Source organism: Porphyrobacter sp. TH134, assembly GCF_002855495.1.
Taxonomy (GTDB): domain Bacteria; phylum Pseudomonadota; class Alphaproteobacteria; order Sphingomonadales; family Sphingomonadaceae; genus Erythrobacter.
Genome location: NZ_PKRO01000001.1, coordinates 1 through 218,009 on the forward strand (window position 1 = coordinate 1; position 218,009 = coordinate 218,009).

Below are 218,009 nucleotides of genomic sequence, written 5' to 3' on the forward strand. Positions count from 1 at the left end.
CTCCCGGAAGACCATCCGCCGGGAAATCGATCAGGCCAAGGCGACACCTCGTAAAGCTGGATGTCGCCTTACGGCTCCTGTGAACTGTCCTTCAACATGTATTCCCAAACGATCCGGGTGCCCTGGTCAACCTTGCTGATCGCAACCGTCAAAACACCCGTCACCGGTTCGCTCTGCAACGGACCCAGCGCCCCTTGCATGCGCAAGGCCTGTTCCGGGTAAGCCTGCACCACCCGCATATGCTCCACACTCCCCTGAAGCGTCACGCGGCCGGGCTCGTCCACTTCAGGAATTGTCTCGCAAAAACATCCGCCAGCCTGCGGGGTCAGCGTAAGATTGGCCGCATCGCCCGACCATGTATGCTCAGCACGCCACCAGTCTGCCGGCGTAATCAGAGTGAGCCACACCTCTTTGGGATCAGCTGCCACCACAACTTCGTGCCGCGACACAAAGCTGTTGTCCGTCACACGGGTCAATTCGGCCGCAGCAGGGGCGTTGAAACTGACAAATGCAACCGCGATCGCGGCATTCATCTCTTTATGATGCAGCAACACGGCAGAGGCCCTTTCCTGTGATCAGCAAATGACGCTTTGGAGCCGGCTGGCTTCAGCCAAACGCTCTAACCGCTTCAGCTTGCCAGGATCGCATCAATTTGCCCGGCCACGGTATCGATGGCAGCCATGCCATCGACCCGGGTGACAATCCCGCGCGCTTCGTAGCCGGGCAGGATCGGCGCGGTCTTCGCGCGATATTCCTGCATGCGCATACGCACGGTTTCTTCGTTGTCGTCAGGTCGGCGCTTGAATTCGGTGCTGCCACAGCTGTCGCAGACGCCTTCTTTGGCCGGCGGATTCGCCGTGTCGTGATAAAGCGCGCCGCAATTGCCGCAGGAAAAGCGCCCCGTGATCCGCTCGACCAGCGCATCCTCGTTAACCTCCAACTCGATCACATGATCGAGCACGCGGCCGTTTTTGGCGAGGATTGCATCGAGCGCATCTGCTTGCGCCGCAGTGCGGGGGTAGCCGTCGAAGATAGCGCCCGTTTCGGCAGACATCGCCGCCAGTTCGGCATCAATCAGGTCGGAGACGATCTCGTCCGAGACCAACTCGCCGCGCTCCATGACTTCCTTGGCGCGCAGGCCAACCGGCGTGCCCGCCTTGACCGCCGCGCGCAGCATATCGCCTGTCGACAGCTGCCGCATCCCATGGCGGTCAACCAGTGCGGCGCTTTGCGTGCCCTTGCCTGCGCCTGGAGGACCAAGAAGAATGATGTTCACGAACCGTCCCCCATAATCGCCCCGGATCGACGTCCGGTGCGTTCTTTCACGTTAGTGGGTTCAACCAAGCCGGGGCATGCGTCAAGCCGACTTATGCCGGGTGTCAGCGCATCCGCCCCTTCAGCTTAGCCTTCTTGATGAGATCGCCATACTGCAAGGCCAGCAAATGCGACTGGATCTGGCTGATGGTATCGACTGTCACGTTCACCACGATCAGAAGCGAGGTGCCGCCCAGGAACAGCGGAATGCCGGTCTGCGCGATCATGTATTCGGGAACGACGCAAACCACAGTGAGGTAGATCGCGCCGATCACAGTGATGCGGGTCAACACATACTCGATGTAATCCGACGTGCGCTTACCGGGGCGAATACCGGGGATCGACCCGCCGTTCTTCTTGAGGTTGTCGGCTGTCTCTTCGGGATTGAACACCACTGCGGTGTAGAAGAAACAGAAGAACACGATCCCGATCGCATACAGCGCCATGTAGAGCGGCTGTCCATGCGCCAGATACTGGTTCATGGCCTGTAGCACGCTGTAAAAGCCGCTATTTGTATCGACAGAACTTCCGGCGAATTGCGTGATCGTCAGCGGGAGCAGCAGCAACGAGCTGGCGAAAATCGGCGGAATGACCCCGGCCGTGTTGATCTTCAGCGGCAGGTACGAACGCTCGGCCTGCATCATACCGCGCTGGGTTGCACGCTTGGGATACTGGATCGTCAGGCGGCGCTGGGCGCGCTCCATGAAGGAGATAAGCAGGATAAGCGCGACCACCATCAACAGGAACGCGATAATGATCCACGGCGCGATCGATCCGGTCCGTCCGCCTTCAAACAGGTTGGTGGCAAAACTCGGGAACTGCGCGACAATCCCGGCCATGATGATGAGCGAAATGCCGTTGCCGATCCCGCGGCTGGTGATTTGCTCACCGAGCCACAGCAGGAACATCGTGCCGCCGACAAGATTGATCACCGCCACAATGCGGAACAGGTAGCCAGGATCAACCACAGCCTGAAGACCGCTCTGCGCGGCGAAGCTTTCGAGCCCGACTGCCAAGAAATAGCCCTGAATGGCACACAGCAGCACCGCGCCGTACCGCGTATACTGATTGAGCTTCTGCCGCCCGCTGGCGCCTTCCTTCTTCAGCGCGGACAGCGCGGGGTGAAGCGCCGATGCCATCTGCACCACGATCGAAGCCGTGATGTAGGGCATCACACCGAGCGCGATGAGGCTCATGCGCTCAAGGCTGCCGCCCGAAAAAGCATTGAAAAGGTCGAGGATGCCGCCGCGCGTCTGGCTGTACAGCTCGCTCAGGATCAGCGGGTTGACGCCAGGCAGCGGCACGAAGCTGAGGAAACGAAAGACAATCAGCGCGCCGATCGTAAACCAGATGCGCTGCTTGAGCTCAGTCGCCTTGGCAAAATTGCCGAGGTTCAGGTTGCTCGCGATGTTATCGGCGCGTGATGCCATGTCGTTCTGTCGGTCCTAGCTCTTGATCGGGGGACATGCGCTGCACGCGCTTCTCCTCCAACCATCCTGCACGCGCCGGTTCTTCAGATTAACCCGTATCGCGGGACACCGGCAAAGCATGCGAAAGCACAAATAGGGAGCGCGGGGGCTCTTGTCGAACCCCCGCGCTCAGCATTTCGTCGATTACTTTGCAGCCGCGGCCTTGGCGGCCTTGTTCGCATCGCGCCGCGCGAGCTTTTTCTCATGCTCAGGCGTCGCTGCAGCAGCCACTTCGACGCTGCCGCCGGCCTTTTCGACCGCGGCAATCGCGCCCTTGGTCGCACCGGTCACGGCGAGGGCAACCTTGGCGGTGATCTCACCCTTGCCCAACAAGCGAACGCCATCCTTGCCATCACGCACCAGACCAGCGGCACGCAGCGCGTCTTCTGTGATGGTCGCCTTGGCATCGAGCTTGCCTGCGTCGATGAACTTCTGGATCATGCCGACATTCACTTCGGCGTAATCCTTGGCGAACGGGTTATTGAAGCCACGCTTCGGCAAGCGCATGTGCAGCGGCATCTGACCGCCTTCAAAGCCCTTGATCGCCACACCGGAACGGGCCTTCTGGCCCTTCTGACCACGGGCCGAGGTCTTGCCCTTGCCCGAGCCGATACCACGGCCGACGCGGATGCGGCCCTTGCGGGCACCGGCATTGTCGCGGATGTCATTCAGTTTCATAGTCGTGCACTCGCTTTCGCTTTTGTCGCGCTGAGAGGAAGGAAGGCCCCACTTTCGCGGGGCCTTCCGGAGTTCTTAGTCGATCACCTGGACCAGATGAGGAACCTTGGCAAGCGCGCCGCGCACCTCGGGGGTGTCCTGACGCTCTACAACCTTGTTCATCTTGTTCAGTCCCAGACCGATAAGGATCTGGCGCTGGCTGGCAGGACGACGGATCGGCGAACCGATCTGCTTGATCTTGATGGTAGCCATCTGGATTACTCCGCAATCGCGGCAGCATCGGCTTCCGCTTCAGCTGCGCTGGCCCCGCCGCGACCCAGGAGGTCGGCAACCTTCTTGCCGCGACGCTGGGCAACCGACTTCGGCGAAGTCTGCTCAGTCAGCGCGTCGAAGGTGGCGCGGATCATGTTGTAGGGGTTCGAGGTCCCGACCGACTTGGTCACCACGTCGGCAACGCCGAGGCTCTCGAACACGGCGCGCATCGGACCACCGGCGATGATGCCGGTCCCCGGAGGCGCGGTACGGACGGTCACCTTGCCAGCGCCGAAACGGCCATTGCCGTCATGGTGCAGCGTGCGGCCTTCCTTGAGCGGAACGCGGATCATCTTCTTGCGTGCCGAAGCCGTCGCCTTGGTGATGGCTTCCGGCACTTCGCGCGCCTTGCCATGACCAAAGCCGACCCGGCCCTGACCGTCGCCAACCACGACCAGCGCCGCGAAACCGAAGCGCTTACCGCCCTTTACGGTCTTGGACACGCGGTTGATGTGCACCAGCTTTTCGATGATGCCGTCATCTTCATCCTGCTTGCCGCCGCGATTATTATCGCGGCCGCCGCGCCCGCCGCGACCGCGATCACCGCCGTCACGATTGCCACCGCGCCCACGGCCACGACGGCCCTGTGCATCGCCAGCATCGCCGGGAGTTCCTGCGACAACCTCGGGGGTTTCGATGGTGTTCTCGTCAGCCATAATCAGAACTCCAGCCCGCCAGCACGGGCGGCATCGGCCAACGCCTTGACGCGGCCATGAAACAAGAACCCGCCGCGATCGAACACGACAGTCGTCACGCCGGCCTGCTTTGCGGCCTCCGCGATCGCCTTGCCGACCTGGGCAGCGGCATCGACATTCGCGCCGCTGGCCGTGGCACCAAGGGTCGAAGCAGCGGCAACCGTACGGCCGGCCGCGTCATCGATGATCTGGGCGTAGATGTGACGGCCAGTGCGATGCACCGACAGGCGCGGCTTGCCACCGGCACGCGCACGAAGCGCGGTGCGGACGCGGCGGCGACGCCGTGCGAACAGAGAAAGCTTTGCCATCTTACCTCTTCTTCCCTTCCTTGCGGAAGATAAACTCGCCGCGGTAAGCAATACCCTTGCCCTTGTAAGGCTCGGGCTTGCGCCAGCGGCGGATTTCGGCGGCAAACTGGCCAACGGCCTGCTTGTCGACGCCGGAAATCTCGATCGTTGTCTGGTCGGGAGTCTTCACTTCAAGACCCTCGGGCACAGGCAGGTCGACATCGTGGCTGTAGCCAAGCTGCAGCTTCAGAGTGCGGCCTTGGCCGTTGGCACGATAGCCGACGCCCTTGATGACCAGAACCTTGGTGAAGCCGTCGGTAACGCCTTCAACGAGGTTGGACACCAGCGTGCGCTGCATACCCCAGAAAGCACGAGCCTGACGGCTGTCATTCGCCGGCTTGACCGAAATCTCGCTGTCTTCGACCTTGTATTCAATGAGATCCGACAAACCGAGCGTGAGTGTGCCCTTGGGGCCCTTCACGGTCAGCGTGCCATTGTCGATGGTAGCCGTCACCCCGCCAGGGATCGCCACCGGCTTTTTACCGATGCGGCTCATCAGAACACCTCCGCCAGGACTTCGCCGCCGACATTGTGGCTGCGTGCTTCGGCATCCGAGAGCACGCCGCGCGGCGTCGAGACGATCGTGATGCCAAGGCCGTTGAGGATCGTCGGGAGTTCCTTGGAACCCGAGTAGACGCGGCGCCCAGGCTTCGACACGCGGGCCACATGCTTGATCGCAGGCTCGCCTTCGAAATACTTCAGTTCGATCCGCAGCGCCTTGTGTGCGCCCGAGTTGTCTTCGGAATAGCCACGGATGTAGCCTTCGCGCTGAAGCACTTCGAGCACGCTTGCGCGCAGGTTGCTAGCGGGCGTGAGGACAGAGTCCTTCTTCGCGCGCTGGCCGTTGCGGATGCGGGTGAGCATGTCACCCAATGGATCGGTCATAGCCATCTGTCAGTCCTCACCAGCTCGACTTGGTCAGGCCGGGAATCATCCCGCTGTTGCCGAGTTGACGCAGTTCGATACGGTTGATGCCGAACTTGCGATAATAGCCGCGCGGGCGGCCGGTGGTGGCGCAACGGTTGCGCACCCGGGTCGGGTTCGCGTTGCGCGGAAGCTCTGCCATCTTGAGACGCGCGACGAGACGCTCGGTCTCATCCAGCGATTCATCGGCAGCAATAGCCTTCAGCTTTTCGTACTTAGCAGCGTACTGCTTGACGAGCTTCTTGCGACGCTCATTCTTGTTAATGGAACTCAGTTTCGCCATGGACTTAAGCTCTCTTGCCTAGTGTCGTATTGCAGAAGCGGCTCACGCCGCTTCCTTCTGTTCGGTCTTGCCGGCCTCACCCGCAAAGGGGAAGCCGAACAGACGCAGCAATTCGCGCGCCTCATCATCGGTCTTTGCGGTGGTGGTGACGATAATATCCATCCCCCGCACCTTCTCGATCCGGTCGTAGCTGATTTCGGGGAACACGATCTGTTCCTTCAGCCCCATGGCGTAATTCCCGCGGCCATCGAACGACTTGGCGTTCAGCCCGCGAAAGTCACGAATGCGCGGCATGGCCACGGTCACCAGGCGATCGAGAAATTCGTACATGCGTTCGCGGCGAAGGGTGACCTTGCAACCAATCGGCATGCCTTCACGCAGCTTGAACTGCGCGATCGACTTCTTGGCGATGGTGATGACCGGCTTCTGGCCGGCGATCAGCGCCATTTCCTCGGCAGCGGTTTGAACCTTCTTCTTGTCCTGGCTCGCTTCGCCCACACCCATGTTGAGCGTGATCTTCACAATCTTCGGAACTTCCAGACGGTTCTTGTAACCGAACTTCTCGGTCATCGCAGCGACGATTTCGGCGTCATACTTCGCCTTCATCCGCGGTGCGTAAGCAGCATCAGCCATCGATGGTCTCCCCACTCTTTACGGCGACGCGAACCTTCTTGCCGTCCTTCGTTTCGAAACGAACGCGCGTGGCCTTGCCGGTCTTGGGATCAGCCAAGGCAACCTTGGAGATGTGCATCGGAGCGGCAAACCGGTCGATACCACCTTGCGGGTTGGTCTGGCTGGGCTTGCGGTGACGGGCAGCGATATTCACACCCTCGACCACAACCTTGCCGTCTTTCGGCATGACCTGAGCGACCGTACCGGTACGACCCTTGTCCTTGCCTGACAGGACGATGACATTGTCACCCTTCTTGATCTTGGCAGAAGCCATCACAGCACCTCCGGCGCGAGCGAAATGATCTTCATGAACCCGCGCGAGCGGAGTTCACGCACCACCGGGCCAAAGATACGGGTGCCAATCGGCTCCTCGTTCTTGTTGACCAGCACGGCAGCATTGCTGTCGAAACGGATAACCGTTCCATCGGGACGACGGACTTCCTTGCGGGTCCGCACGATCACCGCGCGGTGAACGTCGCCCTTCTTGACCTTCGCGCGCGGCTGCGCCTCCTTGATGGAGACGACGATCACGTCGCCAACGCCCGCGGTCCGACGCTTCGACCCGCCCAGCACCTTAATGCACTGGACGCGCTTGGCGCCGCTGTTGTCCGCGACGTCGAGATTGGATTGCATCTGGATCATTGATCCGGTTCCTTCTCACTGGCTTTCCGGGACGCCCAATCCGACTGGGGCCCGGTAGTTCCGATTACGCCTAATTCAGTTACCGGCTGCTGCGACGTCGAGGTCGGCTTCCACCGCCTGCGTGCCGCCAGCCACCACCCGGTCCTTTACGAGCCAGGTCTTGGTCTTCGACATCGGACGGGTCTCTTCGATCCGCACAACATCACCAACGGTGAATTCGTTGTTTTCATCGTGCGCGTGATACTTCTTCGAGCGCCGGATGATCTTCCCGTAGAGAGGGTGCTTCACCTTGCGTTCGACCAGCACGGTCACGGTCTTGTCTGTCTTGTCGGAGGTCACAGTCCCGACGAGGATGCGCTTGGGCATTGTGCTAACTCCTTACGCCTTAGCGGCGGCGGTTTTGGCCGCACGCTCGCTTTGCAGCGTCTTGATCTGCGCGATGTTCCGGCGCACCTGACGGATGCGCGAAGGAGCTTCGAGCTGGTTGGTCGCAGCCTGGAACCGCAGATTGTACTGTTCGCGCTTCAGCTCGGTGAGCTCGGCAGACAGCTGATCATCGGTCTTGGTGCGAAGGTCCGCAATATCGGCCATTATTCGCCTCCCAGATGGCTGGTGTCGCCCAGGCGGGCAACAACCTTGGTCTTGATCGGCAGCTTCATCGCTGCACGCTCGAACGCTTCGGCGGCCAGCGGTCCGGCAACGCCATCAAGCTCGAACAGGATACGGCCCGGCTTCACGCGCGCGGCCCAGTATTCGACCGAACCCTTGCCCTTACCCTGACGGACTTCGGCAGGCTTCTTGGACACAGGCACATCGGGGAACACGCGGATCCAAAGACGACCCTGACGCTTGATGTGACGGGTAATCGCGCGACGCGCCGCTTCAATCTGACGGGCGGTGATCCGATCCGGCTCAAGCGCCTTGAGGCCATAGGAGCCGAAGTTCAGCGCAGTGCCGCCCTTGGCTTCACCCTTGATCCGGCCCTTGAAAGCCTTGCGGAACTTGGTTTTTTTCGGTTGCAACATGGTCTGTTACCTTTAGCGGGCCGGCCGGACGCCGGAAGTCTGAGCTTCCATCATCAGGCGGTCCTGTGCGGTCGGGTCATGCGCGAGAATTTCGCCCTTGAAGATCCACACCTTGATACCGATGATCCCGTAGGCGGTGAGCGCCTCGCAATCGGCGTAATCGATGTTCGCACGCAGCGTGTGTGCCGGAACCCGGCCCTCACGATACGATTCAACACGGGCGATTTCTGCACCACCCAGACGGCCACCGCAGGTGATCTTGATCCCCTCGGCGCCAAGCCGGATAGCCGACTGCATCGCGCGCTTCATCGCCCGGCGGAACGCCACGCGGCGCACCAGCTGATCGGCAATACCCTGCGCAACGAGCTTGGCATCAATCTCCGGCTTGCGGATTTCAACGATGTTCAGCTTCACTTCGCTCGGCGTCATCGTTGCCAGCTTCGAACGCAGCTTTTCGATATCTGCGCCCTTCTTGCCGATGATGACACCGGGACGCGCAGCATAAATCGACACGCGGCACAGCTTGGCCGGACGCTCGATCACCACCTTGGAAACTGCCGCCTGCGGCAGGTTCTTCATGATGTACTTGCGGATCGCGACATCTTCCTTGAGCAGCTGCGCATAGTCACGCCCTTCGGCGTACCAGCGGCTGTCCCAGGTGCGGTTGATCTGCAGGCGCAGACCGATCGGATTGCTCTTCTGGCCCATCTTACGCCTCTTCTGCTTCGCGAACGACGATCCGCAGCCGTGAGAACGGCTTGAGGATCCGGGTCGACTTGCCACGGCCGCGGGTGTGGAACCGCTTCATCGTCACCGACTTGCCGACCGAAGCTTCCGCCACGATCAACGCATCAACGTCGAGGTTGTGGTTGTTTTCAGCGTTGGCGATTGCCGAGGCGAGAACCTTGCTCGCATCGCGCGCCATTGCCCGCTTCGAAAAGGCGAGGATGTTCAACGCCTCTTCTGCCTTCTTGCCGCGGATCAGGGCCGCAACGAGGTTGAGCTTCTGCGCCGAACCACGGATCGTGGTGCCGACGGCCAGCGCCTCGTTATCGCCCACGCGGCGGGGTGCCTTTGCCTTGCTCATCAGCGCTTGCCCTTCTTGTCAGCAGCGTGACCGGGGAACGTGCGCGTGGGCGCAAATTCACCAAGCTTGTGGCCGACCATTTCTTCCGAAACCGAAACGGGAATGAACTTGTGCCCGTTATAGACATTGAAGGTCAGCCCCACGAACTGCGGCAGGATGGTGGAGCGACGCGACCAGGTCTTGATCGGCTTGGTGTTGCTCGCTTCCTGCGCGGTCTCAGCCTTCTTCAGAAGGCTCAGCTCGACAAACGGACCTTTCCAGACGGAACGTGCCATCGTCTATTACCTCTTCTTCTTCGCGTGACGCGAACGGATAATCATCTTGTCCGTCTGCTTGTTATGGCGCGTGCGGGCACCCTTGGTCGGCTTGCCCCACGGGGTCACCGGATGGCGACCGCCCGAGGTCCGGCCTTCACCACCACCGTGCGGGTGGTCGACCGGGTTCTTCGCAACACCGCGGGTCAGCGGGCGAACGCCCATCCAACGCTTGCGGCCAGCCTTGGCGAAATTCTGGTTGCCGTTGTCGGGGTTCGACACGGCGCCCACAGTGCCCATGCAGTCGGCGCGCAGGTAACGCTGCTCGCCCGAGTTCAGGCGGACAATGACCATGGCGCGGTCACGACCAACGACCTGCACATAGGTGCCGGCCGAACGGGCGATCTGACCGCCCTTGCCCGGCTTCATCTCAACGTTGTGGCAAATGGTACCGACCGGCATCTGGCCCAGCAACATGGCGTTGCCCGGCTTGGTGTCGACCTTTTCGCCAGCGACGACCTGATCGCCGACAGCAAGACGCTGCGGAGCGATGATGTAGGTCTGTTCGCCGTCATCGTACTTCACCAGTGCGATGAAGGCAGTCCGGTTGGGATCATATTCCAGACGTTCGACGGTCGCCGGCATGTCCCACTTGCGACGCTTGAAGTCGATGAAGCGGTACTTCTGCTTGTGACCACCGGCGATCCCGCGCGAGGTGACATGGCCCTTGTTGTTGCGGCCACCCGTCTTGCGCTTGCCTTCGGTCAGCGCCTTGACGGGCTTACCCTTGTACAGCGCCGACTTGTCGACGAGGATCAGACCGCGGCGTGCGGGACTGGTCGGTTTATAGTTCTTGAGTGCCATTGTTCGTTTCCTGTCCCTTGGCCTCAGATACCGCTGGTGATGTCGATCATTTCACCCTCAGCGAGGGTGACAATGGCCTTCTTCACGTCGGAGCGCTGATAGGCCTTGCCCTTCCAGCGCTTGGTCTTGCCCTTCATGATCAGGGTGTTCACGGCGAGGACCTTCTTGTCGTAGATCGCCTCGATCGCTTCCTTGATCTGGGGCTTGGTCGCGGTGCCCGCAACCTTGAAGACCACGGCGTTGTTTTCCGACGCGAGGGTCGACTTTTCCGTGATGTGCGGCGCGATGATCACGTCATAATGACGCGCATCGACAGTCTGCTTCTTAGCCATTGAAGCGCGCCTCCAGCTTTTCGACAGCAGCCTTGGTCAGCACCAGCGTGTCGTGGTTGAGGATGTCATAGACGTTGGCGCCCATGGCCGGGAGCACATTGATGCCCGGCAGGTTGCCAGCGGCCTTCTTGAAGCCTGCGTCAACCTGTTCGCCGTCGATCACCAGCACCTTGCCAGCAAAACCGGCCTTGGCGAGGTGGCCCTTGAGGACCTTGGTCTTGGCTTCGGCAAGTTCCAGCGTGTCAACCACGACGAGACCGTCCTTGGCCTTGCTCGAAAGTGCCATCTTGAGGCCGAGCGCACGGATCTTCTTGTTGAGCGACTGCTCGAAGTCACGCTTGCGCGCGCCGTGGGCCTTGCCGCCGCCGATAAAGATCGGAGCTGCGCGGTCGCCGTGACGGGCAGTACCGCCGCCCTTCTGCTTGCCGAACTTCTTGCCGGTGCGGGCCACGTCCGAACGCTCACGTGTCGGGCGGGCAGTGCCGCGGCGGTTTTCGAGCTGCCAGGTCACGACCCGGTGCAGGATGTCAGCGCGCGGCTCGATGCCGAACACGTCGTCCGAAAGCTCGATGTCTGCGCCCTTGACCGCAGTACCGTCGATGTTCTGAACCTTGATCTTCATGGCTCAGCCTTCCTTGTTTTCTTGCGCGGCCGAAGCGTCGGTTTCGACGGCTTCGGTCACGACCACGTCTTCGGCGGCAGCCTCGACAACCGAGGAGGTCTCGTCAGCCTGCGGGGCCTTCTTGTCGAGCACTGCGCCAGGGAACGGCACGCCTTCGGGAAGCGGAAGCTTCACGGCGTCACGAACGAGCAGCCAGCCATTCTTCGCACCCGGGACAGAGCCCTTGACGAAGAGAAGACCGCGCTCAGCATCGGTGCGGACGATTTCGAGGTTCTGCTGGGTGCGCTGACGGTCGCCCATGTGGCCGGCCATCTTCTTGCCCTTGAACACGCGGCCCGGATCCTGACGGTTACCCGTCGAACCGTGGGCACGGTGCGAGATCGACACACCGTGGGTGGCGCGCATACCGCCGAAACCCCAACGCTTCATGGCGCCGGCAAAGCCCTTACCCTGCGTGTGGCCGGTGATGTCGACCATCTGACCCGCAATGAAATGCTCAGCGCTGATGGTCGAACCGACCGGCACAAGGCCGTCTTCGTTTTCGACGCGGAACTCAGCGACGCGCTTCTTCAGGCCGACATCGGCCTTGGCGAAATGTTCACGCTGCGGCTTGGCAACGTTCTTTTGCTTGGCTTCGCCCGCGCCGAGCTGGACGGCGAAGTAGCCATCACGATCGGCAGTACGGTGCGAAACCACCTGGCAATCTTCCAGCGCGAGAACGGTCACAGGCACGTGCCGTCCGTCCTCCTGGAAGAGGCGGGTCATCCCGACTTTCTTTGCGATAACGCCGGTGCGCATCGTCAGTTACTCCTCAACAGAGGCACCCGGCGGACCATCCGCAAGGTGCATGGCGGACCACAGCGCAAACGCCGCAGCCCAATTCAGCCCAAAATTTCTAGCAACGCCCCGTCCGGGCTGAGTGCTCCGCTTGGCCGGGTGGCCGCTGGAGCGAGACGGGGGACGCAGCCCGGATGATTTCATCCGGCGGTATCCACCCTATCGTCAGGCGAGGCACATAGGGCCTCAACGATAGAGGCCCCCACCGAGGCGGGGGCATTTCGGCTGGCTTAGGCCAGCTTGATCTCGACGTTCACGCCGGCAGCCAGATCGAGCTTCATCAGAGCATCGACGGTCTGGGCGTTGGGCTGGACGATATCGAGCAGCCGCTTGTAGGTGCGAACTTCGAACTGCTCGCGCGACTTCTTGTCGACGTGCGGACCGCGGTTCACGGTAAACTTCTCGATACGCGTCGGCAGGGGAATGGGGCCGCGAATAAGCGCGCCAGTGCGGCGGGCCGTATCAGCGATCTCACCAGTTGCCTGGTCGAGAACGCGGTGGTCAAACGCCTTGAGGCGAATACGGATATTCTGAGCTTCCATGTCCTACTACCGATGCGAAAGAGCCAAGGAGCAACCGGTTAACCGGCATTTCCCAAAAACAAAGGCCGGCCCCGCTCAATTCCGGTTTCCCGAGAGCGGGCGGCCTTCTTCAAAACTCGTAGCAGACGGGACGAATCTCGTCTGCGGATGCGCGCCTATACGGAGCGTGTTGGATTCTGGCAAGGGCCAAGTGGAAGGAAATTGCGCGCGGGGGAAATCGCTTCGCCCAGCCCGCTTCCCTTCCCCTGACCTTACGCAAAAAGGCCCGGCAGCTCCAAGGAGCGGCCGGGCCTCTTTCGCGTTCAGTCAGCCCCCAAGTGGGAGCAAAACCTTACTTGGTGATCTTGGCAACGACGCCCGAACCCACGGTGCGGCCGCCTTCGCGGATTGCGAAGCGCAGACCTTCGTCCATGGCGATCGGTGCGATCAGCTTCACGCCGATCGAAACGTTGTCGCCCGGCATCACCATTTCGGTGCCTTCGGGAAGAACGACTTCGCCGGTCACGTCGGTGGTGCGGAAGTAGAACTGCGGGCGGTAGTTGGCGAAGAACGGCGTGTGACGGCCACCTTCGTCCTTCGACAGCACGTAGACCTCGGCTTCGAACTCGGTGTGCGGCTTGACCGTACCGGGCTTGCAGAGGACCTGGCCACGCTCGACTTCTTCACGGGCGACGCCGCGGATCAGGGCGCCGACGTTGTCGCCAGCTTCACCGCGATCGAGCAGCTTGCGGAACATTTCCACGCCGGTGACGGTGGTCTTGCGGGTGTCCTTGATGCCGACGATTTCGACTTCTTCACCCACGTTGACGATGCCGGTTTCGATACGGCCGGTCACCACGGTGCCGCGACCCGAGATCGAGAACACGTCTTCGATCGGCATCAGGAAGGGCTTGTCGATCGGACGGTCGGGCTGCGGGATGTAGCTGTCGACAGCTTCGATCAGCGCAATCACCGATTCCTTGCCGATGTTGTCATCGCGGCCTTCGAGAGCGGCCAGCGCCGAACCCTTGATGATCGGAATGTTGTCACCGTCAAAGTCATACGACGAGAGCAGCTCGCGCACTTCCAGTTCGACGAGTTCGAGGATTTCCTCGTCGTCAACCTGGTCGACCTTGTTCATGTACACGACCAGCGCCGGCACGCCGACCTGACGGGCAAGCAGGATGTGCTCACGGGTCTGCGGCATCGGGCCGTCAGCAGCGTTCACCACCAGGATGGCGCCGTCCATCTGGGCGGCACCGGTGATCATGTTCTTCACGTAGTCAGCGTGACCCGGGCAGTCGACGTGCGCGTAGTGACGGGCAGCCGATTCATACTCGACGTGTGCGGTCGAGATGGTGATGCCGCGCTCACGCTCTTCCGGAGCCTTGTCGATGTTGGCGAAATCAACGGCAGCGCCGCCGTAGGTGTCAGCCATCACCTTGGTGATTGCAGCCGTCAGCGTGGTCTTGCCATGGTCAACGTGACCGATGGTGCCGATGTTGCAGTGCGGCTTATTCCGCTGGAACTTTTCCTTGGCCATTTCTCTGGTTTACCTTCTTGAATGAAACAATGTGTTCGCGGGAAAAACGGCGGCACCCGCTGAATCAGGCGCCGCCCCTAGACTGCTGGCGCAGCTTAGGCAAGTTTCTCCTTGACCTCGGCAGCGACGTTGGCCGGAACCTCGTCGTAGTGCGAGAACTGCATCGAGTAGTTCGCACGGCCCTGCGTGAACGAACGCAGCTCGTTGACGTAGCCAAACATGTTGGCGAGCGGAACAAACGCTTCCACCGCCTGGGCATTACCGCGCGTGTCGGTGCCCTGGATCTGACCGCGCCGCGAGTTGAGGTCGCCGATAACGTCACCCAGATAATCGTCCGGGGTGATGACTTCGACCTTCATGATCGGCTCGAGCAGCTTGATCCCGGCCTTCTGCGCGACTTCACGCATCGCACCGCGGGCAGCGATTTCGAACGCGATCGCGCTCGAGTCGACGTCGTGGTACGCGCCGTCGGTCAGCTTGATCGAGAAGTCGATGATCGGGAAGCCGACGAGGTGACCGCTGGCCGCCTGTTCGCGGAAGCCCTTTTCGATCGCCGGGATGTATTCGCGCGGGATGTTCCCGCCCTTGATCGCGTCTTCGAAAGTGACGCCCTGGCCGCGCTCACCCGGGGTGACCGTAACCTTGACGCGGCCGAACTGGCCCGAACCACCCGACTGCTTCTTGTGGGTGTAATCGACTTCGACTTCGCGGCCGAGGTATTCGCGGTAAGCCACCTGCGGCGCGCCGACGTTGGCTTCGACCTTGAACTCGCGCTTCATGCGATCGACGATGATGTCGAGGTGCAGTTCGCCCATGCCCTTGATGATGGTCTGGCCGCTTTCGTGATCGGTCGAAACGCGGAACGAAGGATCTTCAGCCGACAGGCGATTGAGCGCGATGCCCATCTTTTCCTGGTCCGCCTTGGTCTTGGGCTCCACCGACAGTTCGATCACCGGCTCGGGGAATTCCATCCGCTCGAGCACGATCGGCGCATTGGCAGCGCAGAGCGTGTCACCGGTGGTGGTTTCCTTCATCCCGGCCAGCGCGATGATGTCGCCCGCGAAGGCTTCATCCACGTCCTTACGCTCGTTCGCATGCATTTCGAGCATACGACCGACCTTTTCCTTCTTGTCCTTCACCGAGTTCAGGTAGGTGCCCTTGTTGAGGCTGCCCGAATAGATGCGGATGAAGGTGAGCGAGCCCACGAAGGGATCGTTCATGACCTTGAACGCGAGCGCGCTGAACGGTGCGTCGTCGGTTGCGGGGCGGCTGTCAGCTTCGTCGCTGTCCATCTTGACGCCCTGGACGTCAGGAATGTCGAGCGGCGACGGCAGGTAATCGACCACGGCATCCAGCAGGGGCTGAACGCCCTTGTTCTTGAACGCCGAACCGCAGCACACCGGCACGAACGACTGGCTGAGCGTGCCCTTGCGGATCAGCGCCTTCAGCGTTGCGACGTCAGGCTCATTGCCTTCGAGATAGGCTTCCATCGCCGCGTCGTCCTGCTCGACTGCGAGCTCGATCAGCTCGCTGCGGTAGATCGCAGCTTCATCAGCCAGATCGGCCGGGATCTCTTCATAGAAGAATTCGGCGCCCAGCGCTTCGTCCTTCCAGATGATCGCACGGTTGTGGACCAGATCGACCAGACCCTTCAGATCGGCTTCGAGACCGATGGGGATGTAAAGCACAGCCGGGCGTGCACCCAGACGGTCGATGATCGACTGCACGCAATACTTGAAGTTGGCGCCGGTGCGATCGAGCTTGTTGATGAAGCACATCCGGGGGACGCCGTACTTGTCGGCTTGGCGCCACACAGTTTCGGATTGCGGTTCAACACCGGCCACACCGTCGAAGCAGGCGACCGCGCCGTCGAGGACGCGCAGCGAGCGTTCGACTTCAATCGTGAAGTCCACGTGCCCGGGGGTGTCGATGATGTTGATGCGGTGTTCCGGACCATCGGCGACCGACCAGAAACAGGTCGTGGCGGCCGAGGTAATTGTGATCCCGCGCTCCTGCTCCTGCTCCATCCAATCCATCGTCGCGGCACCATCGTGCACTTCGCCGATCTTGTAGGACTTGCCGGTGTAGAACAGGATCCGCTCGGTCGTGGTGGTCTTGCCGGCGTCGATATGCGCCATGATGCCGATATTGCGGTAGCGGTCGATCGGATGGCTGCGTGCCATGATGAATTCCTTGGTGTTGGAGAAGCGGCCCGGCCCAACAAGAGGCCCGCAGCGCGCTCCATATAGTGATGATTGTGACAGCCGGAAGACCCCAAGTCACTTGGCGCCCCGGCTGCCCACAATCCTACCAGCGGTAATGCGAGAACGCGCGGTTCGCATCCGCCATGCGGTGCGTGTCTTCGCGCTTCTTCACCGCGTTGCCGCGGTTGTTGGCCGCATCCAGCAGCTCACCCGACAGACGCGCTGCCATGGTGGTTTCCGGACGACCGCGCGCCGCATTGATCAGCCAGCGGATCGCGAGGGCCTGAGCACGCTCGGGGCGAACTTCCACCGGCACCTGGTACGTCGCACCGCCAACACGGCGGCTGCGCACTTCGACCTGCGGCTTCACATTGTTCAGCGCATCATGGAACAGCTGGATCGGGTCCGCCTTGGCCTTGGCCTCGACAGTCTGGAGCGCGTTGTACACGATACCTTCAGCGACGGCCTTCTTACCATCATACATCAGGTTGTTCATGAACTTCGACAGGATCTGATCACCATACTGGGGATCGGGCAGGATGACCCGCTTTTCGGGACGACGACGACGTGACATCGGATATTCTCCTCAAGACCCTGCCTGCACCGTCACCCTGAACTTGTTTCAGGGTCCATTGATCGGCTTGGCTCAGGTCCTTTAATTTGTTTGCGAACTCACCACCCAGGGAAACCATGGATCCTGAACTACGCTCGCTTGAGGCGAGCTATTCAGGATGACCTGTCCCCCGGACAGGTCACTTCGGACGCTTGGCGCCGTACTTCGAGCGGCTCTTGCGGCGATCCTTCACACCCTGGGTGTCGAGCACGCCGCGCAGGACGTGGTAACGCACGCCGGGAAGGTCGCGTACACGCCCGCCGCGGATCAGCACAACCGAGTGCTCCTGCAGGTTGTGGCCTTCACCGGGGATGTAGCTGATGACTTCGCGGCTGTTGGTCAGACGCACCTTGGCGACCTTGCGCAGCGCCGAGTTCGGCTTCTTCGGGGTCGTCGTGTAAACGCGGGTGCAAACACCGCGCTTCTGCGGGTTCTGCTCCATCGCAGGGACCTTGGACTTGGCCTTCTGCGGAACGCGGCCCTTGCGGACCAGCTGGTTGATTGTCGGCATTAAGTTCTCACTTCACCTGATGAGGGTGGAACGGGTGCCAGACGATGTGGGGGAGAGATTAGCCCTGAACCGTCATCCCAGCGAAAGCTGGGACCCAGGGCCGCAGGCACCAAGGCCAGCGGCAAGAGAGCCGGACAAAACCGACATGACGTTCAAGCCGAAACGCTCCACCCGCCTATCCAGCCCTTCGGCCACCGGGTTACTTTGACGACTGCCTTTTCCGCGCGGGAGAGACGCGCCGCCAATGTTCAGCTCAAACCGGGGAGGCCCCGGAAGATGCGCGCCCTTAGGCGGGTTTGGATTGGGGGTCAAGGGTGGGTGTTGGAGCCGAGCGGCAGTCCTACGCCGCGCCCACGCCCAGCCCCGATACCCGCCCCGGCCTTGAGCCGGGGGCAGGCGGAAGGGGAGTATCAGCGCAACAAGGCCCCCTCCCGCTCGCGGGAGGGGTCAGGGGTGGGCGCGGAGCCACCACCGGCGCGAATCGCAATGAACCGGCGGGGCAGCCGCCGCAAGCGCGACCGCGCGCCGCGCCTTATGGCGCGGTAGCCAAGCAGCGCGGACGCGCTGCGCCCGGCGCTTGAGGGCGAAAACAAACAGACTCGGGGGCCACTACGCCTGCGTCCGTTATCCCGGCACAGGCCAAGGTTCTATGGCCCGAAGAATTTACGATGTCAGGGATGCGCAACAAGATCTACCACTGCATTGCCACATGCAGAGAAAAACTCAATTGCACTTTCCGCCTCCGGCTTACTTATTGGAAGCCGAGCGCCTGAAATAACGTCATAATCATATTCATGCACAATCGAATTTCGGCGACCCACCCACAGTATCTGCTGAGTTCTATGCTGGGCAGGGTCAACGCCAACTTTGGCAGCTATTTGATTCCACTTGTACTTCTCAGACCAAATAAGAGATAATCCATCACAGACCTTATCAGGATGCTGAAATGTCATGGCTTTGAGCTTATTTCTGGCAAAATCTTCAAATTGCTGATGAGCGGGGATCACGGAAGCCGCAACCAAGGCCTTGTGCTGACTCACGGTTAAAGCTTCAGCGTCAAACTTAGGGGTACTTGGGCGGACCCCAAGGTACGCGTCCCTCATGCCCTCTCGTATCAAGTCGTGTAAAAGCGCATCATAAGCACTTACGGCATAAACTATCTGTGCTCGCAGAATATCAGTATAATCTAGAATTCCCGAGACGCTTTTTTCAAGAAAATCGAAGACACTCCCAAGCGCCTTAATCTCAAGAATTCGTGAGTTGAAGTGGAGAGCTTGATTATGCACAAGCAATCACCTGCTCAATCTGCGCAACAATGTTGCGGAAATTTCCTTCGAAGCGATCACGGTTTTGAATGAGATTCGCGAGCACCGGTCCGGTTTCACCAATCTCAGCGTTCGTCACCTCAAATACTGGAACGTTAGCTGCATTAGACTTTGGCAAAAGACCTTGAAAATCAGGTATCTCAGCCAAGCAGTAATTTGCCTCAACAAGCTTCTCACCGTAGCAAGCCGCATCAAATACCATCCCGTTGTCCCGAAGTGTAGGATACAGGATATTTGAAACGGTTGCCTTAATCTCGTCGATGTTATTTCTGTAGGGCCGTGCAGCCACGCCATTCCGAACGTTGAACCGTTGAATCAGCGAACCCACCAACTTTGGCACACCCGCAGGAAGCGGATAAGCAGACTCCGCGAACAACTCGACTGCGCCATTTTTCCAAGACACCCAGCGAGGCAGCACGCTCGCCAGTGTCTGAATCGCCATAAGTGAAAAGGGATCTGGATTTGTAGGAATTACAAACCCATCGGAGATAAGGAACAGATTTTGATTAATTGCGCTGAGGCCAGGGTTTAGATCGATCAAGGTATAGTCGATATCGTACGCATCCTCGGTCAGCCTTAAAAGTTCAGCAAAGGCGCCCGGAAGATTTTGTAGCGTAGCCAATGCGTTATTCGCAGTTTGCGCAAAGGTAAGAGACGCATCGTACTCTGACAGGTTCATATGCCCGGCCAACAAATGAAGATTGGGCGCGCGCGCTGGTGTAGCACACATCACAGGCTCGATGGGGACGGGCTTGCCACCAAACGTTGAGGAAACCCCATCCTTTAAATTCTGATGCTTAGTCGCATCTTCAACGTAGTATTTTTCAAACTCGTCCCGGAGTATGAGAGCCGAAAGATTGCACTGTGGATCAGCATCAACCAGTAGGACGCGCTTCTCTCGAGCAAGCATCCAACCGATATTATAAGCTGACGTCGTTTTACTCACCCCACCCTTGTGGTTGAAGAATACTATGCGTCGGCTCATTTGACACTCCAAAAATTTTTCGATGGTAGTCCTAGGACCACTCGTCTTGTTTGCAAAGCTGATTTTTTTGGGTTTTTTGAGGGGCAGAGGCAGCATCTGGCAAACGGCCCAACCCTTCGAATAAGCGTTTTCCTACTCCCCCGCCTTCTGCAATCTCCTCCCGCCCCATGCCCCGCAAGCGCCCCGCCCCCGCCACCGACACCCCGGCCGCCCCCCCGCCTGATCGCCCTCGCCCGCTGCTCGTCAACACGCGGGCCACGCCGCGGCAGGCGACCTCGGCGGCGGCGTTCACCCAGCCTGTCTTTGACGACGACGACCCGCTGCTCGATTTCCTGCCCTACATCCACACCGCGCCGCGCCGGAATTCGATTCTACCCGATGTGCAGCGCGTTTTCATCCGGGAACTGGCGGCGACCGGCACGGTGACGGCGGCGGCGCGGCGGGTGGGGAAGAGCCTTGAGGCGCTCTACAAGCTGCGCGCGCGGCCCGGGGCAGCGGACTTTGCGCGGGCGTGGGACGAGGCGCTGGAATGGGGCGTCATGCGGCTCGAGGATTGCGCGCTCGAGCGGGCGCTGGCCGAAGGGGCGAACAACCCGCGCGCCAATTCGATGCTCTGTTTCGTGATCCGGCATCGCAGCCACCACATGGTCGATGCGCGGATGGTCAGGCCCGGCCACTGGCTCTACGAGCGCATCCGTTACGAACTGACGGGGGAATGGGGGGACGAGGAGGATTACGCCGACAGGTAGGCGACGAGCGCTTTCACCTTCTTGGAGCGCCATTGCGGCGGGGGGGCGAGCAGCCAGTAGGCGCGGGTGCCGGGCTCGGGCTCGGTCAGGGCGGTGAGGGTGCCCAGCGCGAGCGAGCGCTCGGCCAGCGCGAGGGGGAGGATCGTGCGGCCCATCCCCGCCAGCGCCGAGGCGAGCGCCTGTCCGGGCGATCCGGCGCGGATGCAGGGGTTGATGCCATCGGGCAGCGTCATGCCCGGCCAGTCGATCCACGCCTCGCGGTACTCCGGCGCGGCGACGGTGACGCGCATCGCGGGGGCGAGCTGCACCCCCTGAAGCTCGCCCGGCCCGTCGACCAGCCGGATCGCGAGATCGAGGTTCGCCTCGGTGAAGTCGGCGTGTTCATCGGGCGCGAGGATATATTGCACCCCCGGCGTGCCCGCCTGGAACCTGGCGAGGCGGGGGGCGAGCCACTCGGCGTAGAATTCGCGCGGGACGGCGATGGTGTAGCGGTCGGAGGCCTGGCCCGCCTGCATCGCAGCGACGCTTTCCTCGAACCGCATGAACCCTTCGCGCAAGGGGTCAAGCCCCGCCTCACCCTCGGGCGTGAGTTCGAGGCCCTTGGAGGTGCGGCGGAACAGGACGACGCCGAGGACGTCCTCCAGCGCGCGGATCTGCTGGCCGACGGCGGCGGGGGTGACCGCCAGCTCGTCCGCAGCCCGGGTGAAAGAGAGGTGCCGCGCGGCGGCATCGAAAACGCGCAAGGCGTTGAGGGGCAAGTGGGTGCGCTTCACGGGCGGTGGATTAGGCCCGCTTTGCGGCTACCGCAAGAGTCAGCCCATCCCCTCAGCGGGGCGTGCGGCCCTCAGCCGTTTCCGGCGCGGCGAGCGGGAAGAAGGGGATGCGCACTTCGGTCGGCGTGCCGTCGGCGCGTTCGAAGGTGTAGAACCCCTCCATCGAACCGAACGGCGTCGTCAACGGGCAGCCCGAGACGTAATCGTGGCTCTGCCCGGGCTGGAGCAGCGGCTGTTCGCCCACCACGCCTTCGCCATCGACATGGTTCACCATTCCGCGCCCATCGGTGATGCGCCAGTGACGGGTGCGCAAGGTCATTGCCTCATGCGAGGCGTTCTCGATGCGGATGTGATAGACCCAGAACCACTTGCCCGCTTCCGGATGCGATTGCTCCGGCAGGTAATTGACAGCGACCCGGACGGTCATCCCATCGGTGGTGGCGGCGTGCTGGAAAAACTCTTTCATGTCGCCTCACAAGTTAGCGATTCCTCGCTAGGTCACAAGAGGGGCAACGCGCTTAATCCCAGCTGTGTTCCGCGCCGCGTGCGATTCCCGTCCGATCATCGCCGCCCGCGCCTTCCCTTGCGAGGCAGCGCCGGGCCTAGTCGGCAGCCGCCACTGCGGGTGCCTTTGCCTGCGGAACCGATCCGGGCGGATTGTGCTGCACCAGAAACTGTTCAAGCGCATCATACCACTGTTTCTCGCTTTCGGGCTTGGAGAAGCTGTGGCCTTCATCCTTGATGACCAGCGTCTGCGGCGGAACGGGCGCGGTGCGCGTGGCCTTTTCGAAAGCCGTATACTGGCTGAAGGGTACCACCACATCCTTGGTGCCATGCGCCAGCAGCACCGGGCGCGACAGCTGGGCTGCCCGCGCAAGGGGCGAGACGGCTTTCATATCCTCAACCCCCTGCCCGCGCACCCGGTCGCGCCAGCGCTTGAACCCGCCGCGGCTGAAGGATTGCCGGTCATAGCGCAGTTGCCGGTCGAGATCGGTGACCCCCGCCCAGCTGGCGCCGCAGCGGTAGCGCTCGGGATTGCGCAGCACCGCCCACAGCGCCGCATATCCACCATAAGAACCGCCCACCACACACACCCGCGCAGGGTCCGCGATGCCTTCCTTCACCGCCCAGTCCATGGCATCGTCAAGATCGTCCTGCATCGCGCGGCCCATCTGCCCGGTGCCCAGTTCGAAGAAATCATCGCCATAGCCCCCCGAACCGCGAAAATTGGGTTGCAGCACCGCATAACCGCGGTTGGCGAGCAGCTGCACCTCGTCGTTATAGGTCAGCTTGTCGCGGATCCCGTAAGGCCCGCCATGCGGCATGATGATCAGCGGCAATCCTGTCGCCGGGCGCCCGCGCGGCAGGGTGATATAGCCGCGGATCGCGGTCCCATCGCGTGCGGTATAGCGCATCGGCCGAGGCTGGGCGAGCAGCCGGAAATCGAGCTGCGGGCGGTATTGCGCCACCTCTGCCAGCTTGCCTGCCGCCGGTTCAAACAGATAGAGCACGCCCGGATCGGCCTCGTTGCCGGCATAGACCAGCAGCCGCGAATCGTCCTTCGCGCGCGACACCACCCACACTTCGACATCGCCGAGTGCCTTGCGCAGCATCGCGTATTGCTTGCGGTTTTTCTCGTCGAACCAGTGCACCTCATCACGGTCGGCGGTGTAGAACGCGGCCAGCGGCGCGCCGTCACGCAGCAGCGCGCTGTCGATGTCCCATTCGGGATGTTCGTAAATCGTCTCGACCGCCTGGCGCGTGGCGAAGTTGAATTTGCGCAGGCCCACCCGCCCGCTTTCGCCTTCGGACAGGACATAGCCAATGTCCGAACCGTTCACGATCTGGAGCGCATCCCAATACCCCTCGCCCGTCTCGCCGCGTTTGAGACTGGCGACCAGCTTGAGCTGTGCGTTGGTATCGGCGCGGTAATAGATGTTGAGCCGCTGGCCGACCCAGCCGGTGCCCATGCGCACCACGCCCTGATCGTCGGTCACCCAGTTCCACACCCCATCGCGCGGGGTCTGCACGGTCGTCACCTTGCCGCCCGGTTCAAGCTCCTGCCGCATCACCGAGGGGTAATCGTAGATCGTCCGCTGGATCGCGACGAGAATATGGGACCCATCTTCAGCCACGTGGATGACATTGTCACCTTCGACCACGTTCATCTGTTTGAGCAGCGGGGTCATGGTGCCATAACTGACCTGCAACAAAAACAGGCGCGTAAACCGGACCTCGTCATCCATGAAGTTATCCATGGTCGAGATCGACAGCAGCAGCTTGTCGTTGGTAACCCAGCGATACCATTCAAACTGGTAAGCGGGATCGGCCTTGAACGCGCGTTCCGCTTGCCGGGTCTCGACATTGGTGACGATGAATTGGGCAATCCCGTCAATGCGGCGCAGGTAGGAAAAGCGCGACCCGTCAGGCGATAGCTGCGCGTCCCAGAAAGCCGATCGTCCGGCGAAATCGGTTGTCGGAATCGCCGGTGGCGGCGTTTCTGTCAGAGGCGCTTGTGAAGCGGCGGGCGGCGGCGGACTTTGCGCTGCGGCCCCGGCCATACCGATAAGCGTGCTGCCGATAAGCAGGCAGGCACAACCCGCCCACCCGGTGAATGCCCGAAGAAATCCCTTCACAAATGCGTCCCCTGCGACCCTGATTCGCCAAGACTATGATTTGCAAAGGCATTGGCAAGCAGAAACGGCGCGCAATTGCGCTGTGCATGGTTAACCTTGGGCGAGCAATTCCTCGATCTGGCCCAAACGTTCCTTGCCGAAGAACATCTCGCCCTCTCCCTTGGGCCCCACGAACATGGTGGGAATGCCAAAGGCCCCGCGCGCCACGACTGCATCGGTGTTGGCGGCAAGGCCCTGCTTGACGGCGTCTGTCTGCGCGCGGGCGAACAGATCGGCTGCATCGAATCCAGCGGCGGTGATGGCTTCGCCAATCGCCTCGGGCGAGGCTATATCCAGCCCGTCCTCCCAGATCGCGCGCAGCAGCGTTCCTGCAAACTGCACCCCGCGCCCGTCTTGATCCGCGGCGTAAAGCATCCGCTGCAAGGTGATGGAATTGAACGGAAACTGCGGATGGAGCCGGTATTTGCCCAGATCATGCCTGGCGATGAACCGCTGCATTTCCAGCATCGCGTATTCATTCTTGCCCTTCACCTCGGCGTCGCGGATCATCGGCGGGGCGTTGCCGGTCAGCTTGTGCATCCCGCCAAGAAACACCGGGATCACGTCCAATTCGGCCTCGTAACGGTCCACCAACTCGCGCAGCGGCCACCAGATGAGATAGGCATTGGGGCTGACGACATCAAAGACGAGTTCTACGCGGGTGGCCATGTCCAGACGATCCTATCGACAATAAGGCGCAAGCCTTTCCTTACGGGCTGTCTGGCAGGCACTTGCGCGCTTCGTCAACCGATGTCTCTTTGTTGATACAGGCCAGCGTTTGCTCGGCCTTGACCTGCGCCGTGACCGCTTCGGTTTGTAGCCGGGAAATGGCATCAGCCATCGTTCCGGCCCGGTAGTATGCGTTGAGATCGTCAACAAGCGCAGTGATAGGATAGTCACGGTAAGGCAACTTGAGGTTCAACCGGATCCGGCTCAGCACCTCCTTGCGGTTGGCCTCCATCGTCTGGATCAGCGCCGGGGCGGATTGTTCATAATAGAACTCTTCATTGGCGCTCGACTGGATCGTTCCGGTAAGGCCAGCAAGCGCGGCCAGAACGGTCTTCACGCCTTCCCCGCCGATCAGCGTTGCCCCGGCTTCAAGCCCGGAGCGCACGCCGCCGATGTAAAAATTGGACTTCGCCCGGTTGGCCAGAATGTTACCGGAATAGCTGTTGAAATTATAATTGATGGCCAGCAGCAGATCGGACGACATGGCGTTCCTGACCGCCCGGCAATTGACGAGCGCCGCGTCGGTATCGGGCGCTGTACCGGCGATGGCGCCGCAGTTTTCGGCTTGCGCAAGCCAGCTTCCGGGCCGCGGCTTGCCATCATCAGCCGCCGTGCATGTGCCGTCGCGCTTGTCCTTCGCGCAGACCACGTCCGAATATCGATCGGTCAGCGTCTGTATCGCATTGGGCCTGAAGGGCTGCACGGGTATCTGCGTGACACCTCCGCCGCAGGCAGAGGTCGCCAGAAGTGCTGCTGCCACGATCGCCCGTGCAAAATGCGCCATCATTTCCCCCTTGATGCCATGAACAGCCATCAACGCGGCAGCGCAGACCAAATCAAGAAGGGCCAAACTTAATTGGGAACGCGGCCTCCTACATCCCCGCCGCGGCGAGCGCCTGGTCGAGATCTTCGGTGAGATCGGCGATGTCTTCCAGCCCCACATTGATGCGCAACAGACCCTCGGTCACGCCCATCGCGGCGCGGGCTTCTTCGCTCATGTTGGCGTGGGTGCTGGAGGCGGGGTGGCACATCAGGCTGCGGGCATCGCCGATATTGTTGGAGATATCGACCAGCTTGAGCGCGTCGAGCACCGCAAAAGCGCGCGCGCGGGTGCCCACGTCCAGCGCAAAGATCGGGCCGGTTGCGTCCATCTGCTGCTGGGCGAGCGCATGGCGCGGGTGGCTGGGCAGGCCGGGATGGCGCAGATGCCCGCCCGCTGCCAGCACGCGCGGCTCGATGAATTCGCCCAGCGCCACGGCGTGCTCGGACTGCTTGAAGGCGCGCAGCGGCAAGGTTTCCAGTCCCTTCAGCACCACCCAGGCGTTGAAGGCGGAGAGCGTCGGGCCGGTATTGCGCTGGAAGGGCATCAGCACATCATCGATCCACTGCTTCGACGCACAGATCGCGCCCGCCAGCACGCGGCCCTGCCCGTCCATCAGCTTGGTGGCGGAATAGGCAACCACATCCGCGCCAAATTCCATCGGGCGCTGCAACACCGGCGAGGCGAAGGCGTTGTCGACCACGGTGGTGATCCCGTGCGCGCGGGCGAGGCCGCAGACATAGGCGAGGTCAACGATATCGAGCGTCGGGTTGGCCGGCGTCTCGAAGAAGAACACCTTGGTATTGGGCCGGATCGCAGGCTCCCACGCGGCGTTATCGGCGCTGTCGATGATCGTGACCTCGATGCCGAACTTGGGCAGCAGGGTGTCGCACAGCCAGCGACAGCTGCCGAAAGCAGCGCGCGCGGCTACGACGTGATCGCCTGCCGAAAGCTGGCACAGCAGCGCCGCGGTCATCGCCGCCATCCCGGTCGCCTGGGTGCGGCACGCCTCGGCGCCCTCCATCAGCGCGATGCGTTCTTCCAGCATCGCGACGGTGGGGTTCTGGAGGCGCGAATAGGTCATGCCTTGCGCGGTGCCCGCAAACCGGTCGGCAACGGTCTGCGCATCGTCATAGGTGTAGCCCGAGGTGAGGAACAGCGCTTCGCTGGTCTCCCCATGTTCAGAACGCCAGGTGCCGCCGCGCAATGCGCGGGTTGCGGGGCGCCAGTTTGCCGTGGCGGCGCGGTCCATGCCGGTAGTCTTCTTCATGGGGCGCGTCTCTAGGACGGCAACAGCCCGCCCGCAAGCAGGCCTTGCAGCGCGGTATCGCCGTGGCCGACCGCAGACAGCATCAGCGTGCCTTCGATCATCGTCATCAGGTAACGCGCCCCGCCAGCGGGATCGGGATCATCGGCGGGCATCTGCCCTTCCAGCCATGCCAGTTGCTGGGTCATCATCTGGGCCGCGGCCTCGCGGTAACCCGGCAGCCCCCGCGCCGCGCCCGCGACAATATCCCACCACAACACCAGAAACGCCTGCATTTCCGGCTGGCTGCCCACAGCGAGAATCCGCGCCGCGCATTCCTGCCGGGTCCGCGCCCGCTCACCACCGAGCGCTGTGTCGAGCGCGGCCGAATAGATCGTAGCGATATGACCGAGCAATTCGCTGATCAGCGTTTCCTTGTTGCCGAAATGGTAAATGAGCATCCGGTCGCTCGTCCCCGCCGCCTTCGCCAAAGGACGCAAGCTCGCCCCGCCCAGCCCGTGTTCGAGCACATGGGCGGCGAGCTTTGGCAACAGCGTTTCGCGTGACAATTGCACTGACGGCATTTTCCCTCTTGTAGCGGACGCTACATATTCTTATTGCTCCATGTAGCAATCGCTACATTAAGATGGAGAGTCCCGCATGACCACCTTCCAACTTATCTGGCTCGCCGCTCTGATCGGCGGCGGCGCCGCCCTTCTTACCACCCTCATCGCAAAGCGCGAGGTCGGCAGCGCCGCGCTCGCCGCGATCCTGTGCGCAGGCTTCAGCGCCTTCACGGCTGTCCAGATCGGGCGTGAGGGGGTGACCGGGTTCTTCACCAACCATTCGCAGAACCTCACTGGCTTGCAGGTATGGTGGGATCTCATCATGTGCGCGGTGATCGCCCTGTTCGTCATCGCCCCGCGCGCCCAGGCGCAGCGAATGAACGTCACGCTGTGGGGTCTGTTCGTCGGCACCACGGCCAGCATCGGCTTGCTGGCGATGTGCGCGCGCTTGTTCTGGCTGGAGCAGCAATCCGCGGCGCGCCGCGTGTAATCCTCCCTTGCTCTGGCGCGCGGCCCTGCCTAATCGCGCGCCATGGCCCCGGCGCAAGCGTCCCCCTCTCACCCTGCCCATGCGCCGCTGCATCCGCGTGATCCGCTGGCGTGGTGCGCGGCGCTGACCGGGCTGTTCGCCCTCCTCGCGGGCTGGCGGCTGGCGATCCCGTCCATCGCGTATTTCGACGAGGTTCACTACCTTCCCGCCGCGCGCGAGATCCTGTCGCTGTTCACCGAAGGCCAAGGCGGCTATCGCAACCGCGAACATCCCTTGCTGGGCAAGGAGATGATCGCCATCGGCATCGGCCTGTTTGGCGACAATCCGCTGGGGTGGCGGATCATGCCGTGGCTGTGCGGGGTGCTGGCCTATTTCGCGGCGGTGCGCGCGCTGTGGCATGCCAGCCATGACCGCTTTGCCACCCTTGTCTTCGGCGTGCTGCTGGCGACCGGGTTTCACCTGTTCATCCACGCACGCATCGCGATGCTCGATATCACGATGGTTGCGGCGCTGTGTGTGGCCGCGTGGCAGTTTGCCGCCGCCTGCGCCCAGCCCGAACAGGGCCGCTGGCGGCTGGCGCTGACGGGCGCGGCGATCGGCGCCGCACTGGGGGCCAAATGGAACGCGATCCCGCTGGCCGTGCTGCCGGGGATCATCTTCTTCATCGCCCGCGCGCTGGCAGGACGCCGCCGCCTGTTCCTGTCGCGGCGCGGCGCGCCGGTGCCGGGGGTCACGCTGGTCGAGGCCTTCGTGTGGCTGGGGATCGTGCCGCTGGCGGTTTATGCCGCGACCTTCCTGCCCGGTTACTGGTTGGCCGAATATCTCCACCCCTCACCGCTCGCCGAAAAGGGGCTGATCGGGTTTCACCGCGATATCTTCGCCCTGCAAAGCCAGTTGATGACCCCGCACCGCTACATGAGCACCTGGCCGCAATGGGCGCTGAACACGCGCGGGATCTGGTATCTGTACGAACCCATCGACGGCGCGCAGCGCGGGGTGCTGCTGGTGGGCAATCCGCTCACGATGTGGCTGGGGCTGCCGGCGCTGGTGTGGTGCCTGATGGCGGGCGCGTGGCAACGCAACTGGGCAAGGTTGGCGGCGGCGCTGGGCTACGGTGTAAGCCTCGGCCTGTGGGTGATCGCGCCCAAGCCGATCCAGTTCTATTACCACTATTTCGTGCCGAGCTTTTTCCTGCTCGCGGCCCTCGCGCTGACATGCAGCGATCTGCGCCGCGTGCCCTATGGCCAATGGCTGGCTTGGGGCATCCCGGCCGCATCAGTGGCCATGTTCGCGTGGTTTTTCCCGATCATCGCTGCCCTGCCGCTGGCAGGGGCGGACAGCTATGCCGCATGGATGTGGCTGGATGCGTGGCGGTGACCCTCCCCTTTCGTCATTGCGAGCCGAAGGCGAAGCAATCCATGACCTAACCGCCGATCTCGAAGAACAAGTCGCGCCATTCGGGATTGCCGCCCTTGCGGTTCGCCATCATGTAGACGGCAGGCTGGAAACGCCGGCTTTGGTCCATGGATTGCGTCGTCGCTGCGCTCCTCGCAATGACGAAGGGTCAGAACCTACCCCACACGAACCGGCTCGACAAAGCGTAGTTCCAGACCGATCCGACCACGATCCCGGCCAGCGCGGCGAGCACCCAGTGGATGCCGCTGCCTTCCATGAAGGTCGCAATCGCCACATTGGCGAAGGCCCCGATGGCACAGGTGGCGATAAAGCCCAGCCAGCCGCGCAGCAGCGCCATGACACCCACCAACCGTTTGTCACGATAGGTCAGCCAGTTGTTGAGCCAGAAGTTGAAACTCATCGCCACCAGCACCGCTGCGGTCTGCGCAATCGCAAACCGTTCGCCCAGTGCGAACAACAGCACGCTCAGCACCGCAAAATGCACCACCACGCCCAGCGCACCCACGGTGCCGAACAGCGCAAAGCGGGTCGGGATCACCTTGCCCAGCGTCTTGTCAAACAGCCCGGCGAGGAAATCGAACAGAATGGCACGGTCCAGCTTGCTTTCTCCTTCGCGGCGGGCCGCGAAATTGAGGGGGAATTCCTTGACTTTCATGGGGCTGTCGGCGGTTGCCAGCAGGTCGAGCAGGATCTTGAAGCCGATGCCCGACAGCCGCGGCACCAACGCGCGGGCAGCGGCGGCAGGCAGCATGAAATAGCCGCTCATCGGATCGCTGAGGTCAACGCCGGTGATCTTGCGGGCAAGCGCATTGGCATAGGTCGACAGCTTCTCACGCTCGGGCGCGGCCCAATCGGCGGTGCTGGCCCCTTCGGCAAAGCGGCTGGCGACGCAGATTTCCGCCTCACCCGATTTGAGCGCGGCAAGCATTCCGGGGAGCAGCGCCGGATCGTGCTGGTGGTCAGCGTCCATCACCGCCACATAAGGCGCAGCGGTCGCGCAGAAGCCTTCGATGGCAGCACTGGCAAGGCCCCGCCGCCCGATGCGCTGGATCACCCGCACGCGGGGATCCGTCAGCGCCAGCGCGCGCGCTTCGTCTGCTGTGCCGTCGCGGCTGTCATCGTCGACGATGATGACCTCCCACACGGCTGCAGCACCGATGGCGCGGTCGATCCGCTCAACCAGCGGGCGAAGATTGCCGCGCTCGTTAAGAGTCGGCAGGATGATCGCAAGGTCGAGCGTCATGGGCGAAGGCTCTGCCCAGCTTTCAGCGGGCGCGAAATCGATGTCTGCGTTGGGCACGAAGAAGGCGTTTTCCATGGCCTTCTAGTGGACCATAATTCTTTATAAACCATAACTCGGCCGCGCAGCCTGCGTCAAAGCCGCTCGCGCACCGCGGCACCGATCGCCGCTGTGCCGTGGCTGCCGCCGAGATCGCCGCCGAGAATGCCGTCCGCCAGCGCTGCGGCCACGGCCGTCTCGATCCGCGCCGCCTCAGTCTCAAGACCGAACGAATGGCGCAGCATCATCGCTGCCGACAGGATCGTGGCCATCGGATTGGCCTTGCCCTGCCCGGCGATGTCCGGCGCGCTGCCGTGGATGGGTTCGTAGAGGCCGAAAGTGCCATGATCGGTCTCGCGCTCGCCCAGCGAGGCGCTTGGTAGCAGGCCGATGGAACCGACAGCGGCGCTGGCCAGATCGCTCAGAATATCGCCGAACAGATTGCCGGTCAGAACCACGCCGAAGCGTTCCGGGTGGCTCACCACCTGCATCGCGGCATTATCGACATACATGTGATCGAGCGCGACGCCAGGGTATTGGGCCGCCACCTCCACCACCACATCGCGCCACAATTGGCTGGTTTCGAGCACATTGGCCTTGTCGACGCTGGTCAGCGGCAGGCCAGCGGCCTGCGCCGCGCGGAAGGCGACATGAGCGATGCGGCGCACTTCGGTTTCCGCATAGGACATCGCGTCCCACCCCTCGCGCTCGCCTGCGTCATTGGTGCGCTGGCCCTTGGCGCCGAAATAGACATCGCCGGTCAACTCGCGCACGATCAGCATGTCGAGCCCGCCTGCTATGTCAGCCCGCAACGGGGACAAATGCGTGAGGCCAGCAAACACCTGCGCCGGGCGCAGGTTGGCAAACAGACCGAGCTGCTTGCGCAGGCCGAGGATCGCTTGTTCGGGCCGCAGATGCCGCTCCAATGCGTCGCAGGTGGGATCGCCCACTGCGCCGAACAGGATCGCATCCGCCGCGCGCGCCATGTCCAGCGTTTCATCGGGCAGCGGCACGCCGTGGCGGTGGTAGGCCGCGCCGCCGACATCGCCTTCAAACAGCACCAGACCCGGCAGGCCCAGCGCTTCGAGCACCGCGACCGCTTCGGCGGTGACCTCCGGCCCGATCCCGTCGCCCGGAAGAACTGCAATTTTCACGCCGATGATCCCCTTAGCCCATGCGCGCCAGCCGCTCGGTCAGCAGCCGCCTCGCGCCCATAACATCGCCCTTGTGGCCTGCAAGCAGGTAGTGCGCAATTTGGCGCTCAAGTTTGTCCAGCAGGGCGGCTTGCGCGGGCCAATCGGGTGCCTCGGGCAGCGCGCCGCCGCCGTAGCCCAGTTCGCGCAGCAGCATCGTCTCGTAGGCGATCAGCCCGCTCACCCACCCGCGCGCCGATGGGGCCAGCGCAATCGCATCAAGCAGCCCGTCAAGCGCATCGTAGAGCGCCGGATAGGCCTGACGTTCAGGCAAGGCGGTGGCCGTCAGCCCGCAGATCCACTGGATTGCGGCAGCCGGCAGCGGCTCGGTCATCAGGGCGGCGCGGGAGTGTTCCAGCTCCAGCCTTGCAAAGGGCAGTTGGCGGGCAGACCGGGTGGTCAGTTCCGCCGCAACCCGGTTGCCCGGCACCATCACCGCGCGCATCTGGCGCCCACGGCCCCCAGCGACATAGGCGGCAATCAGGCCGTGGTCGGCGGTCAACATGCGGGCCATGGCCCCGGTTTCACCTTGCGCGCGCGAGGCGAGCAAAATCGCAAGGCTGCGCAGGTTCATGCCTGCGCGATCCGCTTATTTCTTGGTGGATTTGGCTTCGAGCGCGGCCAGCCGCGCTTCAAGCGCATCGGCCTGTTCGCGGGCCTTCTGGGCCATCGCCTTGACCGTCTCGAACTCCTCGCGGCTGACGAAATCGATCCCGCCAAACGCCTCGCGCAGCCGTTCGCGCGCGCTGTCGCGGGCTTCACGGCTCATACCGGCCATGGTCCCGGCGGCGCTGTTGGCGAGTTTGACGAGGTCGGCGATGATCGGGTTCTGGCTTTGCATCTTTTCTTTTTGGGGATGCTTGGCCTGAAGTGCAAGCATCCTCCTCGCTCATGCGATCTGACAATCGCATCGCTGCGGGCACCGGGTCGGGCTTGCGGACGGCTTACGCCGTCCGTGACCGGACGAGTCTTACAATTGGACGCGGGTTTGTGCGCCGGTGGCCCCGGCGGCACCGCCATCGGGGTTGGCCTGAATGAACGCGTAATTGAGCGCGCCGGCAAAGCATACCCAGCCCAGATAGGGCAGCAGCAGCAGCGCCGCGACCCGCCGTACCCGCCACACCAGCGGCAGCGCGATCAGCAGCAGCACGCCGGCGCCGATAATCACGTACAGCGCCGACCCCATGTCCTGCATCCCGAAAAACACTGCGGTCCAGCTTTGCGTGACGAGGAACTGCACCGCAAACACCGCCAGCGCCAACCCGCGCCCGGCCGCGCCCCAGGCGCTTGCCACCAATGCCAGAGCGCAGCCGATCAGCACGAACAGCACCGTCCACACAATCGCAAAGGTGATCGGCGGCGGGAAGATTGCCGGCTTTTTCAGCCCGGCAAACCACGCGGTATCCGGCCCGCCAAGCTGCCCGGCGGCAAAGCCGACCAGCAAGACCAGCGGCACCAGGAACAACGCCCAGCGCAAAAAGCTCGCACGCAATTGTGATTTGGAAGCAAGAACGTTCATTGGCTCTCCGACTGCTGACGGGCCGCCATTGTGCGGGTGATCGGCGATACCAGACCCGGCACGCCGCGCCAACGATTTGCCTTCCCATCGCCCCGACGCGGGCCACTCTGATTCTCCGCTACCGAGGGCGAATGGAAAAAATGTGGTTAAAATTGGGCAGACCTGCACGAAAGTCTTGGGCCTGCGCCAAACTGTCTGCTAGAGGCTGCCACATTCCTGCCGTGATTCGTCAGCGCGTTGGCGGCGGGAAGATCAAATAACGCGCTTTTGCTCATTATAGGCCTTCGGGCCCTTAGGGGAATACATCATGAAGAAGACCTTCGCGCTCGTCGCCGTTCTCGCCCTCGCCACCGCCGCTTGCTCGAAGCCGGCTGAAGAAGCTGCGACCGAAGCTGACACCACCGCCGTTGCTGAAGAGCCGATGGCTGCTGAAACCCCGATGGCTGCCGAAACCCCGGCTGCTACCGACGCGATGGCTGCCGAAACCCCGGCCGCTGCCGAGACCCCGGCTGCTGAGTAATTCTTGACGGCCTGGTGCCGCAAGAATTGCCGGTCCCGGCCCTGCGCCGGGAGCACGGACAAGAAACAGGCCGGTGGCAATCTTAGGATTGCTGCCGGTCTTTTCTTTTGGGCGCCGGATTGATCGCGAACAGCGCGCCGGAACGCTTAGCTGCGCCGGGCAGCAATCAGGAATTCGACATTGCCCTGCGGCCCGGTGATCGGGCTGGTCGCAATGCCCTGCACCTGCCACCCCAGTCCTTCGATCCAGCCGCGCACTTCGTCACAGACACGCTGGTGCAGCGCGGGATCGCGCACCACCCCGCCCTTGCCCACTTCCTCGCGCCCGACTTCAAACTGCGGCTTGATGAGCGCGACCAGCTGGCAGTCCCGCGCGGCGAGGCGCAGCGGCACCTCCAGCACCTTGGACAGACTGATGAAGCTCGCATCGCACACGACCCAATTGCAGGGCCGATCAATCAGTTCTGGCGTAAGGATGCGCGCGCTGGTCTGTTCGAGCACAGTGACGCGCGGGTCTTCGCGCAGCCGCCAGGCGAGCTGGTTGGTGCCGCTGTCGACCGCGAACACGTGCGCCGCGCCGTTGGTCAGCAGCACATCGGTGAACCCGCCGGTGGACGATCCGATATCCATCGCGCATCCGCCTGCCGGATCGAGGCCGAAATGTGTCAGAGCATGGGCCAGCTTGATACCCCCGCGGCTTACCCACGGATGATCGCGCCCGCGCACATCCAGCGCGGCGTCCTCGGGCACCTGATGCCCTGGCTTGTCGATCTTGGTCTCACCCGCAAACACCAGCCCGGCCATCACCAGCGCCTGCGCGCGCGCGCGGCTTTCGGCCAGCCCGCGCTCGACTAGCAATTGGTCGACACGGCGCTTTGGCGCTTTCGGGGGACGAGGTGGATGGTCGGGCATGGACAATTGCCGCCTCTAGCGCGCAAAGTGTCGGCATGAAAGCTGCTCTCCTCTTCGTTGCCGCATCGCTGGCGCTCGCGTCTTGCGCGCCTGCGGCCAAGGCCCCGCCTGCCGCGCCCGCTCAGATTGCCCGCCCGGCGCCTGCTCCTCCGTCCGCGCCCCCGCCGGTGCCGCAGGCCCCCGCCTATGACAGCTGGATGGATGCGCCTGCGACGCCGGGAACATGGCGATATGAAATCACTGCCAATGGCCCGGTGGCGGTGTTCATCAGCACCGCCAGCATCGGCGAATTCGTGCTGTCCTGCCCCCGTCCGGGCAGTCCGGTGGGCCTGTGGCGCGCAGGCACCAGCCGTGTCCCGCAAGTGATGACGATCCGCACCGAAACCGCGACCCGCAGTATCGAGGTATCCCAGCCCGAGGAGACCAACCCCTATCTTGCCGCCAGCATCGCTGCCTCAGACCCGCTGCTTGATGCGATGGCGCTGTCCAAGGGGCGCTTCGCGGTGGAGATTGCAGGCCTGCCCGCGCTTTACCTGCCCAGCCATGCCGAAGTCAGCCGGGTGATCGAGGATTGCCGGTAAGCCGCGTCATTGCGAACAAACCGAAGCAATCCCTGACCCGGCGTGGCCTTTCGCGGCGAAGTTCGTCCGCGGATTGCCGCGTCGCCTGCGGCTGCTCGCAATGACGGAACGAGCCCGATTCTTTACATGAATATCCACAGATTGATGCACAGGGCATCCACAAGCTGTCCACATCCCGCGCCGGAAACGAAAAACGCCCGAGGTTCCCCTCAGGCGCGGCTGGCTGCCAAGCTGTGCGGCGAGGGAAGAGTATGACGCGGGAAAAGATTTATACAAGTCTTGTCCTTGGCCCCGCCATGATTCACATTACGCCTTGAGGCCAGCGGCGAACGCGGCTCTCGGCCCCCGGTGATGCGGCGGGTCTGGCACATTAGCGCGAAAGGAGGTGATCCGATGTCTCATGGTTCAGTAGCGAGGTCGGTGAAGATCCCTACGGAGCATACTCGGTAATCCTTTTGCCAAGTAAGGCTTCGTGAGCGGCACTTCCGGCCGCTGACCATGTTAAGGGCAGCTTCCCGACCGGCGAAGCTGCCCTTTTCATTTTTTGTTGTTCCGTATCGCTTCCGCGATGCGAAATCCTCGCTCACACGCCCTGCGGGCGCGTCGCTGCGGGTGGCCGTTCGGCCTTGCGGGCCTGCGGCCCGAGCCAGCGCGCTGATGCGACCTTGCGCGGCCGCGCAATAGTGATCTTGCTCTCTCCACCGCGCAGGATTAGGCGCATTCCATGCAATTTACCCGCACGCCCCACCCCTCGCCCACGCCTGATGCCACCCGTGAGAGCCTGATCGCCGATCCGGGCTTTGGCACCGTGTTCACCGATCATATGGTGGTGATCGATTACGACGAAGCGCTCGGCGGCTGGCAAACCCCGACCATCGGCCCGCGTGCACCCATCCCGCTCGATCCGGCGGCGAGCGTGCTGCACTATGCGCAGGAAATCTTTGAAGGGATGAAGGCCTATGCCCATCCCGAAGGCGGGCTGTCGCTGTTCCGCCCCGATGCCAACGCCCGCCGTTTCAACGCCAGCGCGCGGCGCATGGCGATGCCGGAAATCCCTGAGGAAACCTTCATCGCCGCCGTGCGCGAGGCCGTGCTGGCCGACGCCGCTTGGCTTCCGCCGATCGAGGGCGGTTCGCTCTATATCCGGCCCTTCATGTTCGCCTCGGAAGCCTTCCTCGGCGTGCGCCCGGCGCGGCAATACAAGTTCGTTGTCATCATAAGTGCGGCCGGCAACTACTTCAAAAAGGGCGTCAATCCGGTCAAGATCTGGGTCGCGCAGGATTACACCCGGGCAGCGCCCGGCGGCACCGGCGCTGCCAAGACGGGCGGCAATTACGCTGCCAGCCTGGTGCCGCAGGCGCAGGCGACCGCGCAGGGCTGCGATCAGGTGGTGTTCCTTGATGCGACCGAGCACAAATGGGTCGAGGAATTGGGGGGCATGAACCTGTTCTTCGTCCGCGCGGATGGCTCTGTCATCACCCCGCCGCTGACCGGCACGATCCTGCCCGGCATCACCCGCGACAGCCTGATCGCGATGCTGCGCGAAGAGGGCCTGACCGTGCGCGAGGAGCCTTACTCCATCGACCAATGGCGCGCCGAAGCGGCCAGCGGCATGCTGCTGGAAACGATGGCCTGCGGCACCGCCGCGGTCGTCACCCCAGTCGGCACGGTCGCCGCGCCCGATGGCGAGTTCCACATCGGAGCGGGCGGGATCGGGCAGATCACCGCCAAAATGCGTGAGCGGCTGGTGGGCGTACAGAACGGCAAGATCGCAGACACGCATGGCTGGGTGATGCGGGTTTGATCGCAGTCGCCGCACTCTACCAGTTCACGCGCTTTCCCGACCCCGACGCCCTGCGCGCGCCCCTGCTCGCCGCGTGCGAGGCTGCGGGTGTCAAAGGCACGCTGCTGCTGGCGCGCGAGGGGATCAACGGGACGATCGCGGGTGAGGCCGCAGCGCTGGCCGGGGTGCTCGATACGATCCGCGCCTTGCCCGGCTGCGCGGAGCTCGACGTGAAGTTTTCCGATGCGACCGCCATGCCTTTTGGCCGGATGAAGGTGCGCGTGAAGCGCGAGATCGTGACCATGGGCGAACCCGATATCGACCCGGCGCTGTCAGCCGGCCACTATGTCGACCCGCATGATTGGAACGCCCTGATCGCCGATCCCGACACGCTGGTGATCGATACCCGCAATGACTACGAAGTTGCCATCGGCACCTTTGCGGGCGCGGTCGATCCGGCGACGCCGTCGTTCCGCGACTTTCCCGGCTGGTTCCGCCAGCACCGTGACGCACTGCTCCAAGGCAAGACGCGCGTCGCCATGTTTTGCACCGGGGGCATCCGCTGCGAGAAATCGACCAGCTTTCTGCGCGCCGAGGGGGTGGAGGATGTCTTCCACCTCAAGGGCGGCATTCTGAAGTATCTTGAACAAGTGCCTGAAAGTGAAAGCCTGTGGCAGGGTGAATGCTTCGTCTTCGATGAGCGCGTGAGCCTTGGCCACGGACTTGCGCAAGGCACCCACACACGCTGCCAACCCTGCGGGCGGCCCTATCCGGTGGGCGAGGCCTGTCCGGTGTGTGAGGGCAGCCTGCCCACCGCGCGATGACCCCGCCGGTCCTCTATTCCTTCCGCCGCTGCCCCTATGCAATGCGGGCGCGCATGGCGCTGTGGACGGCGGGGATCACGGTGGAACTGCGCGAGGTCAAGCTCGCGGCCAAGCCGCCCGCGCTGATCGCCGCCAGCCCCAAGGCAACGGTGCCCGTGCTGGTGCTGGCGGACGGAACCGTGATCGACCAGAGCCTTGCCATCATGCGCTGGGCCCTGGCGCAGCACGATCCCGAAGGCTGGCTGGCGGGCGATGACGCAGGCCTGATCGCGGCCAATGACGGGCCGTTCAAGCACCACCTCGACCGGGCGAAATATCCGGGGCGGTACGAGGAGGACGGGCCGACCGATCACCGCGCCGCTGCGCTTGCTCTGCTTGCCCCGCTGGAGACGCGGCTGGAGCGCGCGCGCTATCTGTGCGGCGATGCGCGCACCTTTACGGACATCGCGCTGCTGCCTTTCATTCGCCAGTTTGCCGCGATCGATCCCGCGTGGTTCGCCGCCCAACCCCTGCCGCGCTTGCAAGCCTGGCTGGAACGGCTGCTCGGCTCAGACCTGTTCGCCGCGGTGATGGGCAAGTTTGCTCCGTGGCAGGAAGGCGATGCGGCCGTGCTGTTCACGCCCCCAGCCCCGCCCGGAACGCATCGACCAGCCAGCTTGCCGCCGGGCCCAGCCGCGCATCCCTGCGCCACAGCGCGCTGAGCCGGTAATGCGCGCCCGGCTTTTCCGGCAGATCAAGCTCGACCAGAGTGCCGTTTGCCAGATCGTCTGCCACCATTGCGCGCGGCATGTTACCCCAGCCCAGCCCTTCTTTCAGCAGCGAATGCTTGGCGCTGAGATCGCCCAGTCGCCAGGTGAGCGGGCTGAGCACGGAAAATTCCAGCCCCTCGGTCAGCGGTGAACGATCCGTCAGCACCAATTGCAGGTGGCGGCGGCTGGTTCCCGGGGCGATGCCAGGCCGCGCCAGCGGATGGCCGGGCGCGGCGACCGGGATCAGGTCAATTTCGCCCACGGCTTGCCGTTCGAGCGCGGGATGATCGCCCGGCACCGGGCCGCTGATGCCCAGATCAGCGCCGCTGCCGATCAGGCAGGCTGTGACCGCGCCCAGCGCCTCGATCCGCAAGGTCAGCGCGCAGGTCGGAAACATGCGCCGGAATTCGCCCAGCACATGGGCCGTGACTTCGCCCGGCACCATCACATCAACCACCAGCGTCAGCGAAGGCTCCTGCCCGGCATGGAGCGAGCGCGCCTTGGCCAGCAGGGCAGCGATCCCGTCGGCCACGCTGCGCGCTTCGGCCAACAGGCCCGCGCCTGCCGCTGTCAGCACCGGGCGGCGCGATCCTTCGCGGTCGAACAGCGACAGGCCCAGCTGCGCTTCAAGCTGCGCAACGCCATAGGACACCGCCGAAATTGCGCGCCCTTGTGCCTTGGCCGCACGGCCAAAGCTGCCATGTTCGGCCACAGCAATGAAGATGCGCAGCTGATCGAGGGTGGGTTCGCCGAGTTTCATGGTACGATGTTCAGATAATCCGAACATCTTGGCAAGTTTTATCGCAGTTATCTGCAAACACCCGGCCCGCTATCTCAGCCCCATCACGGCAGGAGACACGACATGATCGAACTTCGTCCCTTCAATACCCTTGGCGCGGCCAACCACGGCTGGCTGGATGCGCACCACCATTTCTCTTTCGCCAGTTACCACGATCCGGCCCGCGTCCACTGGGGCGCCCTCAGGGTCTGGAATGACGACAAGATCGCGGCCGGAACGGGTTTCCCCACCCATCCGCACAGCGACATGGAAATCATCACCTATGTCCGCACCGGCGCGATCACGCACCGGGACAGCATGGGCAACGAAGGCCGCACCGAAGCGGGCGATGTGCAGGTGATGAGTGCAGGCAATGGTGTGCGCCATTCGGAATACAACCTTGAAGGCACCGACACCACGCTGTTCCAGATCTGGATCATCCCCGATGAGCGCGGCGGCGAACCCAGCTGGGGCGCACGCCAGTTCCCCAAGGATGAACGCTCGGGCGCGTTCGTTCCGTTGGCAAGCGGCGTGGCGAACGACAATGACGCGCTCAGGATCCGCGCTGATGCCCGCGTGCTGGGGGCGACGATCCGGGCCGGGGAAAGCGTGACTTACACGCCCCGCAGCGCTGACCGTCATCTCTACCTGGTCCCCGCCACCGGCAAGATCCGGATCGATGATGTGGAAGCCAATGCCCGCGACGGCGTGGCGATCACCCAATTGGCCAGCGTCACGATCACCGCGCTCGAAGACAGCGAAGTCGTGCTGGTCGACGCAGCGTAACAGTCCCCCGGAGCCGGCTGGCCGCCCCGTCCCAGCCGGCTCTACCCTTCAAGGAGAAACTTCGATGAGCAACATCCTCTACATCACCGCCAGCATCCGTTCCGACAGTGAAAGCGTGTCGCGCGGTCTTGGCCAGCGTATCGTCGATGGCCTTGCCGCCAAGACCGGCGCGGCTATCACCACCCGCGATCTGGCCGCCAATGATCTGCCTTATGTGAGTGCGGAGCGCTTTGCCGCCAATCTCACCCCTGCGGCTGATCGCACTGCCGAGCAGGCCGAACTTGCCGTCATCGCCGACACCCTGATTGCCGAGCTGCAAGCGGCTGACACCATCGTGATCGCAGCCCCGGTCTATAACTTCGGTCCGCCCGCCACGCTGAAGGCATGGGCCGATCTGGTCGCCCGCGTCGGCACCACCTTCCGTTACACTGCCACCGGCCCGGAAGGCCTGCTGACCGGCAAGAAGGCCTACCTCGCCATCGCCAGCGGCGGCACGCCGATGGGCAGCGATGTCGATTTCATGAGCCGCTGGCTGACCTTCTTCCTCGGCTTTATCGGCATCACCGATGTCGAACTGGTCGCCGCAGACGGGATCATGGGCGAAGGCGGCGAAGAAAAGATTGCTGCCGCGCAGGACGCCGCGGCCCGACTGGCATCGTAAGGGACCGGAGCGGGCAAGCGCTGGAAATCTTGCCCGCTCCAACCGCCCTCAAGATCGGTTGAGACCCATGCCCACCCGGTCATAACCAGTGTTTCACGTGAAGCTGCGCCGCCTCAAAGCTCTGTGCGCGCCAACCTTGGCTTGAAAATTGTCCGGCTTGGGCGGATGACGATGATGGCCACGCCGACCAGCGCCATCGCCCCGCCGATCATCAGCGGCCAGCCGATCGTATCGCCGGTCAGCCATGTTCCAAAGCCGATGGTGAGCAGCGGGGTGAGCAGCGTCAGCGGCACGATCAGGTTGGCGTCGTGCGCCTGAAACAGCCGGAAATAGGCCGAATGCGCGCCGACCGAGACCACCACGCCAGCAAACAGCACGCATCCCGCCACCGCCAGCGGCGCAGCCTCGACCGCGGCGATCTGGCCGTTTTCCATCAGCACTGTGGCAGGCAGCATGACAACCAGCGAAGCCAGCCCCGCCCATGCCTGAAGCGCCACCGCCCCGATCTCCAGCCGCTTGACGAACACCGAGGCAAAGGCCCCGGTAAACACGCCGGCAAAGGCAAAGCCCAAGCCCACCGGATCGCCCGCTTCGGACGGCGCGCCGATGGCAAGGCCCACCCCGCCCAGCGCCAGGGCCATGCCCAGCCCGCGCCGCCAACGCACCTCCTCGCCCAGAAAAATCACGGCGAACAACACGGTAAGCGGCGCACCTGAGAGATTGACGATGCCAACCGCAGAAGGGCTTGCCGTCTGAAGACCGATGAACTGCAGCCCGAAGCTGCCCCCGGTGACCGCGAAACCGATGGCCAGGACCAGCGGCAAACGCGCCGGGCGGGCGCGAAGCAGCAGCGGGAACAGGACCACCAGCACCGTCGCTGACCGCAGGACGGTATAGAACAGCGGCGGCAGGCCCAGCGCTGACACCGCGATCTTGCTGACCACGATGTTGAGCGCCCAGGCAATATTGCAGAACAGCATGATGCCCAAAGCAGACAAAGGCAGGCTTTTGGGCATCAGGGGGCAGGCTGGCCGAAAACCTCGCAGACCACATCGTCCGGCAGCTGTCCGCGCAGCTCCTCGCGCCACACGGTCGCCGCCGCGTCGGAGGGCGCGCGCCAATCACCGCGCGGGGACAGCGCACCCGCAGACGAGACCTTGGGCCCATTGGGCAGCGCTGACCGCTTGAACTGCGAAAAGCCGAAGAACCGCGCACAGAACTTGTCGAGCCAGCCCGCGATGGTGGCGAGATTGTACGCGTTCTTCTCGCCTTCCGGGAAGCCGGCAGGCCACAAGCCGCCGCCCGCCTCCCGCCATGCATGCCACGCCAGAAACGCCACTTTTGAAGGGCGCTGGCCGTAACGGATCACGTGATGGAGGAAGAAGTCGTTAAGCTCGTAGGGGCCGACGATGCTCTGGGTCGATTGCACGGCGCCATCAGCGCCCGGCGGCACCAGCTCGGGGCTGATCTCGGTATCTAGCACATCGCCCAGCACATGTCCGCAATCATCATTGAACTGGCCGGTGCGCATGACCCAGCGGATCAGATACTGGATCAGCGTCTTGGGCACGCCCGAATTGACCGCATAGTGGCTCATATGGTCGCCCACGCCATAGGTGCACCAGCCGAGCGCCAACTCGCTCAGGTCGCCGGTGCCGACCACAAAGCCGCCATGCTGTCCGGCAAGGCGGAACAGATAGTCGGTGCGCAGCCCCGCCTGCACGTTTTCAAAGGTCACATCATGCACCGGCGCGCCGTCAGCAAAGGGGTGGCCGATATCTTCCAGCATCTTGTGCGCGGCGGGCCGGATGTCGATCTCGCCCGCGGTGATTTCCATCGCGGCCATCAGCCGGTGGGCGTTGGCTTTCGTGCCGTCTGACGTGCCGAAGCCGGGCATGGTATAGCCGCGGATCGCGCTGCGCGGCAGCCCCAGCCGGTCGCAGGCCTTGGCCGCGACGATCAGCGCATGGGTGCTGTCGAGCCCGCCCGAAATCCCGATAATCAGCGACTTGGCGCCGGTCGATTCAATCCGCCGCATCAGCGCATCGACCTGAATGTTGAACGCCTCGTAGCAATCCTCATCCAGCTTTTCGGGCCGGTCGGGGACAAAGGGGAAGCGCGCAACCGGGCGGAGCAGGCCGATGTCGCCTTGCGCAAAAGCGTGTTCGAACACCACCTTGCGGTAGGAATCCTCGGGCCGCCCGGCCCATTCGGCGGCATCGGCGAAAGTCTGATTGCGCAGCCGTTCCGCCGCCAGACGCTCGGTATCAATGTCGACGATGGTCAGCTCGCCCGAACGATCAAACCGGTGGCTTTGGGCCAGCAGGCTGCTCATTTCATAGATTACGCCCTGCCCGTCCCACGCAAGGTCGGTGGTGCTTTCGCCGTAACCGCTGGCCGAATAGACATAGGCGGCAATCGCCCGCGCCGCGCTGGAGCGGCAGTGCAGATGGCGATCATCGGCCCGCCCGATGGTGACCGGCGAGGCCGAAAGGTTGCACAAGATCAACGCTCCGGCGAGCGCGGCAGTCATCCCCGGCGGGATCGGCGCCCAGAAATCCTCGCAGATTTCGACCCCGAAGCGGAAGCCCGGAAGGTTCGCGGCGGCAAACACCAGATCGGTGCCAAATGGCACTTCCTCACCCGCCACCGCCATCCACAGATCGGTGCAACCGCGCCCATGCGCAAAGTGGCGCTTTTCATAGAATTCGCGGTAATTGGGCAGGAAGCTTTTGGGAACGACGCCAAGGATCGTCCCGTGCGCGATCACCACCGCGCAATTGTAAAGCTTGTCCGCACGCTTGAGCGGCGCGCCGACCACCAATACAGGGTGCAGGTCGGCCGATGCCGCAACCACTTCGGCCAGCGCCTGCTCCACTCGCTCGATCAGCGCGTGCTGGAGCAGCAGATCATCAATCGCGTATGACGACAAGGTGAGTTCCGGGAACACCACCAGATCGACATTTGCATCATGCGCCTTGCGCGCTTCAGCCAGAACGCCCGCGGTATTGTAGGCAACATCGGCGGTGCGGCTGCACGGTGTCGCGGTGGCCACGCGGACAAAGCCGTGGGTGTGCATGTCGAAAAAGGGGTGCGAGGTCTCGCTCATGGTCGCAGGCGCGCTCCGGGTGCTTGGGCTTCCGCCTCTAGCGCCTAATGCCCGCGGTTCCTAGCAGGGGGCGGCAAAAGTCCTGCCTAAAGTCTTCCCCTAAAGCCTTTCTACGCCGCGCCAAAGCCAAACGATGCCCGCCCGGTGCTTGCACCCCGGCGAACGAGCCGCCAAGTGTCAGGCAACACCCAACCGGAGCTACAATCATGGCCGATGCCACCTATACCCCGCCCGCCGTCTGGAGCGCCGAGACCGTATCGGGCGGCCGCTTTGCCAATATCAATCGGCCAACCGCCGGCGCGCGTGAGGACAAGGAACTGCCCGTCGGCAACCATCCCTTCCAGCTCTATTCCCTCGCCACGCCCAACGGCGTCAAGGCGACGATCATGCTGGAGGAATTGCTGGAGGCTGGCCACACCGGCGCCGAATATGACGCCTGGACCATCAATATCGGCGAAGGCGAACAGTTCACCAGCGGGTTTGTCGGGGTGAACCCCAATTCCAAGATCCCCGCCCTGCTCGACCAGAGCGACCCTAAGGCGCCGTTCCGTGTGTTTGAAAGCGGCGCGATCCTCGTCCATCTGGCCGAGACATTCGGGATGTTCCTGCCCACCGCCCCGGCCGCGCGCGCCGAAGTGCTGAGCTGGGTGTTCTGGCAGGTGGCCAGCGGCCCCTTCATGGGCGGCGGGTTTGGCCATTTCTACGCCTATGCGCCCGAGAAATACGAATATCCCATCAACCGCTATGCGATGGAAACCAAGCGGATTTTCGACGTGGCCGATCAGCGTCTGGCACAGAGCCGCTTTCTGGCCGGTGACGAATACACACTGGCCGACATCGCCAACTTCCCGTGGCTGGCCCCCTTCACAGAAGGCAACATCTACAACGATGCCAAGACCTTCCTCAGCATCGACGAATATCGGAACGTCGCCCGCTGGGTTGCCGAAATCAAGGCGCGCCCGGCGGTGCAGCGCGGGCGGATCGTCAACAAGGTCTGGGGCGATGAAGCAACCCAGCTGCGCGAACGCCACTCGGCCGCCGACTTTGCAGGCAAGCATCTGGAAGCCGGACCGCCCGCATAAGCTGCAAAAAGGGGAAAAAAGGCGACACCCACGTGGTTTCGCCCCCTTCCCATATGCGATTCAGCCGCTATAGAGCGCGGCTCTTGCTGGGGCGTAGCCAAGCGGTAAGGCACCGGTTTTTGGTACCGGCATGCGAAGGTTCGAATCCTTCCGCCCCAGCCAGCATCAGTCGCACATTATCGCGCGCGATTTGCGGGACGAGGCGAACGGCTTTGCACCCCTTGGCAAGTTTGAGTCTCGCGATGCCACGCCGCCGCAGATGCTGGCTGCGATCCTTCAGACCGAGCATTGCGGCTTTGGAACAAGGGTGCGCGCATTTGCGGGGCCAGCTGCCAGAAGTTTGCGTAGGCGGTGGCGGCCAGTCTGGTCGAGGCATCCATTGTCGCAATCACTCGGCGCGCGCTGAGGGGCGTCTTACCAAGCCTGATCGAACTGGCAATCGGCACAAAGCCGCCCATCCTCCCCGCATTGAGGGGTTTCATAAGGACAATGGTGCGACCCAAAGACCCTGTTCAGAAGTCGCCGTGCGACCGTCAACAACGATGTCATCGCGACTCTTATATCATTGAAATACAAGAGCATCAATTGGCGGAAACCATTGCTTCGGCAAGCAGCAGGAACCCGGCCTGAACGCAGCCGGCCGCGCCGTTCTGAAGGCGATACCGCTGCCAGCACAGTCGGCGGATAGTCCTGCAACCCGCGTGGCGCTTCACGGGGGTCGATCCGTCAGCGCACATGCTCGCAATCGCTTACCGGACGGCGGACAAACGCAGCGATCGCTTCGACCTTGTCGAAAGGCCGGTCGACGCCGCGTCTGCCCGCAAGTGTTCGCTCACGCGGCGGCTTTTGCTGCCGACTTGGGTGCGCAGTCCGGGCCGCCAGTTGCGAGCAGGCATGAGCGGGAGGAGGCTATTACGCCGCCCCCCGCACATCGCGTCAGGGCTTAGAACCGGTAGGTTGCGACCGCCTTGACTGATTGGATATCGAAGTCGTCATTGGCGCGGAGGAAATCCACGCCGCCAGCCAGCACGAACGGATTGGTTGCCCCGGCCGTCCCCTGACCGACCCGCACCAGCGTATCGTCGTTGCCGTACCCGGTGTAGAGATATTCGATCCCCAACGAGAACTTCTCGCCAATCTTCTGTTCGATCCCGGCCCCAAGCTGGTAGCCCCACGCGTCCTCGTCCGCGATCACAGTGAAGGCGTTGGCCGTATTGCTGGACACGTGGGCCTGATCCATTTTCGCGTAGGCAAGGCCCCCGGTCGCGTAGAGCAAGGTGTTCATGCCAGCCACGACCCCTGCCCGCGCACGCAGGGCAGCCGTGAAATCAATTTCGCGCGTCATGGTGTAGAAAGCTGGCGTCGTGCTGAATGCCGACACGCTGTCGCTAAGATCCGCGGTGCCGAGCTCGCCGACAGCGCCGATGACGAAATTGCTCATTTGGCGATCATAGCCAAAGCGCGCCTGGAAGCTGACGCCGTCTGAATCATCGCGGCAGTTGGTGTTTTGCGGCGAGGTGGCCGCTCCGCCGCAGAAACCCGGAGAGAACGCATCAGCCCCGGCGGCCGTCGTGACGGTTTCCCCGAAAGTGCCGTCGGAGGCACGGTCAAACGAGATGAATTCATCGTCATCCCCGGCCTGAAAGTCATAGCCGACCGAGACACCCGCATAGACGCCGTCGAACTGATCCTGGGCATGAACAGGCGCCGCGATCGCAACCGCTACGCTTGTCGCGAGAAGATATTTTTTCATCAGATAACTCCGGTAATGACGATGCTTGTCCCGCACGCGTGTGCGCGGAAAATCCCGGAGGCGACGTGCATCAGCACGGCCTCCGCTCGTCCAGCTACGATGATTTTGAAACGATCAGATGCAGCGCGGATCAGATGACCGATATTTTTCCGGTGGCGATCGGTGTGCTGCTTGGCGCGGTGTGCGGTGCGCCCTGCGGCGTCTCCAGCGAGACAGCAAGAATGGCGCCTTCGACCACCAGGGGCCGCAAGCGCGCGGACAGCCTGACATCCGTGATCCCGTTTGCCGAAATGAGCCCAAGCGAGCGCGGCACGCCATCGTCCGGAATGATCCACAATTCCGGTACCAGGCTGGTTTCCGGCAAGGACATGGGGCGGATGGTGATTTGGCCGCTGGCAGAATCAAGCCGTGCGGCCAGCAGCGTGCCATCCGCGCCTGCCAGCTGTGCGATCGCGACGCGCGCGGGCACCGCAGCCGGCGAAGGTTCGGCCTGCGACAAAGCTCCTGAATTGAACAGTACCACGCCGGCAAGACACGCCGCCAGCGCCGTGGTCAGCGCAGCCGTGGTCCGCCAGAACCGCACCGCGGCAAGCGCGGCAGTTTTCGGTTCACTATCGAGCTTGGCTTCGATTGCTGACCAGACATTGGGCGGCGGCACCTCGGCGAAATCCTCGCCCAGCGGATCAAGGCAATCCTGCCATTCCTTGACCTCGGCGGCGAAATCAGGGTCGGCAAGGACAAGCCGCAGAGCCTCAGCGCGCTCCGCGCCATCCAGCACCCCCAGCGCGAGTTCCGCTGCCATTGCGGTCAATTCAGGGCCCAGCGTTCTAGTCATCCTGAAGGCACCCCCGCAATTGCGACAAGCCTCTGCGGATCCAGCTTTTTGTGGTTCCGAGCGGTGCCTGCATTACCTGCGCCAATTCAGAATGGCTCGACCCGTCGAAAAAGGCCAGACGGATCGCACGCTGCTGGTTGGTCGGCAGGGCTTCGAGGCAATCGAACACTCTGGCGCGGCGGTCTGCCAGAGCCATGGCCTCCATGGCTCCTGCCGTGTCGCCATCGCTTGTCTCGGCTGGATCGGCCGCCGGCAACGGCACAGCGCCATGCTTGCGGACCCAGTCGATGGCGGCGTTGCGGGCAATGGCACACAGCCATGTGATCGGGCTGGCGCGGTTGCGGTCGAACTGCCCGGCGCGGTTCCAGATTTTCAGATAAACATTCTGGAGGATGTCTTCAGCAGCGTCACGATCTCGCGTGATCCGGACACACACGCCGAACAATTTGGCGCAGGTCCGGTCATAGACGCTTGCAAGGGCTTTGCGGTCGCCCTTGGCAACACGTTCGACCAGGCCGGACAATTCGTCGCGCCGCCGCGCCGCATCCGGTCTGTCCATCATGGACAATGGATAGGCGGACACGATCGGAACCGCAACCGACAGTTGCGATCATCGATCATGAGCCGGGCAAGGCCGCGCCTAGCTGAGTTCGAACACACCACTCGCACCTTCAGCCTGGGCCGATGGTGCGATCCAGAAACGAAATTGACCCGGCTCGACGGTGGGTTTCAAATCCTGTCCGATGAAGGTCAGATCAGCCCGCTTGAGCCCGAATTCGACCCGCCGGCTTTCTCCGGGCTTGAGCGCAACGCGCTGGAATGCCTTCAATTCCCTGACCGGCCGGGTGATACTGGCGCTTTGATCCTGAATGTAGAGCTGCACCACCTCCACAGCATCATGTGTGCCGGAATTGGTGATGGTGGCCGCCAAGCGCAGTTCTCCGCCGGGGGTCAGCGTACCGCCAGCGCCTTCGGGCGATCCATAAGCGATGCGGCCATAAGTCAGCCCGTGGCCGAACGGGTAAAGGGCCACATTGAGCGCCTCGCGGTATCGGGCCTTGTATTCCTGCAAGGGGCCGACGGGATGCGGGCGGCCGGTGTTTTTGTGAGCATAATGGTAAGGCTGCTGTCCGGTGGCGTGCGGGAAGCTGACCGGCAGGCGAGCCGATGGGCCTTCGACGCCGAACAGCACATCTGCGGTGGCAGGCCCGGACATGGAGCCCAAAAACCACGTCGCGAGGATCGCGGGCGCTTCCTTGACGGCACCCTCCAGCACGAGGCCGCGCCCGTGCCGCAGCAGCACGACCATCGGCTTGCCCGTTGCCGCAACCGCCTCCGCCAGCGCCATCTGCGCAGGCGGGATCCCGATATCGACCCGCGATTGCGCCTCGCCGGACATGCGCTGGCTTTCACCGATCGCAAGGATGACAATATCGGCGGCTGCGGCCGCGGCCACGGCTTGCTCGATGCCGCCGTCAATCGGGGCCTCGATGCCGCAGCCGTCAACCGCAGTGACCTGCGCGGGGTCTGCCACCAGCTCGCGCACCCCGGTCAACAGGTCGACGGCTTCGGCGTCCGAACCGTAGACATTCCAAGGCCCGATCAGCTCGCGCTGCCCCTGCGCGAAGGGGCCGATCAGCGCGATTTTTTGGCCCGCGCGCGGCAACGGCAGAAGGTCGCCATCGTTCTTCAGCAACACGATCGAGCGGCGTCCCGCTTCGCGCGCGACCTGAAGATGGGCGGGTGTCCGCACGCGGGTCTTCTCGCGGCGCGGATCGATCCGCCGGAACGGATCGTCGAACAAGCCCAGCTTGACCTTGAGCGCCAAGACACGCCGCACCGCTTCGTCGAGCCGCGCCATCGGCACCTCACCCGCCTCCACAAGCGCGGGCAGGTGCTGGATGTAGAAACCCGACTGCATCGACATGTCCACACCGGCCAGAAAGGCCAGCTTGGCCGCCTCGCGCGCATCGGCAGCAAAGCCGTGGTCGATCAGTTCCAGATCGGCGGTGTAATCCGAAACCACCAGCCCGCCGAACGACCATTCGCGCCGCAGCACGTCGGTCAGCAGCCAGGGATTGGCTGTTGCCGGGATCCCGGACAGCTCGTTGAACGAGGCCATGATGGTGGCGACCTCGGCGTCAAGCGCGGCTTCGAAGGGAGGGAAATAGACCTCGCGCAAAGTCCGCTCGGAAATGTCGACCGTGTTGTAGTCAAGCCCGCCCTCGGCGGCGCCATAGGCGGCGAAATGCTTGGCGCAGGCCGCCATCGCGTCCTGTGCGGCAAGTCCCTTGCGGCCCTGAAAGCCGCGCACCCGCGCTGCTGCCATCACCCGGCCGAGCAGCACGTCTTCGCCCGCCCCTTCAATGCCGCGGCCCCAGCGCTGATCGCGCGCGACATCGACCATCGGGGCAAAGTTCCAGTCAATACCCGCAGCCGTTGCCTCGATCGCGGCAATCCGGGCGGTGCGCTCGGCCAGTTCGGGATCGAAACTGCCGGCTTCGGCCAGCGGCATCGGAAAGACTGTGCGGAACCCGTGGATGACGTCCGCCGCAAAAATCAGCGGCACCTTGAGCCTGGATCGCTTAACGGCGGCGGTCTGCATCTGGCGGGCCATTTCGGCTCCGTTGCCGTTGAAGACGCCCCCGATTCGCCCGCGCTCAACTTCAGCCAGCTGCCGCTCATAGTTCGTATTGCCCTGCACAGGGTTGAGCGCATTGGCGGCGCTGCCCGCCCATGCGGCGGCCATCAGTGTGAGTTGCCCGGCCTTTTCCTCCAGCGTCATCTGTCCGATCAGGGTTTCGACCGAACCGGGCAAGGCCGATGCGTCAGCGCCGAGCATCAGCGCCCGCGCCGGGGATGACGCCCACGCCGCTACCGCTCCTGCTCCAATCATCAGCGCACGGCGAGTGACCTGGGGCGGGTTGGGCATGGAATTCTCCGTAAATTCAGACAACTGGGCCAAAGCGATCAGTGGTGACGCGCTCCTATTGAAGTGCGTTGTAAATTATTGTAACCGATTACATCAAGGGCTTCCGATCAGGTTGCCAAACAAAAAGCCGCCAGAAAGGCGGCTGCGCGAGGATCACGGTCAGATATGGCTCAGGCAACAATCCGGGACGTAGCGCGCGAGGCAGGCGTCTCGGTCGCCTCGGTGTCGCGTGTCATGAACCGGTTGCCCAATGTTCGTGCGGAATTGAAGGAAAAGGTCGAAGCGGCGGCGCGGCGGCTCGATTATGTCCCCCATGTCGGCGCCCGCAGCCTCAGCCTTGCCCGAACCGGGGTGGTCGGCGTCGTCCTGCCAGATTTGCACGGCGAATTCTTCTCCGAAATCCTGCGCGGCATGGGCAGGGAAGCGGCTGCGTGCGATCTGCAATTGCTGCTGTCCAACATGCATGCCGACCCCCAGTCGGCGATTGAAGCGCTGCGCACGCTGCGCGGCCGGGTCGATGGCCTGATCGTTATGGCCCCGCATATCGACCCCGATACCCTTTTTGCCCATCTGCCCGAAAGCATTCCGGCTGTGCTGCTGAATTGCCCGGACAACCTTCAGGGTCGCTCCGAATTGCGGACTGACAATGCCGCAGGAGCGGCAGCGATGGTCGCGCATCTTGTCGCGCTGGGGCGCCGCCGGATCCTGCACATCGCCGGACCGGCCAACAACGCCGAAGCCCGGCAGCGCTTGACCGGTTACCATGCAGCCATGGCGCAGGCGGGGCTTGAACCCATTGTGATGCAGGGCAATTTCGACGAGGAATCGGGCCGCGCCGCCATTGCCACCATGATCGCGCGGCGCATCGCTGTCGATGCCGTCTTTGCAGCCAATGACATCATGGCGATCGGCGCGATGATGGCATTGCGCGATGCCGGTTTTTGCATACCTGACGATGTCGCCGTCGCGGGGTTTGACAACGTTCCGCTCGCACGATTGATCAGCCCGCCGCTGACCACGATGGCGATCGACATCGCCGATCTGGGCGCACGGGCCATCAACCGGCTGTGGTCGATTCTTGATGGTGCTGATGTGCCGTCGATGGAACTTCGGCGTCCGAATTTGATAATCCGCGCGAGCACACAGGCTCGCGTTGTTTAACGACTCCCCGGCTGTCCGGGAACTCAACAGGGAAGAGTAGAGATGTCCAAGATAAGTGTCCTTCGCTTGTTGCTCGCCAGCGCAACCGCGCTGACGGGTTCGGCAACCATGATCGCACCCGCGATGGCGCAGACAACCACGGCTTCGCTGCGCGGTACCATCACCGATGAAGCTGGCGCGCCCGTGGCTGGCGCGACTGTCCGCATCGTCAGCGCTGGCACCAACCGCACCCAGACGACCATCACGAGCGCGACCGGGTCCTACATCCTCAATGGCGTGCGCGCCGATACTTACCGTCTCACTGTAACCGGTCCCAACGGCGACGTGGTCGAGCGTGTCATCACGGTCGGCGTCAGCCAGTCCGCAACGGTCGATGCGCAGTTCGGCATGGATCAGGCGCCTGGCGAAGATGCGCCGGTGGATGTGGCAGACACCGGCAACGAAATCGTGGTCAGAGGCGGGATGCTGCGCGAGACCCGCACCAGCGAAATCGCCACCAACGTCAGTCAGGAACAGCTGCGCTTGCTGCCGCAGACCGACCGCAACTTCCTGAGCTTTGCCGCTTTGGCGCCCGGCGTGCGTTACAACGACAGTGAAACCGACAAGAGCTTCACCTCCGGTGCCTCGCCCGCGAGCCAGGTCAACGTGTTCATCGACGGTGTCAGCCTGAAGAACAAGATCCGCGAAGGCGGCGTCGCCGGGCAACAGAACAGCCGCGGCAACCCCTTTGGCCAGCTTGCCGTGCAGGAGTTCCGCGTCATCACGCAGAACTACAAGGCCGAATACGAGCAAGCCGGCGCAGCCATCATCACCGCCGTCACCAAATCGGGCACCAACGAATTCCACGGCGAGGTGTTTGGCCAGTACACCGACCGTTCGCTGACCGAACGCAGCTTCATCGATCAGCGGCAGGGCAACCCCGAGCCCGCCTTCGAGCGCAAGCAATACGGCATCTCACTGGGCGGCCCGATCATCGAGGATCGTCTGTTCTTCTTTGCCGCCTATGAAGGCAATGATCAGGACCGCGCCTTCAACGTCCAGTCGACCGGCGCCCCAGACGCCATCGCCGAATTCGAGAACTTCTCCGGCCGACGGATCGACGAATTCGAAGGCGCATTCGTCAGCCCGTTCCGCAGCGATTTCTACTTCGGCAAGCTGACCCTGACCCCCGACGACCGGCAGATCTTCGACGTCTCCTTCAGCCGGCGCGAGGAAAGCGACATTCAGGGCTTCGGGGGCAACACCGCCTTTGAATATGCCGAAAACAAGCGCAACCTGGTCGACACCTATCAGTTCAGGTGGAATTACAACGGCGACAACTTCGTCAACGAATTCAACGCCAGCTACCTGAATTACGAATTCAACCCGACCTCGCTGAACCCCGATCTGCCCTCGTTCGACTATCAGGGCGTGATCCTGTTCGGCGGCAAGGATTCAACCCGGCGCGAGCTTCAGCAGGGTTACAACATCCGTAACGACTTCACCTACACGGGCCTTGAAGGGCATTCGATCAAGTTCGGTGCCCGCGTCGAGATCACCGATATTTCCTTCGACAATCAGGCCTATATCCAGCCGCGGTTCTTTTTCCGGCGGGAACCCAACAACAATCTCAACTTTGCTTTCCCCGCCGAAGCACTGCTGGGACTGGGCTCGGGTCTGATCAACGCGTCGAACACCCAATACGGGCTGTATGTGCAGGACGACTGGGATATCAGTGACCGGCTCCAGCTCAATCTCGGGGTGCGCTGGGACTACGAAACCAATGGGTTCAACAACGAATACCGCACGCCCGCAGCCGCCGCGGCGGCCCTGCGCGCCATTCCTTCGAACTTCTACTTCGATCCTGAAGATTACATCACGGACGGCAATGATCGCAGCCCGTTCGGCGGCGCCATTCAGCCGCGCGTCGGGTTCTCGTGGGACATCAACGGCGACCGCAGCACTGTCATCTTCGGCGGTGCGGGGCGCTATTATGACCGCAACAATTTCAACAACACCGTCGATGAATTGTCGCGGACCATCAACCCGATCGGCCGCTTCCGCTTCTCGGCAGATGGCGCGACGCGCGACGGACAGCCCACGATCCGTTGGGACCCGTCCTATCTTTCGCGCGCAGGTCTGGAAGCGCTGATCAACGCCAACCCGGAAACCGGCCTGCCTGAACTGTTCGCGGTCAAGAACAATGCGCGCCCCCCGGTCAACGACCAGTTCTCGCTGGGCGTGCGCCAGCGGGTCGGGATCTTCGAAGCTTCGCTGACCGGCTCGTATCAGCGCGGCAAGAACGGCTACACCAATCTGTTTGCGACCCGTAACAATGCCGGGCTTGGCGGTTGCTGTGATGGCGCGGTGCTGGCCGATGTGCGGGCGGCCGGATATTCCAACGTGCTGATCGGCTTTGATGGGCTCGACACCCGGTACAAGGCGCTCTTCTTCACGCTCGACAAGAATTACACCGAAGCCTCGGGTTGGGGCCTCAACGTCGCCTACACCCTCAGCAAGGCGGAGAAGAACGGGGGCGATCTGTTCAGCCTCGATCAGATCACGCCGGATGCCTATGGCTGGCGCCCGTCGCCGGGCGATGAACGCCACCGCGTGGTGATTTCGGGCATCGTCGATCTGCCGCTCGGCTTCCAGTTCTCCACGCTGACGACGCTCGGTTCGGGTCAGGCCTATCAGGTCGTGGACGGCACCAACGGTGCATCGGTGGGCTTTAACGAATTCACGGCTGCCTACCCTGAAAAGAACTGCATCAAGGGCGTTTTCGCGTTCTGCGAAGTCAATGTCACGCTGGCCAAGAACTTCGCGATCTTCGGCAATGATGACAATTTCAACATCGCCGTCGATGTTCTGAACCTGTTCGACAACAAGAACTTCTCCGGGTTCGACGGGTTCTTCAACAACACGATCAACCCTGCCACCGGCCAGGCGACCGATCCGCTGCTGCCGGCCAATGCGGTCAATGCGGCCAATCTGCTGACCCTGCCGCGCAGGGTCCAGTTCAGGCTCGGCTATCGTTTCTGATGGCCTTGCCGGTCGCGGCGGGACGGGTGCAGCCCCCCCTAACTCCGCCTCGCCGCGACCACCCTGGAATGGAGTGATTTGTGTTCGACCGAAGGAAGTTCGTGGGATCGGCAGGAATTGGTCTTGCCGGTCTGATGACGGGCTGCGCCCCGCGTGCGGTTGTGTCCCCCAGCCCCGGCCCGATCGCCGTAGATGGCTGGACCGTCCTCAATGACCGCCCTGCGCTTGATGCCGAGGTCAGCCCGCTGATCGACGACATCCAGCGCCGTGCCTTTCGCTACTTCTGGGAAGTCACCGACGAGAAAACGGGCATGGCGCCCGACCGGTGGCCCACCCCGTCCTTCGTTTCGATTGCGGCCATCGGCTTTGCACTCACCGCCTATCCTATCGGGGTGGTTCACGGCTGGGTGACCCGCGCCGAAGCGGCCCAGCGCACGCTGACGACGCTGGAGTTCCTGACCAACGCCCCGATGGGCGACGCGCCGCGCGGCGTCTCCGGGTATCGCGGGTTCTTCTATCACTTCCTTGGTTCGACGCGCGGCTATCGCTTCTCGCTGTCGGAATTGTCGACCATCGACACCGCCCTGCTGATCGCCGGCGTCCTGTTTGCGCAAAGCTGGTTCGATGATCCCGCCGACCCGGTCGAAGCCCGCATCCGCGAGCTTGCCGAACAGCTCTACCGCGCAGTCGAATGGACCTGGATCATGCCGCGCGCGCCGCTGGTGTCGATGGGCTGGCACCCGGAAAGCGGGTTCATCCGGTCGGACTGGGACATCTATAACGAGGGCATGATCCTCTACGTGCTTGGCCTGGGCTCGCCCACCCACCCGCTGCCCGACGGCACGTGGGACCGCTGGGCCGAACGCTTCGAGGCAAGTTGGGGGACGCGCTGGGGCGAAGAGCATCTGCACTTTGCCCCGATGTTCGGACACCAGTACAGCCATGTGTGGATCGACTTCCGCGGTATCCGCGACCGCTACATGGCGGGCAAGGGCATCGACTACTTCGAAAACAGCCGCCGCGCCGCCTATTGCCAGCGCAATTACGCGATCGAGAACCCCGGCGGCTGGGCAGGCTATGGCGCGGATTGCTGGGGGCTGACCGCGTGCGACGGGCCGGGCGACTTTGCCATGACCACCGCCGGGCAGAAGCGAGAATTCTTCAGCTACTCCGCGCGCGGGCCGGGCGAGCGTGACGACGGCACCCTCGCCCCCACCGCCCTGCTCGGCTCGCTGCCCTTCGCGCCCGAAATCATCGAGCCGACGGTGCAGGCGATGTACTTCCGCTATGGCGCGCAGGTTTACGACAAGTACGGCTTCCTCGACGCGTTCAATCCCACCATCACCCGCCGCCCGCCCGAACCCTTCAAGCATGGCGAATTGCGGCTCGGTACCGGCTGGGTCGACAAGGATTATCTGGGCATTGACCAAGGCCCGATCGTGGCGATGATCGAGAACCACCGCAGCGGGCTGGTGTGGGATACGATGAAGAAGAACCCGCATATCCGCCGCGGGCTTGAACGCGCGGGCTTCACCGGGGGCTGGCTATCCTGATGCTGCACGCGCTGGTCTTGGCGATGCTCGCACAGGGCGCCTCCGTGATCGAAGGGTTCGATGATGCCGGCGCATGGCGCGCGGCAGCGTCGGATGGGGTTGAGGCCAGCGTCTCTGCGGTGCCCGGCGATCAGGGCCAAGCGCTGCGGCTCGATTATGACTTCGGCACGGGCGCAGGCTATGCCTTTGCCTCGCGTGACCTGCCGCTCGACTGGCCGGAGAACTATGTCCTGCGCGTCAAGGTCCGCGGTGCGGGCGGCATCAACGACCTGCAATTGAAGTTCACCGATGCCACAGGCGAAAACGTCTGGTGGCATCAGCGCGTCAACTTCGCACCCGGAGACGGTTGGCAGGAACTGCGCATCCGCCCGCGCGATATGAGCTTTGCCTGGGGGCCGACCAAGGACAAGCGCCTGCGCCAGACCGGGCGCATGGAAATCGTGGTGGTTCGTGGGCGCGATGGCGGCGCCGGGTTTGTCGAGATCGATACGCTGACGCTCGAACCCTTGCCGCCCGTTGCCCCGCTTCCCGCGCCAACGCTCAGCGTGCCCGCCGCGATGGACGGCAAGGCCGATACCGCCTGGCAGGCGACCGCTGGCGATGCGCTGGTCATGGATTTCGGTGGCCTCAGGTCATTGTCGGCCCTCACGCTGGACTGGCAGCCTGGCCGGGGCGCCCCTGCCTACAGCATCGAGGGTTCGGACGACCGCGAGACGTGGCAAACGCTCCGCCAAGTCACCGATGGCGATGGCGGACGCGATCCGATTGCGCTGATCGGCGCCGAATTTCGCTATTTGCGCATCGCCATGCCCGATAGCGCGCCGCCGGCTGCGCTTGCCGAAGTGACGCTGCACGATGCGGACTGGGCGCCGACGCTCAACGATTTTATTGCCCGGCAGGCCGAAGCTGCCCCGCTCGGCCGGTTCCCGCGCGGCTTTACGCAGCAGCCCTATTGGACGCTGGTCGGCACCGATGGCGGGACGGTAACGGGCCTGCTGGGCGAGGATGGCGCGGTCGAGCCTGCACGCGGCAGCTACACGGTCGAACCTTTCCTGAGCGTCGATGGCAACCCCTTCGATTGGGCGAATGTCACCACCAGCCAAAGTCTGCTGGACGGCCACCTGCCGATCGCGACGACCCGCTGGAGCGGGCCGGATTGGGCGCTGGAGACCACCGCCTTCTCCGAGACCGGCGCCGATCCCCGGCTGCTCGCCCGCTGGCGCATCACCAACACCGGCACCGTCGCCCGCGAATTCCGGCTGACGCTGGCGGTGCGACCCTTTCAGGTCAACCCGCCCGCGCAGTTTCTGGCCCAGCGCGGCGGGGTCAGCCCGATCGCGGCGATCGCTTGGGACGGCGGGACGCTGCGCATCACCCAGCCCGGCCCGGTAGCCGACGATGCGCCTGTCGTCCGCGTTTTGAAACCGCTCGTCAGGCCCGACACGGTTGGCATGGCCGGGTTCGATCATGGCGCGCTGCTTTCGCCCGAGCGCCTTGCGCCAAGGCAGCAGACCGCCGACCCAGCGCAGTTCGCGCAGGCAGGGCTGACATGGACCGTGACGCTGGCGCCGGGACAAAGCTTCGATGCGCCGGTTGCCTTTGCCGAGACCGGCCCGCCCGATTTCGATGCCGCGATGGCCGAAGCCGCTGCTTACTGGCGCGCGCGGCTGGGCGGCGTTGCGCTGACGGTTCCGCCCGCCAAACAGGCCGTCGCCGATACGCTCAAGACTGCGCTCGCCCATGTTCTCATCAGCCGGGAAGGTCCCGCGCTCAAACCCGGCACCCGCTCCTACAACCGCGCCTGGATCCGCGACGGGGCGATGATGTCCGACACGCTGCTGCGGCTCGGCGTGAACCAGCCGGCGATCGATTTTGCCGATTGGTACGGCGAATACCTGTTCGACAGCGGCAAGGTGCCGTGTTGCGTCGATTTTCGCGGGGCCGATCCGGTGCCGGAAAACGATTCGCACGGCCAGTACATCCATCTGCTCGCGCAGCTGCATCGCTACACCGGCGACACGGACCATCTTGCGCGCAACTGGGACAAGCTGGACGCCGCGCGCCGTTACATGGAAAGCCTGCGCCAGTCCGAGCGGACCGCGGCCAACCAAGTGCCGGGGCGCACGATGCTCTATGGGCTGCTGCCCCCGTCAATCAGTCACGAGGGCTATTCGGAAAAGGCGCAATACAGCCTGTGGGACGATTTCTGGGGTCTCGCGGGCTACGAGGCTGCCGGTTACGCCGCACGCATCCTCGGCAAGCCTGAGGCCAAGGTCATCGCAGCGCAAGGCGAAGAATTCGCCGCAGACATCCTGACCGCGATCGACGCCGCGGCCGCGCACTGGAACATCGACCATATCCCCGGTGCGACAAGCCTGGGGGACTTCGACGCGACATCGACCACAATGGCGCTCGAAATCACGGGGCTGCAACCCCGGCTGAAGCCTACGCTGCTGGCCAACACCTTCGACCGGCAATGGCGACGCGTCATGGGCCGCCCGGGCGACAGCACCTGGAAAGACTACACGCCCTACGAGCTGCGAAACGTGTCGGCGCTGGTGCGCCTTGGAGAACGAGGCCGGGCGAATGAACTGCTCGATTTCTACATGAAGGACCGGCGTCCGCAGGCATGGAACGCCTGGGCGGAAGTCGTCGGGCGCGACCCGCGCGAGATCAGGTTCATTGGCGACCTGCCCCATGCCTGGGTGGCTAGCGACTTCATCCGCGCCGCGCTCGACCTGTTCGCCTACGAGGACAAGGCGAGCAGCAGCGTGGTGCTGGGCGCGGGATTGACCGAGGAATGGCTGGCCGGTGACGGTGTCACGATCAAGGGACTGAAAACCCCCTTCGGGACTGTGGATCTTGCGATCAACGGTACGCCCGATCGGCTGGAAGCAACCGTCTCGGGCTCCGCCCACCCGCCCGGGGGATTTCTCATCGCCTGGCCGTTTGCAGACCAGCCGAAGCGGGTGTTCGTCAATGGCCGCGCGGTGCGGCTGAAGGATGGGGTGCTGGCCTTTTCCGGCGGCGATGAAGCCGTAACCATTGTCATGGACCGCTGACCGGCAAGCAGCGCGGATGAACAACGCGCCGCCGGAAATGGCGCAACGTGCTCATCGCAGCATCAGCAATTGGCATTGATGGCAATCATTCTCTAATACCGCGCCATGCTACGCATTACCGAACTGACATTGCCGCTCCATCATGCGGATGAGGCCCTGCCTGCGGCCATCTGCAAACGACTGCGGATCACCCCGCGCGATCTCATTCGCTATGTCGTCGCACGCCGCGGCCATGATGCGCGCGACAAGACGAACATCCAGCTCGTCTATTCGGTCGATGTGAATGTGAAGAACGAAGCGGCGGTGCTCCAGCGCTTCCGCAAGGATCGCAAGATCCTGCCCAGCCCTGACCCGCGCTACCATCTGGTCGCCAAGGCACCCGAAGGCGGCACGTCAAAGCGCCCCGTCGTCATCGGGGCCGGGCCATGCGGGCTGTTTGCCGGGCTGATCCTCGCGCAGATGGGGTTCCGCCCGATCATCCTCGACCGCGGCAAAGTGGTGCGCGAACGGACCAAGGACACCTGGGGCCTGTGGCGACAAGGGGTGCTCAACCCGGAATCAAACGCCCAATTCGGCGAAGGCGGCGCGGGCACATTTTCGGATGGCAAGCTCTACAGCCGGATCAAGGATCCCAACAATCGCGACCGCAAGGTGCTGACCGAGTTCGTGAAAGCAGGAGCCCCTGCTGAAATCCTGACCGAGGCCCATCCCCATATCGGAACCTTCCGGCTGGTGACGATGGTCGAGAGCATGCGCCAGAGTATCGAAGAACTCGGCGGCGAATACCGTTTTTCAAATCGGGTCGATGGCCTTGATATCACCACCAATGCCCAAGGTGAGCGCCGCGTTCGCGGGGTCCACCTGAGCACGGGCGAGTATCTGGAAGCGGACCATATCGTGCTGGCGATCGGCCATAGCGCGCGCGACACCTTTGCCATGCTCCACGCCGCCGGCGTGTATGTGGAGGCCAAGCCGTTTTCGATCGGGGTCAGGATCGAACACCCGCAATCGTGGATCGACAGGTCGCGGTTCGGCATCGACGCGGGCAACAAAATCCTTGGCGCAGCCGAATATCACATCTCGCACCACTGCAAGAATGATCGGACGGTCTACAGTTTCTGCATGTGCCCGGGCGGCACTGTCGTCGCCGCGACATCGGAAGAGGGCCGCGTCGCCACCAATGGCATGAGCCAGTATTCGCGGAACGAGCGCAACGCCAACTCCGGGCTGGTCGTGGCGATTGATCCGGCCCGCGATTTTCCCGGCGATCCGCTCGCCGGGATCGCGCTGCAACGCCACTGGGAGAGCCGTGCCTACATCGCTGGCGGATCAAGCTACAAGGCACCAGCCCAACGGCTGGGCGATTTTCTGGCCGGGCGCCCGTCGGAAGCGCTCGGGTCGGTCACACCCTCTTACAAGCCCGGCGTGCACATGACCGACCTGGCGCAATGCCTGCCCGATTATGCCGTGACCGCGATGCGCGAGGCCCTGCCGGTTTTTGGTCGCCAGATCCCGGGCTATGATCACCCCGACGTGCTGATGACCGGCGTGGAAACGCGAACCTCGTCTCCGGTCCGCTTTACCCGCGGCAAGGATTTTCAAAGCCTGAATACCGCCGGACTGTTCCCAGCGGGCGAAGGCGCGGGTTACGCGGGGGGCATTCTGTCGGCTGCCGTGGACGGGATCAAGATTGCCGAAGCCGTCGCTCTCAGCCTTGGCGCTGGCGAGGCGGTGGGTTCGCGCAGCGATGCGCTCGCGATATAGCGGGTGCGCCGCTGGGTGCCGCCACTGCCCAAAGCGGTGCGCCGGTGGTTGAAAGCAAACGCAATTGACTATTGCACACCCGCCTGCGACCGCGCCTGTCATGACCCAGTTGCGCATCGCTCTCGAATGGTTCCTCAACCCCGATCACCTGCCACTGCTGGCTGCGCGTGAACATTTGCAAGCCAAGGGCTGGACCATCGATCTGGTGGTGCCGGACGATCACTATGATGGCTTTGCCGCCTTGGCTGATGGCGCGGTTGATCTGGTGGTCAATGAACCGCTGCACCTGGTGGAGCAAAGAGACCTGCCCCTGACATCGCATGGCTGCTTTTTTGCCACCGATGGCGGGGTGCTGATGCACCGGGCGGCGTTGCAACGACTGATCGGCGGCGCGCCTGTTCGTATTGCTTCTCCGGTTTCCAATCCCACCACCGATGGCCTGTGCATCGATATCTTGCGCGGATGGATGGCCGGACACGGCGCAGCGCTGGACAGCGATCAGGTGGTGATCGAGGCCGCCGGTTTCAGCCATGTCGATAATCTCGCCGATGGCTTTGATGGGGCGTGGCTCGCCTTCGCCAATGTCGAAGGCGTGTCGGCGCAGGTGCGCGGGATGGATACGCAAATGCTTACCACGGCTGAGGCCGGCATCCCCAACTTCTCCGCGCTGGAACTGATCGGCGCGCGCGGCGCGTCAGCGCAGGTACGCGGCGCCATCGCTGCGCTGGTGGCGACACTGGACGCAGTCACACCCAGCCTGTGCGCTGACCCGGCGGCGGCCCGCGCGCTATGGTACCGCGCCAGCGGCACCGCCCCCGATGCCGAAGCGGACGCCATTGTCGATGCCTCCCTGCCCCGCTTCCTTGCACCGGTGCGGCGCAGCGCGGATATGTGGCGGCCGATGTGGCGTTACCTGCATGGCCGGGGCGGCGATGTTGTGGACGAGACGGGTTTTGAAGCCATGTTTGCATGACGGCAGAACCGTTCCCCGACTTTCCTCCTGAAGCCTTTGCCAAGCAGGACAACGGGGATGACCTGACATTCTATGCGCCGCCGCGGCTGGTCACGCATATTGATGAAGCCGCCGGCGCCGCCTTGGAGAGCTTTTACCGCCGGATGCTGCCGCAAGGCGGCCGCTTGCTGGATCTGATGTCGAGCTGGGTCAGCCATCTGCCCGCGGACCACGCCTACGCCGAAGTGATCGGTCATGGCATGAACGCAGCCGAACTGGACGCCAACCCTCGCCTGACCCGCTCCTTCGTGCAGAACCTCAACCACGACCCGCAGCTCCCGCTGGAGGCCCGGATGTTTGATGCGGCGATGGCCTGTGTCGGGGTGCAATATCTCCAGCAACCGCTCGCCGTGTTTGGCGAAGTGCGCCGCGTGCTGGTGCCGGGCGCGCCGTTCATCGTCAGCTTTTCCAATCGCTGTTTTCCCAGCAAGGCGGTGGCCATCTGGCGCGCGCTGGACAGAGGCGGGCACACCGCTTTGGTAAAACTCTATCTGGAACGCGCCGGCTTTACAGACGTTTGCGCATATTCATTGATGGATGGCACGGTAAGCGATCCGCTGGTGGCGGTCGTTGGCCATGCTCCGCCGCTGTAATCCTGCGCCGGCCACCTTTTCGGAACCCCGATGCCAAAGCACAAGCTGGACGATGCGACCCTTGGCGAGATCATCGAAATGGCCTTGAGCGATTCCGCCAGCTTCGCAAGCATCAAGGCCGTGCACGGCCTCGGCGCGGGCGAGGTGCAAGCCGTGATGCGCCAAGCGCTGAAGCCGGGCAGTTACCGGGCATGGCGCAGACGCGTGCGGGCGTTTTCAGATCGGCGGGAAAGCTACAAGTAAGCTAGCAGAACAGGATCGGCCGCGCGCAATCCGTGTTGGGACACGCTTGCTCCTGCCCCATTAAGTGGCGGCGCACCGCAGCGCGGCCAGATCCTCAGCCCCCAGCGTCAAGCGGACCCCAAGCGAGCCTGTGCCCGCCAATACCGGTGATTTCGTGAGGCATATCTCAGCGGCCGTAATCTCGCGGTAGGCAGAGCAAGCCTGCGCAATCAGCGTCATCAGATATTCCTGCGTCTCGAACTTGCGAGAACGGGCGATCGCTGCAATCGCGGCAATCAGCGGATCATAATCGAACACGTGAGCCATATCGTCGGACGCGACCTGAACAAGGTCGGGCGAAATCGTCAGATCCAAGTCAAGGATATGGGCATCGGGCACGACATCATCCGGCCCATATGTGCCAATCGACGTCGGAAGATGAAGCGCCCGCAATTCGATCCGGGCTTGGCGAGGCATAAGCATGACTTTCAGGCGGAGGGATTGGCAGTCTTTGCTTACGCTTTGAGAGCGCGTTTGGTTTCGTCCGGGCCTGCCACACAAGGCGCATTGCCGCCTGATGCCGCCTTTTGGGGATGCGCGGGGCGGCGCAGCTTTGGGCGAATAAAGACGGTGAGGTTCTGCCGTCTCACATCAAACGCCTCAGTCTTTTCGAACAGCGTCACCAGCTTTGAACAACCATAGGTGCGCGGGTCGAAGTCCGGCATCAAGGCTGCAAGCCGCGTGCCCACGGCACCCAAAGGATACCAGCCATCCACATCATCCATCTGGTTCAGCGCGATCTTGAGGTGAAGTATCGCCGCGCTTGGAGGCTGCTTGGTAGCCGTGCCTGGCGTTACGGGATCACCAACTGCGGTTTTGGAACGCACTGCCACATCGGCTTGGGGGAGCAGGTTCTCGGTATAGATGAACCGCTTGCAGGCCTTGCGGAAACTTTCGGGCGTCTTCTGCTCGCCAAAGCCGTAAACATCGACACCCTGTTCGCGGATCCGCGCGGCCAACCTGGTAAAGTCGCTGTCGGAGGAGATCAGGCAAAATGCGTCAAATCGGCCGGTATGAAGCAGGTCCATCGCATCGATGACAAGCGCGATGTCTGATGCGTTTTTCCCGACCGTGTTGGCAAAGTTTTGGTGCGGCATGATGGCATAGGTCGCCAAAACCTCTTCCCAGCCTTTCAGGCGCGTCCCCGAAAAATCCCCGTAAATCCGCCGGACACTGGCCTCGCCAATGGCGGCAATCTCCTTGAAGATTGCATCTGCCATGCGCGGAGATGCATTGTCAGCATCGATCAAAATTGCGAGCCTTTGCGGGCGGTCCTGTTCAGCAGCCATCCCGCAAGATGGCAAGATGTGCCTAACATCTGGTTTGCGCAGCGCTTTTATTCGACAATGACAGATGCATCGATCAGGGAGTGATTTATGATGGCTCGCCTGAAAACTGCGCCCCGATCCTGGCAGCTCCTGCCTTGGGCGGTCGTCGTGCTGGCGGGGTTGGTGGCGCCGGTTATCGGCTTGCTTCTGGTCGCCGGTTCAACGGACCCTGCGGCGCTCAGCGTGCTCCCAAGCCCTGTCATTGCGCTGGGAATGATGGGCACCGGCATGATTGCGGCCGCTGCTGCCGGACGTTTCTGGACCGGCGTCAGCCTGGCCTTTGCGGCGGGAGCCGGGCTTGTGTTGCTGGCGGCCAGCCTTGGGATGCCGCCCCTGCCCCGCCCGCTTTCCTTCGGATTGGCCAGCATCATCGCCAGCATCAGCTTTGCCGCACGCGGCGCTTTGTTCGCTCGCAGCGCGGCAGACAAGGGATGGTGGATCGCCGTGGCCGTGGTCGCCGGTGAGGCCGCTCTGCTAGTCACCGCCGCACTCTTGCCCGGCGAGCTACCGGACTGGCTGCTGGTAGTGCTGCCCGCGCAATGGGCCAGCGCAGCGATCATGACTGCGCTGACCGGAACCGGCGCGGCGAGCGCTGAATTGCTGGCGCTGGCAGGAACGGCTGCGGCAACATTGCTGGTCGCCCGGCTGTGGCCGCGCCGCTGGCCGTATCTGGTGATGTTCAGCGCCTGGCTCGGCTTTTCAGCGCTGGTCTGGCACTGGCCCGCCCCCGCCGACCCAGCCAAGCCCGCGACCGCCGCGCTCAGCAGCCCATCTGCGCGGCAAGATCGGTCAGACTGACAGCGGACCATTCCCACGTCTGGATATGATGCGCATCGGGCGCAGGCGCGCCGCCATATTCGTCCGGGCGGTCAACATAAGCTGTCTGCAAACCGCAAGCGCGCGCTGCCGCCAGATCGCCGTGATGGGCCGCAACAAGGCAGACGTCACCCGGCTCCAGCGCCAGCAGTTCGGCCGTGCGCAGATAGGCTTGGGGATCAGGCTTGTAGGCCCCGCTCACCTCTGCGCCCAGAATCGCGTCCCACGGCAACCGCGCATGCCGCGCCATCGCCAGCAGCAGCGCGACATTGCCGTTCGACAGCGTGACAATCGGAAACCGGGATTTGAGACGCGTCAGCCCTGCAACCGCATCGGGCCAGGGGTCAAGGCGGTGCCACGCGCGGTTCCAGTCCGCCAGCAGCGCCTCGTCGAGCTTTTCCGGATCGGCGCCCCATTCCCGCAAGGTCGCCTCCAGCATTTCACGGTGCAGCACATCAAGCGCGACGAACGCCCGGCCCGACTTTTTCATCCCGATCATGGCGCCGATATATTGCATGCGCCACGCATCGGCGAAGGCTGCGGCATCGCTGCCGCTATGCCCAATGGCTGCAAGAAACCGGGCCGACTCCCGCGCGACGCTGGTGCGCCAATCAACCACTGTGCCGAACACATCAAAGGCCAGCGCTTTGGGAAATGTCGGTTCGGGCATGGCCAGCGGCTCGGGTTCTTTCACGGTTGCTAACAGGCTTGCGCCGCCCTTCCGGCGCGTGCCGGAGCGGGATGACCCAGCCCGATCCAACTTTGACCCGCGCTAGCCCCTTTGGCAATCGGCAACCCCGTGATTGCGCCGCAGCCGATCCAGAATGCCGCATCTGCGCGTGACGCCCTCATCCTTGGCCCATTGGCTAATGGGATCATCAAGACGGCGGCGCCAATTGGGGTGCTGGATTGTGGTGCCGGGCAGATTGGGTTGTTCTTCGATAGCGAGCAGATCTTCCAGCGAGACAAGCGCAACGACGCTCGGCGTGCGGGCGATATGCGTGATCGCAGCGTCAACCACCGGCGCCGGGTCATCAGGCGCGGGGCGCGCGCTGGTATGATCGAGGGTCGACCACAACAGCCCGCGGTCCCAGTCCCGGATCGCTTCGACTTCGGCGCGGGATGTGCCTTCGGGCAGGCGGCCAAGCTGCTCCGCCCAATCCAGATCGCGCCCGCGCCACCATCCGGCCACCGTGACTGTATCATGCGTTCCGCTCATCGCTGCGCTGAGCGGTTCGTAATCACCCGCGCCGATGAATCCGTGATCCGCGGCACGCTCGAACCACAGGACGCGCATTCCGAGCATCTGCCGTTCGGTGACAGCCTGCGTGAACCCGTAAGGCGCGGTGCCAAGATCCTCGGCGATCAGCAGCGCGCCCGCCCGGTGCGCTTCCAATGTGGCGAGACGGATCAGGTCTTGAAACGGGTAGGACAGGTAGGCCCCATCGCGCGTTTCGCCGCCTTGCGGGATGACCCAGAGCCGCGCCAGGCCAAAGGCGTGGTCGATCCTGAGGCCCCCTCCTGCGGCCAACCCGGCGCGGATCATCGCGATCCAGGGGGCGTAGGCCGAAGCACGAAGACCTTCGGGCGAAAAGCCGGTGATCGACCAATTTTGCCCCAGCGGCCCCAGCGGATCAGGCGGTGCACCGATCGTCAGCGCGCCGAGCATCGCATGGCGCAGCGACCAGGCATCGCTGCCCGACGGATCGACCCCGACGGCCAGATCGCCAATCAGCCCGATCCCCATGCCCGCATCCTTGGCCGCCGTCTGCACCGCGGCCAGCCCTTCGCGCGCCAGCCATTGGACGAAGAGGTGGAAGGCGATCTCTTCCGGATGGTCGGCCGCAAAGCGCGTGGCAGCCGCGCCCGCAGGGTCGTGGAAGGCGGCGGGCCAATCCCTCCACCCATGCGCACCATACGGCCGAAAGTGGCAATCCAACGCGTCGAACAGCGCGTGGCGATGCAGCATCGCGTCATCGGGCGATGTCACGCGGGCTCGCTGCGCAGGGGTAAGCGCGGCGAATACCTGGCGTAGTTCGGCCAGACGCCGCGGCGAGCCCCCCGCCCAGTCAATCAGCGCAGCGCCCGCATCAGCGCCAAGCGGCGGCAGGCCCACCAGCGCCGGATCGCCCAGCGCCCCGTTGAGAAACAGGCGGCTCGACGGCGAATAGGGGCTGTACCCCTCGCCGTGCCCCGGGAACAGCGCGTGGACAGGGTTGATCGCCAGCGCATCGGCCCCCGCCGCGCCCAGATGCCTCGCCGCCTCGGCCAGTTCCCCGAACGTGCCGAAGGGCGAAGTCCGTGCGCCGCGCAGCGCCGGGATTTGCAGGGAGACACCCCAGGGGCGGCGCTTGCTGGCATCTGGCAGCGGGCATTTGGGCGGGGCCACGGCCAGCTTTGTGGCCCGGCCATCAATCACAAGGTCGTAATAGCCGGGCGACACCGGCACAGTCAGGCGGTTGCCCTCCACTGCCAACCGATGAGCAGCGCCGCCCTCTCCTGTCGCTTCGGCACGGCGAGCGGCCATCGGCAGATCGATGATCGCGCCGGCATCCGCCACCAGCATCGCCGGTAGCTGCGCAGCTCGCGCTGTCACGTCGGCAAGGCTGCGGGTAATCTGCCGCTCGCTGCCTGCCTCATGGCCCAGCGCTGTCAGCACAGCCACGAGCGCCGCATCCGCAACCTGCTGGCCGTGCCCTTCGACATCAACCCATTCGCGTGCGACGCCGCAGGCCTGTGCCAATGCGTACAGCTGCTCCACCCGTGCCCTTTCCTGTGGCTTCACGCCATGCATCGGGGCGACCGGGCGGCTTGGCAAGCAATCCGCACGCCTTTGGCTGCATGAATACGACTGTCAGGCCATTTCGGCGATTGCTGCAATGCATCACTGCTGCTTAGTGTAGGCCCAAGGCTTGGGGGCATTGGCCGATATTGATTGTGCTGGTCACGGCAGCTCCTCACTATGCCTGTCAGGCTTTATCAAGGAGTGTGCGCCGCGTGATAACAAGCCCGAATGGCAAGTCCGAGGAACTCGAAGCCCGCATCGTGAGCGCCTTGCGCCACCGGATCGGCAAGACCGAGGGCGCGGCCAAGCCGCACGATTGGTACAACGCCGCCGTGCTCGCGCTGCGTGACGACATCATCGACCGCTGGTTCGCATCCACCTCTTCCGCGCACGAGGCCGGAGCCAAGCGGGTCTATTACCTCAGCCTCGAATTCCTGATCGGCCGATTGCTGCGCGATGCACTGTCGAACCTTGGGGCCTCGCGGTCCATGGCGGCGGCGCTTGAACAGCATGGGCTGGATCTCGCCGCGCTCGAAGAGCTGGAGCCGGACGCCGCGCTCGGCAATGGCGGGCTGGGCCGGTTGGCGGCGTGCTTCATGGAAAGCCTCGCCAGCCTCGATATTCCCGCCTTCGGCTATGGCATCCGTTACATCAACGGGATGTTCCGCCAGCGGATCGATGAAGGCTGGCAGGTCGAGCTGCCCGAAACCTGGCTCGCGCACGGCAATCCGTGGGAGTTTGAGCGGCGGGAGAGCGCCTACCGCGTCGGCTTTGGCGGTGAGGTCGCCAGCGAAGGCGGCACGGTCCGCTGGGTTCCGGCAGAAGTGATCGAAGCCAATGCCTTCGATACCCCGGTGGTCGGCTGGCAGGGCAAGCGGGTGAACACGCTGCGGCTGTGGAGCGCGACGGCGATCGATCCGATCCAGCTCGCTGCCTTCAACGCGGGCGACCACGCGGGCGCGCTGGCCGCGCAGGTGCGGGCCGATACGCTGGTGCGGGTGCTCTATCCGGCGGATTCCACCCCGGCGGGGCAGGAATTGCGTCTGCGGCAAGAGTTCTTCTTCTCCTCCGCCAGCATTCAGGACATCGTCCGCCGCCACGTCCAGTATTGCGGCGACGTGCGCACGCTGCCCGAAAAGGCGGCGATCCAGCTCAACGATACGCACCCCTCGGTCGCCGTCGCCGAACTGATGCGGCTGTTGATCGACGAGCATCACCTGACGTTTGACGAGGCGTGGGATGTCACCCGCGCCACCATCGCCTACACCAATCACACCCTGCTGCCCGAGGCGCTGGAAAGCTGGCCTCTGCCGCTGTTCGAACGGATGCTGCCGCGCCATATGCAGATCATCTATGCGATCAACGCCAAGGTGCTGCGCGAGGCGCGCAAGGCAGGGCTGGACGACGCCGCCATCGCCGCGATCTCGCTGATCGACGAACATGGCGAGCGCCGCGTGCGGATGGCGAACCTCGCTTTTGTGGGCGCGCATTCGGTGAACGGGGTGGCCGCGCTCCACACCGATCTGATGAAGCAGACCGTGTTTGCCGATCTGCACAAGCTCTACCCGACCCGCATCAACAACAAGACCAACGGCGTCACCCCGCGCCGCTGGCTGCACCAGTCCAACCCGCGCCTCACCGGGCTGATCCGCGAGGCGATTGGTGATGGCTTCAAAGCCGATGCCGAGCAGCTTTCCGCCCTTTCCGCCATGGCAGGCGACGCGGCGCTGGGTGAGCGGGTGGACGAGGTCAAGCGCGCCAACAAGGTCGATCTCGCCGCTCACCTGCGCGAACTGACCGGCATCCGGCTCGATCCAGATGCGCTGTTCGATGTGCAGATCAAGCGCATCCACGAATACAAGCGCCAGCTGCTGAACCTGATCGAGACCGTCGCGCTCTATGACCAGATCCGCAGCCATCCCGAACATGACTGGGTGCCGCGCGTCAAGATCTTCGGCGGAAAGGCCGCGCCGACCTATCACAACGCCAAGCTCATCATCAAACTCGCCAACGACATCGCGCGGCGGATCAATTCCGATCCATCCGTGGGCGAGGTGCTGAAGGTGGTGTTCGTCCCCAATTACAACGTCAGCCTGGCCGAGCGGATCATTCCGGCCGCCGACCTTTCCGAGCAGATTTCCACCGCGGGGATGGAAGCCTCGGGCACCGGCAACATGAAGTTTGCCTTCAACGGGGCGCTCACCATCGGCACGCTCGATGGCGCGAATATCGAGATCATGGAGCGGGTCGGGCGCGACAATATCGTGATCTTCGGTCTCACCGCCGAGGAAGTCGCCGCCAAGCGGGCCGATGGCTACAACCCCCGCGCTGTGATCGAGGGCAGCCGCGAGCTGTGCCAGGCGGTCAATGCCATCGCCAGCGGGGTGTTCAGCCCGGATGATCCCAAGCGCTATGCCGGGCTGATGGACGCGCTCTACAATTCCGACTGGTTCATGGTCGCGGCGGACTTCGATGCCTATGCCGCCGCCCAGCGCGATGTCGACCGGCGCTGGCGTAACCGGGCGACGTGGCGGCAATCGGCGATCCAGAACATCGCCAATGTCGGCTGGTTTTCGTCCGACCGCGCCATTTCCGAATATGCACGTGAGATCTGGGGCGTGCTGTGAGGCCACCGCCCGAGGCTCTCGCCGCGCTGCTGGACGGAACCCATGCCGATCCCTTCGCCCTGCTGGGGCCGCACGAAGGGCCGGAAGGCACCTTCGTCCGAGCGATCCTGCACGGGGCGGAGGAGGCCGAGGCGTTCTCGCTGAAGGGCGGCAGGCTCGGCAAGATGGCGCGGGTCGATGGCCCGCTGTTCGAGGGCAAGCTGAAGGGCAAGCCCAAGCCGGTGCGCTATCGCTGCCGCGGCCACGGCAGCGAGTGGTGGGTGACTGATCCCTACTCCTTCGGCCCCGTGCTCGGCCCGATGGACGATTTCCTGATCGCCGAGGGCACCCATTTCCGCCTGTTCGACAAGCTCGGCGCGCATGTGATCGAGCATGAAGGCGCGCGCGGCGTGCACTTTGCGGTCTGGGCACCCAACGCGCGCAGCGTAAACCTTGTCGGGGATTTCAACGGCTGGAACGGCGCCGCCCACATGATGCGCCGCCGCGTCGATATCGGCGTTTGGGAGATCTTCATCCCCGATATCGGCGAAGGCACCGCCTACAAATACCGCATTACCGGCGCCGATGGCACGGTGCAGCCGCTCAAGGCCGACCCCTTCGCCTTCGCCAGCGAATTGCGCCCCAAGACCGCCAGCATCGTGGCTGTGCCGGGCAAGCGCGATTGGGGCGACGATGCCCACCGCGCGCACTGGGCCGCTGTCGATCCCCGGCGCGAGGCCATATCGATCTACGAAGTCCATCCCGGATCGTGGCAGCGCGCCGACAATGGCTGGTTCCTGACCTGGGACGAAATGGCCGCCCGCCTGATCCCCTATGTCACTGCCATGGGCTTCACCCATATCGAATTCCTGCCGGTCTCCGAACACCCCTATGACCCGAGCTGGGGCTACCAGACCACCGGGCTCTACGCCCCCTCCGCCCGGTTCGGCGATGTGGAGGGCTTCGCGCGGTTCGTCGATGGCGCGCACCGCGCGGGCATCGGCGTGCTGATCGACTGGGTGCCCGCGCATTTCCCCGTCGACGAACACGGCCTCGCCCGCTTCGACGGCACCGCGCTCTACGAACACGAAGACCCGCGCCTCGGCTTCCACCCCGACTGGAACACCGCGATCTACAATTTCGGGCGCAAGGAAGTGCGGTCGTTCCTGGTCAACAACGCGCTGTTCTGGGCCGAGCAATATCATGTCGACGGCCTGCGCGTCGATGCGGTCGCCTCGATGCTTTACCGCGATTACTCGCGCAAGGCGGACGAATGGATCCCCAATGCCGAAGGCGGGCGCGAGAATTGGGAGGCGGTGGACTTCATGCGCGCCACCAACCGCGCGCTCTATGGCAGCCACGCAGGGGTGATGACCATCGCCGAGGAATCGACCTCATGGCCCGGCGTCTCCCACCCCGCCTTTGACGAAGGCCCGCGCACGGCCTTGGGCTTCGGGTTCAAGTGGAACATGGGCTTCATGCACGACACGCTGCAATACATGGGCCGCGATCCCATCCACCGCAAATACCACCACAACGAGATCACCTTCGGGCTCGTCTATGCCTTTTCGGAAAACTTCGTCCTGCCGCTCAGCCACGATGAAGTGGTGCACGGCAAGGGCACGATTCTCGGCAAGATGAGCGGGGACGACTGGCAGCAATTTGCCAACCTGCGCGCCTATTATGCGATGATGTGGGGCTATCCGGGCAAAAAGCTGTTGTTCATGGGCCAGGAGTTCGCCCAGCGCCGCGAATGGAGCGAGGAACGGGCGCTCGACTGGGAGCTGATGGACGCACCCGCGCATCGCGGGGTTTCAGACCTGATCCGGGACCTCAACCGCCTCTACCGCACCACCCCCGCGCTCCACGCCCGCGATTGCGAGGGTGAGGGCTTCGAATGGCTGATCGCCGACGATGCCGACAATTCGGTCTTCGCGTGGCTCCGCAAGGCGCCGGACGAGGCCTCCGTGGCCGTCATCGCCAACATGACGCCTGCGCTGCATGAGGCTTACCGCCTGCCTCTGCCGCATGACGGCGTGTGGGCCGAGGTGCTGAATTCCGATGCTGCGATGTATGGCGGCAGCGGTCAGGGCAACATGGGACAGGTCACCGCCAAGGACGGCGCAGCGCACATCGTCCTGCCGCCGCTTGCCACAATAATGTTGCAATACAAAATATAAGAACACGAACCGCTCTGGGGAGAGAATGGGATGATTGAAAGAACCTCTGGAAGGCCGCTCGCACGCGATACGATGGCCTATGTGCTGGCCGGCGGACGCGGCAGCCGGTTGATGGAACTGACCGACCGGCGCGCCAAGCCTGCGGTCTATTTCGGCGGCAAATCACGCATCATCGACTTCGCGCTGTCGAACGCGATCAATTCCGGCATCCGCCGCATCGGGGTGGCGACGCAGTACAAGGCCCACTCGCTGATCCGCCACATGCAGCGCGCCTGGACCTTCCTCAGGCCCGAACGCAACGAAAGCTTCGATATCCTCCCCGCCAGCCAGCGCGTCGCGGAAAACAAGTGGTACGAAGGCACCGCCGATGCGGTGTTCCAGAACATGGACATCATCGCCAGCCTGGCGCCCAAATACATGGTGATCCTGGCGGGCGATCACATCTACAAGATGGACTACGAATTGATGCTGCAACAGCACGTCAATTCGGGCGCGGACGTGACGGTGGGCTGCCTTGTCGTGCCGCGGATGGAGGCGACCGGCTTCGGCGTCATGCAGGTCGACGCTGCCGATACCATCACCGCCTTCGTCGAAAAACCCGCTGACCCGCCAGGCATTCCGGGCAACGAAGGCATGGCCTTGGCCTCGATGGGGATCTACGTCTTCAACACCGATTTTCTGTTCGAACAGCTCCGCCGCGATGCCGACGATCCGGCCTCCAAGCGCGATTTCGGCGGCGACATCATCCCCTATATCGTCAAGCACGGCAAAGCGGTCGCCCACCGCTTCACCAACAGCTGCATCCGCGCGGCGGAAGAGATCGAGGAATACTGGCGCGATGTCGGCACGCTTGACGCCTATTTCGAGGCGAACCTCGACCTCACCGACACCGTGCCCAAGCTCAATCTCTATGACCGCGACTGGCCGATCTGGACCGACGCCGTGGTCGCAGCGCCCGCCAAGTTCGTGCATGACGAGGACGGACGGCGCGGCTTTGCGGTATCCTCGCTGGTATCGGGCGATTGCATCATTTCGGGCAGCGAGGTGCGCCGCAGCCTGCTGTTCACGGGCGTGAAGATCGGCAGCTATTCCAACGTCAATGAAGCGGTGATCCTGCCCTATTGCAACATCGGACGCGGGGCGCGGCTTTCAAAGGTCATCATCGATTCCGGGGTACGCATTCCGGAAGGGCTGGTGATCGGCGAGGACCCCGAACTCGACGCGCGCCGGTTCCGGGTGTCGGAGAAGGGCGTGGTTCTCGTCACCCGCGACATGATGGCGCGCCTGCAAGTATGAGTCTGAAGGTCCTCTCGGTCGCCTCGGAAGCTGCGCCGCTCATCAAGACCGGCGGGCTGGCCGATGTCGCAGGCGCGCTGCCCGCCGCGCTGGCGGAACACGGCGTGGAGGTGACGACCCTTGTCCCGGGCTATCCGGCGGTGCTGGCGAAGCTCGGCAAGAAGGCGAAGGCCGCGCACAAGTGGGACGCGCTGCTGGGCACGCCAGCGCGCCTGCTGGCGGGCACGGTCGGAGACCACCCGCTGCTCGTCCTCGATGCCCCGGCTTTGTTCGCGCGAGAGGGCGGGCCTTACACGGACGCCTCGGGCCGTGACTGGGACGACAACTGGCGCCGCTTCGCCGCCTTAGCCCGCGCTGCTACCGATATTGCCGGCGGGGCGGTGAAAGGCCGGGCGTTTGACCTCGTCCACGCGCATGACTGGCAAGCGGGCATGGTCCCGGCCTATTTGCGCCTCGCCCCGCTCGCCGGGAGCCGCGCTGTGCCGAGCGTGATCACCATCCACAACATGGCGTTTCAGGGCTATTTCCCCGCCGACATCTTCCCGCAGCTCGGCCTCCCGGCCTCGGCATGGACCGTCGACGGGGTGGAAAGCTATGGCGGGGTCGGCTTCCTCAAGGCCGGGATGCAACTGGCCGATGCGATCACCACCGTCAGCCCGACCTATGCGGGCGAAATCCGGTCGGTCGAGTTCGGGATGGGGCTGGAGGGGCTGGTGCTGGCGCGATCGAACCGCGTCCACGGCATCCTCAATGGCATCGACACCCATGAATGGAACCCGGCGAGCGACCGTAATCTGGCCGCACCCTTCAGCGCCGCAAAGCTGGCCGCGCGGGCGAAGAACAAGCGCGCGCTCGAGCAAGAATTCGGCCTCGAACCGGGAGACGGCCCGCTGTTCATCGTCGTTAGCCGCCTGACCTGGCAAAAGGGTATGGACGTGCTGGCGGGCGTGCTCGATCACCTTGTCGGGATCGGCGGGCGGCTCGCGCTGCTTGGCGCAGGCGATGGCGAGATCGAGCACGCTTTCCTCGCCGCCGCCGCGCGCCATCCGGGCCGCATCGGCGTGCGGATCGGCTACGACGAAAGCCTCGCCCACCGCTTGCAGGGTGGAGGTGACGCAATCCTGATCCCGAGCCGCTTCGAGCCCTGCGGCCTGACGCAGCTTTATGGCCTCGCCTATGGCTGCGTGCCGGTGGTCTCGCGCACCGGAGGTCTTGCCGACACCGTGATTGACGCCAACCCCGCAGCGCTCGCCGCCGGAGCCGCGACCGGTGTGCAGATGAACGCCGTCAGCCACAATGCCCTCACCATGGCGGTGAGCCGCGCGGTTGCGCTCTTCCACAGGCCTGCGACATGGAAGCGGCTCCAGACAAACGGGATGAAGGCGGACTTTTCATGGGGCGCGAGCGGCGCTGCCTATGCTGCGCTCTACCGCCAATTGCTTGAGGAACAGGGATGATCTCCACCGTCGCCACCACGCCCTTCGAGGGGCAGAAGCCCGGCACATCGGGCCTGCGCAAAAAGGTGCGGGTATTCCAGCAGCCAAACTATGCCGAAAACTTTATCCAGAGCGTGTTCGATGTGGCCGAGCGGCCTGCGGGTTCCACGCTGGTGATCGGCGGCGACGGGCGGTTCCACAACCGCACCGTGATCCAGCAGGCCATCCGCATCGCCGCAGCCAACGGCTATGCCCGCGTGCTGGTGGGGAAAGGCGGCATCCTCTCGACGCCTGCTGCCAGCCATGTGATCCGCAAATATGGCGCCAGCGGCGGCCTGATCCTGTCGGCCAGTCACAATCCCGGCGGGCCGGAGGAAGATTTCGGCATCAAGTACAACATCGCCAATGGCGGCCCCGCACCCGAAGCCGTGACCGAAGCGATCTATGCCCGCACCCAGACCATCGACCGCTGGCTGATGGTGGAAGGCGACGACATCGATCTCGACCGGATCGGCTCGTCGCAGGTGGGCGATATGGTGGCCCAAGTGATCGATCCCGTCGCTGACTATGCCGATTTGATGGAGGAATTGTTCGATTTCCCGGCGATCCGCGCCACTGCGGCAAACGGCGCTGTGACCACGGCGTTCGATGCGATGCACGCTGTGACCGGGCCCTATGCCCACGAGATCCTGGAACGCCGCCTCGGCTTTCCCGCAGGCACTGTCCGCAACGGCACCCCGCTGGAGGATTTCGGCGGGCACCACCCTGACCCCAACCTGGTCCACGCAGCAGAGCTTTACGATCTGATGATGTCGTCCGCCGCCCCCACCATCGGCGCGGCGTCGGACGGGGACGGGGACCGCAATCTCATCATCGGCAAGAGTGTTTTCATCACGCCATCGGATTCGCTGGCGATGCTGGCGGCCAACGCGCATCTGGCGCCGGCCTATGCGGGCGGGCTGAAGGGCATTGCCCGCTCGATGCCGACCAGCACGGCGGCCGACAAGGTCGCCGAAGCGCTCGGCATCCCCGCGTGGGAGACACCAACGGGGTGGAAGTTCTTCGGCACGCTGCTCGACGCGGGCAAGGCCACGATCTGCGGCGAGGAAAGCGCCGGCACCGGCAGCGATCATGTGCGCGAAAAGGACGGGCTGTGGGCGGTGCTGCTATGGCTCAACATCCTCGCGGTCACGGGCAAGCCAGTGGCCAAGCTGGCACAGGAGCACTGGGCACGGTTCGGGCGCAATTACTACGCGCGCCATGATTACGAGGCGATTGAGACGGCGAACGCCAATGCGCTGATGGCAGCGCTGGAGGATGCGCTTGCGGGACTGCCGGGGCGTAGTTTCGGCCCATTGACCGTCAGCGCCGCAGACCAGTTCGCCTATACCGACCCGGTCGATGGCTCGGAAAGCCGCAACCAGGGCGTGCGGGTGATGTTCGCCTGCGGATCGCGGATCGTATTCCGGCTGTCGGGCACGGGCACGGAAGGCGCAACGCTGCGAGTCTATCTCGAACGCTACGAAGCGCCGGACGGCAGGCTGGCGGAGGAGACCCCGGCGATGCTCGCCGATCTGATCGCCGCCGCCGAGGCCATCGCCGGGATCGCCGCGCACACGGGCCGCACCGCGCCTGATGTGGTGACGTGAGCGAGGCGCTCGGCGCACAGGTAGCGGGCGGGCGCACCCGCTTTGCCGTGCGTGCGCCGCTTGCTGAGGGTATCGACCTGTGCCTGTTTGATGGCGAAGCAGAAACCCGCCATGCAATGGCGCGGCATGGCGATGTCTGGACGGCAAAGCTCGACAGCGACCTCACCGGCACCCGCTACGCCTACCGCGCCAAGGGCCGATACGATCCCGAAAACAACCTGTGGTTCGATCCCGCCAAGTTGCTGGTCGATCCCTATGCGCTGACCCTCGATCGCCGCTTCGTTCAGCACCCTCGCCTTGCGGCCTACGGCGAGGATACCGCTGACATTGTGCCCCGCGCCATCGTGACCGGGCGGCTCCCTGAAGTCGCCATCCGGCCGCCCCGGTTCCAGCGCGGGGGGCTGATCTATGAATTGAATGTGGCTGGCTTTACCGCGCTCCATCCCGATGTGCCGCCAGAGCAGCGCGGCACCATCGCCGCCCTCGCCCACCCGGCGGTGATCGCGCATTTGCGGAAACTTCATGTCAACGCCGTTGAACTGATGCCGATCATCGCCTGGATCGATGAACGGCACCTCCCGCCGCTCGGCCTCGCCAATCACTGGGGTTACAATCCGGTCGCGATGATGGCGCTCGATCCCGGCCTGTGCCCCGGCGGGGTGGCCGAATTGCGCGAGACGGTGGCGGCGCTCCACGAGGCGGGCATCGGCGTTATCCTCGATCTGGTGTTCAACCATTCGGGCGAGAGCGATGTGGATGGCGGCACGCTGAGCTTGCGCGGGCTCGACCCGGCCGCCTATGCCCGCGCGGCTGACGGGACGCTCATCAACGACACCGGCTGCGGCAATACGCTCGATTTCGCCCAACCTGCTGTGCGCCGCCTGATGATCGACACGCTGAGCCATTTCGTGCGCCGTTGCGGTGTCGACGGGTTCCGCTTCGATCTTGCCCCCATCATCGCGCGCGGTCCCGGCTTTGACCGTCACGCCCCGATTTTCGCCGAGCTCGCCGCCCACCCGCTGCTGGCTGACCGGGTGATGATCGCCGAGCCATGGGACATTGGCCCCGGTGGTTATCAGCTGGGCCAGTTTCCCGCAAACTGGCTCGAATGGAACGACAAGTACCGTGATGACGTCCGCCGCTTCTGGCGCGGCAGTGCCACCGTGGGCGAGCTCGCCACCCGCATCGCCGGATCATCCGACCTGTTCGGGCGAGACTGCCGCAGCGTCAATTTCCTCGCCGCGCATGACGGCTTCACCCTCGCCGATACGGTGGCCTACGAACACCGCCACAATCACGCCAATGGCGAGGATAACCGCGACGGGCATGGCGACAACCACTCGTGGAACTGCGGCGTGGAAGGGCCGAGCGATGATCCGCAGATATGCGCCCGCCGGGCAGCGGACGCGCGCGCGCTTATGGCCACGCTGTTCGCTTCGACCGGCACGATTATGCTGACGGCGGGCGACGAGTTCGGGCGCAGCCAGCAGGGCAACAACAATGCCTATTGCCAGGACATGCCGGTGGTGTGGAGCGAGCGCGATGTCGCGCTTGAGGATCATGTCGCCGCGCTGGCTGCCGCGCGCGCCAGCAACCTTGCGGCGTTCACCCGCTTCCCTGACGGCGGACAGTGGCTATCGCCCGGCGGCCACCCGATGACACCCGCGCAGTGGGATGATCTTGCGACCGACGGCTTTGCCTATAGTCGCCCGGACAGCGTCGATGCGGGCAATCTCCGCATCAGCCGAAGCCTGCGCGAAGTTCACTCAAACCCCTGACAGCGAAACGGCGGACGCGCCTGAGGCACGCCCGCCGATTTCGCCCATTCGTCAACGTATCAGAACGATTGCCGCGCCGTCACGCCAAAGGTGCGCGGCTGGCCGATGTTGAACCCAAGCCGGGCCCGCCCGCCCCGCTCGCGGTCGAACGACAGCAACGGGTTTTCGTCGAACAGGTTGTTGACATAGGCCGTCAGCGACAAGCCGCTGTCCAGCTCGATCCCGGCGCTCAGGTTGACCAGCTGGTAATCAGGCAGCAGCAAATCGACCGTGGTCGCCGCCGTCGCCGGAGCCCCGCCGAAGGGCAGGCCGTGGACGAAGCTGCGCGGGTTGTTTTCCTGATCGGACGGCTGGGTGAAGCGCGTGCCGACATGCTGGAACGACCCGGTGACAAACCCGGTGGTCGACGCGCTCAACTCCCAATCATAGCTGCCGCTGGCGGTAAACTGGAATTCCGGCACCGAAGGCAGGCGGTTGCCATCGCGGATCCCGGTAGCCCCTGCCAGCACGCCGGGCAGCGTGCTGTTGAATTCGGATTCGATGATGCTGCCGCTGAGGTTAAAGTTGAGGCCCGGCGCCGGGTTCAACCCCAACTCCGCTTCGATCCCGGCGGCATAGGCATCGGGCACGTTGAACACGATCCGCGACGAGCAGCTGCCCGCATCAAGTGTGACCTGCAAGTTGCTGATGTCATTGTAGAACGCTGCGGCGTTGAAGGTGAAGCCGGCGCCCTGGGTCTTCACCCCAAGCTCATAGTTCCACAGGGTTTCGTCGTCGTAATCCTGAAAGCCGCCGAACAGGGACAGATCCTGCGCATTGCAGAGCGGCGTGTTCAGCGGGTCGTTGACCCCGCCAAGCCGGAAGCCCTGCGCGGCCTGGGCGTTGATCGTGACATCATCGCTCGCCTTGTAGCTCAGCAGGAAGCGCGGGGTGAACCCGTCGGATGCCGTGCGATCGACTACGCCGCTGTCACCATTGGCGAACAGACCGCCTGAACTGATGGTGCGCACTTCTTCAAAATCATAATAGCGCCCGCCTGCGGTAAAGGTCAGCCGGTCGGTGATTTCGTAGCTTGCCTCGCCAAACACGGCCAGCTGTTCGATATCGAACGGCAGATCGGAGTTGAACGGCGAATTGGCCGGGAAGCCGTTGGCCGCGCCAGCCGCAGTGCCGGCACCCAGCGTCGCATCGGTAAAGGCGTCATAGCCCGGCGTGGGAAGGCGCTGCTGATAATCACGCTTCACGTCGGAATAAAAGCCCCCGATCAGCCACTGGAACGGCCCGTCGTAGTCCGACGCAAGGCGCAGTTCCTGCGTGAAGGTCTTCAGATCAGTGGTGTCGCGCAGGTTCGATGGCAGCAGCACCGCCGCTGCCGGAAAACCCAGATCGACCGAGACGGAGCCGCTCAACGCGCTGGCATCACGGCTGACGAGAATATCACGGTTGATGAACGAGGACACCGAGGTCAGGTCCAGACTGCCCAGATCCAGCTTGACGGTGAGGTCTGCGATCAAGGTTTCATCGGCAAACGCTTCTTCCAGCAGCAGGAACTGCTCACGCTCGCCCAATTGGACGGGCGGGCGGGTGGTGGTGAAGGGGTTGGCAAACAGGTTGTAAACCTCCTGCCGGTTGAACCCGTTGGCGGTGATCTTCTGATAGACGATACGCGGTGTGATCGACAGATTGTCGGTCGGCTCGACCGTCAGCGCCAGCCGCCCGCCATAGCGCTCGCCGTCATTGACGTTCTTCCCGCCGCCGGGGCCGATGGCATCAATGAACCCGGCATAGCGGGTGTAATAGCCAACCGCGCGCACCGCAGCCTTGTCGCCCAGTGGCAGGTTGATCGCCGCCTTCAGGTGGCCCCCCATATTGCCGCCGTCGATGACGTTCACATTGGCTTCGGCCAACCCTTCGGTAACGCCGAGCTGCGGCTGGTTGGTAATGTAGCGGATCGTGCCGCCGACCGAGCCCGACCCGAACAGGGTGCCCTGCGGCCCGCGCAGGGTTTCCACCCGGTTGAGATCGAACAGATCGACATCAGGTGTAAAGAGCGACAGCGAAATCACGGATTCATCAAGATAAACCCCGACCTGCTCCTTCACCCCCGGCTGATCGCGCACAACCTGCCCGGCCGAAATCCCGCGCACCGATACCTGGCTTTGGCCCGGCCCGAGGTTCTGGATGGTAAGGCCCGCCACATTGCGCGACAGGTCTTCTAGCGTCACCGCACCGGAACGCTGGATGGCTTCTTGTGTCTGCGCATTGATCGAGAAAGGCACGTCCTGAATGGTCGTATCGCGCTTGGTCGCGGTCACGATGATGACGTTGCCTTCGGCAGCTTGCTCCCCTTCGGCGGCGTCTTGCGCCAGCGCCGGGTTGGCCCATAGCACTGATGCTGTGCCAGCCAGCAGCAGGCTGCGACGAATTGTCCGGGTTGCGCGGTTTGCGGCGACCATGCCGATTCTCCCCTCTTATGTTCTTGGGCGCCCCTTGGCTTGCCCTGATGGACAAGCTGTTGTCACACGGGCCTTCGCTCAACAACACAAAGCGTGCGCTCACAGACATTTAAGCGTGAGGCCGTTGCATCAACGCATCAGCCATTCCGGGAGCCAGGGCACGCTGACAGAGCGGCCCAGAACATCGGGGCAAGGCAGGCTAGCCTTGACCCACCGCATTGGTCTGTTCGAGGATCCAATCCGGGATCGCCTCTTGCCGCAGGTCGGCAAGCTCCAGCCCATTTGCACGGACCGCATCGTAGCGATCGCGGGGAGCGTAGTCGGCGGGGCGCTGGACAAACACCTTGCCTTTGGTCTCAGCAAGGATGCCAAGACCACGCACCCCGTCGGTGCCGCTGCCGGTCAGCAACCCGCCCAAGGCAGGCAGACCGCTGCGCGCGAGCGAGCCGAACAGCAAGTCGGCCGACGGACGGCAGCCATTGACGGGATCGCGCTCGATCAGTCGCAGCCTTGGGGGCTCGCCCGGCTCTACGACGACATGGCGGGTGGCATCATGGGCGAGCCAGACCTTGCCCGGTTCGAGCGAAACGCCGTCCACCGCATCGCCCAGCTGGCAAGGCAGTGAATGACGCATCGCCCGCATCGCATTTTCGACAGCGTCGGCATCGGCATCGAACACGACGATTGTGGGGGGACAGGCCGCGTCATAGGCGGCCAGCACCTGCCGTGCGCTTTCGATCCCGGCAGCACCGCACGCCAGCGCCACAATCCGCCCGTCGCTGCGATAGCGTGCACCGCCCTCGCCCGCGCCATCGCTGTCACCGCCGGGCTTCAGCTCGCCCGCAGCGGCCTTGATCACGATGTCGCCAAGCTGCCGCACTGTCGCATCGAATTCTTCGCGCGAGGTATGGAGCGGCTTGGGAAAGCAATGCACCGCGCCCAGCTCCAGCGCTCGCCGGGCCGTGCCGGTTCCGGCCTGGGTGATGCTGGACAGCATGATCACCGGCATCGGCCGGGTCGTCATCACTTCATCGAGAAACTCCATCCCGCTCATCCCTGGCATTTCCACGTCCAGCGTGAGGACGTCGGGCTTGAGCTTGTCCAGCTGCTCGCGCGCTTCATCGGCGTTCTTGGCGGTGCCGCACACCGACACGCCCTTCGCATTGTCAAGGATGTCGCAGAACAGCGCGCGCATCGCTGCGGAATCGTCGACCACCAGCACCTTTACATTGGCCATGTTTGTTCAGCCTCTCGATTGCGATCATGATCGGGCCACGCTTGGCCCGGCAGCGCACCAACAATGCGCCGTGCCCCATCAAATTAGCGCGGCAGCAGCGAACAATTTCGCGCGCTGCGCCTAGGGGCTAGCGCATAGGGACGCTGCAAGAGTGGGTCATGGCGGTCCGCGGTAACGCCGCCGGGTCCTCAGCATTCGGGCAATGGGGAAAAGCGAACTACGGGATTTCCCGAGGGGCTTCCCAGCCGATTGAAAACTTTGCCGCTTTACACCGCAGCGAGCACACGGGAGCAGGGCCTGACATCATGTTGAAGCACATCGCCGTTTCCGAAGTTGAACTGGGCATGTTCGTCCACAAATTTGAAGGCGGGTGGTTCGATCACCCGTTCTGGAAAGCCAAATTCCTTATCGACGACCACGACAAGCTCACCGCGATCCGTGACAGCCGGTTGCGGTCGGTCGTGATCGACACTTCAAAGGGGCGCGATACGGCGGCACCTGCCAAAGCCGCACAACCGGCGCAGGTAACCCAGCCTGGCCAGCCTGCCCACGCCCGCATCAGAAGCATCAAGCAGCGCACAGCAGCCCAGCTATCGGCGATCCAGCCGGTTTCGATGGCGCAGGAAGTAAACGCCGCCGCTACCATTGCCGAACAGGCCAAGGACAAGCTCGGCAAGACCTTCATTGCTGCACGGCTTGGCAAGGCGCTGGATGTGAGCAAGGTCGAACCTGTGGTCAGCGACATTCTCGCGTCGGTGCGGCGCAATCCGCAGGCCTTCAGCGGATTGATGCGGTGCAAACTGAAGAACGAACAGATCTTCCGCCATGCCCTGTCCGTCAGTGCGCTGATGGTGGCGCTGGCAGACCGGATGAAATTGCCTGCGCAGGATATTCACAACTGCGGGCTGGCCGGGCTGCTGCTCGATATCGGCGTCAATTACTTGCCTCAGGCGGCAGACCCGCCGGGCGGCAGCTATCGCAACCTTGAAGAACGTGTCTGGCAAAGTCACGTGTTGCTCGGCCACCGCGCACTCAAGAATGATGAGGGCTTACCGCAACTGGTGCTGGATGCTTGCCTGCTGCATCACGAACGGATGGACGGACGCGGCTACCCCCATAAGCTGGCCGCCGATCAGATCCCGCTCGTCGCCCGCATGGCGGCCATCTGCGACAGCTTCGAATTCCTGCTCAACGGCACCGACAGCATCCCCGGCGTAGACCCGGCCACCGCGATCCAGTCGATGCGGGCACAGACCGGCGCCTTTGACGAGGACATCCTGAACCTGTTTGTGGAGACGGTCGGGCTTTACCCAGTTGGCGCCTTTGTCGAACTGCGCAGCGGCAAGCTGGCCATGGTCATCGATGAAGACCCCAAAGACCCGCAGCGACCCGTGGTGCAAGCGTTCTATTCGCTTGAACAACGCGAGCGGGTGCTACCTCACCGGATCGCGCTGGCTCAGGCAGGCGCAACGGAAGGGATTGTCGGGAGCGCTGACCTGCGCGGCCTTGACCTGCCCGACGCGGCCGCCTTGCGTGAGCTTGTGTTCCTCAGCGCTTACCGCAACACGGCAAGAGCCTGACCCACCCGAGCCCAAAGCACGCGCGCGGCCACCGCCGCCTTGAGATCAACAAAAAACCGGGCCAGCGATGGATCGCTGGCCCGGCATCTGTGCGGCGAAGACCTTGCGCTTAGAACGCCAGGCGCAATGACGCTTGCACCGTCCGCCCATTGGCAGCGCGGGCAAAGCCGATCCCGTTGGCCGGAACGCTCGCCTGATTGACCTCGAAAATGCCAAGCGTGTTGAACAGGTTCTGCGCGCTGAGGGTGAGCTGGAGGTTTTCAGCCGGTTGCACCTCAACATAGGCGCCCACTGTGGTGAAGCCGGGCATCCGCAGCAGATTGCTGTCCTGCGCGTAAGAGCCGGTGATCGTCACAATATTGGCGCCAGCCGCCACCTTGCCGAAATCAACCTGCGGCACAGCGACGAACACCCAATCGGGCTGGTGGCGCGGTTCCTTGCCGGTCAGCGCGGCGTTGAGCCGGTCTTCGGTGATCTTGGCCTGCGTGTAAGTCGCCGCCAGCATCAGGTTGAAGACCCCGCGCGTGAAATTGCCTTCAAGCTCCACGCCCTCGGCCTTGTAGACCCGGTTGGTGGCATTGGCCGCACCGTTGAGCACGTTCTTGTCTTCGGCCTCGACATGGAAGGCCGTGCCGTTGACCGTGATACCGCCTTTGCGCAGTTTGAAACCGCCTTCGATCTGCGTGACGGCGTCTTCGCGGTCACCATTGGCAACACCGCCGGTCAGCGGATCGACCACCGGGGTGAACAGGATCTTGTCAGCATTGGCGCGCGCGCCCTTGCTGTAGCGGGCGAAGACCGAGAAAGCCTCAGCCACCCGGTAGTTCACCCCGCCCGAATAGCTGAGATAGCCGTAATCGTAATTCACCGGCGCCGGCCGATCGAGCGGCAGGAAGGCGGTGCGCGCTTCGGCCGGGTTGATCGCGCCGTCGCGGTTGAAGTCAAAGCTGGTGAGGCCCGGGCGCCCACCGCCCAAATCCGCGCCGAACAGCTGGCCGCGCACCCGCCCGCTGTCATATCGCAAGCTGCCACCGATCGCGAGTTTGCCGACATGGAAATTGACCGAGCCATAGGGCGCCAGCACCCGGTAATCGACATCGAAGATGCGCCGGAACAGGCTGCTTTCACGGCCGAACGCGAAATAGCCGTTCAGGGTTTGCGGCTGGCCGGCAGCGCTGCGGATGTCGACCTGCGCGGTCTGGCCGCCGCCTGCCGCATCGACATTCATCGCGGTGTGCAGCCAGGTGGTGTCAAGCTCCTGTGTGGCGAGATAAAGCCCGGCGGTGGTGGTCAGCTTTCCGCTGCTCAGATCCCACACCCGGCTGGCGCGCAGATCATTGGTGAAATTGTCGAGCGACTTGGCCTGCACGAAGCTGACAAAATACAGCGATGCAAGGCCGTTACCGTTGATCAGGCTGCCTGGCGCGATGACCTGTCCGGACAGCGGCCCGCTGGCGTAAGCGGCCGTAGCCCCCACCCCGCCCTGCGACGCGGCAAAGCCTGACACCGTGTTTGCCCGGCTCGGAAACATGCGGCTGAAATCGCCGCCATTTACGGCGTAACGCATTTTTTCGGTGATGGTCCAATCACCCAGCTCGAACTGCGCTTCAAACCCGATCGAGCGGGACTTGGCGCTTTGCCCGGTGCTGATCGGCAGCGCGACGGGCTGGTTGTTGCGATCCAGCGTGATAACCGGGCCAAGGAAGGGCGAAAGGGTGGAATCGGTGCGCAGGTCGAAGCCTGCAAAGTTGCGAAACTGCGGATCCTCGTTCGTGCCGGTAATGTTGACGAAATAGGGCGCAAAGGTGGGCGAGCGGTCGTCCAGCAGCTTGACATAGGCACGCACGAACCCGCCATCGAAGGTGCGGGTGATGTTCGCCTTGATCTGCCCGCCGCGCACACCTGTAAAGCCGATATCGCGCGGGCCTTCGCCGTGACGGTAGAACCCGCCGACATAGATCCGCGTGTTTTCACCCAGCTTCGCGCCGTAATCGAAATCGATCCGCTTTTCATCGAAGTCGAGCCCGCTGCTGACCTGCGCGCGGCCTCCTTCCTGCTCGCCCGTGCGCGAGATGATGTTGACGATCCCGCCCGGCGAATTGGAGGCAAAGGTTGACGCCGATCCGCCGCGGATCGTTTCGATCGCGCTCACGGTAAAGTCATTGCGCAGATAGACATCGGTGGCGACATTGAAGAGATCGCCGAATTCCAGCACCGGCAGGCCGTCTTCCTGGAACTGCATGTATTTGGAACCACCCGCCGCCAGCGGCAGGCCGCGCACGGTGTAGTTGTTGTTGCCCTCGCCAATCCCGGTGGCGACCCGCAAGCCCGCCATGGTGCGCAGCACTTCCCCCAAGGGACGCGGGCCGAAGCGCTGGATATCATCGCCCTTGAGGGCGCTGGTCGAGGTCGCGCTGTCGAGCCTGTCACGGCCCTTGGCCATCCCGGTCGAGAAGATTTCAGCGGCAGGGGGTTTGGCTGCGACGGTCGCGGGCTGGGTATCGGCGGTGTCGGCAGCGCTATCGCTATCACGGCGCGCTTCATCTTCGGCCATCGCAGGCGCAGCCAGCGCCCCACTGGCGGCAAACAGCAGAAGTGTGATCTTGAGTTTCATGACATGCTCCCCCCGTCATTGCCGACACTCCCTTCAGGTCGGCTTCTTCGAGTGCAGCTTGGTTGCTAACCTGCACGAATTGGCAGATGCGAAAGCGCCCCCTAGGGAATGACGCGGGGACGCGGGCCTATGCCAGCCCGCGCCAGTCGATCCATTCGCCATAGGGGTGACAGATGGCGGCAAGGCGCGCGGTGCCCTGCATCGCGCCGCCATCCCATTCGGCAATTCTCAGTTCCACGGCCTGCCGATCCGCCCGCCATTCAATGCTGACCCGCGCGATCGGGCGATCCCGGCTGGCCCCAGCCGCCGCCGCAGCAGCGAAAGCGGCATCAATCGCGGCCCGTTCCGCCGCGTCGGCATATTGCAGCACCATCGAATGGAACACCACGCGGCGCACGCCATCGCGCTGCGGCACGGCGAATTGGCCGTTGAGCCAATTGCTCGCCAGCCCCTTGTCGACCGTGGTGGGGTATTTCAGCGCAAGACCGATCGCTGCCTCAAGCCGCGCCGCCCGCCCCATCTCTCCCGGCCAGACATAGGCCTTGAGGCTTTCACGGTCTGCGTCATCCGCGACATTGAGCGGATGGAGATCAACCCCCCGCGCCCGCGTAACCGCAATCGCGCCGCGCGCTGCGGCGAGCCCGCGCCACTCCGGTTGCAGCAGCACCGGGCTTTCCGGCGCGCAAGCCGCCATTGTCCCCAGCTTCACGGCATAGCGGGGGAAATTCAGGTTGAGGCCTGCGCTCGCGCCCAGTTCCAGCACCTCGCATGGCAAAGCCCGTTCGCGTCCAAGCTCCAGCAGCGCGGCCACCAGCCCCGCAACGCGCAGGGTCTCGTTGGTCTGCGTGGGGTGCGCGAGCCAGCCGAGCAGTTCGCAGGCGTGGACATCAAGTGCCTCGGCGAGGGCTGCCTCAAGCCCAAAGGAAGACGGCCTCACACCGGCTTCGTAAAGCGCCCGCAGCACGCCTGGTTCGCGCCCCGCCAGCGCCAAGGCATGCAGCCCGGCGTTCAAACGAAAGATCACGCCATCATTCGCCAGATCCCCCGGCCAGTGTTCGACCGCGTCAAAGATCCCCTCCGCACCCGGCAACACCCGTGCCAGCGCATGCATCAACGCAGCCGCCAGCGGCTTGCCGAAATCTTCAGCTTTGCGCGCCTCGATCAGCAGCTGGTTGACCGCGCGCGAGGATGCCGGGATTGCGACCTGCGCTGCGGCAACCCAATCAGCCGGTTGATATAGAATGGTCAAAAGCTCCGCCTCGTGTCGCTGTAACAGCCGACCTGCCTAAAGCCTGCGCACCAACACTATCTCCCGCCGCGCTAGGTGAAATCGCGCAGCAGCGGCCCACGCCGGCCCTGCGTAGCATTACCGATCCGGGATCAGCGGCATGGTTAAATTGGTCCGGACTATCGCCATGCTCCGAATTGCTTGAAATGCCGCCGGGCGCACGTCTCCGGTCTGGCATGTGAGGACACGAGAGCCATGCTTGACCGGATGAACATTCCCCGCCGCCTCGGATTTGCCTTTGTGGTGCTGAACGTGGTGGCTGCGACTGTGATGATTGCGTGCGGGATCAGCCTTGCGATGATCTCGTCTGTCACGGCGCGCAACACCGAAAGCCAAGCGATCCTGGCGAATGTTCTCGGCCTGGAGACGGCCTTGCTGCGCCAGAACAGCCAGCTGCGCGGATATCTGGTGACCGGCGATAACAGCTATCTCAAATCCTATTACGAAGGCCGCGACGATTACGACCGGATGTCAGCAGAGCTGGAACAGCAACTTGCCGAACCCGAGCTTCAGGAAAAAGTCCGGGTCAGCCGCGCCGAAACGCTCAAGTGGCGGCGCGACTGGGGTGACAAATATGTCGGCGTGGTCAAATCAGGCAATCGCGACGGCGCGCAGGAGGCGATCCGCCGGGCGGGCAAGCGGGTGCTGGTCAGCGATGCGGTGAATCCGCTGCGCGACATCCGCGATGCGCAGCACGAAGCCATCGAAAGCCAGAGCGAGCGGCAGGCCAATGTCATTATGGCGGCATGGATTGCGCTGGGTCTGGGCGCGGCGATCCTGATCGGACTGGCTCTGGTGCTGGCGCGCGGACTGGCCCGGTCTATCGCCAAGCCGATCGGGGCGCTGACGCAGGCGGTGACCGATCTGTCGCGCGGCGCCACCGATGTTGCCGTGCCGGGCACCGAACGCACCGACGAACTCGGCGCGATGGCGCAGGCGATGCTGGTCTTCCGCGATGCCGCAATCGAACGCCAGCGCGCCGTGGCCGAGCGTGAGGATGCCGTCGCCCGGATCGGCCAGCATTTGGCAGCAGTCGCCCATTCCGACCTGACCGTGCGGCTCAACGGAATGCCCGAAGCCTTCCAATCGCTCGCCAACGATTTCAACGGCGCGATGGAACGGCTGTGTCAGGCCATGAGCACGGTCAATGAAAGCATCGGCTCGATCAATCTGACCTCGGGCGAAATCGAACATGCGATGACCGATCTAGCCAGCCGCAGCGAAGATCAGGCCTCGCGCTTGCAACTGTCTTCCAGCACCATGACCAGCCTGACGGTCAATATCGAGCAGAACGCCAGCCTTGCCATCGGGGTCAGCGGATCGATGCGCGATGCACGCCAAGAGGCGGAAACCGGCGGCGAGGTGGTGGGCCGTGCGATCCAGGCGATGGGCCAGATCGAAACCGCCAGCGTCGAAATCTCCGAGATCACCGCGATGATCGACAATATCGCCTTCCAGACCAATCTGCTGGCGCTCAACGCCGGGGTCGAAGCGGCCCGGGCGGGCGAGGCAGGAAAAGGCTTTTCGGTCGTCGCCTCGGAAGTGCGCGCCTTGTCGATGCGCGCAACCGAAGCGGCCAGCGAGATCAAGAAGCGTGTGGATGCCGTCAACGGCCACGTCCAGACCGGCGTGTCGCTGGTCAACGAGACCGGATCGGCCTTGCAAACGATCATCGCCCGTGTGGGCGAAGTCACTGAGGCCGTCACGCGCATCGCCGATGCCGTGAGCGAGCAAAGCGTCGCGCTGCGCCGCGTCAATGAAACCATCAGCGCCATGGACAAGATGACCCAGCAGAATGCTGCGATGGTCGAAGAAACCAATGCCGCCACCAAGAACCTGAACCACGAAGCGCGCCAGCTGGCGACCACCTTCGCAGGCTTCCGGATCAGTCAGGATCATGGCGGGCAGACCGGTTGGGACAACCCGGCCCCATCCCGGACAAGTCCCCGCCGCCCACTCGCGGCCTGAGATCAACCCTAAGGGCTTGCTCATAGGCCTTGCGCAAACCGCCTTTCAGACGCCGCCCATACAACAATGAATCATATCGCCTCCAAGGACTTCGCCATGATCATCTGGTTCAAAAAGCACGCTCCGATCCGCCGCAAGTTCACGGTGATGGTGGCAACGACCGGCGCGATTGGCGCCGCAAACTTGCTGGGCGCTGTCATGGTCATGCTGGATTTCATGAGCCCGGTGGCAGCGGTGTTTGTCACACTGGTCACCTTGCTTGGGTCAACGGCAATGATGCTGGCCGCCAAGGAAATGATTGCCGCCCCCTATGTCGATACCGTGGTGCGGATGGAGAAACTGGCAGCAGGCGATCTTAACGCGCCGATCGCGCACACCGATCACAGCGATTGCGTGGGCCGGATGACCAAGGCGATGTCGACCTTCCGCGAAAACGCAGTGCGCCTTGATGAGGCCAAGGCCGATCAGTCGAACGTGGTGGTTGAAACCCTAAGCGCGGCGCTTGATCGGTTGGCACAGGGCGATTTGACGCATCGCATCACGCAGATGCCATCGGGCGAGCATGTTCGGTTGCAGGATGCTTTCAATGCTTCGGTTGCCAAACTCGAAACCATGATCGGCGCCGTGCGCGCCACCGCAGGCGGGGTGCGCACCAGCTCGGACGAAATCCGCGCAGCATCCGAAGACCTCGCCCTGCGCAACGAGCAGCAGGCAGCAAGCCTTGAAGAAACCGCCGCGTCAGTCGGCGAAGCCACTGGGCTGACGCGCAAGTCGGCCGAAAACGCCGTCGCGGCCCGAAGCGCCATCGCCCAAACCCATGCCCGCGCCACCGAAGGCGGGGCGGTGGTCAGCAAGGCGGTCGCAGCGATGGGCGCGATCGAGCAATCGGCAAAGGAAATCACGCAGATCATCGCCGTGATCGACGGGATCGCGTTCCAGACCAACCTGCTGGCGCTGAACGCCGGGGTCGAGGCTGCGCGTGCCGGCGAAGCGGGCAAGGGCTTTGCCGTGGTCGCCAACGAAGTGCGCGCGCTGGCCCAGCGAAGCGCCGAGGCCGCGCGCGACATCAAGGCGCTGATCGACAAGTCGACCGCCCATGTCGGCGATGGGGTCAGCCTGGTGGGCGAAACCGGAACACTGCTTGCCGAGATCGTGGGTCAGGTCGGAGCGGTCACGCAGCAGGTCAACGAAATCGCCGAAACCACCGCCTCGCAGGCGAGCAACCTCGAACAGGTCAATATCGCGGTCGGCACCATCGACCGGATGACCCAGCAGAACGCGGCCATGGTCGAACAGTCGACAGCCGCCACCCGCAGCCTGTCAAGCGAAGCCCAGCGGCTGGGCGAGCTGGTCGCGCAGTTTCGGGTGAGTGCGAGCGGACAGCCAGCCGCGACCTTCGCCCCGCCCGCCCCCACGCCGGCAATCGCGCCGCCGCCAGCGCGTATCGCCGCTGCGCCAGCCGCGCGCAAAGCGCCCGCGCGCAAGGTTTCCGCCGCGCCGAAGGTGACCGGCAATCTGGCCCGCAAGCCTGCACCCGCTCCAGCGCCCACCACGCACATTGATGAGGATGACTGGAGCGAGTTCTAGACCCGGCTCTGACCCTCGCCAGCCGCCGCCTGGCCCCCGCCAACCCATCCGCAAGTCTGCACAAGGCCCGCACCGATGATCACTTTGCCCCCCCTTTGCGACCGCAGCGCTGCCGCAGCGCTCCTTCCCGAATTCGCAGAGTCGCTCGGGCCTGCGCCGCTCGCGGTTGATGCCAGCAAGGTCGAAAAAATCGGTCAGGCAATGTTGCAACTGCTGGTCTCGGCCGCGCGCAGCGAGGGCGGGATCGCGATCCATCGCCCCAGCAGCGCGTTTACCGCAGCGCTTTGCCTGACCGGGCTTGACCATATCGTGATCGAAGGTGTGGCAGCATGACCGAAGACGATATCAAGCAGATCTTCTTCGTCGAATGCGAAGAATCGCTCGAAGCGGCCGAGGCTGGCCTTGCCGCCTGCCGCGAAGGCACCCACGACGCTGAAACGATCAATGCAATTTTCCGCGCGGTCCATTCCATCAAGGGCGGTGCCGGGGCGTTCGGACACACGGCGCTGGCGGCCTACACCCACGGTTTCGAAAACCTGCTCGGCGAAATCCGCGAAGGCCTGGTGCCGCTGGAGCCAGCGCTGGTTGATCTGTTGCTGCTGGCGCTGGATTGCTTGCGCGACCATGTCGAGGCCGCGCGCGGCGATGGCACAGCGCCCGATGATGCCGAACTGCTGGCCCGGCTGGAAGCTGCCCAAGCAGGCGGCGCGGGAGCGGATGCCGCACCTCGGGTGGCGGCCGAAGCTGCAACAGAGTCTCCGACTGCGGCACCGGCGTTCGACGATCTTGACGCCTTGCTCAACGAATTGTCGGCCCCCGCGCCAGCGCCAGCCCCCGACATGCCAGACACGTGGCTGGTCCACATCCGGCCCCACGCCGGTGCCATGACCAAGGGAAGCGAGCCGCTGCTGTGGCTGCGCGAGCTCACCGATCTGGGCGGCCTTTGCGAGGCGTGTGACCTTTCCGCGATCCCCACCATCGAGCGTCTGCTGATTGAAGAAGGCTATCTTGGCTGGACGTTCCGAATGCCCGCCGATGTGACGCGGGCCAGCGTGGCCGAAATCTTCGACTTTGTCGGCGATGATGTCGCCATTGCCTATGGGCCGGACGGCACCATGCCGCCCTCGCGCACAGCACCGCCGCCAGCAGCGCAACCCGACAGCGACCCGGTCAAAGCGCCGGTCAAGCCGCAGGCCACGACCGGAGCCGCGCCGCCTCCGCCCCAAGCCCCTGTGGCCGCCGCCGCAACAGCAGCCGCAGCCGCAGCGCCCGCGACTCAATCGGTCCGGATCGATCTGAAGAAGCTCGACATGCTGATCGACGGGGTGGGCGAGCTGGTGATTGCGCAGGCCATGCTGGCCCAGCGCCTGACGAATGAGAACCTCGCCCATATCGAGGAGCTGGCGCTGATTGACGGTCTGGTGCGCGACATCCAGGAACACGCCATGGCCTTCCGCGCCCAGCCCATCAGCTCGGTGTTCGGGCGCGTTCCTCGCCTGCTGCGCGAGCTTGGCGGAAGCACCGGCAAGCATGTGAAGCTGGAAGTGATGGGCGAGACGACGGAACTCGACAAGACAGTGATCGAGCGTCTGTCGGAGCCGATGACGCACCTGATCCGCAATGCGGTCGATCACGGCATCGAACCGCCCGAAGAACGCCGCGCCGCAGGCAAGGACCCCGAAGGCACGCTGACCCTGTCAGCCGAACAGAAAGCCGGACGGATCATCATCCGCATCGCCGACGACGGGCGCGGGATCGACCGCGACCGGGTGCTCGCCAAAGCCATCTCCAACGGGCTGATCGCGCCTGAAGCGCAGCTTTCCGATGACGATATCAACCAGCTGATCTTCGCTCCCGGTTTTTCCACCGCCGCGCAGGTCTCGAACATTTCGGGGCGCGGCGTGGGCATGGATGTCGTCAAGCAGAACGTGAAAGAACTGGGCGGCCGCATCACCATCGAAAGCACGCCCGGCAAGGGCACCACCTTTGCGCTGGCGCTGCCGCTGACACTGGCAATTTCGGACGGGATGATTGTGCAGGTGGGCGATCAGTCGCTGGTGATCCCGCTGACCCATGTCATCGAGAGCCTGCGTCCTACGCCGGCTGATGTGAAAGGCATGGGCACCCGGGCGCAGATGCTCAACGCGCGCGGCAGCTTTGTGCCCATCGTGCCGCTGGGCGTCATGACCGGTGCCAATGATGCGGTCAGCAATCCGTGCGAAGGCGTGCTGGTGCTGGTCGAAACCGAAGGCCATGGCCGGGCGGCGCTGCTGGTCGATACCATCACCGATCAGCGCCAGTTCGTGATCAAGGTGCTGGATGCGCATTACCGCCAGATTGACAGCGTCGCGGGCGCAACGATCCTGGGCAATGGCAAGGTCGCGCTGATTGTCGATGTCGATTTTATCGCCAGCGCCGCTGCGCGCACCGGGACCGGTGCTGCTGCGCTCGCGGCCGCGGCCTGACCCATGCACGGTTCTTCCGCCCCGGTGGCCAGTGACAGCATGGTGCCCGGTGTCAGCCCCGCAATCTACAGCGAGGCCGACTTTCGCCGCATCGCCGATCTGATCCATGCCGAAACCGGGATTGTGCTGTCCGAGCGCAAGAAGATGCTCGCCTATTCCCGGCTTGCCCCGCTGGTGCGGCGCAGCGGGCTGACGAGTTTTAGCGCGTTCCTGGACACGCTGGGGGGCAATGGCGCAGTGATGACCGAAGTGGTCGCCGCGCTGACCACCAATCACACCTATTTCCACCGCGAGCCCCACCATTTCGACCATTTTGAGCGGGTGGTGAAGCCCGGCCTCGTCGCCCGCGCGCTGGCTGGGGAAGATGTGCGCATCTGGTCGGCAGGCTGTTCGACAGGCGAGGAAATCTGGACCTTGCTGATGGTGCTGCTGGGTTCCGGCCGGGAGGCCGGCATGAAGCTGGCGCGCAGCAAGCTGATCGCGCTGGCCAGCGATATCTCGACCAATGCGCTGGGCGGGGCGCGGGCGGCGACCTATCCCGCCAGCGCGCTTGACGCCTTGCCCGAGGCGCTGCGCCGGACCTGGTGTGTGCCGACCACTGACGAAGGCGAACCGCGGTTGAAAATCGACCCGGTGGTGCAGGCGATGGTCCGCACCCGGGTGCTGAACCTGATGGGCGATTGGCCGATGCGGCGCCCGTTTGACATCATCTTCTGCCGCAATGTCATGATCTATTTCGACGCGCCGACCAAGGATCGGTTGGTCGAACGCTTTGCCCGCCAGCTGGTGCCGGGCGGATACCTTTACATCGGCCATTCCGAACGGGTGAGCGGCCCCGCCACGGCCCTGCTCGAACCGGTTGGCCCAACCATCTATCAACGGAGCGGCGCGCCATGAGCATCCGGGTTTTGATCGTCGATGACAGCTCGCTGATGCGCGCATTGCTGCAGCACCGGCTTGAGTGCGAGCCCGGCATTACCATCGCCGGCACCGCCGCCAATGCCGCAGAGGCGCGCCAGCTTATCAAGACGCTGGATCCTGATGTGGTGACGCTCGACATCGAGATGCCGGGCATGGACGGGCTCTCGTTCCTTGAAAAGATCATGCAGCTGCGCCCGACCCCGGTGATTCTGGTATCGGGTGCAACCGAAGCGGGCGCCAGCGCCACCGCGCGCGGGCTGCAACTGGGCGCGGTGGGCTGCATCGCCAAATCCCAGCTGAGCCTGACGCCGGGCGCCCGTGATGATGGCGCGCTGGTTGCCATGGTGCGTGAAGCCGCCAAGGTCCGGTTTGGCCCAGTGACCGCCCCGGCGCCCGTTCGTGCGGCCCGGCCGCCCATCGCCAGCACGAGCGCACCGCCGGGTCCGCGCCCGGACGTCATTGTTATCGGCGCTTCAACCGGCGGTGTCGAAGCACTGCACACCGTCCTTGCCGATTTTCCGGCCGACTGTCCGCCGACCTTGATCGTCCAGCACATCAACGGCTGCTTTGCCGGAGCGATTGCGCAGTCCTTCGACCGCGCCGTGCGCCCGCGCGTCATGTTGGCTGAAACCGACATGCCGCTGGAACAGGGCACCGTGCTGCTGGCACCGGGCAGCGAGCGGCATTTGCAGGTCGCTGCCGCAGGCTCTCACGGGTTGCGCTGCGTGCTGCGCGAAGGCGATCCGGTTGCAGGGCATCGCCCCAGCGTGGACCGGCTGTTTGCCTCGCTTGCGGCCACCCTTGGCCCCTCGCGGGGCGGGCGCGCGGTCGGTATTTTGCTCACGGGCATGGGGCAGGATGGCGCGCAGGGGATGGTCCAGCTTGCCAGCATCGGCGCGCGCACGATCGCGCAGGATCAGGCCAGCTGTGTCGTTTTCGGCATGCCGCGCGCCGCGATCGAACTGGGCGCGGCGGGCGAAGTCTTGCCGCTCGCGAAGATTGGCGCTGCCGTATTCACTCCCGCCAAGGCTCTGCTGCCATGACTGCGATGACCCCCATTCTGCCCGCCGCGGGCATCCCGCCTGAAATGGTTCGCATGACCATCGTTCAGGGCGAGGCCAAGGCCAGCACCGATCCGCGTGTCGAGATGAGCACGATCCTTGGCAGCTGCGTTGCCACCTGCCTGTTCGATCCGGTGGCAAAGGTGGGCGGGATGAACCATTTCCTGCTCGCCGAGCCGCCAGCCCATGTCCGCAATCAGGCGTTTGACAGCGATTACGGCCTCTACCTGATGGAGCTGCTGATTAACGAAATGCTGGGCCTTGGCGCCCGCAAAAGCCGGATGCGCGCGCGACTTTACGGGGGGGCGAACCTCAATCCCGATTTGAGCCCGATCGGCACCGCCAACGCCGCCTTCGCCCGGCAATTCCTCGAACGCGAGAACCTGCCCTGTGTGTTCGAGGATCTGGAAGGCACGCAGGCGCGCCGCATCCAGTTTCGTCCGGTCAGCGGGCAAGTGCGCGCGCGGCTGGTTCCGGCCGATACCGCCCCTACGCAAAAACCATTGGGGCGGCCGCAATCGGCGCTTGGGACAGTCGAGCTATTCTAGCATCAAACGGAGCAAATCATGGAAGCCAGCAATTCCGCCACTATCCGTGTCCTCACGGTCGACGACAGTGCCAGTATGCGCGCGCTGCTGCTTGGCGCCCTCACCTCACGCGGGTTCGCGGTCGAACAATGCGAGGACGGTCAGGAAGCGCTCGAATGGCTCGCCTCGAACGAGGTCGATGTCATCATCACCGATATCAACATGCCACGCCTTGATGGCTTTGGCCTGATCGAAAAGCTGCGCACCAGCGCGCTCCACGCTGAACGTCCGATTCTGGTGCTGACGACGGAAAGTTCCGACGAGAAAAAGCAGCGCGCCCGCAACGCTGGAGCGACCGGGTGGATCGTCAAGCCGTTTGATGCCGACAAACTGACCGCCGCCCTGCGCCGCGTCATCCATTGATCCTGCCCGCCTGACCGCCCGAGGAGCCGCCCCATGCGCCACGAACTGATTACCTTCGGCATCGCCAACCAGCGCTTTGGCATCGACATCATGACTGTGCGCGAAATCCGCGCCTGGTCGCCCGTTACTCGCCTGCCGCGCGTGCCCGATTATGTCGCGGGCGTCGTCAACCTGCGCGGCGCGGTGCTGCCGGTGATCGATCTGGCTGCTCGGCTCGGCTGGACGCCCACCGAAGCCACCCCGCGCAATCCGATCATCGTGATCGAACATGATAGCCAGATGCGCGGGCTGATTGTCCATGATGTCGCCGACATCGTCTCGATCGAAGCGGGCACGCTTCAGCAACCCGACACGATGGGACAGGAAACGATCACGCATTTCGTTCAGGGCATTGCCCCGCTGGGCGATGACATGGTGATGGTGCTCGATCTGGCGCGGCTGATGGCTGACGAACCGATTGAACTGGCGGCGTGAGCATGAGCCTTCCTGCCCCTCGCAACGAGCCGCCGCCGGGCGCGCCGCACGCACCGGCCTTGCTCGCCGGCATCGCCGAGCGGATGGCGGCGCTGGCCGAAGATGCCGAGCAGTTCGGTGTGGTGCTGTGCTGCGATGCTGACGTGGCGAGCCGTTATCTGGTGCAATTGCAGCAGATTGACCGGCTTGCGCAGTCGCTGCGCGAGATGGCAGCCGTGCTGTACGCGGACGATCCCAAGGCAGCGGTTTCGGCCATACGACTGGGCGATCTGCGCATCCTGCTGGAGAAAATCTGTGCGATCTGACCGCCGCCTGATCGCGGTTCATGGTATCGGCGTTGCCTTCGCCCTGATCGCAGCGGTTGCATGGCCGCGTCCGGGGCAGGCGGCGCTGCTGGTGCCGGTGGGCGAAAGCGGGCTGCCGCATATATTGCAGTGGGCAGACCGCGAGCAGGCCGCACTGCTGCAAGTCGATGCCGTCAGCGGCCAGGTCGTGGCGCGCATTGCGAACAGTGGCAGCCTGCTGCGCGCCCTTGGCGCCGGCATCATTCCCATCAGCGCCCGCGCGCCGGGATGTCAGCCACCGGACAGAAGGTAAACCCATGGTCGCCGACGAAATGTGCCAGTTACGCGAAAATGGTGTGCGGATGCTCGCCGCGCTCGCAGCTGTAGTGAGCGGTATCCTTGTGGTCTGGGCACTGATCGGTGACGCGCCGCTGGTAGCGGTCAGCGCCGTCGTGCTTGTCGCACCGCTGATATGGAGCGCGCATCAGCACCGCTGTGACGCGGTGGCCCGGGTCATGACCGGCGTGACGTATCCGCTGTTGGCCGGATTGCTGCTGGCGCTGGCCAGCAACACCGACTGGCTGGTCGATATGCATATCGTGTTCTTCGCCTTTCTCGCGATGCTGGCTGCGCTTGCCGATTGGCGGGTGATCGTCACCGGCACGTTTGTCACGGGACTGCATCATCTCCTGCTCAATCTCTTCGCCCCTGGGTATGTCTTTCCCGATGGCGCCGATTTGGGGCGCGTGCTGTTTCACGCCGCCATCGTGCTGATCGAAGCGCTGGTGCTGATTTATCTGTGCCTCCAGACCGAAGGACTGATCCGCCGCGTCACGGAGGCACGCACCGCGCAGGCCGCCCTTGACGCCGAGCGCCACGCCGAACGCGAAGCCATCAGCGCAGAGCAGCGATTGGTCCTGGCGGGCCTTAGCGAACGGCTCCGCACCTTGGCAGCCGGCGACCTTGCCGCCCGGCTGACCGCGCCCTTCCCCGGCGAATATGAAACCGCACGCCTGCTGCTCAACAGTTCATGCTCCGAACTTGACCAACTGGTCGGGGCCGTCGCGCTGACCGCAGATCAGGTGGCCAGCGGCGCGCATGAACTGCGAGAGGCGTCCAGCGATCTGGCGGGCAAGACCGAGCAGCAAACGGCCGCCGTCGAGACAGTGGCACATACCGCTGGCGACCTGCTGCGTGATATCGAGGCGCAGGCGCAGCTATGGTCTGCGACCCGTTCCACTGCCCTCGGCGCCAAGGCCGATGCTGATCGCGGCGCGGTGGAAATCACCGGCGCAGCCGAAGCGATGAGCCGCATTGAAGCCTCTTCGGCGGAAATCGGCGAGATGATCGCTTTCATCGACACGATCGCCTTTCAGACCAACCTGCTGGCGCTCAACGCAGGCGTCGAAGCGGCGCGCGCTGGCGAAGCGGGCAAAGGCTTTGCCGTGGTGGCCAACGAAGTGCGCGAACTGGCGCAACGCTCAGCCCAATCGGCGAGCGCAATCAAACAGCTGGTCGCCGCATCCAGAGACGAAGTTGCCTTGGGTGTGACCCGCGTGCAGCAAATGGTGAGCCTGCTGGCATCGCTGGTGTCGCGCTTTTCCGACATTGCCGGACAGGTCGACCAGATCGCCAGCGGTGCAGACGGGACGGTCGATGCAATCCGCCAGATCAACGCTGCAACAGCGATGCTGGACCGGGCGATGCAACAAAACGCCGCGATGGCAGAGCAGACCAGCGCAGCATCGGTCGCGCTGCTGCGCAGCGCCGAAAGCCTTAACGGGCAGGTTTCCCGGTTTCAGCGGCACAATGCCCCAGCTGTCGTGCCCGCTTTGGGCCGCGCAGCATGACACCCCAGTATAGGGCCAAGCCCTGCCCCTCCCATGCCGACCGATGACACCCGGCGGCCAGCAAAAGACCGGAAGATTATCGAGAAACGATCGCACGAACACCAACCTTAAGGAGCAGCCGCATGTCGCGAGACCAACTGCAAGAACGGCTTGAAGATTACGGGCTCGACACGATCCAGCATGGTACCTTGAACGGCATCGGCCGCGCGCTCAAGCGGCGGCTGGATACCGCGCTCGATGGGTTTTACCGCGTGATTTCGCAGCGCCGCGAGCTGTCTGCCCATTTTGAAAGCCCGCAGCAGATGGCCCGGGCCAAGGGGATGCAGGCCGAACATTGGCAAGCCGTGTTCCGCGACGGGGTCGATGATCGTTTCTACCAGCGCGCCACGCGGATCGGTGATGTTCATGCCCGCATCGGGCTGGAGCCGAAATGGTATGTCGGCGCCTATGGCATGGTGCTTGACGAGTTGATTACCGCGATCATCGCGCCGGGCTGGCTCGGCCTGCTGCCGTGGCGGCGGGCGCAGGCACGCCAGGTCGCGACCTTGGTAAAGGTCTCGCTGCTTGATATTGACCTGGCGCTGTCGGGCTATTTCAAGAACTCGGAAGAACAGGTGCGCACGATCGTTAGCGATAAGCTGGGCACCGCCCTGCGTCAGGTTGCGGCCGGTGATCTGACCACCCGCCTTGATGGCTTCCCGCAGGAATATCGCCAGGTCGAGGATGATTTCAACGCGGCGCTTGGCGTGCTCAGCGAAACGCTCGGCAATGTGGTCACGGGCATGGATTCCATGACCAGCGGGGCGACCGAAATCCGTTCGGCCGCTGACGACTTGTCCCGGCGCACCGAAGAACAGGCCGCCAACCTTGAAGAAACCGCAGCGGCCATCAATTCGATCAATGCCAGCGTGCAGGACAGCGCTTCAACCAGCGCCAGCGCGCGCGGCACCATTTCCGAAACCAGCGCGCGGGCGCAAGATGGTGCCAAGATCGTGGCGGAAGCCGTGGGCGCGATGCAGCAGATCGAAAGCTCTTCGCAGGAAATCAACTCGATCATCGCCGTCATTGAATCGATCTCCTTCCAGACCAACCTGCTCGCGCTCAACGCCGGGGTTGAAGCCGCACGCGCCGGAGAGGCAGGCAAGGGTTTTGCCGTGGTCGCCAACGAGGTGCGCGCGCTGGCCCAGCGCTGCGCAGAAGCCGCCGATGAAGTGAAGGCATTGATTTCGGCCAGTTCGACACAGGTCAGCCGCGGGGTCGATCTGGTCGGCCGGAGCGGCGAGGCCTTCGCCGCCATCAACCGCGACATCACCGCCCTTTCTGGCGCGATCCAGACAATTGCAGGTTCGGCTGCGCTCCAGGCGGAAAACCTCTCGCAGATCACCACTGTGGTGGGCGAGTTGGACCGGTCAACCCAGCAGAACGCCGCGATGGCCGAACAGTGCACCGCTGCTGCAACCTCGCTGACGCGCGAGGCGGGCTTGCTCAACAATGCCTTGTCGCAGTTTACCGTGAGCGGACGCGGCGCAGCAGGCGGGCGGGTGCTGGATGCCTTTCTGAACCGCGCGGCCTGATCTTGCGCCTAAGCGAGGCGGCTAGTTGCTTCCCATGATCTTGGGCGCAGAGGGGACCACTCCACCGGTCAGGATCGGATTGGCCTCGTTCGCAAGAATGCCGGTGACCATCGTCCAGACCGCGACGTTCTGGCGCAATTGCGCCGGGTCGATCTTGTCGAGCGTGTCGTCAGGCGTGTGGTGCAGATCGAAATAGCGGGTGCCGTCCTGCTGCAAGTCGATGAGCGCGCCCTTCTGGTCGCGGACGATGTTGAGATCGGCGCCGCCGGTGGCGGCATCAGTGCCGCTCGAAACGCCGAACCGCGCCACGGCGGCAGCAAGGCGCTTGTGCAGGTCGGGATTGGTTTCGCGGAAATTGCTTTCAAACCGCCAGATCCGGTCCGCGCCGAAATCGCTTTCCAGGCCAACCGCAATGGGTTCGTCGATATGCGCCTTGCTGTAGGCGGCTGAGCCGAACAGCCCGACCTCCTCAGCGCCCGCCATCAGCACGCGGACGGTGCGCAAGGGTTGGCCCGCCTGCTTCACCTTCAACGCCGCGGCTGCAATGATGGCACATCCCGCACCATCATCGAAGGCGCCCGGCGCGTTCCACCAACTGTCGATGTGGCAGGCCAGCAGCACCGGCGGGAGCGACGGATCGCGCCCGGTGATCTCGCCCACCACATTGCCGCTTTGCATTTGGCCGATCCGGCGCGGGTTCAGTTCAAGCTTGAGCGTGATCGGACGCCCGTTTGCCCGCGCGAACATCCGTTCGAGGTTTTCAGCATCAGGCAGGCTGAGCGCGCCCGCAGGGGTCGGCGTGACGCCCTCGGGAAAGCTGGTCCCGCCGGTATGCGGGTTACGGTGGTGGTCGGTGCCGATCGATTTGATAACGGTAGCGATGGCGCCTTTACTGGCTGCGATCCCTGCCCCGACCCAGCGGGCAGGGCCAGCAAAGCCGTAATGCGAGCCATCCTGCGCCGGGCGCATCTGGTGGCTGATATAGGCGATCTTGCCTTTCAGGCTACCCTCGGGCGCAGCGCGCAGATCGTCGACGGTGCGGAAAAACACCACTTCGGCCTCGATCCCGCCCACAGGCGTCGCCGCAGAATTGCCCAGCGGCAGCACGGCCAGATCCTGCGCGAAAGGCGCGGTCACGCGGGCACGGGCGATGTCGCCGGGCACCCAGGTGTCCATCATGAACGGCTCGTCCGCGACTTTCGCAAAGCCCTTGGCCTTCAGCCACGCCGCTGCCCAAGCCCGTCCGCGTGCCTCGGCCTCAGTGCCTGCCTGACGCGGGCCGACTTCGGTGGTCAGCCCTTCGACAAAGGCATAGGCATTCGTGTCATTGGCCAAAGCATCTTCTGCCTGCTGCTCCAGCGTCAGCGGCGGAGGCGTGGCAGCAGCGGGGACGGTCAGCGAAAGCGCAAGCAGCGCGGCAAGGGTGCGGGTCATGGGACGCGGTGCTATCGCTGTCCCTCGCGCAAGTCTAGCCGCTTGCCCTCAGCCATCCCCTTCCCTATCTGCGCAGCCAAACTACACACCTGAATTTTCGATCCTACAAGGACCAATCCGATGGCCGCGCAATACGCCTATGTCATGAAGGGCATGACCAAGAGCTTCCCCGGTGCCCAGAAACCGGTGCTGAGCAACATTTCGCTGCAGTTCTATCAGGGTGCCAAGATCGGCATCGTCGGCCCCAACGGCGCGGGCAAATCGACCCTGATCAAGATCATGGCCGGGATCGACAAGGATTTTACCGGCGAAGCGTGGCCGGGCGAGAACATCACCGTCGGCTATCTTGAGCAGGAGCCGGAGCTCGACAACAGCAAGACCGTGCTCGAAAACGTCAAGGATGGCGCGCGCGGGATCGCCGACATGGTCGACCGCTTCAACGAAATCAGCGCCCTGATGTGCGAGCCCGATGCCGACTTTGAAGTGCTCGGCGCAGAGATGGGCGAGCTTCAGGACAAGATCGACGCGGTCGACGGCTGGACGCTCGACAACCAGCTTGAAGTCGCGATGGAAGCGCTTCGCTGCCCGCCGGGTGACTGGGCGGTGGAAAGTCTGTCTGGCGGCGAAAAGCGCCGCGTCGCGCTGACCCGTCTGCTGATCCAGAAGCCTTCGATCCTGCTGCTGGACGAACCCACCAACCACCTCGATGCAGAATCCGTCCAGTGGCTGGAAAACCATCTGAAGGAATATGCCGGCGCGGTGCTGATGATCACCCACGACCGTTATTTCCTTGATAACGTGGTGGAATGGATCCTCGAACTCGACCGTGGTTCGTACTACCCCTACGAAGGCAACTATTCGACCTACCTCGAAAAGAAGGCCAAGCGTCTGGAGCAGGAAAGCCGCGAGGAATCCGGCAAGCAGAAGGCGCTGCAACGCGAACTCGAATGGATCCGGCAGACCCCCGCCGCACGCCAGACCAAATCCAAGGCGCGTATCCGCAAGTTTGAAGAACTCCAGAACGCGCAGGACAGCCGTCAGGTGGGCAAGGCGCAAATCGTCATTCAGGTGCCCGAGCGCCTTGGCGGCAAAGTGATCGAAGCCAAGAACATCACCAAGGCTTACGGCGACAAGCTCTTGTTCGAAAACCTCAGCTTCATGCTGCCGCCCGGCGGCATCGTCGGCGTGATCGGACCGAACGGCGCGGGCAAGTCCACACTGTTCAAGATCCTGACCGGCAAGGAACAGCCCGACAGCGGCACGATCGAAATCGGCAGCACCGTGCATCTCGGCTATGTCGACCAGAGCCGCGATCACCTGAACCCGGCCAACAATGTGTGGCAGGAAATCAGCGACGGGCTGGATTACATGACCGTCAACAAGCAGGAAACCTCGACCCGCGCTTACGTGGGCGCGTTCAACTTCAAGGGCGCTGACCAGCAGAAGAACGTCGGCAAGCTTTCGGGCGGGGAACGCAACCGCGTCCACATGGCCAAGATGCTGAAGCAGGGCGGCAACGTGCTGCTGCTGGACGAGCCGACCAACGATCTCGACGTGGAAACGCTGGCCGCACTGGAAGACGCGATTGAAAACTTCGCCGGCTGCGCCGTGGTCATCAGCCACGACCGCTTCTTCCTCGATCGCCTCGCCACCCACATCCTCGCCTTTGAAGGCAACAGCCATGTCGAATGGTTCGAAGGCAACTTCGAAGCTTACGAGGAAGACAAGCGCCGCCGTCTTGGCGATGCAGCGGATCGTCCGACACGCCTCGCCTACAAAAAACTGACGCGCTAACCGGAGCGTTGGCAAGGCTTGGCTTTTCCCGCTGCGATTAGCGTAAATTTCAGTTTAACTGCGCCTTAATCAGACTTACGTCATTCTCCTCAGCGACAAGATAAGTCGCATAAGGACATTGGGGCGTGATGACAGGGATTGAATTGCCGCTTGAGGTGGCAGGGCTGCTGTGTGCCAGCTTTGCTTTGCTTGGCGCATGGACGGGGCGCAGTCAGACAATCCGGCGGTTTGATCCGCAGCGCAAGGCGAGACAGGGCGCGGGGCGAGGCCCGGCGGTCAGTCTGGGACTGCGGGGCGGCCTTGGGCGCGGTGCCAGCCACGCCGTGCTGGAGGGGCGGATCGACCAGCTGGCAGCGCTGCGCACGATCTGGAGCGTTGAGACCAGCGACGAAGTCCGCGAACACGTGATCGCCGTGATGCGCGCCGGCCTGCGACACGGCGACCGGATGACACTTGCCGGGGGCGAGGCCTTCACGATTGTCCTGCCCGGCGCGGACGAACGCACCGCTGTTCGCATTGCCGACCGCTTGCGCCGCACGCTCGCCCGTCTGAACTTGCCGCAACTCGGCGGTCAGGCCCATCTGACGGCGAGCTTCGGGGTTGCAGCCGAACGCTTTGGCGAAACCGGCGATACCTTGGTGCGCCGCGCGCGGCGCGCACTGGATGCAGCGGTGGCCAAAGGCGCTGACCACATCGTTCCCGCCAGCGAGATCGAGGAAATCATGCTTCTGCCAGCCCCGGCGCCGATACCGTCCATCATGCCGGCCGCGTCAGCAGCATAATTGCAAGGAACCGGCACTGCGCCTCAGGGCGATACCCAGCGCCCCTCCCACGCAGCATCCGCTGTGCTGCGGGCGAACTGCGCGCGCACGTGGCCGGTATGGGCGAGATACAGCCAATCAAACGCGGTCAGCGTAATTCGCAGCAAGGCGAAGTTTTCGCGCGCCGGGATCAATTGCGCATCATCCGGCTCTACCCCTTCAAACTCAGGCGGAAGGCCTGAGGTCGGGTTCTCGGACGGCGTTCCCGGCCCATCGCCAAGATAGCATCGCCGCGCAAAATTGGTGCCTGCGGCCCAAGCCGCATCAACTTCACTGCCGCGTGTGATGATCTCAGCGTGCCCGCGCGTGCGGATCTGGATTTTCGCGCCCTTGTCGTAAAACAGCACCGCGGCGCGCGGATCGGCAGCGATTGCGGCAGCTTTGGGCGCGCGGACGTCGGTATGGAGCCGCAGCCGCCATGCGGCGCTGTCGAACGCACGCAGCACCATCACCCGCGCATCAATATCGCCGGTCACAATCACTGGGGTGTGGAACGGTGATTTGCGGTCACGCGGCGCGCGAATCAGGCGATTGCGGCAATCGGTGAGAACATCGTCGAGCGTTTCGAACATGCCTTGCGCCATTGTCGCGGCAGCCACCGGCGTCAAGCATCGCGAGAAATATTCATATCCGACCCATTTTTTCTGAACATCGATAGGCCGGTTCATCCCTGCGACAGTCTGCAAGGCCTATCTGAAATCATCTCAACAAGCCGGTTGTGGTGGGCTGGCGTTCTTGGAGGCCCTACCAATGATGACCTTCTTCGTACCCTTTGCAAAGTCGGGCGGATCGCTCGCGGCGCTGGCGGCGGCCCTTGCCCTGACCCTGCCTGCCGCGCCTGCGATGGCGCAGGACAATCCGAACGTCCGATCCGAAGCCCGCTCGCAGGCCCGGATCGAACGCCAGCAAATCCGCGCGCAAAATCGGCCCGGCCCGGTTCGGGTGCAGAACGAAAGGGTGTCACAGCCGCGCCCGGAGCGCATCGCCCAGCCGCGTCCTGTTGCCCAGCCACGGGCGACTGCCAGACAGCAGCCTGCCGCGCGCGGCGGGTTCGGCGGCGATGTGGTGGCGCGGGCTCAGGCGGCGCAGCGCGCACAGCGGATAGATCAGCGCAGCGAACAGCGCGCAGACCGGGTCGACCGCCGCAGCGAACAGCGCGCCGCGGTCGTTGACCGCCGGAGCGAACGGCAGGCCAACCGCATTGAACGGCGCGGCGATATCCGGGCAGACCGGCTTGACCAGCGCGGCCGGGAGATCGCAGCGGACCGGGTCGACCGGCGCACCGACCGTCTTGCCGACCGGGTCGAGCGACGCGGTGATATCCGCGCTGACCGGATTGAAAACCGCGGGAACCGGCGCGCGGATCGCATCGAGGATCGCGGCGATCGGCGGGCCGACCGCATCGATGGTCGCCGCGGCGGTTTCGGATCGAACGTGCGCGATCTTGCCCGCGATGGGCGTCGTGATGACTGGCGCGGCGATCGCAGGGATGACTGGCGGGGCGACCGGCGCAGCTGGCGGCGCGATGACTGGCGCCACGGCTGGAACGGCCGTCCGGGCTGGGATAACCGCGATTTCCGGCGCTGGAACAATGGTTGGCGGGGTGACCGGCGCTACGACTGGAATGGGTGGCGGCGCAGCAACCAGTTCCTGTTCCGGCCCGGTGCCTATTACGCGCCATTCCGCAGTCACCGGTACAGCCGGGTGGACGTCGGGTTCTATCTCGACAGCCTGTTCTTCCAGCCGCGGTTCTTCATCAATGACCCCTGGCAGTACCGCCTGCCGCCAGCCTACGGACCTTACCAATGGGTCCGGTATTATGACGATGTCGCGCTTGTCGATATCTACACCGGCGAAGTCGTAGACGTGATCCACGGCTTCTTCTGGTAAGCCTCCCCCAAGTCGCACTGAACCCCGCCGGAGCAATCCGGCGGGGGTTTTTCGTTTGGCTCTGATAGCTGAACTTGCATGAGGATCGCGGGTTGGTAGGGCAGGCGTGCGATGTCCCATGACCCTGTCCCCGATCAGGACGCGCTGGCAAAGGTCGGCGCAGCCGTGCGTGCGCGGCTTGCCGCAGCGCCGCAGGTCCATCGCATTCCTGCCGACGGGGCCGAATTGTTTGCGATCGGCGGGTTTGTTTCCGGCGAGGAATGCTTGCAGCTGTGCGACTTGATCGATGCCGCCGCGCGGCCCTCGGCGTTGCACGAACTTGACTACGCCAGCGGCTATCGCACCTCCTATTCCAGCGATCTTGATCCGCGCGGGACGTTGGTGACGGCGATCTCGGCGCGGATCGATGCGGTGCTGGGGCTGGATGCAAGCTTCGGCGAACCGGTGCAGGGTCAGCGGTACTGGCCCGGTCAACAGTTCAAGCCGCATAACGACTGGTTCTACACATCCGAAGGCTATTGGCCGCAAGAACGGCTGCGCGGCGGGCAGCGTTCTTGGACCGCCATGGCGTACCTCAACACGGTCGAAGCGGGCGGCGCGACTGCCTTTACCGCGCTCGGCATCCAGATCGAACCCAAGCCCGGCGTGCTCCTGCTGTGGAACAACGCCCTGCCCGATGGCCGCCCCAACGAGGCAACAATCCATGCCGGATTGCCGGTGGAGAAGGGCGCCAAATACATCATTACCAAGTGGTATCGCACGCGCGAATGGCGATAGGGAGCCGCGCTCAGGCCTCGGGCTGGCCCGGGATTGGGGCTGTGCCGGCTTCCCGGCGTTCGGCACGGGCGGCCTGCGCCAGCGTTTCGATCCGGTGCGACAGGCGCAGGATTTCCATCTGCGTGCGCAGGTTCACTTCGTAATCGTGGCGCGCGGTAATCCGGTCCTTTCGCGCCTGCCGGTTCTGGCTCATCAGGATGATCGGGGCCTGCACCGCCGCCAGCATCGACAGCATGAGATTCAGGAAAATGAACGGATAGGCATCGAACGGCCGCCATCCCAGCATTTCCAGCGCGCCGCTGTTCAGCACCACCCAGATCATCAGCACCACGCCGAACCCGATGATAAAGCCCCAGCTGCCGCCCACTGCTGCCACGCGGTCGGCCAGCAAATCGCCCCGGCTTGCCTGCCCCTGCGCCAGTTCATCCGCATCGCGCCCGGTAAAGCTGCCTGCCGCCACGCGCCTGAGCACGCGCTGTTCGTCCGCTTCAAGATCATCGAAGTCGCGGCCCAGCAGGTCGCGAGCAAGCTTGCGGGGATCGGCTTGCCGGGTCATGCCATGTCCTACGCTTTCGCCAACGCTTCGGCAATCAGCGCGCGGGTGGGCGCAATGCCATAGAGCGCGATGAAGCTGCCCATGCGCGGGCCCTGTTCGGAGCCGAGCAGGGTTTCGTAGAGCGCCTTGAACCAGTCACGTAAGGATCCGAAGCCGAATTCCTCGATCTTGCCGATTTCATAGACGATGGTCTGGAGGTCTTCCGCGCTGGTGGCCGGGTCCGCCTCGGCCAGCGCAGCGTCGAGCGCTTGCAAAGCCCCCACCTCGCCGCCCACAGGCGCGCGCTTGGCCAGCGTCGGGGCCACGAAATCGCGGTTATAGGCGAGCGCCTTGCCTACCAGCGCATCGAGCGCCGGGTGCGCCGCCGGATCGGCACCTTCGACATAATTGCCAAGGTAGGACCACACCGCCTCCCGCGTGGCGCCTGCGCCGAGCACGCCGACGAGGTTCAAGAGCAGGCTGAAGGGCACCGGCAGCGTATCGCCCGCGCCGGGCGCTTCCGCACCGGCGAAAGACTGGTTCGCGCGCAGCAAGTGCCACACCGGGTTGCCCAGCTGCTTGTCGATGTCCTGCTGCGGCAAAGCGCTGCGGAACTGCCAGTAATCGTCCACCGCCTTGGGGATCACGCCGGCGTGCAATTGCTTGGCGCTCTTGGGATTGGCGAAGATGTAATGGCCGAGGCTTTCCTCACTGCCATATTGCAGCCATTCCTCGATCGACAGGCCATTGCCCTTGGACTTGGAGATCTTCTCGCCCTTCCCATCGAGGAACAGCTCGTAGATCAGGCCTTCGGGCTTGGTCCCGCCGAGCACGCGGGCGATCTTGCCCGACTGGATGCCGCTATCGGTCAGGTCCTTGCCGTACATCTCGTAATCGACGCCGAGCGCCACCCAGCGCATCGCCCAGTCGACCTTCCACTGGCACTTGGCCATGCCGCCCAGTGCGGATTGTTCGACGGCGCTGCCGTCTTCATCAGTGAAACGGATAATCCCGGCGGCGGCGTCCACCACCTCGACCGGCACCTGCAACACCGCGCCCGTGGTCGGCGAAATCGGCATGACGGGCGAATAGGTGCGGCGGCGTTCCTCGCCCAAGGTGGGCAGCATGATGTCGAGGATCGCGCCAAAATTGGCGAGCACGCCCTTCAGCGCCTCATCAAACTTCCCGCCATTGTAGCAATCGGACGAGCTGACGAATTCATATTCGAACCCGAAGCGATCGAGGAAGTCGCGCAGCATCGCATTGTTGTGCGCGGCGAAGCTTTCAAACTTTTCAAAGGGGTCGGGGATACGCGACAAGGGCTTGCCCAGATGCTGCGCCAGCATTTCGCGGTTCGGCACATTGTCCGGCACCTTGCGCAGGCCATCCAGATCGTCCGAAAACGCCACCAGCCGGGTCGCCGCGCCGCCCGTCAGCGCCTCATAGGCGCGCCGGACCAACGTGGTGCGCAGCACTTCCTGGAAGGTGCCGATATGCGGCAGGCCCGATGGGCCGTAGCCGGTTTCAAACAGCACACCGCCGGGCTTGCCGTCCGGATAGCGCTTGGCGAGGCGCTGCGCCTCCTGAAACGGCCATGCCTTGGAGGTTTGCGCTGCGGCGATAAGGGCTTCACGAGTGATGGTCATAGTGTGGCGGCTATTAGGGATGGTGGGCAGGCTTGCAAGCGTGCGTTTACAATCGCGGCGCCCTCCCCCATCTTCGCGGCGTGACGTCCCCTGACACCCTGCCCGATCCCCTGCCCCTTCCCGCGCTGCACGCCAGCCACGGCGGCCACTGGCTGCGTGCGGCGGACGGGCGCACCAACGCGGTGTCCAAGGGCGATGCGATCATGGCCGCCGCCGATACGCCGGTGCTGATGCTGAACGCCCCGCTGGTGGCGAGCCGGTTGGGCTATCCCGATCTGTCAGGCCTCGACCTGCTGGAAGCCTTCGCCTTCATCCACCCCGCCCGCTTCTGCGTGCCGACCCCGCGCGGGCTGGCCGAGGCGCTGGGCCTGCCGGTGCCGGACAGCGATGCTGCTGTGCCCGAGATGCTGCAACGTGCGGCGGGCGCCTTGATCGCGGCCTGCGGCGATCCTGCATGGCCCGAGCGGGAGGGCGCGTGGAGCGCGGTGCAATCGCTGGAACGCCTGCGCTGGCCCTGGGCGCAGGTGCTGCGGGCCCACATCGCCAAGCCCGACCGCGCCGAACGCTGGCTGTTCGCCAAGCTGCCCGAGTGGGAGGAAACGGGCGAACGCCCGGCCCCGCGCCAGGTCGAACTCACCGACCCGGCGGTCGAGGCGCAGCTGGCGCGGCTGACCGGCGCAGGGGCGGAGCAGCGTGACGGCCAGCGCGCCTATGCCAAGGACGCCGCGCGCATCTTTGCCCCGCGGCTGCGCGAAGGGCGCCCGCATCTGGCGCTGGCGCAGGCGGGCACGGGGATCGGCAAGACGCTGGGCTACCTCGCCCCGGCTTCGTTATGGGCCGAACAATCGGGCGGGACGGTGTGGGTGTCGACCTTCACCAAGAACCTGCAACGGCAATTGCGCAGCGAAAGCCGCCGGGCGTGGCCTGCCAAGCGCGCCGATGGCTCGCCGCCGGTGGTGGTGCGCAAGGGCCGCGAGAATTACCTCTGCCTGCTCAATCTGGAAGACGCGCTGCAAGGCGGGTTCGCCGGGCGCGCGGCGATATTGGCACAGCTGGTCGCGCGCTGGGGCGCTTACACGCGCGACGGCGACATGGTAGGCGGGGATCTGCCCGGCTGGCTTGGCACGCTGTTCAGGAAGCGGGGGATCGCCGCGCTTACCGATCAGCGCGGCGAGTGCATTTATGCCGGGTGCCCGCATTACCGCAAATGCTTCATCGAACGCGCCGCGCGCGACAGTGCGCAGGCCGATCTCGTCATCGCCAACCATGCCCTCGTCATGGTCAACGCCGCCCGCGCCCGCGACCCGAACCAGCGCCCGACGCGGTTGATCTTCGACGAAGGGCACCATGTCTTTGACGCGGCGGATTCGACCTTTGCCGCCACTCTGTCCGGGCAGGAAACCATCGAACTCAGGCGCTGGATCATGGGGCCGGAAAAGGAATCGCGCGGCCGCCGGCGCGGGCTGTCGGCGCGGCTGGCGGACATCGCCAGCTATGACGATGCGGGGGCCGAGGCCATCGCCGCAGCCTGCAAGGCGGGCCAATTGCTCCCGTCGGACGGCTGGCTCCAGCGGCTTGGCGAGAACGCGCCCTTCGGCCCGGTCGAAGCGCTGCTCGCGGCCGTACGCACCGCCACCTATGCGCGCGACGAAAGCGGCGGGATTGATGCAGGCTACGGGATCGAGACCGAGGCGGCGGGCCTGCCGGGCGACGTGATCGAGGCCGCCAGCAATGCCGCCGAAGCGCTCGCCAGCATCCGGGTGCCGCTGATCCGGCTCGGCGGGCGGCTGGAGGCGATTCTGGCCGATCCGCCCGACTGGCTCGACGCCCAAGGCCGCGCCCGGATCGAAGGCGCGCGGTTCGCGCTAGCATGGCGGATCGATCTGCTGGCCGCATGGGAAGCGCTGCTGGCGCGGCTGGGCGGGCCGGCTGACCCCGATTTTGTCGACTGGCTCGCGGTCGACCGCTCCGACGCGCGCGAATTTGATGTGGCGATCCACCGCCGCTGGCTCGACCCGATGAAGCCCTTTGCCCGCGTGGTGCTGGAACCGGCGCATGGCGTGATGCTGACCAGCGCGACCCTCACGGACCGCACATCAAGCGATGATGTGTGGGCCAGCGCCATCCAGCGTTCGGGCGCGGCCCATGTCGAGGTCGCGCCCTTGCTGTCGGCTGCGATCAGCCCCTTCGATTATGCAGGCCGGGCCGAAGTGCTGATCGTCACCGACATTGCCAAGGGCGATCTGCCCGCGCTGGCCGGGGCCTATGCCCGCATTATCGAGGCATCGGGCGGCGGTGTGCTCGGACTGTTTACCGCGATCCGCCGCTTGCGCGCGGTGCATGGGCGCATTGCCGACCGATTGGCGCGCGCGGGCCTTCCCGTCTATGCCCAGCATGTCGACCCGATCGACACCGGTACGCTGGTGGACATCTTCCGCGATGATCCGCACGCCAGCCTGATCGGCACCGATGCGCTGCGCGACGGCGTGGACGTTCCCGGCCATTCGCTGCGCTGCGTGGTGCTGGAACAGGTGCCCTGGCCGCGCCCCGATATCCTGCACAAGGCGCGGCGGCTGGCAGGCGGCGGCAGCCAGTACGACGACCGCATCATCCGCGCCAAGCTGGCGCAGGCCTTCGGGCGGCTGATCCGCAGCAAGGATGATGCGGGGCATTTCATCATGCTGTCGCCCGCCTTCCCGTCCCGCCTGCTCAGCGCCTTCCCGCCCGGCACTCCGGTGCTGCGCGTAACGCTCGATCAGGCTTTACAACGCGTGCGCGCTGGTGTTGGGGGCGCAGGAAGCCCCGACGTCTCCTCCCCAGCGCAAGGTGCTATGCTGCCATGAAAATCCTCGGCCTTCTGCGCCACGCCAAATCCGATTGGGACGATACCGCCCAGCGCGATTTCGACCGCGGGCTCAACGCGCGCGGGCGCAAGGGCGCGGAATTGATTGGCAAGCATATCCGCGACCACGGGGTCAAGTGGGACCGGCTGATCGCCAGCCCCGCTGTGCGGGTGAAGCTGACACTGGAACACGCGCTGCCTGATGCCGCGCCGATCTATGACCAGCGGCTCTACCTCGCGAGCTTCGACACCATCGTCGAAACGATCGAGGCCCATGCCGGCACCGGCGCGGATGAGGCCAAGACCATCCTGATTTCCGGCCACAACCCCGGCCTGCAGGACGTGCTGCTGGAACTGGTCGCCCCGGGCAAGGAAAACGCGCTGTTCAAGGAAGCGGTGGTGAAGTTCCCGACCGCCGCCTACGCCGTGCTCGAATGCGATATCGAACACTGGGCCGATCTCAAACGCTACTGCGCTGAACTGGTCCACTTCGCCCGCCCCCGCGATCTTGATCCGCAGCTGGGGCCGGAGGGCTAAGTCACCCCTCTAAGTCACGCGGCTAGGTCACTGGCACCAGATTGTCGTCCGAATCGCGGTCGATGTAGAAGTTGTACGGATCAATCCCGGCAAATGTCGGCTTGGCCTTGGTCACCACTTCGATCACCTGAGTACCGCTGCGCACCGGCATTCGCTTCATCGACAGGACATTGGCTTTAGCAAAGGCGCCCGTGCCGGGCCTTTCGGTGAACACGCCGACTTCGATGCTTTCGGCCAGCCGCGCAGGCGTTTCTGTGCCCTTCCCATCGGCGGTGAACTTGCCCGCTTCGATGGTGATGCGCGTGGCCCACGTGCCGCCCGCAAGTTTCCGGGTGACCGCCTCCTTGGCCTTCAGATCATAGATCGTGATCTTCTCGAACAAGTCTGTGATCAGCGCCTGATCTTCGGGCGTGCTCGCTTCCTTGCGCAGCTCTGCAATCAGATCGAGGCTGCGCGGGTACGGCGCGGGCTTGAACTTGTAGGTCGCCACCAACCGCGCCAGCGCGCGGTTCACCGCATCCTCGCCCAGCCGGTGCTGGAGCAGGTACATCGCAAGCGAGCCCTTGTTGTAATGGATATGCTGCTGGTTCTCGACCCGGATCAACGGTTGTTCCTCCAGCACATCGCCCTTGCGGCCCGCCAGATACCGGTCGAGCTCGAACTTCAGGAAACGGCGGATTTTGTCCTCGCCATACAGCTCCTTCATCACCATCAGCGCGCTGTATTGCGCAAGCGTTTCCGACAGCAAGGTCGACCCTTGCATGTCCCCGCCGACAATCTGGTGCGCCCAATACTGGTGCGCGACTTCATGCGCGGTGACGTAGGACACGTAATCGATCGTTTCCGGATCGCGCACGTCAGCGGCAAAGCCGATGCTTTCGGAATAGGGCATGGTGCCGGCAAAAGCCTGCGCAAAGCTCTGGTAGCCCGGAAATTCGATGATCCGCGCATAGCCGAATTGGTAGGGACCGAAATTGCGCTGGTAATAGCCAAGGCTGGTCTTCATCGCCTTCAGCATCCCCGGCACGTTCCAGGCGTGCTTGGCATCGTGATAAACGCTGAGCCGCACCGGGCCGACCTGTTCTTCGGCGACCACATAGCGCGCTGATTGCACCGAGAAGAAGTTGAGGATCGGCGCAGGGGACTGGAACACCGCGACGCGGCGGCCGCCCTTCACCTCGTCAGAAATCTTGTTCCCCGGCGCAACCGGCACCTGATCGGCCGATGTGCTGATGGTGATGCGCGAATTGACCCAATCGGCGCGGATATAGTTTTCGCGCTGCGCTCGGGTGTCTTCGAGCCTCGCGGTGCGCAGCTCGTCCGGCAGGCCTTGGCGCCGCCGTTCGGTCCGGTCGAACAGCAGGCCGCGCCGGTCCATCCCGATCAACGGCGCGAAATTGAAATTGTTCACAAAAGTGCCGTTCGCCACAATGTCCGTTGCGGCGCTGCGGTTGGCAAAGCCGCGCGGCCACAGGCGCGAGGCAAAGTCCAGCCGGGTCGTCGCGCCCGGCGCCAGCGGGCGCGCAAAGCGGAAAATCCGGTGGCCGAAAACGGTGTCATCGGTCACCAGTTTCGCCCCGGCCAGCGTCAGCCGCGAATATTCAGCCGCCTCCTCGCCCTGGCGCACATGCACCTCGGTAATGGGCACGGGGCTGTCATTGCGCAACAGATAGTGGCCCGTCACCTCCATCCGCTTTTCCTCCGGGAAAATCGCGACGTCGAAGACGACATCGGTCACCACCGGACGCGGCAGATTTTCATATTTGAGATATTTGCGTTCGTAAGCCGCCAGCCGCGCTTCGCGCTCATCAGCGGTGCGGTAGGTGTTGAGCACCTTGATATTGTGGTGGATCACAAGGCCGGTGCCGATCATCCCGGCAACGGCTGCCAGCGCAAGTCCGGCCGACGCAGGGGTGACGCGCTTGCCCATCCCCTTCAGACGCGGCCACACCGCCGCCACCGTGCCGCGCGGCCAGGCCCAATGCGCCAGCACCAGCAGCAGCACACCGAAACACAGCCAATAGGCCCGCGCAATCAGCCCGCCGATCCAGAAATCGCCCGCGCCGTTCATATCGCTCAGCAGTTCGGTCGGGGTGCCGCCGAAGTTGTAGAGCATGTTGGTGTAGCCAAGGTTGGACATGAAGATCCGCGCCACGAACCACACCAGAAACAGCCCCCAGCCGACATATTTGTTGGGGCTGAGCACCTGGAAGAACACCGCCAGCACCGCCAGCAGCAACAGATCGATGCTTTGCGGCAGCACAAAGCCGACAAGATACAGGCCCAGATCAATGCTCGGCGCGCCCTTGGCGAGCTGATAGACGACCCCGGTCGCCATGCCGGTCAGGGCCATGGCCAGCAGCACGACGAAAACCGCGAGGATCTTGGGCACGAACATCGCCCAGGCGGGAACCGGTGTGGCGTCGATGATCTCGCCGATTTTCACATCGCGTTCGCGCCAAACCAGCTCGCCGCCATAGAACACCGCCACGATCAGGCTGAACACGAACATGTTGCCGATCACGGTGACGATCACATCGGCGGTGAGCGGATAGGACGGCGTGCCGAACATCGTCTCGGAAAAAACGAGGTTGAGCGCACTGAACGCCAGCGCAATCAGCAGCAGCACGATCAGGCCGGGGCTTTTCAGCACCAGCAGCACTTCTGTCTTCAGGCGCAGCCAGAAGGTGGCAAGCGTGTGGCCCGCCCCAAAGCTGCGCTGCACCGGCGCGGTGAGGACGCGCGGCGGCACGCTTGCGGCCTTGGCGGCCTTTGCCGCCTGCCTGGCCAGCCGCCGCTGGCGCATAGCCGAAGGCGCGCGCTCGGTCATGCTGAAGCGCGCAGCGGCAAAACCCAGAAACAGCGCCGACAGGCCCAGCACAAACAGCCGGTTGAACAGCAAATTGCCTTCCAGCGGCAGCAGCCGGGTGTTCATCTCTGCCGCTGTCCAATAGCGCGATACCTCGGCCACCGCTCCGATGCCGAGCGGTTCGTAGCGGGCGATTACATCCTGATAGCTGGGATCGGCCGACAGGATCACGTTGACGGTCAGATACCCCATCACCAGCGCCAGCACACCGATGTAGCTCGCCAGCATCGAACGCGTGACCGTCGCCAGACTAAACAACAGCGCGGAAGACAGGATCAGGTTGGGAAGCGCGATCACAAGGAACGGCCAGGCGTAGGTCATGAACCCGCCCGGCCCCACGGTTTCGGGGTCAACCCACGGCATCGCCGCGCCCAGCGCTATGCCCAGCGGCACAGCCAGGTAGCCGATGATCGCGATGACAAGCCCGCCAAGAAAGCGCCCGGCCAGAAACTGGATGCGCCCCACCGGGGTCGCGCGGATCATCGGGCCAAAGCCGGTCACATCATCGCGCACCACCGCATTGGCAACAAACGAGGTAATGACGAACAGGTAGAACGTCGCCAGCAACCCCAGCGCAAAGGTAACCGCATAGGGCGAGTTTTCGTGCACCGCGCCCGGCGTCCCGAAGCTGACATTATCGCTGGCGGACAGGCCAAAGCCGATCAGCAGAAAGATCAGCGCCGAAACCCAGAACACGGGATTGCGCAGCTGATAGCGGATTTCAAACGCTGCAATGCTGGCGATGAGCATGGTGGGCGCCCCTTATGCGGTTTGCATGGCAGGCGCGCGGCGGGTTTCGGCCAGCGTGGCGAAATACACATCCTCCAGCCCGCCGGCGACCGGGGCAAAGCCTTCGGGCTGACTGTCGGCCAGCACATGCACGACGATATCACCGGCAAAGAAGCGGTGCGAAATAACCTCGTGCTGTGCTTGCATCTCGGTCAGTTGGGTATGCGGCACGGTCTTCTGCCACACCCGCCCGCGGGTCGAGGCGATCAGATCATGCGGCGCGCCTTCCAGCCGCAGCTTGCCCCCTGCCAGCACCGCCATGCGCGGGCACAGGTCCGCCACATCATCGACGATATGGGTCGACAGGATCACCACCACATTCTCGCCAATCCCGGCCAGCAGGTTGAGGAACCGGTTGCGTTCTTCGGGATCAAGCCCCGCCGTCGGTTCGTCGACGATGATAAGTTCAGGTTCGCCAACAAGCGCCTGCGCAATGCCGAAGCGCTGGCGCATCCCGCCCGAAAAGCCCGCAATCGCCTTGCCGCGCACGTTCCACAGGTTGGTCTGGCCCAGCAGGTGTTCGACCATCGCCTTGCGCTCACCCTTGTCTGACACGCCCTTGAGCACTGCCATGTGATCCAGCATCACCTGCGCCGAAACGCGCGGGTACACGCCAAAGTCCTGCGGCAGATAACCGAGCGTGCGGCGCAGCCGGTCAGGCTCTGCCAGCACATCAATATCGCCGAACCGGATGCTGCCCTGCGTGGGGGCTTGCAGGGTGGCGATGGTGCGCATCAGGGTCGATTTGCCCGCGCCATTGGGACCAAGCAGCCCGAACATTCCCTTCGGGATCGTCAGCGTCACATCATCAAGCGCATGGGTGCCATTGGGATAGACGTGACTGACGCTGCTGAGTTCGAGCATGATGATCCCCTGAATTTCCAACCCTTATTCTACCGCAAGAACCGCCGGGATAAAGCCGTATTGGTGGATTAATACACGTGACTGATCGACCATGATGCCGTTCGTCGGATGCAGATGGCTGCCAGACGGCTGGCAGGCAGGTCAGGCGATAAGTTTGCGAGCACCGGGGCCTTGTTGGCCAAGCTGATCTTGCGGGTTCCAGATCGCGCAATGAGCAAGACTGAGGCAGCCGCAGCCGATGCAGCCATCAAGGCGGTCACGCGTGCGGGTCAGCTCGGCAATACGTTCATCCAGCCGCAGGCGGATCGCGGCGCTGATCGCTTCCCAGTCACCCGCGGTCGGCGTGCGGCCCTGGGGCAGTTTGGCCAGTTCATCCTCAATCTCGCCAAGGGTCAGGCCAAGCCGCTGGGCAATCAGGATAAAGCTCAAACGGCGGATGTCCGATCGCAAAAAGCGCCGCTGGTTGCCGCCCGTGCGCACCGGTTCGATCAGGCGCTTGTCCTCGTAAAAGCGGATCGCGGAAACGCTGAGGCCCGTGCGGCGCGCGATTTCTCCGATGGTGAGCAGATCGGATGGTTTCAGGCGTGGTGAGGGCATTGGTGGCTCCGGGCGGGCAAGGGCTGTCTCAAAAGACCTTGATCTCAATTTAGGTTGAGACTGCAAGATGGGCAAAGTCATCGATTCGCACCCTCCCCAGCGGGTGTTTGATCACCTTGAACGAAAGGACACACCATGCCGAGCGGCCGTCTTGAACACATCAACATCACCGTCAGCGACATCGCCCGCAGCGCCGCGCTGCTGGAGCAACTGATGGGCTGGCACATCCGCTGGCGCGGCCCTTCGCAAATGGGCGGGGAGACGATCCATGTCGGGGGCGAGGCCGATTACATCGCGGTCTACACCAAGGGTACAGCGGTGGACCGTTTTGCCAAGGGCGCACCGCTCAACCATGTCGGGCTGGTGGTCGATGATCTGGACGCCGCCGAAGCGGTGGTTCGCGAGGCCGGGCTCGAACCCTTCAATCACGCCGATTATGCGCCCGGCAAGCGGTTCTATTTCTTCGATTGGGACGGGATCGAGTTCGAAATGGTCAGTTACGCCTAAAGCAGTCCCGGTTGGTGGGCCGCACCCTTGGCCCACGGCTGATCGGTGCGGTCGATCGCCAGCGGGCTCGCCCATCCCCGGCACAGGCTGAGCGCCTCTTGCCGTGTTCCGCCCGTCCAGCGCGCGTGGTCCGCGGGGTGCAGCAGCACCGGCATGCGTTCATGCACCGGGGCGGCATCAGTACCGACGCTGTCGGTCATCACCATGGAATAGCAATCCCCCCACGTATCAGAGTGCCGCCACACGCCCGCAGCAGCGACCAGCGGCGCATCGGGTAGCGACAGCCATGTGCGGGTCATTCGCCCCTTCGGCCCTTGCGCCTCGGCCCATGCGGTCAGCGGGATAAGACAGCGGCGCTGCGCGAAGGCATCACGCCAGAAGACGGTCTCCAGCTTGTCGGCCCGGGCGTTGTTGACCGGCCTGGGCTTGAGCGGTTGGCCCTTTGCGCCTTTCAGCACCAGCGGAAAGCCCCATGTCATCGCCCTTGCCGCGCCGTTGGCCACCACCAGACCGGGATAGCCGGGATAGACCTCCTCGGCGAAATTGGCGCCCTCAGCCCCAACCTCCGCATCGAACCACGCCGCAACCTCAGCGGCGTTCTTCGTCATGCGGTAAAGATTGCACATCGCCCGTCAGGCGCCCGCGTTGCCGACCACAAAGCACGCCGCCGCCATCAGCGCGCCCGCCCAGCGGTTCGAGCGGAAACGGGCCAGCGGATTGTCGGGGTCAGCCACGTCGAGCGTCGCCACCTGCCACGCCAGATGCCCCGTCACGGGCACCAGCGCCAGACATACCAGCGGATCAGGCCGGTACAGCCAGAAGCCCAGGCCCCACAGGCCGACCGACGCGGCGTAGAAGCCCGCAATACCCCCCTGCACCCGCGCCCCCATCGCCAAAGCGGATGACCGGATGCCGACCATGGCATCATCCTCGCGGTCCTGCAGGGCATAGATCGTGTCGTAGCCGATCACCCAGGCGATGCACCCGGCATAGACCGCCGCCAGCGCCGCCCAATTGTCGAACCGCAGCTCCGTCCAGCCGACCAGCAGCCCCCAGTTGAACACCATGCCCAGCCACGCCTGCGGCCACCAGGTGATGCGCTTCATGAACGGATAGGCCGCGACAAGAGCCAGGCTGCCAATCGCAACCACCTGCGCCTGCCAGCGCAATTGCAGCAGCACGATCAGGCCGACCAGACACAGCGCCAGCAGCCACGCCCACGCTGCGCGCTTTGACACCCGGCCGCTTGCTACCGGGCGCAAGGCCGTGCGCGCGACCTGCCGGTCAAGATCGGCATCAACGATATCATTATAAACGCACCCTGCCCCGCGCATTGCAATGCTGCCCAGCAGCAACCAGCCGAGCAGCGCAAATTGAGGTCCCGCCCCCGCCAGCCACACGCCGAAAACACAAGGCCAGAAGAGCAGCCACCAGCCAATCGGCCGATCGAACCGCGCCAGCAACGCCAGATCACGCGGAAGCTGCGGCAGGCGGGCCACGATACCACGATGCTCGCTGTCAGGGACGATCTGTTCGGTCATTGCTTGCGCTCTAGCGCCCGCAGCGCCTAGTGCAAAGCCATGCCCGCAACCCCATCCTGGCCGCCGAAGAGCGCTCCGCGCCTGTTTGTCGCCGAAGAACTGCACGCTGGCGCCGCCGTGCGGATCGAGGGCAATCCGGCGCATTACCTCGCCCGTGTGATGCGTGCAGGGCCGGGCGACGTCGTGATCCTGTGCGATGATGTAACGGGAGAATGGGCCGCGCGGGTCAGCGATGTCGGCAAACGCGATGTGATGCTGGAAGTGGCCGAACGCCTGCGCGCGCGCGAAGCGGTGCCCGATCTGTGGCTCTGCCCGGCGCTGCTCAAGAAGGACCGCTACGATCTGATCCTCGAAAAGGCGACCGAGCTCGGCGCGTCGCGCATCCAGCCGGTGCTGACCCGCCGCTGCGTTGCCGACAAGCTCAACATGGACCGCGCCCGAACGATCACCACCGAGGCGGCCGAGCAATGCGCCCGCACCGCGCTGCCGCAAATAGCCGAGCCGCTGAAGCTCGATGCGGTGCTGGCCAATTGGCCCGAAACCCGTGCCCTGTTCTTCGCCGATGAGAACGGGGGCGAACCCGCCGCGCATTCCTTTGCCCAGCATCAAGGGCCTGCGGGTATCCTCACCGGCCCCGAGGGCGGCTTCGACGAGGCCGAGCGTGCTGCGATCCGCGCGCACCCGGCCGCCCGCCCGATCACGCTTGGCCCGCGCATTCTGCGGGGCGAGACTGCGGCAATCGCCGCTCTTGCCGCGTGGATGGCCACCGCCGGCGACTGGTAGAGCGGCTTCGTTGCTGGAAAGGCGTTTTCGCTTCCCAGCGGCAATTGGGTTTTCTAAAGCCACCGGCCAATGAGGGCCTCAAACCGATGAGCACACGCGAAGCTGCCACTGCCGACGATCCGGTGATCGAAAGCCTCGACCAACTGATCGAACCGATGGCCAAGGGCGAAAAGCCGCCCGAACGCTGGCGTATCGGCACCGAACATGAAAAGCTGGTCTATAAGCACGCGGACCACCGTGCCCCGACTTACGATGAGCCATGCGGGATACGCGATCTGCTCGGCGGATTGGAGCAATTCGGCTGGGCACCGGTTGAAGAGGGCGGCAATGTCATCGCCCTGAAGGGCGAGGATGGCGCGGTCAGCCTTGAACCGGCGGGCCAACTGGAATTATCGGGCGCGCCGCTCGAAAACCTGCACCAGACCTGCGCGGAAACCGGGCGGCACTTGGCGCAGGTCAAACAGGTCGGCGAGAAATGCGGCGTGGGCTACCTCGGCCTTGGCATGTGGCCCGACAAGACCCGCGCCGAACTGCCGATCATGCCCAAGGGGCGCTATGACATCATGCTGCGCCACATGCCACGCGTCGGCACCATGGGCCTCGACATGATGCTGCGGACCTGCACCATTCAGGTCAATCTCGATTACCAGTCCGAAGCGGACATGGTGAAGAAGTTCCGCGTCGGCCTCGCGCTGCAACCGCTGGCGACCGCGCTGTTTGCCAATTCGCCCTTCACCGAAGGCAAGCCCAACGGGTTCTTGTCGTACCGTTCGCACATCTGGTCGGACACCGATCGGCTACGCACCGGAATGCTGCCCTTCGTGTTCGAAGACGGCTTCGGTTACGAACGCTGGGCGCGGTACATGCTTGATGTGCCGATGTATTTCGTTTTCCGCGACGGCAAGTATATCGATGCCGCGGGCCTTTCGTTCCGCGATTTTCTCGATGGCAAGCTGTCCGTTCTGCCCGGCGAGCGTCCGACCCAGAGCGACTGGTGGGATCACCTGTCAACGGCTTTTCCCGAAGTGCGCCTGAAAAGCTTCCTCGAAATGCGCGGTGCCGATGGCGGACCGTGGAACCGGATTTGCGCGCTGCCCGCCTTCTGGGTGGGTCTGCTCTATGACCAGCAAGCCCTTGATGCGGCATGGGATCTGGTCAAGGGCTGGTCGATGAAAGAACGCGAACGGCTGCGGGGCGAAGTGCCGCGCCTTGCGCTGGCCACGCGTTCCCCGAATGGCGGCACTTTGCAGGACCTGGGGCGCGAGGTGCTGAAGATCGCGCATTCAGGGCTGAAGGCGCGCGCGCGGCTCAATGCCAGCGGTGACAACGAGACCGGCTACCTCGAAACCCTCGACGAGATCGTCGCCAGTGGCAAGGTTCCCGCCCAGCGGCTGCTTGATGCCTATCACGGCGAGTGGAACGGGGATATCACCCGCGTCTACGAACAATCCTTCTGAACAGGGGAGGCCAAGATGCTGATCGTATTAGCCAAGGCGCACGTCGGCGCGGGCGCACTGGAACCGGCACGGGCGGCGATTGCCGACATGGTGGCCGCCTCCAATGCCGAGGAAGGCTGCATCGCCTATGCTTTCACGCAGGATGTGCTTGACCCTTCGGTGATCCACATCGTCGAAAAGTGGCAGAACGATGCAGCGCTGACCGCGCATTTCGCCACCCCGCATATGGCAGCATTCGGCGCGGCGATTGCGGGGCTCGATTTTCAGGTGGTGGAAGCGATCAAGTTTCACACCGACGAAGGATTGCCGGTGATGTAATCCTACTCCGCCGGGAAGGGCTGCGGCTCTTCGTGGCGGGGCGGCGGGTTGCCGGTCAGCATCCGCTTCACCCGCGCCAGCGGCGCGGTGATGAGCCCGTGCTGCTCCATCCACGCATGATATTCCCGGTATTTGGGATCTTCGGCGAGCAAATGCGCCTCCTCGGTCCGTGCGCGCCAGTAATATATTGCGTTGACCACCAGCAAGAAAACGCAGTTACGGGTGGCCTCTACCAGTGATCCATTGGTGACCATGAAAGGCAGAACGCTCGCCCACCAGAACAGGTTTTTCGACAGATAGGCCGGGTGGCGGGTGAAGCGATAGGGCCCGTGGGTCAGCACCCCGCGATAGGTCAGGTTGGAAAAGCGGATGCCGAACGCCACCGTCGCCCAGGCGTAAATGCCTGTCAGAAACAGCAGAACCCCGCCCCACGCCCACAGCAAAGCATCGTTCCCGGCAAACCAGTGCGCCCAGCCCGGCGTATCGAATTCATAGCTCAGAACCGAATTGCCCGGCCCGATAATCCCCCACACAAACGGGGGATAGCACAGCAAGGCTGCCAGCCAGCCTGCCAGCAGGGGATTGCCCGAGCGGATATGCGAATCGAGCGGCCGCAGCGTCAAAAGATAACCGACGGTGCCGATCTGCACATCGATCACGAACAATAGCGTCACCAGCAACATCACGAATTCGACAGGCCGGCCAATCAGTTGCTCCGGATTGCTCTCGACAATCTGCGCAAAGCCCGGCGGCAGGATCGAGATCATGAAGGCGCCGAAAAAGCCCTTGATCGCCCAGGCCCGCCAGTGCTTGGCGATCGTCGCGCCATCCCATTGCTCGCGCCCGATCACACCGCCGCCGAGCATGAAAGCGCCAAACTGGAAGGTCGCATCGCGCGGCTCTACCAGATAACGATCAAGCCAGATAACGTAAGGAACCGAAAGGATTACCAGCGGCAGAAGCGCGAAGGTCAGCACCTCCATCGCAAACAGGTAATTGCCGCCCCAATACCACCGCGCCAACCCGTAAAATGCCGCCAGCCCGGCCCATGTCGCCCACAAGCCGCACAGTTTCACCACCGACACCGGCAGGGTTTCGGCCAGCGATCGCTTCAGCGACCATTCGATCCCGGTTGAAGGGCGCAGGTGGACCTTGTCAACCAGCAGGGACCATGCAGCCATCGGGAGGGCAGTAAACACCATCGCAGCCAGCGCCGCATAGGGCCCCGACAGCACCCCGCGTTCGCCCCCCAGCGCCCCGCCGATCCCCAGCACGCCGGCGATTTCAGGGTAGGACCGGCAGAAGGCAATCCATAGGATCAGCCCCGCCAGCCCGACCAGCCCGACCCCGGACGACACATCGCTCACCGGCAAGCCCGGCGGCCGTGCGAAGCGCGGGGTTGGAGAGGGCAAAGACGCAGCAGTCATGACCCATGCGCCTTACAGCACAAGGGTTAACGGCCCGCCAAAACCCGTCAAAACGCGTCAAAACCCGCATCGGGGCGGTCAAAACCGGGTCTGGCAGGTATCCGGACGGGCCTGGGCCCCACCCTGCGCCAAACCCCGGTTGGAAACTACTTCCAGGCGTGGATCGTGCCGCTGTCATCCAACAGGTAAAGGTGCCCGTTCGCCACCACTGGCGGCAGACTGACCGGTTGGCCGATATCGGCAAACAGGCTGGCCGAACCTTCCGCCGCGCTCACCTTCCACATTTCACCTTCCGAACTGGCGATCCACAGCTGGCCGCCTGCCAGCACCGGGCCGGTCCAGAAGATCGGGCCCTTTTTGTCTTCTTCATCCTTGTAGCGTTCAAGCTGGGTGATCCAGCGCACCCGCCCCGATGACCGGGCAATGGCGAGCAGGCGCGCATCATCGGTCAGCGTAAAAATCCATTCACCCGCAATCGCCGGGGTGGAAATGCCCGCAAGGTTCAATTCCCAGATCCGCTGGCCGGTGACCAGTTCATAGGCCGCCATACGGCCGCCCTGCCCCAGCGCATAGACCCGGCCCGAATCGATGATCGGATCGGCGTCGATATCGGTGATGGTACCCACCGTGGTCGAGATATTGGTGCGCGCCAGCGCGTCTGACCACAGCGTCCGGCCGTTTTCATAGCGGTAGGCCGACAGCTCGCCGCTGGAATAGCCTGCCACGATCGTGCCTTGCCCGGCGGACGGGGCCGCGACACCGAACACACCCGACTGGGTGTTCGATCCGCTTTCATCCCACACCAGCGATCCATCCGCGATGTTGAGCGAGATCAGCTGATTGTCCTGCGTCATCACGAACAACTGGCCAAAGGCAATCGTCGGCGATCCGCGCAAGGGGCCTGCGGGCTTGACCTTCCACAGCACCTCGCCCGTCTCGGCATTCAGCGCCTTCACATCACCAATGCCGTTGGTGGCGTAAAGCTTGCCCGCTTCGTAGCTGACCCCGCCGCCAAAGGCCGAGGGCGCCTGATCCTTGGTCATCTCGCCATCGTCACGGGTCCACAGCTTGGCGCCGGTGGTCTTGTCGAAAGCGACAATGACGCCGTCCGTGCCTTCGGCAAACAGCATGTTGCCGCCGATCACGGGCGATGCGGCAAGGCGCATGCGGTTGGTCGATCCGGCAACCTGCGCGGTCCACAGCTTGGTGGGGTTTTCAGCCAAGGCAAGGTGGCCATAGGATTTGCTGGCTGAACCGCCGGCCTGCGCCCATTCGGCATTGGGGCGTGCGGGCGGCAGCACCACGCTGATCCCGGCGAGTGCCGGGTCGACTTCGGCACCGCTTTCAATGCGGGAGAGGATCGGCATGCGATTGCCGATTGTGGGCGTGGCCTTTTCGTCGCCGCCGCCGAACAACCCGCCCTTGCAGCCGGTCAGCCCGGCGGCCAACACGCCGGCCAGTAGCGCGGCACGCATAATTTTCGTGTGTGTCATAGAAGTGCGTTCCAATCCCTCGTCCTATTCGGCCGCAGCGGCGCTGCCGCTATCCCCCTCGGACGTGACCCCTGCATCCTTGAGCAATTTATCCACGTCGACCACCGCATCCACGCCCAGCAGGCCTGCCATCTGGCGGGCGCGGCTGCGCAGGGTTTCGGGCTGATCTTCGTCCTTGGCAATATCAGCGAACAGCTTGCCCGCCGCCGCACGGTTGCCGCTTTCCAGATGGGCCATCGCCACCAGTTCACCGGCCGAGCCGAAATAGGCATTGCCGGGCTTGGCGAGACCACCCAGCTGCGCGATCACGTCGGCGGGTTTCATCCGGTCAAAATTGACGCTGACATCGCGGATGCGGGCCAGATCGCGCAGCGCAGGCGGCGCATCGGCATCAGCGGCAATTTCCTTGAACAGGCCGCTGGCCTTGGCCGTGTTGCCTTCTTCCAGCGCGGCGCCCGCCTGCACAAACCGCGCTGCGGCCCGCGCGCCGGGTGAATTGCCGTCAGCCAGCAAGGGCGCGACCTTGTCCGCCGCGGTCTTGAAATCGCGCTGATCGGCATAGTCGAGCGCCGAGATCAGCGTTTCGGACTGCCGTTCCAGATCAGCTTCGGCATAGTGATCCCACACGAGCCAACCGCCCAGCACCGCAAGCCCCAGACCGATCACGCCGAGCACCTTGATCCCATGCGTCTGCAAGAAGGTCAGCACGGCATCTTCGCGCACGGCCTCGTCAATCTCGCGGATCAGGACATCGTCCTCGCGAGAGGCGCCCGGGGTCTGAGCGGGGGCCAGTGCAGATGATTGCGGAGGGGTGGTCGGAGTGCGCGCCATGGGGGGCCAGTGATCCTCGTTGAACTCATAAACTGCAGGCCATGCCGCAGCGTTGCGCGCTCTTTAGGCAGGTGGAGCCGCGCACGCAATGGCACGGGAGATACGGGCGCTCAGATGGCGGGCGGCAATTGAACGGGGGATGAAGCGTCGCGCGGTTCAGAAGGCCCGGCCCATTGCTGCCGAATAGGCCGCTTCGTACCGGGCAAGCATGGCGGCAAGGTCGAACTCGCTGCGCGCCCGCGCCTGATTGGCGGCGCCGAGCTGCGCGCGCCACGCGGCATCGGCGGCCAGCCGCGCCAGAGCCGCTGCCAGCGCGGCAGTATCGCCCGGCGGCGTGATCGCTGCGCGGTTGGGGTCGGCCACGATCATGTGCACATCCCCCACCGCTGGCGCGGCAATCGGGAGGCCCGCGGCCATCGCCTCAACCACCGAAAGCGGGAATTGTTCGGATGCAGATGACAGCGCGAAGATATCGAACAGGCCCACCACCCGCGCCGGATCAACAGCGCCGGGCAGGTGGAGGCGGCCTGTCATGCCGTGCGCGGCAGCGGCGGCGAGGATCGCATCACGCTCCGGCCCTTCGCCGCAGATCACAAGGTGCCATTCCGGCGGGAGCGCCGCGCAAGCCTCCACCAGCACCGGCAGCTGCTTGACCGCGCGCAGGCCCGCCAGCGTGCCGACCCAGCGTTGGCCCGGCGGCTTGGCCAATGGCAAAGCGGCAGGATCGGGCGCGGCGGCGAAGGCGGCGGTGTCGATACCGTTAGGGATGCGCAGCGTCCGCGCAGGCGGCTGATGCCAGGCATCGCGCGCGGTGGCCTCCAGCCGGGTGGACGGCACGATCAGCCGCGCCGCCCGCCCCAGCGCGGCGCGGCGATAGAGGTTGCGGACGGGCTTCAGCCGGTTCGCTTCGTCTTCGTTAAAGCCGTCCTCGTGATGCACCAGCGGAGGCAGGCCAAACGCGCGTGCGAACATCCGGTGCGCCATCACCACATCCATCGCGCCCCAATTATAGGTGCAAATGAGGTCATAGGGTTTGAGCGCCCGCGCCAGCGCTGCCAGCCGGGCCGGTGTGGGCCGGCCCTTCATCGCGGGGAAATCCTGCGGGTAGGCCACCGGCACAGCCGCGCCGATCAGCGCTGCGGCCCCCATCGCATCCGGCTCGGCGGAGATAATGGTGTGATCGAGGCGCGGCCCCCAGGCGTTCATCAGCCGGGCGCAGCGCACTTCCTTGCCGCCAGCGGAAAAGGTCGAATGGCAATGCAGCAGGCGCGGGACAGCCCCGGCAGGCGTGGTCACTCGGCCGCGTCCAGCAGCGCGTGGATCGCTGCGCGCACCTCGGGCTCGTCCAGCGTCGGGGCATGGCCCACACGTGCCACCGTCACCGCGCGCATCGCCGGGTTGCGCATGCCCATCTGCTTGACCGTGTCCTCGCTCAACAAATCCGACAGCGCGCCGCGCACCAGCAGCATCGGCACGCCCGCCAGCGCTTCAAAGGCGAGCCACAGGTTGGCAGGCGCGGCGTTACCGGGCTTGGCGAAAGGTTCGGCGATCGCCATGTCGTAATCGTAACTGATCCGGCCGTTTTGCGTGACGATCATCGTGCGCTTGGCCATTTCGAGCCACTGGTCGAGGTCGTAATCGGGAAAGGCGGCCCCATGCGCTTCGGCCAGACCGCGCGCTGCGTGAACCCAGGTCGGGTAGCTGCGGCCCTGCCCGACATAGCCCGAAATCCGCGCAAGACCCGCAGGATCGACCTCGGGGCCGATATCATTCATGACCACGGCGGCCATGCGGCCCGGCATGGCTGCGGCCATCAGCATCGCCATCAAGCCGCCCATCGAAGTGCCGACCACCGCAAAGCGGGTGATACCCTGTTCGGTCAGCAGCTTTTCGACATCGGCGACATAGGTCATCGGGGTGTAGCTATCGGAATTGGCGGCATAATCGCTCTGCCCGCGCCCGCGCATGTCCGGCACGATCACGCGGCGGCTGACGGCAAGGCTTTCGGCCAGCGCGGCAAAATCGCGCGCGTTGCGGGTCAGGCCGTGGAGGCACACGACCGGTAGCTTGCCCGCATCAGCGCCGTCCGCATCCGGGCCGGGATAATTGCGGTAATGCAGGTTCAACCCGTCGCTGCTGGTCCAGAAGCGGTCTTCGTAAGTGGCAGCCATGAACGGCGATATTCCCTTTGATCATTAACCTGCACGGCTTGCGCGCACCCGCGCTTGTCCCCACTATCGCGGGATGAGCGATGCTGTGCAACTCCCCGATGCGTCTGTCCCCTATCGTTCCGACCCGGCGATCATGACACTGGCGGATTGGCTGGGCGATCCGGTCGCTCCCGCCGATTTCCCCGAAACACGGCTGCGCTGGCGCAATGACCGGGCCGCGGCCAGCGTCGGGCTGGACAGTCTGAGCGATACGGACTGGGCGGCGCATTTCGGACGCTTTGGGCCGCTGCCCGGCAATCTGCCGCAACCGCTGGCGCTGCGGTATCACGGGCACCAGTTCCGGGTGTACAATCCCGAAATCGGCGACGGGCGCGGGTTTCTGTTTGCGCAAATGCGCGGGGCCGACGGGCGGCTGATGGACCTTGGCACCAAGGGATCGGGCACCACCCCGCACAGCCGCAGCGGCGACGGGCGGCTGACGCTGAAAGGTGCGGTGCGCGAAATTCTGGCGACCGAGATGCTGGAGGCCTTGGGCGTCAACACCTCGAAAACCTTCAGCGTGATCGAAACGGGCGAGCGATTGTGGCGCGGGGATGAACCCAGCCCCACCCGCTCTGCCGTGCTGGTGCGCCTGTCGCATTCGCACATCCGCATCGGCACCTTTCAAAGGCTGCTGGCGCTGGAGCAGGCGGACGAGATGGCAGCGCTGATCGACTATTGCCTCACCCACTTTCCCGCCCCGCCCCCGCCAGAGGACGCGCCCGACCGCGATAATCCCGCGATCCGCCTGATGCACGCCGTAGTGGAGCGCATGGCCGATCTTGCGGCGAGCTACATGGTCGCAGGCTTTGTCCACGGGGTGCTCAACACCGATAACATGAACGTGACCGGTGAAAGTTTCGATTACGGCCCGTGGCGCTGGCTGCCCGAATGGGAACCGGGCTTTACCGCCGCCTATTTCGACCATGCGGGCCTTTATGCCTTTGGCCGCCAGCCCGAAGCGCTGCACTGGAACTGCGGCCAGTTGGCGGTCGCGCTGCGCCTCCATGCCGAGACCGCGCCGCTGGTCGCCGCGCTCGAACGCTTCGGGCCGCTCTATATGGCGGCGGTGGCGCGGCGGTGGTGCTGGCGGCTGGGCGTTGTCAGCCAAGGGGTTGAATCCGACACGCAGCTGGTCGGCGCCTGCGAGGCAGCCATGCGCGAAAGCCGTGCGCAGCCCGATGCGTTTTTCTTCGCCCATCGCGGCGGCCGCGGCGCGGCGGACGGCGAGGTGGGCGCGGCATTGGCGGGCTATCAGCCGGTCACCGACCCGCATCCCTATTGGAGCGACCCCGGCCCGCAATCCCTGCTGATCGAGGAGGTGGAGGCGATCTGGGCCGCTATTGATGAAGGCGATGATTGGGGCCCGCTTGATGCCAAGGTTGCCGCCCTGCGCCGCATGGGCGCCGCCCATGGCGCGCCGCCAGTGCCCGCAGGCCATGCCTGAGCGTGCGCTTGGCTCTATCTTTTCTGCGCCATACGCGATAGTTGCGCCACCGGTTACGGGGCAGGAACGACAGGCAGACGGACGGTACGTTGACCGAAGATATCCTCATTTCCACCGAACCGGCCACCGGCGAGGAATTGTGGCGCGGGCCGGTGGGCGATGTCGACGCTGCCGTCAGCACCGCTCGGCGCGCCTGGGCCGCATGGGCTGCCCGCCCGCTGACCGACCGCATCGCAGTGCTGCGCGTCTTTGCCAACCTCGTGCGCCGCGACGGCGAGGTGCTGGCCGAACTGATCGCCCGTGAGGCCGGCAAGCCCCTTTGGGAAGCCCGCGCCGAAGTCGACGCGGTGGTCGCCAAGGTGGATATCTCGGTCCAGGCCTATGCCGAACGCACCGGCAAGAAGAAGTTTGACGCCGGACTCAATGGCAGCGCCGCTGTGCGCCACAAGCCGCACGGCGTGATGGCGGTGCTGGGCCCCTACAACTTCCCCGCACATCTACCCAATGGCCACATTGTACCGGCGCTGATCGCGGGCAATGCCGTGCTGTTCAAGCCTTCGGAAAAGACCCCGGCAGTGGGCGAGGCGTTGGTCGCCGCCTTCCACAGCGCGGGCGTGCCCGAAGATGTGATCCAGCTGGTGATCGGCGGGCCGGACCAGGGCAAGGCGCTGGTCGGCCACCCGGGGGTTGACGGTGTGCTGTTCACCGGTTCGGCCAATGCCGGGATTGCGATCAACCGCAAACTCGCCGCCAATCCGGGCAAGATTGTCGCGCTGGAGATGGGCGGCAACAACCCGATTGTCGTGATCGACACGCCCCAACTGGCCGATGCCGCCGCGCTGATTGTCCAGAGCGCCTTCGCCAGCGCCGGGCAACGCTGCACTGCTGCGCGCCGGCTGATTGTCAAAGCCAGCATGTTTGACGATCTGATGGCCGAACTCGTGCCGCTCACGCGCAAGCTGATGGTGGGCGATCCGCTGGGCGAACCGCAGCCCTTCATGGGGCCGGTGATCGACAACGAGACCGCTGACCGCCTGTCCGAAAGCTTTGTTGCGCTGATGACAGCCGGCGGGCGCGTGCTGCTGCACATGCGCCGCACTGTGCCCGATCTGCCGTTCCTCAGCCCCGGGATCATCGATGTGACCGATGTGCCCGACCGGGCCGATATCGAACTGTTCGGCCCCATGCTGCAAGTGATCCGCGTACCCGATCTCGACACCGCGATTACCGAAGCGAATAACACCCGCTTCGGCCTATCAGCCTCGCTCATCGGCGGCGGGCCGGATGATTACGGGCGGTTCTGGGCCAATATCCGTGCGGGGATCATTAACTGGAACGCCCCCACCAACGGGGCTTCATCCAAAGCGCCGTTCGGCGGGATCGGCCTGTCGGGCAATCACCGCCCGGCGGCCTATTACGCCGCTGATTACTGCGCTTACCCCGTCGCGAGCACCGAACGCGACCAGCCGCGCGGGACCATCATGGTCGGGATGCGGCCCTAGGGTTGCAGGCCTAAGGCGCGCGGTAAATCAGCGTGACACCGGTCAGGCCGTGGGCGGCCGGGCGCACATGCACGGCCAGTTGTTCGCCGCCTTGGCCTGCTGCTGCAATGCGGGGCGCCGGGGTGCCGAAGTGCTGCGGGATCAGCCCGGCCCGGCCGCTTTGGACATAGTGATAATGCAGCACATCGTTGCTGGCTGCGGCGATGGTGTAGCGCACGATGCGGATCCGGCAGGGGGCAGCATCGGCTCCGCCCGCCTGCACCACCATGGCGAGCTTCGGGATCGCAGCGGCCCGCGGCAGGGTGGCAGCCAGCGCGAAATCTTCCCTGAGCCGCGCAGCGCAAGCCCCCGGCGCGCCGACCGCGCCCAGCAGATCGGCCGGGCTCGACAGCGGGCCAATGCCGCCGCGCCCTGCCCCTTGCTGCGCTGCAGGCAGATCGGGGAACGGCCCTGTCTCCAGCAGTTCGAGCCGTAGCAGTTCACGCGCGTCCATGGCGTCTCCGCCGGGGGCAGCGATGACTGGCAAGGCATGGCTATCGACAAAGCCGAGCGCGGCATTGGCATCGTTGCGGCTAGCCAGATCGGGATCGGTCATCAACGGATCATGCAGCGCGCGGGCCACCACCGGATCGCGCGCAATCAAGGCTGCGTCAGCGCTTGTCTGATCGGAATCGTCAGCGCAGCCCGCAAGCCCGAAGCACAGCAAAGGAATGATGGAGGCCCGGTGCATGGCGCGGCAATGCCACAAGATGGTTAACCCGCGCCTTACCGGCCGGCAAAAACGCCTCCGGAGCCAGCTGGCCCCGGAGGCGCTTCCCGCAGCGGTCATCAGACCATCCGCGCCGACGACCATTTGGTGGGAATGGCCGCAAGGTCATGAAACACCGTTTGAAGCCGCAAGCAGCGCAGCGGGTGTCGTGCAATGTTGTTCATGTATAAAGCCCTAAATATGAACGATGCGCCAGCAAGCCTGACAGCCATCGTTCATTCGCAGAGACCGGCCCGGCCCGCTTGCGCAGCGTGGCCCGGCCTCCTAACGCGGCAGCACCATGACCGCTCAGAGCCCCGCACCCCCGACTGCCCCCACCCCATCGGGCTTGGCGCCTGCACTGGGGGCCTATCTGATCTGGGGCTTCCTGCCACTGTACCTGATGCTGGTGAACACGATCCCGGCGGTCGAATTTGTCGGCTGGCGGATCATCTGGACGCTGCCCTTCTGCCTCGTCATCGTCGCACTGCGCGGGCAATTTGCCGAGGTGCTGGCCGCCCTGCGATCGCCGCGCACCCTGCTTGCGCTGCTGGCGAGCGCGGTGCTGATCGGGATTAACTGGTTCGTCTATATCTGGGCGATCATGGCGGGCGAGGTCTATGCGACCTCGATCGGCTATTACCTCAACCCACTGCTGAATGTGCTCTTGGGCACGCTGTTTCTGGGCGAGAAATTGTCGCAGCGGCAGTGGCTGGCGGTCGCCATCGCCACCATCGCCGCCGCGCTGCTGGCGGCCGGCGCGCTGACCAGCCTGTGGATCAGCCTGTCATTGGGTTTCAGCTTTGCCCTTTATGGCTTTGTTCGCAAACAGGTGGTGGTGGGATCGCTGCCCGGCCTGACCATCGAAAGCGCGATCCTGCTGCTGCCCGCAGCCGCCATTGCCGCATGGTATGCGGCAGGCCCGCAAGGGTCATCCTTCGGGCAAGATCCCATGCTGAGCGGGCTGATTATCCTGTCGGGCGTGGTCACCGCTGTACCGCTGCTGCTGTTTGCGCTGGCGGCGCGGCGGATGGATTATTCGACGCTGGGTTTTCTTCAGTATATCGCGCCCACGATCGTGTTTTTCCTCGGCCTGTTCGTGTTCGATCAGCCCCTGGCACCGATCAAGCTGGTGAGCTTTGTGCTGATCTGGATCGCGGTGGCGATCTTCGCGTCCGACCTGTGGGCCAAGCGCAAGGCGGCGTCAGCCTAGGAATTTCCACCCGAGGGTCTGACCGCCGTGCCAGGGGACGATGTCCTCGCCGGTCACCTGCAACACCGGCGGTACTGCGAATTCGCGGCGTTCCAGCGTTATGCTCTCCTCATTGACCGGCAGCTTGTAGAACGCCGGGCCGTGGAGCGAGGCAAAGCCTTCGAACGCATTCAGCGCACCTTCCTCGTCAAACACCGTGACATAGCTTTCCAGCGCGGTGGGCGCGCCGAAGATGCCGGCACAGCCGCAGGCGCTTTCCTTGTCGCGCTTCAGGTGGGGGGCGGAATCCGTGCCGAGGAAAAACTTCCCCGATCCCCCCGTCGCCGCTGCTCGCAACGCCAGGCGATGCGTCTCGCGCTTGGCAACCGGCAGGCAATAATTGTGCGGCTGGATCCCGCCGACCAGCATCGCGTTGCGGTTAATGTGCAGGTGCTGCGGCGTGATGGTCGCGGCGACCTGGGGCCCGGCTGCCATCACAAAGTCCACGGCATCGGACGTGGTGATATGTTCAAACACCACGCGAAGCTTCGGAAAGGCCGCAACAAGGCTGCGCAAGTGCCTGTCGATGAATTCTTTTTCGCGGTCGAACACGTCGACATGCATGTCGGTCACTTCGCCGTGAATGCACAGCACAATGTCTTCTGCCTCCATCCGGGCGAGGACGGGATAGAGGTTCTCGACGTTGGTGACCCCAGCGGCTGAATTGGTGGTGGCGTTGGCGGGATACATCTTGGCTGCGGTGAACACGCCGCTCGCCGCGCCGCGGGCCAGATCGTCGGCATCGGTGTTGTCGGTGAGATAGCAGGTCATCAACGGGGTGAATTGCACGCCATCGGGCACCGCCGCCATGATCCGGTCGCGGTAGGCCGCGCCCAATTCGGTGGTTGTCACCGGCGGGGTCAGGTTGGGCATCACGATCGCGCGGGCAAACTGGCGCGCGGTGTAGGGCACCACTTCGCGCATGATCGCGCCATCGCGGAAATGCAGGTGCCAGTCATCGGGGCGGCGGATCGTCAGGCGGTCTGGCGCGGACATCGAGAAAACTCCGTTCGGGCTGAGCTTGTCGAAGCCCCGTCCTCGTTCTTGTAGCGGGCCAATAGAAGAAAGTGCGGCCCTTCGACAAGCTCAGGGCGAACGGGAATTGATGGAAGTCGCCTGCACGCCTACCTTGGTGCGATGCCAACAATGCTGACCGACCGCGCGATCATCCGCCTCACCCCGCTGGACGAGAGCGAGAACGTGCCTGCCTTTCTGCAAGGCCTTGTCACCAATGACGTGAGCGGTCCGCTGCCCTGTTACGCCGCGCTGCTTTCGGCACAGGGCAAGCACCTGTTCGATTTTCTGGTGTGGGCTGACGGCGCTGACCTCCTGCTCGATTGCGAAGCGGCCCATGCTGATGACCTCGTCAAGCGCCTGTCGATGTACCGCCTGCGCCGCAAGATTGCGATTATGCGCGACGATGCGCTGGCGGTTCACTGGAGCCCCGTACCGCACGCCGGTGCTGTCCCCGATCCGCGCCTGCCTGATCTTGGCTACCGCTGGCTGAGCGCGCCCGCTGGCGAGAGCGCAGATGGTGCATGGCTGGCCCACCGCCTGTCGTTCGGTGTGCCCGAAGGCCGCGCAGAGCTTGGCGATATCCTGTGGCTGGAAACCAACGCGGCCGACCTGAATGGCGTCAGCTTCACCAAGGGCTGCTATGTCGGGCAGGAAAACACCGCGCGAATGAACTGGCGGCAGAAGGTCAATCGCCGGTTGGTGGTGGTGCCGCTGGCCGCATCAGACCACACACGGCGCGTGGCGGCCTATCCCGATCTGGGGCTGGCGGTGGATCACCTGCGCGTGGAGGGTCTTGATCCTGCTACCCTGCCCGCCTGGCAGCGCGCCGGGGTGCTCGCACCGTAAAAAGCCCTGCCAGAAGCCTAGGCCTGTTGGTGATCCGCAAGACTCGCTTCGAGCATCATCGTCGCCCGGCCTCGCGCCGCATCACGCGGCAGGCCGAGGGATTTGGCCAGCGCGCCGCCGATCAGCGCATCGCCCAGCGCCATCAATACCAGCGTCAGGGTGTCATTGTGGATCGTCTGCGCGCCCGCTGCATGATCCGCCTCGGCCGGTGCCAGCTCATCCACCAGTTCATGAATGGTCGAGATGATCGGATCGAGCGCGTCTTCATTACCGGTCAGCAGCATCCAACTGGTCAACGCGCCTGCGCCTTCGCGGTCAAAGGCATCAAACGCCAGATCGACCACTTCGCGCGCCGATCCCAGCCCGGCGCGGCTGGCTCGCACGGCATCGATAATCGTCTCGCACACGGTCTTGGCCAGATGCTCGGCCAAAGCCTTTTGCAGGCCCGATGCCGAGCCGAAGTGGTGGAGCAGATTGGCATGGGTGCGCCCGATCCGGGCCGAGACCGCCTTCAGCGTCACCGCCTGCGGCCCCGTTTCGATCAGCAGAGCGCGCGCCGCAGCAAGCGCGGTGCTGCGGGATTCCTCGGGCGTTAACCGTTTGCGACTGGCCATACGGCTGCGGCCCTAGTGGATTTTGCAGATGCGAACAAGCGGGCCGCGGTCATGCGGCGCGGGCGACCGGGGCCGGATCCATCGCCGCCTCGCTGTCGAGGACATACTCGACCGAATCGGTCTCCGCCCCGCGAGCGAGGCTGAAACGCCGCCTGACCTGTCCGGTCGGCACGAAGCCGAGCTTGCGCAGCACCCGGCCCGAGGCAGGGTTGTCGGCAAAATGTCCAGCCGTCAGCCGCGTGTGGCCCAGCGTGCGGGCTATCTGCAACACGGATGCGGCGGCCTCGGTGGCATAGCCTTGCCCCCAGTGTTCGCGCGCGATCCAGTAACCGAGCTCGGGCTCTGCCCCAAATTCAGTGGCATGTTCGCCCAACCCGGCACTACCGATCACGCCAACGCCCGGAAGGGTCACGAGGAAATGCGGCAGATATGGGTCTTGCGGCAGCGCCGCAAAGGCGCGCGCATCATCCAGCGTATAGGGCCATGGCGCGCGTGCCAGATTGCACGCGATGGCCTTGTCGTTGATGCCTGCCAGAATGGCGTGGCAATCCTCGGGGAAAGCCGGCCTCAGGAACAGTCTCTCGCTGCGGTGGAACACATTCTCTCTCCCTCGCCCCGCGCCGCCCTAAAGCGCACGCATGACAATTTTAAGGCCGCGAAACATTATGATTCGACAGGCCTTTTGAGGGAGAATGCGAAAAGGGAGACGGACCCCCTCATACGAGGATGATCCCATCTCCCTCTGATGGCAGGTCTTGCACCCGCCGGGACCATCCTTGCCGGACGATCCCTTTATCGAATCGTCCGCTTATTCGGCGGCTTCGGCCATCGCGTCTACCGACACGTATTTGCGGCCGAGCTTGCCCGAATGGAATCGCACAACGCCTTCGCTCAGCGAATAGAGCGTGTGGTCCTTGCCCATGCCGACGTTCACGCCGGGATAGACGCGGGTGCCGCGCTGACGGATGATAATGTTGCCGCCGATCACTTCCTGACCGCCGAACTTCTTCACGCCGAGGCGACGACCAGCCGAATCACGACCGTTACGCGACGAACCGCCTGCTTTCTTATGTGCCATGGTTCAGTCGCTCCTTATTCTGCGGCGGGCGCGGCGTCTGCCGGCGCTTCGCTCTTGGTCTTTTTGGCAGCCGCCTTCTTGGCGGGCTTTTCTTCGGCAGCACCAACGGCGGTGATGCGCAGCAGGGTGAGCTGCTGGCGATGGCCGTTCTTGCGGCGATAGTTGTGCCGGCGACGCTTCTTGAAAACGATCACCTTCTCGCTCTTGGCCTGAGCGATGATTTCCGCCGAGACGGTCACCGCGCTCACGTCGGCGAGGTTATCGCCTTCGCCGGCGAGCAGAATGTCACCCAGCGTGATGGTGTCGCCAGCTTCGCCAGCGAGCTTTTCAACGGCAATCTTGTCTCCAGCGGCAACCCGGTATTGCTTGCCGCCAGTGCGCACTACAGCGAACATGGCTTTATACTCTCAAATCTGTGCTGGTTCAGCTGGGCAGAAACACCCGCGCCAACCGAACGGCAATGCGAGGCGAGCGAAGGTGCAGCCCCGGAAAGATGCGTGCCGTTAAGGGAAAGGTGCCCCCAAGTCAACGCCTGACCAGCCCGGTGCCGACCAAAATGTCGCAAGGCCAGCTGTGTGAGGACGCTTTGCCATTGGCGGGTGTCATGGTAACAGGACATCGGATTATTATGCACACCGTCACAAGACAATTTGCCGCCACGGCCCTGCTGTTCGGAGCAGCGCTGTCCGGATGCGCCGGCAGCGGTGACACCTATCCGTCGCTGGCCATGCGCCCGTTTGAAAGCGGTAATCCCGCGCCCAGCCCCGCCGAGGCCCAGCCATCCGTTCCGATTCGCCCTATGACCGCGCCAGCACGGCTGGCCGAGTTGCGGCAGGCAGCTGTGCGCGCTCATACCGCTTTTACGGCGCAGCAAGGCCGCGCCGCGCCGCTTGCCCGGGCTGCTGCCGGGCAGCCGGTGACAAGCAACGCCCGCGCGGCTGCGGTGGTGGCGCTGGCGGACCTCGATTCGCGGCGTGCGGAGACAGCCGCGACGCTGACCGCGCTCGACCAGCTGGCCGCCGAGGCCGCAGGCGCGCTCGCCGCCGACCCGGGCTTGACCGCAACCCAAACCGAAGTGGCTGGGTTGGTGGCCGAACAGGATGCGGCCATCACCGCCTTGTGGAAGACACTGGGTTCGTGAACCTGGCGTGCAGCACCTGCCCGGTCAACGAGACCGCAGCCTGCGCGGTGCTGACCCTGGAAGAACGCGGCGCCATGGCCGCAGCCGGGCGCACCCGCGTGCTGAAACGCGGCGAAATGCTGTTTGCCGCAGGGGATGAACAAGCGGCCTGCGCGACCTTGCTGACCGGCGCGCTCAAGGTTTCGGCCGTGGACATCGACGGCAACGAACAGATCCTTGCGCTCGTCCATCCGGCGGGCTTCATCGGCGAGCTGTTTGCGCCTTTCGCGCATCACGATGTCGTCGCGCTGACCGAAAGCCAGCTGTGCACCTTTGCCAAGGCCGATATCGAACGCGCGATCGAGGATTATCCGGCGCTGGCCCGCGCGCTGCTGCGCCGCAGCCAGGCCGATCTGCTGGCGAGCCGCAATCTGCTGGAATTGACGGGCCATGCCAGCGCCGAAGCGCGGTTGGCCGCGCTGCTGCATGATTTTGCGGGCGCGGCAAGCCACAGCTCCTGCCATCTTGCCGTGCATTTCGAACTGCCGCTGACGCGCGGCGAAATCGCCAATATGCTCGGCCTCACGATTGAAACGGTCAGCCGCAAGCTGGGCGAGCTGGAAAACATGGGCGCGATCCGGCGGACCGGCAAACGCGGCATCGATGTGCTGGATGCGGCAGTGTTGCAGGATATTTCGGGACGGTAGCGGCCTCGGGGCGACGGCACGCACGCGCGGCCGCCGCCCCGATCGGTTCAGGCCACCACAGCGGCGATCACCGCCACGGCCAGCCCCCACACCACCAGCAGCACCGGCAGGATCAGCACCTGGATAGTCGCATCCCTTGCGGCCAGCCGCCCGGTGGCGGTCATGATCCCGCGCGCGGCGAACTCGCCGATGGTCTGCGGCTCGGAAGCATTGCCCGCCAGCCGCGTCCAGATCGCCGGGACGCCGAAGCCTGCGACGATGAAGACCACGAAGATCGCCATCGGGATCGCCAGCGCCGGACCCGCAAAAGCGCTGCCGACCACCAGCAGAAAGCCGAGATAGCCTGCCACGGTCGCGCCGTAGAGCGCGGTGGGGAGCCCGAAATTGCGGTCGCTTTCGACCTGATGGCGGACGGGCGCTTCGGCGGGCGCGGCAACAACGCGGGCGTCGCCGCGGGCGATCAGATCGTGGACGATGTGACTCATGGTGATCCTCCTTGGGTGTGGAGGCATGATTAGAGCAGCCCGCGCAGCCCTGCTTTGACGCCGATCAAATCAGCTGTGCCAGCGTGCAAGGTCGCTGTGGTCCTGTTCGCGCGGCTCGATCCAGTGCCATTGGCTTTCCCCGTTCTGGGTGGCGCGCTTTTCGCGCTTCCAGAACCACGCGGCGCTTTTGAGGTGGTCCATGCAGAAATCCACCGCATCGATCGCATCACGCCGGTGAAGCGCGGCGGCCGAGACGCAGACAATCGGCTCACCCGGGCGCATCACGCCGACGCGGTGCACCATCAGCAGGCCCATCAGGCTGAAACGCGCAAAGGCACGGTCGGCCAGGCTATGCATTCCCGGCAGGGTCAAGGGCTCATAATGGGTGAGTTCCAGTGCCTCGACGCCCTGATCCTGTCGCACCTCGCCAACGAAGGTGCACACGCCCCCCAGCCCCGGATTGGCCTGTGTGAAGGGGCCGATCAGCGTACCGGGGATGAACATCTGGGTCAGCAGACGGATGTCGCGCATCAGCCGCCCGAGACTGGCGGAAGGAAAGCGATCTCATCGCCATGCCGCGCGATAAGCCCTTCACGGTCGGCAAGCACCTCACCGTTAAGCGCGACCTTCACGCGCTCATCACGGACGGCATCGGCAAGACCTTCACGGACATGATCGTCCAGCAAGGCGAGGATATCCGGCCAATCAAGGTCGCCTGAACTTGAAACGAACTGGCTTTCGGATTTGCCCGCCGCATCCGCGAGCCTTCCGAGATAGACAATCCGGATCATGGCTCGCCGCCCTCGTCATTGCGAGGAGCCGCAGGCGACGCGGCAATCCATGGATTTCCCGTGTTCCCAGAGGCCATCCTCGGTCCATGGATTGCTTCGCTACGCTCGCAATGACGACGCATGACGTCAGCCTCCCGTCATCGACATGTGCCGCGCCAGCGCCGGATCGGCCCCGCGCGTATCCATGCGGAAGTGGTGCTTTTCGGGCTTGATCCGCAGCGCCTCGTCCAGCGCAGCGGCGAGGTTCGCTTCGGGCGCGTCTGACCGCAGCGCCGCGCGCAGGTCCACCCGCTCACCCCCGCCAAGGCAGGGGTAAAGCTGGCCGGTCGCCGTGACCCGCAAACGGTTGCAGCCGCTACAGAAATTGTTGGTATGCGGCGTGATCAGGCCCAGCCGGCCGCCAGTCTCCGCCACCTCGACATAGCGCGCGGGGCCGCCGGTGGAAAAGGCGAGCGGGTTCAGCGTCCAGCGCTGCGCCAAGGCGGCCTCGACCGCATCGAGCGGCAGATACTGGTCGAGCCGCTCTTCCTCGACATCGCCCAGCGGCATGACCTCGATCAGGGTCACATCATGGCCGTGGGAATGGCCCCACGCGATCAGATCGGGCAGTTCATCCGCGTTCACGCCCTTCAGTGCGACAGCGTTGAGCTTCACCTTGAGGCCCGCTGCCTTGGCCGCTGCGATGCCTTCGAGCACCTGCGGCAGGCTGTCACGCCGGGTCAGTTGCGCAAACTTGGCCCGGTCCAGCGTATCGAGCGACACATTGACCCGCCGCACGCCTGCGCGCGCCAGCGCATCGGCATGGGCGGCCAGCTGGGTGCCGTTGGTGGTCAGCGTCAGTTCCGCCAGATCATGCCCCAGCCTGCGGCCCAGCGCGGTAAACAGATCGATGATGTCGCGCCGCACCAGCGGCTCGCCGCCGGTGATACGGATCTTGGTCACGCCGCGCGCGATGAAGCCGGTGGCAAGATCATAAAGCTCCTCAAGGCTGAGGACGTCCTTCTTGGGCAGGAAGGTCATGCGTTCGGGCATGCAATAGGAACAGCGCAGATCGCAGCGATCCGTGACCGAGAGGCGCAGATAGGTGATGCGGCGCTGAAAACTGTCGACCAGCGGCGGCGCGCTGTCTGCCGCGTCGCGCAGCACGATCAGGTCGGGTTGGCGGGATGGGGGGCGCGGCACATTGTCATTCATGGCACACAAGATACTGCCCTGTCAGCCCAGGCGCATCTGACAAAAAGCGTAACGTCGCATCGCGCGCCGCGCCCGGCAGGCCTGCAACCACATTGACCCGCTTGGGTGTCACTTCGCGTGCCAGATCGCGCGCCAGCGCAAGGCGCCAGTCGCGGTGGTCGTGCGGCGCGGGCGGCAGGATGATCGTGAGCGCGGTGGTCTGCGCCTCGGCCAGCACCGCGCGTGCCGCTTCAAGGTGGAAGGCCATGAACGCGCCTGCCGCATCCAGCGCCTGGTCGGGCAGCAATCCGACCTCGATGTGCCGCATCATACCCTTACGCCCCGTGGGCCGCAGGCCGTTCGCGGTGGAGAGTAATGCCGATCTGCTCGTCCGCTTCGGCAATCGCCAGCTTGACGATCTTGACCGTGACAGCCTGCACCTTGGCATCCTGCACGAACAGGGTCGCGCAGATGTGATCGGCGACCGCTTCGATCAGTTTGAAATGTACGCCCTGCGGCAAGCCGCCGCTGGCTGCGAACTTCAAATCCATGTAATTCTTGGATGCATCCAGCGGCGTGTCGGGATCATAGCGATCGGCCAGCGTGTAGCGCGCCGCGATCGAAATGCGCAGCGGCTGCGGTTTGCCCGTCTCTTCGGAATAAATCCCGGTCAGGACATCGACGAGCAGATCATTAACTTCAAGGGTCAGCGAATCGGTCATGGCGGGGCCTTAGAGCATCGCGCCGAAAAGTGGGCAGCGGTTTTCGGCTTCCCGCGAGCGATGCGGCGGCCGCTAAGCGGGATTGCTCCAGCGCGCGAAGATGGCGGTGGGCAGCAGGCGCGCGCCCCCATGCTCTGCGGCATCCGCTTCGCGCACCGCCAGATCGCCGTGTTCGATCTGCCCCGGCAGCCCGCTGAGCGCCTCGGCCAGCAGGCCCGCAATCGCAAGGCTGCTCATCCGCACAGCATAAACGGTGAGGAACAGGAACCGGCTATCGCTGTCCAGCAGCTTGGCGCAGTCGGCGATCAGGCCGGGCAGATGTTCTTCCAGCCGCCAAACCTCCCCATCCGGCCCGCGCCCGAATTTGGGGGGATCGAGAATGATCCCGTCGTAGCGCTTGCCCCGCCGCACCTCGCGCGCGGTGAATTTGGCCGCATCGTCGGTCAGCCAGCGGACCGGGCGATCCTCCATGCCGGACAGGGCAGCGTTGTCGCGCGCCTGTGCCACGGATTTCTTGGACGCATCGACATGGGTCACGCGCCCGTGCTGCGACAGGGCAAGGCTGCCGAGGCCGGTGTAACCGAACAGATTGAGCGTTTCAGCCTCGGTCATGCCCTCCAACTGCCCGCGCATCCAGTCCCACACCGGAGCCATGTCGGGGAAGAATTGCAGGTGGCGGAAGGGTGTGGGCCGCGCGGTGAAGCGCACATCGTTCCATGCCAGCGCCCAGCCTTCGTCAGGCACAGCACGCTCGAACTGCCAGCGTCCGCCGCCATCCTCGTCCGAGCCGGGGATGAACTCTGCGTCGGCGGGCCAACCGGCGCGGCGCGGCTGCCACATTGCCTGCGGTTCGGGGCGGATGAAGCTGTGGGGGCCAAACGCTTCCCATTTGCGCCCAGCTCCGCTGTCGAGCAGGCGATAGGAATCCCACCCCTCGCAGGTCATCACCAGGGGTTGCTGGACGAGATCAGCCATCAGACCGCGCTGGTCGAAGCCGCGCTCGTTCCGGCAGCATGGCCCAGCACATGGTCGCGGGTGGCGGCGTAATCGCCGGCGATTTCAACAAAGCTCTCCTCGCGCCCGAACAGGTCGCCCACGCGCGCGGGCAAGCCGGGACGCACGCCAATCGCGCGCTCCACCGCATCGGGGAACTTGGCAGGGTGCGCCGTCGCCAGCGTGACAATCGGCACGCCTGACGGCAGGCTGGCTGCCACTGCCTGCGCGCAGTGCAGGCCCACGCCCGTGTGTGGGTCGATCACCTGCCCGGCAGCGCGGTACGCCCATTGCAGCGCGCGCGCGGTTTCGGTCTGATCGGCGCGGGCGCTCGTGAACAGGGCGGCAGCGCCCTGCGCCTGTGCGTTGGTAAGGGTCATCGCCTTGCTGGCTTCAAAGGCGCGCATCTGTTCAGCCATGGCGGTGCCATCGCGGCCACCAGCGTCAAACAGCAAGCGTTCAAAATTGGAGGACACCTGAATGTCCATCGACGGCGTGATCGTTTGCGTGACGCCGCCTGCCGAATAATCGCCGCTCGACAGTGCGCGGTGGAGAATGTCGTTGATGTTGGTGGCAACAATCAGCTTTTCGATGGGCAGACCCATTTTCGCTGCAACATAGCCTGCAAAGACATCGCCGAAATTTCCCGTCGGCACCGAATACGCCACTGTCCGGTCAGGCGCGCCGAGTTGCAGGGCGCTGGCAAAGTAATAGACCACCTGCGCCATCAACCGCGCCCAGTTGATCGAATTGACCGCGCCGAGATTGAGCGTCGTGGTCACTTGCCCGTCGTTGAACATCCGCTTCACGTGGGCCTGCGCATCATCGAAGCTGCCTTCGATCGCGAGGTTATGGACATTGGGTGCGCGCACCGTGGTCATCTGGCGGCGCTGCACATCGCTGACCCGGCCTTTGGGGTGGAGCATGAAGATTTCGACCCGCTCAAGCCCGGCTACCGCCTGTATTGCGGCGGAGCCCGTGTCCCCGCTGGTCGCGCCGACAATTGTCAGGCGTTCATCGCGGCGAGCAAGGAAGGTCTCGAACAGGCGCCCCAGCAGTTGCAGCGCGACGTCCTTGAAAGCCAGTGTCGGGCCATGGAACAGTTCGAGCAGCCAGTGCTGCGGATCAAGCTGCACCAGCGGCGCCACGGCAGCATGGCCGAAATCGCCATAGACCGCGTGGCAGATCGCCAGCAGTTCGTCCTCGGTCAGGCTGCCTGCGACAAAGGGCGCCATGATCCGCGCGGCCAGATCGGGATAGGCGAGCCCGCGCATGGCGCGAATCTCGTCCATGCTGAACTGCGGCCATTCGGCGGGCACATACAGCCCTCCGTCACTGGCCAGCCCCGCCAGCGTCACCCCTTCGAAATCGAGCGCGGGCGCGCTCCCCCTGGTCGATACGTATTGCATGGGGGCGCGAGTTAGCGCCCTCGCCGCCTTAATGCCAGCACGTAGATGACCAGCGCGGTGAGAGCGAAGAAGAACCACTGCCCCGCATAGGCCAAGTGGTTGTTGGGCAGGTCGCCGGGATCGGGCTTGGCCAGCGGTTCAAGCCCGGCTTGCGGCGTTTCTGCCACGAGCCGGATGGTGTCGCCATAGCTGGCGATCCGGCCTGTCACCGGGCCGCCAGTCCAGCGCGGCGATTCGGGCGAGCGCGACCAGCCGATGGTAACGTCCGCCACGCCGCCGCCCGCATGGTCACACCGCGCGACATGCACCCAGCCCGAACGGCCGGTGGCAGACTTGCCCGAAATCGGATCGATGCCTTGCACCGCCAGACAATCAATCGTTGTCCGGCGGAACATATCGCGCGCGTAATCCGCAGGCTTCGGCCATGGCACGACAGCGCTATCGCCCAGCGCCGTCTCGTACCGCGCGATCAGCGCTTCTTTCTCGGCCTTTCGCCCCAATTGCCATACGCCAAGTCCGATCATGGTGGCGACTGCGGCCACCACAATGATCGTTGCAAATATCGGCACGCGGCGGGTCATGGCTGCTGGGTTTCCTCGTATTGGTGATAGACCCACATGGTCTTGTAGAGCCTGAGGCCGAAGATGACGCTCACCACCGTCAACGGCCCCCAGAACAGAAAGCTCGCCCACAGCGGCGGCCTCAGCCACTCGTCCACACCGAGCGCGGCGAGGATCAGCACCAGCGCCAGCAGCATCGTGACGACGCCAACAAACCTGCCGCCACGCTCCAGCGAACGAATATCCAGCCCGCAGTTCGCGCATTCATCCGCCAGCGCGGCAGGTGCGGCGAACAGCGTCTTGCCGCCGCACCGGGGACACAAACCGGAAAGGGCAGCCGAGACTAATCCCGGCTGCCCTTTGTGTTCATTCGGACTTTCGCCCGACGTCATCAATGGAATTCAGCACCCCAGCCGCCCCATACATAGATGGCCACGAACAGGAACAACCACACCACATCGACAAAGTGCCAGTACCATGCCGCCGCTTCGAAGCCGAAGTGCTGGCGCGGGGTAAAGTGGCCGAGATAGGTGCGATACAGGCAGACGCCGAGGAAGATCGTCCCCACCAGCACGTGGAAGCCGTGGAAGCCGGTCGCCATGTAGAAGGCGGAAGAATAGGTGTTGCCGCCAAAGCCGAAGGGTGCAGCGGCATATTCATAGGCCTGAATACAGCTGAACAGCGCGCCCAGCGCGATCGTTGCCCACAGGCCCTGCTTGAGGCCCTGACGGTCGCCATGGATCAGCGAATGGTGCGCCCAGGTGACCGTGGTGCCCGAACACAGCAGGATCAGCGTGTTGAGCAACGGCAGCGCGAAGGGATCGAGCACTTCCATGCCCGTGGGGATGAAAGCCGCAGCCGGTGCGCCTTCCTGACCGAACAGGCTGGTCGTGGTGCCAGCCACCGCGTCATAGGTCAGCGCGGTCGGGAACAGCGCGAAGTCGAAGAAGCTCCAGAACCACCCGACGAAGAACATCACTTCGGACGCGATGAACAGGATCATGCCGTAACGCATGTGCAGCTGAACCACGGGCGTATGATCGCCGCGCTCGGCTTCGACCACGATGTTCTTGAACCACATGAAGAAGGTGGCGATCAGACCGGCGAGACCCGCCCACATGACGATGCTGGCGGCGCTGCCGAACAGATCGGGGTGGAAGCTCAGCACCATTCCGCTGGTGAAGGTGAGCGCCGAAAACGAGCCGACCAGCGGCCAGATATCGGGTTCAAGGATGTGGTATTCGTGGTTTACTTTGCCAGCCATTGGTCGTTCCCGTCCCTGGGTTGTGCGTCAGATGGTCAATTGATGCCCGAGGCCGCCGGGTTTACCGGGTCCTTCGCGCGGTGAAAAGTATAGCTGAGCGTGATCTGTTCAACGCCGGCCATGTTCGGATCATCCAGCATCGCCGGATCGACGAAATACAGCACTGGCATGGTCACTTCCTGCCCGGGCTGCAACGTCTGCTCGGTAAAGCAGAAGCACTGGATCTTGTTGAAATACTTGCCCGCCTGTTCGGGCGTGACATTGAACGTCGCCATCCCAGTGATCGGCTGATCGCTGTCGTTGCGGGCGGTATAGGTCGCGATGTCGCGTTCGCCGATGGTGACGGTGTCGGTCGCCTGGACTGGGCGGAACGTCCACGGCATCCCCATCGCGCTGGTCCCGTCGAACCGGATCGAAATCTGCCGACCCGTTGCCAGAGTGGCCGCGCGGGCCGCGTCGCTTTCGGTTGCCTGCATCGTGGTTCCGCCAAAGCCGGTCACCTGACAGAACAACCGGTAGAGCGGAACCGAGGCATAGCCCAGCCCCAGCATCGCCAACGCGCCCGTAAAGGCGAGCGCCCCGGTCCGCAGATTGCGGCGGGCGGCATCATCCGAGACAGGCGGAAGCGTGGCCATCAGCCCGGATCCCCGATCCGCACGATGGTGATCGCATAGAACAACAGCACGAAAAACAGCAACGTGCCTGCCACAACCCAATTGCGCGCCTTGCGGCGGCGCAGGAATTCGCGTTCCTCTTCGGGGGTCATGCGATCCACCCCTGATAGGCCGCAACCCGGTCTGCCACGAGCGCGGCGAAGAGCACAAAGAGGTAGACGATCGAGAACTTGAACAGCGCCTTTTCGGGCGTCATGGCGTCAGTTTCGGCCCGCATCCGGGTGAACACCGGCATCGCCAGCACCACGAACAACGCGCTGAGCACGACCGCGACCGAGCCATAAATCCAGCTCGTCCCGCCAATATACCACGGCGCAATCGCAATCGGTGCGAGCAGCAGGGTGTAGATCATGATCTGACGGCGGGTCACCTTCTCGCCTGCCACCACCGGCAGCATCGGAATACCCACCTTGGCGTAATCCGACTGCACGAACAGCGCGAGCGCCCAGAAATGCGGAGGCGTCCAGAAGAAGATGATCGCGAACAGCAGGATCGGCATCGCGGTAATCTCGCCCGTGACCGCGACCCAGCCGATCAGCGGCGGAAACGCGCCTGCACCGCCACCGATCACGATGTTCTGCGGGGTGCGCGGCTTCAGCCACATGGTGTAGATGACAGCGTAATAGATAATCGCGCCAAACAGCAGCGCTGCCGCCAGCCAGCCGATGGCAACACCCATCAGCCCGACCGAGACCGCCGACAGGAAAATGCCGAAATCGCGCGCATCCTCGCGCCGCATCCGCCCACCGGGCAGAGGGCGGCTCATGGTGCGCTTCATTCCGGCGTCGATATCGGCTTCCCACCACATGTTGAGCGCCGCAGAGCCGCCTGCGCCCATCGCAATCGCGAGGATCGCGGTGAAACCAAGCACCGGATGGATTGTGCCGGGGGCCGCCAGCACGCCGCAGATCGCGGTGAAGATCACCAGCGTCATCACCCGCGGCTTGGTCAGGGTGAAGAAATCACGCCATTCCGTCGGGAGCGTCGCAGTGGTCTGAGATGCTGTGCTTGCCATTGTCATTTGTGTTCCATCGGCAAGGAGCGCGGGCACCGGCCCGCGCTCCCCCGTTTGCTTATGCTCCGGTACAGGAGCCGATCATGCCCCGCCCTTACGCTGTGGCCGGACGGTGATCGTGGTAGTCCATGCTGTCGGTGATGACCGGCAGCGTCTCGAACTGGTGGTAAGGCGGCGGGCTCGGCAGGGTCCATTCCAGCGTCGTCGCGCCTTCGCCCCACGGATTGGCAGCCGCCTTCTTACCGGCCAGCAGCGCATAGGCGATGTTGACGAAGAAGAAGATCATCGAGCCGGCCATGATGTAGTACCCGTAGGTGCTGACCTGGTGCCAGAACGTGAAGGCTTCCGCATAGTCGGGGTAACGACGCGGCATGCCCTGCATCCCCAGGAAGTGCTGCGGGAAGAAGATCACGTTCACGCCGACGAAGAAGGTCCAGAAGTGGATGTGCGACAGCAGCTCGGAATGCATCCGCCCGCTCATCTTCGGGAACCAGTAGTAGAAGCCGGCGAACATCGAGAACACGGCGCCCATCGACAGCACGTAGTGGAAGTGAGCCACCACGTAGTAGGTGTCGTGCAGGTTGTCGTCGATCCCGCCATTGGCCAGCACGACGCCGGTGACGCCGCCCACGGTGAACAGGAAAATGAAGCCCATCGACCAGACCATCGGCGACTTGAAGCTGAGGCTGCCGCCCCACATCGTCGCAATCCAGCTGAAGATCTTCACGCCGGTCGGCACCGCGATCACCATGGTGGCGGCTGTGAAGTACATCTTCGTGTTCACGTCGAGGCCCACGGTGTACATGTGGTGCGCCCAGACGATGAAGCCGACGACACCGATCGCCACCATGGCGTAGGCCATGCCGAGGTAACCGAACACCGGCTTCTTCGAGAAGGTGGCGATGATCTGCGAGATCATGCCGAAGCCCGGCAGGATCATGATGTAAACTTCAGGGTGGCCGAAGAACCAGAACAGGTGCTGATAAAGCACCGGATCGCCGCCGCCGGCCGGGTTGAAGAAAGTGGTGCCGAAGTTGCGGTCGGTCAGCAGCATGGTGATGGCGGCGGCAAGAACCGGCAACGCCAGCAGCAGCAGGAAGGCAGTGACCAGCACCGACCACACGAACAGCGGCATCTTGTGCAGGGTCATGCCCGGCGCGCGCATGTTGAAGATGGTGGTGATGAAGTTGGTCGCACCCAGGATCGAGCCTGCGCCCGAAAGGTGCAACGAGAAGATCGCGAAGTCGACTGCCGGACCAACCGACCCGCTGGTCGACAAGGGCGCGTAGACCGTCCAGCCGGTGCCGGCGCCAGGGCCGGTGCCGCCGGGGACGAACAGCGAGAACAGCAAGCTGAAGAAGCCCGCCACGGTCAGCCAGAAGCTGACATTGTTCATGCGCGGGAAGGCCATGTCGGGCGCGCCGATCATCAGCGGCACGAACCAGTTGCCAAAGCCGCCGATCATGGCCGGCATGACCATGAAGAACACCATGATCAGCCCGTGGGCAGTGATGAACACGTTCCACATGTGGAGCGCGGTATTGATATCATTGGCGCCGCCCATGAACTGCGCCCACCATTGCAGGTATTGGATACCCGGTTCGGCGAGTTCGACGCGCATGATGCCCGAAATCGCGCCGCCCACGATCCCCGCGATGATCGCGAAGATCAGGTACATCGTGCCGATGTCCTTGTGGTTGGTCGACATAAACCAGCGGGCAAAGAAGCCCGGCTTGTGGTCCGCGTGATCGTGGGCGTCATGCCCATAATCGTGATGGGCGTCGAAGCCTTCTGCGGTGGTTGCCATGGGTTCGCTACTCTTCTGCGTTAAACACGTGTTGTCTGGTTCAGCTTGCGGCGGCCGGCGCGGCGGCGGCGGCAGCATCAGCCGGGGCTGCGGCCGGAGCCGCAGCTTCTTCGCCCGGCATCGTCCCGCCCTGCGCCTTCACCCAGGCGGCAAATTCAGCCGGGGGCAAGGCTTCAACCGCGATCGGCATGTAAGCATGACGCGCGCCGCACAGTTCGGAACACTGGCCGTAATACACGCCCGGCTCCTTGATGGTCAGGAGCTTTTCGTTGAGCCGGCCCGGCACCGCGTCCATCTTGAACCACAGCGATGGCACAGCAAAGGCGTGGATCACATCGCTTGCCGTGGTCTGGATGCGCAGCGGCACGCCCGCGGGCACCACCATGCGCTTGTCCACAGCCAGCTGGCCCGGCTCACCGCGGCGGACCGCTTCGCCTTCGTCCAGCATGTTCGAAATCACTTCGATGCCGCCGTGGTCGGGATATTCATAACCCCAGTACCACTGGTAACCCGTTGCCTTGATCGTCACCGCATCGGCCGGCGGCGTTTCGTACTGACGCGCCAGCAGCGTGATGGAAGGCACCGCGATGATCACCAGAATGATCACCGGCACGATCGTCCAGATCACTTCGATCGCCGTGTTGTGCGTGGTGCGCGAAGCAACCGGATTGCGCGCCCGGTTGAAGCGCGCCACCACATACAGCAGCAGGCCCAGCACCAACAGGCTGATGATCGTGATCACCGGCATCAGGATGCGGTCATGCATCCACAGCGCGTATTCGCCATTGTCCGAATACTGGTCCTGGAAGGTAATGCTTTTGGCAGCATCATCTTCGAACGAGGTCGGCATGCCCTTGCCCTTGGTCGGAGCCATCGGGGTGTAGGTGCTGGCCGCAGGCGCAGGCGCCGCAGCCTCAGCCGCGGGCGCAGCGTCCACTGCCACAGGTGCCGCCGGAACGGAATCCTGTGCAGCAACGTTCATCGGCGCAAGCACCGACAGTCCGGCCGCAAGCGCCAGAAGAGCTTTTTTCATACGGGTATGCCTTTGACCCATCATCATGTGTCCAAGTGGTTCGAATCTGATCCCATACTGCCCGCCGCTTGGCCCTATCAGACCCGCTACCGACAGCGTTTAGCCAGCCATAAGGCCAGCTTCATCCCTGCCCTTAGCCGCGCTTGCCGAGGGCCTCAAGCGCTTCTAGGGAGAAAATTATGCAAGCCACCATGACCCCGGCGCAAGCTGGCGTTTTTCCTTCCGATTTCTGCGGAGTTACCCCGTGACGCAAGATGAAGTTCTGGCCGAATTCCGCGGCTCTGGTGCATTGCTTGAAGGGCACTTCAAACTTTCTTCCGGACGCCATAGTGGCCATTACTTGCAATGTGCCCGCGTGCTGATGAACCCCGCCCGCGCTGCTCGGCTGGCCGAAGCGGTGGTCGCGGGCATCCCCGATGCGGTGCGCGCGGCGGTTGATGTCGTCGTATCACCGGCCATGGGCGGCATTATCATCGGTCACGAAGTCGGCCGCGCGCTGGGCAAGGATGCCTTGTTCCTTGAGCGGCCCGATGGCGTGTTTCATCTGCGCCGAGGATTTGCGCTGCAACCCGGTGCCAAAGTACTGATGGTCGAGGACGTGGTCACCACCGGCCTCTCCAGCCGCGAAGCCATTGCGGCCGTCGCGCGCGAAGGGGCCGAAGTGATTGCAGAATGCGCGATCATCGACCGTTCGTGCGGTTCGGTCGATCTGGGCGTGCCGTTCTACCCACTGCTCGCCATTGATTTTCCGACCTATGACGAAAACGACATCCCTGCGGCGCTGGCCAGCGTAGAAGTGACAAAGCCCGGCAGCCGGAAGGAATGAATTGATGTTCACGCGCCTTGGATTCGCGGTGCTTGCGCTCATGGCCGCGCCCGGAGCAGCGCAAAACGAAGCGCCCCAGCCTCAAGAGCGCCCTACAATCAAGATTGAACGGCCTTCCCTCACTCCTGAACAAGAAGCGCGCGGCGAGCGTTTTTCGCATTTCTCGAAGGTGGTCGGGGCGAAAATGAAAGACGCCCGCTTCAGCGGAGAGATCGCCATCGCATTCTCGCCGCTCGACAACGGTGAGTTGTATACCTCGACCGCTGTTGCACAGGACGCCGATGGCAATCGCCGCGAGACCGGCCTGCCGTGGCGCTGGGCTTCGGTCACCAAGCAGGTGATCGCGGTGATGATTATGCAAGAGGTTGCCCGCGGGACCATCGCACTCGATGCACCGGTAGCTCGCTACCTTCCGGAGTTCCGGTCGCCGAATGCAAGCCTTATAACGGTGCGCCAACTGCTACGGCATCAGACCGGACTTCCCAATCCCGACGATACCAAGCCTGACCCTCAAGGCGTACCGAGTTACTACACACCCGATTTCGCAGGAAACAAGGACCCGCTGACCGGTTATTGCGCCGGGCCGGTCAGGGGCGAACCGGGAGGAGCTTGGTCCTACAACAACTGTGATTACATCGTCGCTGGCGCGCTGCTGGAGGCAGTAACGGGCGAAAGCTGGGAGGCGATCCTCGACATGCGCAAACGCCGCAGCTTCGCACAGTCAGACCCGAAGCTATGGGATCGGCCACTGATCGGGATCGCCCCTCTTGCGGATGCGCAGCCTGTCCCCGAGCCGTGGCCCGGCTATGTCGCAAACGTCCGTGAACCGACGTTCGACATCGCCAGCTTTGGCGCGGCGGGCGCGCTTTACGGCACTGCCTTCGATCTGGTGGCATTCGATATGCATCTTGCTACCGGTCAGTATCTGCCGCCCGAAGCCCTCGCCGAACTATGGGACGGTCAGCCCGAACTCGGCTACCTTGCGCTGGGGCAATGGGCCTTCGAAGCGCCGCTCAAGGGCTGCGCCGCGCCGGTCCGCATCATCGAGCGGCGCGGCGCCATCGGCGGGGTGCAGGTGCGCAACTTCATCCTGCCGGAAACCAAAATGGCGCTCGCGATGTTCACCGATCAGGCCGAGTTCGATTTCGGCGAAATCTGGCAGGGCGCGGGCTTCTCCTTCGAGATGCTGAGCCTCGCCGCCTGCCCGCAAGGACCCCAATGAACCAGCCCCGCCCCCTCCGTCTCGGCGTCAATATCGATCACGTGGCCACCATTCGCAATGCGCGCGGCGGGGTTCATCCCGATCCGGTGCGCGCGGCGGAGATTGTCGCGGCTGTCGGCGGCGACGGGATCACCGCGCACCTGCGCGAAGACCGCCGCCATATCCGCGATGAGGATTTGGCGCGCATTCAGGCAGCCACCAATCTGCCGCTCAATTTCGAGATGGCCGCCACCCGCGAAATGCTCGATATCGCGCTGCGCCACAAACCCCATGCCGCCTGCATCGTCCCCGAAAAGCGCGAAGAACGCACCACGGAAGGCGGGCTGGATGCAGCAGGCATGCACAACACGCTGGCCCCGATTGCCGAGGAATTGCGGGCTGCGGGCATCCGCGTATCGCTGTTTATCGAAGCGGACGAGCGGCAATTGGACGCCGCCCTGCGGCTCGGCGCGCCGGTGGTGGAGTTCCACACGGGCGAATATGCCCACGCCGCGCTGGATGGCGACGGTGCCAAAGTGGAGCGCGAACTGCGCCGCATCACCGACATGGCCGCTCTCGCCGCCAAGAACGGGATCGAGGCCCACGCAGGCCACGGCCTCACCTTTGAGAATGTCCAGCCCATCGCTGCCATCCCGCAAATCGCCGAACTCAACATCGGCCACTACCTGATTGGCGAGGCGGTGTTCGTCGGCCTTGAGAACGCGATCCGCCGGATGCGCGAATTGATGGATGAAGTGCGCTGAACCAGCCTGACTTGCCTACCCTGTCCGGTGAACAGAAGCGCTGGGCCTTCGGCGCGGCTGCGCTGTTCCTGCTGGCCGTGGGCTTCCTCGGCTTTGCGCTGAATGCGCAGGTTATGGTGGTGTTTGCGGTGGGCTGGCTGGCGCTGATGATTTTCGGCTTTGTCGGCGCGCTCAAGATGGCCAAGGGCGATTTTGCGCATCCGCTGTTCAAATCGCAGGTGATGCTGCACGTGATTGCGCTGGCGCTGCTGGCGGCGGTGGTTGCGAGGGCGCTTCCTTGATTACGCTTGCCGTCCGGCGAGCGATATCCTCGCTCATTCGGCCTGACGTCCGCATCGCTGCGGGCGGCCAGTCGGCCTTGCAGTCGCTGCGCGCCCGTGCCAGCGCAGTGTTTGGAGTAGTCTGTTGATTATCGGCATGGGCTCCGACCTCTGCAATATCGAGCGGATCGCCAATTCGCTCGCCCGTTATGGCGAGCGGTTCGAGAACCGCGTTTTCACCGCCACTGAAATCGCCAAGGCCCGCCGCCGCCCCTTCACCATTGCGGGCACTTACGCGAAACGCTTCGCCGCCAAGGAAGCTTTCAGCAAGGCCGTGGGCACGGGGTTCAGGCGCGGCGTGTTCATGAAGGACATCGGCGTGGTTAACGCCCCATCGGGTGCCCCCACCCTCGCCCTGACCGGCGGGGCGGCTTTGCGACTTGAAGAAATGGTCCCGACAGGCCATGAGGCTCGCATCCATCTGACCCTCACCGATGATCACCCCTGGGCGCAGGCCTTTGTGATCATCGAAGCCATCCCTCTGTGAAGCGGCCCTCTCCATGGCATCCATCGATACCCCGCACCCGGCTGATACGTCCGATACGGTCAACTGGCTCGCCGAAATCCGCGGGCTGGCCCTTATGCTGCTGGCGGTCCTGGCGTTCCACAGCCTGGTGGCCAAGCCGTTCTACATCCCTTCCACCTCGATGATGCCGACCCTGTGGGTGGGCGACCGGCTGGTGGTGAGCAAGTATCCTTACGGCTGGTCCTGGGCCTCGGCGAGCTTTCACCTGCTGCCCCGGTCGAGCACGCGGATCTGGCCCGCGACCCCGGAATATGGCGACATCGTGATCCCCGTCCACCCGGTGCGCGACGAGGATTACATCAAGCGCGTGGTCGCTTTGCCGGGCGATACGATCGAAGTGCGCGGCGGACAGATCATCCTCAACGGCACGCCGATCAAGCGCGAGGTGGTGCCCCCGGTGCGCCTGCCGTTTGAACCGGAATTGCTGTGCAAGGGCAGCCCCTGCCTCGCCGCCTTCGAGGCCTTTCGCAAGACCGGCCCCGACGGGCGCGACTATTTCGACCCGCCGACCTGGCGCGAAACCCTGCCCAATGGCGCGACCTATCTGACCATTGATTACATGGACCAAAGCCTCGACAATTACGGCCCCTACACCGTCCCGGCCGACAGCGTCTTCGTGATGGGCGACAACCGCGACCAAAGCGCCGATAGCCGCGCGGCCGCAATCGAGAACGGTCTGGGCGATGGCGTGCCGCTGGCCAATATCGGCGGACGGGCCGAATTCATTACCTTCAGCCTTGATGGATCGACCACCTGGAACCCGGCGAGCTGGTTCACCAGCCTGCGCGGCGACCGCGCATGGACGACCCTGCGCCCGCCGCTGGCCGAAGGTGCAGCGGCCAAATGAGCTGAGGCACCGCACCAAAAATGGCCCGCAAGTTTCTCTATTTCGTCGCTTTGTGCATCATTGTGGTGATCGCGGGTGCATTTTTGCTCGCGCGCTTTCCGAACGAGCTCACGCGGCTGGCGATGGTGCCATCGTCCGACTTTGCACCAGTCGCGCCGCTTGAAGCCAATGCCTATCAGGACCCCGCTCTGTGGTATTCGCGCCCCGGCATCGGGACCAGCGATCCATCGCGCTGGCAACCCGCCTTTGCGGCCGGCAGCGATCCTGCGCCTACGCCAACCCCGCCCGCCGAGCGGTTTGCGGTCTTCTTTGTCCACCCGACCAGCTATCTCAACCGCTCGAACTGGAACGCCCCGCTCGCCAATGGCGGCGATCCCGAGGCTGAACGCGTCGCGCGCATTTATCTGCGCGGCATGGCCAGCCCGTTCAACGCGGCGAGCGAAATCTGGGCGCCGCGCTACCGCCAGGCCACGATGGGCGCGTTCCTGACCGACGCGCCTGAAGGCAAGCAGGCGGTCGATGCCGCCTATGCCGATGTGCGCGAGGCCTATCGCTATTTCCTGTCATCGGTCGATCCGGCGCTGCCCATCGTGCTGGCCGGCCATTCGCAAGGCGCGCTGCATCTGAAGCGCCTGCTGGCGGAAGAAGTGCAAGGCTCTCCCGCTGCGGCGCGGCTGGCGGCAGCCTACATCATCGGCTGGCCGGTTTCGGTCGAACACGATCTGCCTGTTATCGGCTTTCCCCCTTGCGCGGTGCCAGCGCAGACCGGGTGCATTATCAGCTGGTCCAGCTTTGCCGAACCGGCCGATCCGGCACTGGTGCTGGAAGCCTATGGCTCAGCGCCCGCGCTTGATGGCGATAAGCCCGGCCGCAGCGCGATGCTGTGCACCAACCCGTTGACCGGGATGGTCGGCGGCGCTGCGCCCGCCAGTGCGAACCTTGGTACGCTGGTGCCCGAAGACAGCATGGAAAAGGGCGAATTGGTGCCGGGTCTGGTGCCCGCCCGCTGCGATGCGCGCGGCCTGTTGCTGATCGGCGCACCGCCGGAAATGGGCAGCTACGTCCTGCCCGGCAACAACTACCACGTTTACGATCTGCCGCTGTTCTGGGCGAACACCAAGGCTGACGTAACCCGGCGGATCGCAGCGTGGCAGAAACAGCCCTGATCTTTGAAGATGCGCGCGGGTTTGGCAGCGCGCTCGGAGAGGGCGGCGTGCTGCTTGGCCTTGACCTTGGCACCAAGACGCTGGGCACCGCCCTGTGCGATGCCGGATGGCGCTTTGCCACCAACAACACCACCATTCAGCGCGGCAAGTGGGGCCGGGACCGCGAGACCCTCGCCGCACTGATCCAGGCCCGAAGCGTGCGCGGGATCGTGCTCGGTCTCCCGCGCAACATGGACGGCTCCGAAGGTCCGCGCGCACAGGCCTCGCGCGCCTATGCCCGCAATTGCGCTGAGGCTTTCGGCCTGCCGCTGCTGCTGTGGGACGAACGCTGGTCAACCCAGGCCGCCGAAGCCGCGATGATCGGGCAGGACATGAGCCGCGCCAAACGCGCCGCCGCTATCGACGCTCATGCCGCAGCGGTGATTCTGCAAGGCGCGATCGACCGGCTGGCAGGGGGCGTGCTGTAAGTGATCGAGGATGCCGCCGGGATAGCGATAGAAGCATTGGGGGAGCTTGGTTCACTTGCCGACTCCTCGACCCGCAGGAGGCGACGGACCGGTTGCGGCTGGTTGGCCCTGATCGGGACAATCGTTGTTCTGATCGCCGTCGGCGTGGCCCTGCTGAGCAACTGAAGCGCGTGCGCCCCTGCAAGAAATAAACGATTGTGCGCCAAGCGCCCCCGCCCCTATGCACCCCACCATGACCACGCCCCCTGCCCGGTTCGACGCACGCGAAGCCTCGCGCTGGTTCTTCCGCCACGGCCATACCGGTTGGCTCGGCCTCAAATTCGCCGATCAAGGCGAGAATTGGGTCGAGCTGGAACTGCCGTGGCGCGAAGATCTGCTTGGCGACCGCAGCAGCCCGGTGCTTGCCTCCGGCCCCATCATCAGCCTGATGGACATGGCCAGCGGCATGGCGATCTGGCAGACGGCGGGCAGTTTCAATCCCGTGGCCACGCTCGATCTCAGGGTCGATTACCAGCGCCCCGCGCGCGAACGGGCGAGCGTGCGCGGACGGGTGGAATGCTATCGGCGCACGCGCTCTGCCGCTTTTGTCCGCGGCATTGCGCATGATGGCGATCCCGACGATCCGGTCGCCCATGTCGCCGGCGTGTTCATGACCATTGGCGCAGACCCGCGCGAGGGCAATCCGGCGGTGCAGGGGAAAACCGATGTCTGAGGGTGTGGAACTGCCCGCCTATGCCCGCTCGCTCGGGATTGTCGCGACCGGCACGCACGAGGCGGGGATGCCGGTGCTCACCGTGGATTTCGGGCCTACGGTTGAAGGGCGCCCGCAGCATTTTCACGGCGGCGCAACCGCCGGATTGCTGGAAAATGCAGGCTACGCCGCGCTGCGCACCGCATTGCTTGCAGCGGGACGCGATCCGCAACTCAAGCCGATCAACATCACCGTCCAATACCTTGCTGCGGGCAAATCGCAGGCGAGCTTTGCAGCCGGGCGCATCACCCGGCTGGGGCGCCGCAATGCCAACATCACCGTCGAAGCCTGGCAGACCGACCGCTCCCGCCCGATTGCGACGGCAGTGATGAATATCCTGATGGTTTAAGGCGGATCGACCGGCGTGGGCGATGCCGAGGGTTGCACGGCTACCCCTTGGCCGTCGACCCGTACTTCAACCGGTGCGCCGTCCTGCCGGATTGTCACGCCCGCCCCGTCGATGCTGATGCTCGCGCCGTCCTGCCCCAGCGGAATTTGCTCCCCTTCAAGCACATCAAGCGGCTGGACCGGTCCTTGGGGATCGGGCGACGTTTCCACCTTGGGAGCAGGCGCGGCTTCAACCTTGAGCGCACCGCGCATGAAATCGCGCCAGATGCGCGCGGGCGTGCTGCCGCCGGTCACACCGTTCAGCGGCGTGTTGTCATCATTGCCGACCCACACGCCCACCACCAGATCCCCGGCATAGCCGACGAACAGCGCATCGCGGTAATCCTGCGTGGTGCCGGTCTTGCCGAAATTGGCAATCGGCAACACGGCATTGCGCCCCGTCCCGCGGTTGATCGCGGCGCGCAGCATGCCTTCCAGATCGTCGTGGGTGGACGAGGACATCGAACCCTTTCGGGTTGTCAGCCATTCCCACCAGCCCGGCTCGCCCCGTGCAAAGGCGTGGGGTTCGACCGGGTATTCGTTCGCCGCGATCCCGGCATAGGCTGCCGTCAGCTCCATCAGGGTCATCGATGATGTGCCCAGCGCAAGGCTCGGGTCGCCTTCGGTCATGGGCGCGGTGATGCCGAGGCGGCGGGCGGTGCGGATCACCTTGTCGCTGCCCACCGCCTGAAGCAACCGGACAGCTGCCACATTGCTCGACTGGGCAAAGGCATCTTCGAGCGTGATCTGGTCCGAATACTGTTCGCGCGCGTTCTTGGGCCGATAGCTGCCTTGGGTGATCGGCGTATTGGGAATGGTGTCGTCCGGTTCCCACCCGGCTTCCAGCGCGGTCAGATAGACAAACGTCTTGAAGGTCGATCCCGGCTGGCGGCGGGCCTGCGTGGCGCGGTTGAAGGGCGAGGCGCTGTAATCGCGCCCGCCCACCATGGCCACCACCTCGCCATTGCGGCGCATCGCCACCAGCGCGACCTGCGCGCCGCCCTTGTTCGGCCCAAGCGGCGCGCGCGCAACGATCCGGCTGGCGAGCGCTTGCAACCGCGAGTCCAGCGTGGTGGTGAGCACCGCCTTGGAATAGCCCGCCTCCATCCCCTCACGCGCCAGCGGCAGCGCCCAGTCGGCAAAATAGGTACCGGTGGGCAGGTTATCGTCGCGCGTTCGCACATCGATGCGCGGATCGGGCAGCGCGGCGGCCTCGGCCGCGGTGAGGTAGCCTTCGTCGACCATCGAACCGATGACCAGTTCCATGCGCTTCTTCGCCTTGTCGTAATGCTTGGTCGGAGCATAGCGCGACGGGGCTTGCAACAACCCGGCCAGCATCGCGGCCTGTTCGGGGCGCAATTTTTCCGGCTGGCGGTAGAAATAATGCAACGACGCCGCGCGCAAACCATACTGGTTGTCGCCGAAATAGGCGTTCGACAGATAGCGTTCGAGGATCTCGTCCTTGGTCAGCCAGCTTTCCAGCCAGATCGCAATCAGCGCCTCACGCGCCTTGCGGCTCAGCGATTGTTCGGGCGTCAGAAAGGTGAACTTGGCAAGCTGCTGGGTGATCGTCGACCCCCCGCCATATCCCGTCCACGCGGCCCGGGCGATCCCGCGCGGATCGATGCCCCAGTGCGAATAGAACCGCCGGTCCTCGATCGCGAGGAAGGCCTGCACCACATGCGGCGGCAAGTCGGCGACTTTGACCGGAGCTTCAACCACCGCCCCCTGCCGCGCAATCGGCGTGCCATCGCTGGCCAGCAGCGTAACCTGCGGCGGGGCGATGGGTTCAAGGCTTTTGGAGAGCGGCGCGGTGATCAGCAACCAGCTGACCAGCAGAGCGAAGATGGCCGCAAACGCCATCGCGGCCCGCCCGGCCCACCACCACCGGGAACGCACCCGCCAGTAATCGCGCTGCCACCAGCGCAACCTGCGCTTTTCAGCGACATCCAGCGCCTCGTCGATCCCGGCCAGCTTTGCGTCCCACGCGGCAAAATCTGGCGTGCCGGAAACGCGCGGGCGCGGCGCGTCATCATCGTCATCCTCATCGAGCGGACGGGCTGATTCGTAGAGCGCGAAATACTCCGCGGGCGCGCCATCGGGCTCCGAAGCGCCGGCGCGCGAGCTTTTCCAGAATCGGTCGAACAGCACCATCTCGGACGCTGTGTTACCAGCCTAGAACACTTGCCCGCAAGCGCCTTGGTTAACGCTTCTTCGCCGCGCCTTCGGGAAGGTCTTCGCCAAACACCCGCTGGTAGTATTCGGCCACCAGGGTGCGCTCTGCCTCGTCGCATTTGTTGAGGAAGCTGAGGCGGAAAGCAAAACCAACGGACTTGAAGATCGCTGCGTTCTGCGCCCAGGTGATAACCGTGCGCGGGCTCATCACCGTCGAGATGTCGCCGTTGATAAAGCCCTGCCGGGTCAATTCGGCAACCTTGACCATATCCGCAATCAGCTTGTCATCGGCCTCAGGCGCCTTGGACTTGACGATCTGCTGTTCGACGGCGGGCGCCAGATAATTGAGCGCGACGACCACGTTCCAGCGGTCCATCTGCGCCTGATTGATCGCCTGCGTGCCGTGATACAGGCCCGAGGTGTCGCCAAGGCCGACGGTGTTGGTGGTCGCAAACAGCCGGAACCACGGGTTTGGCGTGATGACGCGGTTCTGATCGAGCAGCGTCAACCGGCCATCGAATTCGAGAATGCGCTGGATCACGAACATGACGTCGGGGCGGCCCGCGTCATATTCGTCGAAGGTCAGCGCCACCGGGTGCTGGAGCGCCCACGGCAGAATGCCTTCCTTGAACTCGGTGACCTGCAACCCGTCCTTCAGCACGATCGCATCCCGCCCGACCAGATCGATGCGGCTGATATGCGCATCAAGGTTCACGCGGATCGAGGGCCAGTTAAGGCGCGCTGCGACCTGTTCGATATGGGTCGACTTGCCCGTGCCGTGATAGCCCTGCACCATCACCCGGCGATTGTGGGCAAAGCCTGCGAGGATCGCCAGCGTGGTATCCGGATCGAACACATAGGCGCCATCGGCCTCGGGCACGTGCTCCGAGGCTTGCGTGAAAGCGGGCACCTGCCAATCGACATCAATGCCGAAGACCTCACGGACATCGACGGTGGTGTCGGGCTGACTGGGCATGGCGTGTTCGCCGGTGACATTGTTCTTGGAGGGTGCAGTCATCGTGGGTTTCGGTTAGAGCGCAAGTCGCTCGCCTGCAAGCAGTGGTTTGCGGCAGATGGCTGGCAAATTGGCCAGCCTGTCGCTCCCCGCCCGTTTCACTCTGCCCGCATCGTGCCTATATCCTCTGGCATGCCCGATCCCGTCGAATCGCTGCGCCTCAAACTGGTTTCACAGGTGCGCGGAGTGTTTCACGATGCGAGCAAAGGGCAAACCCCGACGCCGCCCTCCGACGAGGCCCTGTTTGCGCGCGACACCCCGATCCGGCAGGTGCATGCCGACATCGTCGGGATGATGACCGGCGGCGTGCGCGCGCTGCTGCTCCAGATGCTCCACCCCCATGCGTTGCAGGGCGTGCTCGATCATTCCAACTTCCGCGAGGATATGCACGGACGGCTGCAACGCACCGCGCGGTTCATTGCGGTCACCACCTTCGGCCACCGCGATGATGCAATGGCAGCGATTGCGCGGGTCAACCGGATCCATGCCAAGGTCGGCGGCACTCTGCCGGACGGCACGCGTTATGAAGCGACCAATCCGCGCACGCTGGCATGGGTGCATGTGACCGAGGCGCAGAGCTTTCTGGCAGGCTATATCCGCCATGTGCGGCCCACTATGCCGGGGGCCGAGCAGGACGAGTATTACCGCCAGTTCGCCGTCATCGCCCGGATGCTGGGCGCCGATCCGGTGCCGGAAACCCGCGCGGAGGCCGACCGGATTTTCCGAGAATTGCGCCATGATCTCAGCGCCTCATCCGCAGCTCGCGAAGTGGCGCAACTGGTGCTCAGCCAGCGACCCAAGGGCACACCGCAAGCGGTGCAGGCCATGATTACCGCCGATGCGGTGACAATGCTGCCCGATTGGGCGCGCACCATGTTGCATCTGCAACGTCCGATCCTGACCGCGCTGCCCGCCCGCGCGGCAACATGGGGCATGGGCCGCACTCTGCGCTGGGCGTTCCGGCAGACCTGAGCCGCTTCGAGGGAGACACAGCGATGGCCGCATTCACTTTCTACACCGTCGCCATGAGCCGCGGACAGATTGCGCGCTGGGCACTGCACGAAGCAGGCGCTGATTACACGCATGTGGTGATGGACTGGGCCACGCGCCCGGACAGTTTCAAGACCATCAACCCGATGAACAAGGTGCCGACGCTGGTGCATCACCATCAGGGTCACGACCATGTCATCACGGAATGCGCAGCCATCAACCACTACCTCGCCGAAACACACCCCGACAAAGGCCTGCTGCCTGACGCCCACGAACGCGCCGCCTATTTTCGCTGGCTGTTCTTTGCCGCAGGGCCGCTGGAGCAGGCGGTGGTCGGCAAGGCAATGGGTTGGGAAGTGCCCGAGGGCAAAAGCGGGATGGCAGGCTTTGGCAGTCTCGACCTTGCGCTTGATGCACTGGACGGGTGGCTGTCAGCGCATGATTTCATCGCAGGCAGCCGGTTTAGGATGGCTGATACCTATGTCGGCAGCCAATTCGTGTGGGGGTTGAGGTTCGGGTCTATCCCCGAACGCCCATCGTTCCGCGCCTATGTGGACCGCATCACGCAGCGGCCCGCCTATGCCGAAGCCAACGCCATCGATGCCGCCATCATCAAATCAACGCAGGGTTAGGCCGGGAGGTCACGCCAGAGCCGCGCTTTTCCTGAGCAGCTGATAGGCTTCGACCACCTCGCCCAGCCGCGCCTCGTGCTTGCGGTCGCCGCCGTTACGATCGGGGTGATAACGCCGCACCAGTTCGGAATAACGCCGCCGCAGCCGGGCACGATCCGTGTCGGAACCCAGCCCCATGGTCTCCAGCGCCTGCGCTTCCTCGCGCGAAAACCGCCCGGTGGCCGCCATCCGCGCCTCGCGCTCGGCGCGGCTGCGGATGCCGCGAGCGCGCGCAGCGATGGCGTCCAGCGGATCGGCATAATCGGCCCAGCGCGGCACCCCGTCGACGCCCGCATCGGGGCGGAAGGCGCGGGTTTCGGTGCGCCACCCTGCAATCGGCGATTGCGCGGCGATGATTTCCTCGGCGCTCATGCCTTCAAACCAGTCATAACCGGCGTTGAATTCGCGCACGTGCTGAAGGCAGAACCAGCGCCATTCGCCCGGCCCGTCAAACCCGTTGGGGCGGCGTCCGGGCGCACGGAATTCGCCCGCCTCGCGGCAGCCGGGCGCTTCGCACTGCCGGTCTGCGCTCTCGACGCGGCCATGAAATCGTGGTGAAGGCATAGCCGTAAAGAATGGCGATTGGCCTCCCAAGTTCCAAGCCGGAATTTGGCCGATCAGCTTGCAAAGAAGGAAATTGCCGATGTCCGTTGCCGAAGAAATGCGTGTGCTTCTGACCGAGGCTTTCGCCCCCGCGCGGCTCGCCATCATCAACGACAGCGCCAAGCATTCGGGCCATATGGGTGATGATGGATCGGGCGAATCGCACTTTACCATCGAAATCACGGCCTCCGCCTTTGCCGACATGAACCGCCTCGCCCGCCAGCGCGCAGTGATTGCGGCATTGGGGGACATCGTCGGCCAGCGGGTGCATGCGGTGGCGATCAAGGCGGATGTTCCTGCCGAATGAGCCTTAACCCCAATCTCCGCCTGCGCCGTGCCGCCCGGCTTATCGTGCTCGACCCCGAGGGGCGTGCGCTGATGTTCCGGTATGATGTGCCGGGGCGCGATCCGTTCTGGGTGACGGCGGGCGGCGAGTGCGAGGCGGGCGAAAGCTTCGAGGATGCCGCGCGGCGCGAGCTGTTCGAGGAGACGGGCTTCACCGCCGATCCCGGCCCGCAGATTGCCCGGTTGACGCCGGAGTTCATCACGGTCGAAGGCGAACCGGTGCAAGCGGATGAACGCTTTTTCCTGGTCCGCGTGGCCGAGACGGTGATCGACACCGCTCGCCACACCGCAACAGAGCAACGGCTGATGACGCAGCACCGCTGGTTCACCCTTGCAGAGCTTGCCGACTGGCCAGAGGCGGTGTTCCCTGCCAACCTCGCCGAAATGATCGAGCAGGAAAAACGCGCATGATTACCCAGACCATCACCCCTGTCAGCCACGATCTCGGCGCGTTCACCGTGCGCCGGGTGCTGCCGTCGAAGGCACGCACGATGGTGGGCCCGTTCATCTTCGTTGATCAGTTCGGCCCGGCTGACCTGACCGGCGACGGGATGAATGTCCGCCCCCACCCGCATATCAACCTTGCCACCGTGACCTGGCTGTTCGACGGCGCGATCGACCACCGCGACAGCCTTGGCACCTTTGCCACGATCCGTCCGGGGCAGGTCAATCTGATGACCGCCGGGCGCGGGATCGTGCATTCCGAACGCAGCCCCGCCGGCGAGCTGGCGACAAACCCCGGCATGTTCGGGATGCAGACCTGGCTCGCCCTGCCCGATGGGCGCGAGGAGATTGACCCGGCGTTCGAGGCCGTGACCGATCTTCCCGTCGTGTCGGACAGCGGGGCCAAGGCGTGGGTCATCATGGGCAGCCTGTGGGGTGCGACCGCGCCGACCACTACGCATGCCGCGACAATCTATGCCGAGATCGTGCTGGCGCCGGGCGGCGCAATCCCGCTGGATGCCGAGGCCGACGAACGCGCCGTCATGCTCGTCAACGGCGATGCCAGTGTCGATGGCATCGCGCTGGAGCAATATCAGCTCGCCGTGCTGGCGCCGGGCAAGGCGATGCGGCTGGCCAGCCGATCAGGCGCGCGGGTGATGCTGCTGGGCGGAGAAGCCTTTGCGACCAAGCGCCACGTGTTCTGGAACTTCGTCAGCTCCGACCGCGAACGGATCAATCAGGCCAAGGACGACTGGCGCGCCGGGCGCTTCCCGCTGGTGCCCGGTGACGAGACGGAATTTATCCCCTTGCCCGACAAGCCCAAGACCGTCAGCTATCCCTGAACAAGGGTTCGGGAGAGAGACATGGACTATTCGGGCAAGGTGGCGTGGATCACCGGCGCATCATCGGGCATCGGTGCGGCGCTGGCGCGGGAGCTCGCGGCACGCGGCGCGCATGTGGTGCTGTCGGGCCGGGATGCGGCGCGGCTGGCCGAAGTCGCGGCGGATTGCGGCGAAAGCCTGATCCTTGCCTTTGATGTGCGTGATGATGCGGCGCTGGCCGATGCGACCGCACAGGCCATCGCGTGGAAAGGCGGCCTTGATGTGGCCTTTGCCAATGCCGGTATCTCGCAGCGCAGCCGGGCATTGAAAACCGATATGCAGGTGTACCGCGACATCATCGAGGTCGATCTCATCGCCCAAATCGCGTTCAGCCAAGGCCTGATCGGCCACATGGCGGAGCGGGGGTCGGGTGCACTGGGGTTTATCTCCTCGATCGCGGGCAAGGTCGGCGTGCCTATGCGCACCGCTTACTCCGCCGCCAAGTTCGGGCTGGCGGGCTACGCCGATGCGCTACGGGCGGAGCTGACGGTCAACGGCGTCACCGTCCACACAATCTACCCCGGATCGGTCGCCACCAATGTATCGCGCAATGCGCTCAACGCTGACGGCACGCCGCGCGGGCGCTCTGACAAAGCCATTGATGAAGGCATCCCCGCCGATGTGGCAGCCAAGGCGATGCTCGACGGGATCGCCTCTGGCACGCGCGAGATCATCATCGCCGAGGGGATGGAACTCGCCATGGGCGAAGCCCGCCGCACGCCTGAGGCGCTGTTCGATCAGGTCGCAGGGATGGTCGCCAAGGGCTACATGGACAAGCTGGAGCAGCAGTGATGAGCTTCGATCTCAAGCGGGTGCAGCTACCCAATGGCATCAGCCTCAACATTGTGGACGAAGGCCCGGTGGATGCGACGGTGCTGATCTTCCTCCACGGCTTTCCCGAAAGCCATCGGACGTGGCGGCACCAGATTGCGCATTTTCGTGACAGGTTCCGCTGCATCGCGCCCGATCAGCGCGGCTATCGCGGATCATCCAAGCCGCAGGCGGTGGAGGCCTACACCCCTGACAAGCTGATTGGCGATGTGTTCCTGCTGGCGGATGCGCTGGGGATCGCGTATTTCACCATCGTCGGCCATGATTGGGGCGGCGCGATTGCCTGGGGCGTGGCGCTGGGCGGGCAGCATTCGCGTGTCACGCGCGCGGTGATCGCCAATGCGCCGCACCCTGTCACCTTCCAGCGGCTGCTCTACACCCATCCCGGCCAGCGCGAGGCAAGCCAGTATATCCGGGGTTTCCGCGATCCGGCCAATGATGCGCTGGTCAAGGAGCACGGCCTCACCGGCCTGCTGCTGAAGGAGGTCAAGTGGGACCGCCCGAATGCGATGGAGCCGGAGGAACGCGATGCGCTGCTGCTCGACTGGCAGAACCGCGATGCGGCTTTCGGCATGCTCAATTACTACCGCGCCAGCCCGATCGACGTGCCCACGATGGACGCGCCTTTTGCGATTCCCGAAGGTTGGGCGCCCCCTGCCCTGCCCAAACTGACGATCCCGACGCTGGTGATCTGGGGTATCGACGATCTCGCCTTGCCGCCCGAAAACCTTGAAGGGCTGGAGGACATTATCGCGCCCCTGACCATCGTGCGCGTGCCCGATTGCGGGCATTTTGTGCCGTGGGAAGCGCCGGGCGCGGTGAACGCGGCGATGGAGGCGTTTCTGGCGGGTTAGACGAGCCACTCCACATCCGCCCCGTGCGGGTGCGACCATGCGAGTTGCACTTCCTCGCTCCCGCCCGGCCAGTATCGCACCGTCAGCTTATGGCGATGCACCGTCCGGTCGGCCTCAACCTGCACCCAGGCGAGTGGGGCTTCGGGCGTGGCCTTCGCGCCGGCGGCTTCCATTGCTGCCGTGACCCGCGCCTGCTGGTCGGCGGGGACATATTGCCAGACAATCGAGTGCATCAGTATCCGGGTGGTGCCGGGGGCTTGCGCGCGGGCGAGCTGCGCCTCGACGAAATCGGCAGCGGTGGCCTTGACCAAATCGGGCTTGCGCTCGGTCGCGGCGCGGATGGCGGCGTCCATGCGTTCAAAGCGCACCGTGTGTTCGGGCCAGATATAGGCCTTCAGTCGCAGCGCCTCGGCGGGATTGGTCAGATCGACGGGCGCGACATCGCAGCCTTTCGCGGAGACAATCGCAATGTCGCGATCAGCCGGCCGCGCACCTTTCCACACAGGAGCAAAGTGCATCGCACCGGGTTCCGGCCCCACCCGCACCCCTCCCAGATCATAGCTGTAGCGATCCAGCATCAGGTTGATTCCCGCGCTCGACCCGATTTCGAGGCATTCAAAGCGCGGCAGCAATCCCCGATCTGCCAGCCATAGCATCGCCGCGATGAAATTGGCCGAGCGTCCTGCCTCGTTAGTCTGCGGCGGGCCGTCCAGCCAAGGGAGCAAAGCCGTTTCATGCGCCCCGATCACAAGGGCGATCACCCGCGCATCATCAGCCGTCTCTCCCCGATAGATCGGGGCAAGCTCAGGGGCGGTGCCTGACAGGTGGAGCGCGTGCAATCCGCCCGCCACCCGCAAAGACAGCGCATCGGCAAGCGGTGCACCCTGCCAGCCGCGCACGCGGTCAAGCAGCTCGCCCGGCGTGTCAGACGTCAGAACAGCCGCCACGCCTGCCACCACCCGTGCGGTGATATGTGCGCCCGCCGCCTCGCAATAGGCGACCTGATTGGCAAAGGCCGTCGCCACCGCGCCCGGCCCAGCGGTGTTCATATCGACAAATTCATAGGCGGGTCGCTGTGAAGACTCGTCGCTGGAACTCTGCATCACCATTGCCCTTTCGTCCGCTCGTCCCTAAGTGCGCGGCCAATCATGACCATAAGTGGCAACTCCGACAATCCCGGACAGCTGACCTTCGCTGTTCCCAAGGGGCGCATCCTTGATGAGGCGCTGCCCGTGATGGCGCGCGCCGGGGTGGAGCCCGATGCGGAATTCCACGATCCCAAAAGCCGCGCCCTGTCCTTCGGCACGACCCGCGCCGACATGCGCCTGATCCGCGTGCGCGCCTTTGATGTGGCGACTTTCGTGGCCCACGGCGCCGCGCAGGTCGGGATTGTCGGCTCGGACGTGATCGAGGAATTCGACTACGCCGATCTTTACGCCCCGGTCGATCTCGGCATTGGGCTGTGCCGCCTTTCGGTGGCGCGCCGCGCCGATGACACGGACGAGCCCGGCAGCGTCAGCCACTTGCGCGTCGCGACCAAATACCCCAGCCTTACGCGCCGCCATTTCGAGGCGGCCGGCGTGCAGGCCGAATGCGTCAAACTGAACGGCGCGATGGAGCTGGCGCCGTCGCTGGGTCTTGCCCGCCAGATCGTTGATCTGGTGTCGACCGGCAAGACGCTGAAGGACAACGGGCTGGTCGAAACCGATGTAATTCTCGATATTTCCGCCCGCCTGATCGTCAACCGCACCGCCCTCAAAACCGATGCGCGGGTGGCGGCGCTGGTTTCAGCGTTCCGGCGCGTGGCACAAGAGCAAACGGCATGATCAACATCCTCTCCACCCTCCAACCCGATTTTGCCGCCAAGTTCGATCGGATCGTTGATGCGCGGCGCGAAGCCGATAGCGAAGTGGCAGGCCAGGTCGCCGATATTCTGCGGTCGGTAAAGCAGCGCGGCGATGCGGCGCTGGTGGAATATTCGCAGCGCTTTGATGGTTACACGCTGGCCGACGATGCCGACTGGGTGATCACCCGCGAGCGGTGCGAGCAGGCCTATCACGAACTGGCGCCCGATTTGCGCGATGCGCTCGAACTCGCGGCGGCGCGCATCCGCGCCTATCACGAGGCGCAGCTGCCGGAAAACCGCGATTATGTCGACGCGGCTGGAGTCAGGCTGGGGGCGATCTGGCGGCCGGTCGATGCCGCCGGCCTCTATGTGCCGGGCGGACGCGCGGCCTATCCCTCGTCATTGCTGATGAACGCCATTCCGGCGCGGGTTGCCGGGGTCGAGCGGCTGGTGGTCGTCACTCCCACGCCCAAGGGCCAATCGAACCCGATGGTGCTGGCCGCGGCCCATATCGCAGGCGTGGACGAAATCTGGCGCGTGGGCGGGGCGCAGGCCGTGGGCGCGCTGGCCTATGGCACGCAGCGTATCCGCCCGGTCGATGTCATCACCGGCCCCGGCAATGCCTGGGTGGCCGAGGCCAAGCGCCAGCTTTACGGCGTGGTCGGCATCGACATGGTCGCCGGGCCTTCGGAAATCCTCGTGATCGCTGATGGCAAGAATGATCCTGACTGGATCGCCGCCGATCTGCTGTCGCAGGCGGAACATGACCCGACCTCGCAATCGATCCTCATTACCGATGATGCAGGCTTCGCGCGGCAGGTTGAGGATTGCATCGATCTTCAGATCACTCAGCTTTCCACCGCCAAGACGGCGCGGGCCAGCTGGGATGCGCACGGGGTGATGATCGTCGTCAACGATCTGCTCGCCGAAGCCCCCGCGCTCGCCAACCGCCTTGCTGCCGAACATGTCGAAATCGCGGTCCACGATCCCGAACCTTACCTCAAGGCGATCCGCCACGCGGGGAGCATCTTCCTTGGCCGCATGACGCCCGAGGCGGTGGGCGATTATGTCGCTGGCCCCAACCATGTGCTGCCCACGGGCCGCCGCGCACGCTTTTCCAGCGGGCTTTCGGTGCTCGATTTCATGAAGCGAACCAGCTTTCTGGGGCTTGATGCCGCGTCCTTCGCCGCCATCGGCCCTGCCGCCGCAACCCTCGCCCATGCCGAGGGGCTGCCCGCCCACGCCAAGTCCGTGGAACTGAGGATCACATGAACCAACCCGCCCGCTCGAAAGCCCGCTCGGCCGCGCGCCTCGCCGCCGTGCAGGCGCTGTATCAGCAGCATATGGAAGGCACCGCGCTGGTGCGGCTGCTCGATGAATTCCACCAGCACCGGCTGGGCCGCACCATCGACGAGGATGCTTTCGACGAAGCCGAATATGCCGATGCCGAAGTGCCGTTCTTCGATGATGTCGTGCGCGGTGTCGATGCACGGCGGGACGAGATTGACGCTCTGGTAACAGACAAGCTCGCCGCCGGATGGACCATCGCCCGGCTCGACAAGACCATGCTGCAAATTCTGCGTGCGGGCACGTACGAACTGATCGCCCGCGTCGATGTGCCCGCCGCCGTCACGATCAACGAATATGTCGAGGTCGCCAAAGCGTTCTTCGATGATGGGCAGGCCAAGTTCGTCAACGGCATTCTGGATGCCGTGGCAAAGGGCGCGCGCGCCTGATCCCAAAAGCCGTTCGGGCTGAGCTTGTCGAAGCCGTGCTTTTCGCCTTTCCCGCAGCATCCAAAGCAGGACAGCCCTTCGACAAGCTCAGGGCGAACGGTTAGGGGATGCGGCACATGAACGAAGCCGAATTCATCACCGCCTTGCGCTTACTCCCGCTCCACCCCGGTGCGCGCGCGTTGGCGGATGACTGCGCGGTTCTGACCATCGGCGGCGAAGCCCTCGTCATCACCCACGACATGATGGCCGAAGGCACGCATTTCCGGCCCGATGCCGACATGGCCGATGTGGCATGGAAGCTGGTCGCGTCGAACCTTTCGGACCTTGCCGCCAAGGGGGCGGAGCCGGTGGGCGTATTGCTCGGGCATATGCTGGGCCGCGATGATGCGCGCTTTCTGGTGGGACTTCACGAAGCGCTCGCTGCCTTTGTCGCGCCGCTGCTCGGCGGGGATACGGTCGCGGCGCAAGGCGCGCGCAGTTTCGGTCTCACCGCCATCGGGCGGGCGACGTGCCAGCCGGTCCCGTCGCGCTCTGGTGCGCGGCCGGGCGATTCCATCTACCTCACCGGCCCGGTCGGACGCGCGATGCTGGGCTTTGCAGGCGATGCCGAGCACCTCGCCGCCTTCAATCGCCCTCAACCGCGCCTTGCCGAAGGACGAGCCCTCGCCCCGCATGTCAACGCGATGATGGATGTGTCGGACGGGTTGCTGCTCGACAGCTGGCGAATGGGCGAGGCAAGCAGCGTAACCTTCGCGCTTGAACCAAACGCCATCCCGGTCGCTGACACGGCCCAGCGCGATGCCTGCATGCGCTGGGGCGACGATTACGAGCTGCTGTTCACCGCGCCGCCTGCTGCCCCCCTGCCCTGCGCTGTCCACCGCATCGGCACCGTCACCGCGCGCGGCGCCGCGCCGCTGATGCTGGGAGACGCCCCGCTGACCGATCCTGCCAGCCTCGGCTATCAGCACGGCTGATCTGCCCCTCTCAATTCCGCGCAAAACCCCGGCTGCCGCAGCGTCAAGGCTTGCCAGCCTTCCGCAAGCCCCTAAGCTGACGTTTCTGCGCCCGAGGGATCAAAAAGAGGCGCAGGCGCCCCGCAAGGGGAAGCATCAAAAAGACGAGAGGGGATTGCTCGTGAATCTATTGCTCATATCGATTGGGCTGGGCGTGCTTGCCATTGTGTATGGCTTTGTCACCAGCAGGCAGGTGCTCGGCGCGGATGCCGGCAATGCCAAGATGCAGGAAATCGCCGGCGCCATTCAGGAAGGCGCGCAGGCTTACTTGAAGCGGCAATACACCGCGATCGCCATCGTCGGCGTGATCGTGGCGGTGATCGTCGCGGTCACGCTGGGTGCGATCCCGGCGGTCGGCTTTGTGATCGGCGCGGTGCTTTCGGGCGTGGCGGGCTTTATCGGCATGAACGTGTCGGTGCGCTCGAACGTGCGCACGGCGGCAGCGGCAATGAAAGGCTTGCAGGAAGGCCTGACGCTGGCGTTCCGCGCGGGCGCGATCACCGGGATGCTGGTGGCCGGGCTCGCGCTGCTCGCGATTGCGTGTTTCTTCTGGTATCTGACCGGTCCGGCAGGGCTCGCTGCAGACAGCCGTCCGGTGGTGATCGGCCTCACCGCGCTGGCGCTCGGCGCTTCGCTGGTGTCGATCTTCGCGCGTCTGGGCGGCGGGATCTTCACCAAGGCGGCTGACGTCGGCGCCGACCTTGTCGGCAAGGTCGAAGCTGGCATCCCCGAAGATGACCCGCGCAACCCTGCCGTGATTGCCGACAACGTGGGCGACAACGTCGGCGATTGCGCTGGCATGGCCGCTGACCTGTTCGAAACTTACGTCGTCACCGTCGGCGCCACCATGGTGCTGACTGCGCTGCTGCTGAGCGGAGCGGAGAACCTGTTCGCGCTGATGGTGCTGCCGCTGCTGATCGGCGGCGTGTGCATCGTCACCTCGATCATCGGCACCTATTTCGTGCGCCTTGGCGGCGGGACCAACATCATGGGCGCGATGTACAAGGGCTTCCTTGTCACCGCCATCCTGTCGGTCCCGGCGATCTGGTTCGCGATCGACTTTACGCTGCTGGGCGATATGGAAAGCGCCATCGCAGGGCAGGCCTATAATGGCCGCACCCTGTTTTATTGCGGGTTCCTTGGCCTCGTCATCACCGGCCTCATTATCTGGATCACCGAGTACTACACCGGCACCAACTACCGCCCGGTGCGCTCGATCGCCAAGGCTTCGGAAACGGGCCACGGCACCAACGTGATCCAGGGCCTTGCGATCAGCATGGAATCGACCGCGCTGCCGACGCTGGTAATCTGCGGTGGCATCATCATCGCCTTCCAGCTCGCTGGGCTGATGGGGATCGCCTATGCGGCCACATCGATGCTGGCGCTCGCGGGCATGGTTGTGGCGCTCGACGCCTATGGCCCGGTCACCGATAACGCCGGCGGCATCGCCGAAATGGCGGGGCTCGACGAGAGCGTGCGCGAAAAGACCGATGCGCTCGACGCGGTTGGCAACACCACCAAGGCCGTGACCAAGGGCTATGCCATCGGTTCGGCAGGGCTCGCCGCACTGGTGCTGTTCGCCACCTACACCGCCGACCTGCGCGAGCTGTTCGAGGGTGTGACGGTCGATTTCAGCCTTGAAAACCCCTACGTCATCGTCGGGCTGCTGCTCGGCGCTTTGCTGCCGTACCTGTTCGGCGCGATGGGCATGACGGCAGTGGGCCGGGCTGCGGGCGAAGTGGTGAAGGACGTGCGCGACCAGTTCGCCAAGAACCCGGGCATCATGACCTATGAGGTCAAGCCCGACTACGCCCGCACCGTCGACCTCGTCACCAAGGCGGCGATCAAGGAGATGATCATCCCCTCGCTGCTGCCGGTGGCAGCGCCGATCGTGGTGTATTTCGTGATCTCGGCGGTGGCGGGGCAGGCCAACGGTTTTGCCGCGCTGGGCGCACTGCTGCTGGGCGTGATCGTGGGCGGGCTGTTCGTCGCCATCTCGATGACGTCGGGCGGCGGCGCATGGGACAATGCCAAAAAGTACATCGAAGACGGCCATCACGGCGGCAAGGGGTCTGATGCCCACAAGGCTGCGGTGACCGGCGATACGGTGGGCGATCCGTACAAGGACACCGCTGGCCCGGCGGTCAACCCGATGATCAAGATCACCAATATCGTCGCCCTGCTGCTGCTGGCGGCCTTGGCGGCGGGCTGAACCTGATTCCAGCCTGACCCCGCCCTCAAGTAGCGAAGCGGTAGGGCCACAAAGACTCAACCCCGCTGGGCCGCCCGCCCGGCGGGGTTTATCTTTGCCCGCCCCCCTGTCCCTGCATCGGACAAGGGGGCCTTGCGCTGAGGCATTCTTCATCGCCTTGTGTCATGACCCCGACCAAGCGCACGGATCGGCGCGGCAAGGCAGGGTTAACGGCGATGGACATGGCACCTGCGGACAGTTTTCGCACCGGCAGGGCAGGCTCTGCTCGGGCTGCGCTTCCGCATGGCCAGTTGAACCTCCTTAATGTCGAGCAATTGGCCGATCCCGCCTTCCTCGCCGCGTGGGAGCGGTTGGTCGCCCGCGCGGCCGAACCCAATCCCTTTTTCGAACCGTGGTTTCTGCTCCCCGCTCTGCGGCAATGGGGCGCGGCTGACCGGGTCATCACCAAGGCATGGTTCCACGAAGGACGGCTGGCAGGCCTGTTGCCGGTGGTGCGCAGCGCCCGGTATTACAGCCACATCGTTACCCATGCGACCGGCTGGCTTCACGCCAATGCCTTCTGCGGCGTCCCCCTGATCGCAGCGGGGCACGAGGATGCCTTCTGGCGCGACATGCTCGCCCATTTCGACCGCCGGGCACGACGCGCCTTGTTCCTGCACCTGCCGCAGATGCCCGCTGACGGCCCTGCCAATGCCGCGTTGGAACGCGTGTTCGCCCGTTTCCCCCGCGCCCACTACATCGTCGCCGAGGAAAACCGCGCGATGCTGGCCGGCGATATGTCCGCCGAAGCCTACCTCGAAAGCGCAATGAGCGCCAAGAAGCGCAAGGAACTGCGCCGCCAGCACAACCGCCTCGCCGACGAAGGCCTGCTCGCCTTTGAGCGGGTGGAAGGCGACAAAGGGCTGGCGGAATGGACCGCTGAATTCCTCGCGCTGGAAGCTGCTGGATGGAAAGGTGAAGCTGGCTCCGCGCTTGCCAATGCGCCCGGCACCCTCGCCCTGTTCGAACAATCGCTGGCAGGCGCCGCGGCGGCCGGGCGGCTGGAGCGGCTAGCGCTCCGGCTGGATGGCCGGGCCATTGCGATGCTGGCCAACTTTATCACCGCGCCGGGCGCTTACAGCTTCAAGACCGCCTTCGACGAAGATTACGCCCGCTTTTCGCCCGGGATGCTGTTGCAGCTGGAAAACCTCAGCCTGCTGGAACGGCCCGCAATCCAATGGGCCGATAGCTGCGCGGTGGAAGGCCACCCCATGATCGAACGCCTGTGGCGCGGGCAGCGCCGCATGATCAGCCGCAATATTGCCATTGGCGGGCCGCTCAGGCGGGCCTGCTTCCGCCTGCTGATGGCTTACGAAACACGGCCAAGGACAACCGCATGAACGCCCCCGCCACCTTCAACGACACGGTCCTCAGCCCCGTGTTCGAAACCCCCGCGCGCCGCCGCTTTGCCGCGCATTATCCCGAACAGCCCCACATCCTCGCCCACAATCTCACCAGCCACCCGCTGCTGGAGATCGAGGCGCTGGCCGGGCTGGCCGAACGTCTGCCGATCACGAGCGTCGAATACAACCGCGGCGACCTGCCGATCGGGGTCGATGGCAAGCCCGGTTCCAACGGCATGACCATCGCCGAATTGATCCGCAAGGTGGCCGAGGCGGAAAGCTGGGCGGTGCTCAAGAATATCGAGCAGGTGCCCGCCTATGAAGACCTGCTGCTGGGCCTGCTCGAAGAAATCCGCCCGGAAATCGAAGCCGCGACCGGCGCGATGCTGACCCCGCAAGGCTTTATCTTCGTCTCCAGCCCCAATTCGGTCACACCCTATCACTTTGATCCGGAACACAACATCCTGCTCCAGATCAGGGGCACCAAGGTCATGACCCAGTTTGCCGCAGGCGATACCCGGTTCGTACCGGATGAAGCGCACGAAACCTACCATTCGGGCGGCCCGCGCGAATTGAAGTGGGATGACAGCTTTCTGGCGCACGGGCGCGAGTTCCCGCTTGGCCCCGGCGAGGCCTTGTTCGTGCCGGTCATGGCACCGCATTTCGTCAAGAACGGCCCCGCCCCCTCAGTCTCGCTCTCGATCACCTGGCGCTCAGAATGGAGCTACCGCGAAAGCGATGCGCGTATCTTCAACGCGATCCTGCGGGAGCGCGGGTTCAAGCCCGCCGCACCGGGCCGCTGGCCGCACCAGAACTATGGCAAGGCTTACGCTTTCCGCGTGCTGCGCAAGCTGGGATTGACGGGCGCGTAAACCGCCCGCATGGCCGTGCGCCATGAGCGAGACACCCATGAAAAATGAACTGGCCGCCGGGCTGATCCGGTTGCTGACAGTCGAAAAGCGCGCTGCCGATATCTACGCCGGGCCGCCGCAGGCTGACGGCATCGGGCGGGTATTTGGCGGACAGGTGCTCGCGCAGGCGTTGCAGGCTGCACAAGCCACTGTCAGCGATGGCAAGTGCGCCCATTCGCTCCACGCCTATTTCCTGCGCGGCGGGCGGGAAGGCGCGCCGATCGAATACCGCATCGAACGCGATTTTGACGGGCGCAGTTTTGCCAACCGCCGGGTGGTCGCCGCGCAGGAGAACGAGGACGGCATCGCGGTCCCGATCCTCAACCTCACCGCTAGCTTCCAACTGCCCGAAAACGGGTTGGAACATATCGATTCGCCGATGCCCGATGTGCCGCGTCCCGATGATCTGCGTTCGGACATGGAGCAGCGCCGCGAGATTGCCGAGGCCTGGGGTGACCGCCTCAGCGAACAGCAGCGCCGTATGATGCTGCGCCCGCGCCCGATCGAAATGCGCACGTGTGATGCCCTGCACTGGATGAGCAGCGAACCGCGCCCGCCGCACGCGCATTCGTGGTTCCGGGTCTGCGCGCCGATCACCGGCGCGGACGACACGCCGGAATTGCACCGCACGATCATAACCTATGCCAGCGACTACACCCTGCTCGGCACCAGCGCGCTGCCCCATGGCCTCAGCTGGATGCGCAACGAGCTGGTCGGTGCGAGCCTCGATCACGCCCTGTGGTTCCACCGCGATGCGCGCGCGGACGAATGGCTGCTCTACGCCACCGACGCCCCGTGGAGCGGCGGCGGGCGCGGGTTCAACCGTGGTCGCATCTTCAACCTCGCGGGCGAACTGGTCGCCAGTGTCGCGCAGGAAGGCATGATGCGGCGGCGGGTCGCCAAGTAATCCCACGTCATTGCGAGCCGCAGGCGAAGCAATCCATGGCCTAAAGGGCCCGCTGGCTGCAGCGTTGGTCGATGGATTGCCGCGTCGCTGCGCTCCTCGCAATGACGAGGTTAGTGGGCGAGAAGTATGGGCATCTGCGGCTCGCTCAGCATCCGCCGTGTGACTCCGCCCAGCAGCAGTTCTGCCAGCCGCGAATGGCCATAGGCGCCCATCACCATCAGCCCGCATTCGCGCATCTGCGCCGCTGAAAACAGCGTGTCGGCAATGCTCGCCTCGCCGCGCGGGATTTCCACGATCTCGCAGTCGATCCCGTGGCGGCTGAGATATTTCGCACCTTCGGCCTGGGGAAAGTCGAAGCGCGCCTTGTCCGAAGGTTCAGCCACGCTTGCCAGCGTGACCTTGCACGAACACGCCAGCAGCGGCACCGCCGCGCGCAGGGCGTGGGCGGCTTCGGACGATCCGTTCCACCCCACCAGCATCGGCGCACCGACATCCAGCGCGCCCGCATCCTCAGGCACCACCAGCACCGGCACGGGCGCGTTCATCACCAGATCGCCCACCAGCGCTGATGGCCCGCGCCGGTCATACCCCGCCTCCACCGGCCCGAGGATCACGATGTCAGCCAGCGGCGAGGCTTCGAGCAGGCGGTGCGGCGCGATGCCATAAACAGAGCGCCAGTCCCACGGCACGCCTTCATGCTCAAGCTGCGCTTCGGTTTCGGCGCGGAGCTTTTCGGCGTTCTCCTTGATCACCGGCATCGCGGCGGCGATGGCCGAGCCGTAAAAATCGCCCGGGGCGAAAACTTCGTAGCTAACCGCTTGCAGGCAGGTGATGTGGCCGTTGGTCGCCCGCGCAATATCGAGCGCCACCTGCAACCGTGCGCTCATGGCGTGGTCGTGGTCGATGTGCAGCAAGATCGATTTCATGGCGTGTCTCCCATTGATAGTGAGGATAATCGCCCCGAACGCCGCGACTGGCTTTGACAGGGATCAAATTTGTGCCTGCAAGCGTGCCGTCGTCTTAGCACCTTGCCAGACACAAGGCGTGCGATCATTCTGATGCCAGGGAGAAACCATCATGCAGATCACGCGCCATCCGCCGGTGAAAACGTCGCTGGAGCCGTCGAACCACCCCTATCTGACCGGGCCGTGGACGCCGTTGCACGAAGAGGTCGATGTGGCCGAGTTGCGCGTGATCGAAGGCGCGATCCCGGCGGACATTGACGGGATCTACCTGCGCAACACCGAAAACCAGGTGCATCAGCCGCTCGGCCGCCATCACCCGTTCGATGGCGACGCGATGATCCATCAGGTCAACATCTCGGGCGGCAAGGCGAGTTACCGCAACCGCTTTGTGCGCACGCACTGCTTTGAGGCCGAGCAGATCGCGGGCCGCAGTCTGTGGGGCGGGTTGATGGATCCGTGGGGCACTTCGGTGCGGCCCGGCTTCGGCGCGCATGGCGGGCTGAAGGATACCGGATCAACCGACATCATCGTTCACGCCGGCACCGCCTATGCGACGCTCTACCAGTGCGGCGAGGCGTGGATGCTCGATCCCGTCACTCTGGCGAGCCGCGGGAAAGCGCCGTGGGTGCCGTTGGACGGCATCTCGGCCCACCCCAAGGTGGACGAGGCGACCGGCGAACTGATGTTCTTCAACTATTCCAAGCACGCCCCTTTCATGCATTACGGGGTGGTCGATCGCGAAGGCCGGCTGGTGCATTATGTCCCCGTCCCCCTGCCCGGCCCGCGCCTGCCGCATGACATGGCGATCACGCCGAACTGGTCGATCCTCAACGACATGCCGCTCTATTGGGACGAGGAATTGCTGGGCCGCAACATCCATGCCGCGCGCATCCATGATGGCGTGCCGACCCGCTTCGCCCTGATCCCGCGCCATGGCCAGCCGCAGGACATCCGCTGGTTCGAGGCGGAGCCCACCTATGTTTTGCACTGGACCAACGCCTATGAGGAAGGCGACGAGGTCATCCTCGAAGGCTATCATCAGGCCAAGCCCATGCCCGATCCGCTGGAGGAAATGGGGCGTTACAGCCACATGATGGCGTACGTGGACGAACACTCCTTCCAGAGCCGCCTCCACCGCTGGCGCTTCAACTTGCGCACCGGCGAGACGCGCGAGGAACGCCTGACCGACCGCATCGTCGAATTCGGGATGATCAACCCGGCCTATGCGATGCGCAAAAGCCGCTATGTCTGGTCCACCACCACCCGGCCCGGCTGGTTCCTGTTCAACGGCTATGTCCGCCACGACACCCAGACCGGCGAGGAACAGGTCTATCGCCTGCCTGAAGGCGTCTATGCCAGTGAGAGCCCGATGATCCCCAAAAAGCCCTCAAGTAGCGAAGCGGTAGGGCGCGAAGACTCAGGCTATCTTGTCACTTTCCTGATCGACGAGAATACCGGCACCTCGCAATGCGCCATCCTTGACGCGGCGGACATTGCCAAAGGCCCGATCTGCCGCCTCGCGCTGCCGCACAAGATCTGTTCCGGCACACACTCCGTCTGGGTCGAGCACGATCAGTTGCGTGCCGACGCGGCGTTTAACGCGAGCCGTTTTGTGGCGGCATGACGTCACCGGTCGAGGTGGCATGAACGCTTGTCACCAGCGCGCTTGCACCAAGAGTGTCTGAGGCCTAGCGGCCCCCAGTGGATTTATGCCTTCGGGGGACTTCTCAGATGACCTTGCGCCTTGCCCTTGCTGCCTCGACCGCGTTGCTGTTCGCGGTGCCCGCTCTGGCGCAGACCGCTGCCCAGCCAGTCGCGGCGACCACTGCCCCCCAGTCAGAACATGACAAGCTATTCGCGCTGTTCACCGATGCGGATGCGCGCGAACTGGCGCTCAACCCGCTCAGCCGCCTGTTCCGCGGTGACGAGGATAACGCCGACCGCCTTGGCGATCTGTTGACCGATTCCAGCTTCCTCGCCTCACGCACCGACATCAAGCTCAACCTGGCGCTGCTGGCCCAGATTGACCGCGCCAAGCTCAATGCGACTGATGCGCTCGCTTATGACGTGTTCCGCTATACGCAGGAACGCGCGGCCGAAGGCTATACCGACGAAATGCGCGCGCTGACCGAAGTGCGTCCGCTCAACCATTTCTACGGCCTGCACACCTTCTACCCGCAATTTGCCAGCGGCACCGGGGTTGCCCCGTTCAAGACGCTCGCCCATTACGAAGACAACCTGTCGCGGCACGATGATTATATCGCCTTCATCGACCGTGCGATCGGCAAGTTCCGTGACGGCATGGCCAGCGGCGTGCTGGAAACCAAGCTGACGGTTGGCATTATGGTGACCCAGCTCGACACCCAGCTCAAAACTCCGCTGGCGGATTCGATGTTCATGGCCCCGACCAAGGCCTTCCCCGGTACCATTGCCGAGGCCGACCGCACGCGCCTGACCGCAGCCTATGCGGCCAAGACCGCCGAAATCTATGCCACCAACACGGCCCTGCGCGATTTCCTGCGGGACGAATATCTGCCCGCAGCGCGCGACAGCATCGGCCTGTCCCAGATGAAGGGCGGCGACAAACTCTATGCCCGGCTGGTCGAGGAATCGACCACGCTGCCGCTGGACCCTGAGACGATCCACCAGCTCGGCCTGTCGGAAGTCGCCCGGATCAAGGCTGACCTGGAAAAGCTCAAGCGGGAAGTGCGGTTCAAGGGCACGCTCACCCAGTTCTTCGACTATGTCCGCACCGACCCCAAGTTCCAGCCCAAAACCCGCGAGGCGCTGACGCAGTCCTATTACGACATCGGCAAGCAGGTCGATGCCAAGATCGGGGACTATTTCTCGCTTATCCCCAAGTCGCCGCTGGAAATCCGCCCCTATGACCCTTCGACCGAAGAGTTCGAGGCGGGTGGTTCCTACCAGTCCGGTTCGGCTGACGGGGCGCGCCCTGGCGTGTTCTATTTCAACGCCTATGACCTGCCGAGCCGCCTGACGCCGGGCAATGTGACGCTGTACCTCCACGAAGGCGCACCGGGGCACCATTTCCAGATCAGTCTGGCGCAGGAGAACGAGGCGCTGCCCGCTTTCATGCGGTATGGCGGCACCACCGCCTATGTCGAAGGCTGGGCGCTTTATGCCGAAACGCTGGGTTACGAGATGGGCTTCTACAAGGACCCGTGGAACCGGTACGGCACCTTGCAGGACGAACAATTGCGCGCAATGCGGCTGGTGGTGGATACCGGCATTCATGCCAAGGGCTGGACGCGGGATCAGGCGATTGCCTTCATGATGGACAATTCCGGCATGACCCGCACCGAAGTCATCGCCGAAGTCGACCGTTATATCGCAATCCCCGGCCAGGCGCTGGCCTATAAGATCGGTGCCCTGAAAATCCAGGAATTGCGCAAGCGGGCCGAAGCAAAGCTCGGCGCAAGGTTCGACATCAAGGCCTTCCACGAGCAGGTGCTGAACACCGGCGGCCTGCCGCTCGCGGTGCTGGAAACCAAGATCGACCGCTGGATCGCTGCCGAGGCGGCGCGCTGAGGCGCGGCCGGTTCGCTGCGGGCCTATCCTTCAAGCCCGTAGAGGAAACCGATGTGCTTGAGGTTGCCTGTCTCCGGGATCGCAAATTCATAAACGAACGCGATGCGCTGGCGCCGGGGGCCATAGAGACCGCCCTCGAAATTGCCCACCACCCGGTCCGCCTGATCGCGGATCGTGCCGGTCAGGCGGTTGGTGGCAGGATCATGCGCGCCCTTGAAGTTGAGATCGGCCAGCCGCTCCGGATTTCCGCCATTGGGCGCGGTGCGGGCAACCGAAAAGCCGCCGAAAATCCCCGTGTTGTAATCCGAACTGATCGTCACAAGGCTGGTTGATGACAGCATGCTAAAATCACCGAGGCTGGTGAACCCGCCCTCGGTCACGAAGCGCCGCGAAACCGGGATCCGCCCGATCTCCTGACTGGGATTCCCGATCGCCGCAAAGATCAGCCGCCGTGCCGTGCCTACCCGCGTGCCAGAGGTAAAGCCGGTCGGGGCTGATTGGAACAGCACAATCGCCACCTCTGCGCTGGTATCGCTGCCGCGGGTGAAGAAGGGGCTGAACGGACCGATCCGCAATTCCTCGTCGGTGCTGGAGCCGAAGAAACGGCGGAAGCCCGACACTGCGCCGATATTGCTGGTGAAGGTCCGGTCGACACCATCAAAGCGGATGCGCGCAACCTCGTTCGGCGGGGCGACCTCGAACGAAAGCCGGGCCGGGCTGGTGCCGGACAGAAAGCGGGGCGTTGCCGCCTCAAGGCGCTGCGTGCCGCTCGTGCCGTCCTGCCAGGTGAACATCGTGCTTTCCACCCCCAGCGTCGTTTCAAACGCAAAGGACGCAGCGAAGCTGAATGCGGGCGGTGGAGCCGGGGTCTGCGCAGGCGGCGGTGTGGGTGTGCCGCCGCCGCCGCCGCCGCCAACGGGCGGCGGCGTGCCGCCAGACCCGCCTTGCGATCCGCCCCCACCGCATGCCGCCAACGCCAGCGCTGCGAGTCCTGCAACGCAGGCCGACCCAACCGATTTTGTCACCCACGACCCCTGAAATCTGCGATTCTTTTCAGGCCCCCATCTGGCAAAGGCTGCGCAAGGCAGCCAGCCAGAGGGACAGGCCCCGCAGCAAAATCTGTGCAGAAACCGACCGTCCGGTGCAACCCCGATGACCAAAGCGCGGCCTTCGCGCTTGCAGGGTCAGGCTGCACTGGCGCCTCAACTCGTCGCATCTTGTGCCCTGATGGCCTGCTCTTGTGTCATCAACGCAACCTGTGTTCACCTACGAGCAAGGTGTTGCCCAACAACCGGAGCGCAAGCAATTCACCACACAAGGGCCGATGTCAGGGATCGCGGCCCCCACCACAGGAGCATAACCGCAGTGAACACAACTTTCCGTTCCGCTCGACAGCTTGCCATCATGGCCGTTCTGGGCGCCACCGCCACCGGCCTTACCGCGCAGACGCAGGCGCCCGCCAGCGATCAGGGTGAGGTGCTGACAACCGTTTATGGCTCGCTGCCCCCGCTGGCGGAAATGAGCGAAGGCGCCAAGGTCACCGGCATCATCTCGGCCCGCAAAGGCCAGCGCCTGCAAGTGACCGCCGATGATGGCACGACCACCATGATCACCTTGCACCCCGAAACCGAAATCCGCACCCGCGGCGGGTTTCTGGGGATCGGCAACAAGGCATTCGACCAGTCGGCACTGATCAACGGCCTGCCTGTGACAGTAAAGACGGCCGTTTACGGCGAAGGACTGGTGGCCAGCGAAGTGCGCTTCACGAGCGATGACCGGCAGATTGCCGCCATGATCCGCGGCGGCACCCAGCAGCAGTTCGGCGAGCAGGGCGAAGCGATCAAGCAGAACGCCGCCGCCACCGAAGCGCTGCGCGGGCGGTTGGGCGATATCGACAAGTACAACCTGAAGAGCACCACCAACGTCTATTTCGACACTGGCAAGGCCGTGATTTCGCCCAGCGCCAAGGCCGAGCTTTGCGCTGCCGCGCAGCAGGCGGGCGCCAATGAAAACTCGCTGATGCTGGTGCTGGGCTACACCGACACGACAGGCTCTGAGGAAGTGAACCAGGCCTTGTCCGAAAAGCGGGCGGCCGCGGTGGTCAACTACCTGCAACAGATCTGCAAGTGGAAGCCGTATCGGATGCTCACCCCGACCGGCATGGCGACGGCCGATCCCGCGGCCGACAACACCACCGCTGCCGGCCGGGCACAGAACCGCCGCGTTTCGGTCAATGTGCTGGTGAGCAAGGCGCTCGACGGGCAGTAAATCCGATGGGGTCGGGGCGAACCATCAGGTTCGCCCCCCCTCTCACATGCCCGTGTTCGAGCACAGCACATCGGCAAGGTAGACCCGCCCACGCACCGTTTCCATCGCTTGGCGCGATGACGTCCGCCAGCCCATGCTGGAACAGAATTGGGCGGCACTGCGCTGGGCACAGCTGGCCGTTGCACTTCCGGTGGCGCAGGCTTCAACGCGGTAACCACGCAGCGCCGGTGCCGCGTAGAACTGGGCCGCCATACCCCGCAGATTGGGGTTGCTGCCTTGCTCTCCTCCCGGCAAGGTTCCCCCATTGCCGCCTTCGGGCCGCATCGATTGGACCTTGATCCCGCGCAATCCAAGCAGTGGCATATCCCGATCAAATGTCCGGCACGTGCCGCGGTAATTTGCCTTCTCGCAAACCTGCCAGCGTCCGCTGGTGACGCGGATGGAATTGATCCGGAATGCCAATCCAAGATTGGCTTCAGCCCGGCTGACATTGACTGCGGGGCCTTTATAGCCGGCATCGCGGTAGATGATGGCTTCGGCAGCCTCTGGCGGACGCAGCATTTTATCCTGCTGGGCCGTAGCACCGGACACGCCGAACGCGACAAAGACGGCCACACCGCCCTTTGCAACATCCCGAATTCTCATCGATTTCCTCCCCCTCGACTGGGACGAACAACCGCCCCCCCGACCGGGAAGATGTCTCAGCAATAACGCGCTGGCAAGCCGGCAGTTCGCATCACCCGCCCGCGTGGTAGAAATCGTAAACCTTGCGCGCCACCGTCGCGCTGACACCGGGAGCGCGTTGCAGATCTTCCAAACCGGCGGCGCGCACCTTGCTGGCGGTGCCGAAATGCAGCAGCAGCGCGCGCTTGCGGGCCGGGCCGATGCCGGGAATTTCGTCCAGCGGGCTGGCGGTGATCGCCTTCGACCGCTTGGCCCGGTGCGCGCCGATGACATAGCGGTGCACTTCGTCGCGCAGGTTCTGAAGATGGAAAAGCAGCGGCGAATTCACGGGCAGCATCTTTTCGCGCCCATCGGGGAAATGGAACACCTCGCGCCCGTCGCGCCCGTGATGCGGCCCCTTGGCGACGCCGACGACTGCGATTTCATCCGCGATGCCGATTTCCTCCAGCACCCGCATGACGCTGGAAAGCTGGCCCTTGCCACCATCGATCAGGATCAGGTCGGGCAGGATGGTTTCATGGCCGCCCGCCTTGGCCTCGGGGCTATCTTCACCCTCGGCGAAGTTACGAAACCGGCGCGCCATCACTTCGCGCATCATCGCGAAGTCATCGTTGGTCTGTGCCTCGCGAATGTTGAACTTGCGGTACTGGCCCTTCTCGAACCCCTCCGGTCCGGAGACAACCATCGCGCCCACAGCCTTGGTGCCCTGAATATGGCTGTTGTCGTAAACCTCGATCCGCTGCGGCGGCGCATCAAGCTCCAGAAATTCGGCCAGCTCGCGGTTGAGGCGGGCCTTGGTGCCGGTCTCAGCCAAGCGCCGTTCGAGCGCCTCGACCGCGTTGCGCTGCGCCTGCTCCATCAGCTTGCGCCGATCCCCGCGCTCCGGTATCGAGAGCCGCACCTTACGCCCCGCCAATTCGGACAGCGCCGCTTCGATCAGTTCCGCCTCTGGCAGTTCGCGGTCCACCAGAATGGTCGGCGGGGGCGGCACTTCCTCGTAGAATTGCAGCATCACATCGGCCAGCACCTGCGCCTCGTCCACATCCGCCGTGTGGCGCGGGAACAGCGCGCGGTGGCCCCAGTTCTGCCCGCCGCGGATGAAGAAGGACTGGACGCTCATCTGGCCCTTGCTGGCCGCCAGCGCGAAGACATCGGCATCGCCCAGCCCGGCGGCATTGATCGCCTGACTGCCTTGAATGAAAGTCGCGGCGCGCAGCCGGTCACGCAGCATCGCGGCCGTTTCAAATTGCAGATTCGCCGCCGCTTCGGCCATCTGCCGTTCCAGATCAGCCTGCACCGCGCCTGATTTGCCCGACAGGAAATCCTTCGCCTGCCGCACCAGCGCGTCGTAGCCCGCCTCGTCGATCCGGCCCACGCAGGGCGCCGAGCAGCGCTTGATTTGATACAGCAGGCAGGGCCGATCACGGTTGTTGAAGAAGCTGTCGGTGCAGGATCGCAGCAGGAACAGTTTCTGCAGCGCGTTGAGCGTGGTGTTGACGCTGCCTGCACTCGCAAACGGCCCGTAGTAATTGCCCTTGGCGCGCCGCGCGCCGCGGTGTTTCTGAATGCGGGGGAAGGCGTGATCGGCGCGCAGCAGGATGAAGGGGAAACTCTTGTCATCGCGCAGCAACACGTTGAACGGCGGACGGAACCGCTTGATCAACTGCGCTTCCAAGAGCAGCGCCTCGGCTTCGGAATTGGTGGTGATGATTTCCATGCTGCGGGTCTGGCTGACCATGCGCTGTAGCCGCCCCGACAGCCCGGCAATCTGGGTGTAGTTCGCCACCCGCGCCTTCAGGCTGCGCGCCTTGCCGACATACAGCACCTCGCCGCGCGTATCGAGCATCCGGTAGACGCCGGGCGAAGGCTTCAGCACCTTCACCACCTCACGGATCGCCTGCACCCCGCCTTCCAGATCGGGCTTGGCGCTCGACACGGTATAGGCGGCGCGTTCCTCGTTGAAACGCTCCGCACCGCGTGGGTCATGGGGGGTGCCGGCGGGGGTCTTGGCCATGCCCGCCCAATAGGGACTGCAAGGGGCGATTGGCAATTCCCGCCAGCACGCCTATCCGCACCGAGATGGATCAGCATGATGTCATTATCCTTGGCGCGGGCGCAGCCGGGCTGTTTGCGGCGGGGCAAGCAGGCCAGCGCGGGCTGCGCGTGGCGTTGCTGGAGAAGGCCGAAGCGCCGGGCAAGAAGATCCTGATTTCGGGCGGGGGGCGGTGCAATTTCACCAATCTGGGTACGGGGCCGGGGAACTACCTCTCAGCCAACCCCCATTTCGCCAAGAGCGCGCTGGCGCGGTACACTCCGGCGGACTTCATCGCGCTGGTGGAACGCCACGGCATCGCCTGGCACGAAAAGACGCTGGGACAATTGTTCTGCGACGGTTCGGCCAAGCAGATCGTGGCGATGCTGCTGGATGAATGCCCGCCTGACCGCGTGACGCTGACCTGCGAGGTCGATATCGCCAGCGTGGCACGCAGCCCGGATGGCACCTTCACTGTCACCGCTGCCGATGGCCGCCGCTGGCAGGCCCCCGCGCTGGTGATCGCGACTGGCGGGCCTTCGATCCCAAAGATGGGCGCAAGTGATTACGCCTATGCCCTCGCCCGGCAGTTCGGGTTGAAGGTGGTGGAACCGCGCCCTGCCCTAGTGCCCCTGACGCTGGGCGGGGAAGATGCGCTGTTCCGCGAGCTATCAGGCGTTGCCGCGCCAGTGCGGGCGCGGGCCGGAGCGGGCAAGCATACGGCCGAATTCGCCGAAGCGGCGCTGTTCACCCACAAGGGGCTCTCCGGCCCGGCGATCCTGCAAATCTCGTCCTATTGGCGGCATGGCGAGGAGGTCCGCATCACTTTCCTGCCCGATGCGGCGAGCGACTGGCTGATCGAAGCCAAGCGCGACCGCCCCCGCACCCACCTGCGCACCCTGCTGCGCGAACGCCTGCCCGCGCGGTTGGCCGATGCGCTGGCGGATCGCTTGGCACTGGAACGCGAATTGGGCAACCTGTCGGACAAAGACCTGCGCGCCGCTCAGGCCAAGCTGGGCGATTGGCGTTTCAGCCCCAATGGCACCGAGGGGCTGGCCAAGGCCGAAGTCACCGCAGGCGGGATCGCCACGGCAGAACTTTCCAGCCGGACGATGGAGGCCGCCAAGGTTCCCGGTCTTTATGCCATCGGGGAAGCCGTGGACGTGACCGGCTGGCTCGGCGGGTACAACTTCCAATGGGCCTGGGCGAGCGCCTATGCCTGCGCCGAGGCCCTCGCCGACGCGAAAACCTGAAACGCGCAGAGGCGCTCGCCGAGGTGCAGTCCTAGAACAGCTTTCTGAGATCGATCCCCAGATACAGCCCCAAGGGATCAATCACGAAAGGCTGGTAATTGATCGGCGTTTCCCCGGTGGAATCCCGCACCCGGCGCTGCGCATCGAACAGGTTGTCGGCCACCAGACTGACGCGGAAGTCCTTGAGGAAGCCTTCGTTCTTGCCCGTCACTTCGCCCATGTTGGCAAACACCCGCAGGTTGAAGGTGGCAATGTCGTCAAAGAACAGATCGCTGGCGCCGACCGCGCCATCAAGCCGCGTCGTGCCGGTGTAGATGCCCGACAGGCGGAAGCCCACGCCCTTGCCGAACAGACCCGCTTCCAGGCGGCTGGAATGGCGCGGCTGACCAAAGGCACTGGTCGCATCGCCATCGAGCTGATCGAGAGGCTGGAGGCCGGCGGCGATCAGGATTTCGTTCTGAAGCTCGATCGTGTGGGTCAGGTTGAAGAAATACCGCCAGCCGGAAAAGCTGCGCTGGGCCAGCGGATTGAACACCGGGGGCCCCGCAGGTGCGCCCCCGCCCGCTGCGGGCGCGCCGCCGCCCGCTGCCGGTCCGCCCAGCAGCGCCGGATCGAGACTGCAGATGCGCGTGCGCATTTCCGTCAGACGCGCAGGATCGATTGTGCCGTCGGCGCCGCGCAGGCGGGCCAGCATGGGCGCCAGACGGGCCGGATCGATACCGGGAAACTCGGCCGAGATATCCGCGCCGCTGTCGATGGCGGCCACCAGCTTTTCAAGGAAGGCCTGACCATCATCGGCGCACAGGCGCGCGCGGAAGGCCATGAACTGTTCGCGCTGCTCAGGCGTTGGTGCGGCCCCGCCGCCAAAGCCCATGCCGCCTGCCCGCGGCCCGCCCGGCCCGGCCGGAGGCGCGCCTGTGGTTGGGGGGGATGGTTGCGGTGCAGCCGCTGCCCCGCCGCCGCCACCGCCGCCGCCAAAGCGTCCACCGCCCGGCCCGCCTTGGCCTTCCGCCGGCGCGCCGATGCTGCCGTTGGTGGAAAAGGTAAACTGGATGCGGTCCGCCCGCGTCTCGGCAAAGCTGACAGAACGCCGGTCAACCGCGATCAGGCGGCCGATCTCACCCGGCGCTGCGGGCGCGCGCGTCACCCGTCCCGGGAACGCCGCTTCGATTGCAGAGGTGATCTGCGGAAAGGCGCTGACGACATCGTCCGACCGGTTGCGGATATATTCCACCGTCAGACGCGAATTGTCCCAGAACGGCAGTTCCCAGTTGGCAGCAAATTTCCAGTCCCGCTGCGTTTCCGCCACAAGATCGGGATTGCCGCCCGTGGTGACATCCGCCAGCACCGTCTCCCCGCGCACCAGATCGAACACCGGCACGTTCAGGTTGACGATTTGCGGATTGCCCAGCGCCGTCAGCCCCGGCGCCACTTCGCGCCAGATATAGGTTGCCGACAGATCCAGCCCGTCAACCGGCGTCCAGGTCAGCCCGGCGTTCCAATCGCCCAGCACGCCAAAATCGCTGAGGTCTTCGATGCCGGCTTGCAGGTTCAGCGTGAATGTCCCCAGCGCATCGGCGAATTCTTCGCGGGTGCTGGTCAGCGGCACCACCAGATTGGTCCCGGCCGAAAAGTTGCGCCGGGTCAGCGCCACATCGGTGGCCGAGCGCGTGTCCGCGCTTTCGATCCGCTGCCAATCGATCCCGATATCAAAGGTCGCCAGCAATTCGCCCGCCGGAAGGTTGCCGAGCGCGCCATTGAGCGTGGTCAGCGAGTTCCCGGCAATCGAGCGGCTGCGGGCAAGGTCGAACCCGTTGTCGGTGTTGGCGGGCAGCGGGCCATTGAGCGCCAGCGTGCCCGCCTGCGCCGCGTTCTGGAACACAGCCAATTGTTGCGCGGTCAGGCGTCGGTCGATTTCGGTCTCGGTCTCAGCCAGCGAACCATCGAACGTGCTGGTCAGGCGAAAGGCATTGATCGGCCTCGTCAGCGATCCCGCGGTCGAGACCGTATCGGTCGATGAACGCCGGGCGAGCGGCGTCTCCGCGCCGAAGGTGCGCACGGCATTGGCGCCGGTCGGCCCGGTCAGCAGCACGGTGTTCAGACCATCAAGGCTGCGGCTTTCGCTGCGCTCATAATTGAGGTTGGCGCTGAGCGATGTGCCGCTGTCGATGATCGCCTTGGCCCAGGCGACATTGGCTTCAAGACCGAAGGTATCGGCCAGCAGACTGCGGAAGCGCGCCGGATCGGGATCGCTCGCGGTGGTGGGGATTGAACCATCGGCCTGCGGGATGCCGCGTTCGTCCTCCGTCAGCAGCGTGGTGTCTTCCACCTGGATGCTGGCATTGATCCGCCCACCATCCGCGATCTTGAGCAGGCCCAGCTGTTGTTCGTTGCGCGAATAGCCGCCGCGCGAGGGCACCTCAAATTCAAGGTCGGCCTGTCGGTTGGAATAATTATCCTTGAGGATCAGATTGATAACCCGGCGATCAGGCGGAAAGCCGAACCGCTGGGCGACTTCTTCAGGGAACACCTCGACCCGCGCCAGCGCTTCGGGCGGATAGTTGGAGAACTCCCGGAAATTGCCGATCCGGATGCCATTGACGAGGATCACCGGCCCGCCGCCGCCCCCGCGCCCGCGCGCCGAGCCCGTGCGGGCGCTGATCTGCGCGATCAGATCGGTGATCGAGGTCACGCCCTCTGCGGCGATTGCGGTCTCATCAAGCTGAAGCAGCGGGGCCTGGTCCACGAACAGCTGACCGCGCAACCGGCCCGAGCGCACGATGATCTCGTTGCCATCGGCGGCAACATCGCTGGCAACCTCAGCCTCGTCTTCTTCGGTTTGCGCGGCAGGCTCGGGCTGGGGCTGGCTGGCTGCGCTCTCCTTGGCCGAAAGCGGGAAGGCAAGCGTCAGCGCAAAGGCACAGCAGCCGGCGCGCAAGCCGGCGCGGGAAAACGGGGAGAGGTTCATGGAGTCCCTTTTGATTGCAATTCGTCTGGCAGCGCGGCTTTTGCCGCTCCTGTCCGGCTGCGGTGGCGGCGCGGATTCGTGCCCACGAGATGCGCGTCATCCCCTGAACAGAACCTGCAAAGTCCCGCATAATCTGCACCTAACGCACGAGCCTTCCCTTTTGGTTCCCGCATCGCTAAAGCGCAGCCGCACATCGACGGGCGTATTGTGCGCCGCAACAGCTACACTCATCAAAGACAAAGGAATTTCATGGCCAAGGAAGAACTCCTCGAAATGCGCGGGCGCGTGGTTGAATTGCTGCCCAATGCGATGTTCCGGGTGGAGCTTGAAAACGGGCATGAAGTGCTGGGCCACACTGCGGGCAAGATGCGCAAGAACCGCATCCGCGTGCTGGTGGGCGACGAAGTGCTGTGCGAGCTGACGCCCTACGACCTCACCAAGGCGCGCATCACCTATCGCTTCATGCCGGGTCGCGGCGGCCCCGGCCCGCAATAATTGGCTGCGGCCCGCATGGGCGCGGCGCACCTGACACTGGCATCGGCATCTCCCCGGCGGCGCGAGCTGCTGGGGCGGCTTGGCCTTGTGCCGGACGCGGTCATCCCGGCCGATATCGATGAGACGCCTCTGAAGGGCGAACTTCCCCGCGCCTATGCCTTGCGCATGGGCCGCGAAAAGGCGCTGGCTGTTGATGCCCCCGGCCACGTGCTGGCGGGTGACACCGTGGTCGCCGTAGGCCGGCGGATCCTGCCCAAGACCGAGACCGCCGCCGAAGCGCGCGCTTGCCTTGAACTGATGAGCGGGCGGCGCCATCAGGTGCTCACCAGTGTCGTTCTGCGCGCCAGCGATGGAACGTTGCGCGAACGGCTCAATGAAACCGTGGTGCACTTCAAGCGCTTGTCCGAGCAGGAAATCGCAGACTATCTTGCGGGCGGCGATTGGCAGGGCAAGGCCGGCGGCTATGCCATCCAGGGCGCGGCAGAGGGTTTGATCCAGTGGATCAGAGGCAGCCATTCAGGGGTGATGGGCCTGCCATTGTACGAAACGCGCGCGCTGCTTAAGGCAGCGGGGTTTCCCATTGCCTGAACTGACAGGGCCTGAATGGCTGATCGAAGAAGGTATCGGCGAGCTCCGGGCCTTGCTGATCGCAGGCGAACAGGTGCTGGCAGCGCAGGTGTGGTGGCCCGGAGAACTGCGCGCAGGACAGGCCGCGCGCGGCAAGCTGACCGGGAAACTGAAAGGCTCCCGGCGCGGGGTGGCGCTGCTGGACGGCGGCAGCGAGGCGCTGATCGATCACCTGCCGCCGCAGGCAACCGAGGGCCAGACCCTCGACCTTGTCATCACCCGCGCTCCTATCGCCGAACGCGGGCGATTGAAGCGGGCGCAGACGCGCGTCGCCGGGCCTGACACCCCGGCCCTGCGCCCGGCGTTCCCGCAAGGGCAGACCGTGCGCCGCTTTCCGCCTGGATTGTGGGAGGAGGTGTGGCACGCTGCCTCCAGCGCCCGTCTCGACTTTTCAGGCGGCGAAATTCTCGTCAGCGTCACCCCGGCCATGACGGTGATCGATATCGACGGCATCGGCGCCCCGCGCGAGGTCGCGCTTGCCGCGGTCCCTGCCATTGCCCGCGCGCTGCGATGGTTCGACCTTGGCGGCAATATCGGGATCGATTTTCCCACTCTGTCCGACAAGACCGATCGCCGCGCGGTGGACGAGGCGCTCGGCGCGGCGCTGAGCGGCTGGCCGCATGAACGCACCGCCATGAACGGCTTCGGCTTTGTCCAGCTGGTCGCGCGGCTGGAAGGCCCTTCGCTGCTGCACCGATTCGCCACATCGCGCGTCGGCAGTTGCGCGCGGCTGGCGCTGCGCCTGGCCGAACATGCCGAGGGCCACGGCCCGGTGCTGGAATTGCGCGTACACCCCGCATTGCAGGCCAAGCTCAAGCCCGAATGGCGCGATGAACTGGCGCGGCGGACAGGACGGCTGGTGCGGATCGCAACCGATCCCGGCCTTGCGCTCGAAGCGCCCAGCGCCCAAATCCTTGGCGCATGACCACCAAGCCCAAGCCCTGCCCGATATGCCGCAAAGCCCGGTCCGAGCAATTCCACCCCTTCTGTTCGCAGCGCTGCAAGGACCGCGATCTGGCGCGCTGGTTTTCCGATTCCTACGCCGTGCCCGGCCCCCCTGCCGATCCCGACGAACTGGCGCAAGACAGCTGGCGCGAGCAGGATTGATGCGCCGATACAAAAGGGCGGATAAAACCCCCTTGCCAACCCTCTCTGCCTTCGCCATAGGGCCGCTCTCATTTGCTCGCCGGGGCAGCCAATTGGCTCCACCCCGTCGCTCGCAGCGAATGCCCGAGTAGCTCAGGGGTAGAGCAGCGGATTGAAAATCCGCGTGTCGGTGGTTCAAATCCGCCCTCGGGCACCATTCGCTAAACGCCGAAAGGCGAGCTGGGAGTGCTGTTCCAATGTCCCGCCGAACCAAGATCTACGAAGGCAAGGCCAAGATCCTTTATGAGGGTCCGGAACCCGGCACGCTCATCCAGTATTTCAAGGATGATGCGACCGCCTTCAATGCCGAGAAAAAAGGCACGATCAACGGCAAGGGCGTGATCAACAACCGCATCAGCGAGCATGTGTTCACGCGCCTCGCCCATATCGGCATCCCCACCCACTTCATCCGCCGCCTCAACATGCGCGAGCAACTGATCCGGCAGGTCGACATCATTCCGCTGGAAGTGGTGGTGCGCAACGTGGCGGCCGGCTCAATCAGCAAGCGCCTCGGCATCGAAGAGGGCGAACCCCTGCCCCACACCTTGATCGAATATTACTACAAGGACGATGCACTGGGCGATCCGCTGGTGGCCGAGGAACACATCGCCTGCTTCAACTGGTGCACCAACGAAGAGATGCACGACATTTCCTCGATGGCGATCCGCATCAACGATTTCATGTGCGGGATGTTTGCCGCGATCGATATCCGGCTGGTCGACTTCAAGCTGGAATTCGGGCGGCTTTACGACGGCGATTACAGCCGCGTGATTCTGGCAGACGAAATCAGCCCCGATGGCTGCCGGTTGTGGGACATGAACACCGGCGAAAAGCTCGACAAGGACCGTTTCCGCCGCGATCTGGGCGGCGAGGAAGAAGCCTATCGTGAAGTCGCGCGCCGGCTCGGCCTGCTGAATGGCGAGGACAATGGCCCGGGCGAGGTGTTCGACCTGTCGCACGCCCGTTCGCGCCTGCGCGGGCCGCCGCCGCTCAAGAAATAGCGCCGCCGCCGCATCATCGGCTGCGCGAATTATGCTGACAGGCGCCGTTCAGGCCGTAATCTCCACAAGATGGCGATGCGAGCAGGAGCGGTTTGAAAACAATGCGAAGGCACACGTTTGCCGCCGTCCGCTGGGTGGCCGTATCCGCACTTGCGCTCGCCGCGCCGCTGGCCGCACAGGACGAAACCCCGGCAACACCCGCCGCAGCAGACACTGCGCAATCTGCTGCGCCGGTCTGGGCATTCGAGACCAGCGACGTGCCGGTCGACACCGATTACACCTTCGGACGGCTCGATAACGGGCTGCGTTACATCATCCGCCGCAACGCCACCCCGGCTGGCACCGCGCTGGTAAGGCTGCGGATCAACACCGGCGCGCTGGCCGAAACCGATGCCGAGCGCGGGCTGTCGCACTATCTTGAACACATGGCCTTCAACGGATCGAAGGGCATCCCCGAAGGCGAGATGATCAAGCTGCTCGAACGCGAGGGGCTGGCTTTCGGCGCGGATACCAATGCGTCGACCGGGTTTGAAAACATCACCTATATGCTCAATCTGCCGCGCAACGATGAAGCGCTGCTGGGCACGGCGCTGATGCTGATGCGCGAAACGGCGAGCGAGCTGACCATCGCGCCGGACGCTGTGGAGCGCGAACGCGGGATTATTCTGGCCGAGCGGCGCGACCGCGCGGGCTTCCAGCAGCGCAATTTTGAAGACAACGTCGCCTTTCTTGCGCCCGGCGCGCATTATGCCAACCGCATGCCGATTGGCACGCTGGAGGTGCTGGAAACTGCCACCGCCGACCAAATCCGCAGTCTCTACGAACGGACCTATACGCCTGAAAACGCCGTGCTGGTGGTGGTCGGCGATTATCCGGTCGCCGTGGTCGAAGCCGCGATCCGCGCCCGCTTTGCCGATTGGGCGCCCGCCCCTGCCCCGGCCAAACCACGGGCCGGACCGATTGATCCAGAACGCAAGGGCTTGACCGATATCCACCTTGATCACGCCCTGTCCGAAAGCGTGACCATCAGCCGGCTGGCCCCGTGGCGCGACGAGCCCGATACGCTTGCGGCGCGCCGCGCCAGCCGGCTGCGCGCGGTCGGCTATGGCATCATCAACCGCCGCCTCGCCCGGTTGGCGCGCGGCGCTGATGCGCCATTTCGCAGTGCCAGCTTCAGTTCGGGCGACATCTTTGAAGATGCCCGCATCACCAGCCTCAGCGTCAACAGCACCGACGGCGCATGGCGCGCAGGCGTGCTGGCCGCGGTGCGCGAGGTGAATCAGGCGCTGACCTATGGCTTCACGCAGGCCGAAGTCGACGAGCAGCTGGCCAACATCCGCACGGCGCTGGAAAACGGCGTGAAATCGGCCGGCACGCGCAGCAACGCCGTGTTTGCAGGCGGAGCGCTGGCTCTGGTCAGCGACAAGCGTGTGCCCACCACGCCCGATTGGTCGCTGGCCTCCTTTGAGGAGCAGGCGCCCGCTATCACGCCCGAAGCGGCATGGCAGGCCGTGCTGGCCGATGCCGCGCCGCTGGCAGAGCCGCTGATCCGGTTTGAAGGGCGCAGGCTTCCCGATGGCGGTGAGACCGGCTTGCGCAGCGCCTTTGCCGATGGGCTGGCCTTGCCTATCGCTCCGCCCGCCAGCAACGGCCCGCTTGCCTTTGGCTACAGCGATTTCGGCCCGGCGGGAACGGTGGTGTCCGACGTCGTGGACGAGCGCCTCGGCCTGCGCAAAATCCGCTTTGCCAACGGCGTGCGCCTTACGCTCAAGCGAACCGATGTGCGCAAGGACCGGATTGCGTTTTTGCTGGCGGTGGACGGCGGCGATCTGATGAACACCGCCGATGCGCCGCTGCGCACCTATCTTGCCGGCTCGCTCGCGGCAGGCGGGCTTGGAAAGCACTCCCAGGATGAACTGGCGAGCGTGCTGGCCGGACGCAGCGTCAGCTTTGAACTGGCCAGCGGCACCGACGCCTTCACCGCATCAGCCGTCACCACCCCGCGCGACCTGCTGACACAAATGCAGGTGCTCGCCGCCACCCTCACCGATCCGGGCTACCGGCCCGAGGGGGTGGAGCGGTTCCGCAAGGGGATCGACAATTTCTTCAACACATTGGACGCGACCCCTGCCCGCGCGCTGTCAACGGCGATCGGCGGGATCCTGTCGGGCAATGACCCGCGTTTTTCACTGCTGCCCAAAGCGGATTTTCTCGCACTGGATTATGCGCAGCTGCGCGCCGCCATCACCGACCGCCTGACCGGCGGCGCGATTGAGCTGGCGCTGGTCGGCGATCTTGACGAGGCGCAAGCGATTGCGGCGGTTGCCGCCACGCTAGGCGCGCTGCCGCCGCGTGAACAAGCCTTCAACCCGCGCACCGAGAACCGCATTCGCCCGTTCACGGCGCAGCGCGGCCAGCACATCATCACGCACAAGGGCGAGCCCGATCAGGCGCTGCTGCAATGGGTCTGGCCCACTACGGACGACAGCGATCTTGGCGAAACGCTGCGGCTTGATCTGCTGGCGCGGATTGTGCGGCTGCAACTGACCGATCGCTTGCGCGAAGATCTGGGGCAGGCCTATTCGCCGTCGGCCCGGTCTGCCGCCAGCCATATCTACCCCGGCTACGGCACCTTCTCGATCAGCAGCGCCGTTGCCGCCGATCAGGTCGCGGTCACGCAGGCTGCTGTGCAAAGCCTGCTGGCCGATCTGCGCAAAGGCCCGGTCGATCCCGACCTGATCGATCGCGCGCGCAAGCCCTATCTTGAAGAATATGCCAATCTGCTCAAGGATCTGGGCGGTTGGCTTGGGCTGGCGGCCCGCGCGCAGAGCGAACCGGCGCAGCTCGATCGGTACTTTGCAGCGCCCGGCCTGATGACGGCCATCACGCCTGAAGACCTGCATCAGACCGCGCTGAAATACCTGGCCCCCGGCAGCGCCGTTGAATTCGTGGTCGTGCCGGAAGCATCCGCGCCTCAGACCGCGCCCCAGACGCCAGAATAACGGCAACCGGCAAGCTCCCCGCCTGCCGGTTCCGGTTGGTGCCCATGCCCCGGCTAGCGGGGCACGCGCAGCCTTAATACTTCAGACCGACCATCACCCCGATCACGCGCGGTTCGTTGACGAAGACGGTGTTGTTGTTGAAGTCGATCGCGCCAAGGACATTGTCCTCATCGGTGATGTTGCGCGCGAAGGCGGCGAGTTCCCACTGACCATCGCTGCCCGAATAACCGACCTTCAGACCGCCCTCAAACCGGCTGCCCGCGTTGAATTCGCGGCTTTCGTACAGCAGGAAGTTGGTTTCCCCGAGATAGACCCAGTCGGTGAAGATGAAGAACTCACCCGAATTGCCGACCGGAATGCCATAACGCGCGGTCAGATCGCCACTCCATTCGGGCGCATTGGGGAAGGGGTTGCCATCAATCAGCGCGCGGCGATTTCCGCCGATCAGACGGGTCGGGTCGGTCACGGTGCACTGCGCACAAACGCCGACGGCGAGGTTCGAATCCTGGATCTCGGTGCTGTTGTAAGCAACACCAAGGGTCACGAGGAACTGCGGCGAAATCTGGAACGCGCCGTCAAATTCGACGCCGTAAGCCTCACCCTTGTTGGCATTGATCAGCTGGACGAGGTTGCCCGCCCCGCCAACGGCCGTGAACTGCGGATCTTCCACGGTGTAGTAATAGACCGCACCGTTCAGGCGCACGCGGCGATCGGCCAGCTCGCTCTTGAAGCCGACTTCGTAGGAGGTGATGTTCTCCGACTGCGCGACCGAGGGGGCTGCGAAGAAGGCGACATCGCGGCCCTGAATCGTCGGCCCGCGGAACGAGTTGGCGACCTTGGCATAGACGCTCGCGTCCTCGGACAGGTCGGCGAACAGGCTGATGTCCCAATCGAACTGGTCGTCCTGCACGCTGCGCGGCTGCGGCGCGGCGCCCGAACGGACGAAGAAGTCCTTCTGATCATCGGTGTAGCGGATGCCGCCGGTGGCGCGCAGGGTATCGGTCAGCTGGTAGGAAACCTGACCGAACAGCGCCCATGCCTCGTTGGTGTGATTGACCGTGACCGGCGGTGGGAAGGTGAAGCCGATCGTGGTGACATCGAAATCGCTCTCGAAATAGAAGCCGCCGATCTGCCAGCTGAGCGGGCCTTCCCCGTTCGAGGCAAGGCGCACTTCCTGCGTGGTCTGTTCAAGATCGATCGAATCCTGCGTATCGGACGGGAACGGGATGAAGCCCGGCCCGGTGACAAGGTTGCCCCCGTCCACATCGCCGCGGCTTGATCCCTTGCTGGTCCAGTGGCTGGTGATCGAGGTCAGCGTTGCGCCGTCAAACTCATGCGCTGCGGTCAGTGTCGCGCCGACCTGTTCGTAGTTCGCCCGGTTGCCGCCGCCCGCGTCATAGGACACCCGGTCGCGGTCGTAATTGGCGTTCAGCCGGTTGTTGCCCGGCCCGACCGCGTTGGCGCGGAAGAAAGTCGATGAACCATCAAGATCGCGGTAATTGACCGCGGCCAGGATGCTCGTCCGCTCGCCCGGGGTCAGCAGCAGCTGCCCGCGCATGGCGAAATCGGTGTAGCCGCCGAGCGAATCCTCACGGCCGGTAAAGTCGTTGCTGATCCAGTTGCTGCGGCGCTGAAGCTGCGAGGAAACGCGGAACGCCAGCACGTCGCCGATGATCGACCCGCCGACGGCGGTGTTCAGCGATGCGGTGTTGTAGCTGCCCAGCGACAGCGATCCCGATGCGGTGGTATCATGGCCCGGCTTGACCGAATCGATCTTGACGATGCCGGCCGGGGTGTTGCGGCCAAACAGCGTGCCTTGCGGACCGCGCAGCACTTCGACCCGCTCGACATCGAAGATCGGGAAGCTTTTGAGGGTGACGTTCTCCATCACGACATCGTCAAGGATCACCGAGACCGGCTGCGATGCGGCGAGATCGAAATCCGTGTTGCCAAGCCCGCGAATATAGAAGCGCGGCGCCACGCGGCCATTGGAGCTTTCGACATTGAGGCCCGGCGCCGTGCCCGCCAGCGCCGTGATGTCGGCCGCGCCGCTGAAAATGGCGCCGATCCGGTCAGCATCAAGAATATCGGCGGACACGGCCACGTCCTGAAGATTTTCCTCGCGGCGGTTGGCGGTCACGATGATGGTGGCCAGCTGGCCTTCGGTATCATCGGTCGCTGCGGTGTCCTGCGCGCTCGCTGGGGCCGCAAGGCCGAACACCGCAGCGGCGAGCATGGTTGAACCGGCACAAGCGGCACGAAACGCGGAAAAACGGTAAGACATCGGATAGCTCCCTAGTCTGAACGGAGGGTCTGGGCGGAGAGGGTAAAGGTATTTGCAGGTATCGACCGCGCGGTGGCAGGTTCGCCCGATTCGCGCGAGCCGTCACAGCGTCATTGCGGTGCGCAGAGGCTGCGGCAGCGCCGTTCTTGCCGTCGCTGTTGCAGCAAGGTTACAAACATGGGTCAATTCCTGACCGGGGTGTGACCGTCGCGGCAGAGCGCCGGGAAACTGCCCACCGTGAACAAGCCGCATCACGATGATTGCGAATGCGGGCCGGGACGCTATAGCGGCGCCGCGGCAGCGCCGAGCCCGCGGCGCGAGACAATGGAGCATCAGGCCATGCAAGTGCGCGTTCTTGTCCGATTGAAACCCGGCGTGCTCGATCCGCAGGGCCGCGCCGTGCACCATGCGCTCGAAGGGCTCGGCTTTGCGGGCGTTGAAGATGTGCGGATCGGACGTTTGATCGAACTCGATGTGGCCGATGGCACCGATCGCGCCGCGATCACGGCCATGTGCGAAAAGCTGCTGGCCAACACCGTGATCGAAAGCTTCACGATTGAAACCGATGGCGAAACCGCCGGCCAAACCGCCGGAGCGCAAGGCTGATGGCTTTCCGGGCGGCGGTCATCACCTTCCCCGGCTCCAACTGCGACCGGGACATGGCCTCAGCGCTGGAAGCGGTGTCGGGCCAGCCGGCGATCCGGGTGTGGCACGGCGATGCCGATTTGCCATCCGGCCTCGATCTCATCGCGCTGCCGGGCGGGTTTTCTTACGGCGATTACCTGCGATCAGGCGCGATGGCGGCAACCAGTCCGATCATGCGCGCGGTGGTGGCGGCTGCGGATCGCGGCGTGCCGGTGCTGGGTGTGTGCAACGGCTTCCAGGTCCTTACCGAAGCGCGGCTGCTTCCGGGCGCGCTGCTGCGCAATGCGGGGCAGCGCTTTATCTGCCGCACCGTGGCGCTGACGGCCGAAAACACCGCTTCGCTGTTCACGTCCGCCTACACGCAGGGCGAAACCATCCGCATCCCGGTCGCGCATCATGACGGCAATTACTACGCCGATGCCGACACGCTCGACCGGATCGAAGGCGAAGGCCTGGTGGCCTTCCGCTATGCGGAAAGCTGCAACGGTTCGGCGCGTGATATTGCCGGGGTGCTGAGCGCTAATGGCCGGGTGCTGGGAATGATGCCGCATCCTGAACGTGCCATCGAACCGGCGGCAGTCCCCGCGCTGGGCGGGCATGACGGTCGCCGTCTGTTCGAGAGCATTCTTGCGCAGCTGACCACCGCCTGATCTTGCCAGCCTGATCTTTTCGGCCTGCGCGTTCAGGCGCGCAGTTCCCGGGCGATATGGAACAGCTTGCGCGCATCTTCAGCGGGCATCGGACGACCGAAATAAAAGCCCTGAATCTTGTCGCAGCCAAGATTGCGGATCAGTTCGGCTTCCTCGGCCGTCTCCACCCCTTCAGCGGTGGTGGTCATCTTCAGGCTCTTGGCCATGGCAACCACGGCGTTGATGATGGCGAGGCTTTCGGCGCTGTCCTGCGCGGCGCCCTGCACAAATGTCCGATCAACCTTGATGGTCGAGAACTTGAGCTTGCGCAGATACCCAAGCGATGAATAGCCGGTCCCGAAATCATCCAGCGCCACCGAACAGCCAAGCGCCATAACCTGTTCAAGCGCGCTGCGGGCAATGCTGGCATCGCGCAGGAAAATGCTTTCGGTCACTTCCACTTCCAGCCTGTCCGGCCTGAGGCCCGTGGCAGCCAGGGCCTGCACCACCTCTTCGTGGAAACCCGGTTCCAGCAGCTGTTCGGGCGAGACGTTGACATTGACCTTGATGTGATCGGGCCAGTGGCGCGCTTCTTCGCAAGCCTTGCGAATCACCCATTGGCCGATCGGCACGATCAGGCGCGTATCTTCTGCCAGCGGGATGAACTTGGCCGGGCTGACAAATCCGTGATCGGCGCTGTTCCAGCGCACCAGCGCCTCGAAACTCACCACGGCATGACTGCGGGCATCAACCACCGGCTGATAATGCAGCACCATTTCGTCAAGGCTGAGAGCTTTTCTCAGCGAGACTTCAAGCTGGCGGCGCTCTTCGGCGGATGCGTGCAGCACCGGCTCGAACACGCAATGGTCGCCCCCGCCGCTATCCTTGGCGCGGTACAGCGCCAGATCGGCGTTGCGCATCATTTCTTCAACGGTGATGCCATCGCGCGGGCCTTCGGCGGAGCCGACGCTCGCGCCGACATACAGCGTATGGTGGTCAATCTGATAGGGCTCGGACAAGCGTTCGATAACGCGCTGGGCCAGATCGCCGATGACGCCGGGCGCGCTGGCTTCGCGGATGACGATGGCAAATTCATCGCCGCCCAGCCGCCCGCACAGCTGGTTTTCGCCCATCAGCGATTGCAGCCGCGCTGATACCTGCGCCAGCAGCTTGTCGCCGGTCATATGGCCCAGCGAATCGTTGACGGCCTTGAACCGGTCGAGATCGACCATCAGCAACGCGCAGCGCGTGCGCCACTGCGCCGCGTAACGCAGCGCCTCGCCCAGCGCTTCAGTCAGTTGCAAGCGGTTGGGCAGTTGGGTCAGCGTATCGTACCGCGCGAGATAGGCGATCTTTTCGGAAGACTTGCGCTGTTCGGTCACGTCCGATCCGACTCCGCGATACCCGGTAAAGCGGCCCTGATCGTCGCGCATCGGTGTGCCCGAAAGCTCCCACCAGCGCTCTTCCCCAAGGATGGAGACCTGCACCAGAATATTCGAGAAGTTTTCGCGGTTCTTCAGCCGCTCGGCCAGATCGTGGAGGCTGGGGGGAAATTGTCCGCTCGCCCAGGTCTGTCCCGCCACCATTTCCAGCAGCGGCTTGCCTTCGATATCGGCCTGCGAGCGCCCGAGCGCAAAGGCAAAACGCGGGGACACCGCGCGCAGTTTGCGGGCCGGGTCGATTTCCCACAGCCAGTCAGCCTCGTTCTCCTCAAACTCGCGCAGCAGCATCGAAACCACTGCCTCCTTTTCCACCAGAGAGGCTTCAGCCAGCCGCCCTTTGAGGAAAATTGTGCGGACCTGAATGGTCGCAACCAGGCTTGTGATGGTGAACAAGGTCATGCCGGACATGGCGTGCCACTGCGCCTCCAGCCCCAGCGACAGCATCGCACCAGAACCGAGAATACTGATATAAATCAGAACACTCAGCGGTGAAGTGGAAAAGACGAAGGTTGATCCGATCATGATCGACATCACGACCAGCAACAGCATGGTGGCCTGTGCCCCGTCTGCCAGCCACGGGAACAGCAGCAAGGCCGTAACCCAGCACAGCGCCGAGGCTACCGCATAAAGGTTCTGCAAATGCGCCAGAGTGGCATGGGGGCCGTATGATCCCGGATCGACCAGCATCATGTCGGTCTGGCGCGACTTGGTGAGCACAATAGCCAGCGCCCCGGCCCACAAACCAACAATCAACCAGCCAATCAGCGGGATGAACACCGAAGCGACAAAGACGATAACCAGCGCATTGGCGAGCATCCGGTTGCGGCTGGCCCGGGCCAGTTCGGAAAATTCGTCACCCCGCAGACGCGCCGGATCAAACGCCGGATTGCGCGACAGGCCGAGGACATCGGCGATCGGCAAGTCGGCCGGAAGCGCCGGCGGGGGAGAGGCACGCAGTTTTACCACCGCGCCAGCGTAACCCAAAATGGTTAGGCAGCAGTAAAGCTCTGGCCCAAAAGCCTGAAGGCGCGGGTTATTCGACCGTCACCGACTTGGCGAGATTGCGCGGCTGATCGACGTCGGTGCCTTTGACCACGGCGACATGATAGGCCAGCAACTGCACCGGCACGGCATAGACCAGCGGCACGATCAGCGGGTGCACCACCGGCATTTCGATCGTGGCGATGCAGCCCTCACCCGCTTCGGCAATGCCTTGCGCGTCGGAAATCAGCACCACCTGCCCGCCGCGCGCGCGCACCTCCTCCATGTTGGAGACGGTCTTTTCGAACAACGGCCCCGAAGGCGCGATCACCACCACTGGCACCGCGTCGTCGATCAGCGCGATGGGCCCGTGCTTCATCTCGCCAGCGGCATAGCCCTCGGCATGGATATAGCTGATTTCCTTCAGCTTCAGCGCCCCTTCCAACGCCAGCGGATAATCCTGCCCGCGCCCCAGATACAGCACATCGCGCGCCGGGGCGATCAGCGGGGCCATGGCGGCAATGTCTTCATCATGCGCCAGCGCGGCGTTCAGTGCGGCCGGCGCTTCGAGCAGATGACGCACGATCTCGGCCTCCTGCTCGCGGCTGAGGCGGCCCTTTTTCACCGCCATATGCGCCGCCAGCGCGGCGAGCACGGCCAGCTGGCAAGTGAACGCCTTGGTAGAGGCGACCCCAATTTCCGGCCCGGCGTGGGTCGGCAGCAGCAGGTCAGCCTCACGCGCCATGGTGCTGGTCGGCACGTTGACGACCACACCGATCGTCTGGCCGTTGGCCTTGCAATGGCGCAGCGCGGCCAGCGTGTCTGCCGTCTCCCCGCTCTGCGAGATAAACAGCGCCAGCCCGCCATCTTCCAGCACCGGATTGCGGTAGCGGAACTCGGACGCGACATCGATATCCACCGGCACGCGGGCGAATTGTTCGAACCAGTATTTTGCCACCATCCCGGCATAAAAGCTGGTGCCGCAGGCGACGATGGTCAGGCGGCGGATGGCGGAAAGGTCGAAATCGATCTGCGGCAGCGCCACCGAATTGTCCGACCGGCGCAGGTAGGAGGCAAGCGTTTGCGCCACCACGGTGGGCTGCTCGAAGATTTCCTTCTGCATGAAGTGGCGGTAATTGCCCTTCTCCACCGCGGCCGCCGATGCGCCCGATGCGCGGATTTCGCGGTTCACGGGATTGTTGTCGGCATCGTAAATCTGGGCGGCGTCGCGCCGCAGCACCACCCAGTCGCCTTCCTCAAGATAGGCGATGCGCTGGGTCAGCGGGGCCAGCGCCAGTGCGTCAGACCCGAGATACATTTCCGCCTCAGCGCCTTCAGGCCCGTACCCCAGCACCAGCGGCGAGCCGAGGCGCGCGCCGATCAGCAGATCGGGATGCTGGCGGAAGGCAATCGCCAGCGCAAAGGCGCCGCGCAGCCGCGGCAGGATAGCCCGCACCGCTGCGACCGGATCGGCCCCGCCCTCAACCTCGGCCGAAATCAGATGGGCGACCACCTCGCTGTCGGTCTCGCTTTCGAACACGCGGCCTGTCGCCGCCAGTTCGCTGCGCAGTTCCTTGAAGTTTTCGATGATGCCATTGTGAACGATGGCCACTTCGCCAGTCGCATGGGGGTGCGCATTGGCAGCGGTGGGCGCGCCGTGCGTGGCCCAGCGGGTATGCGCAATCCCGACATGGCCCGGCGCCGGATCAGCCGCCAGCACGGTAACGAGGTTCGCCAGCCGGCCTTCTGCGCGCCGCCGCACCAGCGCACCATCATGGAGCGTGCAGATCCCGGCACTGTCATAGCCGCGATATTCCATGCGCCTCAGCCCATCGACCAACCGGTCGGCGACGCTGCTATTGCCCACGATCCCGATGATGCCGCACATTCGCCTGGCTGCTCCGTTAGTGACGTTGGTTCTGCTATACCCCCGCTCTAGCCGCGCCGGCTTTAACAGCAACCCCCCGATCACGCTGGTTTTGGCAGGCTTAGGGAAATAACAACCTTTCCTGCCTATTCACCATTCTTCGTGACGCACCTTTCGTACCCGCGGGGCGAAGGGTGCCAATGGTTTGGGACCCTTGGGGGCTTGGAATGAGCGCATTCGGCAAAAAGGGCAATGCAGATGGGATGAAGCCGGGTGCACGCCCTGCTTTTGGTGTCGCACGGCCAATGAAAGGCGCAGGGGCAGCCCCGCGCGGCGGGGAGCAGTTTCCACCGATCCCGGGCGAGGTGGCAGCGTCAAAGCCCGCGCCTTCGGGCATGTCCCGGCCTGCGACCACGTCAGAGGCCATCGACCGCCTCAACGAACGCATGGCTGCGGTCAACGAGTCCAATTCCGAAGTCGGCGGCTTTGAAGCCAGCGTCCACAAGATCAAGGAACAGGTGCTCCCGCGCCTGCTCGAACGCGTCGATCCCGAGGCGGCAGCGACCCTTTCCAAGGAGGAGCTCTCCGAGGAATTCCGCCCGATCATCATGGAAGTGCTGGCCGAGCTGAAGGTCACGCTGAACCGGCGCGAACAATTCGCGCTGGAAAAGGTGCTGATCGACGAGCTGCTCGGCTTCGGCCCTCTGGAAGAATTGCTGAACGATCCCGACGTGTCCGATATCATGGTCAACGGCCCGGATCAGACCTACATCGAAAAGAAGGGCAAGCTGACGCTCGCCCCGATCCGCTTCCGCGATGAACAGCACCTGTTCCAGATCGCCCAGCGGATCGTGAATCAGGTCGGCCGCCGCGTCGACCAGACCACGCCGCTGGCTGACGCCCGCTTGAAGGACGGTTCGCGTGTGAACGTGATCGTGCCGCCGCTCAGCTTGCGCGGCACCGCGATCTCGATTCGTAAGTTTTCCGAAAAGCCGATCACCATCGACATGCTGCGCGACTTCGGGTCGATGTCTGACAAGATGGCGACCGCGCTGAAAATCGCCGGCGCGTGCCGGATGAACATCGTGATCTCGGGCGGTACGGGTTCGGGGAAAACCACCATGCTCAACGCCCTGTCGAAAATGATCGACCCGGGCGAGCGCGTGCTGACGATCGAAGACGCGGCCGAACTTCGCCTGCAGCAGCCGCACTGGCTGCCGCTCGAAACCCGCCCGCCGAACCTTGAAGGCCAGGGCGCCATCACCATCGGCGACCTTGTGAAGAACGCCCTGCGTATGCGCCCGGACCGCATCATCCTCGGGGAAATTCGCGGCGCGGAATGTTTCGACCTGCTGGCCGCGATGAACACCGGTCACGATGGTTCGATGTGTACGCTCCACGCCAACAGCCCGCGCGAATGCCTTGGCCGTATGGAAAACATGATCCTGATGGGCGACATCAAGATCCCCAAAGAAGCCATCAGCCGCCAGATCGCCGAATCGGTCGACCTGATCGTGCAGGTGAAGCGTCTGCGCGACGGTTCGCGCCGCACCACCAACATCACCGAGGTGATCGGGATGGAAGGCGATGTGATCGTGACCCAGGAGCTGTTCAAGTTCGAATATCTCGACGAGACCGACGACGGGAAGATCCTCGGCGAATTCCGCGCCTCGGGCCTGCGCCCCTACACGCTGGAAAAGGCGCGGCAGTTCGGCTTCGATCAGGCGTATCTTGAGGCCTGCCTCTGACGAGGCAGGCGCTATCGGCCCCTCCGGGCCGATAGCTGCGGCCTAACCGGCCGGCGGCCGTGCAGGTGTGCTTCGCACGTCTGCGCCTTCGGCTTCGACTCCGGCCTTGCGAACCCTTTGGGTTCGTTCGGCGCACGCCGCCAAGGTTGTGCCTAGTTCCCCCCGATCACCGCCGGCAAGCTCATCGCCAGACATCCGCCGCCCAGCAGCGCGGCGAGCATGAACAGGCCTGTCCACGGCACCCAGCCGACCTCTTCCAGTCGCGCCAGATCGCGGCTTTTGGCGCGGCGCCGCTCCATCAGCGCGGCAAAACCGGCAAAAACCCACAGACCTGCGCCTGCCGCTGCCAGCTGCGCAGCGTCGCTCAACAGTTCGAATTGGGCAACAATATCCATTGGCCGCCCATGTAGGCAGAGGCACGGCTTGCGCAACCCGCAGCGCTGGGCCAAGCCGCTGGTGATGGATGGCTCAATCGCCCGGCCCCGCCCCCTGCTCGCGCTTGGCGTCCGCTTGCTGGCCGCCTTTGCGCTGGCGACGATGGGCATGCTGGTCAAGCTGGCCGGGGAGCGCGGCGCGCATCTGATCGAGCTGATCTTCTGGCGGCAATTGCTCACTGTGGTCCTGCTGGGCGCAGGCCTGACGCTGACCGGCAATCTTGCCATGCTGAAGACGCAGCGCCTGCCCGCCCATGCTCGGCGCGCGGCCGCAGGGCTGTTCGGGATGATCTTCACCTACGGCGCAGTGCTGCTGCTGCCCTTGGCTGAGGCCACCACGCTGAGCTTTACCGCGCCGGTCTTTGCCGTGCTGATCGCCATCATCCTGCTACAGGAACGGATTGGCCCCTACCGCTGGGGCGCGGTGGGTATGGGATTTGCCGGCGTGATTGTGGTAATGCAGCCGTTTTCCGGCCTTCACGAAGGCGTGACGCTGGCCGGTGTGGCCGTGGGTCTGGTCGCGCCTTTCATGGTCGCGCTCATCAGCTTTCAGTTGCAGGATCTCAACACCACCGAAAACCCGTGGAGCATTGTCTTCTGGTTCGCCGCGCTGACCACGCCCGTCGCAGCCCTTGCCCTGCCCTTCGTGATCGCGGGCCACGATCCGGTCACCTGGGCGCTGATCCTGGGGATGGGCCTTGTGGGGGCGGCAGCGCAAATGTTGCTGACCACCTCGCTGCGCTTCGGCTCGGCCGCGGTGATCTTGCTGATGGATTACACCGCGTTGCTATGGGCCAGCTTCTATGGTTTTTATGTTTTCGACCAAGCCGCGCCGGCGAGCCTGTGGCTTGGCGCGCCGTTGATTATCGCTGCCGGATTGCTGATCGCATGGCGCGAACGGCAATTGGCCAAAGCAAGACGCGTCGCTTCAGCCGCAAGTCAGGAATAGGCGTGCAGGCATCGGCCTTGAACGTAAGATAAAGGAGCCACCATCATGATTCGCAAGACCATCACACTCGCTGCCCTTGCTGCCCTTTCGCTGAGCGCTGCGGCGTGCAACACCGTCAAAGGCGTGGGCGACGATATCAAGTCGGTTGGCCGCGCGGGCGAGCGTGCGATCGACTAAATCCGCCTGTAAACCAGCATGATGTTATTGGCTGGCAAGGCATGGCGCGCGGTGCGGGCCATGCCTTGTGCGGCTGCGAGCGCATCCAGTTGTTCAGCATCGCGCAGCCCCCAGCGCGGATCGCGCGTCTTCAGACTGGCATCGAAGTCGAGATTGGACGGCGCGGTTGCGACGCCCTGCTCAAGAAACGGGCCATAAAAAATCAGTGGCCCGGTGCCTTTGCCCAATAATCGGGCAGCACCCCGGAAAAGCCCGAGGGTCGCCTCCCAAGGGCTGATATGGACCATGTTGATGCACAAAATTGCAGCAGCTTGGGCCACCGGCCACGCTTCGGGCAAAGCGGCATCAAGCATCACGGGTGCAAGCAGGTTCGTGCCGGGATAGTCTTCCCGATAGGCCGCGATGGACGCCAATGCCTCGGCCGAAGGGTCGGTCGGCTGCCATGTCAGCGCGGGGAAAGCTGCGGCAAAGAACACCGCATGTTCCCCTGTGCCTGCCGCAATTTCGACCACCGTGCCAGCAGGCGGCAGCTCGCGCGCCAGCACTTGGGCAATCGGCTCGCGGTTGCGCAAGGTGGCCGGGGCATGCTGTTTGGCCATCACGATACCTGCCGTTCCTGCCCTTCCCAATAAGGTGCGCGCAATTCGCGGCGCAGGATCTTGCCGCTGGCATTGCGCGGCATCACCGGGATCACATCGACGCTTTTGGGGGCCTTGAACGCCGCGATCCGCTCCCGCGCCCAGGCGATGACATCGGCTTCGTCCACTGCGTGCCCCGGCTTGACGACGACGCAGGCCTTGACCTCCTCGCCCCACTTGGCGCTCGGCACGCCAATCACCGCAACCTCGGCGATGGCGGGGTGGCCATAGATCGCGCTTTCGACCTCGGCGGGATAGACGTTCTCGCCGCCCGAGATGATCATGTCCTTGATGCGGTCCTGGATATAGACGTAGCCATCGTCGTCCATCACGCCCGCGTCCCCGGTGTGCAGCCAGCCATCGGGATCGATGGTCTTGGTGGTCGCTTCGGGAAGCCGCCAGTACCCCGGCGTGTTGGTGGGCGACAGGATGCAGACCTCACCGATTTCGCCGCGCGGCACCTCCACGTTGTCGGGCCCGCGCACTTCGATTTCGACACCGGGGCAGGCCTTGCCAGCCGAGCGCATCCGCTGGTTGCCTTCAAGGCTGTGATCTTCGGGCGGCAGGATCGAGATGGTGCCGGCCGTCTCGGTCATGCCATAGGCTTGCAGGAACTTGGTCGTCGGCATCGTGCGCACCGCTTCTTTCAGCAATTCCAGCGGCATGGGCGCGGCGCCATACATCAGGTATTTGAGATTGCTGAAATCGGTCGTCGCGGCGCGCGGGTGCTGGATAACCATCTGGAGCGCAGCCGGCACGATGAACATGTGCGTTGCCCCCGCCTCGATCGCTTCCAGCACGCCGACCGGCGAAAACTCCGCCTGCACCAGTGATCGCACGCCGTTGGCAATCGCGATATTCACCAGCCCCGTGCCCCCGATATGCGCGCAGGGCATCGCGACGAGCATGCAATCGCCCGGCTCGTAGAACTGCCAGTCCAGCCCCGCCGCATTGCCCGCATTCCTCAGGCCGAGCAGGTTCGTATTGGTCAGCATCGCGCCTTTGGGGTTGCCGGTCGTGCCCGATGTGTAGAGCTGCAAAACAGGGTCATGCGGGCCGGGCGGCGTATAGTCCGCCGGGTCGAATCCGCCCGCCGCCGTGCGCGCGGCCTCGGCCTCGATCACTTCGGGATTGGCCGGAACTTCGCTTGCGACGCTGTGAGCGGTGGCCACAAACTCCGCATCGGCAAACAGCAGCTTGGCTTCGGTATCACCGAGGATATAGGCGATCTCGCGCGGGGCGAGCCGCCAGCCGATCGGCACCATCACCGCACCCATGCGCGCCGCTGCGATATAGAGCAGGAAATAGATATCGCGGTTCTTGCCCAGCCACGCGATCCGGTCCCCTGCTGCAATCCCGCGCGCCTGCAAGAGCGCGATCAATTGGCGGGTAAGCACATCGGCCTCGGCATAGGTGGTAACCCGCCCATCCTGATCGAAGGCCAGGCCATCAGGCCGCGCCTTCGCCCAGAAATGCAGACACGCATCAAAGGTCTGGTGATCGTGATAGGCGTTGTTCGCCATGGCCGTGCTCTCTCCCAAAAGCTTTGGGCGCAAGGTTAAGCGCAAGCACCCACAGCGGTCTAGCGAAACCGGCCCTGCCGCCGCGCAATCGGCTCACGAATGCCGAGCCACGCCAGCAATCCCAGCGGCCCAGCCATGAAGGTCGCCAGCAGAACCGGGGCCTGAATCAGCCTCGAAATGTTCTTGGCGTCGCCATCGCGGGCGATCCAGAGGCCGACGAACAGATCGAAGGCGAGGTAATGCGTCCAGCCGATCGTGACGCCGCCATCCGTTCCGAAGATTGCGCGCACACCGGCAATCGTGGTGAAATCGGCCCCGCCCCCGCCGCCGCCTGCCGCAGGCGGATTGGACAGCACCCCGGTCACCAGGCCGATCAGCCCCGTGGTATAGATCAGGCACAGCAGCCCGATGCCCAGATAAAGGATGCCCGACAACAGCGCCGGCCAACGCGGGAGTGCGATCAGACCCGTCCACGCGATCAGCGCCAGCAGGTTGACCATGCTGAACCACGCATTCCAGTCGATCATTCCATCTCTCCGGTTTCGCTGCTGCGCCGCCATTCGCGCGCCGCGCGGCGCATCGCTTCGTTATCATGGGTAAAGCGGCCCCCCGCCCGGCGCAGCGCAAGGCCCAGCGCGGCTTCCGCCACCAGCCCTGCATCGATCGAGCGATACCGCTGCCACGCGCCCGACAGCAGCGGATCGATCAGCGGCGCGGCGATCATCGCAGCGCGTTCGGCAAAACGCAGGTCATCCGGACGCTCACCGCGCAGCAGACCGGGATGGAGAATATCGAGCCGTTTGAAGCCGATGTGCGACAAGGCGTCTTCCGTCTCGCCCTTGACGCGCATGTAAAAGCTTTTGGAACGGGCATCGGCCCCGGCGGCGCTGACCAGCACCATGTTGGGGATTCCCGCGCGCTTGGCCGCTTCGGCGGTGGCGATCACCAGATCGTGATCGACGCTGCGAAACGCAGCCTCATCGCGCCCGGCCTTCTTCCAGGTGGTGCCCAGCGCACAGATCAGCGCGCGCGGGCGCACGGCTTCAAACACCTCGCCCCACTTGGCAGGGTCGGAGACAAACATCTCCATCCGCGCGCCGGGCGGCAAAGGGGCTTCGCGCCGGGCGATGCCGACAATCCGTACGTCATCGCCCATGCTCGACACTTCGATCACCCGGCGGCCGATCAGCCCGGTGGCACCAACCAAGGCAACGCGTGCCGGTGCGGGCCGGCGCGGATCAGACATTGATCAGGCCCGAAGGCCGCTCGCCATAAATCGTGCTGACCGCCTGCATGGCGAAACGATCGCTCATGCCGGCAATGAAATCGGCAATCATCCGGGCGCGCTGCGGATTATCGTCGGGCAGGCGCGTGTGCCAGTCATCGGGCATCAGTGCCGCATCCTGCGCATAGGCATCATACAGCCGCGCCACGACATCGCGGGCGCGGTCTGCGGCGGCGACCTGTTCGGGGTGGTAGTAGAGCCGTTCATACATGAACGCCTTCAGCCGCCGTTCCTGTGTCGCCATCGCGGGCGAAAACCCGGCGAGCTGGCCCCCGGCGCTGCGCACCTCGGCCACCGAGCCGAGGCCTTTTACCTGCGCAGCCGTGTGCGCGATCACATCATTCACCATCAGCCCAATCTGGTCACGGATCATCTCGCGCAGCAGACGCGTGCGCGGGGCATGGGGAAAGCGTTTTTCGACGCGCCGCCACTGGTCTGCGAGGAAATCCAGCGTCAGCAGGTCATCAAGGCTCAGAAATCCGGCGCGCAGGCCATCGTCGATATCGTGATTGTCGTAGGCAATGTCATCGGCCACCGCTGCCACCTGCGCTTCGAGCGAGGGCCATGTCAGCAGATCGAGCGGGAAGGCCGCATCCAGCTGCGCCAGCGCCCAATTTGGGGCGGTGACCGGGCCATTGTGCTTGGCGAGGCCTTCCAGCAGATCCCACGTCAGGTTCAACCCGTCATGCTCGGGATAGGGGCACTCGATCCGCATCACCGTGCGCAGCGCCTGCGCATTGTGATCGAAGCCGCCGTGGCGCTCCATCGCGGCTGACAGCGCGGCCTCGCCCGCATGGCCGAAGGGCGGATGGCCCAGATCATGGGCAAGACACAAAGCCTCGGTCAGATCCTCGTCCAGCCCCAGCGTGCGGGCAATCACCCGGCCGATCTGGGCGACTTCCAGACTGTGGGTCAGGCGGGTACGGTAATGATCGCCATCGGGCGCGATGAAGACCTGCGTCTTGGATTTCAGCCGCCGGAAGCTCATCGAATGGACGATCCGGTCGCGGTCGCGCTGGAAGGCGGTGCGAGGCCCGCGGTGCTCGCCGCCGCCTCGATCGCCGTGATCGCCGCTATGAGCGCTGCCAAATTCGCGCCGCGGCTGGGCGTGCGGGTCGGCGGCATAGGGGGCGCGGGTCATCACCCCCGGCGATTAGGGGAGCGCGGGCGGCGGCTCAACCGGAACAGGTCGGGAACCTTGCTCCTATCGGCCAAAAAGCGTGTCACGGCGGGGGAAAATTATGGGGCCGCCCTCCGGTGATTGGGGGGGAGGAGAACGGCCCCAAGGGCCTGTCGGTGCGACCCGAAGACCCGGATGATGCCGTCGCGTTTCCGCAGCAAAATCCGCGGGCGCCTTAGTGGTAAAAGTTAATCGGTTGCACCCCTTGCAACCACGCAAATCGACGGGCCGCCCCGTCAGCCCGACGAGTGACCGATTATCCCGCGTTGTCCTGTTCCAGAATCCAGTCAGCCGCCGCCTCGCAATGGATGCGCGTGCTATCGAAGATCGGCAGTACATTGGCGTCGACATCGACCACCAGATCCAGCTCGGTGCAGGCCAGCACGATGGCAGCGGCACCTTCCTGCGCCTTGTTGGTGATGATCGTCTTCATCGTCCGCTCGGCCTCTCGCGTGACCTTGCCGACCATCAGTTCGTCATAGATGATACGGTCGAGCATTTCGACATAATCGAGATTGGGCGGCAGCAGGTCGATCCCGTGGGCGACCAGCCGCTTGCGGTAGAAACTTTCGGTCATCACATTGCGGGTGCCCAGCAGGGCGGCACTGGTGATCCCGGCGCGCTTCATGGCCAGGCCGACATATTCGGCGATGTGCAGGATCGGGATGTTCACAGCCGCGGCGACATCATCATACAGGCGGTGCATGGAATTGGCGCCGATGATGAGACCTTGCGCCCCGGCGCCTTCCAGCCGCTTGGCACTGTCGGTCAGCACGGCTGCGGCGCGGCTCCAGTCGCGGTCCTCCACCAGCGCATAAAGCTGGCAGAAATCGAGGCTCTCGATCAGCATGGGCGCGCTGGCCATCGGGGCGGCGCGGCGCTGGACCATGCGATTGATGTGGTCGTAATAGGTCGCGGTCGACACCCAGCTCATGCCGCCGATAATCCCCAGTTTGCGCAAACGGGTGCCCTTTCGTGTTCAGTGTGCAGTTGCGAAAGGCTGTAGGGCGCAAGGGTCGCTTGCGTCCAGAGGGCTTGGCGCAGCGAGGTGATTTAGCCGGATGTTGGTGGCACGATTGCAGGCGAGGCGTGCTCGCCAAGCCACGGCACCAGATCGCCGAGCGTTGCTTCGGGCGCTTCTTCATGCGGCAAGTGGCCGATCCCGGGATAGATCACCAGCCGGCTGCTGGGCATGGTCTTGGCCAGCCATCGCCCGGCCTCGGCGGGGATCAGGCGGTCTTCCTCGCCCCACAGGATCAGGGTGGGCGTGGTGACCGCGGCGATCTCGGCCTCGGTCAGCGGGTCATAGGGAGTGCCGAAGCGCTTCAGGGTCGCGCGCCGGTTGCCGGGGTAGCGCAGCAATTCCCAGTACCGGTCCACCGCCGCCGCGTTCGCCACAGACTTGACCGAGACCGATTGTTCGAGGCTTTGCGCGATCAGGCTGCGCGGCGTGATCTGTTCGACCAGCAGATTGATCCCCGGCGTCTGCGCAATCCTGAAGCCGATATTGCCGCTGTCTTCGTCCTTGTCCTTCGCAGCCACCTTCAGCATCGGCCCGCCGGCGCTATCGACCAGCACAAGGCCCGTCAGGCGTTCGGGATGCGCCGCCGCAAAGGCCAGCGCGTGCTTGCCGCCCATCGAATTGCCAGCAAGCACGAATTGCCCAAGCCCCAGCGCGTCCGCCACTTCGAGAATGTCGGCCAAATAATTGTCGCGGCTGTAATCCTGCTTCGGGTCAGGCCCAGTCAGCCCGTGGCCGACCTGATCGAAGCGGATCATCCGGTACTGGCCCTTCAAGGCCGCCACCCACGGTTCCCATGTGTGCAGATCGGCGTTGGAGCCGTGGAGCAGCACGATCGCGGGGGCATCCTTCGGCCCTTCGTCACGCAAATGCACCGTCACGCCGCCACCGATTTTGACGAATTGCGACGGCGGCCCGCCATATTTGGCGCGCATGGTGGCAGCGTCAGTATCGGGCGTGCGGAAGATCAGGAAGGCGATCACAAAGATGCCGAGGAGCGCAAGAAGACCGCGCCAGACCCATTTCATTTCGGTTGCATCTCCGCAATCCAGCGCCGCACAACCGCGACCCCGTGAGTGTCTACGCTGGCCTTGCCCAGTTCGGGCATGGCGACACCGGGCTCCGCGCTGTTCATCCGGTAAAGCAGGATCGAGCGGTCAGGCTGGCCCGGCAGGATCGAAAACTCATGCCCGCCCGCCCCGCGACCCGCCGCGACCGGGCGCTTCATGATGCCGATCGCGTGGGGGTCTGACTGTTCCCAGCGCAGGTCAAGCCCGGAATTGGACGCGCCCCCGCCCGGCTGGTGGCAATGCGCGCAGTTTGCATCGAGATAGGCGCGGGCAAAGGGCGCGGCAGGGCTGCTGCCTGCATAACCCGCCCAGACCGGCATTGTCGCACCGCCCGGCGGCAAGCGGTCCAGCCAGCCTGCCTTCACCATATCGCCCATCCACCGCACCGAAAGATTGCGCGCCTTGGGGCCGATCGGGATCACCGTCCCGTCCTTGCTGTGGCACGATTTGCACTGGTTCTTGTTGGGAATGGCATAGGATATCGCCTCACCCGCAGGGGTGACAAGATCGACCCGGCCGCCTGCCAGTGCCAGCGTGGCTTCGGTCTGCTCAGCGTTCCAGCGATAGGGCAGCGCGGTCCAGCCATCCGCGCGGTGCAACAGCACGCGGGTCTCGATCAGGCGGCGCGCTGCGCCCTCCCCGAAGGCAAAGGTCTTGACGATCGCCGCGCCGACGGGGAATTGCAGCAGGCCCTCTCCGTCAGCGGTCAGCCGGGTGCCTTCGGGCAGATAGATAAAACGCAGCTTTTCCGCCCCGTCCGACCACAGGGGCGTATTGAGAGCGTAAGGCGTTACCCGCTCGGACGGAACCTGGCGCGCCCCATCCGCGAAAAAGCCGTATTGCGACAGGGTGCGCGGCATTCCTTCATCGGCCACGGCAGCATCATTCACGCGGCGCATATCAGGGGCCTTGGCCCGTGCGGTGATCGTTCCGCTCAGCGCCAGCAGCGCTGTTGCCAACAGGGCCGCACCGTGCCTCACTTCAGGCGTGCTTCCAGAGCCGCAGGCGCGCCGACTGCGGGGAACTCCCACAGATCGGTCGGCTCCATCACCAGCGGGCCGGGGCGCGCTTCGGCAAGGCTCTGGCCGACGTGCGTCAGATTGAGGCTCCACCCCGTCACCCCGGGCGCGATCATCAGGCTGTTGCCCTCCCGCTCGAACAATCCGTCCCACAGCACCGGCGGCAAGGCCCCGCCGAAAGCCGCGAGCAATTGCGCCTTGCCATCAAGCTGCGGATCATCCCCGCCGCGCCCGAACGCATTCTTGCCGACCACCACATTGCGGGCGTGGGGGTTGTAACGCGCGTCCGTGAAGGGCTGGGTGTAGGCGATCACCATCACATGCGCGGTCGGGTTGTTGTCAAAGGCGTTGCCTTCGATCAGCACGCCATCATTGGCCATCACCAGCACGCCGGTGCCGCGCCGCACGCTGGCGACGATATTGCCGGGCGGTGCGAAATTTGCCGTGTCGTTATCCTTCACGATGTTGTCGCGCAGGATCACATTGCCGCCGTTCATCACCGGCAGACCGGGCAGGTCGAACACCAGCAAGCCGCCGGTGTTGCGGGCGGCGATGTTCTCGGTCACCAGCGCATTGCGGCTGTTCTCGATCTCGATGCCCGCGACGTTGAACTGGACGAGATTGCCCCGCACCGTGATGTCGCGGCTCTGGCCCACGTAAATCCCGGCATCCGACGCGCCCGAAACCTTCGATTGCGTCACCAGCACGCCGGTGCTTTCGACCGGGTAGATGCCGTAAGCGCCGTTGGTTGCCTTCGGCCCGCCGGTCCATTCGACCCGGATCGCGTGATAGATGATGTTGTCCGCGCCCTTGGACTTGATCCCGTCGCCCTTGGGGTTCTCGACCGCGAAATCGCGCAAGGTGACATTGTCCGAAGTGACGAGCAGCCCCTCGCCCGCGCCCTGCTGGCCGGTGAAGTCGAGCACGCTCTTGTCCATCCCCGCCCCGCGCACCGTGACGCCATCAACGTCGAGGCTGAGGCCATCGGTCAGCACGAAACGCCCTTCAGCCAGTTCGATCACATCGCCGGGCGCGGCCAGGATGAGTGCTTCCTGCAAGCGCGTCGCCGCGCCCTCGCCCGCTTCGATGCGGTGCGTTTCGGCGGCAAGCGGTGCGGCTGAAGCCAGCAGCGCAGCGGCAAGTGCCAATCGGTTCATGGTGTTCTCCCTCTCCGCTGCGCAGTGTGGCGCATCGGGGGGAGGGAATGCAAGCACCCCTTTGCTCCCCTCCCCTTGGGGAGGGGCTGGGGGTGGGGGCTCTGCCCTATAGACCGTGGAGCCCCCCCCCCCCCCCCCCCCCCCCCGGGGGGGGGGGGGGGGGGGGCCCCCCCCCCCCCCGGGCCCCAAACCCCCCCCGGGGGGGGGGCCCCCCCCCCCCCCCCCCCCCAA

213 protein-coding genes and 2 tRNA genes are annotated in these 218,009 nt (G+C 64.3%); 99 read left to right on the plus strand and 116 right to left on the minus strand.

The window, feature by feature from the left end; genetic code table 11:
* Positions 1-68 precede the first annotated feature (68 nt).
* From C0V72_RS00005 to C0V72_RS00145, 30 genes are all read right to left on the minus strand, one after another.
* Positions 69-554 carry an SRPBCC family protein gene (locus C0V72_RS00005; protein ID WP_143704491.1) on the minus strand — a complete coding sequence of 162 codons (486 nt, stop codon included), beginning with the start codon at positions 552-554 and terminating at the stop codon, positions 69-71.
* Between the two features lie 74 nt (positions 555-628).
* Positions 629-1,276: an adenylate kinase gene (locus C0V72_RS00010; protein WP_101791167.1), complete on the minus strand. Its 648-nt coding sequence runs from the start codon at positions 1,274-1,276 to the stop codon at positions 629-631.
* A gap of 103 nt (positions 1,277-1,379) precedes the next feature.
* Complete coding sequence (gene secY, locus C0V72_RS00015; RefSeq protein ID WP_101791168.1) at positions 1,380-2,744, minus strand: preprotein translocase subunit SecY; 1,365 nt, start codon at positions 2,742-2,744, stop codon at positions 1,380-1,382.
* 183 nt (positions 2,745-2,927) lie between these two features.
* On the minus strand, positions 2,928-3,461 hold the full coding sequence (gene rplO / locus C0V72_RS00020) for a 50S ribosomal protein L15 (RefSeq protein WP_101791169.1): 534 nt from the start codon (positions 3,459-3,461) through the stop codon (positions 2,928-2,930).
* Positions 3,462-3,536: 75 nt separating this feature from the next.
* On the minus strand, positions 3,537-3,713 hold the full coding sequence (gene rpmD / locus C0V72_RS00025) for a 50S ribosomal protein L30 (RefSeq protein ID WP_101791170.1): 177 nt from the start codon (positions 3,711-3,713) through the stop codon (positions 3,537-3,539).
* Positions 3,714-3,718: 5 nt separating this feature from the next.
* On the minus strand, positions 3,719-4,429 hold the full coding sequence (gene rpsE, locus C0V72_RS00030) for a 30S ribosomal protein S5 (protein ID WP_101791171.1): 711 nt from the start codon (positions 4,427-4,429) through the stop codon (positions 3,719-3,721).
* Between the two features lie 2 nt (positions 4,430-4,431).
* Positions 4,432-4,776 (minus strand): 50S ribosomal protein L18, encoded by a 345-nt coding sequence (gene rplR, locus C0V72_RS00035; RefSeq protein WP_101791172.1) that lies wholly within the window; start codon positions 4,774-4,776, stop codon positions 4,432-4,434.
* Between the two features lies 1 nt (position 4,777).
* Complete coding sequence (rplF, locus tag C0V72_RS00040; RefSeq protein ID WP_101791173.1) at positions 4,778-5,311, minus strand: 50S ribosomal protein L6; 534 nt, start codon at positions 5,309-5,311, stop codon at positions 4,778-4,780.
* Positions 5,311-5,706 carry a 30S ribosomal protein S8 gene (rpsH, locus tag C0V72_RS00045; RefSeq protein WP_101791174.1) on the minus strand — a complete coding sequence of 132 codons (396 nt, stop codon included), beginning with the start codon at positions 5,704-5,706 and terminating at the stop codon, positions 5,311-5,313. Before rpsH ends, rplF begins: the two co-directional genes overlap by 1 nt.
* Positions 5,707-5,716: 10 nt before the next feature.
* Entirely contained in the window at positions 5,717-6,022 is a 306-nt protein-coding gene (rpsN, locus tag C0V72_RS00050; RefSeq protein WP_069310542.1) for a 30S ribosomal protein S14, read from the minus strand.
* A gap of 42 nt (positions 6,023-6,064) precedes the next feature.
* Positions 6,065-6,655: a 50S ribosomal protein L5 gene (gene rplE / locus C0V72_RS00055; RefSeq protein ID WP_101791175.1), complete on the minus strand. Its 591-nt coding sequence runs from the start codon at positions 6,653-6,655 to the stop codon at positions 6,065-6,067.
* A complete protein-coding gene (rplX, locus tag C0V72_RS00060) occupies positions 6,648-6,968 on the minus strand; it encodes a 50S ribosomal protein L24 (RefSeq protein WP_101791176.1) in 321 nt (106 codons plus the stop codon). Before rplX ends, rplE begins: the two co-directional genes overlap by 8 nt.
* The gene (gene rplN, locus C0V72_RS00065) at positions 6,968-7,336 is read right to left on the minus strand and encodes a 50S ribosomal protein L14 (RefSeq protein ID WP_101791177.1); all 369 of its coding nucleotides are present in this window, start codon (positions 7,334-7,336) and stop codon (positions 6,968-6,970) included. Before rplN ends, rplX begins: the two co-directional genes overlap by 1 nt.
* Positions 7,337-7,411: 75 nt before the next feature.
* A complete protein-coding gene (rpsQ, locus tag C0V72_RS00070) occupies positions 7,412-7,702 on the minus strand; it encodes a 30S ribosomal protein S17 (RefSeq protein WP_101791178.1) in 291 nt (96 codons plus the stop codon).
* A 12-nt stretch (positions 7,703-7,714) separates the two neighbouring features.
* The gene (rpmC, locus tag C0V72_RS00075) at positions 7,715-7,927 is read right to left on the minus strand and encodes a 50S ribosomal protein L29 (protein WP_101791179.1); all 213 of its coding nucleotides are present in this window, start codon (positions 7,925-7,927) and stop codon (positions 7,715-7,717) included.
* On the minus strand, positions 7,927-8,361 hold the full coding sequence (gene rplP / locus C0V72_RS00080; RefSeq protein ID WP_101791180.1) for a 50S ribosomal protein L16: 435 nt from the start codon (positions 8,359-8,361) through the stop codon (positions 7,927-7,929). Before rplP ends, rpmC begins: the two co-directional genes overlap by 1 nt.
* A 12-nt stretch (positions 8,362-8,373) precedes the next feature.
* The gene (rpsC, locus tag C0V72_RS00085) at positions 8,374-9,069 is read right to left on the minus strand and encodes a 30S ribosomal protein S3 (RefSeq protein ID WP_101791181.1); all 696 of its coding nucleotides are present in this window, start codon (positions 9,067-9,069) and stop codon (positions 8,374-8,376) included.
* A 1-nt stretch (position 9,070) separates the two neighbouring features.
* Positions 9,071-9,448 (minus strand): 50S ribosomal protein L22, encoded by a 378-nt coding sequence (rplV, locus tag C0V72_RS00090; protein ID WP_054118161.1) that lies wholly within the window; start codon positions 9,446-9,448, stop codon positions 9,071-9,073.
* Positions 9,448-9,723, minus strand: coding sequence for a 30S ribosomal protein S19 (gene rpsS / locus C0V72_RS00095; RefSeq protein WP_101791182.1), 276 nt, complete (start codon positions 9,721-9,723; stop codon positions 9,448-9,450). Before rpsS ends, rplV begins: the two co-directional genes overlap by 1 nt.
* Before the next feature lie 6 nt (positions 9,724-9,729).
* Positions 9,730-10,566 carry a 50S ribosomal protein L2 gene (gene rplB, locus C0V72_RS00100; protein ID WP_101791183.1) on the minus strand — a complete coding sequence of 279 codons (837 nt, stop codon included), beginning with the start codon at positions 10,564-10,566 and terminating at the stop codon, positions 9,730-9,732.
* A 23-nt stretch (positions 10,567-10,589) separates the two neighbouring features.
* Complete coding sequence (locus tag C0V72_RS00105; protein WP_101791184.1) at positions 10,590-10,898, minus strand: 50S ribosomal protein L23; 309 nt, start codon at positions 10,896-10,898, stop codon at positions 10,590-10,592.
* Positions 10,891-11,520 (minus strand): 50S ribosomal protein L4, encoded by a 630-nt coding sequence (gene rplD, locus C0V72_RS00110; protein ID WP_101791185.1) that lies wholly within the window; start codon positions 11,518-11,520, stop codon positions 10,891-10,893. The genes C0V72_RS00105 and rplD overlap by 8 nt, the downstream gene beginning before the upstream one ends.
* 3 nt (positions 11,521-11,523) lie before the next feature.
* Entirely contained in the window at positions 11,524-12,318 is a 795-nt protein-coding gene (rplC, locus tag C0V72_RS00115; RefSeq protein WP_101791186.1) for a 50S ribosomal protein L3, read from the minus strand.
* A 269-nt stretch (positions 12,319-12,587) separates the two neighbouring features.
* Complete coding sequence (rpsJ, locus tag C0V72_RS00120) at positions 12,588-12,899, minus strand: 30S ribosomal protein S10 (RefSeq protein ID WP_017665146.1); 312 nt, start codon at positions 12,897-12,899, stop codon at positions 12,588-12,590.
* Between the two features lie 331 nt (positions 12,900-13,230).
* On the minus strand, positions 13,231-14,421 hold the full coding sequence (gene tuf / locus C0V72_RS00125) for an elongation factor Tu (RefSeq protein WP_101791187.1): 1,191 nt from the start codon (positions 14,419-14,421) through the stop codon (positions 13,231-13,233).
* A 95-nt stretch (positions 14,422-14,516) separates the two neighbouring features.
* Entirely contained in the window at positions 14,517-16,604 is a 2,088-nt protein-coding gene (fusA, locus tag C0V72_RS00130) for an elongation factor G (protein ID WP_101791188.1), read from the minus strand.
* Positions 16,605-16,728: 124 nt separating this feature from the next.
* Positions 16,729-17,199, minus strand: a complete 471-nt coding sequence (gene rpsG / locus C0V72_RS00135; protein ID WP_101791189.1) for a 30S ribosomal protein S7 — start codon at positions 17,197-17,199, stop codon at positions 16,729-16,731.
* 178 nt (positions 17,200-17,377) lie between these two features.
* The gene (gene rpsL, locus C0V72_RS00140; protein ID WP_101791190.1) at positions 17,378-17,749 is read right to left on the minus strand and encodes a 30S ribosomal protein S12; all 372 of its coding nucleotides are present in this window, start codon (positions 17,747-17,749) and stop codon (positions 17,378-17,380) included.
* A gap of 671 nt (positions 17,750-18,420) precedes the next feature.
* Positions 18,421-19,035: a hypothetical protein gene (locus tag C0V72_RS16140; RefSeq protein WP_143704492.1), complete on the minus strand. Its 615-nt coding sequence runs from the start codon at positions 19,033-19,035 to the stop codon at positions 18,421-18,423.
* Positions 19,028-20,059, minus strand: a complete 1,032-nt coding sequence (locus C0V72_RS00145) for a ParA family protein (RefSeq protein WP_101791191.1) — start codon at positions 20,057-20,059, stop codon at positions 19,028-19,030. Before C0V72_RS00145 ends, C0V72_RS16140 begins: the two co-directional genes overlap by 8 nt.
* A 167-nt stretch (positions 20,060-20,226) precedes the next feature.
* Between C0V72_RS00145 and C0V72_RS00150 the strand changes: the two genes are divergently transcribed.
* The gene (locus C0V72_RS00150; protein WP_101791192.1) at positions 20,227-20,808 is read left to right on the plus strand and encodes a hypothetical protein; all 582 of its coding nucleotides are present in this window, start codon (positions 20,227-20,229) and stop codon (positions 20,806-20,808) included.
* Here the strand turns inward: C0V72_RS00150 and C0V72_RS00155 are convergent.
* From C0V72_RS00155 to C0V72_RS00185, 7 genes are all read right to left on the minus strand, one after another.
* The gene (locus tag C0V72_RS00155) at positions 20,793-21,581 is read right to left on the minus strand and encodes a LysR family transcriptional regulator (RefSeq protein WP_101791193.1); all 789 of its coding nucleotides are present in this window, start codon (positions 21,579-21,581) and stop codon (positions 20,793-20,795) included. The genes C0V72_RS00150 and C0V72_RS00155 overlap by 16 nt on opposite strands.
* Before the next feature lie 52 nt (positions 21,582-21,633).
* Entirely contained in the window at positions 21,634-22,047 is a 414-nt protein-coding gene (gene apaG, locus C0V72_RS00160; protein WP_101791194.1) for a Co2+/Mg2+ efflux protein ApaG, read from the minus strand.
* 136 nt (positions 22,048-22,183) lie between these two features.
* Positions 22,184-24,217: an alpha/beta hydrolase family protein gene (locus tag C0V72_RS00165; protein ID WP_143704493.1), complete on the minus strand. Its 2,034-nt coding sequence runs from the start codon at positions 24,215-24,217 to the stop codon at positions 22,184-22,186.
* Positions 24,218-24,307: 90 nt separating this feature from the next.
* Positions 24,308-24,925 (minus strand): 2-hydroxychromene-2-carboxylate isomerase, encoded by a 618-nt coding sequence (locus C0V72_RS00170; protein WP_101791196.1) that lies wholly within the window; start codon positions 24,923-24,925, stop codon positions 24,308-24,310.
* A 40-nt stretch (positions 24,926-24,965) separates the two neighbouring features.
* On the minus strand, positions 24,966-25,928 hold the full coding sequence (locus C0V72_RS00175) for a hypothetical protein (protein ID WP_172438850.1): 963 nt from the start codon (positions 25,926-25,928) through the stop codon (positions 24,966-24,968).
* Positions 25,858-27,075 carry a trans-sulfuration enzyme family protein gene (locus C0V72_RS00180; protein ID WP_101791198.1) on the minus strand — a complete coding sequence of 406 codons (1,218 nt, stop codon included), beginning with the start codon at positions 27,073-27,075 and terminating at the stop codon, positions 25,858-25,860. The genes C0V72_RS00175 and C0V72_RS00180 overlap by 71 nt, the downstream gene beginning before the upstream one ends.
* Positions 27,076-27,086: 11 nt before the next feature.
* On the minus strand, positions 27,087-27,635 hold the full coding sequence (locus C0V72_RS00185) for a TetR/AcrR family transcriptional regulator (protein WP_233999701.1): 549 nt from the start codon (positions 27,633-27,635) through the stop codon (positions 27,087-27,089).
* Between the two features lie 76 nt (positions 27,636-27,711).
* On the opposite strand from C0V72_RS00185, the gene C0V72_RS00190 reads away from it, so the two are divergent.
* Positions 27,712-28,107 (plus strand): hypothetical protein, encoded by a 396-nt coding sequence (locus tag C0V72_RS00190; protein ID WP_101791199.1) that lies wholly within the window; start codon positions 27,712-27,714, stop codon positions 28,105-28,107.
* A gap of 42 nt (positions 28,108-28,149) precedes the next feature.
* Positions 28,150-29,484 carry a phospholipid carrier-dependent glycosyltransferase gene (locus tag C0V72_RS00195; RefSeq protein ID WP_101791200.1) on the plus strand — a complete coding sequence of 445 codons (1,335 nt, stop codon included), beginning with the start codon at positions 28,150-28,152 and terminating at the stop codon, positions 29,482-29,484.
* 187 nt (positions 29,485-29,671) lie between these two features.
* On the opposite strand, the gene C0V72_RS00200 is transcribed toward C0V72_RS00195, so the two are convergent.
* From C0V72_RS00200 to C0V72_RS00220, 5 genes are all read right to left on the minus strand, one after another.
* Positions 29,672-30,766, minus strand: coding sequence for a glycosyltransferase (locus C0V72_RS00200; RefSeq protein WP_101791347.1), 1,095 nt, complete (start codon positions 30,764-30,766; stop codon positions 29,672-29,674).
* Positions 30,767-30,897: 131 nt separating this feature from the next.
* Positions 30,898-31,956: a 3-isopropylmalate dehydrogenase gene (gene leuB, locus C0V72_RS00205; RefSeq protein WP_101791201.1), complete on the minus strand. Its 1,059-nt coding sequence runs from the start codon at positions 31,954-31,956 to the stop codon at positions 30,898-30,900.
* A 13-nt stretch (positions 31,957-31,969) separates the two neighbouring features.
* A complete protein-coding gene (gene recO / locus C0V72_RS00210) occupies positions 31,970-32,569 on the minus strand; it encodes a DNA repair protein RecO (protein WP_101791202.1) in 600 nt (199 codons plus the stop codon).
* Positions 32,570-32,584: 15 nt separating this feature from the next.
* Positions 32,585-32,836, minus strand: a complete 252-nt coding sequence (locus C0V72_RS00215; RefSeq protein WP_101791348.1) for an accessory factor UbiK family protein — start codon at positions 32,834-32,836, stop codon at positions 32,585-32,587.
* Between the two features lie 129 nt (positions 32,837-32,965).
* The gene (locus tag C0V72_RS00220; RefSeq protein ID WP_101791203.1) at positions 32,966-33,514 is read right to left on the minus strand and encodes a TspO/MBR family protein; all 549 of its coding nucleotides are present in this window, start codon (positions 33,512-33,514) and stop codon (positions 32,966-32,968) included.
* Positions 33,515-33,821: 307 nt separating this feature from the next.
* Here C0V72_RS00220 and C0V72_RS00225 point away from each other — a divergent pair, with 307 nt between their 5' ends.
* Complete coding sequence (locus C0V72_RS00225; RefSeq protein WP_101791204.1) at positions 33,822-34,034, plus strand: hypothetical protein; 213 nt, start codon at positions 33,822-33,824, stop codon at positions 34,032-34,034.
* A 146-nt stretch (positions 34,035-34,180) separates the two neighbouring features.
* Here C0V72_RS00225 and C0V72_RS00230 read toward each other — a convergent pair whose 3' ends face one another.
* Positions 34,181-34,945, minus strand: a complete 765-nt coding sequence (locus C0V72_RS00230; RefSeq protein ID WP_101791205.1) for a TlyA family RNA methyltransferase — start codon at positions 34,943-34,945, stop codon at positions 34,181-34,183.
* A 35-nt stretch (positions 34,946-34,980) separates the two neighbouring features.
* Here C0V72_RS00230 and C0V72_RS00235 point away from each other — a divergent pair, with 35 nt between their 5' ends.
* The 4 genes from C0V72_RS00235 (at position 34,981) to C0V72_RS00250 (ending at position 38,834) form a co-directional block, all read left to right on the plus strand.
* Positions 34,981-35,526 (plus strand): hypothetical protein, encoded by a 546-nt coding sequence (locus C0V72_RS00235; RefSeq protein WP_101791206.1) that lies wholly within the window; start codon positions 34,981-34,983, stop codon positions 35,524-35,526.
* Positions 35,527-36,250: 724 nt separating this feature from the next.
* Positions 36,251-37,330, plus strand: a complete 1,080-nt coding sequence (locus C0V72_RS00240) for a branched-chain amino acid aminotransferase (protein ID WP_101791207.1) — start codon at positions 36,251-36,253, stop codon at positions 37,328-37,330.
* On the plus strand, positions 37,327-38,133 hold the full coding sequence (gene trhO / locus C0V72_RS00245; protein ID WP_233999702.1) for an oxygen-dependent tRNA uridine(34) hydroxylase TrhO: 807 nt from the start codon (positions 37,327-37,329) through the stop codon (positions 38,131-38,133). Before C0V72_RS00240 ends, trhO begins: the two co-directional genes overlap by 4 nt.
* Positions 38,130-38,834 carry a glutathione S-transferase gene (locus C0V72_RS00250; RefSeq protein WP_101791209.1) on the plus strand — a complete coding sequence of 235 codons (705 nt, stop codon included), beginning with the start codon at positions 38,130-38,132 and terminating at the stop codon, positions 38,832-38,834. The genes trhO and C0V72_RS00250 overlap by 4 nt, the downstream gene beginning before the upstream one ends.
* Here C0V72_RS00250 and C0V72_RS00255 read toward each other — a convergent pair.
* Complete coding sequence (locus tag C0V72_RS00255) at positions 38,749-39,642, minus strand: LysR family transcriptional regulator (RefSeq protein ID WP_101791210.1); 894 nt, start codon at positions 39,640-39,642, stop codon at positions 38,749-38,751. The two genes, C0V72_RS00250 and C0V72_RS00255, sit on opposite strands and share 86 nt — an antisense overlap.
* Before the next feature lie 102 nt (positions 39,643-39,744).
* Here C0V72_RS00255 and C0V72_RS00260 point away from each other — a divergent pair, with 102 nt between their 5' ends.
* Positions 39,745-40,446: a pirin family protein gene (locus C0V72_RS00260; RefSeq protein WP_101791211.1), complete on the plus strand. Its 702-nt coding sequence runs from the start codon at positions 39,745-39,747 to the stop codon at positions 40,444-40,446.
* 64 nt (positions 40,447-40,510) lie between these two features.
* On the plus strand, positions 40,511-41,107 hold the full coding sequence (locus C0V72_RS00265; protein WP_101791212.1) for an FMN-dependent NADH-azoreductase: 597 nt from the start codon (positions 40,511-40,513) through the stop codon (positions 41,105-41,107).
* Between the two features lie 113 nt (positions 41,108-41,220).
* Here the strand turns inward: C0V72_RS00265 and C0V72_RS00270 are convergent, their stop codons facing one another.
* Together C0V72_RS00270 and C0V72_RS00275 are read right to left on the minus strand one after the other, a co-directional pair.
* Positions 41,221-42,087 (minus strand): DMT family transporter, encoded by an 867-nt coding sequence (locus tag C0V72_RS00270; protein WP_233999703.1) that lies wholly within the window; start codon positions 42,085-42,087, stop codon positions 41,221-41,223.
* A gap of 35 nt (positions 42,088-42,122) precedes the next feature.
* Positions 42,123-44,216 (minus strand): NAD(+) synthase, encoded by a 2,094-nt coding sequence (locus C0V72_RS00275; protein WP_101791214.1) that lies wholly within the window; start codon positions 44,214-44,216, stop codon positions 42,123-42,125.
* A 206-nt stretch (positions 44,217-44,422) separates the two neighbouring features.
* Here C0V72_RS00275 and yghU point away from each other — a divergent pair, with 206 nt between their 5' ends.
* Both yghU and C0V72_RS00285 read left to right on the plus strand, forming a co-directional pair.
* On the plus strand, positions 44,423-45,298 hold the full coding sequence (gene yghU, locus C0V72_RS00280; RefSeq protein WP_101791215.1) for a glutathione-dependent disulfide-bond oxidoreductase: 876 nt from the start codon (positions 44,423-44,425) through the stop codon (positions 45,296-45,298).
* 87 nt (positions 45,299-45,385) lie between these two features.
* A tRNA-Gln gene (locus C0V72_RS00285) sits at positions 45,386-45,460 on the plus strand.
* 781 nt (positions 45,461-46,241) lie between these two features.
* Here C0V72_RS00285 and C0V72_RS00290 read toward each other — a convergent pair.
* The 4 genes from C0V72_RS00290 to bglX form a co-directional block, all read right to left on the minus strand.
* Positions 46,242-47,051 (minus strand): outer membrane protein, encoded by an 810-nt coding sequence (locus C0V72_RS00290; protein WP_172438851.1) that lies wholly within the window; start codon positions 47,049-47,051, stop codon positions 46,242-46,244.
* A gap of 130 nt (positions 47,052-47,181) precedes the next feature.
* Positions 47,182-47,886: an anti-sigma factor gene (locus C0V72_RS00295; RefSeq protein ID WP_101791216.1), complete on the minus strand. Its 705-nt coding sequence runs from the start codon at positions 47,884-47,886 to the stop codon at positions 47,182-47,184.
* Complete coding sequence (locus tag C0V72_RS00300) at positions 47,879-48,448, minus strand: sigma-70 family RNA polymerase sigma factor (RefSeq protein WP_101791217.1); 570 nt, start codon at positions 48,446-48,448, stop codon at positions 47,879-47,881. Before C0V72_RS00300 ends, C0V72_RS00295 begins: the two co-directional genes overlap by 8 nt.
* A 78-nt stretch (positions 48,449-48,526) precedes the next feature.
* Positions 48,527-50,818 (minus strand): beta-glucosidase BglX, encoded by a 2,292-nt coding sequence (bglX, locus tag C0V72_RS00305; RefSeq protein ID WP_101791218.1) that lies wholly within the window; start codon positions 50,816-50,818, stop codon positions 48,527-48,529.
* A 165-nt stretch (positions 50,819-50,983) separates the two neighbouring features.
* Here bglX and C0V72_RS00310 point away from each other — a divergent pair, with 165 nt between their 5' ends.
* The 8 genes from C0V72_RS00310 to C0V72_RS00345 all read left to right on the plus strand — a co-directional run bounded on the left by C0V72_RS00310 (position 50,984) and on the right by C0V72_RS00345 (position 63,227).
* Positions 50,984-51,979 (plus strand): LacI family DNA-binding transcriptional regulator, encoded by a 996-nt coding sequence (locus tag C0V72_RS00310; RefSeq protein ID WP_101791219.1) that lies wholly within the window; start codon positions 50,984-50,986, stop codon positions 51,977-51,979.
* A 42-nt stretch (positions 51,980-52,021) separates the two neighbouring features.
* A complete protein-coding gene (locus tag C0V72_RS00315; protein ID WP_101791220.1) occupies positions 52,022-55,000 on the plus strand; it encodes a TonB-dependent receptor in 2,979 nt (992 codons plus the stop codon).
* 80 nt (positions 55,001-55,080) lie between these two features.
* Positions 55,081-56,553: a glucoamylase family protein gene (locus C0V72_RS00320; protein WP_101791221.1), complete on the plus strand. Its 1,473-nt coding sequence runs from the start codon at positions 55,081-55,083 to the stop codon at positions 56,551-56,553.
* Positions 56,553-59,615, plus strand: a complete 3,063-nt coding sequence (locus C0V72_RS00325) for a DUF3999 family protein (protein ID WP_101791222.1) — start codon at positions 56,553-56,555, stop codon at positions 59,613-59,615. Before C0V72_RS00320 ends, C0V72_RS00325 begins: the two co-directional genes overlap by 1 nt.
* 105 nt (positions 59,616-59,720) lie before the next feature.
* Complete coding sequence (locus C0V72_RS00330; protein WP_101791223.1) at positions 59,721-61,379, plus strand: NAD(P)/FAD-dependent oxidoreductase; 1,659 nt, start codon at positions 59,721-59,723, stop codon at positions 61,377-61,379.
* Positions 61,380-61,479: 100 nt separating this feature from the next.
* On the plus strand, positions 61,480-62,352 hold the full coding sequence (locus C0V72_RS00335; RefSeq protein ID WP_101791224.1) for an ABC transporter substrate-binding protein: 873 nt from the start codon (positions 61,480-61,482) through the stop codon (positions 62,350-62,352).
* On the plus strand, positions 62,349-62,984 hold the full coding sequence (locus C0V72_RS00340; RefSeq protein WP_101791225.1) for a class I SAM-dependent methyltransferase: 636 nt from the start codon (positions 62,349-62,351) through the stop codon (positions 62,982-62,984). Before C0V72_RS00335 ends, C0V72_RS00340 begins: the two co-directional genes overlap by 4 nt.
* Positions 62,985-63,014: 30 nt before the next feature.
* Entirely contained in the window at positions 63,015-63,227 is a 213-nt protein-coding gene (locus C0V72_RS00345; protein ID WP_101791226.1) for a DUF2805 domain-containing protein, read from the plus strand.
* A gap of 60 nt (positions 63,228-63,287) precedes the next feature.
* On the opposite strand, the gene C0V72_RS00350 is transcribed toward C0V72_RS00345, so the two are convergent.
* Positions 63,288-63,683, minus strand: a complete 396-nt coding sequence (locus C0V72_RS00350) for a dihydroneopterin aldolase (protein ID WP_101791350.1) — start codon at positions 63,681-63,683, stop codon at positions 63,288-63,290.
* A 38-nt stretch (positions 63,684-63,721) separates the two neighbouring features.
* Positions 63,722-64,555, minus strand: a complete 834-nt coding sequence (locus tag C0V72_RS00355; RefSeq protein ID WP_101791227.1) for an NYN domain-containing protein — start codon at positions 64,553-64,555, stop codon at positions 63,722-63,724.
* Positions 64,556-64,645: 90 nt separating this feature from the next.
* Between C0V72_RS00355 and C0V72_RS00360 the strand changes: the two genes are divergently transcribed.
* Positions 64,646-65,392, plus strand: a complete 747-nt coding sequence (locus C0V72_RS00360) for a hypothetical protein (protein WP_199797761.1) — start codon at positions 64,646-64,648, stop codon at positions 65,390-65,392.
* Here the strand turns inward: C0V72_RS00360 and C0V72_RS00365 are convergent.
* Positions 65,355-66,104 carry a haloacid dehalogenase type II gene (locus C0V72_RS00365; RefSeq protein WP_233999704.1) on the minus strand — a complete coding sequence of 250 codons (750 nt, stop codon included), beginning with the start codon at positions 66,102-66,104 and terminating at the stop codon, positions 65,355-65,357. The genes C0V72_RS00360 and C0V72_RS00365 overlap by 38 nt on opposite strands.
* Positions 66,105-66,182: 78 nt before the next feature.
* Positions 66,183-68,195, minus strand: coding sequence for a 4-alpha-glucanotransferase (malQ, locus tag C0V72_RS00370; protein ID WP_233999705.1), 2,013 nt, complete (start codon positions 68,193-68,195; stop codon positions 66,183-66,185).
* A gap of 212 nt (positions 68,196-68,407) precedes the next feature.
* Here malQ and C0V72_RS00375 point away from each other — a divergent pair, with 212 nt between their 5' ends.
* Genes C0V72_RS00375 through glgX form a run of 6 tightly spaced genes read left to right on the plus strand, consistent with a single transcriptional unit; the run spans position 68,408 to position 79,140 of the window.
* Positions 68,408-70,822 (plus strand): glycogen/starch/alpha-glucan phosphorylase, encoded by a 2,415-nt coding sequence (locus C0V72_RS00375; RefSeq protein WP_172438852.1) that lies wholly within the window; start codon positions 68,408-68,410, stop codon positions 70,820-70,822.
* Positions 70,819-72,981: a 1,4-alpha-glucan branching protein GlgB gene (gene glgB, locus C0V72_RS00380; RefSeq protein WP_101791230.1), complete on the plus strand. Its 2,163-nt coding sequence runs from the start codon at positions 70,819-70,821 to the stop codon at positions 72,979-72,981. The genes C0V72_RS00375 and glgB overlap by 4 nt, the downstream gene beginning before the upstream one ends.
* A 30-nt stretch (positions 72,982-73,011) precedes the next feature.
* Positions 73,012-74,277, plus strand: a complete 1,266-nt coding sequence (glgC, locus tag C0V72_RS00385; RefSeq protein WP_101791231.1) for a glucose-1-phosphate adenylyltransferase — start codon at positions 73,012-73,014, stop codon at positions 74,275-74,277.
* Positions 74,274-75,734 (plus strand): glycogen synthase GlgA, encoded by a 1,461-nt coding sequence (glgA, locus tag C0V72_RS00390; RefSeq protein WP_101791232.1) that lies wholly within the window; start codon positions 74,274-74,276, stop codon positions 75,732-75,734. The genes glgC and glgA overlap by 4 nt, the downstream gene beginning before the upstream one ends.
* The gene (locus C0V72_RS00395; RefSeq protein ID WP_101791233.1) at positions 75,731-77,362 is read left to right on the plus strand and encodes an alpha-D-glucose phosphate-specific phosphoglucomutase; all 1,632 of its coding nucleotides are present in this window, start codon (positions 75,731-75,733) and stop codon (positions 77,360-77,362) included. Before glgA ends, C0V72_RS00395 begins: the two co-directional genes overlap by 4 nt.
* Entirely contained in the window at positions 77,359-79,140 is a 1,782-nt protein-coding gene (gene glgX, locus C0V72_RS00400) for a glycogen debranching protein GlgX (protein ID WP_101791234.1), read from the plus strand. The genes C0V72_RS00395 and glgX overlap by 4 nt, the downstream gene beginning before the upstream one ends.
* Before the next feature lie 59 nt (positions 79,141-79,199).
* Here glgX and C0V72_RS00405 read toward each other — a convergent pair whose 3' ends face one another.
* On the minus strand, positions 79,200-81,596 hold the full coding sequence (locus C0V72_RS00405; RefSeq protein WP_101791235.1) for a TonB-dependent receptor: 2,397 nt from the start codon (positions 81,594-81,596) through the stop codon (positions 79,200-79,202).
* A 199-nt stretch (positions 81,597-81,795) separates the two neighbouring features.
* Positions 81,796-82,833, minus strand: a complete 1,038-nt coding sequence (locus C0V72_RS00410; RefSeq protein ID WP_101791236.1) for a chemotaxis protein CheB — start codon at positions 82,831-82,833, stop codon at positions 81,796-81,798.
* Positions 82,834-83,138: 305 nt separating this feature from the next.
* On the opposite strand from C0V72_RS00410, the gene C0V72_RS00415 reads away from it, so the two are divergent.
* Entirely contained in the window at positions 83,139-84,413 is a 1,275-nt protein-coding gene (locus tag C0V72_RS00415; protein WP_172438853.1) for an HD-GYP domain-containing protein, read from the plus strand.
* Positions 84,414-84,522: 109 nt separating this feature from the next.
* Here C0V72_RS00415 and C0V72_RS00420 read toward each other — a convergent pair whose 3' ends face one another.
* Both C0V72_RS00420 and C0V72_RS00425 read right to left on the minus strand, forming a co-directional pair.
* Positions 84,523-87,027, minus strand: a complete 2,505-nt coding sequence (locus C0V72_RS00420; protein WP_101791238.1) for a TonB-dependent receptor domain-containing protein — start codon at positions 87,025-87,027, stop codon at positions 84,523-84,525.
* A gap of 127 nt (positions 87,028-87,154) precedes the next feature.
* Positions 87,155-88,276, minus strand: a complete 1,122-nt coding sequence (locus C0V72_RS00425) for a DUF2332 family protein (protein WP_101791239.1) — start codon at positions 88,274-88,276, stop codon at positions 87,155-87,157.
* Between the two features lie 246 nt (positions 88,277-88,522).
* Here C0V72_RS00425 and C0V72_RS00430 point away from each other — a divergent pair, with 246 nt between their 5' ends.
* The 13 genes from C0V72_RS00430 to C0V72_RS00485 all read left to right on the plus strand — a co-directional run bounded on the left by C0V72_RS00430 (position 88,523) and on the right by C0V72_RS00485 (position 101,449).
* Positions 88,523-90,283: a methyl-accepting chemotaxis protein gene (locus C0V72_RS00430; RefSeq protein WP_172438854.1), complete on the plus strand. Its 1,761-nt coding sequence runs from the start codon at positions 88,523-88,525 to the stop codon at positions 90,281-90,283.
* 66 nt (positions 90,284-90,349) lie between these two features.
* Complete coding sequence (locus C0V72_RS00435) at positions 90,350-91,870, plus strand: methyl-accepting chemotaxis protein (protein ID WP_101791241.1); 1,521 nt, start codon at positions 90,350-90,352, stop codon at positions 91,868-91,870.
* A gap of 75 nt (positions 91,871-91,945) precedes the next feature.
* Positions 91,946-92,203 (plus strand): STAS domain-containing protein, encoded by a 258-nt coding sequence (locus tag C0V72_RS00440; protein WP_101791242.1) that lies wholly within the window; start codon positions 91,946-91,948, stop codon positions 92,201-92,203.
* Positions 92,200-94,335 carry a chemotaxis protein CheA gene (locus tag C0V72_RS00445; protein ID WP_101791243.1) on the plus strand — a complete coding sequence of 712 codons (2,136 nt, stop codon included), beginning with the start codon at positions 92,200-92,202 and terminating at the stop codon, positions 94,333-94,335. The genes C0V72_RS00440 and C0V72_RS00445 overlap by 4 nt, the downstream gene beginning before the upstream one ends.
* A 3-nt stretch (positions 94,336-94,338) precedes the next feature.
* Positions 94,339-95,232 carry a CheR family methyltransferase gene (locus C0V72_RS00450; protein WP_233999706.1) on the plus strand — a complete coding sequence of 298 codons (894 nt, stop codon included), beginning with the start codon at positions 94,339-94,341 and terminating at the stop codon, positions 95,230-95,232.
* On the plus strand, positions 95,229-96,299 hold the full coding sequence (gene cheB, locus C0V72_RS00455) for a chemotaxis-specific protein-glutamate methyltransferase CheB (protein ID WP_101791245.1): 1,071 nt from the start codon (positions 95,229-95,231) through the stop codon (positions 96,297-96,299). The genes C0V72_RS00450 and cheB overlap by 4 nt, the downstream gene beginning before the upstream one ends.
* Positions 96,296-96,865 carry a chemotaxis protein CheD gene (locus tag C0V72_RS00460; RefSeq protein WP_233999707.1) on the plus strand — a complete coding sequence of 190 codons (570 nt, stop codon included), beginning with the start codon at positions 96,296-96,298 and terminating at the stop codon, positions 96,863-96,865. Before cheB ends, C0V72_RS00460 begins: the two co-directional genes overlap by 4 nt.
* A gap of 18 nt (positions 96,866-96,883) precedes the next feature.
* The gene (locus C0V72_RS00465) at positions 96,884-97,267 is read left to right on the plus strand and encodes a response regulator (protein ID WP_101791246.1); all 384 of its coding nucleotides are present in this window, start codon (positions 96,884-96,886) and stop codon (positions 97,265-97,267) included.
* 33 nt (positions 97,268-97,300) lie between these two features.
* Complete coding sequence (locus C0V72_RS00470) at positions 97,301-97,741, plus strand: chemotaxis protein CheW (protein ID WP_101791247.1); 441 nt, start codon at positions 97,301-97,303, stop codon at positions 97,739-97,741.
* 2 nt (positions 97,742-97,743) lie between these two features.
* Entirely contained in the window at positions 97,744-98,046 is a 303-nt protein-coding gene (locus C0V72_RS00475; protein WP_101791248.1) for a hypothetical protein, read from the plus strand.
* Entirely contained in the window at positions 98,036-98,338 is a 303-nt protein-coding gene (locus tag C0V72_RS16300) for a hypothetical protein (RefSeq protein ID WP_172438855.1), read from the plus strand. The genes C0V72_RS00475 and C0V72_RS16300 overlap by 11 nt, the downstream gene beginning before the upstream one ends.
* A 4-nt stretch (positions 98,339-98,342) precedes the next feature.
* Positions 98,343-99,875 carry a methyl-accepting chemotaxis protein gene (locus C0V72_RS00480; protein ID WP_172438856.1) on the plus strand — a complete coding sequence of 511 codons (1,533 nt, stop codon included), beginning with the start codon at positions 98,343-98,345 and terminating at the stop codon, positions 99,873-99,875.
* A gap of 122 nt (positions 99,876-99,997) precedes the next feature.
* Positions 99,998-101,449, plus strand: coding sequence for a globin-coupled sensor protein (locus C0V72_RS00485; RefSeq protein ID WP_101791250.1), 1,452 nt, complete (start codon positions 99,998-100,000; stop codon positions 101,447-101,449).
* 21 nt (positions 101,450-101,470) lie between these two features.
* On the opposite strand, the gene C0V72_RS00490 is transcribed toward C0V72_RS00485, so the two are convergent.
* Positions 101,471-102,883 carry a M20/M25/M40 family metallo-hydrolase gene (locus tag C0V72_RS00490; RefSeq protein ID WP_101791251.1) on the minus strand — a complete coding sequence of 471 codons (1,413 nt, stop codon included), beginning with the start codon at positions 102,881-102,883 and terminating at the stop codon, positions 101,471-101,473.
* Between the two features lie 120 nt (positions 102,884-103,003).
* On the opposite strand from C0V72_RS00490, the gene ettA reads away from it, so the two are divergent.
* Positions 103,004-104,677, plus strand: a complete 1,674-nt coding sequence (gene ettA / locus C0V72_RS00495) for an energy-dependent translational throttle protein EttA (RefSeq protein WP_101791252.1) — start codon at positions 103,004-103,006, stop codon at positions 104,675-104,677.
* Positions 104,678-104,805: 128 nt separating this feature from the next.
* The gene (locus C0V72_RS00500) at positions 104,806-105,459 is read left to right on the plus strand and encodes a GGDEF domain-containing protein (RefSeq protein WP_101791253.1); all 654 of its coding nucleotides are present in this window, start codon (positions 104,806-104,808) and stop codon (positions 105,457-105,459) included.
* A gap of 23 nt (positions 105,460-105,482) precedes the next feature.
* Here C0V72_RS00500 and C0V72_RS00505 read toward each other — a convergent pair whose 3' ends face one another.
* Positions 105,483-106,070 (minus strand): pyridoxamine 5'-phosphate oxidase family protein, encoded by a 588-nt coding sequence (locus C0V72_RS00505; protein WP_101791353.1) that lies wholly within the window; start codon positions 106,068-106,070, stop codon positions 105,483-105,485.
* Between the two features lie 181 nt (positions 106,071-106,251).
* Here C0V72_RS00505 and C0V72_RS16505 point away from each other — a divergent pair, with 181 nt between their 5' ends.
* Both C0V72_RS16505 and C0V72_RS00515 read left to right on the plus strand, forming a co-directional pair.
* The gene (locus C0V72_RS16505) at positions 106,252-107,388 is read left to right on the plus strand and encodes an RcnB family protein (protein ID WP_233999708.1); all 1,137 of its coding nucleotides are present in this window, start codon (positions 106,252-106,254) and stop codon (positions 107,386-107,388) included.
* A gap of 111 nt (positions 107,389-107,499) precedes the next feature.
* Complete coding sequence (locus C0V72_RS00515; protein WP_101791254.1) at positions 107,500-108,165, plus strand: prolyl hydroxylase family protein; 666 nt, start codon at positions 107,500-107,502, stop codon at positions 108,163-108,165.
* Positions 108,166-108,175: 10 nt separating this feature from the next.
* Here the strand turns inward: C0V72_RS00515 and C0V72_RS00520 are convergent, their stop codons facing one another.
* The gene (locus C0V72_RS00520) at positions 108,176-108,721 is read right to left on the minus strand and encodes a DUF1003 domain-containing protein (protein WP_101791255.1); all 546 of its coding nucleotides are present in this window, start codon (positions 108,719-108,721) and stop codon (positions 108,176-108,178) included.
* An 8-nt stretch (positions 108,722-108,729) separates the two neighbouring features.
* Complete coding sequence (locus C0V72_RS00525; RefSeq protein ID WP_442792538.1) at positions 108,730-110,346, minus strand: lysine--tRNA ligase; 1,617 nt, start codon at positions 110,344-110,346, stop codon at positions 108,730-108,732.
* A gap of 203 nt (positions 110,347-110,549) precedes the next feature.
* On the opposite strand from C0V72_RS00525, the gene C0V72_RS00530 reads away from it, so the two are divergent.
* Both C0V72_RS00530 and C0V72_RS00535 read left to right on the plus strand, forming a co-directional pair.
* Positions 110,550-113,189, plus strand: a complete 2,640-nt coding sequence (locus C0V72_RS00530; protein ID WP_233999718.1) for an ATP-dependent DNA helicase — start codon at positions 110,550-110,552, stop codon at positions 113,187-113,189.
* The gene (locus C0V72_RS00535; RefSeq protein WP_101791256.1) at positions 113,186-113,725 is read left to right on the plus strand and encodes a SixA phosphatase family protein; all 540 of its coding nucleotides are present in this window, start codon (positions 113,186-113,188) and stop codon (positions 113,723-113,725) included. The genes C0V72_RS00530 and C0V72_RS00535 overlap by 4 nt, the downstream gene beginning before the upstream one ends.
* A 22-nt stretch (positions 113,726-113,747) precedes the next feature.
* On the opposite strand, the gene C0V72_RS00540 is transcribed toward C0V72_RS00535, so the two are convergent.
* The 3 genes from C0V72_RS00540 to soxR all read right to left on the minus strand — a co-directional run bounded on the left by C0V72_RS00540 (position 113,748) and on the right by soxR (position 118,844).
* A complete protein-coding gene (locus C0V72_RS00540) occupies positions 113,748-117,344 on the minus strand; it encodes an ABC transporter permease/M1 family aminopeptidase (protein ID WP_101791257.1) in 3,597 nt (1,198 codons plus the stop codon).
* A gap of 12 nt (positions 117,345-117,356) precedes the next feature.
* Positions 117,357-118,247: an ABC transporter ATP-binding protein gene (locus tag C0V72_RS00545; RefSeq protein WP_101791357.1), complete on the minus strand. Its 891-nt coding sequence runs from the start codon at positions 118,245-118,247 to the stop codon at positions 117,357-117,359.
* 141 nt (positions 118,248-118,388) lie between these two features.
* Positions 118,389-118,844: a redox-sensitive transcriptional activator SoxR gene (gene soxR / locus C0V72_RS00550; protein WP_143704494.1), complete on the minus strand. Its 456-nt coding sequence runs from the start codon at positions 118,842-118,844 to the stop codon at positions 118,389-118,391.
* Between the two features lie 135 nt (positions 118,845-118,979).
* Here soxR and C0V72_RS00555 point away from each other — a divergent pair, with 135 nt between their 5' ends.
* Entirely contained in the window at positions 118,980-119,351 is a 372-nt protein-coding gene (locus C0V72_RS00555; RefSeq protein ID WP_101791258.1) for a VOC family protein, read from the plus strand.
* Here C0V72_RS00555 and C0V72_RS00560 read toward each other — a convergent pair.
* A complete protein-coding gene (locus C0V72_RS00560) occupies positions 119,348-119,977 on the minus strand; it encodes an SOS response-associated peptidase (RefSeq protein ID WP_101791259.1) in 630 nt (209 codons plus the stop codon). The genes C0V72_RS00555 and C0V72_RS00560 overlap by 4 nt on opposite strands.
* 6 nt (positions 119,978-119,983) lie before the next feature.
* Positions 119,984-120,892: a 4-hydroxybenzoate octaprenyltransferase gene (gene ubiA / locus C0V72_RS00565; protein WP_101791260.1), complete on the minus strand. Its 909-nt coding sequence runs from the start codon at positions 120,890-120,892 to the stop codon at positions 119,984-119,986.
* A gap of 39 nt (positions 120,893-120,931) precedes the next feature.
* Between ubiA and C0V72_RS00570 the strand changes: the two genes are divergently transcribed.
* The 3 genes from C0V72_RS00570 (at position 120,932) to C0V72_RS00580 (ending at position 123,450) form a co-directional block, all read left to right on the plus strand.
* Positions 120,932-121,675 (plus strand): 16S rRNA (uracil(1498)-N(3))-methyltransferase, encoded by a 744-nt coding sequence (locus tag C0V72_RS00570; protein WP_101791261.1) that lies wholly within the window; start codon positions 120,932-120,934, stop codon positions 121,673-121,675.
* 86 nt (positions 121,676-121,761) lie between these two features.
* A complete protein-coding gene (locus C0V72_RS00575; protein ID WP_101791262.1) occupies positions 121,762-123,132 on the plus strand; it encodes a glutamate--cysteine ligase in 1,371 nt (456 codons plus the stop codon).
* A 15-nt stretch (positions 123,133-123,147) separates the two neighbouring features.
* Positions 123,148-123,450: a putative quinol monooxygenase gene (locus C0V72_RS00580; protein ID WP_101791263.1), complete on the plus strand. Its 303-nt coding sequence runs from the start codon at positions 123,148-123,150 to the stop codon at positions 123,448-123,450.
* 2 nt (positions 123,451-123,452) lie between these two features.
* On the opposite strand, the gene C0V72_RS00585 is transcribed toward C0V72_RS00580, so the two are convergent.
* The 5 genes from C0V72_RS00585 to C0V72_RS00605 form a co-directional block, all read right to left on the minus strand.
* Positions 123,453-124,877, minus strand: a complete 1,425-nt coding sequence (locus C0V72_RS00585; RefSeq protein WP_101791264.1) for a DUF1295 domain-containing protein — start codon at positions 124,875-124,877, stop codon at positions 123,453-123,455.
* Between the two features lie 146 nt (positions 124,878-125,023).
* Positions 125,024-126,370, minus strand: a complete 1,347-nt coding sequence (locus C0V72_RS00590) for a PQQ-binding-like beta-propeller repeat protein (RefSeq protein WP_101791265.1) — start codon at positions 126,368-126,370, stop codon at positions 125,024-125,026.
* A gap of 24 nt (positions 126,371-126,394) precedes the next feature.
* Complete coding sequence (locus C0V72_RS00595) at positions 126,395-127,201, minus strand: tetratricopeptide repeat protein (protein WP_101791266.1); 807 nt, start codon at positions 127,199-127,201, stop codon at positions 126,395-126,397.
* 156 nt (positions 127,202-127,357) lie between these two features.
* The gene (locus tag C0V72_RS00600; protein ID WP_101791267.1) at positions 127,358-128,497 is read right to left on the minus strand and encodes a glycosyltransferase; all 1,140 of its coding nucleotides are present in this window, start codon (positions 128,495-128,497) and stop codon (positions 127,358-127,360) included.
* Positions 128,494-129,372 (minus strand): alpha/beta fold hydrolase, encoded by an 879-nt coding sequence (locus tag C0V72_RS00605; protein ID WP_101791268.1) that lies wholly within the window; start codon positions 129,370-129,372, stop codon positions 128,494-128,496. The genes C0V72_RS00600 and C0V72_RS00605 overlap by 4 nt, the downstream gene beginning before the upstream one ends.
* Before the next feature lie 73 nt (positions 129,373-129,445).
* On the opposite strand from C0V72_RS00605, the gene C0V72_RS00610 reads away from it, so the two are divergent.
* Together C0V72_RS00610 and astD are read left to right on the plus strand one after the other, a co-directional pair.
* On the plus strand, positions 129,446-130,858 hold the full coding sequence (locus C0V72_RS00610) for a protein adenylyltransferase SelO (protein WP_101791269.1): 1,413 nt from the start codon (positions 129,446-129,448) through the stop codon (positions 130,856-130,858).
* An 89-nt stretch (positions 130,859-130,947) separates the two neighbouring features.
* Positions 130,948-132,360, plus strand: coding sequence for a succinylglutamate-semialdehyde dehydrogenase (astD, locus tag C0V72_RS00615; protein ID WP_101791270.1), 1,413 nt, complete (start codon positions 130,948-130,950; stop codon positions 132,358-132,360).
* 10 nt (positions 132,361-132,370) lie between these two features.
* Here the strand turns inward: astD and C0V72_RS00620 are convergent, their stop codons facing one another.
* A complete protein-coding gene (locus C0V72_RS00620; protein WP_101791271.1) occupies positions 132,371-133,090 on the minus strand; it encodes a hypothetical protein in 720 nt (239 codons plus the stop codon).
* Positions 133,091-133,409: 319 nt separating this feature from the next.
* Between C0V72_RS00620 and rarD the strand changes: the two genes are divergently transcribed.
* Positions 133,410-134,321 (plus strand): EamA family transporter RarD, encoded by a 912-nt coding sequence (gene rarD / locus C0V72_RS00625; protein ID WP_101791272.1) that lies wholly within the window; start codon positions 133,410-133,412, stop codon positions 134,319-134,321.
* Here the strand turns inward: rarD and pyrC are convergent.
* Positions 134,313-135,356, minus strand: a complete 1,044-nt coding sequence (gene pyrC, locus C0V72_RS00630) for a dihydroorotase (RefSeq protein WP_101791273.1) — start codon at positions 135,354-135,356, stop codon at positions 134,313-134,315. The genes rarD and pyrC overlap by 9 nt on opposite strands.
* 141 nt (positions 135,357-135,497) lie before the next feature.
* Here pyrC and ygfZ point away from each other — a divergent pair, with 141 nt between their 5' ends.
* A complete protein-coding gene (gene ygfZ, locus C0V72_RS00635; protein ID WP_101791274.1) occupies positions 135,498-136,223 on the plus strand; it encodes a CAF17-like 4Fe-4S cluster assembly/insertion protein YgfZ in 726 nt (241 codons plus the stop codon).
* A gap of 17 nt (positions 136,224-136,240) precedes the next feature.
* Here the strand turns inward: ygfZ and C0V72_RS00640 are convergent, their stop codons facing one another.
* The 4 genes from C0V72_RS00640 to rplU form a co-directional block, all read right to left on the minus strand.
* Entirely contained in the window at positions 136,241-136,837 is a 597-nt protein-coding gene (locus C0V72_RS00640) for a TetR family transcriptional regulator (protein WP_101791275.1), read from the minus strand.
* Positions 136,838-136,886: 49 nt separating this feature from the next.
* A complete protein-coding gene (locus C0V72_RS00645) occupies positions 136,887-137,435 on the minus strand; it encodes a GNAT family N-acetyltransferase (protein ID WP_101791276.1) in 549 nt (182 codons plus the stop codon).
* A 210-nt stretch (positions 137,436-137,645) separates the two neighbouring features.
* Positions 137,646-137,915, minus strand: coding sequence for a 50S ribosomal protein L27 (rpmA, locus tag C0V72_RS00650; protein WP_101791277.1), 270 nt, complete (start codon positions 137,913-137,915; stop codon positions 137,646-137,648).
* Positions 137,916-137,929: 14 nt separating this feature from the next.
* Positions 137,930-138,310: a 50S ribosomal protein L21 gene (rplU, locus tag C0V72_RS00655; protein WP_101791278.1), complete on the minus strand. Its 381-nt coding sequence runs from the start codon at positions 138,308-138,310 to the stop codon at positions 137,930-137,932.
* Between the two features lie 233 nt (positions 138,311-138,543).
* Between rplU and C0V72_RS00660 the strand changes: the two genes are divergently transcribed.
* Together C0V72_RS00660 and C0V72_RS00665 are read left to right on the plus strand one after the other, a co-directional pair.
* On the plus strand, positions 138,544-139,056 hold the full coding sequence (locus C0V72_RS00660) for a hypothetical protein (RefSeq protein WP_101791279.1): 513 nt from the start codon (positions 138,544-138,546) through the stop codon (positions 139,054-139,056).
* Positions 139,053-139,742, plus strand: coding sequence for a Crp/Fnr family transcriptional regulator (locus tag C0V72_RS00665; RefSeq protein WP_101791280.1), 690 nt, complete (start codon positions 139,053-139,055; stop codon positions 139,740-139,742). Before C0V72_RS00660 ends, C0V72_RS00665 begins: the two co-directional genes overlap by 4 nt.
* Before the next feature lie 47 nt (positions 139,743-139,789).
* Here the strand turns inward: C0V72_RS00665 and C0V72_RS00670 are convergent, their stop codons facing one another.
* The 16 genes from C0V72_RS00670 to coxB form a co-directional block, all read right to left on the minus strand.
* A complete protein-coding gene (locus C0V72_RS00670) occupies positions 139,790-140,227 on the minus strand; it encodes a hypothetical protein (RefSeq protein WP_101791281.1) in 438 nt (145 codons plus the stop codon).
* 69 nt (positions 140,228-140,296) lie between these two features.
* The gene (locus tag C0V72_RS00675) at positions 140,297-140,758 is read right to left on the minus strand and encodes a molybdenum cofactor biosynthesis protein MoaE (protein ID WP_101791282.1); all 462 of its coding nucleotides are present in this window, start codon (positions 140,756-140,758) and stop codon (positions 140,297-140,299) included.
* A complete protein-coding gene (locus tag C0V72_RS00680) occupies positions 140,758-141,018 on the minus strand; it encodes a MoaD/ThiS family protein (protein WP_101791283.1) in 261 nt (86 codons plus the stop codon). The genes C0V72_RS00675 and C0V72_RS00680 overlap by 1 nt, the downstream gene beginning before the upstream one ends.
* A 126-nt stretch (positions 141,019-141,144) precedes the next feature.
* Positions 141,145-142,212 (minus strand): GTP 3',8-cyclase MoaA, encoded by a 1,068-nt coding sequence (gene moaA, locus C0V72_RS00685; RefSeq protein ID WP_101791284.1) that lies wholly within the window; start codon positions 142,210-142,212, stop codon positions 141,145-141,147.
* Positions 142,205-142,522, minus strand: coding sequence for a Rossmann fold domain-containing protein (locus tag C0V72_RS00690; RefSeq protein WP_143704495.1), 318 nt, complete (start codon positions 142,520-142,522; stop codon positions 142,205-142,207). The genes moaA and C0V72_RS00690 overlap by 8 nt, the downstream gene beginning before the upstream one ends.
* Positions 142,523-142,526: 4 nt before the next feature.
* Positions 142,527-142,913, minus strand: coding sequence for a dihydroneopterin aldolase (locus C0V72_RS00695; protein ID WP_101791286.1), 387 nt, complete (start codon positions 142,911-142,913; stop codon positions 142,527-142,529).
* A gap of 72 nt (positions 142,914-142,985) precedes the next feature.
* A complete protein-coding gene (locus C0V72_RS00700) occupies positions 142,986-143,888 on the minus strand; it encodes a class I SAM-dependent methyltransferase (protein WP_101791287.1) in 903 nt (300 codons plus the stop codon).
* Entirely contained in the window at positions 143,888-145,315 is a 1,428-nt protein-coding gene (thrC, locus tag C0V72_RS00705) for a threonine synthase (RefSeq protein ID WP_101791288.1), read from the minus strand. Before thrC ends, C0V72_RS00700 begins: the two co-directional genes overlap by 1 nt.
* Positions 145,316-145,326: 11 nt before the next feature.
* Positions 145,327-145,896: an SURF1 family protein gene (locus C0V72_RS00710; RefSeq protein ID WP_101791289.1), complete on the minus strand. Its 570-nt coding sequence runs from the start codon at positions 145,894-145,896 to the stop codon at positions 145,327-145,329.
* Complete coding sequence (locus tag C0V72_RS00715; RefSeq protein WP_233999709.1) at positions 145,893-146,267, minus strand: DUF983 domain-containing protein; 375 nt, start codon at positions 146,265-146,267, stop codon at positions 145,893-145,895. Before C0V72_RS00715 ends, C0V72_RS00710 begins: the two co-directional genes overlap by 4 nt.
* Positions 146,267-147,139: a cytochrome c oxidase subunit 3 gene (locus C0V72_RS00720; RefSeq protein WP_101791290.1), complete on the minus strand. Its 873-nt coding sequence runs from the start codon at positions 147,137-147,139 to the stop codon at positions 146,267-146,269. Before C0V72_RS00720 ends, C0V72_RS00715 begins: the two co-directional genes overlap by 1 nt.
* Positions 147,140-147,174: 35 nt before the next feature.
* On the minus strand, positions 147,175-147,774 hold the full coding sequence (locus C0V72_RS00725; RefSeq protein WP_101791291.1) for a cytochrome c oxidase assembly protein: 600 nt from the start codon (positions 147,772-147,774) through the stop codon (positions 147,175-147,177).
* Entirely contained in the window at positions 147,774-147,905 is a 132-nt protein-coding gene (locus C0V72_RS16705) for a hypothetical protein (RefSeq protein ID WP_267893422.1), read from the minus strand. The genes C0V72_RS00725 and C0V72_RS16705 overlap by 1 nt, the downstream gene beginning before the upstream one ends.
* The gene (locus C0V72_RS00730) at positions 147,902-148,828 is read right to left on the minus strand and encodes a heme o synthase (protein WP_101791292.1); all 927 of its coding nucleotides are present in this window, start codon (positions 148,826-148,828) and stop codon (positions 147,902-147,904) included. Before C0V72_RS00730 ends, C0V72_RS16705 begins: the two co-directional genes overlap by 4 nt.
* Positions 148,829-148,922: 94 nt before the next feature.
* The gene (ctaD, locus tag C0V72_RS00735; protein WP_101791293.1) at positions 148,923-150,635 is read right to left on the minus strand and encodes a cytochrome c oxidase subunit I; all 1,713 of its coding nucleotides are present in this window, start codon (positions 150,633-150,635) and stop codon (positions 148,923-148,925) included.
* Positions 150,636-150,675: 40 nt separating this feature from the next.
* A complete protein-coding gene (coxB, locus tag C0V72_RS00740) occupies positions 150,676-151,668 on the minus strand; it encodes a cytochrome c oxidase subunit II (RefSeq protein WP_101791294.1) in 993 nt (330 codons plus the stop codon).
* Positions 151,669-151,912: 244 nt separating this feature from the next.
* Here coxB and pyrE point away from each other — a divergent pair, with 244 nt between their 5' ends.
* The 11 genes from pyrE to C0V72_RS00790 all read left to right on the plus strand — a co-directional run bounded on the left by pyrE (position 151,913) and on the right by C0V72_RS00790 (position 158,885).
* Positions 151,913-152,494, plus strand: coding sequence for an orotate phosphoribosyltransferase (gene pyrE, locus C0V72_RS00745; RefSeq protein ID WP_101791295.1), 582 nt, complete (start codon positions 151,913-151,915; stop codon positions 152,492-152,494).
* A gap of 184 nt (positions 152,495-152,678) precedes the next feature.
* On the plus strand, positions 152,679-153,716 hold the full coding sequence (locus C0V72_RS00750) for a serine hydrolase domain-containing protein (RefSeq protein ID WP_172438857.1): 1,038 nt from the start codon (positions 152,679-152,681) through the stop codon (positions 153,714-153,716).
* Positions 153,713-154,459 carry a pyridoxine 5'-phosphate synthase gene (locus tag C0V72_RS00755; protein WP_101791297.1) on the plus strand — a complete coding sequence of 249 codons (747 nt, stop codon included), beginning with the start codon at positions 153,713-153,715 and terminating at the stop codon, positions 154,457-154,459. Before C0V72_RS00750 ends, C0V72_RS00755 begins: the two co-directional genes overlap by 4 nt.
* 11 nt (positions 154,460-154,470) lie before the next feature.
* Positions 154,471-154,740: a pyridoxal phosphate biosynthetic protein gene (locus C0V72_RS00760; protein WP_233999710.1), complete on the plus strand. Its 270-nt coding sequence runs from the start codon at positions 154,471-154,473 to the stop codon at positions 154,738-154,740.
* Positions 154,741-154,864: 124 nt separating this feature from the next.
* Positions 154,865-155,266, plus strand: coding sequence for a holo-ACP synthase (acpS, locus tag C0V72_RS00765; RefSeq protein ID WP_101791299.1), 402 nt, complete (start codon positions 154,865-154,867; stop codon positions 155,264-155,266).
* A 13-nt stretch (positions 155,267-155,279) separates the two neighbouring features.
* The gene (gene lepB / locus C0V72_RS00770; RefSeq protein ID WP_101791300.1) at positions 155,280-156,152 is read left to right on the plus strand and encodes a signal peptidase I; all 873 of its coding nucleotides are present in this window, start codon (positions 155,280-155,282) and stop codon (positions 156,150-156,152) included.
* A 20-nt stretch (positions 156,153-156,172) separates the two neighbouring features.
* Positions 156,173-157,318, plus strand: a complete 1,146-nt coding sequence (locus C0V72_RS00775; protein ID WP_101791301.1) for a DUF3089 domain-containing protein — start codon at positions 156,173-156,175, stop codon at positions 157,316-157,318.
* Positions 157,300-157,785 carry a Holliday junction resolvase RuvX gene (ruvX, locus tag C0V72_RS00780; protein ID WP_101791302.1) on the plus strand — a complete coding sequence of 162 codons (486 nt, stop codon included), beginning with the start codon at positions 157,300-157,302 and terminating at the stop codon, positions 157,783-157,785. The genes C0V72_RS00775 and ruvX overlap by 19 nt, the downstream gene beginning before the upstream one ends.
* Positions 157,786-157,950 (plus strand): hypothetical protein, encoded by a 165-nt coding sequence (locus C0V72_RS16305; protein ID WP_172438858.1) that lies wholly within the window; start codon positions 157,786-157,788, stop codon positions 157,948-157,950.
* 67 nt (positions 157,951-158,017) lie between these two features.
* A complete protein-coding gene (locus C0V72_RS00785) occupies positions 158,018-158,497 on the plus strand; it encodes a PaaI family thioesterase (RefSeq protein WP_101791360.1) in 480 nt (159 codons plus the stop codon).
* Complete coding sequence (locus C0V72_RS00790) at positions 158,490-158,885, plus strand: PaaI family thioesterase (RefSeq protein ID WP_101791303.1); 396 nt, start codon at positions 158,490-158,492, stop codon at positions 158,883-158,885. Before C0V72_RS00785 ends, C0V72_RS00790 begins: the two co-directional genes overlap by 8 nt.
* On the opposite strand, the gene C0V72_RS00795 is transcribed toward C0V72_RS00790, so the two are convergent.
* Positions 158,882-161,077: a transglycosylase domain-containing protein gene (locus C0V72_RS00795; RefSeq protein WP_101791304.1), complete on the minus strand. Its 2,196-nt coding sequence runs from the start codon at positions 161,075-161,077 to the stop codon at positions 158,882-158,884. The genes C0V72_RS00790 and C0V72_RS00795 overlap by 4 nt on opposite strands.
* 49 nt (positions 161,078-161,126) lie before the next feature.
* Positions 161,127-162,116: an AAA family ATPase gene (locus tag C0V72_RS00800; protein ID WP_101791305.1), complete on the minus strand. Its 990-nt coding sequence runs from the start codon at positions 162,114-162,116 to the stop codon at positions 161,127-161,129.
* Between the two features lie 129 nt (positions 162,117-162,245).
* Between C0V72_RS00800 and C0V72_RS00805 the strand changes: the two genes are divergently transcribed.
* Both C0V72_RS00805 and C0V72_RS00810 read left to right on the plus strand, forming a co-directional pair.
* Entirely contained in the window at positions 162,246-163,085 is an 840-nt protein-coding gene (locus C0V72_RS00805; protein ID WP_101791306.1) for an oxygenase MpaB family protein, read from the plus strand.
* Positions 163,086-163,108: 23 nt separating this feature from the next.
* Positions 163,109-163,735 carry a glutathione S-transferase family protein gene (locus tag C0V72_RS00810; RefSeq protein ID WP_101791307.1) on the plus strand — a complete coding sequence of 209 codons (627 nt, stop codon included), beginning with the start codon at positions 163,109-163,111 and terminating at the stop codon, positions 163,733-163,735.
* 9 nt (positions 163,736-163,744) lie between these two features.
* Here the strand turns inward: C0V72_RS00810 and C0V72_RS00815 are convergent, their stop codons facing one another.
* A complete protein-coding gene (locus C0V72_RS00815) occupies positions 163,745-164,338 on the minus strand; it encodes a J domain-containing protein (RefSeq protein ID WP_101791308.1) in 594 nt (197 codons plus the stop codon).
* A 79-nt stretch (positions 164,339-164,417) separates the two neighbouring features.
* On the opposite strand from C0V72_RS00815, the gene C0V72_RS00820 reads away from it, so the two are divergent.
* Genes C0V72_RS00820 through C0V72_RS00840 form a run of 5 tightly spaced genes read left to right on the plus strand, consistent with a single transcriptional unit; the run spans position 164,418 to position 167,732 of the window.
* Positions 164,418-164,684, plus strand: coding sequence for a BolA family protein (locus tag C0V72_RS00820; RefSeq protein WP_101791309.1), 267 nt, complete (start codon positions 164,418-164,420; stop codon positions 164,682-164,684).
* Complete coding sequence (locus C0V72_RS00825) at positions 164,681-165,133, plus strand: NUDIX hydrolase (protein WP_101791310.1); 453 nt, start codon at positions 164,681-164,683, stop codon at positions 165,131-165,133. Before C0V72_RS00820 ends, C0V72_RS00825 begins: the two co-directional genes overlap by 4 nt.
* Entirely contained in the window at positions 165,130-166,008 is an 879-nt protein-coding gene (locus C0V72_RS00830; RefSeq protein ID WP_101791311.1) for a pirin family protein, read from the plus strand. The genes C0V72_RS00825 and C0V72_RS00830 overlap by 4 nt, the downstream gene beginning before the upstream one ends.
* 21 nt (positions 166,009-166,029) lie before the next feature.
* Positions 166,030-166,839 (plus strand): SDR family NAD(P)-dependent oxidoreductase, encoded by an 810-nt coding sequence (locus C0V72_RS00835; RefSeq protein ID WP_101791312.1) that lies wholly within the window; start codon positions 166,030-166,032, stop codon positions 166,837-166,839.
* Complete coding sequence (locus tag C0V72_RS00840) at positions 166,839-167,732, plus strand: alpha/beta fold hydrolase (protein WP_101791313.1); 894 nt, start codon at positions 166,839-166,841, stop codon at positions 167,730-167,732. Before C0V72_RS00835 ends, C0V72_RS00840 begins: the two co-directional genes overlap by 1 nt.
* Here C0V72_RS00840 and C0V72_RS00845 read toward each other — a convergent pair.
* A complete protein-coding gene (locus C0V72_RS00845) occupies positions 167,729-168,781 on the minus strand; it encodes a DUF2332 domain-containing protein (protein ID WP_233999711.1) in 1,053 nt (350 codons plus the stop codon). The genes C0V72_RS00840 and C0V72_RS00845 overlap by 4 nt on opposite strands.
* A gap of 99 nt (positions 168,782-168,880) precedes the next feature.
* On the opposite strand from C0V72_RS00845, the gene hisG reads away from it, so the two are divergent.
* The 8 genes from hisG (at position 168,881) to C0V72_RS00885 (ending at position 177,739) form a co-directional block, all read left to right on the plus strand.
* Positions 168,881-169,558 carry an ATP phosphoribosyltransferase gene (gene hisG / locus C0V72_RS00850; protein ID WP_101791314.1) on the plus strand — a complete coding sequence of 226 codons (678 nt, stop codon included), beginning with the start codon at positions 168,881-168,883 and terminating at the stop codon, positions 169,556-169,558.
* Positions 169,555-170,850 (plus strand): histidinol dehydrogenase, encoded by a 1,296-nt coding sequence (hisD, locus tag C0V72_RS00855; RefSeq protein ID WP_101791315.1) that lies wholly within the window; start codon positions 169,555-169,557, stop codon positions 170,848-170,850. The genes hisG and hisD overlap by 4 nt, the downstream gene beginning before the upstream one ends.
* Positions 170,847-171,314 carry a transcription antitermination factor NusB gene (gene nusB / locus C0V72_RS00860; RefSeq protein ID WP_101791316.1) on the plus strand — a complete coding sequence of 156 codons (468 nt, stop codon included), beginning with the start codon at positions 170,847-170,849 and terminating at the stop codon, positions 171,312-171,314. The genes hisD and nusB overlap by 4 nt, the downstream gene beginning before the upstream one ends.
* A gap of 116 nt (positions 171,315-171,430) precedes the next feature.
* Positions 171,431-172,288 carry a thiamine-phosphate kinase gene (thiL, locus tag C0V72_RS00865; protein WP_101791317.1) on the plus strand — a complete coding sequence of 286 codons (858 nt, stop codon included), beginning with the start codon at positions 171,431-171,433 and terminating at the stop codon, positions 172,286-172,288.
* A 160-nt stretch (positions 172,289-172,448) separates the two neighbouring features.
* Positions 172,449-174,539: a sodium-translocating pyrophosphatase gene (locus tag C0V72_RS00870; RefSeq protein ID WP_101791318.1), complete on the plus strand. Its 2,091-nt coding sequence runs from the start codon at positions 172,449-172,451 to the stop codon at positions 174,537-174,539.
* A 164-nt stretch (positions 174,540-174,703) separates the two neighbouring features.
* The gene (locus C0V72_RS00875) at positions 174,704-175,918 is read left to right on the plus strand and encodes a GNAT family N-acetyltransferase (RefSeq protein WP_233999712.1); all 1,215 of its coding nucleotides are present in this window, start codon (positions 174,704-174,706) and stop codon (positions 175,916-175,918) included.
* Entirely contained in the window at positions 175,915-176,793 is an 879-nt protein-coding gene (locus tag C0V72_RS00880; RefSeq protein WP_101791319.1) for a cupin-like domain-containing protein, read from the plus strand. Before C0V72_RS00875 ends, C0V72_RS00880 begins: the two co-directional genes overlap by 4 nt.
* A 22-nt stretch (positions 176,794-176,815) precedes the next feature.
* Positions 176,816-177,739 (plus strand): acyl-CoA thioesterase, encoded by a 924-nt coding sequence (locus tag C0V72_RS00885; protein ID WP_101791320.1) that lies wholly within the window; start codon positions 176,816-176,818, stop codon positions 177,737-177,739.
* Positions 177,740-177,849: 110 nt separating this feature from the next.
* Here C0V72_RS00885 and C0V72_RS00890 read toward each other — a convergent pair whose 3' ends face one another.
* Positions 177,850-178,665 carry a universal stress protein gene (locus C0V72_RS00890; RefSeq protein ID WP_101791321.1) on the minus strand — a complete coding sequence of 272 codons (816 nt, stop codon included), beginning with the start codon at positions 178,663-178,665 and terminating at the stop codon, positions 177,850-177,852.
* Between the two features lie 151 nt (positions 178,666-178,816).
* On the opposite strand from C0V72_RS00890, the gene C0V72_RS00895 reads away from it, so the two are divergent.
* Positions 178,817-180,328, plus strand: a complete 1,512-nt coding sequence (locus tag C0V72_RS00895) for a carotenoid oxygenase family protein (protein ID WP_101791322.1) — start codon at positions 178,817-178,819, stop codon at positions 180,326-180,328.
* A 107-nt stretch (positions 180,329-180,435) separates the two neighbouring features.
* Positions 180,436-182,253: a DUF885 domain-containing protein gene (locus C0V72_RS00900; protein ID WP_101791323.1), complete on the plus strand. Its 1,818-nt coding sequence runs from the start codon at positions 180,436-180,438 to the stop codon at positions 182,251-182,253.
* Between the two features lie 23 nt (positions 182,254-182,276).
* Here the strand turns inward: C0V72_RS00900 and C0V72_RS00905 are convergent, their stop codons facing one another.
* Positions 182,277-183,278 carry a hypothetical protein gene (locus C0V72_RS00905; protein ID WP_101791324.1) on the minus strand — a complete coding sequence of 334 codons (1,002 nt, stop codon included), beginning with the start codon at positions 183,276-183,278 and terminating at the stop codon, positions 182,277-182,279.
* A 340-nt stretch (positions 183,279-183,618) separates the two neighbouring features.
* On the opposite strand from C0V72_RS00905, the gene C0V72_RS00910 reads away from it, so the two are divergent.
* Positions 183,619-184,521 carry an OmpA family protein gene (locus C0V72_RS00910; protein ID WP_101791325.1) on the plus strand — a complete coding sequence of 301 codons (903 nt, stop codon included), beginning with the start codon at positions 183,619-183,621 and terminating at the stop codon, positions 184,519-184,521.
* 42 nt (positions 184,522-184,563) lie between these two features.
* Here the strand turns inward: C0V72_RS00910 and C0V72_RS00915 are convergent, their stop codons facing one another.
* Positions 184,564-185,166 (minus strand): beta/gamma crystallin-related protein, encoded by a 603-nt coding sequence (locus tag C0V72_RS00915; protein ID WP_101791326.1) that lies wholly within the window; start codon positions 185,164-185,166, stop codon positions 184,564-184,566.
* A gap of 91 nt (positions 185,167-185,257) precedes the next feature.
* Positions 185,258-187,219: an excinuclease ABC subunit UvrC gene (gene uvrC, locus C0V72_RS00920; RefSeq protein ID WP_101791327.1), complete on the minus strand. Its 1,962-nt coding sequence runs from the start codon at positions 187,217-187,219 to the stop codon at positions 185,258-185,260.
* Between the two features lie 65 nt (positions 187,220-187,284).
* Here uvrC and C0V72_RS00925 point away from each other — a divergent pair, with 65 nt between their 5' ends.
* On the plus strand, positions 187,285-188,490 hold the full coding sequence (locus C0V72_RS00925) for an NAD(P)/FAD-dependent oxidoreductase (RefSeq protein WP_101791328.1): 1,206 nt from the start codon (positions 187,285-187,287) through the stop codon (positions 188,488-188,490).
* Positions 188,491-188,521: 31 nt separating this feature from the next.
* Here the strand turns inward: C0V72_RS00925 and C0V72_RS00930 are convergent, their stop codons facing one another.
* A complete protein-coding gene (locus tag C0V72_RS00930) occupies positions 188,522-191,458 on the minus strand; it encodes a hypothetical protein (RefSeq protein ID WP_101791329.1) in 2,937 nt (978 codons plus the stop codon).
* Between the two features lie 249 nt (positions 191,459-191,707).
* Between C0V72_RS00930 and infA the strand changes: the two genes are divergently transcribed.
* The 7 genes from infA to C0V72_RS00965 all read left to right on the plus strand — a co-directional run bounded on the left by infA (position 191,708) and on the right by C0V72_RS00965 (position 197,729).
* Entirely contained in the window at positions 191,708-191,953 is a 246-nt protein-coding gene (infA, locus tag C0V72_RS00935; RefSeq protein WP_007163491.1) for a translation initiation factor IF-1, read from the plus strand.
* A 15-nt stretch (positions 191,954-191,968) separates the two neighbouring features.
* A complete protein-coding gene (locus tag C0V72_RS00940) occupies positions 191,969-192,541 on the plus strand; it encodes a Maf family protein (protein ID WP_101791330.1) in 573 nt (190 codons plus the stop codon).
* Positions 192,534-193,505 carry a ribonuclease E/G gene (locus C0V72_RS00945; RefSeq protein ID WP_233999713.1) on the plus strand — a complete coding sequence of 324 codons (972 nt, stop codon included), beginning with the start codon at positions 192,534-192,536 and terminating at the stop codon, positions 193,503-193,505. Before C0V72_RS00940 ends, C0V72_RS00945 begins: the two co-directional genes overlap by 8 nt.
* The gene (locus C0V72_RS00950) at positions 193,502-193,687 is read left to right on the plus strand and encodes a DNA gyrase inhibitor YacG (RefSeq protein ID WP_101791331.1); all 186 of its coding nucleotides are present in this window, start codon (positions 193,502-193,504) and stop codon (positions 193,685-193,687) included. Before C0V72_RS00945 ends, C0V72_RS00950 begins: the two co-directional genes overlap by 4 nt.
* A 121-nt stretch (positions 193,688-193,808) precedes the next feature.
* Positions 193,809-193,883, plus strand: a tRNA-Phe gene (locus tag C0V72_RS00955).
* A gap of 40 nt (positions 193,884-193,923) precedes the next feature.
* Positions 193,924-194,727, plus strand: coding sequence for a phosphoribosylaminoimidazolesuccinocarboxamide synthase (gene purC, locus C0V72_RS00960; RefSeq protein ID WP_101791332.1), 804 nt, complete (start codon positions 193,924-193,926; stop codon positions 194,725-194,727).
* Between the two features lie 134 nt (positions 194,728-194,861).
* Positions 194,862-197,729 carry a M16 family metallopeptidase gene (locus C0V72_RS00965; protein WP_324761505.1) on the plus strand — a complete coding sequence of 956 codons (2,868 nt, stop codon included), beginning with the start codon at positions 194,862-194,864 and terminating at the stop codon, positions 197,727-197,729.
* A gap of 73 nt (positions 197,730-197,802) precedes the next feature.
* On the opposite strand, the gene C0V72_RS00970 is transcribed toward C0V72_RS00965, so the two are convergent.
* The gene (locus C0V72_RS00970; protein ID WP_101791334.1) at positions 197,803-200,013 is read right to left on the minus strand and encodes a TonB-dependent receptor; all 2,211 of its coding nucleotides are present in this window, start codon (positions 200,011-200,013) and stop codon (positions 197,803-197,805) included.
* A 339-nt stretch (positions 200,014-200,352) separates the two neighbouring features.
* Here C0V72_RS00970 and purS point away from each other — a divergent pair, with 339 nt between their 5' ends.
* Entirely contained in the window at positions 200,353-200,619 is a 267-nt protein-coding gene (purS, locus tag C0V72_RS00975; RefSeq protein ID WP_101791364.1) for a phosphoribosylformylglycinamidine synthase subunit PurS, read from the plus strand.
* Positions 200,619-201,308: a phosphoribosylformylglycinamidine synthase subunit PurQ gene (gene purQ / locus C0V72_RS00980; protein WP_101791335.1), complete on the plus strand. Its 690-nt coding sequence runs from the start codon at positions 200,619-200,621 to the stop codon at positions 201,306-201,308. The genes purS and purQ overlap by 1 nt, the downstream gene beginning before the upstream one ends.
* 32 nt (positions 201,309-201,340) lie before the next feature.
* Here purQ and C0V72_RS00985 read toward each other — a convergent pair whose 3' ends face one another.
* Together C0V72_RS00985 and glmS are read right to left on the minus strand one after the other, a co-directional pair.
* Positions 201,341-203,713, minus strand: coding sequence for a putative bifunctional diguanylate cyclase/phosphodiesterase (locus C0V72_RS00985; protein WP_233999714.1), 2,373 nt, complete (start codon positions 203,711-203,713; stop codon positions 201,341-201,343).
* A gap of 49 nt (positions 203,714-203,762) precedes the next feature.
* Positions 203,763-205,598, minus strand: a complete 1,836-nt coding sequence (gene glmS / locus C0V72_RS00990; RefSeq protein WP_101791336.1) for a glutamine--fructose-6-phosphate transaminase (isomerizing) — start codon at positions 205,596-205,598, stop codon at positions 203,763-203,765.
* A 206-nt stretch (positions 205,599-205,804) separates the two neighbouring features.
* On the opposite strand from glmS, the gene C0V72_RS00995 reads away from it, so the two are divergent.
* Positions 205,805-207,325, plus strand: coding sequence for a CpaF family protein (locus C0V72_RS00995; protein WP_172438859.1), 1,521 nt, complete (start codon positions 205,805-205,807; stop codon positions 207,323-207,325).
* A gap of 152 nt (positions 207,326-207,477) precedes the next feature.
* Here the strand turns inward: C0V72_RS00995 and C0V72_RS01000 are convergent, their stop codons facing one another.
* A complete protein-coding gene (locus C0V72_RS01000; protein ID WP_101791337.1) occupies positions 207,478-207,720 on the minus strand; it encodes a hypothetical protein in 243 nt (80 codons plus the stop codon).
* A gap of 28 nt (positions 207,721-207,748) precedes the next feature.
* Here C0V72_RS01000 and C0V72_RS01005 point away from each other — a divergent pair, with 28 nt between their 5' ends.
* Positions 207,749-208,708, plus strand: coding sequence for a DMT family transporter (locus C0V72_RS01005; protein ID WP_233999715.1), 960 nt, complete (start codon positions 207,749-207,751; stop codon positions 208,706-208,708).
* 45 nt (positions 208,709-208,753) lie between these two features.
* Positions 208,754-208,885, plus strand: coding sequence for an entericidin A/B family lipoprotein (locus tag C0V72_RS01010; protein WP_101791338.1), 132 nt, complete (start codon positions 208,754-208,756; stop codon positions 208,883-208,885).
* On the opposite strand, the gene C0V72_RS01015 is transcribed toward C0V72_RS01010, so the two are convergent.
* From C0V72_RS01015 to C0V72_RS01055, 9 genes are all read right to left on the minus strand, one after another.
* A complete protein-coding gene (locus C0V72_RS01015; RefSeq protein WP_101791339.1) occupies positions 208,882-209,484 on the minus strand; it encodes a DUF938 domain-containing protein in 603 nt (200 codons plus the stop codon). The genes C0V72_RS01010 and C0V72_RS01015 overlap by 4 nt on opposite strands.
* Complete coding sequence (locus tag C0V72_RS01020; protein WP_101791340.1) at positions 209,484-211,046, minus strand: long-chain-fatty-acid--CoA ligase; 1,563 nt, start codon at positions 211,044-211,046, stop codon at positions 209,484-209,486. Before C0V72_RS01020 ends, C0V72_RS01015 begins: the two co-directional genes overlap by 1 nt.
* A 59-nt stretch (positions 211,047-211,105) precedes the next feature.
* Positions 211,106-211,573, minus strand: a complete 468-nt coding sequence (locus tag C0V72_RS01025) for an ABA4-like family protein (protein WP_233999716.1) — start codon at positions 211,571-211,573, stop codon at positions 211,106-211,108.
* Positions 211,570-212,292: an NAD(P)H-binding protein gene (locus tag C0V72_RS01030; protein WP_101791341.1), complete on the minus strand. Its 723-nt coding sequence runs from the start codon at positions 212,290-212,292 to the stop codon at positions 211,570-211,572. The genes C0V72_RS01025 and C0V72_RS01030 overlap by 4 nt, the downstream gene beginning before the upstream one ends.
* Complete coding sequence (locus C0V72_RS01035) at positions 212,285-213,472, minus strand: deoxyguanosinetriphosphate triphosphohydrolase (RefSeq protein WP_101791342.1); 1,188 nt, start codon at positions 213,470-213,472, stop codon at positions 212,285-212,287. The genes C0V72_RS01030 and C0V72_RS01035 overlap by 8 nt, the downstream gene beginning before the upstream one ends.
* A 295-nt stretch (positions 213,473-213,767) precedes the next feature.
* Positions 213,768-214,472, minus strand: a complete 705-nt coding sequence (locus C0V72_RS01040) for an aspartate/glutamate racemase family protein (RefSeq protein ID WP_101791343.1) — start codon at positions 214,470-214,472, stop codon at positions 213,768-213,770.
* Between the two features lie 92 nt (positions 214,473-214,564).
* Entirely contained in the window at positions 214,565-215,560 is a 996-nt protein-coding gene (locus C0V72_RS01045) for an alpha/beta fold hydrolase (protein WP_101791344.1), read from the minus strand.
* Positions 215,557-216,561 carry an SO2930 family diheme c-type cytochrome gene (locus C0V72_RS01050; RefSeq protein WP_324761506.1) on the minus strand — a complete coding sequence of 335 codons (1,005 nt, stop codon included), beginning with the start codon at positions 216,559-216,561 and terminating at the stop codon, positions 215,557-215,559. Before C0V72_RS01050 ends, C0V72_RS01045 begins: the two co-directional genes overlap by 4 nt.
* Before the next feature lie 17 nt (positions 216,562-216,578).
* Positions 216,579-217,778 (minus strand): parallel beta-helix domain-containing protein, encoded by a 1,200-nt coding sequence (locus tag C0V72_RS01055; protein WP_101791345.1) that lies wholly within the window; start codon positions 217,776-217,778, stop codon positions 216,579-216,581.
* Positions 217,779-218,009 lie beyond the last annotated feature (231 nt).

What these genes read in the sequence shown, in the direction of transcription:
- C0V72_RS00675 (WP_101791282.1), bottom strand. Translation starts at nt 140,758, where the DNA reads ATGCGCGACATCCGTCTGCTGACCCAGATGTTCATCCCCGGTACGCTG.
- C0V72_RS00440 (WP_101791242.1), top strand. Translation starts at nt 91,946, where the DNA reads ATGATCACTTTGCCCCCCCTTTGCGACCGCAGCGCTGCCGCAGCGCTC.
- glgA (WP_101791232.1), top strand. Translation starts at nt 74,274, where the DNA reads ATGAGTCTGAAGGTCCTCTCGGTCGCCTCGGAAGCTGCGCCGCTCATC.
- C0V72_RS00530 (WP_233999718.1), top strand. Translation starts at nt 110,550, where the DNA reads ATGGCCGCCGCCGATACGCCGGTGCTGATGCTGAACGCCCCGCTGGTG.
- C0V72_RS00270 (WP_233999703.1), bottom strand. Translation starts at nt 42,087, where the DNA reads ATGCTGTTCTGCAATATTGCCTGGGCGCTCAACATCGTGGTCAGCAAG.
- C0V72_RS01015 (WP_101791339.1), bottom strand. Translation starts at nt 209,484, where the DNA reads ATGGCCAAACAGCATGCCCCGGCCACCTTGCGCAACCGCGAGCCGATT.
- C0V72_RS00465 (WP_101791246.1), top strand. Translation starts at nt 96,884, where the DNA reads ATGGAAGCCAGCAATTCCGCCACTATCCGTGTCCTCACGGTCGACGAC.
- rpsE (WP_101791171.1), bottom strand. Translation starts at nt 4,429, where the DNA reads ATGGCTGACGAGAACACCATCGAAACCCCCGAGGTTGTCGCAGGAACT.
- C0V72_RS00810 (WP_101791307.1), top strand. Translation starts at nt 163,109, where the DNA reads ATGGCCGCATTCACTTTCTACACCGTCGCCATGAGCCGCGGACAGATT.
- C0V72_RS00225 (WP_101791204.1), top strand. Translation starts at nt 33,822, where the DNA reads ATGAAGAAGACCTTCGCGCTCGTCGCCGTTCTCGCCCTCGCCACCGCC.
- C0V72_RS00415 (WP_172438853.1), top strand. Translation starts at nt 83,139, where the DNA reads ATGTTGAAGCACATCGCCGTTTCCGAAGTTGAACTGGGCATGTTCGTC.
- C0V72_RS00290 (WP_172438851.1), bottom strand. Translation starts at nt 47,051, where the DNA reads ATGAAAAAATATCTTCTCGCGACAAGCGTAGCGGTTGCGATCGCGGCG.
- secY (WP_101791168.1), bottom strand. Translation starts at nt 2,744, where the DNA reads ATGGCATCACGCGCCGATAACATCGCGAGCAACCTGAACCTCGGCAAT.
- rplV (WP_054118161.1), bottom strand. Translation starts at nt 9,448, where the DNA reads ATGAGCAAGGCAAAGGCACCCCGCCGCGTGGGCGATAACGAGGCGCTG.
- C0V72_RS00170 (WP_101791196.1), bottom strand. Translation starts at nt 24,925, where the DNA reads ATGGCCACCCGCGTAGAACTCGTCTTTGATGTCGTCAGCCCCAATGCC.
- C0V72_RS00690 (WP_143704495.1), bottom strand. Translation starts at nt 142,522, where the DNA reads ATGATGCGGCACATCGAGGTCGGATTGCTGCCCGACCAGGCGCTGGAT.
- C0V72_RS00200 (WP_101791347.1), bottom strand. Translation starts at nt 30,766, where the DNA reads ATGACGCTCGACCTTGCGATCATCCTGCCGACTCTTAACGAGCGCGGC.
- C0V72_RS00715 (WP_233999709.1), bottom strand. Translation starts at nt 146,267, where the DNA reads ATGACGTCGGGCGAAAGTCCGAATGAACACAAAGGGCAGCCGGGATTA.
- C0V72_RS00475 (WP_101791248.1), top strand. Translation starts at nt 97,744, where the DNA reads ATGAGCCTTCCTGCCCCTCGCAACGAGCCGCCGCCGGGCGCGCCGCAC.
- C0V72_RS01045 (WP_101791344.1), bottom strand. Translation starts at nt 215,560, where the DNA reads ATGAAATGGGTCTGGCGCGGTCTTCTTGCGCTCCTCGGCATCTTTGTG.
- C0V72_RS00195 (WP_101791200.1), top strand. Translation starts at nt 28,150, where the DNA reads ATGGCCCCGGCGCAAGCGTCCCCCTCTCACCCTGCCCATGCGCCGCTG.
- pyrC (WP_101791273.1), bottom strand. Translation starts at nt 135,356, where the DNA reads ATGTCCGCGCCAGACCGCCTGACGATCCGCCGCCCCGATGACTGGCAC.
- C0V72_RS00545 (WP_101791357.1), bottom strand. Translation starts at nt 118,247, where the DNA reads ATGCTCGAACTCAGCAGCGTCAGTCACGTCTATCCCAATGGCACCCAT.
- C0V72_RS00835 (WP_101791312.1), top strand. Translation starts at nt 166,030, where the DNA reads ATGGACTATTCGGGCAAGGTGGCGTGGATCACCGGCGCATCATCGGGC.
- C0V72_RS00430 (WP_172438854.1), top strand. Translation starts at nt 88,523, where the DNA reads ATGAACATTCCCCGCCGCCTCGGATTTGCCTTTGTGGTGCTGAACGTG.
- C0V72_RS00800 (WP_101791305.1), bottom strand. Translation starts at nt 162,116, where the DNA reads ATGACTGCACCCTCCAAGAACAATGTCACCGGCGAACACGCCATGCCC.
- C0V72_RS00145 (WP_101791191.1), bottom strand. Translation starts at nt 20,059, where the DNA reads ATGAGCCGACGCATAGTATTCTTCAACCACAAGGGTGGGGTGAGTAAA.
- C0V72_RS00595 (WP_101791266.1), bottom strand. Translation starts at nt 127,201, where the DNA reads ATGGCGCGCACTCCGACCACCCCTCCGCAATCATCTGCACTGGCCCCC.
- C0V72_RS00535 (WP_101791256.1), top strand. Translation starts at nt 113,186, where the DNA reads ATGAAAATCCTCGGCCTTCTGCGCCACGCCAAATCCGATTGGGACGAT.
- rplR (WP_101791172.1), bottom strand. Translation starts at nt 4,776, where the DNA reads ATGGCAAAGCTTTCTCTGTTCGCACGGCGTCGCCGCCGCGTCCGCACC.
- C0V72_RS01030 (WP_101791341.1), bottom strand. Translation starts at nt 212,292, where the DNA reads ATGTCTGATCCGCGCCGGCCCGCACCGGCACGCGTTGCCTTGGTTGGT.
- C0V72_RS00150 (WP_101791192.1), top strand. Translation starts at nt 20,227, where the DNA reads ATGCCCCGCAAGCGCCCCGCCCCCGCCACCGACACCCCGGCCGCCCCC.
- C0V72_RS01010 (WP_101791338.1), top strand. Translation starts at nt 208,754, where the DNA reads ATGATTCGCAAGACCATCACACTCGCTGCCCTTGCTGCCCTTTCGCTG.
- C0V72_RS00340 (WP_101791225.1), top strand. Translation starts at nt 62,349, where the DNA reads ATGACGGCAGAACCGTTCCCCGACTTTCCTCCTGAAGCCTTTGCCAAG.
- infA (WP_007163491.1), top strand. Translation starts at nt 191,708, where the DNA reads ATGGCCAAGGAAGAACTCCTCGAAATGCGCGGGCGCGTGGTTGAATTG.
- C0V72_RS00480 (WP_172438856.1), top strand. Translation starts at nt 98,343, where the DNA reads ATGGTCGCCGACGAAATGTGCCAGTTACGCGAAAATGGTGTGCGGATG.
- C0V72_RS00555 (WP_101791258.1), top strand. Translation starts at nt 118,980, where the DNA reads ATGCCGAGCGGCCGTCTTGAACACATCAACATCACCGTCAGCGACATC.
- fusA (WP_101791188.1), bottom strand. Translation starts at nt 16,604, where the DNA reads ATGGCACGCAGCCATCCGATCGACCGCTACCGCAATATCGGCATCATG.
- C0V72_RS00820 (WP_101791309.1), top strand. Translation starts at nt 164,418, where the DNA reads ATGTCCGTTGCCGAAGAAATGCGTGTGCTTCTGACCGAGGCTTTCGCC.
- C0V72_RS00895 (WP_101791322.1), top strand. Translation starts at nt 178,817, where the DNA reads ATGCAGATCACGCGCCATCCGCCGGTGAAAACGTCGCTGGAGCCGTCG.
- rplF (WP_101791173.1), bottom strand. Translation starts at nt 5,311, where the DNA reads ATGAGCCGCATCGGTAAAAAGCCGGTGGCGATCCCTGGCGGGGTGACG.
- rplB (WP_101791183.1), bottom strand. Translation starts at nt 10,566, where the DNA reads ATGGCACTCAAGAACTATAAACCGACCAGTCCCGCACGCCGCGGTCTG.
- rarD (WP_101791272.1), top strand. Translation starts at nt 133,410, where the DNA reads ATGACCGCTCAGAGCCCCGCACCCCCGACTGCCCCCACCCCATCGGGC.
- rplC (WP_101791186.1), bottom strand. Translation starts at nt 12,318, where the DNA reads ATGCGCACCGGCGTTATCGCAAAGAAAGTCGGGATGACCCGCCTCTTC.
- yghU (WP_101791215.1), top strand. Translation starts at nt 44,423, where the DNA reads ATGGCCGATGCCACCTATACCCCGCCCGCCGTCTGGAGCGCCGAGACC.
- apaG (WP_101791194.1), bottom strand. Translation starts at nt 22,047, where the DNA reads ATGAAAGAGTTTTTCCAGCACGCCGCCACCACCGATGGGATGACCGTC.
- C0V72_RS00970 (WP_101791334.1), bottom strand. Translation starts at nt 200,013, where the DNA reads ATGTCTTACCGTTTTTCCGCGTTTCGTGCCGCTTGTGCCGGTTCAACC.
- C0V72_RS00725 (WP_101791291.1), bottom strand. Translation starts at nt 147,774, where the DNA reads ATGGCCACGCTTCCGCCTGTCTCGGATGATGCCGCCCGCCGCAATCTG.
- C0V72_RS00845 (WP_233999711.1), bottom strand. Translation starts at nt 168,781, where the DNA reads ATGAACACCGCTGGGCCGGGCGCGGTGGCGACGGCCTTTGCCAATCAG.
- ctaD (WP_101791293.1), bottom strand. Translation starts at nt 150,635, where the DNA reads ATGGCAACCACCGCAGAAGGCTTCGACGCCCATCACGATTATGGGCAT.
- C0V72_RS00720 (WP_101791290.1), bottom strand. Translation starts at nt 147,139, where the DNA reads ATGGCTGGCAAAGTAAACCACGAATACCACATCCTTGAACCCGATATC.
- C0V72_RS00815 (WP_101791308.1), bottom strand. Translation starts at nt 164,338, where the DNA reads ATGCCTTCACCACGATTTCATGGCCGCGTCGAGAGCGCAGACCGGCAG.
- rplP (WP_101791180.1), bottom strand. Translation starts at nt 8,361, where the DNA reads ATGTTGCAACCGAAAAAAACCAAGTTCCGCAAGGCTTTCAAGGGCCGG.
- C0V72_RS00220 (WP_101791203.1), bottom strand. Translation starts at nt 33,514, where the DNA reads ATGAACGTTCTTGCTTCCAAATCACAATTGCGTGCGAGCTTTTTGCGC.
- bglX (WP_101791218.1), bottom strand. Translation starts at nt 50,818, where the DNA reads ATGCCCAACCCGCCCCAGGTCACTCGCCGTGCGCTGATGATTGGAGCA.
- glgC (WP_101791231.1), top strand. Translation starts at nt 73,012, where the DNA reads ATGATTGAAAGAACCTCTGGAAGGCCGCTCGCACGCGATACGATGGCC.
- C0V72_RS16705 (WP_267893422.1), bottom strand. Translation starts at nt 147,905, where the DNA reads ATGACCCCCGAAGAGGAACGCGAATTCCTGCGCCGCCGCAAGGCGCGC.
- C0V72_RS01020 (WP_101791340.1), bottom strand. Translation starts at nt 211,046, where the DNA reads ATGGCGAACAACGCCTATCACGATCACCAGACCTTTGATGCGTGTCTG.
- C0V72_RS00805 (WP_101791306.1), top strand. Translation starts at nt 162,246, where the DNA reads ATGCCCGATCCCGTCGAATCGCTGCGCCTCAAACTGGTTTCACAGGTG.
- C0V72_RS00470 (WP_101791247.1), top strand. Translation starts at nt 97,301, where the DNA reads ATGCGCCACGAACTGATTACCTTCGGCATCGCCAACCAGCGCTTTGGC.
- C0V72_RS00190 (WP_101791199.1), top strand. Translation starts at nt 27,712, where the DNA reads ATGACCACCTTCCAACTTATCTGGCTCGCCGCTCTGATCGGCGGCGGC.
- C0V72_RS00410 (WP_101791236.1), bottom strand. Translation starts at nt 82,833, where the DNA reads ATGGCCAATGTAAAGGTGCTGGTGGTCGACGATTCCGCAGCGATGCGC.
- C0V72_RS00840 (WP_101791313.1), top strand. Translation starts at nt 166,839, where the DNA reads ATGAGCTTCGATCTCAAGCGGGTGCAGCTACCCAATGGCATCAGCCTC.
- C0V72_RS00105 (WP_101791184.1), bottom strand. Translation starts at nt 10,898, where the DNA reads ATGGCTAAGAAGCAGACTGTCGATGCGCGTCATTATGACGTGATCATC.
- rpmC (WP_101791179.1), bottom strand. Translation starts at nt 7,927, where the DNA reads ATGGCCGATATTGCGGACCTTCGCACCAAGACCGATGATCAGCTGTCT.
- C0V72_RS00520 (WP_101791255.1), bottom strand. Translation starts at nt 108,721, where the DNA reads ATGACCCGGCAAGCCGATCCCCGCAAGCTTGCTCGCGACCTGCTGGGC.
- C0V72_RS00900 (WP_101791323.1), top strand. Translation starts at nt 180,436, where the DNA reads ATGACCTTGCGCCTTGCCCTTGCTGCCTCGACCGCGTTGCTGTTCGCG.
- C0V72_RS00540 (WP_101791257.1), bottom strand. Translation starts at nt 117,344, where the DNA reads ATGCTCATCGCCAGCATTGCAGCGTTTGAAATCCGCTATCAGCTGCGC.
- C0V72_RS00755 (WP_101791297.1), top strand. Translation starts at nt 153,713, where the DNA reads ATGAACCAGCCCCGCCCCCTCCGTCTCGGCGTCAATATCGATCACGTG.
- C0V72_RS00345 (WP_101791226.1), top strand. Translation starts at nt 63,015, where the DNA reads ATGCCAAAGCACAAGCTGGACGATGCGACCCTTGGCGAGATCATCGAA.
- C0V72_RS00785 (WP_101791360.1), top strand. Translation starts at nt 158,018, where the DNA reads ATGACCACGCCCCCTGCCCGGTTCGACGCACGCGAAGCCTCGCGCTGG.
- rplX (WP_101791176.1), bottom strand. Translation starts at nt 6,968, where the DNA reads ATGGCTTCTGCCAAGATCAAGAAGGGTGACAATGTCATCGTCCTGTCA.
- rplU (WP_101791278.1), bottom strand. Translation starts at nt 138,310, where the DNA reads ATGTTCGCTGTAGTGCGCACTGGCGGCAAGCAATACCGGGTTGCCGCT.
- C0V72_RS00490 (WP_101791251.1), bottom strand. Translation starts at nt 102,883, where the DNA reads ATGACCCGCACCCTTGCCGCGCTGCTTGCGCTTTCGCTGACCGTCCCC.
- C0V72_RS00940 (WP_101791330.1), top strand. Translation starts at nt 191,969, where the DNA reads ATGGGCGCGGCGCACCTGACACTGGCATCGGCATCTCCCCGGCGGCGC.
- moaA (WP_101791284.1), bottom strand. Translation starts at nt 142,212, where the DNA reads ATGAATGACAATGTGCCGCGCCCCCCATCCCGCCAACCCGACCTGATC.
- cheB (WP_101791245.1), top strand. Translation starts at nt 95,229, where the DNA reads ATGAGCATCCGGGTTTTGATCGTCGATGACAGCTCGCTGATGCGCGCA.
- hisG (WP_101791314.1), top strand. Translation starts at nt 168,881, where the DNA reads ATGACCATAAGTGGCAACTCCGACAATCCCGGACAGCTGACCTTCGCT.
- C0V72_RS00450 (WP_233999706.1), top strand. Translation starts at nt 94,339, where the DNA reads ATGCACGGTTCTTCCGCCCCGGTGGCCAGTGACAGCATGGTGCCCGGT.
- C0V72_RS00230 (WP_101791205.1), bottom strand. Translation starts at nt 34,945, where the DNA reads ATGCCCGACCATCCACCTCGTCCCCCGAAAGCGCCAAAGCGCCGTGTC.
- C0V72_RS00215 (WP_101791348.1), bottom strand. Translation starts at nt 32,836, where the DNA reads ATGCAAAGCCAGAACCCGATCATCGCCGACCTCGTCAAACTCGCCAAC.
- ettA (WP_101791252.1), top strand. Translation starts at nt 103,004, where the DNA reads ATGGCCGCGCAATACGCCTATGTCATGAAGGGCATGACCAAGAGCTTC.
- C0V72_RS00825 (WP_101791310.1), top strand. Translation starts at nt 164,681, where the DNA reads ATGAGCCTTAACCCCAATCTCCGCCTGCGCCGTGCCGCCCGGCTTATC.
- purC (WP_101791332.1), top strand. Translation starts at nt 193,924, where the DNA reads ATGTCCCGCCGAACCAAGATCTACGAAGGCAAGGCCAAGATCCTTTAT.
- C0V72_RS00750 (WP_172438857.1), top strand. Translation starts at nt 152,679, where the DNA reads ATGAAAGACGCCCGCTTCAGCGGAGAGATCGCCATCGCATTCTCGCCG.
- rpsH (WP_101791174.1), bottom strand. Translation starts at nt 5,706, where the DNA reads ATGGCTATGACCGATCCATTGGGTGACATGCTCACCCGCATCCGCAAC.
- rpsG (WP_101791189.1), bottom strand. Translation starts at nt 17,199, where the DNA reads ATGTCACGTCGTCGTCGTCCCGAAAAGCGGGTCATCCTGCCCGATCCC.
- C0V72_RS00485 (WP_101791250.1), top strand. Translation starts at nt 99,998, where the DNA reads ATGTCGCGAGACCAACTGCAAGAACGGCTTGAAGATTACGGGCTCGAC.
- ygfZ (WP_101791274.1), top strand. Translation starts at nt 135,498, where the DNA reads ATGCCAACAATGCTGACCGACCGCGCGATCATCCGCCTCACCCCGCTG.
- purQ (WP_101791335.1), top strand. Translation starts at nt 200,619, where the DNA reads ATGGCTTTCCGGGCGGCGGTCATCACCTTCCCCGGCTCCAACTGCGAC.
- C0V72_RS00445 (WP_101791243.1), top strand. Translation starts at nt 92,200, where the DNA reads ATGACCGAAGACGATATCAAGCAGATCTTCTTCGTCGAATGCGAAGAA.
- C0V72_RS00830 (WP_101791311.1), top strand. Translation starts at nt 165,130, where the DNA reads ATGATTACCCAGACCATCACCCCTGTCAGCCACGATCTCGGCGCGTTC.
- hisD (WP_101791315.1), top strand. Translation starts at nt 169,555, where the DNA reads ATGATCAACATCCTCTCCACCCTCCAACCCGATTTTGCCGCCAAGTTC.
- C0V72_RS00640 (WP_101791275.1), bottom strand. Translation starts at nt 136,837, where the DNA reads ATGGCCAGTCGCAAACGGTTAACGCCCGAGGAATCCCGCAGCACCGCG.
- C0V72_RS00435 (WP_101791241.1), top strand. Translation starts at nt 90,350, where the DNA reads ATGAATCATATCGCCTCCAAGGACTTCGCCATGATCATCTGGTTCAAA.
- C0V72_RS00795 (WP_101791304.1), bottom strand. Translation starts at nt 161,077, where the DNA reads ATGGTGCTGTTCGACCGATTCTGGAAAAGCTCGCGCGCCGGCGCTTCG.
- C0V72_RS00670 (WP_101791281.1), bottom strand. Translation starts at nt 140,227, where the DNA reads ATGAGTCACATCGTCCACGATCTGATCGCCCGCGGCGACGCCCGCGTT.
- C0V72_RS00560 (WP_101791259.1), bottom strand. Translation starts at nt 119,977, where the DNA reads ATGTGCAATCTTTACCGCATGACGAAGAACGCCGCTGAGGTTGCGGCG.
- C0V72_RS00575 (WP_101791262.1), top strand. Translation starts at nt 121,762, where the DNA reads ATGAGCACACGCGAAGCTGCCACTGCCGACGATCCGGTGATCGAAAGC.
- ubiA (WP_101791260.1), bottom strand. Translation starts at nt 120,892, where the DNA reads ATGACCGAACAGATCGTCCCTGACAGCGAGCATCGTGGTATCGTGGCC.
- C0V72_RS00710 (WP_101791289.1), bottom strand. Translation starts at nt 145,896, where the DNA reads ATGACCCGCCGCGTGCCGATATTTGCAACGATCATTGTGGTGGCCGCA.
- C0V72_RS00880 (WP_101791319.1), top strand. Translation starts at nt 175,915, where the DNA reads ATGAACGCCCCCGCCACCTTCAACGACACGGTCCTCAGCCCCGTGTTC.
- recO (WP_101791202.1), bottom strand. Translation starts at nt 32,569, where the DNA reads ATGAACCTGCGCAGCCTTGCGATTTTGCTCGCCTCGCGCGCGCAAGGT.
- C0V72_RS00315 (WP_101791220.1), top strand. Translation starts at nt 52,022, where the DNA reads ATGTCCAAGATAAGTGTCCTTCGCTTGTTGCTCGCCAGCGCAACCGCG.
- C0V72_RS00525 (WP_442792538.1), bottom strand. Translation starts at nt 110,346, where the DNA reads ATGACCATCACTCGTGAAGCCCTTATCGCCGCAGCGCAAACCTCCAAG.
- rpmA (WP_101791277.1), bottom strand. Translation starts at nt 137,915, where the DNA reads ATGGCACATAAGAAAGCAGGCGGTTCGTCGCGTAACGGTCGTGATTCG.
- C0V72_RS00240 (WP_101791207.1), top strand. Translation starts at nt 36,251, where the DNA reads ATGCAATTTACCCGCACGCCCCACCCCTCGCCCACGCCTGATGCCACC.
- C0V72_RS00260 (WP_101791211.1), top strand. Translation starts at nt 39,745, where the DNA reads ATGATCGAACTTCGTCCCTTCAATACCCTTGGCGCGGCCAACCACGGC.
- C0V72_RS00420 (WP_101791238.1), bottom strand. Translation starts at nt 87,027, where the DNA reads ATGAAACTCAAGATCACACTTCTGCTGTTTGCCGCCAGTGGGGCGCTG.
- C0V72_RS16505 (WP_233999708.1), top strand. Translation starts at nt 106,252, where the DNA reads ATGACCTTCTTCGTACCCTTTGCAAAGTCGGGCGGATCGCTCGCGGCG.
- C0V72_RS00405 (WP_101791235.1), bottom strand. Translation starts at nt 81,596, where the DNA reads ATGGTCGCCGCAAACCGCGCAACCCGGACAATTCGTCGCAGCCTGCTG.
- C0V72_RS00255 (WP_101791210.1), bottom strand. Translation starts at nt 39,642, where the DNA reads ATGAAACTCGGCGAACCCACCCTCGATCAGCTGCGCATCTTCATTGCT.
- C0V72_RS00590 (WP_101791265.1), bottom strand. Translation starts at nt 126,370, where the DNA reads ATGACACACACGAAAATTATGCGTGCCGCGCTACTGGCCGGCGTGTTG.
- rplO (WP_101791169.1), bottom strand. Translation starts at nt 3,461, where the DNA reads ATGAAACTGAATGACATCCGCGACAATGCCGGTGCCCGCAAGGGCCGC.
- C0V72_RS00580 (WP_101791263.1), top strand. Translation starts at nt 123,148, where the DNA reads ATGCTGATCGTATTAGCCAAGGCGCACGTCGGCGCGGGCGCACTGGAA.
- C0V72_RS00775 (WP_101791301.1), top strand. Translation starts at nt 156,173, where the DNA reads ATGGCCCGCAAGTTTCTCTATTTCGTCGCTTTGTGCATCATTGTGGTG.
- C0V72_RS00605 (WP_101791268.1), bottom strand. Translation starts at nt 129,372, where the DNA reads ATGGCTGCCACTTACGAAGACCGCTTCTGGACCAGCAGCGACGGGTTG.
- C0V72_RS00265 (WP_101791212.1), top strand. Translation starts at nt 40,511, where the DNA reads ATGAGCAACATCCTCTACATCACCGCCAGCATCCGTTCCGACAGTGAA.
- rpsJ (WP_017665146.1), bottom strand. Translation starts at nt 12,899, where the DNA reads ATGGAAGCTCAGAATATCCGTATTCGCCTCAAGGCGTTTGACCACCGC.
- C0V72_RS00790 (WP_101791303.1), top strand. Translation starts at nt 158,490, where the DNA reads ATGTCTGAGGGTGTGGAACTGCCCGCCTATGCCCGCTCGCTCGGGATT.
- C0V72_RS00890 (WP_101791321.1), bottom strand. Translation starts at nt 178,665, where the DNA reads ATGAAATCGATCTTGCTGCACATCGACCACGACCACGCCATGAGCGCA.
- thiL (WP_101791317.1), top strand. Translation starts at nt 171,431, where the DNA reads ATGAACGAAGCCGAATTCATCACCGCCTTGCGCTTACTCCCGCTCCAC.
- rpsL (WP_101791190.1), bottom strand. Translation starts at nt 17,749, where the DNA reads ATGCCGACAATCAACCAGCTGGTCCGCAAGGGCCGCGTTCCGCAGAAG.
- C0V72_RS00395 (WP_101791233.1), top strand. Translation starts at nt 75,731, where the DNA reads ATGATCTCCACCGTCGCCACCACGCCCTTCGAGGGGCAGAAGCCCGGC.
- C0V72_RS00460 (WP_233999707.1), top strand. Translation starts at nt 96,296, where the DNA reads ATGACTGCGATGACCCCCATTCTGCCCGCCGCGGGCATCCCGCCTGAA.
- C0V72_RS00235 (WP_101791206.1), top strand. Translation starts at nt 34,981, where the DNA reads ATGAAAGCTGCTCTCCTCTTCGTTGCCGCATCGCTGGCGCTCGCGTCT.
- C0V72_RS00275 (WP_101791214.1), bottom strand. Translation starts at nt 44,216, where the DNA reads ATGAGCGAGACCTCGCACCCCTTTTTCGACATGCACACCCACGGCTTT.
- tuf (WP_101791187.1), bottom strand. Translation starts at nt 14,421, where the DNA reads ATGGCCAAGGAAAAGTTCCAGCGGAATAAGCCGCACTGCAACATCGGC.
- C0V72_RS01025 (WP_233999716.1), bottom strand. Translation starts at nt 211,573, where the DNA reads ATGATCGACTGGAATGCGTGGTTCAGCATGGTCAACCTGCTGGCGCTG.
- glmS (WP_101791336.1), bottom strand. Translation starts at nt 205,598, where the DNA reads ATGTGCGGCATCATCGGGATCGTGGGCAATAGCAGCGTCGCCGACCGG.
- rpmD (WP_101791170.1), bottom strand. Translation starts at nt 3,713, where the DNA reads ATGGCTACCATCAAGATCAAGCAGATCGGTTCGCCGATCCGTCGTCCT.
- C0V72_RS00620 (WP_101791271.1), bottom strand. Translation starts at nt 133,090, where the DNA reads ATGCACCGGGCCTCCATCATTCCTTTGCTGTGCTTCGGGCTTGCGGGC.
- C0V72_RS00185 (WP_233999701.1), bottom strand. Translation starts at nt 27,635, where the DNA reads ATGCCGTCAGTGCAATTGTCACGCGAAACGCTGTTGCCAAAGCTCGCC.
- C0V72_RS00695 (WP_101791286.1), bottom strand. Translation starts at nt 142,913, where the DNA reads ATGACCGATTCGCTGACCCTTGAAGTTAATGATCTGCTCGTCGATGTC.
- thrC (WP_101791288.1), bottom strand. Translation starts at nt 145,315, where the DNA reads ATGCAATACGTATCGACCAGGGGGAGCGCGCCCGCGCTCGATTTCGAA.
- C0V72_RS00350 (WP_101791350.1), bottom strand. Translation starts at nt 63,683, where the DNA reads ATGCCTCGCCAAGCCCGGATCGAATTGCGGGCGCTTCATCTTCCGACG.
- C0V72_RS00505 (WP_101791353.1), bottom strand. Translation starts at nt 106,070, where the DNA reads ATGTTCGAAACGCTCGACGATGTTCTCACCGATTGCCGCAATCGCCTG.
- C0V72_RS00885 (WP_101791320.1), top strand. Translation starts at nt 176,816, where the DNA reads ATGAGCGAGACACCCATGAAAAATGAACTGGCCGCCGGGCTGATCCGG.
- C0V72_RS00915 (WP_101791326.1), bottom strand. Translation starts at nt 185,166, where the DNA reads ATGAGAATTCGGGATGTTGCAAAGGGCGGTGTGGCCGTCTTTGTCGCG.
- C0V72_RS00730 (WP_101791292.1), bottom strand. Translation starts at nt 148,828, where the DNA reads ATGGCAAGCACAGCATCTCAGACCACTGCGACGCTCCCGACGGAATGG.
- C0V72_RS00700 (WP_101791287.1), bottom strand. Translation starts at nt 143,888, where the DNA reads ATGGCTGATCTCGTCCAGCAACCCCTGGTGATGACCTGCGAGGGGTGG.
- C0V72_RS00680 (WP_101791283.1), bottom strand. Translation starts at nt 141,018, where the DNA reads ATGATCCGGATTGTCTATCTCGGAAGGCTCGCGGATGCGGCGGGCAAA.
- C0V72_RS00180 (WP_101791198.1), bottom strand. Translation starts at nt 27,075, where the DNA reads ATGAAGAAGACTACCGGCATGGACCGCGCCGCCACGGCAAACTGGCGC.
- C0V72_RS00330 (WP_101791223.1), top strand. Translation starts at nt 59,721, where the DNA reads ATGCTACGCATTACCGAACTGACATTGCCGCTCCATCATGCGGATGAG.
- rplN (WP_101791177.1), bottom strand. Translation starts at nt 7,336, where the DNA reads ATGATCCAGATGCAATCCAATCTCGACGTCGCGGACAACAGCGGCGCC.
- C0V72_RS00610 (WP_101791269.1), top strand. Translation starts at nt 129,446, where the DNA reads ATGAGCGATGCTGTGCAACTCCCCGATGCGTCTGTCCCCTATCGTTCC.
- soxR (WP_143704494.1), bottom strand. Translation starts at nt 118,844, where the DNA reads ATGCCCTCACCACGCCTGAAACCATCCGATCTGCTCACCATCGGAGAA.
- C0V72_RS00300 (WP_101791217.1), bottom strand. Translation starts at nt 48,448, where the DNA reads ATGATGGACAGACCGGATGCGGCGCGGCGGCGCGACGAATTGTCCGGC.
- C0V72_RS00310 (WP_101791219.1), top strand. Translation starts at nt 50,984, where the DNA reads ATGGCTCAGGCAACAATCCGGGACGTAGCGCGCGAGGCAGGCGTCTCG.
- C0V72_RS00570 (WP_101791261.1), top strand. Translation starts at nt 120,932, where the DNA reads ATGCCCGCAACCCCATCCTGGCCGCCGAAGAGCGCTCCGCGCCTGTTT.
- uvrC (WP_101791327.1), bottom strand. Translation starts at nt 187,219, where the DNA reads ATGGCCAAGACCCCCGCCGGCACCCCCCATGACCCACGCGGTGCGGAG.
- rpsN (WP_069310542.1), bottom strand. Translation starts at nt 6,022, where the DNA reads ATGGCGAAACTGAGTTCCATTAACAAGAATGAGCGTCGCAAGAAGCTC.
- C0V72_RS00875 (WP_233999712.1), top strand. Translation starts at nt 174,704, where the DNA reads ATGACCCCGACCAAGCGCACGGATCGGCGCGGCAAGGCAGGGTTAACG.
- purS (WP_101791364.1), top strand. Translation starts at nt 200,353, where the DNA reads ATGCAAGTGCGCGTTCTTGTCCGATTGAAACCCGGCGTGCTCGATCCG.
- coxB (WP_101791294.1), bottom strand. Translation starts at nt 151,668, where the DNA reads ATGAAAAAAGCTCTTCTGGCGCTTGCGGCCGGACTGTCGGTGCTTGCG.
- C0V72_RS00500 (WP_101791253.1), top strand. Translation starts at nt 104,806, where the DNA reads ATGACAGGGATTGAATTGCCGCTTGAGGTGGCAGGGCTGCTGTGTGCC.
- C0V72_RS01035 (WP_101791342.1), bottom strand. Translation starts at nt 213,472, where the DNA reads ATGACCCGCGCCCCCTATGCCGCCGACCCGCACGCCCAGCCGCGGCGC.
- rpsC (WP_101791181.1), bottom strand. Translation starts at nt 9,069, where the DNA reads ATGGGCCAGAAGAGCAATCCGATCGGTCTGCGCCTGCAGATCAACCGC.
- nusB (WP_101791316.1), top strand. Translation starts at nt 170,847, where the DNA reads ATGAACCAACCCGCCCGCTCGAAAGCCCGCTCGGCCGCGCGCCTCGCC.
- C0V72_RS01000 (WP_101791337.1), bottom strand. Translation starts at nt 207,720, where the DNA reads ATGGATATTGTTGCCCAATTCGAACTGTTGAGCGACGCTGCGCAGCTG.
- C0V72_RS00295 (WP_101791216.1), bottom strand. Translation starts at nt 47,886, where the DNA reads ATGACTAGAACGCTGGGCCCTGAATTGACCGCAATGGCAGCGGAACTC.
- C0V72_RS01055 (WP_101791345.1), bottom strand. Translation starts at nt 217,778, where the DNA reads ATGAACCGATTGGCACTTGCCGCTGCGCTGCTGGCTTCAGCCGCACCG.
- C0V72_RS00250 (WP_101791209.1), top strand. Translation starts at nt 38,130, where the DNA reads ATGACCCCGCCGGTCCTCTATTCCTTCCGCCGCTGCCCCTATGCAATG.
- C0V72_RS00175 (WP_172438850.1), bottom strand. Translation starts at nt 25,928, where the DNA reads ATGTGGGGCTGGAAGACATCGCCGATCTCACCGAAGATCTCGACCAGG.
- C0V72_RS00930 (WP_101791329.1), bottom strand. Translation starts at nt 191,458, where the DNA reads ATGAACCTCTCCCCGTTTTCCCGCGCCGGCTTGCGCGCCGGCTGCTGT.
- rpsQ (WP_101791178.1), bottom strand. Translation starts at nt 7,702, where the DNA reads ATGCCCAAGCGCATCCTCGTCGGGACTGTGACCTCCGACAAGACAGAC.
- rpsS (WP_101791182.1), bottom strand. Translation starts at nt 9,723, where the DNA reads ATGGCACGTTCCGTCTGGAAAGGTCCGTTTGTCGAGCTGAGCCTTCTG.
- C0V72_RS00950 (WP_101791331.1), top strand. Translation starts at nt 193,502, where the DNA reads ATGACCACCAAGCCCAAGCCCTGCCCGATATGCCGCAAAGCCCGGTCC.
- C0V72_RS00515 (WP_101791254.1), top strand. Translation starts at nt 107,500, where the DNA reads ATGTCCCATGACCCTGTCCCCGATCAGGACGCGCTGGCAAAGGTCGGC.
- C0V72_RS00925 (WP_101791328.1), top strand. Translation starts at nt 187,285, where the DNA reads ATGGATCAGCATGATGTCATTATCCTTGGCGCGGGCGCAGCCGGGCTG.
- C0V72_RS00660 (WP_101791279.1), top strand. Translation starts at nt 138,544, where the DNA reads ATGCACACCGTCACAAGACAATTTGCCGCCACGGCCCTGCTGTTCGGA.
- C0V72_RS00585 (WP_101791264.1), bottom strand. Translation starts at nt 124,877, where the DNA reads ATGACTGCTGCGTCTTTGCCCTCTCCAACCCCGCGCTTCGCACGGCCG.
- C0V72_RS00325 (WP_101791222.1), top strand. Translation starts at nt 56,553, where the DNA reads ATGCTGCACGCGCTGGTCTTGGCGATGCTCGCACAGGGCGCCTCCGTG.
- rplE (WP_101791175.1), bottom strand. Translation starts at nt 6,655, where the DNA reads ATGGCTGATGCTGCTTACGCACCGCGGATGAAGGCGAAGTATGACGCC.
- C0V72_RS00360 (WP_199797761.1), top strand. Translation starts at nt 64,646, where the DNA reads ATGGCTCGCCTGAAAACTGCGCCCCGATCCTGGCAGCTCCTGCCTTGG.
- rplD (WP_101791185.1), bottom strand. Translation starts at nt 11,520, where the DNA reads ATGAAGATCAAGGTTCAGAACATCGACGGTACTGCGGTCAAGGGCGCA.
- lepB (WP_101791300.1), top strand. Translation starts at nt 155,280, where the DNA reads ATGGCATCCATCGATACCCCGCACCCGGCTGATACGTCCGATACGGTC.
- C0V72_RS00995 (WP_172438859.1), top strand. Translation starts at nt 205,805, where the DNA reads ATGAGCGCATTCGGCAAAAAGGGCAATGCAGATGGGATGAAGCCGGGT.
- C0V72_RS00335 (WP_101791224.1), top strand. Translation starts at nt 61,480, where the DNA reads ATGACCCAGTTGCGCATCGCTCTCGAATGGTTCCTCAACCCCGATCAC.
- C0V72_RS00355 (WP_101791227.1), bottom strand. Translation starts at nt 64,555, where the DNA reads ATGGCTGCTGAACAGGACCGCCCGCAAAGGCTCGCAATTTTGATCGAT.